The sequence below is a fragment of the Pseudoalteromonas sp. J2K-J031 genome, assembly GCF_058197095.2.
On the sequence record NZ_CM200279.1, the window covers coordinates 2267501 to 2498186 of the forward strand.

The 230686-nt window shown below is 40.0% G+C and carries 197 protein-coding genes, 13 tRNA genes, 1 other RNA gene, 2 pseudogenes, 1 riboswitch and 1 other annotated feature (2 of these 215 cut by a window edge); of the genes and pseudogenes, 93 read left to right on the forward strand and 120 right to left on the reverse strand.

Features of this window, described 5'->3' with window-relative positions; translation table 11 throughout:
- From AC3KZC_RS10220 to metE, 18 genes are all read right to left on the reverse strand, one after another.
- Positions 1–319 carry the 5' portion of a hypothetical protein gene (locus tag AC3KZC_RS10220; protein WP_490580460.1) on the reverse strand. The gene continues 209 nt to the left of window position 1, outside the view, so only the first 319 of its 528 coding nucleotides appear in the window; it begins with the start codon at positions 317–319; its stop codon lies off the left edge, out of view.
- Between the two features lie 97 nt (positions 320–416).
- Positions 417–503 (reverse strand) — tRNA-Leu (locus AC3KZC_RS10225).
- 29 nt (positions 504–532) lie between these two features.
- A tRNA-Cys gene (locus AC3KZC_RS10230) sits at positions 533–606 on the reverse strand.
- Positions 607–618: 12 nt separating this feature from the next.
- Positions 619–694, reverse strand: a tRNA-Gly gene (locus tag AC3KZC_RS10235).
- 39 nt (positions 695–733) lie between these two features.
- A tRNA-Leu gene (locus tag AC3KZC_RS10240) sits at positions 734–820 on the reverse strand.
- 38 nt (positions 821–858) lie between these two features.
- Positions 859–934: transfer RNA gene (locus AC3KZC_RS10245), tRNA-Gly, on the reverse strand.
- Positions 935–996: 62 nt separating this feature from the next.
- Positions 997–1083, reverse strand: a tRNA-Leu gene (locus AC3KZC_RS10250).
- A gap of 38 nt (positions 1084–1121) precedes the next feature.
- A tRNA-Gly gene (locus AC3KZC_RS10255) sits at positions 1122–1197 on the reverse strand.
- 62 nt (positions 1198–1259) lie between these two features.
- Positions 1260–1346 (reverse strand) — tRNA-Leu (locus AC3KZC_RS10260).
- A 38-nt stretch (positions 1347–1384) separates the two neighbouring features.
- Positions 1385–1460: transfer RNA gene (locus AC3KZC_RS10265), tRNA-Gly, on the reverse strand.
- A gap of 62 nt (positions 1461–1522) precedes the next feature.
- Positions 1523–1609 (reverse strand) — tRNA-Leu (locus AC3KZC_RS10270).
- A gap of 34 nt (positions 1610–1643) precedes the next feature.
- Positions 1644–1717, reverse strand: a tRNA-Cys gene (locus AC3KZC_RS10275).
- An 18-nt stretch (positions 1718–1735) separates the two neighbouring features.
- Positions 1736–1811: transfer RNA gene (locus tag AC3KZC_RS10280), tRNA-Gly, on the reverse strand.
- A gap of 175 nt (positions 1812–1986) precedes the next feature.
- Positions 1987–2538: a CDP-diacylglycerol--glycerol-3-phosphate 3-phosphatidyltransferase gene (gene pgsA / locus AC3KZC_RS10285; protein ID WP_490578883.1), complete on the reverse strand. Its 552-nt coding sequence runs from the start codon at positions 2536–2538 to the stop codon at positions 1987–1989.
- A 42-nt stretch (positions 2539–2580) separates the two neighbouring features.
- Complete coding sequence (gene uvrC / locus AC3KZC_RS10290) at positions 2581–4341, reverse strand: excinuclease ABC subunit UvrC (RefSeq protein WP_490578972.1); 1761 nt, start codon at positions 4339–4341, stop codon at positions 2581–2583.
- Between the two features lie 67 nt (positions 4342–4408).
- A complete protein-coding gene (gene uvrY, locus AC3KZC_RS10295; RefSeq protein WP_490578884.1) occupies positions 4409–5065 on the reverse strand; it encodes a UvrY/SirA/GacA family response regulator transcription factor in 657 nt (218 codons plus the stop codon).
- Positions 5066–5186: 121 nt separating this feature from the next.
- Positions 5187–6335 carry a dicarboxylate/amino acid:cation symporter gene (locus AC3KZC_RS10300; protein WP_490578885.1) on the reverse strand — a complete coding sequence of 383 codons (1149 nt, stop codon included), beginning with the start codon at positions 6333–6335 and terminating at the stop codon, positions 5187–5189.
- A 252-nt stretch (positions 6336–6587) separates the two neighbouring features.
- The gene (metE, locus tag AC3KZC_RS10305) at positions 6588–8861 is read right to left on the reverse strand and encodes a 5-methyltetrahydropteroyltriglutamate--homocysteine S-methyltransferase (RefSeq protein WP_490578886.1); all 2274 of its coding nucleotides are present in this window, start codon (positions 8859–8861) and stop codon (positions 6588–6590) included.
- A 396-nt stretch (positions 8862–9257) separates the two neighbouring features.
- Between metE and AC3KZC_RS10310 the strand changes: the two genes are divergently transcribed.
- Together AC3KZC_RS10310 and AC3KZC_RS10315 are read left to right on the forward strand one after the other, a co-directional pair.
- Positions 9258–10142, forward strand: coding sequence for a LysR family transcriptional regulator (locus AC3KZC_RS10310; protein ID WP_490578887.1), 885 nt, complete (start codon positions 9258–9260; stop codon positions 10140–10142).
- A 143-nt stretch (positions 10143–10285) separates the two neighbouring features.
- Positions 10286–11038 (forward strand): YdcF family protein, encoded by a 753-nt coding sequence (locus AC3KZC_RS10315; protein ID WP_490578888.1) that lies wholly within the window; start codon positions 10286–10288, stop codon positions 11036–11038.
- Positions 11039–11088: 50 nt separating this feature from the next.
- On the opposite strand, the gene AC3KZC_RS10320 is transcribed toward AC3KZC_RS10315, so the two are convergent.
- Positions 11089–11844 carry a Nif3-like dinuclear metal center hexameric protein gene (locus AC3KZC_RS10320; RefSeq protein ID WP_490578889.1) on the reverse strand — a complete coding sequence of 252 codons (756 nt, stop codon included), beginning with the start codon at positions 11842–11844 and terminating at the stop codon, positions 11089–11091.
- Between the two features lie 155 nt (positions 11845–11999).
- On the opposite strand from AC3KZC_RS10320, the gene AC3KZC_RS10325 reads away from it, so the two are divergent.
- Positions 12000–12329: a hypothetical protein gene (locus AC3KZC_RS10325; RefSeq protein WP_490578890.1), complete on the forward strand. Its 330-nt coding sequence runs from the start codon at positions 12000–12002 to the stop codon at positions 12327–12329.
- A 79-nt stretch (positions 12330–12408) separates the two neighbouring features.
- Here the strand turns inward: AC3KZC_RS10325 and AC3KZC_RS10330 are convergent, their stop codons facing one another.
- Entirely contained in the window at positions 12409–13290 is an 882-nt protein-coding gene (locus tag AC3KZC_RS10330) for an NAD(P)-dependent oxidoreductase (RefSeq protein ID WP_490578891.1), read from the reverse strand.
- A gap of 90 nt (positions 13291–13380) precedes the next feature.
- On the opposite strand from AC3KZC_RS10330, the gene AC3KZC_RS10335 reads away from it, so the two are divergent.
- On the forward strand, positions 13381–13860 hold the full coding sequence (locus tag AC3KZC_RS10335; protein ID WP_490578892.1) for a glutathione peroxidase: 480 nt from the start codon (positions 13381–13383) through the stop codon (positions 13858–13860).
- A 1-nt stretch (position 13861) separates the two neighbouring features.
- Positions 13862–14836: a 2-hydroxyacid dehydrogenase gene (locus tag AC3KZC_RS10340; protein WP_490578893.1), complete on the forward strand. Its 975-nt coding sequence runs from the start codon at positions 13862–13864 to the stop codon at positions 14834–14836.
- A 77-nt stretch (positions 14837–14913) separates the two neighbouring features.
- Here the strand turns inward: AC3KZC_RS10340 and AC3KZC_RS10345 are convergent, their stop codons facing one another.
- On the reverse strand, positions 14914–16236 hold the full coding sequence (locus tag AC3KZC_RS10345; RefSeq protein ID WP_490578894.1) for a sodium-dependent transporter: 1323 nt from the start codon (positions 16234–16236) through the stop codon (positions 14914–14916).
- A gap of 127 nt (positions 16237–16363) precedes the next feature.
- On the opposite strand from AC3KZC_RS10345, the gene AC3KZC_RS10350 reads away from it, so the two are divergent.
- Positions 16364–17113, forward strand: coding sequence for a 4'-phosphopantetheinyl transferase family protein (locus AC3KZC_RS10350; RefSeq protein WP_490578895.1), 750 nt, complete (start codon positions 16364–16366; stop codon positions 17111–17113).
- Between the two features lie 126 nt (positions 17114–17239).
- Here AC3KZC_RS10350 and lysC read toward each other — a convergent pair whose 3' ends face one another.
- On the reverse strand, positions 17240–18586 hold the full coding sequence (gene lysC / locus AC3KZC_RS10355) for a lysine-sensitive aspartokinase 3 (protein ID WP_490578896.1): 1347 nt from the start codon (positions 18584–18586) through the stop codon (positions 17240–17242).
- 91 nt (positions 18587–18677) lie between these two features.
- A riboswitch (Lysine riboswitch) is annotated at positions 18678–18851 on the reverse strand.
- A gap of 85 nt (positions 18852–18936) precedes the next feature.
- Positions 18937–20193 carry a sodium:proton antiporter NhaD gene (nhaD, locus tag AC3KZC_RS10360; protein WP_490578897.1) on the reverse strand — a complete coding sequence of 419 codons (1257 nt, stop codon included), beginning with the start codon at positions 20191–20193 and terminating at the stop codon, positions 18937–18939.
- 159 nt (positions 20194–20352) lie between these two features.
- On the opposite strand from nhaD, the gene AC3KZC_RS10365 reads away from it, so the two are divergent.
- The 3 genes from AC3KZC_RS10365 to AC3KZC_RS10375 are packed head-to-tail and all read left to right on the forward strand — an operon-like array spanning position 20353 to position 24942.
- Positions 20353–21615 carry an MksB family condensin complex protein gene (locus AC3KZC_RS10365; protein ID WP_490578898.1) on the forward strand — a complete coding sequence of 421 codons (1263 nt, stop codon included), beginning with the start codon at positions 20353–20355 and terminating at the stop codon, positions 21613–21615.
- Between the two features lies 1 nt (position 21616).
- Complete coding sequence (locus tag AC3KZC_RS10370) at positions 21617–22159, forward strand: condensin complex protein MksE (RefSeq protein WP_490578899.1); 543 nt, start codon at positions 21617–21619, stop codon at positions 22157–22159.
- Positions 22159–24942 carry an Mks condensin complex protein MksF gene (locus tag AC3KZC_RS10375; RefSeq protein WP_490578900.1) on the forward strand — a complete coding sequence of 928 codons (2784 nt, stop codon included), beginning with the start codon at positions 22159–22161 and terminating at the stop codon, positions 24940–24942. The genes AC3KZC_RS10370 and AC3KZC_RS10375 overlap by 1 nt, the downstream gene beginning before the upstream one ends.
- A gap of 481 nt (positions 24943–25423) precedes the next feature.
- Here the strand turns inward: AC3KZC_RS10375 and AC3KZC_RS10380 are convergent, their stop codons facing one another.
- Positions 25424–26473 (reverse strand): OmpA family protein, encoded by a 1050-nt coding sequence (locus AC3KZC_RS10380; RefSeq protein ID WP_490578901.1) that lies wholly within the window; start codon positions 26471–26473, stop codon positions 25424–25426.
- A 261-nt stretch (positions 26474–26734) separates the two neighbouring features.
- Here AC3KZC_RS10380 and AC3KZC_RS10385 point away from each other — a divergent pair, with 261 nt between their 5' ends.
- Entirely contained in the window at positions 26735–27781 is a 1047-nt protein-coding gene (locus AC3KZC_RS10385; RefSeq protein WP_490578902.1) for a phospholipase effector Tle1 domain-containing protein, read from the forward strand.
- Between the two features lie 44 nt (positions 27782–27825).
- On the opposite strand, the gene pyrC is transcribed toward AC3KZC_RS10385, so the two are convergent.
- Positions 27826–28854, reverse strand: coding sequence for a dihydroorotase (gene pyrC, locus AC3KZC_RS10390; RefSeq protein WP_490578903.1), 1029 nt, complete (start codon positions 28852–28854; stop codon positions 27826–27828).
- Between the two features lie 233 nt (positions 28855–29087).
- Here pyrC and AC3KZC_RS10395 point away from each other — a divergent pair, with 233 nt between their 5' ends.
- On the forward strand, positions 29088–31472 hold the full coding sequence (locus AC3KZC_RS10395; protein ID WP_490578904.1) for an EAL domain-containing protein: 2385 nt from the start codon (positions 29088–29090) through the stop codon (positions 31470–31472).
- Here AC3KZC_RS10395 and AC3KZC_RS10400 read toward each other — a convergent pair.
- A complete protein-coding gene (locus AC3KZC_RS10400) occupies positions 31453–32508 on the reverse strand; it encodes a serine hydrolase domain-containing protein (RefSeq protein ID WP_490578905.1) in 1056 nt (351 codons plus the stop codon). The genes AC3KZC_RS10395 and AC3KZC_RS10400 overlap by 20 nt on opposite strands.
- A gap of 320 nt (positions 32509–32828) precedes the next feature.
- On the opposite strand from AC3KZC_RS10400, the gene AC3KZC_RS10405 reads away from it, so the two are divergent.
- The 3 genes from AC3KZC_RS10405 to AC3KZC_RS10415 all read left to right on the forward strand — a co-directional run bounded on the left by AC3KZC_RS10405 (position 32829) and on the right by AC3KZC_RS10415 (position 36925).
- Positions 32829–33725 (forward strand): substrate-binding periplasmic protein, encoded by an 897-nt coding sequence (locus AC3KZC_RS10405; RefSeq protein WP_490578906.1) that lies wholly within the window; start codon positions 32829–32831, stop codon positions 33723–33725.
- A gap of 454 nt (positions 33726–34179) precedes the next feature.
- Positions 34180–34623, forward strand: a complete 444-nt coding sequence (locus AC3KZC_RS10410; RefSeq protein WP_490578907.1) for an energy transducer TonB — start codon at positions 34180–34182, stop codon at positions 34621–34623.
- A gap of 142 nt (positions 34624–34765) precedes the next feature.
- Positions 34766–36925 (forward strand): S46 family peptidase, encoded by a 2160-nt coding sequence (locus AC3KZC_RS10415; protein ID WP_490578908.1) that lies wholly within the window; start codon positions 34766–34768, stop codon positions 36923–36925.
- Positions 36926–37044: 119 nt separating this feature from the next.
- Here AC3KZC_RS10415 and AC3KZC_RS10420 read toward each other — a convergent pair whose 3' ends face one another.
- Positions 37045–37338 (reverse strand): hypothetical protein, encoded by a 294-nt coding sequence (locus AC3KZC_RS10420; protein ID WP_490578909.1) that lies wholly within the window; start codon positions 37336–37338, stop codon positions 37045–37047.
- Between the two features lie 792 nt (positions 37339–38130).
- On the opposite strand from AC3KZC_RS10420, the gene AC3KZC_RS10425 reads away from it, so the two are divergent.
- Positions 38131–40578 (forward strand): TonB-dependent receptor plug domain-containing protein, encoded by a 2448-nt coding sequence (locus AC3KZC_RS10425; RefSeq protein ID WP_490578910.1) that lies wholly within the window; start codon positions 38131–38133, stop codon positions 40576–40578.
- A 311-nt stretch (positions 40579–40889) separates the two neighbouring features.
- Positions 40890–41570, forward strand: coding sequence for a pyrimidine 5'-nucleotidase (yjjG, locus tag AC3KZC_RS10430; protein WP_490578911.1), 681 nt, complete (start codon positions 40890–40892; stop codon positions 41568–41570).
- Positions 41571–41941: 371 nt separating this feature from the next.
- Here the strand turns inward: yjjG and yjjX are convergent, their stop codons facing one another.
- From yjjX to AC3KZC_RS10460, 6 genes are all read right to left on the reverse strand, one after another.
- Positions 41942–42481: an inosine/xanthosine triphosphatase gene (gene yjjX, locus AC3KZC_RS10435; RefSeq protein ID WP_490578912.1), complete on the reverse strand. Its 540-nt coding sequence runs from the start codon at positions 42479–42481 to the stop codon at positions 41942–41944.
- 63 nt (positions 42482–42544) lie between these two features.
- Positions 42545–45256: a 7TM diverse intracellular signaling domain-containing protein gene (locus AC3KZC_RS10440; RefSeq protein ID WP_490578913.1), complete on the reverse strand. Its 2712-nt coding sequence runs from the start codon at positions 45254–45256 to the stop codon at positions 42545–42547.
- Between the two features lie 42 nt (positions 45257–45298).
- A complete protein-coding gene (locus AC3KZC_RS10445; RefSeq protein ID WP_490578914.1) occupies positions 45299–47542 on the reverse strand; it encodes a TonB-dependent receptor in 2244 nt (747 codons plus the stop codon).
- A 193-nt stretch (positions 47543–47735) separates the two neighbouring features.
- The gene (locus tag AC3KZC_RS10450; protein ID WP_490578915.1) at positions 47736–49982 is read right to left on the reverse strand and encodes an NAD(P)-binding protein; all 2247 of its coding nucleotides are present in this window, start codon (positions 49980–49982) and stop codon (positions 47736–47738) included.
- Between the two features lie 10 nt (positions 49983–49992).
- Positions 49993–50964, reverse strand: a complete 972-nt coding sequence (locus AC3KZC_RS10455; protein ID WP_490578916.1) for an acetoacetate decarboxylase — start codon at positions 50962–50964, stop codon at positions 49993–49995.
- A gap of 82 nt (positions 50965–51046) precedes the next feature.
- On the reverse strand, positions 51047–51622 hold the full coding sequence (locus AC3KZC_RS10460; protein WP_490578917.1) for a hypothetical protein: 576 nt from the start codon (positions 51620–51622) through the stop codon (positions 51047–51049).
- 188 nt (positions 51623–51810) lie between these two features.
- Between AC3KZC_RS10460 and astB the strand changes: the two genes are divergently transcribed.
- The 3 genes from astB to AC3KZC_RS10475 all read left to right on the forward strand — a co-directional run bounded on the left by astB (position 51811) and on the right by AC3KZC_RS10475 (position 57103).
- Positions 51811–53148, forward strand: coding sequence for an N-succinylarginine dihydrolase (astB, locus tag AC3KZC_RS10465; protein ID WP_490578918.1), 1338 nt, complete (start codon positions 51811–51813; stop codon positions 53146–53148).
- 107 nt (positions 53149–53255) lie between these two features.
- Positions 53256–54446, forward strand: coding sequence for a class I SAM-dependent methyltransferase (locus AC3KZC_RS10470; RefSeq protein ID WP_490578919.1), 1191 nt, complete (start codon positions 53256–53258; stop codon positions 54444–54446).
- A 569-nt stretch (positions 54447–55015) separates the two neighbouring features.
- Positions 55016–57103 (forward strand): S8 family serine peptidase, encoded by a 2088-nt coding sequence (locus AC3KZC_RS10475; RefSeq protein WP_490578920.1) that lies wholly within the window; start codon positions 55016–55018, stop codon positions 57101–57103.
- A 103-nt stretch (positions 57104–57206) separates the two neighbouring features.
- On the opposite strand, the gene AC3KZC_RS10480 is transcribed toward AC3KZC_RS10475, so the two are convergent.
- The 3 genes from AC3KZC_RS10480 to hrpA all read right to left on the reverse strand — a co-directional run bounded on the left by AC3KZC_RS10480 (position 57207) and on the right by hrpA (position 61979).
- Complete coding sequence (locus AC3KZC_RS10480; protein ID WP_040644116.1) at positions 57207–57503, reverse strand: PilZ domain-containing protein; 297 nt, start codon at positions 57501–57503, stop codon at positions 57207–57209.
- A gap of 38 nt (positions 57504–57541) precedes the next feature.
- Entirely contained in the window at positions 57542–57940 is a 399-nt protein-coding gene (locus AC3KZC_RS10485; RefSeq protein WP_490578921.1) for a response regulator, read from the reverse strand.
- A 148-nt stretch (positions 57941–58088) separates the two neighbouring features.
- The gene (gene hrpA, locus AC3KZC_RS10490; protein WP_490578973.1) at positions 58089–61979 is read right to left on the reverse strand and encodes an ATP-dependent RNA helicase HrpA; all 3891 of its coding nucleotides are present in this window, start codon (positions 61977–61979) and stop codon (positions 58089–58091) included.
- Positions 61980–62188: 209 nt separating this feature from the next.
- On the opposite strand from hrpA, the gene AC3KZC_RS10495 reads away from it, so the two are divergent.
- Positions 62189–62737, forward strand: a complete 549-nt coding sequence (locus AC3KZC_RS10495; protein ID WP_490578922.1) for a DUF2937 family protein — start codon at positions 62189–62191, stop codon at positions 62735–62737.
- A 118-nt stretch (positions 62738–62855) separates the two neighbouring features.
- On the opposite strand, the gene AC3KZC_RS10500 is transcribed toward AC3KZC_RS10495, so the two are convergent.
- Entirely contained in the window at positions 62856–63269 is a 414-nt protein-coding gene (locus AC3KZC_RS10500; protein WP_490578974.1) for a methyl-accepting chemotaxis protein, read from the reverse strand.
- Between the two features lie 111 nt (positions 63270–63380).
- Positions 63381–64160: pseudogene (locus tag AC3KZC_RS10505) on the reverse strand (PAS domain-containing protein); the annotation flags it as partial.
- Between the two features lie 694 nt (positions 64161–64854).
- Here AC3KZC_RS10505 and AC3KZC_RS10510 point away from each other — a divergent pair.
- The 6 genes and pseudogenes from AC3KZC_RS10510 to AC3KZC_RS10535 all read left to right on the forward strand — a co-directional run.
- Positions 64855–65339: pseudogene (locus AC3KZC_RS10510) on the forward strand (transposase); the annotation flags it as partial.
- 370 nt (positions 65340–65709) lie between these two features.
- Positions 65710–66690, forward strand: a complete 981-nt coding sequence (locus AC3KZC_RS10515) for a hypothetical protein (protein WP_490578923.1) — start codon at positions 65710–65712, stop codon at positions 66688–66690.
- A gap of 200 nt (positions 66691–66890) precedes the next feature.
- Complete coding sequence (locus AC3KZC_RS10520; protein ID WP_490578924.1) at positions 66891–67226, forward strand: hypothetical protein; 336 nt, start codon at positions 66891–66893, stop codon at positions 67224–67226.
- A gap of 194 nt (positions 67227–67420) precedes the next feature.
- Positions 67421–67726, forward strand: coding sequence for a hypothetical protein (locus tag AC3KZC_RS10525; protein WP_490578925.1), 306 nt, complete (start codon positions 67421–67423; stop codon positions 67724–67726).
- A 104-nt stretch (positions 67727–67830) separates the two neighbouring features.
- On the forward strand, positions 67831–68190 hold the full coding sequence (locus AC3KZC_RS10530) for a MerR family transcriptional regulator (RefSeq protein ID WP_490578926.1): 360 nt from the start codon (positions 67831–67833) through the stop codon (positions 68188–68190).
- Positions 68191–68235: 45 nt separating this feature from the next.
- Entirely contained in the window at positions 68236–68811 is a 576-nt protein-coding gene (locus tag AC3KZC_RS10535; protein ID WP_490578927.1) for an NAD(P)H-dependent oxidoreductase, read from the forward strand.
- Between the two features lie 158 nt (positions 68812–68969).
- Here the strand turns inward: AC3KZC_RS10535 and AC3KZC_RS10540 are convergent, their stop codons facing one another.
- From AC3KZC_RS10540 to AC3KZC_RS10555, 4 genes are all read right to left on the reverse strand, one after another.
- On the reverse strand, positions 68970–69506 hold the full coding sequence (locus AC3KZC_RS10540) for a DUF2780 domain-containing protein (protein ID WP_490578928.1): 537 nt from the start codon (positions 69504–69506) through the stop codon (positions 68970–68972).
- Positions 69507–69664: 158 nt separating this feature from the next.
- Positions 69665–70525, reverse strand: a complete 861-nt coding sequence (locus AC3KZC_RS10545) for a DMT family transporter (RefSeq protein ID WP_490578929.1) — start codon at positions 70523–70525, stop codon at positions 69665–69667.
- A 101-nt stretch (positions 70526–70626) separates the two neighbouring features.
- On the reverse strand, positions 70627–70974 hold the full coding sequence (locus AC3KZC_RS10550; protein WP_490578930.1) for a hypothetical protein: 348 nt from the start codon (positions 70972–70974) through the stop codon (positions 70627–70629).
- A gap of 184 nt (positions 70975–71158) precedes the next feature.
- A complete protein-coding gene (locus AC3KZC_RS10555; RefSeq protein ID WP_490578931.1) occupies positions 71159–73237 on the reverse strand; it encodes a TonB-dependent receptor plug domain-containing protein in 2079 nt (692 codons plus the stop codon).
- Between the two features lie 123 nt (positions 73238–73360).
- Here AC3KZC_RS10555 and AC3KZC_RS10560 point away from each other — a divergent pair, with 123 nt between their 5' ends.
- Positions 73361–73777 (forward strand): hypothetical protein, encoded by a 417-nt coding sequence (locus tag AC3KZC_RS10560; protein ID WP_490578932.1) that lies wholly within the window; start codon positions 73361–73363, stop codon positions 73775–73777.
- A gap of 77 nt (positions 73778–73854) precedes the next feature.
- On the opposite strand, the gene AC3KZC_RS10565 is transcribed toward AC3KZC_RS10560, so the two are convergent.
- Together AC3KZC_RS10565 and AC3KZC_RS10570 are read right to left on the reverse strand one after the other, a co-directional pair.
- Entirely contained in the window at positions 73855–75903 is a 2049-nt protein-coding gene (locus AC3KZC_RS10565) for a prolyl oligopeptidase family serine peptidase (RefSeq protein ID WP_490578975.1), read from the reverse strand.
- A gap of 197 nt (positions 75904–76100) precedes the next feature.
- A complete protein-coding gene (locus AC3KZC_RS10570; RefSeq protein ID WP_490578933.1) occupies positions 76101–77132 on the reverse strand; it encodes an isoaspartyl peptidase/L-asparaginase family protein in 1032 nt (343 codons plus the stop codon).
- 169 nt (positions 77133–77301) lie between these two features.
- Here AC3KZC_RS10570 and AC3KZC_RS10575 point away from each other — a divergent pair, with 169 nt between their 5' ends.
- The 3 genes from AC3KZC_RS10575 (at position 77302) to AC3KZC_RS10585 (ending at position 78930) form a co-directional block, all read left to right on the forward strand.
- A complete protein-coding gene (locus AC3KZC_RS10575) occupies positions 77302–77613 on the forward strand; it encodes a TraR/DksA family transcriptional regulator (protein ID WP_490578934.1) in 312 nt (103 codons plus the stop codon).
- Positions 77614–77626: 13 nt separating this feature from the next.
- Positions 77627–77878 carry an HP1242/YdcH family protein gene (locus AC3KZC_RS10580; protein ID WP_490578935.1) on the forward strand — a complete coding sequence of 84 codons (252 nt, stop codon included), beginning with the start codon at positions 77627–77629 and terminating at the stop codon, positions 77876–77878.
- Positions 77879–78273: 395 nt separating this feature from the next.
- Positions 78274–78930, forward strand: coding sequence for a CPBP family intramembrane glutamic endopeptidase (locus AC3KZC_RS10585; RefSeq protein WP_490578936.1), 657 nt, complete (start codon positions 78274–78276; stop codon positions 78928–78930).
- A 46-nt stretch (positions 78931–78976) separates the two neighbouring features.
- On the opposite strand, the gene AC3KZC_RS10590 is transcribed toward AC3KZC_RS10585, so the two are convergent.
- Complete coding sequence (locus AC3KZC_RS10590) at positions 78977–80401, reverse strand: sodium-dependent transporter (RefSeq protein WP_490578937.1); 1425 nt, start codon at positions 80399–80401, stop codon at positions 78977–78979.
- A 141-nt stretch (positions 80402–80542) separates the two neighbouring features.
- Between AC3KZC_RS10590 and AC3KZC_RS10595 the strand changes: the two genes are divergently transcribed.
- From AC3KZC_RS10595 to AC3KZC_RS10620, 6 genes are all read left to right on the forward strand, one after another.
- Positions 80543–80842, forward strand: coding sequence for a YciI family protein (locus AC3KZC_RS10595; RefSeq protein WP_490578938.1), 300 nt, complete (start codon positions 80543–80545; stop codon positions 80840–80842).
- A 143-nt stretch (positions 80843–80985) separates the two neighbouring features.
- Complete coding sequence (locus AC3KZC_RS10600) at positions 80986–81402, forward strand: hypothetical protein (protein WP_490578939.1); 417 nt, start codon at positions 80986–80988, stop codon at positions 81400–81402.
- 85 nt (positions 81403–81487) lie between these two features.
- The gene (locus tag AC3KZC_RS10605; RefSeq protein ID WP_490578940.1) at positions 81488–81766 is read left to right on the forward strand and encodes a PepSY domain-containing protein; all 279 of its coding nucleotides are present in this window, start codon (positions 81488–81490) and stop codon (positions 81764–81766) included.
- Positions 81766–82440: a response regulator transcription factor gene (locus AC3KZC_RS10610; protein WP_490578941.1), complete on the forward strand. Its 675-nt coding sequence runs from the start codon at positions 81766–81768 to the stop codon at positions 82438–82440. The genes AC3KZC_RS10605 and AC3KZC_RS10610 overlap by 1 nt, the downstream gene beginning before the upstream one ends.
- On the forward strand, positions 82434–83768 hold the full coding sequence (locus AC3KZC_RS10615) for an ATP-binding protein (protein ID WP_490578942.1): 1335 nt from the start codon (positions 82434–82436) through the stop codon (positions 83766–83768). The genes AC3KZC_RS10610 and AC3KZC_RS10615 overlap by 7 nt, the downstream gene beginning before the upstream one ends.
- Positions 83740–84147, forward strand: coding sequence for a lysozyme inhibitor LprI family protein (locus AC3KZC_RS10620; RefSeq protein ID WP_490578943.1), 408 nt, complete (start codon positions 83740–83742; stop codon positions 84145–84147). Before AC3KZC_RS10615 ends, AC3KZC_RS10620 begins: the two co-directional genes overlap by 29 nt.
- A 31-nt stretch (positions 84148–84178) precedes the next feature.
- Here AC3KZC_RS10620 and AC3KZC_RS10625 read toward each other — a convergent pair whose 3' ends face one another.
- Entirely contained in the window at positions 84179–85267 is a 1089-nt protein-coding gene (locus AC3KZC_RS10625) for an AI-2E family transporter (protein ID WP_490578944.1), read from the reverse strand.
- Positions 85268–85535: 268 nt separating this feature from the next.
- On the opposite strand from AC3KZC_RS10625, the gene AC3KZC_RS10630 reads away from it, so the two are divergent.
- Positions 85536–86429: a TIGR01777 family oxidoreductase gene (locus tag AC3KZC_RS10630; RefSeq protein ID WP_490578945.1), complete on the forward strand. Its 894-nt coding sequence runs from the start codon at positions 85536–85538 to the stop codon at positions 86427–86429.
- A gap of 192 nt (positions 86430–86621) precedes the next feature.
- Here AC3KZC_RS10630 and AC3KZC_RS10635 read toward each other — a convergent pair whose 3' ends face one another.
- The 6 genes from AC3KZC_RS10635 to dapB all read right to left on the reverse strand — a co-directional run bounded on the left by AC3KZC_RS10635 (position 86622) and on the right by dapB (position 96294).
- Positions 86622–88871, reverse strand: a complete 2250-nt coding sequence (locus tag AC3KZC_RS10635) for an aminotransferase class V-fold PLP-dependent enzyme (protein WP_490578946.1) — start codon at positions 88869–88871, stop codon at positions 86622–86624.
- A gap of 227 nt (positions 88872–89098) precedes the next feature.
- Positions 89099–90328 (reverse strand): tetratricopeptide repeat protein, encoded by a 1230-nt coding sequence (locus AC3KZC_RS10640; protein WP_490578947.1) that lies wholly within the window; start codon positions 90326–90328, stop codon positions 89099–89101.
- A gap of 58 nt (positions 90329–90386) precedes the next feature.
- Positions 90387–90863, reverse strand: coding sequence for a transcription elongation factor GreA (gene greA / locus AC3KZC_RS10645; protein ID WP_490578948.1), 477 nt, complete (start codon positions 90861–90863; stop codon positions 90387–90389).
- Positions 90864–90913: 50 nt separating this feature from the next.
- Positions 90914–94132 carry a carbamoyl-phosphate synthase large subunit gene (carB, locus tag AC3KZC_RS10650; protein ID WP_490578949.1) on the reverse strand — a complete coding sequence of 1073 codons (3219 nt, stop codon included), beginning with the start codon at positions 94130–94132 and terminating at the stop codon, positions 90914–90916.
- Between the two features lie 19 nt (positions 94133–94151).
- The gene (carA, locus tag AC3KZC_RS10655) at positions 94152–95285 is read right to left on the reverse strand and encodes a glutamine-hydrolyzing carbamoyl-phosphate synthase small subunit (protein ID WP_490578950.1); all 1134 of its coding nucleotides are present in this window, start codon (positions 95283–95285) and stop codon (positions 94152–94154) included.
- A gap of 202 nt (positions 95286–95487) precedes the next feature.
- Positions 95488–96294 carry a 4-hydroxy-tetrahydrodipicolinate reductase gene (gene dapB, locus AC3KZC_RS10660; RefSeq protein WP_490578951.1) on the reverse strand — a complete coding sequence of 269 codons (807 nt, stop codon included), beginning with the start codon at positions 96292–96294 and terminating at the stop codon, positions 95488–95490.
- Between the two features lie 334 nt (positions 96295–96628).
- On the opposite strand from dapB, the gene AC3KZC_RS10665 reads away from it, so the two are divergent.
- Both AC3KZC_RS10665 and AC3KZC_RS10670 read left to right on the forward strand, forming a co-directional pair.
- A complete protein-coding gene (locus AC3KZC_RS10665) occupies positions 96629–97942 on the forward strand; it encodes a Na+/H+ antiporter NhaC family protein (protein ID WP_490578952.1) in 1314 nt (437 codons plus the stop codon).
- 124 nt (positions 97943–98066) lie between these two features.
- Entirely contained in the window at positions 98067–98837 is a 771-nt protein-coding gene (locus AC3KZC_RS10670; protein ID WP_490578953.1) for a nucleoside-binding protein, read from the forward strand.
- Position 98838: 1 nt separating this feature from the next.
- On the opposite strand, the gene AC3KZC_RS10675 is transcribed toward AC3KZC_RS10670, so the two are convergent.
- Positions 98839–99636: a M48 family metallopeptidase gene (locus AC3KZC_RS10675; protein ID WP_490578954.1), complete on the reverse strand. Its 798-nt coding sequence runs from the start codon at positions 99634–99636 to the stop codon at positions 98839–98841.
- A 254-nt stretch (positions 99637–99890) separates the two neighbouring features.
- On the opposite strand from AC3KZC_RS10675, the gene AC3KZC_RS10680 reads away from it, so the two are divergent.
- Entirely contained in the window at positions 99891–101075 is a 1185-nt protein-coding gene (locus AC3KZC_RS10680) for a multidrug effflux MFS transporter (protein WP_490578955.1), read from the forward strand.
- A 55-nt stretch (positions 101076–101130) separates the two neighbouring features.
- Here the strand turns inward: AC3KZC_RS10680 and grpE are convergent, their stop codons facing one another.
- Both grpE and AC3KZC_RS10690 read right to left on the reverse strand, forming a co-directional pair.
- Entirely contained in the window at positions 101131–101715 is a 585-nt protein-coding gene (gene grpE, locus AC3KZC_RS10685; RefSeq protein ID WP_490578956.1) for a nucleotide exchange factor GrpE, read from the reverse strand.
- Between the two features lie 71 nt (positions 101716–101786).
- Positions 101787–102719, reverse strand: coding sequence for an HrcA family transcriptional regulator (locus tag AC3KZC_RS10690; protein ID WP_490578957.1), 933 nt, complete (start codon positions 102717–102719; stop codon positions 101787–101789).
- A gap of 87 nt (positions 102720–102806) precedes the next feature.
- Between AC3KZC_RS10690 and nadK the strand changes: the two genes are divergently transcribed.
- From nadK to recN, 3 genes are all read left to right on the forward strand, one after another.
- Positions 102807–103688, forward strand: coding sequence for an NAD(+) kinase (gene nadK / locus AC3KZC_RS10695; RefSeq protein ID WP_490578958.1), 882 nt, complete (start codon positions 102807–102809; stop codon positions 103686–103688).
- A 225-nt stretch (positions 103689–103913) separates the two neighbouring features.
- Positions 103914–104459, forward strand: coding sequence for a hypothetical protein (locus tag AC3KZC_RS10700; protein WP_490578959.1), 546 nt, complete (start codon positions 103914–103916; stop codon positions 104457–104459).
- A 79-nt stretch (positions 104460–104538) separates the two neighbouring features.
- Positions 104539–106209: a DNA repair protein RecN gene (gene recN, locus AC3KZC_RS10705; RefSeq protein WP_490578960.1), complete on the forward strand. Its 1671-nt coding sequence runs from the start codon at positions 104539–104541 to the stop codon at positions 106207–106209.
- 128 nt (positions 106210–106337) lie between these two features.
- On the opposite strand, the gene AC3KZC_RS10710 is transcribed toward recN, so the two are convergent.
- The 4 genes from AC3KZC_RS10710 to AC3KZC_RS10725 all read right to left on the reverse strand — a co-directional run bounded on the left by AC3KZC_RS10710 (position 106338) and on the right by AC3KZC_RS10725 (position 114639).
- Positions 106338–107756, reverse strand: a complete 1419-nt coding sequence (locus AC3KZC_RS10710; protein ID WP_490578961.1) for a glutamate synthase small subunit GltD family protein — start codon at positions 107754–107756, stop codon at positions 106338–106340.
- A gap of 12 nt (positions 107757–107768) precedes the next feature.
- Entirely contained in the window at positions 107769–112226 is a 4458-nt protein-coding gene (gltB, locus tag AC3KZC_RS10715; protein ID WP_490578962.1) for a glutamate synthase large subunit, read from the reverse strand.
- 515 nt (positions 112227–112741) lie between these two features.
- Positions 112742–114241: a dipeptidase gene (locus AC3KZC_RS10720; RefSeq protein WP_490578963.1), complete on the reverse strand. Its 1500-nt coding sequence runs from the start codon at positions 114239–114241 to the stop codon at positions 112742–112744.
- Positions 114242–114294: 53 nt separating this feature from the next.
- Positions 114295–114639 (reverse strand): Grx4 family monothiol glutaredoxin, encoded by a 345-nt coding sequence (locus AC3KZC_RS10725; protein WP_490578964.1) that lies wholly within the window; start codon positions 114637–114639, stop codon positions 114295–114297.
- A gap of 212 nt (positions 114640–114851) precedes the next feature.
- On the opposite strand from AC3KZC_RS10725, the gene AC3KZC_RS10730 reads away from it, so the two are divergent.
- From AC3KZC_RS10730 to AC3KZC_RS10750, 5 genes are all read left to right on the forward strand, one after another.
- Positions 114852–115433 (forward strand): Fe-Mn family superoxide dismutase, encoded by a 582-nt coding sequence (locus AC3KZC_RS10730; RefSeq protein ID WP_490578965.1) that lies wholly within the window; start codon positions 114852–114854, stop codon positions 115431–115433.
- 299 nt (positions 115434–115732) lie between these two features.
- Positions 115733–117655 (forward strand): PrkA family serine protein kinase, encoded by a 1923-nt coding sequence (locus AC3KZC_RS10735; RefSeq protein WP_490578966.1) that lies wholly within the window; start codon positions 115733–115735, stop codon positions 117653–117655.
- 30 nt (positions 117656–117685) lie between these two features.
- Positions 117686–118972: a YeaH/YhbH family protein gene (locus AC3KZC_RS10740; protein WP_490578967.1), complete on the forward strand. Its 1287-nt coding sequence runs from the start codon at positions 117686–117688 to the stop codon at positions 118970–118972.
- Between the two features lie 24 nt (positions 118973–118996).
- Positions 118997–120520 (forward strand): SpoVR family protein, encoded by a 1524-nt coding sequence (locus AC3KZC_RS10745; RefSeq protein WP_490578976.1) that lies wholly within the window; start codon positions 118997–118999, stop codon positions 120518–120520.
- A gap of 6 nt (positions 120521–120526) precedes the next feature.
- A complete protein-coding gene (locus AC3KZC_RS10750; RefSeq protein ID WP_490578968.1) occupies positions 120527–121411 on the forward strand; it encodes a universal stress protein in 885 nt (294 codons plus the stop codon).
- A gap of 48 nt (positions 121412–121459) precedes the next feature.
- Here the strand turns inward: AC3KZC_RS10750 and AC3KZC_RS10755 are convergent, their stop codons facing one another.
- Positions 121460–122425, reverse strand: coding sequence for a GGDEF domain-containing protein (locus tag AC3KZC_RS10755; protein ID WP_490578969.1), 966 nt, complete (start codon positions 122423–122425; stop codon positions 121460–121462).
- A gap of 4 nt (positions 122426–122429) precedes the next feature.
- Positions 122430–123434 (reverse strand): response regulator, encoded by a 1005-nt coding sequence (locus tag AC3KZC_RS10760; RefSeq protein WP_490578970.1) that lies wholly within the window; start codon positions 123432–123434, stop codon positions 122430–122432.
- A 217-nt stretch (positions 123435–123651) separates the two neighbouring features.
- Between AC3KZC_RS10760 and tpx the strand changes: the two genes are divergently transcribed.
- Positions 123652–124236, forward strand: a complete 585-nt coding sequence (gene tpx, locus AC3KZC_RS10765) for a thiol peroxidase (protein ID WP_490578971.1) — start codon at positions 123652–123654, stop codon at positions 124234–124236.
- A 65-nt stretch (positions 124237–124301) separates the two neighbouring features.
- On the opposite strand, the gene AC3KZC_RS10770 is transcribed toward tpx, so the two are convergent.
- The 11 genes from AC3KZC_RS10770 to AC3KZC_RS10820 form a co-directional block, all read right to left on the reverse strand.
- Positions 124302–125627 (reverse strand): IS4 family transposase, encoded by a 1326-nt coding sequence (locus tag AC3KZC_RS10770; RefSeq protein WP_518525896.1) that lies wholly within the window; start codon positions 125625–125627, stop codon positions 124302–124304.
- A gap of 126 nt (positions 125628–125753) precedes the next feature.
- Entirely contained in the window at positions 125754–126398 is a 645-nt protein-coding gene (adk, locus tag AC3KZC_RS10775) for an adenylate kinase (protein WP_490579477.1), read from the reverse strand.
- A 174-nt stretch (positions 126399–126572) separates the two neighbouring features.
- Entirely contained in the window at positions 126573–128486 is a 1914-nt protein-coding gene (gene htpG / locus AC3KZC_RS10780) for a molecular chaperone HtpG (RefSeq protein ID WP_490579476.1), read from the reverse strand.
- A 155-nt stretch (positions 128487–128641) separates the two neighbouring features.
- A complete protein-coding gene (gene recR / locus AC3KZC_RS10785) occupies positions 128642–129250 on the reverse strand; it encodes a recombination mediator RecR (RefSeq protein ID WP_490579475.1) in 609 nt (202 codons plus the stop codon).
- Positions 129251–129260: 10 nt separating this feature from the next.
- Positions 129261–129587: a YbaB/EbfC family nucleoid-associated protein gene (locus AC3KZC_RS10790; protein WP_490579474.1), complete on the reverse strand. Its 327-nt coding sequence runs from the start codon at positions 129585–129587 to the stop codon at positions 129261–129263.
- 59 nt (positions 129588–129646) lie between these two features.
- Positions 129647–132058 carry a DNA polymerase III subunit gamma/tau gene (gene dnaX, locus AC3KZC_RS10795; protein WP_490579473.1) on the reverse strand — a complete coding sequence of 804 codons (2412 nt, stop codon included), beginning with the start codon at positions 132056–132058 and terminating at the stop codon, positions 129647–129649.
- A 3-nt stretch (positions 132059–132061) separates the two neighbouring features.
- Positions 132062–132607, reverse strand: coding sequence for an adenine phosphoribosyltransferase (gene apt / locus AC3KZC_RS10800; RefSeq protein WP_490579472.1), 546 nt, complete (start codon positions 132605–132607; stop codon positions 132062–132064).
- Between the two features lie 144 nt (positions 132608–132751).
- A complete protein-coding gene (locus AC3KZC_RS10805; RefSeq protein WP_009837180.1) occupies positions 132752–132877 on the reverse strand; it encodes a hypothetical protein in 126 nt (41 codons plus the stop codon).
- A gap of 84 nt (positions 132878–132961) precedes the next feature.
- A complete protein-coding gene (locus AC3KZC_RS10810; protein WP_490579481.1) occupies positions 132962–133708 on the reverse strand; it encodes an HvfC family RiPP maturation protein in 747 nt (248 codons plus the stop codon).
- On the reverse strand, positions 133708–134547 hold the full coding sequence (locus AC3KZC_RS10815) for an HvfB family MNIO-type RiPP peptide maturase (protein ID WP_490579471.1): 840 nt from the start codon (positions 134545–134547) through the stop codon (positions 133708–133710). Before AC3KZC_RS10815 ends, AC3KZC_RS10810 begins: the two co-directional genes overlap by 1 nt.
- A gap of 71 nt (positions 134548–134618) precedes the next feature.
- On the reverse strand, positions 134619–135149 hold the full coding sequence (locus tag AC3KZC_RS10820) for an HvfA family oxazolone/thioamide-modified RiPP metallophore (protein WP_490579470.1): 531 nt from the start codon (positions 135147–135149) through the stop codon (positions 134619–134621).
- 261 nt (positions 135150–135410) lie between these two features.
- Here AC3KZC_RS10820 and AC3KZC_RS10825 point away from each other — a divergent pair, with 261 nt between their 5' ends.
- Both AC3KZC_RS10825 and AC3KZC_RS10830 read left to right on the forward strand, forming a co-directional pair.
- Positions 135411–136364, forward strand: a complete 954-nt coding sequence (locus AC3KZC_RS10825; RefSeq protein ID WP_490579469.1) for a tRNA-dihydrouridine synthase — start codon at positions 135411–135413, stop codon at positions 136362–136364.
- Positions 136365–136440: 76 nt separating this feature from the next.
- Positions 136441–136785, forward strand: coding sequence for a TraR/DksA family transcriptional regulator (locus AC3KZC_RS10830; protein ID WP_490579468.1), 345 nt, complete (start codon positions 136441–136443; stop codon positions 136783–136785).
- Here the strand turns inward: AC3KZC_RS10830 and AC3KZC_RS10835 are convergent.
- The gene (locus tag AC3KZC_RS10835; protein WP_490579467.1) at positions 136775–137890 is read right to left on the reverse strand and encodes a hypothetical protein; all 1116 of its coding nucleotides are present in this window, start codon (positions 137888–137890) and stop codon (positions 136775–136777) included. The two genes, AC3KZC_RS10830 and AC3KZC_RS10835, sit on opposite strands and share 11 nt — an antisense overlap.
- Positions 137891–137937: 47 nt before the next feature.
- On the opposite strand from AC3KZC_RS10835, the gene AC3KZC_RS10840 reads away from it, so the two are divergent.
- Positions 137938–138432 carry a diguanylate cyclase domain-containing protein gene (locus tag AC3KZC_RS10840; protein WP_490579466.1) on the forward strand — a complete coding sequence of 165 codons (495 nt, stop codon included), beginning with the start codon at positions 137938–137940 and terminating at the stop codon, positions 138430–138432.
- 43 nt (positions 138433–138475) lie between these two features.
- Here AC3KZC_RS10840 and AC3KZC_RS10845 read toward each other — a convergent pair whose 3' ends face one another.
- Genes AC3KZC_RS10845 through AC3KZC_RS10870 form a run of 6 tightly spaced genes read right to left on the reverse strand, consistent with a single transcriptional unit; the run spans position 138476 to position 143459 of the window.
- Positions 138476–139747: a tetratricopeptide repeat protein gene (locus AC3KZC_RS10845; RefSeq protein ID WP_490579465.1), complete on the reverse strand. Its 1272-nt coding sequence runs from the start codon at positions 139745–139747 to the stop codon at positions 138476–138478.
- 11 nt (positions 139748–139758) lie between these two features.
- On the reverse strand, positions 139759–140379 hold the full coding sequence (locus AC3KZC_RS10850) for an energy transducer TonB (RefSeq protein WP_490579464.1): 621 nt from the start codon (positions 140377–140379) through the stop codon (positions 139759–139761).
- Positions 140379–140780 carry an ExbD/TolR family protein gene (locus AC3KZC_RS10855; RefSeq protein WP_490579463.1) on the reverse strand — a complete coding sequence of 134 codons (402 nt, stop codon included), beginning with the start codon at positions 140778–140780 and terminating at the stop codon, positions 140379–140381. The genes AC3KZC_RS10850 and AC3KZC_RS10855 overlap by 1 nt, the downstream gene beginning before the upstream one ends.
- A 14-nt stretch (positions 140781–140794) precedes the next feature.
- Positions 140795–141319, reverse strand: coding sequence for a MotA/TolQ/ExbB proton channel family protein (locus tag AC3KZC_RS10860; RefSeq protein ID WP_009837191.1), 525 nt, complete (start codon positions 141317–141319; stop codon positions 140795–140797).
- Entirely contained in the window at positions 141319–142683 is a 1365-nt protein-coding gene (locus tag AC3KZC_RS10865) for a MotA/TolQ/ExbB proton channel family protein (RefSeq protein WP_490579462.1), read from the reverse strand. The genes AC3KZC_RS10860 and AC3KZC_RS10865 overlap by 1 nt, the downstream gene beginning before the upstream one ends.
- A gap of 5 nt (positions 142684–142688) precedes the next feature.
- A complete protein-coding gene (locus AC3KZC_RS10870) occupies positions 142689–143459 on the reverse strand; it encodes a DUF3450 domain-containing protein (protein ID WP_490579461.1) in 771 nt (256 codons plus the stop codon).
- Between the two features lie 425 nt (positions 143460–143884).
- Here AC3KZC_RS10870 and AC3KZC_RS10875 point away from each other — a divergent pair, with 425 nt between their 5' ends.
- Positions 143885–145687 (forward strand): putative 2OG-Fe(II) oxygenase, encoded by a 1803-nt coding sequence (locus AC3KZC_RS10875; RefSeq protein ID WP_490579460.1) that lies wholly within the window; start codon positions 143885–143887, stop codon positions 145685–145687.
- On the opposite strand, the gene AC3KZC_RS10880 is transcribed toward AC3KZC_RS10875, so the two are convergent.
- From AC3KZC_RS10880 to AC3KZC_RS10890, 3 genes are all read right to left on the reverse strand, one after another.
- Entirely contained in the window at positions 145674–147299 is a 1626-nt protein-coding gene (locus AC3KZC_RS10880; protein WP_490579459.1) for a tetratricopeptide repeat-containing sulfotransferase family protein, read from the reverse strand. The genes AC3KZC_RS10875 and AC3KZC_RS10880 overlap by 14 nt on opposite strands.
- Positions 147300–147373: 74 nt before the next feature.
- Positions 147374–150238 (reverse strand): TonB-dependent receptor domain-containing protein, encoded by a 2865-nt coding sequence (locus tag AC3KZC_RS10885; RefSeq protein WP_490579458.1) that lies wholly within the window; start codon positions 150236–150238, stop codon positions 147374–147376.
- A gap of 324 nt (positions 150239–150562) precedes the next feature.
- Positions 150563–152905: a DNA polymerase II gene (locus tag AC3KZC_RS10890; protein ID WP_490579457.1), complete on the reverse strand. Its 2343-nt coding sequence runs from the start codon at positions 152903–152905 to the stop codon at positions 150563–150565.
- Between the two features lie 135 nt (positions 152906–153040).
- On the opposite strand from AC3KZC_RS10890, the gene AC3KZC_RS10895 reads away from it, so the two are divergent.
- The 7 genes from AC3KZC_RS10895 (at position 153041) to AC3KZC_RS10925 (ending at position 159988) form a co-directional block, all read left to right on the forward strand.
- Entirely contained in the window at positions 153041–155011 is a 1971-nt protein-coding gene (locus tag AC3KZC_RS10895) for a tetratricopeptide repeat-containing sulfotransferase family protein (RefSeq protein WP_490579456.1), read from the forward strand.
- A gap of 92 nt (positions 155012–155103) precedes the next feature.
- On the forward strand, positions 155104–157176 hold the full coding sequence (dinG, locus tag AC3KZC_RS10900; protein ID WP_490579455.1) for an ATP-dependent DNA helicase DinG: 2073 nt from the start codon (positions 155104–155106) through the stop codon (positions 157174–157176).
- A complete protein-coding gene (locus AC3KZC_RS10905) occupies positions 157176–157952 on the forward strand; it encodes a TSUP family transporter (RefSeq protein ID WP_490579454.1) in 777 nt (258 codons plus the stop codon). Before dinG ends, AC3KZC_RS10905 begins: the two co-directional genes overlap by 1 nt.
- Positions 157952–158539: a primosomal replication protein gene (locus tag AC3KZC_RS10910; RefSeq protein WP_490579453.1), complete on the forward strand. Its 588-nt coding sequence runs from the start codon at positions 157952–157954 to the stop codon at positions 158537–158539. The genes AC3KZC_RS10905 and AC3KZC_RS10910 overlap by 1 nt, the downstream gene beginning before the upstream one ends.
- 2 nt (positions 158540–158541) lie before the next feature.
- The gene (locus AC3KZC_RS10915; protein ID WP_490579480.1) at positions 158542–159444 is read left to right on the forward strand and encodes a histone deacetylase family protein; all 903 of its coding nucleotides are present in this window, start codon (positions 158542–158544) and stop codon (positions 159442–159444) included.
- Positions 159445–159555: 111 nt separating this feature from the next.
- A complete protein-coding gene (locus tag AC3KZC_RS10920) occupies positions 159556–159825 on the forward strand; it encodes a late competence development ComFB family protein (RefSeq protein WP_490579452.1) in 270 nt (89 codons plus the stop codon).
- 1 nt (position 159826) lies between these two features.
- On the forward strand, positions 159827–159988 hold the full coding sequence (locus tag AC3KZC_RS10925) for a YbaM family protein (protein WP_490579479.1): 162 nt from the start codon (positions 159827–159829) through the stop codon (positions 159986–159988).
- 213 nt (positions 159989–160201) lie between these two features.
- On the opposite strand, the gene AC3KZC_RS10930 is transcribed toward AC3KZC_RS10925, so the two are convergent.
- Complete coding sequence (locus tag AC3KZC_RS10930) at positions 160202–160975, reverse strand: hypothetical protein (protein ID WP_490579451.1); 774 nt, start codon at positions 160973–160975, stop codon at positions 160202–160204.
- A 159-nt stretch (positions 160976–161134) separates the two neighbouring features.
- Between AC3KZC_RS10930 and AC3KZC_RS10935 the strand changes: the two genes are divergently transcribed.
- The 4 genes from AC3KZC_RS10935 (at position 161135) to AC3KZC_RS10950 (ending at position 163771) form a co-directional block, all read left to right on the forward strand.
- Positions 161135–161635, forward strand: coding sequence for a DUF1543 domain-containing protein (locus AC3KZC_RS10935; RefSeq protein WP_490579450.1), 501 nt, complete (start codon positions 161135–161137; stop codon positions 161633–161635).
- 50 nt (positions 161636–161685) lie between these two features.
- Positions 161686–162009 (forward strand): hypothetical protein, encoded by a 324-nt coding sequence (locus tag AC3KZC_RS10940; protein ID WP_490579449.1) that lies wholly within the window; start codon positions 161686–161688, stop codon positions 162007–162009.
- Between the two features lie 149 nt (positions 162010–162158).
- Positions 162159–163352, forward strand: coding sequence for a porin (locus AC3KZC_RS10945; protein WP_490579448.1), 1194 nt, complete (start codon positions 162159–162161; stop codon positions 163350–163352).
- An 11-nt stretch (positions 163353–163363) separates the two neighbouring features.
- A complete protein-coding gene (locus tag AC3KZC_RS10950; protein WP_490579447.1) occupies positions 163364–163771 on the forward strand; it encodes a type 2 periplasmic-binding domain-containing protein in 408 nt (135 codons plus the stop codon).
- Positions 163772–163830: 59 nt separating this feature from the next.
- Here the strand turns inward: AC3KZC_RS10950 and AC3KZC_RS10955 are convergent.
- From AC3KZC_RS10955 to rlmE, 7 genes are all read right to left on the reverse strand, one after another.
- Positions 163831–163916: transfer RNA gene (locus tag AC3KZC_RS10955), tRNA-Leu, on the reverse strand.
- Between the two features lie 7 nt (positions 163917–163923).
- A complete protein-coding gene (gene secG, locus AC3KZC_RS10960) occupies positions 163924–164280 on the reverse strand; it encodes a preprotein translocase subunit SecG (protein WP_490579446.1) in 357 nt (118 codons plus the stop codon).
- A gap of 1 nt (position 164281) precedes the next feature.
- On the reverse strand, positions 164282–165031 hold the full coding sequence (tpiA, locus tag AC3KZC_RS10965) for a triose-phosphate isomerase (protein ID WP_490579445.1): 750 nt from the start codon (positions 165029–165031) through the stop codon (positions 164282–164284).
- A 71-nt stretch (positions 165032–165102) separates the two neighbouring features.
- Positions 165103–166455, reverse strand: coding sequence for a phosphoglucosamine mutase (gene glmM, locus AC3KZC_RS10970; protein ID WP_490579444.1), 1353 nt, complete (start codon positions 166453–166455; stop codon positions 165103–165105).
- Positions 166445–167293, reverse strand: a complete 849-nt coding sequence (gene folP, locus AC3KZC_RS10975; protein ID WP_490579443.1) for a dihydropteroate synthase — start codon at positions 167291–167293, stop codon at positions 166445–166447. Before folP ends, glmM begins: the two co-directional genes overlap by 11 nt.
- Positions 167294–167388: 95 nt before the next feature.
- A complete protein-coding gene (gene ftsH / locus AC3KZC_RS10980; protein WP_490579442.1) occupies positions 167389–169329 on the reverse strand; it encodes an ATP-dependent zinc metalloprotease FtsH in 1941 nt (646 codons plus the stop codon).
- 66 nt (positions 169330–169395) lie between these two features.
- The gene (rlmE, locus tag AC3KZC_RS10985; protein ID WP_490579441.1) at positions 169396–170025 is read right to left on the reverse strand and encodes a 23S rRNA (uridine(2552)-2'-O)-methyltransferase RlmE; all 630 of its coding nucleotides are present in this window, start codon (positions 170023–170025) and stop codon (positions 169396–169398) included.
- Between the two features lie 89 nt (positions 170026–170114).
- On the opposite strand from rlmE, the gene yhbY reads away from it, so the two are divergent.
- Positions 170115–170411, forward strand: coding sequence for a ribosome assembly RNA-binding protein YhbY (yhbY, locus tag AC3KZC_RS10990; RefSeq protein WP_490579440.1), 297 nt, complete (start codon positions 170115–170117; stop codon positions 170409–170411).
- Positions 170412–170475: 64 nt separating this feature from the next.
- Here yhbY and AC3KZC_RS10995 read toward each other — a convergent pair whose 3' ends face one another.
- Together AC3KZC_RS10995 and AC3KZC_RS11000 are read right to left on the reverse strand one after the other, a co-directional pair.
- Positions 170476–170961, reverse strand: coding sequence for a histidine phosphatase family protein (locus AC3KZC_RS10995; RefSeq protein ID WP_490579439.1), 486 nt, complete (start codon positions 170959–170961; stop codon positions 170476–170478).
- Positions 170961–172094 (reverse strand): serine hydrolase domain-containing protein, encoded by a 1134-nt coding sequence (locus AC3KZC_RS11000; RefSeq protein WP_490579438.1) that lies wholly within the window; start codon positions 172092–172094, stop codon positions 170961–170963. The genes AC3KZC_RS10995 and AC3KZC_RS11000 overlap by 1 nt, the downstream gene beginning before the upstream one ends.
- 249 nt (positions 172095–172343) lie before the next feature.
- On the opposite strand from AC3KZC_RS11000, the gene AC3KZC_RS11005 reads away from it, so the two are divergent.
- From AC3KZC_RS11005 to AC3KZC_RS11030, 6 genes are all read left to right on the forward strand, one after another.
- Complete coding sequence (locus AC3KZC_RS11005) at positions 172344–173162, forward strand: hypothetical protein (RefSeq protein ID WP_490579437.1); 819 nt, start codon at positions 172344–172346, stop codon at positions 173160–173162.
- Between the two features lie 79 nt (positions 173163–173241).
- Positions 173242–174087, forward strand: a complete 846-nt coding sequence (locus AC3KZC_RS11010; RefSeq protein ID WP_490579436.1) for a MipA/OmpV family protein — start codon at positions 173242–173244, stop codon at positions 174085–174087.
- Positions 174077–174475, forward strand: coding sequence for a DUF3019 domain-containing protein (locus AC3KZC_RS11015; protein WP_490579435.1), 399 nt, complete (start codon positions 174077–174079; stop codon positions 174473–174475). The genes AC3KZC_RS11010 and AC3KZC_RS11015 overlap by 11 nt, the downstream gene beginning before the upstream one ends.
- A complete protein-coding gene (locus AC3KZC_RS11020) occupies positions 174475–175182 on the forward strand; it encodes a response regulator (RefSeq protein WP_490579434.1) in 708 nt (235 codons plus the stop codon). The genes AC3KZC_RS11015 and AC3KZC_RS11020 overlap by 1 nt, the downstream gene beginning before the upstream one ends.
- A 3-nt stretch (positions 175183–175185) precedes the next feature.
- Entirely contained in the window at positions 175186–176484 is a 1299-nt protein-coding gene (locus tag AC3KZC_RS11025) for an ATP-binding protein (protein WP_490579433.1), read from the forward strand.
- Between the two features lie 206 nt (positions 176485–176690).
- Positions 176691–178040, forward strand: coding sequence for a sodium-dependent transporter (locus AC3KZC_RS11030; RefSeq protein ID WP_490579432.1), 1350 nt, complete (start codon positions 176691–176693; stop codon positions 178038–178040).
- A 34-nt stretch (positions 178041–178074) separates the two neighbouring features.
- On the opposite strand, the gene AC3KZC_RS11035 is transcribed toward AC3KZC_RS11030, so the two are convergent.
- From AC3KZC_RS11035 to AC3KZC_RS11045, 3 genes are read right to left on the reverse strand one after another with little or no spacing between them, the layout of a single operon-like run.
- A complete protein-coding gene (locus AC3KZC_RS11035) occupies positions 178075–178530 on the reverse strand; it encodes a GNAT family N-acetyltransferase (protein WP_490579431.1) in 456 nt (151 codons plus the stop codon).
- A gap of 5 nt (positions 178531–178535) precedes the next feature.
- Positions 178536–179141 (reverse strand): rhomboid family intramembrane serine protease, encoded by a 606-nt coding sequence (locus tag AC3KZC_RS11040; protein WP_490579430.1) that lies wholly within the window; start codon positions 179139–179141, stop codon positions 178536–178538.
- A gap of 47 nt (positions 179142–179188) precedes the next feature.
- Entirely contained in the window at positions 179189–179932 is a 744-nt protein-coding gene (locus tag AC3KZC_RS11045) for a sporulation protein (protein WP_490579429.1), read from the reverse strand.
- 507 nt (positions 179933–180439) lie between these two features.
- Between AC3KZC_RS11045 and AC3KZC_RS11050 the strand changes: the two genes are divergently transcribed.
- From AC3KZC_RS11050 to AC3KZC_RS11065, 4 genes are all read left to right on the forward strand, one after another.
- Positions 180440–182038 carry a cation:proton antiporter domain-containing protein gene (locus AC3KZC_RS11050; RefSeq protein WP_490579428.1) on the forward strand — a complete coding sequence of 533 codons (1599 nt, stop codon included), beginning with the start codon at positions 180440–180442 and terminating at the stop codon, positions 182036–182038.
- 320 nt (positions 182039–182358) lie between these two features.
- A complete protein-coding gene (locus tag AC3KZC_RS11055; RefSeq protein WP_490579427.1) occupies positions 182359–182643 on the forward strand; it encodes a hypothetical protein in 285 nt (94 codons plus the stop codon).
- Positions 182644–182750: 107 nt separating this feature from the next.
- Entirely contained in the window at positions 182751–182987 is a 237-nt protein-coding gene (locus AC3KZC_RS11060) for a DUF3820 family protein (RefSeq protein ID WP_490579426.1), read from the forward strand.
- A gap of 10 nt (positions 182988–182997) precedes the next feature.
- Positions 182998–184455, forward strand: coding sequence for an aminoacyl-histidine dipeptidase (locus tag AC3KZC_RS11065; RefSeq protein WP_490579425.1), 1458 nt, complete (start codon positions 182998–183000; stop codon positions 184453–184455).
- A gap of 37 nt (positions 184456–184492) precedes the next feature.
- Here AC3KZC_RS11065 and AC3KZC_RS11070 read toward each other — a convergent pair whose 3' ends face one another.
- The 9 genes from AC3KZC_RS11070 to ilvY all read right to left on the reverse strand — a co-directional run bounded on the left by AC3KZC_RS11070 (position 184493) and on the right by ilvY (position 195284).
- A complete protein-coding gene (locus AC3KZC_RS11070; protein ID WP_490579424.1) occupies positions 184493–185488 on the reverse strand; it encodes a sterol desaturase family protein in 996 nt (331 codons plus the stop codon).
- 72 nt (positions 185489–185560) lie between these two features.
- Positions 185561–187777 (reverse strand): TonB-dependent receptor family protein, encoded by a 2217-nt coding sequence (locus tag AC3KZC_RS11075; RefSeq protein WP_490579423.1) that lies wholly within the window; start codon positions 187775–187777, stop codon positions 185561–185563.
- 9 nt (positions 187778–187786) lie between these two features.
- Positions 187787–189061: an imelysin family protein gene (locus AC3KZC_RS11080; protein ID WP_490579422.1), complete on the reverse strand. Its 1275-nt coding sequence runs from the start codon at positions 189059–189061 to the stop codon at positions 187787–187789.
- A gap of 93 nt (positions 189062–189154) precedes the next feature.
- Entirely contained in the window at positions 189155–190900 is a 1746-nt protein-coding gene (locus AC3KZC_RS11085) for a DUF4856 domain-containing protein (protein ID WP_490579421.1), read from the reverse strand.
- A 243-nt stretch (positions 190901–191143) separates the two neighbouring features.
- Positions 191144–192388: an ATP-binding protein gene (locus AC3KZC_RS11090; RefSeq protein ID WP_490579420.1), complete on the reverse strand. Its 1245-nt coding sequence runs from the start codon at positions 192386–192388 to the stop codon at positions 191144–191146.
- Positions 192389–192414: 26 nt separating this feature from the next.
- A complete protein-coding gene (locus AC3KZC_RS11095; RefSeq protein ID WP_490579419.1) occupies positions 192415–193101 on the reverse strand; it encodes a response regulator in 687 nt (228 codons plus the stop codon).
- Positions 193102–193118: 17 nt separating this feature from the next.
- Positions 193119–193478 (reverse strand): DUF3019 domain-containing protein, encoded by a 360-nt coding sequence (locus AC3KZC_RS11100; protein WP_490579418.1) that lies wholly within the window; start codon positions 193476–193478, stop codon positions 193119–193121.
- A gap of 13 nt (positions 193479–193491) precedes the next feature.
- Positions 193492–194295 (reverse strand): MipA/OmpV family protein, encoded by an 804-nt coding sequence (locus AC3KZC_RS11105; protein ID WP_490579417.1) that lies wholly within the window; start codon positions 194293–194295, stop codon positions 193492–193494.
- A gap of 86 nt (positions 194296–194381) precedes the next feature.
- Positions 194382–195284: an HTH-type transcriptional activator IlvY gene (gene ilvY / locus AC3KZC_RS11110; RefSeq protein WP_490579478.1), complete on the reverse strand. Its 903-nt coding sequence runs from the start codon at positions 195282–195284 to the stop codon at positions 194382–194384.
- 140 nt (positions 195285–195424) lie between these two features.
- Here ilvY and ilvC point away from each other — a divergent pair, with 140 nt between their 5' ends.
- The 5 genes from ilvC to AC3KZC_RS11135 all read left to right on the forward strand — a co-directional run bounded on the left by ilvC (position 195425) and on the right by AC3KZC_RS11135 (position 202091).
- Positions 195425–196900, forward strand: coding sequence for a ketol-acid reductoisomerase (gene ilvC / locus AC3KZC_RS11115; RefSeq protein ID WP_490579416.1), 1476 nt, complete (start codon positions 195425–195427; stop codon positions 196898–196900).
- Positions 196901–197062: 162 nt separating this feature from the next.
- Positions 197063–198982 (forward strand): methyl-accepting chemotaxis protein, encoded by a 1920-nt coding sequence (locus AC3KZC_RS11120; protein ID WP_490579415.1) that lies wholly within the window; start codon positions 197063–197065, stop codon positions 198980–198982.
- A gap of 8 nt (positions 198983–198990) precedes the next feature.
- Entirely contained in the window at positions 198991–199893 is a 903-nt protein-coding gene (locus tag AC3KZC_RS11125) for a Dyp-type peroxidase (RefSeq protein ID WP_490579414.1), read from the forward strand.
- Positions 199894–200004: 111 nt separating this feature from the next.
- Entirely contained in the window at positions 200005–201180 is a 1176-nt protein-coding gene (locus AC3KZC_RS11130) for a tetratricopeptide repeat protein (RefSeq protein WP_490579413.1), read from the forward strand.
- Positions 201177–202091: a M28 family peptidase gene (locus AC3KZC_RS11135; RefSeq protein WP_490579412.1), complete on the forward strand. Its 915-nt coding sequence runs from the start codon at positions 201177–201179 to the stop codon at positions 202089–202091. The genes AC3KZC_RS11130 and AC3KZC_RS11135 overlap by 4 nt, the downstream gene beginning before the upstream one ends.
- Here AC3KZC_RS11135 and AC3KZC_RS11140 read toward each other — a convergent pair.
- Positions 202042–202353, reverse strand: a complete 312-nt coding sequence (locus AC3KZC_RS11140; protein ID WP_490579411.1) for a GIY-YIG nuclease family protein — start codon at positions 202351–202353, stop codon at positions 202042–202044. The genes AC3KZC_RS11135 and AC3KZC_RS11140 overlap by 50 nt on opposite strands.
- Positions 202354–202487: 134 nt before the next feature.
- On the opposite strand from AC3KZC_RS11140, the gene AC3KZC_RS11145 reads away from it, so the two are divergent.
- Complete coding sequence (locus tag AC3KZC_RS11145) at positions 202488–202835, forward strand: outer membrane protein assembly factor BamE (protein ID WP_490579410.1); 348 nt, start codon at positions 202488–202490, stop codon at positions 202833–202835.
- Positions 202836–203065: 230 nt separating this feature from the next.
- On the opposite strand, the gene AC3KZC_RS11150 is transcribed toward AC3KZC_RS11145, so the two are convergent.
- The gene (locus tag AC3KZC_RS11150; RefSeq protein WP_490579409.1) at positions 203066–203386 is read right to left on the reverse strand and encodes an RnfH family protein; all 321 of its coding nucleotides are present in this window, start codon (positions 203384–203386) and stop codon (positions 203066–203068) included.
- On the reverse strand, positions 203383–203823 hold the full coding sequence (locus AC3KZC_RS11155; RefSeq protein ID WP_490579408.1) for an SRPBCC family protein: 441 nt from the start codon (positions 203821–203823) through the stop codon (positions 203383–203385). The genes AC3KZC_RS11150 and AC3KZC_RS11155 overlap by 4 nt, the downstream gene beginning before the upstream one ends.
- 118 nt (positions 203824–203941) lie before the next feature.
- Here AC3KZC_RS11155 and smpB point away from each other — a divergent pair, with 118 nt between their 5' ends.
- A complete protein-coding gene (smpB, locus tag AC3KZC_RS11160; RefSeq protein ID WP_490579407.1) occupies positions 203942–204421 on the forward strand; it encodes an SsrA-binding protein SmpB in 480 nt (159 codons plus the stop codon).
- A gap of 238 nt (positions 204422–204659) precedes the next feature.
- Positions 204660–207251, forward strand: a complete 2592-nt coding sequence (locus AC3KZC_RS11165; protein ID WP_490579406.1) for a TonB-dependent receptor — start codon at positions 204660–204662, stop codon at positions 207249–207251.
- 110 nt (positions 207252–207361) lie between these two features.
- Here the strand turns inward: AC3KZC_RS11165 and AC3KZC_RS11170 are convergent, their stop codons facing one another.
- Positions 207362–207967: a peroxiredoxin C gene (locus tag AC3KZC_RS11170; protein ID WP_009838742.1), complete on the reverse strand. Its 606-nt coding sequence runs from the start codon at positions 207965–207967 to the stop codon at positions 207362–207364.
- A gap of 386 nt (positions 207968–208353) precedes the next feature.
- Between AC3KZC_RS11170 and AC3KZC_RS11175 the strand changes: the two genes are divergently transcribed.
- A complete protein-coding gene (locus tag AC3KZC_RS11175; protein WP_518525923.1) occupies positions 208354–209739 on the forward strand; it encodes an IS4 family transposase in 1386 nt (461 codons plus the stop codon).
- On the opposite strand, the gene fadR is transcribed toward AC3KZC_RS11175, so the two are convergent.
- On the reverse strand, positions 209729–210442 hold the full coding sequence (gene fadR, locus AC3KZC_RS11180) for a fatty acid metabolism transcriptional regulator FadR (RefSeq protein ID WP_490578040.1): 714 nt from the start codon (positions 210440–210442) through the stop codon (positions 209729–209731). The two genes, AC3KZC_RS11175 and fadR, sit on opposite strands and share 11 nt — an antisense overlap.
- A gap of 274 nt (positions 210443–210716) precedes the next feature.
- On the opposite strand from fadR, the gene nhaB reads away from it, so the two are divergent.
- The 3 genes from nhaB to AC3KZC_RS11195 all read left to right on the forward strand — a co-directional run bounded on the left by nhaB (position 210717) and on the right by AC3KZC_RS11195 (position 213284).
- Entirely contained in the window at positions 210717–212300 is a 1584-nt protein-coding gene (gene nhaB / locus AC3KZC_RS11185; protein ID WP_490578039.1) for a sodium/proton antiporter NhaB, read from the forward strand.
- A 159-nt stretch (positions 212301–212459) separates the two neighbouring features.
- The gene (dsbB, locus tag AC3KZC_RS11190) at positions 212460–212975 is read left to right on the forward strand and encodes a disulfide bond formation protein DsbB (RefSeq protein ID WP_490578038.1); all 516 of its coding nucleotides are present in this window, start codon (positions 212460–212462) and stop codon (positions 212973–212975) included.
- 12 nt (positions 212976–212987) lie between these two features.
- On the forward strand, positions 212988–213284 hold the full coding sequence (locus AC3KZC_RS11195) for a DUF6170 family protein (protein ID WP_490578037.1): 297 nt from the start codon (positions 212988–212990) through the stop codon (positions 213282–213284).
- A gap of 38 nt (positions 213285–213322) precedes the next feature.
- Here the strand turns inward: AC3KZC_RS11195 and AC3KZC_RS11200 are convergent, their stop codons facing one another.
- The gene (locus AC3KZC_RS11200; protein ID WP_490578036.1) at positions 213323–213628 is read right to left on the reverse strand and encodes a ComEA family DNA-binding protein; all 306 of its coding nucleotides are present in this window, start codon (positions 213626–213628) and stop codon (positions 213323–213325) included.
- 209 nt (positions 213629–213837) lie between these two features.
- Here AC3KZC_RS11200 and AC3KZC_RS11205 point away from each other — a divergent pair, with 209 nt between their 5' ends.
- Positions 213838–214158 carry a YebG family protein gene (locus AC3KZC_RS11205; RefSeq protein WP_490578035.1) on the forward strand — a complete coding sequence of 107 codons (321 nt, stop codon included), beginning with the start codon at positions 213838–213840 and terminating at the stop codon, positions 214156–214158.
- Between the two features lie 35 nt (positions 214159–214193).
- Here the strand turns inward: AC3KZC_RS11205 and AC3KZC_RS11210 are convergent, their stop codons facing one another.
- From AC3KZC_RS11210 to AC3KZC_RS11225, 4 genes are all read right to left on the reverse strand, one after another.
- Positions 214194–215384, reverse strand: coding sequence for an amino acid aminotransferase (locus AC3KZC_RS11210; RefSeq protein ID WP_490578034.1), 1191 nt, complete (start codon positions 215382–215384; stop codon positions 214194–214196).
- A 107-nt stretch (positions 215385–215491) separates the two neighbouring features.
- Positions 215492–216163, reverse strand: coding sequence for a GAF domain-containing protein (locus AC3KZC_RS11215; RefSeq protein ID WP_490578033.1), 672 nt, complete (start codon positions 216161–216163; stop codon positions 215492–215494).
- A 75-nt stretch (positions 216164–216238) separates the two neighbouring features.
- Complete coding sequence (locus tag AC3KZC_RS11220; protein WP_490578032.1) at positions 216239–217894, reverse strand: ATP-binding SpoIIE family protein phosphatase; 1656 nt, start codon at positions 217892–217894, stop codon at positions 216239–216241.
- A gap of 2 nt (positions 217895–217896) precedes the next feature.
- Entirely contained in the window at positions 217897–218202 is a 306-nt protein-coding gene (locus AC3KZC_RS11225) for an STAS domain-containing protein (RefSeq protein WP_490578031.1), read from the reverse strand.
- Between the two features lie 250 nt (positions 218203–218452).
- Between AC3KZC_RS11225 and AC3KZC_RS11230 the strand changes: the two genes are divergently transcribed.
- Entirely contained in the window at positions 218453–218782 is a 330-nt protein-coding gene (locus AC3KZC_RS11230; RefSeq protein WP_490578030.1) for an SUI1 family translation initiation factor, read from the forward strand.
- 1 nt (position 218783) lies between these two features.
- Positions 218784–219584: a response regulator gene (locus AC3KZC_RS11235; RefSeq protein ID WP_490578029.1), complete on the forward strand. Its 801-nt coding sequence runs from the start codon at positions 218784–218786 to the stop codon at positions 219582–219584.
- Here AC3KZC_RS11235 and AC3KZC_RS11240 read toward each other — a convergent pair.
- Entirely contained in the window at positions 219581–222583 is a 3003-nt protein-coding gene (locus AC3KZC_RS11240; RefSeq protein WP_490578028.1) for a bifunctional diguanylate cyclase/phosphodiesterase, read from the reverse strand. The genes AC3KZC_RS11235 and AC3KZC_RS11240 overlap by 4 nt on opposite strands.
- A 211-nt stretch (positions 222584–222794) precedes the next feature.
- Positions 222795–222915 (forward strand) — a sequence feature (Phe leader region).
- 26 nt (positions 222916–222941) lie between these two features.
- Between AC3KZC_RS11240 and pheA the strand changes: the two genes are divergently transcribed.
- Complete coding sequence (gene pheA, locus AC3KZC_RS11245; protein WP_490578027.1) at positions 222942–224120, forward strand: prephenate dehydratase; 1179 nt, start codon at positions 222942–222944, stop codon at positions 224118–224120.
- Positions 224121–224514: 394 nt separating this feature from the next.
- On the opposite strand, the gene ffs is transcribed toward pheA, so the two are convergent.
- Both ffs and AC3KZC_RS11255 read right to left on the reverse strand, forming a co-directional pair.
- Positions 224515–224611: signal recognition particle sRNA small type (gene ffs, locus AC3KZC_RS11250), an RNA gene on the reverse strand.
- Between the two features lie 98 nt (positions 224612–224709).
- Positions 224710–225606 carry a DUF3014 domain-containing protein gene (locus tag AC3KZC_RS11255; RefSeq protein WP_490578026.1) on the reverse strand — a complete coding sequence of 299 codons (897 nt, stop codon included), beginning with the start codon at positions 225604–225606 and terminating at the stop codon, positions 224710–224712.
- A gap of 81 nt (positions 225607–225687) precedes the next feature.
- On the opposite strand from AC3KZC_RS11255, the gene AC3KZC_RS11260 reads away from it, so the two are divergent.
- Positions 225688–226833, forward strand: a complete 1146-nt coding sequence (locus AC3KZC_RS11260; RefSeq protein WP_490578025.1) for a patatin-like phospholipase family protein — start codon at positions 225688–225690, stop codon at positions 226831–226833.
- Positions 226834–226857: 24 nt separating this feature from the next.
- Here AC3KZC_RS11260 and AC3KZC_RS11265 read toward each other — a convergent pair whose 3' ends face one another.
- Positions 226858–228828 carry a monovalent cation:proton antiporter family protein gene (locus AC3KZC_RS11265; protein WP_490578024.1) on the reverse strand — a complete coding sequence of 657 codons (1971 nt, stop codon included), beginning with the start codon at positions 228826–228828 and terminating at the stop codon, positions 226858–226860.
- Between the two features lie 247 nt (positions 228829–229075).
- Here AC3KZC_RS11265 and AC3KZC_RS11270 point away from each other — a divergent pair, with 247 nt between their 5' ends.
- Positions 229076–229972, forward strand: a complete 897-nt coding sequence (locus tag AC3KZC_RS11270) for a GGDEF domain-containing protein (protein WP_490578023.1) — start codon at positions 229076–229078, stop codon at positions 229970–229972.
- 67 nt (positions 229973–230039) lie between these two features.
- Here AC3KZC_RS11270 and AC3KZC_RS11275 read toward each other — a convergent pair whose 3' ends face one another.
- Together AC3KZC_RS11275 and tilS are read right to left on the reverse strand one after the other, a co-directional pair.
- Positions 230040–230393: a hypothetical protein gene (locus AC3KZC_RS11275; RefSeq protein WP_490578022.1), complete on the reverse strand. Its 354-nt coding sequence runs from the start codon at positions 230391–230393 to the stop codon at positions 230040–230042.
- Positions 230394–230415: 22 nt separating this feature from the next.
- A protein-coding gene (gene tilS, locus AC3KZC_RS11280; protein WP_490578021.1) for a tRNA lysidine(34) synthetase TilS crosses the window boundary here: on the reverse strand, positions 230416–230686 show its end. The gene runs 1016 nt beyond the window's last position; 271 of the gene's 1287 nt are visible here — the last part of the coding sequence; its start codon lies beyond the right edge, outside the window — the gene reads right to left on this strand; it ends in the stop codon at positions 230416–230418.

Sequence of the window (230686 nt, forward strand, 5' to 3'; positions counted from 1 at the left end):
CTGCCGTACTTATAATAACCCCTTCAGCACCTATTTTTTTTGCTAATTCAAAAATAGCGTTTGTCTGATCTACTTTATAAGCTTCTAATAAATTATTCTCTGCCAATAAAAATGGCAGCATGATAGGTGTTATAACTTCGATTTTATTGGAGGTAGCAAGCTCATGTTCTAATACTTTCTCAAGTGTAAGACCGTAATCACCTAATGTGGGTGCAAGTACAACCTTACTCCAGCCACTACCAGCAAAACGATCGTTAAAATTGAGCTGAGCACAACCCGAAAACAACAGAGATAGAATTAAAGGGATGATAAGTTTCATAATTTTCCATAATTAAAAATAAGAATAACGGAATGTTACTTCTTTTTTAACGCCATGAAAATAAATATAATTTTGGATTTTTATTTTTTAAACAGGATGGTGCCCGGGGCCGGACTTGAACCGGCACGACTTGTTAGTCGAGGGATTTTAAATCCCTTGTGTCTACCGATTTCACCACCCGGGCATCGGGTTGCTTTCGCAGTGTGAAGTGATTGGAGGCGGAACCCGGAGTCGAACCGGGGTAAACGGATTTGCAATCCGGTGCATGGCCACTCTGCCATTCCGCCAAAATCTAAATTTGGAGCGGCACATGAGGCTCGAACTCATGACCTCAACCTTGGCAAGGTTGCGCTCTACCAACTGAGCTAGTGCCGCTTAAATTTCGGTATAGTTATTATTTTACAACTTCGTAGATGGTGCCCGGGGCCGGACTTGAACCGGCACGACTTGTTAGTCGAGGGATTTTAAATCCCTTGTGTCTACCGATTTCACCACCCGGGCATCGGGTTGCTTTCGCAGTGTGAAGCTAAAAACTAATATGGAGCGGTACATGAGGCTCGAACTCATGACCTCAACCTTGGCAAGGTTGCGCTCTACCAACTGAGCTAGTACCGCATCATATTAATTCTTTCGGTATATTTTTTACTTTATTCTCTATCACTTTATAACTTCATAGATGGTGCCCGGGGCCGGACTTGAACCGGCACGACTTGTTAGTCGAGGGATTTTAAATCCCTTGTGTCTACCGATTTCACCACCCGGGCATCGGGTTGCTTTCGCAGTGTGAAGCTAAAAACTAATATGGAGCGGTACATGAGGCTCGAACTCATGACCTCAACCTTGGCAAGGTTGCGCTCTACCAACTGAGCTAGTACCGCATCATATTAATTCTTTCGGTATATTTTTTACTTTATTCTCTATCACTTTATAACTTCATAGATGGTGCCCGGGGCCGGACTTGAACCGGCACGACTTGTTAGTCGAGGGATTTTAAATCCCTTGTGTCTACCGATTTCACCACCCGGGCATCGGGTTGCTTTCGCAGTGTGAAGCTAAAAACTAATATGGAGCGGTACATGAGGCTCGAACTCATGACCTCAACCTTGGCAAGGTTGCGCTCTACCAACTGAGCTAGTACCGCATCATATTAATTCTTTCGGTATATTTTTTACTTTATTCTCTATCACTTTATAACTTCACATATGGTGCCCGGGGCCGGACTTGAACCGGCACGACTTGTTAGTCGAGGGATTTTAAATCCCTTGTGTCTACCGATTTCACCACCCGGGCAGCGGGCCGCTTTCGCGATGTGAAATCTAATAAGTGGAGGCGGAACCCGGAGTCGAACCGGGGTAAACGGATTTGCAATCCGGTGCATGGCCACTCTGCCATTCCGCCTTAATACTTACTAAAATTTGGAGCGGTACATGAGGCTCGAACTCATGACCTCAACCTTGGCAAGGTTGCGCTCTACCAACTGAGCTAGTACCGCTTCAATGTCATATCATTTAGTTTTCACTCGGCAACATGACTCACCGCTTTATTAAATGGCTAGTGCCTTTCAACGAGGACGAATTCTACAGAGATTATCTTTATCGTCAATACAAAAAATGTCACTTTTGAACTGTTTGCTTATTTTTTATCTAAAGCGCTGTTTAATTGAACGTTTACGATGAACTTTTCTGCAATTCAGACCAAGCTGCCATTAAATATTGCACCATTGACCAGAAGGTTAAGATGGTTGCTATATACAGTAATCCAAAACTAAGTTGTGTCATCCAAGTTTCAAATTGCCAAATTAAACCAATAATCGCGAGCATTTGTGCTGCCGTCTTGATTTTACCCAATTGAGAAACGGCCACATTACCTCGTTTGCCCTGCTGCGCCATCCACTCACGTAAAGCAGAAATCACAACTTCTCGACTGATAATGATCATTGCGGGCACTGTGACATAAAGACTTTGATAATGTTCAACTAAAATGACTAAAGCCACACATACCATCACTTTATCCGCCACGGGATCTAAAAAGGCGCCAAAAGGTGTTGATTGTTGAAGCTTACGAGCAAGATAGCCATCGAGAATATCGGTAATTGACGCGAACCAAAAAACAAAGGCTGCACCAAAATAGGCCCATTCACCGGGAATATAAAAAATCACCATGAAAACGGGGATTAGAGCAAGTCTAAAAGCTGTAAGGGTATTAGGAATATTCCACATAACGACTAGGAGGTTTCTTTTTAGTTATATTCGCATGAAGCATTAGCTTTTGTCATGCAAATGATTAAATATCTTTTCAGCCAATTCTTGGCTGATCCCGGGTACTTTTTCTAACTGGTTTATACTGGCGCCTAAAACACCTTGCATACCACCTAAAAACTTTAATATAGCTTGGCGTCTTTTTTGTCCAACATTCGGTATTTCTTCAAGTACAGATTGATTACGCTGTTTTTGGCGTTTATTTCTGTGACCTGCAATCGCAAAACGATGTGATTCATCCCGAATATGTTGAATTAAATGTAGCGCTATTGAATCGGCACTGAGGTTAATGGTTTTTCGGCCCGCGTCAATCAATAATGTTTCTAATCCTGCTTTTCGACTTACTCCTTTAGCCACACCAACAAGTAGCGGTTGTTTTTCAAGCGTCCAAGTCGAAAAAAACTGTTCAGCTTGGGACAACTGCCCTTTACCACCATCAATAAAAATTACATCGGGCACTTTAGTCACGTCACTCATTTTGCTGTAACGTTTTTTCAGGGCGAAGGCCATCGCGGCATAATCGTCCCCTCCGGTTATCCCTTCTACATTATAACGGCGATATTCTTTTTTATTTGGGCCTTGGCTATCAAAGACCACACACGAGGCAACTGTATTCTCACCCATAGTATGGCTTATATCAAAACACTCCATCCGATTAATATCATCTAATTGCAGTGCCTCTTTTAATGCTGCATAACGTTTATTAATCGAGTCTTGTGCACTTTGTTTGGTTAATATGCTATTGAGGGCATTTTTATTGGCCAAGTCCAAGTATTGCGCACGTTCTCCGCGCTGCGCTGTTTTTAACGTAATTTTCTTTTGCGCCACTTCAGAGATAGCTAAGCTTAGTACTTCAATATCCGTTAAAGCAAAAGGTAAGATGATTTCTTTTGCAATACGGCTTGAGCGTCCAGCCGATAAATAATACTGAGCTATAAACGACGATAAAATTTCATCGTCAATTGAGTCTTTTGGAATTTTCGGGAAAAAAGTATTGCTGCCTAGTATTTTATGATCGCGGATCATTAATAAATGCACCGCTGTTAACCCATTTTTTGTCTCATAGCCAATCACATCCATTTCAGAAAAATTGCCGCTGACCGATTGCTGCTCTTGCATTTTACGAAGCACTAAAATTTGGTCACGGATTTTAGCTGCCAGCTCAAAGTTTAGTGCCTGACTCGCTTTTTCCATTTTCGCAACCAGTGCTGCAATAACTTCAGAGGATTTACCACTTAAAAACAGCTTCACAAATTGTACTTCTTGTTGATATTCCTCATCTGAAACTTTATCAACACAAGGCGCAGAGCAACGCTTTAATTGGTACTGTAAACAAGGGCGGCTTCGTGCACGATAATAAGCATCTTCACATTGACGCACCGGAAAGATTTTTTGCATTAAACGTAAGCTTTCAGACACCGCTCCAGAACTTGGAAATGGGCCGAAATAATCCCCTTTTTGCTTACGGCTGCCACGATGAAATGCAATTCTAGGATGGCGGTGGTCTGTAACCAAAATATAAGGGTACGACTTATCATCACGCAGTAAAATATTGTAACGCGGCATATATTGCTTGATAAGATTATTTTCAAGTAATAATGCTTCGGTTTCAGTATTTGTAAGGGTTACTTCTATTTGATCTATATTTTTAACTAAAGCTCGGGTTTTACTTTCGGGAATGTTAGCTCTGAAATAACTACTGACTCGTTTTTTAAGATTTTTAGCCTTACCGACGTAAATAACATGGGCATCTTTATCGAGCATCCGATAAACTCCCGGCTCACTCGATAAAGTTTTTAAAAACTCAGTTGCATCAAACACAAACGATTACTTACGAAAAACTATCAGTATCAATTTCTATCATTTTATGACGAATTGCCAGATGGGTCAGTTCAACATCACCACCAATACCTAATTTCTCAAACATCCGGTAACGGTAGCTGTTCACTGTTTTAGAACTTAAATTAAGTTGATCGGCAATATTTTGTACTTTTTCGCCGCGGGTGATCATTAACATAATTTGTAATTCACGATCGGATAAATTTTTAAATGGATTCTCATCGCTGCGGCCACTAAATTGTGCCAATGCAATTTGCTGTGCTATTTCGGGAGCGATATAACGTTGGCCAGAGTTAACGGCACGAATGGCATTAACCATTTCGTCATGCCCACCTGTTTTAGTTAAGTAACCATGTGCCCCAATCTGCATAACTTTGCTTGGGAATGGATCTTCGCAGTGCACGGTTAAGACAATCACTTTGACATCAGGGCAATAGCGACAGATTTTCTTTGTTGCTTCTAATCCACCCATGCCAGGCATATTCATATCCATCAACACGATATCTGGATGATGTTGACGACAAAAAGTAACTGCTTCTTCACCCGTTTTTGCTTCACCGATCACTTTAAAACCACGTACATCATCTAAAATACGTTTGATTCCGGTTCTTACCAGCTCATGGTCATCAACTAAAAGCACGTTAATCAAAGAAGGCTCCTCATATACATCTATCGCCAAAATTGGTCATTACAGAATAATGACCAATTTACCATATTTCGTTTTAAACGCTATTAATAAAGGGTTTTAATCAACACTCTTTAACAATAACTTATTCTTTTTCTTGTGAAAACTTATCAACCCACAATGCAATAATACCGTCACCTGTCACATTACAAGCTGTACCAAAACTATCTTGTGCTAAATAAAGCGCAATCATTAATGCAACAGCCGCTTCGTTAAACCCAAGCATTGATGTTAATAAACCAAGTGCAGACATTACAGCTCCGCCCGGTGCGCCTGGTGCTGCTATCATGACAACGCCTAACATGAAGATAAATGGCAGCATATACCCTAAGCTTGGTAATGCAAGATCTGGTGATAAAAACATCACAGCCGTTGCACAGGTCACAATCGTGATGGTTGAGCCAGACAAGTGAATCGTCGCACATAAAGGCACACAAAAGTTCGCAATTCCCTCTTTAACTTGGTTGTTTCGTGTTGCTTGTAAAGATACAGGGATAGTCGCAGCACTCGACATCGTACCCAGTGCAGTGAAATATGCTGGTAGCATATTTTTAAGTAATTCAAGTGGGCTGCGTTTTAATGCAATACCTGTTGCTACGTACAGTACCGTTAACCAAAGCCAGTGCATTACTAATGCCATTGTTAAAACTAACGCAAAGGTTTTTAATGTATCAAATACTGTGCCTGCTACAGTCATTTCAGCAAACACACCAGCGATATAAAATGGTAGCGCTGGAATAATTACTTTTGCTAATAAACCATCAATCACGTCGCGACCTTGATCTGAAAGCTGTTTCAAATGCGTTAAATTCATATTACTAATGGCAATACCAAAAACAAACGCTGTAACAAGCGCAGTCATCACGCCAAACAAGGGCGGTATTTCTAAGTAAAAAAATGAATGCATCTCCACGGCCTCGCTACTTGCAAGGTTTATCTGCCCCCCTAACATAGGGATCACTAAACTAGCCACTAGATAGGCTAATGTACCTGCAATTACCGTTGAACCGTAGGCGAAACCAACAGTTTTACCTAATAGTGACCCTGAATTTTGCGGTAGACTGGCAATCCCTGAGGTAATAAAAAAAACAATGATCAAAGGAATAGTAAACCCAATCAACTCACCGATAATTACTTTGGCTGTATATAGAAGTTCGACGATAAAAGTAGGTGCATACAAGCCTATTAAAAAACCACCTAAAATACCCAGTATTAATTTTAAAATTAAATTCATTACAATTTCTCGTTACTAACAGTCTGTAGTGTTAAATCCTATGCTCTCTTTTATCATTATTTAACGACTTATAAACAAAAATTCGCTCAACATCAGTTTAACTGCTCGATAAAACACCAAAACATTCATTTTAGGCATAAGTTTACTCTTATTAGCATTAAAAGCACCCAAATAAAGAAACCTAAACTCACTTTGAGTTTAGGTTTCTTTATTTGACATTAAGCATCGTTTTTCTTTTAAAGCATGAGAAACTTACTTCAATTCTTGGCGTAATTCTTTGGCAGCCTGTACCATGTTTTTTAATGCTTCACGTGTTTCGGGCCAAGCGCGCGTTTTTAAACCGCAATCAGGGTTAACCCACAAACGTTCAACCGGTATTTTTTTGGCCGCTGTGTGAATTAAGTCTTTCATCCATTGCACCTGCGGCACATTAGGCGTGTGAATATCATAGACACCAGGGCCGATATCATTCGGATAAGCAAAATCTTCAAATGCATTGAGCAAATCCATGTTAGAGCGCGACGTTTCAATCGTGATCACATCGGCATCCATATCTGCAATTGAATCAATAATGCCATTGAATTCTGAATAACACATATGAGTGTGGATTTGAGTCTTGTCTTTTACCCCACAGGCCGACACTCTAAACGCATATGCCGCCCATGCTAAGTAATCTTGCCATTGTGAAGCTTTAAGCGGCATGCCTTCTCTAAACGCAGGTTCATCAATTTGAATAATTTGAATCCCAGCGCGCTCTAAATCAATCACCTCATCACGAAGCGCAAGCGCTATTTGGTTGGCAATACTTGGTTTATCTAAATCATCACGAATAAATGACCAAAATAAGAGCGTGACCGGACCTGTTAGCATCCCTTTAAGGTGCTTTTTAGTGTGCGATTGGGCATAGGTCGTCCATGCTACCGTCATCGGTTTACTTCGGCTTATATCGCCGAAAATAATTGGCGGTTTTACACATCGTGAGCCATACGATTGCACCCAGCCGAATTGCGTAAAGGCATACCCTTCAAGCAACTCACCAAAATGTTCAACCATGTCATTACGTTCAGCCTCACCATGCACCAGCACATCTAAATCAACCGCTTCTTGTTCTTCAATTGCATAACGTATTTCGGCTTGCATTTGCGCCTCATAATCAGCAAAGGCTAAATTACCCGCTTTATAATCGCGACGAGCCTGACGAATAGCGTGAGTTTGCGGAAATGAACCTATTGTAGTTGTTGGCAAAACAGGCAGCTGCAATGCCGCTTGTTGGGCTTTAATACGAATATTAAAATCGCTTTGTCGTTGCCCATCAGCCGGTGTTAATGCAGCAACACGTTGCTGTACCTCTTTATTGTTAACGCGTGCAGATATTAAACGCGCTTTAACAGGTGCAGAGTAATGAGTAATGGCCTGAGTATCACCTGTTTGTAAAGCCGTCTTTAATAGTGCTAACTCACTGCCTTTTTGTTTGGCAAACACCATCCACGATTTTAATTCAGGATCAAGGTTTTGCTCTTGTGCTAAATCAACCGGGCAATGCAGCAGCGAACACGATGGCGCTAACCAAATATTACCTGCACGTTCCATCACTAATGCATTAATTTTTCCGTATACCGCACTTAAATCGGCACGCCAAATATTACGACCATTTACCACTCCCAAAGAAAGTACCTTCTGAGCACAAATCGCTTGGCTAATTTCAGTTAAAGATTGTGGCTGCGCCACTAAATCGACATGCACACCATCTACGGAAAATTTGGCTATTTGAGGTAAATATTGCGTAACTGAGCCAAAATAAGTCGCCAACAGTATTTTAACGCCTAAACCCTGCAATGCATTAAAGCTGCTGCTCAGTGCATTTAAATAATCATCTTGAATGTCTAATGCCAAAATGGGTTCATCAATCTGGATCCACTGCACCCCTAAGGTGGCAAGTTTTTCAATAACTTGCTGATAAACCAGCAGTAGTTTTTCAAGCAGTGCTAACTTGTTAAATGACCCCCCCACTTCTTTGGCTAAATATAAATAGGTGACAGGACCAATTAATACCGGCTTCACATCATACCCCAGCGCCTGCGCTTCTAAAACGTGTTCAAATAACTCGGTATAAGTTAAAGCAAACTCTTGCTCTGCATGTAACTCAGGTACAATGTAATGATAATTGGTATTAAACCACTTCGTCATATCACTGGCCGCACAAGCACAACCGGTTGGCGCTCGGCCCCGAGCAATTCTAAAAAGAGTATCAATATCAACTACATCATTACCATGCTGATGACGTTTAGGAATAGCGCCCACCATTAATGACGTTGCTAGCACATGGTCGTACCATGCAAAATCGCCCACAGGCAACACCTCAACACCTGCTGTTGCTTGTAATGCCCAGTTTTGAGCACGAATAGCTTTGCCTGTTGCAAACAGATCCGAGCGTGAAATGTCACCTGCCCAATATGCTTCAACAGCATGTTTTAATTCTCGACGCTTTCCAACTCTTGGAAACCCGAGGTTATGTATTATTGCCATACTTTTATTTCACCTTGATTGAGGACGTTTAGATGGCTAAACAATACATTTAAATCCTTGTGTGTAAAACCGAAACATTTTCGACTTCATGATGAATTTTTTTAACGTTCTAAAAAACTACCTCGGCAATGGGCCTTTCACCATCTAACGTTTAAAATTAAAAAACATTACCTACCCAATAAGTGAAGTAAATTCATCTAAATTATCGTTTTTTATAAAAGTCATTTTACAAGAGTGAAATAAAAGAATGACAACGCTGTCTTGTTGGTTCATTATTAACCTAAAGAGGATAAGCAACCATTAAATATAGCCATCTGGAAGTTGAAACATCTAAAGTTTATGGTTATGATTGATTTCCAGTACGTTCTCTCACATCGAACATGAGAATTATTAAAGATGATAGATATAAAGCACCTAAAAACCATTGCCACCCTTAAAGAGACCGGCTCACTGGTCAATACAGCGCGAGAGCTCTTTTTGACTCAATCTGCTTTATCACATCAAATCAAAGATTTAGAGAACAAACTCGATTGTCAATTATTCGAAAGAAAAACCCACCCTGTGCGTTTTACCCCACAAGGTATGTTATTACTTGAACTGGCATACGACATTTTACCTAAAGTTGAAGCCACCAAATGCCGCTTAAAAGAAAGTCTAAACCAGCCTATTTCTCAATTACGCTTGAGTGTTGAATGCCACGCTTGTTTTCATTGGCTTTTGCCTACAATAAAAGAATTCAATAATTTTTGGCCCGACATTAAAATCGATTACGAGCGCGGCTTTAGCTATGATGCCATTCCTGATTTAGTGAATGATGAATTAGATTTAGTCTTAACGTCGGATATTCGAGAACCAGATATTCTCGAATACGCCCACCTTTTCGATTTTAAGCTCAAATTGATTGTTTCACCTGATCATGAGTTGGCTAAAAAAGCCTACGTCACCGCACTCGATTTAAAAGATGAAACTATTATTTCATATCCTATCCCAAAAGAGCGTCAGGATATTTTTAAGCATTTTATTCAAAATGCCCGTTACGATGGTAATTTAAAAACGGTTGATCAAGGCTTATTGATTTTTCAATTAGTGAGCGCAGGCATGGGCGTAGCAGCTTTACCCGATTGGCTCGTGACTCCTTACGAAAGCCAAGGCTTAATTAAATCAATTCCACTTGGTGCACTGGGTCTCAATCGTCCAATGTATTTAGCAATGAAAAAGAACATGAAAGATAACCCTGTTTATCGCCATTTTTTAAATACTTGCAAGCAAAACCGCCGCTAATGACCTCTGGGCGTGGCGCAGTTTATCTAAGTCCACGCGACCAGACTCGATTGTCATGATAGGCACGCGACTTTTTTGTAGGTTTAGTCATGATAACCCCGTAAGATAGCCATTATTAATTTCAGCTTTAAAAGATTGTTTAGATGGATTTTTTTGAATTAAAAAAACTCATTGGCAGTGTCTTAATGCCATTACCTTTGATGTTAATGCTGGTTTTTGTTGGCCTAATACAATTAATTAGGCAAAAACGCAGTAGTGGCTTGTTACTAATGATTTCCTCTTTAGTGTTACTGACGTTGCTCAGCACGCCTTTTATCAGCAGCCTCATCATTGGTAAAACTGAAAGCAACTTTGGTGCATTTAACTCACAAAAACATCCAACCATTCATTATGTTGTGGTACTTGGTTGTAAAATTATGCCCAACAAAAGCCGTCCAGCCAATTCACAACTAGGCCATTGCTCTTTAGCTAGGCTTTATGAAGGCTTAAGATTGGCAAAACTTTATCCTAACGCCAAACTGGTTGTCTCTGGTGGTGGTTTTAAGGGCGTCAGTAATAGTGAAATTATGCGCCAAGCCACCATTGCCATTGGCTTTGATCCGCAACGAATTTTACTCAATCCCAAAGCCCGTGATACCGCAGAAGAAGCCTTACTCCTAGCACCTAAGTTAGTTGATAACCAAGTTGCTCTCGTTACTTCGATAGCCCATATGCAAAGAGCGGTTGAATTGTTTAATCAACAAGGTGTTGAAGTTATTGCGGCCCCTACCGATTGGCAAGAAATGCCGATGAATCCGATGTGGCGCCAGTTTGTACCAACCCCTGAAGCCTTAATGGCACTCACAGAACATCAACATGAGTGGATTGGCAGTATTTGGCTTGAAATCAGTCAATAAAAAATGGGCTTTATTTACCCATTTTTTATTTTAAGCTGTGTTCAAACACCCTATACCGGATTATCAATATCGATAAATTCAACCGAGAACTCATAATGTGCAGCCAAATAATCCCCAAGCGCTTTAATGCCATAGCGCTCAGTGGCATGGTGGCCTGCGGCAAAAAAATCAATGTTTTGTTCTTGTGAGCTATGAATGGTTTGCTCAGATGCTTCACCCGTTAAATACGCATCAACCCCTTGTTCTGCGGCTAAATCAATATAGCCTTGACCACCTCCCGTACACCAAGCAATGGTTTCAATTGGAGTTTGCCTGACTAAATTGCTAAGCACTGGGCGATTGAGCGTCACACTGATTTTATCGGCAAAATCTTGCCCTAACATTGGTGTACGTAAACGACCACGAACCGCCACACTTGGCGCAGTTCCTAGCTCTAAACCTTGCTCAAATTCTAAATCGAGTAATTTAGCCAGCTGAGCGTTATTACCCAATTCGGGGTGAACATCAAGCGGCAAATGGTAAGCAAATAAGTTAATATCATGAGCCAACAATGCCGCTATTCTGCGCTTTTTCATCCCGACAATTGGGTAAGCTTCATTTTTCCAAAAATAGCCATGGTGCACAATAATGGCATCGGCTTGAGCTTCAATTGCAGCATCAATTAATGCTTGACTGGCCGTCACCCCAGTAACAATTTTTTTAATCTCATTTTTACCTTCAACCTGCAAACCATTTGGGCAAAAATCTCGCACCAAATGAGGTTTTAATAAGGCATCTAAAATGTGAAGTAAGTCTTTGCGTAGCATAATTGACTCTTTTAATTAATAAAAAACTAAGTGCAATTGTCAGTTTAAAAGCAGCGAAAATAAAGAAAAAACGGCAAAAATTTGAAAGTTAGTGCAAAAATCGGTATAACTATTCGCTTCAAACTAATCTTCGTATCGATAAAATAGGATATACGATGACCACTCTTGATAAAACAGCTGTATTAGCAGCATTTGAAGCAGCATACGTTGCAGCCAATGGTACATTACCAGAGATCACCGCTAAAAACGGCTGGTACAGCGTTGATGGTAATAAAAACGTACGTTTGGCAGACCTTAATGCGCAAATTGATGATTTAACGCCATCAACCGGCGCCGCACCTTCTTGTGTAGCAGGTGATATGACACAGAAAACACCTTTCACAGTGATTAAAACCAACGATACCGGTTACACTGCCGAAGAGTTCTGGATAGTCAATTTAGCACAAGCATCACATGAATGCCGCTTACCTCGCGGCCTAGTTTAATCCGCTCGGTTATTTTGCTAAATAAAAGGTGCGTTTTTACGCACCTTTTTAACGCTTCAAAATATACGCATCAACCCATTTACTGTGTTCTGTCTTTTTCTAAACGAGCAAATAAACTCGATGTATCAAAGCGATTGCCGCCCATCGCTTGCACTTGTGCATAATATCCATCAACCAATGCTGTCAGGGCAAGGGTTGAGCCATTTTTACGGGCTTCTTCCAGTGCAATACCTAAATCTTTTCGCATCCAATCCACTGCAAAACCAAAGTTATACTCACCCGCCCACATTGTTTTATATCGGTTTTCCATTTGCCATGACCCTGCGGCACCTTTGGCAATCGTCTCAATCACTTTTTCGCCATCAAGCCCTGCATTGCGCGCAAAATGAAGCCCTTCAGCTAAACCTTGTACCACTCCAGCAATGCAAATCTGATTCACCATTTTACACAATTGCCCCGACCCAACAGGGCCTAGTAGCTGACTAAAGCGTGCGTAACTGGCCATAATCGGCTGTACACGATTAAACACAGCCTCATCACCACCCACCATTATCGTGAGCACGCCATTTTCAGCCCCCGCCTGACCACCTGAAACAGGCGCATCTAAAAATTCAACACCTTGCTTATTTGCCGCCATCGCAACTTCTTTTGCGACATCGGCAGAGGTTGTGGTGTGGTCAACAAGAATAGACCCTGATTTCATGGACGCTAGCACTCCGTCATTGCCAAGCGTTACCGCACGTAAATCATCATCATTACCAACACACACAAAAACCATATCAGCATCAACCGCAGCGAGTGCTGGTGTGAGCGCAAAATGCCCCCCAAATTCATTGGCCCAAACTTCTGCTTTAGCGGTTGTACGATTAAATACGGTAACGTCGTAACCGGCTTTTTTTAAATGCCTTGCCATGGGAAACCCCATCACACCTAAACCAATAAAAGCGACTTTGATTGACATAATTTTGTCCTATTTGCTTGTTAGACTGTGAAAATTAACTCGATTATAGGGAGAACACTCGGCTTCTCCTAGCACTTTAAAGGAGCCATGATGGCATCAATTTTTGATTTTACTGCCCCACTAACCAACGGTGAAGACTATGATTTAGCTCAATTTAAAGGAAAACCACTTTTAATTGTCAACACCGCCAGTAAATGTGAACTTACACCTCAGTATTTTGCTTTAGAGCAGCTTTATCAAAAATATAAAGATCAAGACTTCACGATTTTAGCTTTTCCCTGTAATCAATTTGAAAATAAAGAACCTGCCGAAAACGATGAAATAAAACACTTTTGTGAGCTACAATTTGGCGTCAGCTTCCCTATTTTTGCTAAAGTAGCTGTCAATGGACCCGATGCATTGCCGCTGTTTAACTTTTTGAAAACAAATTCAAGAGGATTATTACAAGCTCGGGCAATAAAATGGAATTTCACTAAATTTTTGATTAATCGCACCGGCCAAGTTGTTGCGCGCTATGCGCCCCGCACCAAACCCGAGGCTATTAGTTCAGTCATAGAGAGTATTTTATAACATGAAAATCGCATTTTTTAGTGCACAAAAATACGAGCAAACTTTTTTTACCAAACATAATCAGGCTGGCCATGAGCTGTTGTTTTTTAGCGAACGTTTAACGCTATTAAGTGCCAAACTAGCACAAGGGTGTGATGTGGTCTGCGCGTTTGTAAACGATGATTTATCGGCTACCGTCTTAGAAAGTTTACATGCATTCAATATTAAGCTTATTACTTTACGTTGTGCAGGCTTTAACAATGTCGACTTGATCAGCGCTAAAAAATTAGGCCTGCACATTACCCGTGTACCAGCTTACAGCCCAGAAGCCGTGGCTGAACATTGCATAGCTTTAATGCTCACGTTAAGTCGAAAAACTCATAAAGCATATAATCGGGTCAAAGAAGGCAATTTCGACCTTAATGGCTTATTAGGATTTAACTTGCATCAAAAAACCGTTGGTGTGATCGGTACCGGAAAAATTGGCTTAGCCTTATGCAATATTCTAACGGGCTTTGGCTGTCGTATTTTAGCCCATGATCCAAGCCAAAGTGCCACTAATTTAAACTACGTCCCGATGGCCACTTTATTGGCGCAATCCGATATTATTTCACTCCACTGCCCTTTATTGCCCGCAACCCATCACCTCATTAACGACGAGGCATACAACCAAATGAAACCGGGGGTGATGCTGATCAATACCAGCCGAGGTGCTCTCATCGATACCAAAGCAACCATTACCGCACTTAAAAACAGAACTTTGGGCTATTTAGGGCTCGATGTGTATGAGCAAGAGTCTGAACTCTTTTTTAGGGATATGAGCAGCGAAATTATTCAAGATGATGAGTTTCAGCGTTTATTAACGTTTCCAAACGTCTTGATCACGGGTCATCAAGGATTTTTCACCCAAGAAGCCCTTGATGAAATTGCTGCAGTGACATTTTTTAATATTGAGCAATTTGGCGAGCAACGCACTTTAAATAATGCCGTTGTTTAAGCGATCATTTTAATACACTAGCCAATAAAAAGCCGAACGGGTAATGTATCGTTCGGCTTTTTAACATCATTTATTTGTTATGAAAATGCTACATTTAAAAACACTGCTGTCATTAAGATTGGACAAATAAACCGGACATATTGTGCAAACCAGTAATGCGGCCCTCTGGTTACTTGTAATAGTTTATTGCCTCGGCGCCACAACCAACCCACTGTAATGAAATAAAATAATCCCATTAATGGTAACTGGTATTGCGTAAACAGCATAATCACTAAACCAAATAACCAATCGAAATTAATAATAATGATACTTGAACAAGCAAACACCACTAAAGTCACTAACCACGTCGCTTTTGTACGGTCAAAGCCATGACTTTCAACTAAAAAGGCAACCGGAATTTCGGTTGATGAAATCGTAGACGTAAGCGAAGCTATCGACATCAAGACAAAAAAGCACAGCGCAACCAATAATCCAATTTGACCCATAGTGGCAAATAACTCAGGGAGTACGGCAAAAATCAGGCGGCCTTCTCCAATCAATTTACCATCTTGAAACACCTCAACGCCATGTTGCTGCGCCACAAAAATAGCAGGAATGATCAGTAAACCGGCTAAAAACGCCACGCTGGTATCAAGTAATGCCACCGAAAAAGCAAGCTTAGGTAAATTTTCTTGCGGCTTTAAATACGAGCCGTAAATCATCATACAACCCACACCGAGCGACAAAGAGAAAAACGCTTGTCCCATCGCAGCAATAATTAAATCAGGGTCCATTATTTTAGAAAAATCAGGCACTAAATAGGCTTTAAAACCCGCTATTGCACCATCAAGTGTTGCGATATAACCAATTAACCCTATAAGTAATAACAACAACATCGGCATTAAACGACGAGACCAAGTTTCAATGCCTGACTTCACCCCTTGTAAAATAATACCCGCGGTTAAAATCAAAATAATTGGCGTGAAAATAAAATTACGTAGCGTGGTATCGCTATTTAAAAAATCGGCCACTGCCGTTGCACCAAAAAAACGAGCAACGGGTTCAAGACTGTATGCAATCATCCATCCTGCGACAATTGAATAGAAGCTCAGCATTACAATTGCGCCACTTAAGCCAATATATCCCGCTGCAGCCCCCATTTTTTTGCTTTGTTCGCTACACGCATTTCGCAGCGCCACCACAGGATTAGCTTGTGCGCTGTGGCCCAAATATAATTCAGTATATAAAGCAGGTAAGGCAAGTAAAAAAATTACGATAAAATATACCAGCAAAAATGCCCCACCACCGTGGTTTGCAGCTTGTGTTGGAAAACCCCAAATATTACCTAAACCAACAGCAGCACCTGCCGCTGCTAATACAAAACCTAAACGACTCTGAAAACCATCACGAATCTGTGCCATTGCGTCTATCTCTTATCATTTTTTTGTATTAAACCATATCAAACGTGCTTCATATAGCTAAAACAGTTACTAGGATCACTTACTTAGGTATAATTCATAACCAATTGAACTTAGTTGCCGAATTTTTATGCCAATTGATTTTTTTTCCAACAACTTAACCATTCATACCGCAACTTTTACTAACCTTGCAGAACCGCAATTAAATGAGGGCGAACTCACTGTTTTTATCGCCAATGCCAGTGAACTCAATTTAGAGCAGATAGTACCTGAACACTTTCTTTGCCAAGCAGAAATCGCCATTTTAACCAAGCGTAAACAGCCCAAAGCCAAGCGTGAATATTTAAAAAGCCGCCAAATTATCAAGCAACTCCTTAGCGCTCATTACAACGATCACTGCACTACGTTTGAAACTCGCTTTAACGATACAAAAAAAGAGCTCGAGCTCTACCACCATAATCAGCTTTTACCGATAAAACTCAGCCTCTCACATAGCCATGAAATGGTGGCTGTGGCACTGTGCATGCAACAACAGCATGTATTTTCGTTTGGTATTGATCTTGAAAAGACGACTAAACTACGCGCGTTTGATAAACTTGCGCGCCATTTTTATCATGTTGGTGAAGTGGCATTGATTGAACAAGCAGGCCGACTTAGCCCAAAACAACAAGCCGAGTATTTTTATCGCATTTGGACACTCAAAGAAGCGCTCGCAAAAACCCTTAAGCGCCCTATTGCACAGTTATTAAGCCCTAATGTATTTGAACTAATTGAATATCACACACTTAAACGCTTTAGCGCCAGCATCAATGACTTTGATTTAACGCTTTTAACGACCGAGCAAACAGACAAACTTACACTGATAACGCTCAACAATTAAGTCAAATAAAAACAAATACGTATTAACAAAAGCAAACTCTTAATGCTATAAAAACCCCCCAATCATTGGATGTCCAACTATTGGGGGTCGCTTCAATAAGTTCGCTATTTTAATTGATGAGCGTGATTAACACCCTTCAAGCAAACGGCGATGAATTGACTGTACCACCGCATCTGATTCGCTTTGCTCAACTAAAAAGCAGAGGTTATGTTTGCTGGCACCGTGGCAGATCATGCGGATATTAAAATCAGCCAAAACTTGCATTAGGTTTATTTCATGTTGACGTAGTTGAATCTCAGAGCCAACCAGTGCCACTAATGTCAGGTTATTTTCAACCGTTACATGGCAAAATTCGCTTAAACGCTCAAGACAAGCCTGATCAAGTTCTGGGCGGCTCGCATTTGGCGCGTTATCAAGGGTTAATGCTACGCTGATCTCTGATGTTGTAACTAAATCAACCGAAATATTGTATTCAGATAAAATAGTAAATACGCGCGCTAAAAAGCCACTGGCCAGCAGCATTTCTGGGCTTTTTAAAGTCAATAAAATTTGGTTTTTACGCTGAGTGACCGCACGAATTCCTGGGTGCTGCGACTTTTCTTTTTCAATCCACGTCCCACCTTGTTCAGGGGCGCGGCTTGAGCCAACAAATACGCTGATCCCTGCACGGCTTGCGGGTAAAATAGTAGCTGGATGCAGCACTTTAGCACCAAACGTAGCCATTTCAGCGGCTTCATCAAAACTCAGTTTTGGAATTGGTTTGGCTTTTTGGCATAAACGTGGGTCAGTACTAAAAATCCCTACTACATCAGTCCAAATATGCACACTGCACGCATCAACCGCTTCAGCAAGAAGCGCAGCGCTGTAATCGGAACCACCACGGCCAAGCGTCGTAGTGCGACCATGTTGATCTGACCCAATAAACCCTTGGGTCACAATCACAGCATCGTTTAATAATGGCACTAAATGCTCAAGGGCCGCTGCACGGGTTGCCGCCACATTCGGTGTTGCTTTACCAAAATGCGCATCTGTTTTAAGGACGTTACGCACATCAAAACGCTCGGCTTTAATACCTACGTCACGTAATACTTGGGTAAATAAACACGATGATAAACGCTCACCAAAGCTCAGTAATTCATCGTTATGTTGCTCGCTGGTACTTGTTAACGCAGCGCATTGCTCAAAATCAGCCAAGGTTTGGCTAAATAAAGTGGCTAAATCGGCATCGAGGTTAAGTTTGGCTAAAATATTATTTTGAATCGCTAACACACCATCGATATTGTTTTGTCGCTCTGAAGCACTGATGTTTTTTTGGCTTAACGCAACTAAATGGTTAGTCACACCCGCACTTGCGCTCACAGCAACAACACGAACATTATTATCATCGTGAATGATCTGCGCACAACGATACATGGCGTCAAAATCGGCTAAACTCGTGCCACCAAACTTGGCAACAATAAAAGATGAACTCATTGGGTCTCCTTATTTATCAACATTATACGTTGATAAAAATACACAAGGAGAACTGCAAGGCAAGGGTACTTTGAAATGAAAACGGTAATCCACTGCCAGAAGCTCTCCACCAAAATAGGTGACAGTTCAGAGGATTCAGCCTCTTAAACCGAGAAAATAACTGGACGGTGGTTATTTTCCCTCGGCGAAGGTCCCCCTCAAAACATCGTCATCGGACACCGCGCCCTCAAATGCTCTACCTGGCCTTCGCACCTCTTCTGTTTATTGCTCAAAACTAAACCCAAGCAATAAAAAACCCCACTGATTAGCGGGGTTTTAAATCTAACGTTTAGACGTCTAGCTGTCAATCATTAATTTACAGTAATTAATAATCCAGCGAAATACGAACCAACATAACCAATGGTGTAAGCCGTAAGTAAATAAAGGCTTAAACGTAAATAACTAACAAACGTTAACTCTTTGACTTTACTCATCGCAATAATACCGGCAGCCGAGCCAATAATAAGCATTGAGCCACCCACACCGGTTGCGTAAGTAAAGGTTAGCCATTGGCGCGCATCCATTGCAATGTCTGCTTTTAATAACGCCGCCGTTAACGGTACGTTATCGACCGTGGCTGATAATAGCCCCATAAAATAGTTTGCGTATTCTGGCGCTAAAATCTCGTATAAATGCGTAAATTGAGTCAGCACCCCGACTTCTTTCATCGCACCAACAAGCAATAACACCCCAACGAAGAACAACAAGGTGTCGTATTCAATTTCACGAATATAATCGATGATTTTTTTGTTTACGTCTTTTTTGCGCATTAAAAATTGCGCCACTAAAAACATAAAGCTCAATCCAAATAAAAACGTCAGTAATGGCGGAACTGAATATAAAACGCTCAGTGCCAAAGTACCAAAAATGGTTGAAAGGAAAATAACCGCAATGGTGATATCTGTTTTTTCAATTCGACGTGAGGTATCTGGTTCAAAATACACTTTGCCATTCATCCCAACCGACAACATCACAGCAAGTGCCAGTACGCTAAACATTGCAGGCGCAACCAACAGCAATAAATGGCCTATCGTGACTTTATCAGCCAAGAAAATCATCAAAGTGGTTACATCACCAGTGATGAGCGATACACCGCCTGAGTTCACAGCAAATATAATCAAGGTCGTGTATTTAATCAGCTTTTTACTATCGAGTTTAAGAGACATGACAACCGCAAGCGATATTAAGGTCGCAGTCACATTATCGGAAATCGATGAAAACAAGAACGCAAAGCCACCAACCAAAAACATCAAGCGACGTTCACTGATTTCTTTTGGCATAATGCGGTGAACTAAGTTTTGAATAAATCCTTTTGAGTTCAAATAGGCAACAAAGGTCATGGCAGCCATCAAAAATAACCACAAAGTCGCTATCTCGAGAATGTTATGATCTAATTGATGTTGAATAGTTTCAGGGCTTTCACCGTGAATAGGGAAGATAAAGGCGATTATCCAACATAAAGTACCAAAAAAAAGCGTGGTTTTGGCCTTGTTTACGTGAATAATATCCTCTATAACGATCAGCACAAACGCAAGTGCGATTAGCGATAGAATAATACCAGTAACCATTTTTCGTTAACAACCTTTGTTAGAAAAGTAAAATATTTGCGTTACAATCAAGCGGCGCGTAGTCTAGCACTTAAAATGTCATAAAACTACCGCACTGTACCTACTATCTTAGTAGTACTTTCTAAGCAGAATAATTATTAAACAACGTAGTGGATAGGTATGATCCCACCTAAGAAAATATTAACTATTTTGTCAGACCATTGGCCTTTGATAGAGACGTTGATCCGGCGTTTTAATATGGCTGACTTTAATATTCATGATGTGCAAACGATTTTAAAAACCAAGTACCCCACTTGGCCGGGTGATAAAATTTTTAAAGAAGCAAACCGTCTCCTTAATCACGATATTTTAATTCCGCTGGCAAAATCATCTCAGCTCGAGCTCAATCGTGCTGTTGCAGAGTTTGCTCAATATTTATTACAAGAAGAGAGCCTTGGCATTGCAGAAGAAGTGCATGTCCTTATCAAAGATTTAGCGCGTCTTGGCCATCGTTTAGCACAAGCGGGTCAAGACAATGATTTTGATGAATTGCGCCGTAATTGCCGCATTATGGATGAACGGGTACGAAAAATCGTAAAACTGTTTTACCACAACGAAAATGCCATTTTAAATATCGTTGAACAAGCCAAAGCCGATCACTCACAGCGCTCGCTCGAAAAACGTTATCAAGCCGTGATTGAAGCCTTTGATTTATACATCGAGCCCATGCTTGAAATGGTAGATATTGGCGGTGAATTTAAAGCGTGTTTTAGCGAGATTGAGCAGCAGATCAGCACGCTACTCGACCAAATTCAAATTACCGGCAAACTTTTTAGCGAAAAACGAATGTTAGAGCAGTTACGTACTCGTATTTTAGACATGCACCTAACCGGGCGAGAAAGCTTGCGTAAAAGCGCGGATATGCTGATGCCACTGCGTGAAGAGTTACGTCGCAACACACTACTCACCCGCCAAGCTGCCAAGGTGCTAGGGTCAATTCGTAAAAATGGTGTCGATGCAGTACTTAGTGCCCATCAACCACACATTGCATCGGATCAGCAAAAATTCTCACTGGGTACCGCGCATCAAATGGTGGCGTACATGGCACACATTGCCGAGTTTGAACAAGAAGAATACCAATTACCCGATCAAAGCCACGTACCTGCATTCATCAATCCTAACATTCCTGACTTTTTTAGCGTTAAAGCCCGTTTTACTGCAGAGCTTGGTAACAAAAATACGGGCATTTTGGGCTGGCTTGATAACCAATATCCAGAACTAGAGGCCGACGAACTCCTATTTTTATATCAAAAAATGGCCAATGATCCTGATTTAACGGTCACACACAGCGCACAACCAAGCGTTATCGCATTAGCTGATTGCCAATTTAAATTACACCCTTATCACGCATCGTTAAAAACGACGTCTTTAAAATCGAATTAATATGACACACATAAATTTAGCTGAACTCACCGAATTACAGCACATTAATAAAAAACTGGTCAGTGGTTATCACATTAGTGAACAAGATGTGCAACTTTGGCAACAACTTGACCATTGCCATGAGCAATATACCGAACTTTTTCAGTCACTTGGTCACAATTTAATTAAAGATGGCCGAGGTTTTTATTACCTCGAAATTGAAGATAGCACCCCCAACATGGGCAAAATTTCCCGTGCCTTCGCGCTCACTACCTATGTCTTGGTCGAATACTTTGCCAACTTAGGTAAAGACCCACTGCGCGCCCTCTTTGAACAAGTCTGTGATTTAGAACTGATGCAAACCTTAGTGCAGCATAATAAACACTTATACGATCAGCTCGAAATTTTTTCAGGCTCAGATTTACGCAAAGATGTATTTATGCGCATGAGCCGCTTTGGTTTAGCCAAAGAAGTTGAGCAAGGTTTTGTAATTCAAAGTCCGATATATCGTTATCTCGATGCATTAATGCAAATCAACGAACTTGATGTGCAGGAGGACAACTAATGCAACATTTATACGGCCTAACAAAACTTGCCTTACTCAATACCGCCGGATATGCCAAATGTGTGATCCCGCTTGATAAAAGCAGCTCAATTTGCGCGCCAAATAATACTGGTAAAAGCTCGGTAATTAATGCGCTGCAGTTTCCACTAATCAATGATTTACGCCTCACCGAATGGGATGGTCACGACTTAGAAGAAACCCGTAAATTTTATTTTAGCTCTGATCAATCGTATATTTTACTCGAAGCCGAGCTCCCTCATGGCCCTGTGGTGATTGGCGTAGCTGGGCTTGGTAAAATTGCAGGATTTGCCCATCAATTTTTTTGCTACAACGGCAAACTCAATATTGAAGATTACACTCAAGGCAAAACCATCGTTAAATATACTAAATTATTTAACCACCTAAAAAGCTTAAACTTCACACCTTTTGAGCTCAAAGCACAAGAGCTTAATGCCCTACTTACTGGTGGCGCCAGTGCCTTTGATTCGCAGATAAGCTTAAAAATGATCCCCTTAAACAATGTGCAAGACTCTGCCATTTACAAAGAAATTTTCAGAAAAATCTTAAACTTGCATAAACTTGGTGCACCGGATGTAAAACGCTTTATGCTACGCGTGTTTGAGCGCCACATGTCAAATTCTAAAGTCGACTTTTATGAAGTCTGGCGCCGCGCATTTGATAAAGTAAATCGCTCGCGCAAAGAGCTCAAAGCACTCGAAGCAATGCAAGAGCCCATCGCTGCGCTTGAAGCCATGCTTGAAAATCAAAGCGTCTTAAAGGGCAAGCTGGCAGCACATGCGCCCAAAATAGACCAAGCATTAATTGATTTTGAACACTATCAAGATGCGCAACTTGAAGAGCTTGAGCAAAGCTTGGCCGATATCGAAGCTGAAAAACACGATTTTGAACAAAAACAAACTCTGTATGTACAGCAACTGCGTGATATTGAGCGCCGAAATAGCCAAATTGAGCAATGGTTTATCCAATTTAATGGCTTACATCACGAGTTTGAACTGGTGGGTTTACCGACGTTGAAAACCAATTTGCAACAGCTTAAGCTCCAATACGAGCAACTGTCGCATTCCATTACCAGTGCTCAAGGGCAAAGTTTGCATACCCTTGATTTTCGGATAAAAGAAACCGAAAAACAGCTAAAAAGCCTAAAACTGCAACTAAAAAACCTCGAATACAATCTTTATACTCGAATGCGTGAAGAGTTGTCTCTCAAAGAAGTAGAAGAAATATCACGAATTTTAAACCCAGATTTATTTAGTTTGGCAACGGGAAGTCAAGGTGATGTTGCAATCACTGACGATCACGCTTTTGGCGAGTTTTTGGTGCAGTTATCCGATGCAGTAAAAGGCGGGATCCTGACCTTACCGGGTGCCAGCATAAAACTAAAAAAACTGCCCGCATTACAAATGCAAACCAGTGATAGCAAAGTACAAATTCAGGCCCAAATCGAAGCTCTTGACATCGCACTGGTTGATTTTGCTCGCCAGCGTGAGGTTGCAGCAAACGTTGCAGGTAAACAAGCCGAAAAAGAAGCGCTCTATCAAGAACTCATGGGGATTGAAAGTGCCCTTGAACGTTTTAACCATTACCAAACCATGCTACAAACACGTGAAGCACAAGGCCTATTAAAAGCGCAACTTGAGGCAGAACAAGAGCAGGTAGCCGATTTACTGCGAGAAGTGCAGCAAGATGCCGGTGGAATTGCCGATCGACGCTCTATTGTTAAAAGTAAAAAAGAGCAATTACAACGCCAAGCCGATCGTTTACGCCAAGTTAAATCGGAGCGCATTGATCACACTTTAGATTTTTACAGTGGCAAATGCACCCCTTATCTAATTGATATTGCAATTGATTTTGATAGTTTAGCCGACCTTGTCCATCGTTTTAATAAAGACAGCCAAGAGCTGCGTAATTTTGACATCAATGTCCGAAATACTTATTTGCATATTTATAATGCCGGGATCACCAAGTTTGATAACGAACCTGATGAACTCGTTAAATATCAAAAACTCATTGCCGCCTTTCATAATATTGATAATGAACGTGAAGCGGTTGAGCGCCAAGCTCGGGTCGCCTTAACCGAAGTCGCTGCCACTATTAAAGGCCTTCGCGAAGATCTCGACCGTTTGCGCCGTGAAATGAATAGTTTTAATAAAGGTATCAGTCAGCATCAAATTTCAAACTTACAAGCGTTTAAAATCAATGTATTACCGCGTAAACAGCTGGTCGACAGTATCGATACCCTTATTGCTACAGCTGATTTATTCGAACAAGGCGATACGCTTGATTTGCTCTCAAGCGAGCCGGTTAATGAAAAAGAAGTGAATGCAGCCAAAGATCATCTGATTCAATTTGCGAGCGATAAAGCAGGTCTCACCTTATCAGACTTATTTGATATTCGCTTTGAAGTGGTAAACCGCGCCGGTGAAACCGACCACTTTGATAAAATTGACTCTGCAGGGTCAAATGGCACACGGATCACTATTAAGTTATTGTGTGGCATGCTGTTTATTCGCTACTTATTGTCGGATCAAGAGCAGAACCGTTACCGTATTCCAATTTATATTGATGAAGCGGCCGATATTGACCCGCAAAATCAAAAAGCGATTATTGAAACAGCTCTCAGTTTTGGTTTTGTGCCCATTTTTGCCTCGGTTAAGCCTCAAATTAGCTGTGATTATATTGTGCCTATTCGCAGTGTCGAAAACGGCGCACAAAACTGGGTTGATGAAAAAGACTGGATTGAAGTACAGCACCCTCATACATAGCGTTACTCACGTCCGATTAAACAACCATGCCAAACCTAGAATTGGCGTGGTTGTTTCAATCAAGGCTCTCGCCTCACTGCTCATTTCATTAAGCTTACTTGTCCAGTTCTGTCAGCGTATTTAACCTAAATACTTGATAATAAAATGAACTCTGGATAATAAATCTATCTCCAGTGGCTATTTTCAACAATAACTACGTTGAGTTTACTTGCAATAGACCCGCTATTGACGCGTAAACTCACCTTGTTATCCCTGTAAATCTCCGACTGGAGAATGTCTGGATTTTTATATAAATTAAATCAATACGTTACTAAATCTCTTAATCAGAGATCAGGTTCATAAGTATTTCTCAGACAGCTATTGCGGAGTTAACTTCACTCAGTTCTCGGGAAGAGGTTTAAGCATCACTCTGTTTCATACAAAAACTCACAGGCATAAAAAAGCCCCGCATTAAGCGAGGCTTTTATCTAAATAATTTCAATTATTTAGTGAATTGAGCAACTTCAATCGTTACACGACGGTTGTTAAAACGTTTTGCTTTAGTTGCATTGCTAGCGAATAAATCTGTTTCACCAACATGTTTTACTGTTAATTGTGTTGCATTGACACCTTTAGCAGCTAAATATTTAGCAACTGCATTAGCACGGCGAAGCGCTAATTGTTCGTTATATTCGTTAGTACCTTGGGTATCGGTATAACCTGTTACTACCGCTTGTGCTTGTGGATTTGCAACTAAATGAGCTGCTAAATCTTGTAATGATTGTGTTTCTTTTACTGCTGATTTATCAAAATCGAATAACGCAAATGCATTCACTGCAGGCACAACAACTGGAACAACAACTGGCTCTACAACTTTAGCTACCGGAGCTGGAGCAACTGGCGCTGGCGCAACTGGAGCTTTTTTAGTTGTTGAACCAAAACGGTACGATAAACCTAATGAAGTTACATGGCCATGATCACCCGCGAACTGAGAATCACCTAAGTCATGTAAAAAGTTATATTCTACGCGGCCTTGTAATGATTGAGTGAAATCATAGCTTACACCTAAACCAAATAACGCAGCCCAACCTTTGTCATCAAACTTAGCAAAAGCGTTTTTCTCTTCGCCGTCGTAGTACATTGCGCCTAATTTCGTGAACAAGCCTGCTTGTTCAGTTAATGGAAGACGGAATACACCAGCAAACTCTAAGCCTGTCATTGATGTAACAGCATGATTACTTAAGCCATTGACTAAACGCGTCGTTGAGTAATCACCTAAATCAGTATAACCACCTTCAAGCGCCCAATGTTTTGAGAACTCATAACCAAAAAATACACTCCAAGCGTCGTCACGGCTATCACACTGGGTAAGTGATTTTTTACAAAGATCATCTTGACGTTTACGGCCAAACTCACCGCCAACATACCAGTTATTGAAATTGAAGTTATCCGCTTGAGTTTCTTCACTGTGCGCTGCAAAAGAGCTAGTAGCGAGTAACACACCACCAACAAGAGAAGTTGTTAACCCTAGTGAAAAAATATGCTTAGACATAGTAAATTTGGTTCCTTGATTGAGATGAAAATTGCACATTTATTGAGTGCTAAATTTTATGGGCGCATTCTACTTTAAAGAAAAGAGCAATAATACTGTTTCAGCACATTTATTTTATATATTTTAATAAGATGTCCCATCTTTTAATGTGCTTTTAGCAATTAACTAACCAATCTCTCACTTATGCTTTTGAAACTGGTTCTTGTCCCTGTTTAATTCTTGCTTTAGGATGCTCATTTTAGACCATGGAAGGATAGTTAAATGAAAAAATTGATATTTTGTTTTGATGGCACCTGCAACGACCCAACTGATTTTAATGATTTTGCAACCGACACCAGTATTACGAATATTTTAAAGTTACATTTGTTACTTGGTGGCACACTCGCAAACGAAGCCACAATAAGCAACCACGCTCAAACTAGTTTTTATTATTCAGGCGTCGGTACCTACGGCTCTTGGCTCAGCCGTGCATTTAATAGTGTTTTTGCTCCTGAGTTTGCTGACGTCAACTCGATTTTACAACAAGCCAAACACGATTTAGCTCGCTATCAAGAGCAAAATGTTGAGGTATTTATTTTTGGCTTTAGTCGAGGGGCTGCGCTGGCACGCCGCTTTGCCGCTTCAATTGACGCTAAAGTCACTTTTTTAGGTGCTTTTGATACGGTTGCCGCCATTGGCTTGCCCGATTTAAATAGCCAATCTCGCCCAGCCAGTGATGTGGTATTTGAAAATGGTACTTTAGCGCACAATGTCAAACGTGCTGTGCACTTAGTCGCCCTTGATGAAAAACGCTTAGCCTTTCAACCAACCTTGTTCAATCAAGACGCCCGAGTACTTGAGGTGTGGTTTTCTGGTGTGCACTCGGATGTTGGAGGCGGTTTTTGGTTTGATGGACTGTCGGATGTCTGCCTGTCATTTATGATGCAACATGCAACTGACGCTGGTTTAGTCTTTTATCAACCAACCGATGTAAATTATGCGCAATTACACGACCAATATGGGTTAGCCATTTGTTTAGATGATATCGAAATCGTGCCATTAATTAATGGTGTTCTTCATCAACAGCAACGTAATCAACAGCTTGCTAACAAAACCCTTGCTACACGCAAAGTGTGTGTTCACCAAAACGATGCACCGGTTACAAACCAAATAGTTATTGTGCATCACAGTGTGATGAACAGGCTCAATCAAGTGACTGAATATCGGCCTGTTTCGCTACGTAATGCGAAATATCGCATTCTTGAGGCAAATGGTACTCTGAGCGAAGAAAAGATAGGTATTGCGGCATTACGAACTGCGCAGCAATAAAAAAGACGTCCTTGGACGCCTTTCATTTTTTGACGAATCAAAACTTATTTAACTTGCCACTCAATTTTTTCACCTGCGCGAATAGGCACAACTTTATCGCCGCCAAGCGGATAAAACTCTGGAACATTCCAGCTGGTTTTTTCAAGTGTAATGGTATCGCTATTGCGTGGTAATTGATAAAAGTCTGGGCCATTATGGCTTGCAAATGCTTCTAGCTTATCAAGCGCCCCTGCAAGTTCAAACGCTTCAGCGTATAACTCGATAGCAGCATGCGCTGTATAAGATCCTGCACATCCACAGGCCGCTTCTTTTTTATCTTTCATATGCGGCGCAGAATCGGTGCCTAAGAAAAACTTTTTCGAACCGCTGGTTGCTGCTTTCACTAACGCATCTTGATGCGTATTGCGCTTTAAAATCGGTAAACAATAAAAATGAGGGCGAATGCCGCCCGCTAACATGTGATTGCGGTTATATAATAAATGATGCGCTGTAATTGTGGCTGCAATGTTATCACCGGCTTGATTCACAAACTCAACCGCATCAGCGGTAGTGATGTGCTCAAGCACCACTTTTAACGTTGGGAAATCTGAAACTAATTTTTTTAATTTCGTTTCAATGAAGATTTTTTCACGGTCAAAAATATCAATACTTGAATCAGTGACTTCACCATGAACAAGTAACAACATGCCCACTTCTTCCATCGCCGCAAATACGGGAGCCATATTCTCAATCGAAGTCACACCTGAATCTGAGTTCGTTGTCGCACCTGCTGGGTACAATTTTGCCGCAACCACTTTACCAGTCGCATACGCTTCCTTAATGTCCACTGCTGTAGTTTTATCGGTTAAATAAAGCACCATTAATGGCTCAAACTGACCTTGTGGCTTAGCAGCCTTAATGCGGTCGTAGTAGCTTAATGCCAATTGTGTATTGGTTACAGGTGGCACCAAATTTGGCATGATAATCGCGCGGCCCATATAACGGCTTACATCACGTACCGTATCAACGAGTTGTTCACCGTCACGTAAATGAATATGCCAATCATCTGGGCGAGTAATCGTAATACTTGTCATTGCTTTATTTTCCTTTGCGAAATTTGAGTGATCATATTGATCCTATTGCCAGCTGTAAAGTGGATCAACAATACTTATCGCAACAGTGATTATCCATCAGCACGGCTGTGCGATTTAGAATAAAAGCACTATTGCGTTTCATTTCATTAAATGATGCTGGAATATTCGTAAAGTGTCTCTATTTATAGTACCTTTTGAATTTCATATATGTGTTTTTTTGGTTAACGATTTACATGCAAAAAAAATCATCGGCAAAGTTGCCTCTTTCTTCTCAAGTATCGCTGTTACAGCAGCAAAGCCAGCAACTAAGCATCATTAATCAATTTTCGCTTTCGTTAATCGAAATTAATGATTTAAATGAGTTATTTCATACCGTAACTACCAAAGTGGTAAGCCAACTGGGTTTTGTCGATTGTGTTATTTACTTATGCGATAAACAAAAGCAGGTGCTTAATCAAGTGGCCGCAATGGGCGACAATTTACTCGATGATCACTATGTTATTAAACAACACGCCATTCCTATTGATGTGGGTATTACCGGATATGTCGCAAAAACTGGGCAATCACTTCTGATTGATGACTTATCGAACGACCCGCGTTACCTCGCCGATGCCCGCCCTGCACTCTCTGAATTGTGTGTACCGCTCATTTATAATCACCAAGTGATTGGTGTGATTGATTGTGAGCACCCTAAAAGCCATTATTTTACCAGCGCACACCTTGAAATTTTAACCACTGTAGCTTCAATGCTCAGCGCTAAAATCAATCAATGCCAAATATTAACGGATTTAAAAGACACCGTTAATCAGCTTAATAATGCGCAAAAGCTTGAAAAAGGCATGTTACAAATTGCTAATTTGACCTACCAATCGTCTAACCTTGATTTGTTTTATCAAGATTTGCACAAAATTGTAAAATCGTTAATCAACGCAGAAAACTTATTCATTGCACTTTTTGATAAAAAAGCCAACATCTTAGATATTCCCTATATTGTTGAAGAGGGTGTACGCAATCAAGCACACAAAAAATTTAATACCAATCAAATTGGCCAAACCGCCTCGGTATTTTTAATAAAAAGCAATACCTCCTTGGTACTCAACAAAGCACAATACTTAAAACACATTGAAAAAGGGCATTTTAAATTAGTGGGTGATTTACCCCATTCATGGCTTGGTGTGCCTTTTGAGATAAACGCAGGATGCAGTGGCATTGTGGTGGTGCAAAGTTATGAAGAGTCGCATATTTATACTCAACACGACTTAGAAATTCTTACCTACATTAGCCGTCAAATAAGTTTAGTGATCAACCGCGAGCTCACGCGTCAATCTCTTGAACATAAAGTCATGCACGATGAATTAACCGGCTTGGCTAATCGCGTATTATTAATCGATAGGCTCAATCAAGCTATCTCGCGCTTAGCGCGTCAAACATATTCCACTATGCACGCCCTTCTATATTTAGATTTTGACCGCTTTAAAATTATAAACGATACCTTGGGTCATCAAGTCGGTGATAAATTTTTAATTCAAATTTGTCAGCTCATTTCAAGCTGCATCCGTCAAAGCGATACTCTTGCACGATTAGGTGGTGACGAATTTGCCATTTTGATGGAAGACATTCAAAGCCAAGAAGAGGTCAAGCTTTTAGTTGAACGCATCCAGTTAGCCTTAAAAGAACCGATTGAAATTGATGGTAATTTATTACAAGGTTCAACCAGTATCGGCATTGCCTTTGCGAGTCATGAAACCGATGCAGCGTATAAAATTTTACAACGCGCCGATGCGGCTATGTATGAAGCCAAATCGCTTGGCCGTGGCCAAGTGCAGTATTTTAGTGAATCAATGCGTGCCAAACTCAAAGGGGCTGCCTTATTTGAGACAGATATTCAACGTGGTATTCAACAGCATGAATTTGAACTGTATTATCAGCCTATTTTTCGTATTCAAGATAAAAAAGTCATTGCATTTGAAGCACTTGTTCGTTGGCATCACCCTGATAAAGGTTTTGTATCCCCCAATGATTTTATTCCCATTGCTGAAGATACCGGCCAAATCATTCAGCTTGACTTGCACCTCTTAGAGCAAGCAGCCAACCAAATACAACGTTGGCAACAACAAACCAATAGCAACTTTCGTGTTACGGTCAATGTCTCATCACGCCATTTTGCCAACTTAGAATTTGTTGGCTTCATTGACCGACTCTACAACACCTATCAGTTAAAGCCCGGAAGCTTGTGTATTGAGATCACGGAATCTGGATTAATTGAAAATCTAGCACTCGCCACCCGCATTATCGAAGGGCTTGCACCTCATCAAGTAAAATTATGCTTAGATGATTTCGGCACTGGTTACTCTGCGCTGGGCTATTTACACCAATTACCTATTCACATTCTTAAAATCGATAAAAGCTTTATCGATCATTTAATACATGGCCAAAATCACCCGTTGGTTGAAGCGATTTTAACCCTTGCTCAGTCCTTAAACCTTGAAGTGGTTGCTGAAGGCATTGAGTTTGATACCCAGCTAAATGTGCTCAGCCAAACCAGCTGTACTTTTGGCCAAGGCTTTTTAATTGCCAAACCCATGCCCGCTGCTGAAGCTATTTGTTACTTAATTTAAGGGCATGCTCTCGTTGTAATATTTTATAAATTCGATTGTTGATGACTTGCGATAGATTCCAATCATAGCCATTCAGATTTGTTGTATTGATCACTTGAACTACCACGGTATCAATGTCTTTGTGATATTTAGCCAGACTTTGGTAACCAGGTAATAACCCCCCATGTTCATAAACATAAATTGAAGCGTAAATAGCTGCTTCATTTTGAGAAAATAGTGACCCTTCATTCAAGGCACGCAGAAAAATGCCGACATCTTCGACAGTCGCGAGCATCGAACCGTAATTATTAGTTTTAATATCTTGTTCAACACCCACATAGTAGCCGCCCATTACATCATCAATATTTACTTCACTTAACGAGCCAAACGTATTTTTCAACCCAAGGGGTGCCAAAATGGCTTGTTGAATATACTCCACAGACGTTAAACCGGTGACCTTTTGAATTAATTCTGACAGTAACAAATAATTGGTATTTGAATATTCATAACCCTCATCAGGTTTAAACCGAGCCGGTAAATTAAGCGCGAGCGCCAGTTTATCGTGATTAGTCTGCGGTGGGTTTTCCCAATAAGCATTAAAGTCGGTGTAATTTGGAATGCCACTACGATGCTGTACCATGTTTTTTATCGTGATCCTGTCGGCATATTCAATTGAACCAATCAATTCAGGAAAATAATCGGCGAGTGTGCGATCAAGAGATAACTGTTGCTGGCTAACCAATTTTGTTATCGCAACGGCATGATAGAGTTTACTGATACTCGCTATTTTAAATAATGCATGAGAGTCTGCAGGTATGTTGCGTTCTCGATCACGCCAGCCCGCTGTATAAAATTTAGCAGGCGAACCTTGCTGTTCTATATAGACCACCATGCCATCAAAATCATGACTAATGGCTTCATCTAATTGCCCTTGCACCGTACTGGGTAGTGGTAATAACCACGCATAAACAATAATCCAAGGTACAAAAAACAGCGAAACCAAGGTTGAAACTGCCAATAAACTTTTAATGATGATTTTTTTATTTTTTATTATCATTTGCCATCCCATCTTAATCTTTTATGCTTTGATAAATTGCATCGAAATCAAGAGTACCAAAATCAATAGCACTGAGCTTATCACGCATATAAGTAAGCCGTACAAGCAATCCGTTTTTGTGATGCTTTTATACAAAATATGCACACCTAAACTTTCTGTTTAAATCTATGAGTTGAGTCAAAAGGTTTAGATTTAACCAAGCTCTTGCCCCTATTTTTGAAATGATTACTTTTCAAGTGAATGATTTTTGATACAATTTATCGCCCAAGGATAAATTCTAATAAACGGCAGTTAAACCGACGTTTACAATAGGTAACAACATGCGACATTGGATGTGTATAGCACTACTATTTTGGCTTTGCCCATCGCTGATGGCAAAGCAAGCGCCTGCATTTAGCCCAACCTCATCGCATACTATGCACATTATTTACCCTCGCCCTTCTCGAGATGAAAACCTTGAAAAATGGTACCCGCTGCAGTTATTAACCGCGGCACTGGATCACAGTGGCCTGCATTATTCGTTACAACAGACCAATAATGTGATGGTACAAAGCCGTGCACTTAAAGAGCTGGCCATAGGTAAAAATCTGACCGTAACATGGACCATGACCAATAAAGAGCGTGAAGAAGATTTATTACCGGTGCGTATCCCTATTTATAAAGGGCTTTATGGCTGGCGTTTATTGCTCATCCACAAAGAAAAACAGAACGAATATTTGCAATACAACAATCTCGAGCGTTTTCGTAAATTAGTCTATTTACAGGGTCACGATTGGCCCGACACCGATATTTTAACTGCAAATGGCTTAACCGTAAGTACAGCGGTCAGCTACGAAGCGCTATTTACGATGCTTTTAAAAGGCCGAGGGGATTTATTTCCGCGCAGTATTATTGAGGTTAATTGGGAGCTTGCACACCGCAGCGATAAAAATGAGTTTGCGGTCTTACCCCATATTGTGTTGCATTACCCTTCTGCCATGTATTTCTTTTTTAATAAAAAAGATACCGCACTGGCTGCTGCAGTAGAACAAGGTCTCATGAAAATGCATCAAAATGGAGAATTTGATCAACTGTTTAATCAATTTTTTGCTCAAGAAATCACCCAGGCAAACCTAGTCAACAAACACATAATACAGCTGCAAAATAATCAATTACCTAAGCGCACCCCGCTTAATAAACACCATTTGTGGTTTTCACCTAGCAAAGCGATGAAATAATAATCCCCTACAATAATCTGTCCGGCACAATACGTAACCAGCCTTAGGCCAATAAACGGTAACCTTTTTAATGTGCTCAAACTTATACCAATCGTAATAAATAACTGATCACCCTAGCTTGTTAAAACACTCGATAACTTCGTTAGATTTTTTGATTGTAGAATAACTACTTATCGAAAAAATCTGCCTTGTTCTCAAGCGTTTTTCCTACGCTACTTTTTGATCTCTTACTTATTGTGATTGGTATTAAACGTGCCAAACGGCACAATAAAATCGACTGCTCATTAATTTTGCTGACTATTGTCTTTTTATTGAATAAAAACAGTTTCCATTTAGGGTAAGCGCTGCTAGGATTCTGTGTTATTTATCAAGTGATTGGACTGACAACCTACTCAGCCATTACACTAAAATACCCCATAACCCAACTTATCGTTCTAAATGAAAAGGATATTCGATGCGCCGTTTATATTTTATTAGCTCTTTGTTTTTTACCCCTGTTATCTGCCAAGCCAATACGTATTTTGGTGATGTGCATGTTTCCCATGTCACACCTTCAGCAGATCAAGCCATTTGGCAAGCAAACAACCAGCCAACACCTAAGTACCCTGTTGCATTAGCAAAACAATTGACCATGGGTTGCGGTATTTTTAATGTTGAAATTTCAGCTGAGGGCAAAACAAACAACGTAAGCTTAATCTCAGAGGTAACAAACAAAAAGTCCTTAGCTAAAGAGACAATTAAAACGTTAAAACGCTTTAAATGGCAACTTCAAGCAGGCCAAGTTGCCCAAGCAAGTGAACAAACTATCCGTTTTGATTATTGTTTAGGTGGCGATAGCATTGAAGGTGCACAAGCCCAATGCCAAGCACAAGCAAAGTTACCTTGTTCAAAAGCATAAATTATTGTCACTTTAGTTTATACCCAAGCCACCTCAAGGTTCGTGTTATTTGCGTTATAACATAACAGTTTATCGCAGAGCCATTGACGTGGGTAACGCAATACACGTACCCTAAAGGCGATATAACAATAAGGAACAAAAAATGCGCTTAAAACCTCTTGTTGCAACGCTTTCGCTTGCACTTTGTGGTACTGCGATTGCCGATGAAGGCATGTGGCAACCACACCAACTTCCTGAGCTTGAATCAATTTTAAAAGCAAAAGGGCTCGAAATTGATGCTAAATCGATTTCAAAACTAACCGAATTTCCAATGAATGCCGTTATCAGCCTAGGTGGTTGTACCGCGTCATTTGTATCACCACAAGGTTTAGTGGTCACAAACCATCACTGTGCGTATGGTTCAATTCAATACAATTCAACACCTGAAAACAATATTTTAGAAAATGGTTTTTTAGCAAAAACACCCGCTGAAGATTTACCTGCAGCACCGGGTTCTCGCGTTTACGTAACTGAAACGGTTACAAACGTGACCGAAGCCGTGATTAAAGGCACGCAAAAGCTCAATGCAAAAGCACGTTATGATGCGCTAGAAAAAAACGAAAAAGCCCTAGTCGCACAGTGTGAAGCCGATAAAAACTACCGTTGTAACGTGTATTCATTCCACGGTGGATTAGAATTTTACTTAATTAAATCACTTGAAATTAAAGACGTACGCTTAGCGTACACGCCAGCAATGGGTGTGGGTAAATACGGCGGCGATATAGATAACTGGATGTGGCCACGCCATACCGGTGATTTTGCCTTTTACCGCGCTTATGTTGGCAAAGATGGCAAACCAGCTGAATTTAGCCAAGATAACGTTCCTTATGTGCCCGCTTCTTACCTGAGTGTGAGTGCAAAAGGCGTACAAGAAGGTGACTTTGTGATGGTAACGGGTTATCCAGGTCGTACAAATCGCTACCGCATCGCGGCTGAAGTCGATTACACCTTTAATACCAGCTATCCAAAATCACGTGAGCATAATTCAAAATATGTGTCACTGATTGAAGAAAACTCTGAAGATGGCAGCAAAGCTCGCATTGCTTATGAAAGCACTATTGCAGGCTACAATAACTACATTAAAAACTACGGTTCAATGATTGAAAGCTTTAACAAAGGCACCATGTTTGAACGTAAAAAACAGTTTGAAATCGAGCTAAGTGCTTGGATCAACAGCGATCCAAAACGCAAAAAACAGTACGGTAAAGTATTGAGCGAATTATCTACCCTTGTCGCTCAGTCACAAGAGCATAATGAACGCGACCGCATGCTTGGGTATGTACATCGTTCACAAATGATCAGTACTGCCCGTGGTTTATATCGTTTAGCGTATGAAAAACAAAAACCAGATGCTGAGCGTGAATCAGGGTATCAAGAACGTGATTTACCGCGCTTTGAAGCCGGTTTAAAGCGCATGACACGCCGATTTGATGCAACTGTCGATCAAGCTATTTTACTTCACTTTTTAGAGCTTTATGCTGCGTTACCAAAAGAAGAGCGTTTTGCGGAAGTTGATAAAGCGTTTAAATTAGGCAATGGCTTTGATAAAGAAAAGCACAGTGCATTACTTAGCAATATGTATGCAAAATCAACGCTTAGCGATGAAGCAGCGCGCCTAGCCATGTACCAGCAATCATTTGAAGAGCTGTTTACAAGCGACGATCCGTTTATTCAATACGCAAAAGCTATTTTTGCTGTAATGAAAGCGCAAGAAGACAAAGACAAGGCACTCGCTGGTAAATTACAAGCTGCTCGCCCGCAGTTAATGTCAGCTATCATCGCGTTTAATACATCGCAAAATAAACCGGTTTATGCTGATGCAAACAGTACCTTACGTGTTACCTATGGCACTGTTGGTGGTTATTCACCACAGGATGGTTTGATGACAACGTCATTTACCTCTTTAGAAGGTTTATTAGCTAAAAACACCGACGTAGACCCATTTAATGCGCCGAAAAAACAGCAAGAGTTAATCAAAGAAAAATTATTTGGTGATTACACCGGTGGCATGAACACCGTGCCAGTTAACTTTTTATCGAACGTTGATACAACCGGTGGTAACTCGGGTTCACCTACTTTAAATGGCAAAGCGGAATTAGTCGGCTTACTGTTTGATGGTGTGTACGAGAGTATTATTGGTGATTGGGACTACAACCCTGATCTTAATCGTTCAATCCACGTTGATTCACGTTACATGCTGTGGGTGATGGATAAAGTTGATAATGCACAAAACTTATTAGACGAGATGAAAATCGTAAAATAAGCATAAAATAACAATCAAGGGCGCATAAGCGCCCTTTTTTTGCAAGTAATCATCGTTATAAACAACATCCTAAATATAAGCACGTTATTTGCGATTACAACTCAGTGATAAAACGAGCGCTATTTTGGCCCCTGTAACTTTAAATTCATTTTAGGATCTTTGAGCAAAATCCCTTTTTTTAACAGTAATTTATGCAGCTGTTTTTGTAATTTAGTTTCGACATGGCTATCTAGTGCAACGCGCAGAGTTTGTGTGTCGGTAAAATGATAATTCACTAATAAACTGCCGGGAAAACAATCAAACTCCACAGTGTGGCTTAAATGGCTAACGCCTTCGATTTGCTTTGCCTCTTCGCTCATGAGCGACAAGACCGCTAATAGTTTTTCGTTTAAACGCTGGCAAATTTTACTCATTTTCATTTTTTGGACTCACAACTTTAATCACTAATTTATCGAGGCGCAGTGTAACCTGTTTATCCTCCTTTTACTGCATTAATCCAACTGATGCACTTTTAAACTCCCAAAACACCTAATAAACCTGAGCTCTGGATAATAAATTTATCTCCAGCGGCTACAGACTTGAAAAAACATTTACCAATTCAATATCAATACGTTAGTAAATCTCTTAACCAAAGCTCAGGTTAATAAAGGATGATCGCAAATTAAATTAACACGAGTAAAACACCTCCTCTTCACTTTAAAATCTTCGCTTTAAAATCTTCACTTTAAAAATGCCTAACAACTAAAAATGAAAAAACGAATTTATCACGTTGTTTTTTATCACATAGATTGCAGTGACTAACCCACAAACCTATTTGCAATCTGAAGGTTTGCAAACAAAGTTTTACTGAATATCACCTAAGGATTAAAAACAGGTAAAGCAATTGTAACCAACCAATCATGCACCCTTTTTTAAGAGCCGATTACATTTGATTACACACTCACCGTTAACTATTACACTTGTAGCAATTGTCATTTATTGTTTATTTAGTATGATGAATTTCAAGTGTTTTTAGTTGTACAAATTGTTTACATTCATTCTTAAATTCCATTTAATTGCATAAAACAAAACAATAAGTACAAGAATCAACCCTTCATTCATTTATCATTCAGTTTCAGAATCCTACTTTGCGTCTCGTCTCCAACAGGCTCCCTCTAAAATCACACTCTGTTGGCTCTAGTTTTATTAACAACAAGTAGGTACAAATGAAAAAAACGCCTCTGAATTTAGCTGTCCTTGCGACACTTCCCCTTTTTTATAGCGTTGGTAGCTTAGCTGAAACAACATCTCTTGATGCCATTGAAACAATTCAAGTGACAGGCTCACGCATTAATCGTACGGATATGGAAACCGCAAGCCCAGTAACGGTTATTTCAGCTGAGCTAATCGCCCAAAGCGGTTATGCGTCTGTTGAAGAGATCCTGTCTAAACAACCTGTTGCTGCAGGTATGAATTTAGGTGCAACCTCAAACAATGGTTCAGGCGGCTCTGCCACTGTGAACCTTCGTGGCATGGGAACAAACCGTACTTTAGTACTGTTAAATGGTCGCCGTATGGTTGCATCGGGTACAGGTGCTGATTCATCTGTTGATTTAAATACCATCCCGGTTGCGATGATCAAATCAATTGAAATTTTAAAAGATGGCGCATCTGCGGTATACGGCTCAGATGCCATTGCCGGTGTAGTGAACATCATTACCAAGCAAGATTTCGAAGGCACAAAACTCAATGCTGACTTGAGTGAAACCGCTAAAGGTGATGGTACTAGTGGAGGCATAAGCATTCTTCATGGTGTTGAATTTGCTGGCGGTAACTTAGTTGTTGGTGCGCAATTCTCTGAACGCGGCAAAATTATTCAAGCTGATCGTGATCATGTTGAACCCGGCTGTTCATCATTTGTACCTCAAGGCTCTTTAGGTGGTAAAACACCTGATGGCCAAGGTGGGTTTAAAAAACGTGACAATTGTTATGATTTTACGCAAGACAGCTACGCACAAACACCGAATGAATTATTCAGCGCCTTTTCAAGCTTTACAGCAGAGTTAGATTCAGATACCCGCATCAATGCCGATTTGATGTACACACATCGTGAGTCAAATCAGCAAATGGCTCCACAGCCTGCGACCATTGATTTACAAACTGCACAGTTAGCCACTCAATACACGCAATTATTTGCAGATACCGATGGCACCGTAGCTGATGAACTCAATTATCGTCGTCGTATGACTGATGCAGGCCCACGTATTTCTGAGCAAGTGACCGATACTTACCGCTTCTCTTTAGGTATTGCAGGTGAATTAGAATCTGATGCAAGCTGGGACGTGTCTGTTACTTACGGTCGCAATGACTCAAAAGATAAAGTACGAAACTCAATTCACGCCGGCAACATGGAAAAAAGCATTTATGCACACCAAGATTTATGGTTTAGCGGCAATGTATTAGATACTGCTTTCCTAACTAGCCAAGGCACCATCTACACTGAAAGCAACAAAGGGGGTAATGAGCAATTCATCATGGCTGCGGGCTTAAGCGGTGTAACGTCGTTTGATTTAGGTTATGCAGTGGGTGTTGAAAACCGTTTTGAAAGTGGTTTTTATACCCCTGATTTAATTACGCAAGCGGGTGAAAGTACTGCAGCGCAACAAGACCCAACGTCAGGCAATTATTCGGTTCAATCTGTGTATGGCGAAGTATCGATGCCAGTGAATGATGAATTATCCCTTGAAGCTGCAACCCGTTTTGATAACTACTCAACCTTTGGTAGTGCAGTTACATGGAAAGTCGGTGCAACATACCGCTTTAGTGATGAGTTTATGATCCGCTCAGTCGCAGCAACAGGCTTTAGAGCACCAAATGTTGCTGAGCTTTATGGCGGTAACTCAGGTTCGTTCGATTACTTAGACGATCCGTGGGGCAATGCACCGGATGCACAAATTTTAGTAAACTATACGGGCGATTTAAACTTACAACCTGAAGAAAGTGACTCATTCACCTTTGGTATGGTGTGGGAAATCACAGATGGTTTATCAAGCACATTAGACTATTGGTCATTTGATATTACCGACGCTATAAGCCGTTTAAATGTTCAAAATCAAATGAATAGCTGTTTTGCTGGTCAGCAACAAGCGTGTACTTCAATTAACATCACCGCAGCGGGTGATTTATCAAATATGACGTCAGTATTAACCAATGTGGGTTCACAGCAAACATCTGGTATTGATTGGAACATTAACTACCGTCAAGACACGTACCGCCTTGCATTAGATACTACTTATCTAATTGAATTTAAAGAAGATGATATCAGTTACGAAGGTACAGTCGATGGCAACATGGGGGGTTATTCTCAATTAAAAGCGAACGTTAACCTTGATTACAATCTCACTGATACAGTCACACTTGCGTACAACGCGCAATATATCCAAGGTATGGATGGTGACAACTACGGCGACAAATACACCACTGATGACGTGATTTATCACAACATCAGTGCAGCGTATGAAGTAAACGATCAATGGCGCATCAATGGTGGTGTTAAAAACTTACTCAATGCCGATCCTGAATATGTGCCTGATGGCAACGATATGAATACAATCCCAAGTTTATATGATGTTGTGGGTCGTACATTCTATGTCAGTACCCATTACCGCTTTTAAGCTAATAGCTTAAACTGCAATCAATTAAAAGACGACTTCGGTCGTCTTTTTTATTAAAAGACGCTCATTAGAGGTAACAGGCTATGTTAAGTTCCTTGCTGACACGCTAATTAACACCCTGAATCTAGAGGTGAGTCAGCATCAAAATCGACAAGTATTCAAGTTTTATATTTCTAAAAATAACACTCCATGCCACCATATCGTGCCTATTTTTGCCGCTACAAAGTTAAAGTCCAGTTACAATTTATTACTGCAAAATAGCATCAGAGCCTTTACACTGGCCACTCCTCGATTGTTAAGAAGGTACTGTTTTGAACTATAAGTGGATTTTATTTGATGCCGATGAAACCTTGTTTCATTTTGATGCATACTCAGGCTTACAAGCTATGTTTAGCGAATTTGAGGTTGTATTTAGCCAAGCCGATTACGCTGAATATCAGGCAACAAACCAACCTTTGTGGCACGCATTTCAACTTGGACAAATCACCGCTGAACAACTCCAACATCGGCGGTTTGCGCTATGGGGAACTAAACTCGGTATTGATCCGGCGACATTAAACAGCCAATTTTTAAAGTCTATGGCTAATATCACTCAACTTATTGAGGGCGTTGCACCTTTATTAAACGCGCTAAAAGGTCAGGTTCAGCTGGGTATTATTACCAATGGTTTTGAAGCTCTGCAAAGTGTACGTTTGGCAAAACTTGGCTTAACCGACACGTTTAAATTCGTAGTTTCATCAGAGCAAGCAGGTGTGGCCAAGCCTGATATTCGCATTTTTAATTACGCCCTTAATTTAATGGGTCATGTAGCCAAATCAGAAGTACTGATGGTAGGCGACAACTTTGTACCTGACATCATTGGCGGCCAAAAAGCAGGTTTTGATACCTGTTGGTATAACCCAAAGCAATTGAGCATACCACAAGCACCAGCGCCAACATTTACAATCAGCAACATGGCGCAACTAATTGATATTCTAAAACTTAAAGCTTAAGTTGTATTAAAGAAGCCAAAATTACTGGCTTTTTTATTATTTAACCTGAGCTTTGATTAAAAGATTTACTAACGTATTGATATTGAATTGGTAAATGTTTTTTCAAGTCTGTAGCCGGAAACTTTTAAGGATAACAAGGCGAATTTACGCGTCAATAGCTGGCCTATTGTAAGTAAATTCAACGCCGTTAGCGTTGAAAGTAGCCGCTGGAGATAAATTTATTATCCAGAGCTCAGGTTATTTAACCTAAGTTCTGGATAAAAGATTATCAAGGCAGGTTGACACGCGAGCGCTGGCCTATTGCACACTCATCCCACACAGTTAGCGCTAAAAATAGCAGCCTAAGTATTATTTATTATCCAGTAATGAGCTTATTTATGTGCAAACAAAGTGGGATGTAAAAATGGTGCAAGGGCAAGTAATAACGCATGGTGGTAATTGCCCTCTCGGTTCGCAAGCCCATTGGTTAATAACCCAATCGCCCCGCCTTTTTGCTTAATATTGTGAGTATTAAACAATTCATCCATCAAAGGGCCCAGCTCTTGACCTTCAAGCAGGGATTGATAAATTGATGCTGGCAGTGGCAAATTCGCTCCTCGTCCTACATGTTGCTCGTGTGCATTCGCAATAACAACAAAAGCAAACGTGGCTGCACCATAACTAAAATTATCGACACCGCCTTCAATGGCAACATAATAATCGGCCGAAAATTGCTGACAAAACACCACTCGATTCATTGCACCTTGCAAAGTCTCTTGCTCTGTCATGGGTTGATCGGCAACCTCTGAAGGGGCATCTGTCGCAATACATTCAATCACATTATTTGGAAAAGCAGCAGAGAATGCAGTTTTAACAGCGTTAACTTTGACTGGGTTGGTCGAACCAACTCTAATTTGAATTACAGTAGACATAAAAAACCTAAAAAAACACGATGACCTATTGTGGCACAATTGTATTGTAGGACGATTAAAAAATTAGAAATCTATAGAAGAATACTCATCAAAACAGTGTCTTATTTCAGATAATAACGTTTCTGTTGCTTTAATAATGTCGCCCTCACCTTTTTCTTTTGCTACACACTCAAGCTCACTGGCAAGATCACTAATTTGGCCAAAACCAAACATCCCTGCAGCTCCGCGAATTGCATGGGCATTTAGTGCTAATTCTTGCCAGCTTTTGGTTCGCATTTGTAATTCAATTGAACTGATACTTTCTTGCAGACTTTTGACAAAATTTGTCTTTAGCTTTGCCATCTCTGCAGGAGAGAGTTCAATATCATCGTCTAATTCAACTTGTAAATAATGAGATATTTTTTTCACAAACATAGTTCTATCAATCGGCTTTGCCAAATGATCACTAAACCCGAGTTTTAAATAACGCTGTACCTCATGATCCATCGCATTTGCAGTGAGCGCAATAATTGGCGTCGTACAACCTGTTGCTAAAATAATACTGATGGCTTGAATACCATCCATAACAGGCATTTGAATATCGAGCAAAATAAGATCAAATTCATCATCTAGGGTGGCCTGTACGGCATCTTGCCCATTTGCAACCGCTGTTACCTGCAGACCCATTCGCTCTAAAATGCGTTTAACTAACGCACGGTTATCAGGATGATCTTCTGCTAGTAATATTGTGCCAGAGAGTTTTTGCGTGGTCTGTTCAGCCTGATAGCCTGTTTCAGGTAGTTTGATCAAGTCGAGCATATCTTTAATCATGCGATTATTCGGTGCTAAGCGACATGCCAACGTGACGATAAATTCAGAACCCTTACCTATTTCACTTTTCACTGAAATATCGCCACCTAATTTATGCGCTAAATTTTTAGAGATATTCAGCCCTAATCCAGTGCCACCATATTTGCGCGTTGTGGAGGTATCTGCTTGCGAAAAGGCCTCAAATAACTTTTGAGTTTGCTCTGCACTCATACCAATACCACTGTCTTTCACTCGAATAACCAGCTTACCTTCTAGGTAAGAGACAATTAAAGTAATTGAGCCATAATCGGTGAATTTCATTGCGTTATTAGTCAGGTTTAACAGAATTTGTCGTAAGCGAGTTGGGTCGATAATTATTTTTTCAGGCAATGGGAAAACATACAACACCTTAAACTCAAGCCCTTTATCTCTAATCTGTTTACCTAAAATAGATTCAACATTTGCAATAGTCGAAAATAAATCGGTTTCAATCCACTCCACTTCAAGTTTGTTTGCTTCGATTTTAGACATATCTAAAATGTCATTGATAATCCCCAGTACATGGTTGCCATTTTGGGCGATGACCTGCACGGCTTTGCCGTGATTTCTCGGTTCAATATCCCCTAAAATAATTCCATCGGCATAACCAATTATTGACGTCATAGGGGTTCGAATTTCATGACTCATATTAGCTAAAAACCGACTCTTCGCTTCATTTGCATCACGCAATTCGTGCGTCATATTTTCTAGCATTTGCGTGCGTAACAATACTTTTTCTTCTAAGTTACGCGTTAATTCATGATTTTCATTATTTAAAATGCGTAATTTATCGGCCACAGCAAATGCCAATAATAATGCATCTAATGTTGTGCCAATCAACCCTAATAAATACAAGTTAATGTCAATGGGCGGTAACACCCCAAGGTTGGTCATGTTGGCAAACATATTGGGTAAAAACATGGCCAAATACGCCATAATGAAATATTTAGCTGGCTTAAAGCCTCTAAACCAAGCACATACCCCCACATAAAAACCAAACATCATGGCAATTCCAGTAACCAATGATGCCCAAATAAAACCAAAGCCCGGTGAATACATCACCAAAGGAATCCCCAGTGCCGCGACCCACCCAATAGTTAATGATATTTTCGCCTGACGTGGAGCTGCTTCGCGTAATTTTAAAAAGTGGTTATAAAATAAAATATTCGTGATGGGTGTTAGGGTAAAACCAACCCAATGAAGGCTTGAGTTATGTATATCAAATAACTCTTTTGGAATATGAAAAAAGAATGACCAAGCAAAAATCCAAGTAACGGTAAATAACGCATAATACAGATTGGTAACATCTCTAGAGCCAATATAAATAAGTAAATTATAAAAGCCTAGCGCCAAACCAAACCCCAAACACAAAACTAAAACAACCGTTTCATTGGTCACTTTTTTCACAAAAGTATGATCGGGTACTAAAACAAGTTTTGCGGGGGTATAAAAATACTCACTTGTAAAGAGTGTCACAATATAATGAGGTTTACCCTTTGCAATAAACACTCGATTACCATAATGAAAATCAAATTCAGTTTCAAATTGAGCACCCGTTTCAATTTTTTGAGTAAAACTTGGGGAATAAATATGAGATTTAATACTGTCTATGACCGTATTATAAGGATAAAAAACCATGTCTTGCTCATCGGTTTTATTTTCTAACTTTACAACAAACCAATATTGCCCACCAAAATAGCTAACATCCTCAAGGGGTTTTTTATCTGCAAACCACGACTCGACCTGATCAAATTCAGCTGGAAACTCGCTGTCCGTTGCAGCAAATAGCTTTCCCTCCACCAGCAAATTGTCATGTAATGTAGCGGTGTTTAATATAAAAGTTTTTAAAGGATCAGCTGTACTTGCTACAGAATAAAAGCTTGTAACAAGACACAGTAATAAAAATACTGCATAGAATCGGAAAGCGTCTTTGAGCAAGTACTTCACTTTTATATTTACCGCCTCATTAGATCTACAAAACCTGTATGTTTAAAAATGATATTGAAATAACACACCGTAGCGACGCCCTTCACCTTTAAAATCTTCAAGCATGCCTAAAAAGCTACTTAAGTCGAATTTCAAATGACTGTATTGTTGACCAAATATATTTTTACCCCATAAAGAGACATCCCAGTCATCACTTTCGTAGCGCACAAACCCATTCCAAAGGGTATAGCCTGACTGCTCAGCATATGGGTTTTCGTTTTGGTCAAAGTAGTAATCCGATTGATAATCAAAGTTTAATTGTAAAATGAGGTGATGACTAAAAAGCGGCATTTCATAATTAGCTAACCCACTAATATTCCATTTAGAGGTAAATGGAAGGCGATGATCTGTCAGCTCTGTACCCGTTGGGTCAATAAATTTGTCAAAGTTGGCCTCTGGTAAATATCCTACACCAAATTGAAAATAAAGCTGAGATGTTGGCGTGTAAAATAGTTCAATTTCAGAACCATAAATAGTCGATGAACCCACATTTTCAAGCAATTGCAACGGCGGTGCATTAGGCACAGTTGAAGCCTGATTCATAAAAACTTGTTGGTCTTGGTAATCATAATAAAACGCAGCCATATTAATGGCCAAGTCTTGGTCAAGCAAAGTCAGTTTTGCACCTACTTCATGCGCATTAAGTGTTTCAGCACCATAATCCGCCAATTGAGCTTGCTCAAGCGATGATAAAAAGCCGCCATTATAGCCACCACTTTTGAACCCATTAGAAAAACTGTAATAGACGGAGTTATGGCTATCAAGCTGATGATTTACAGCCAACTTTCCTGACCATTTATTGTCATCTTGGGAACCCGATACTTGATAAAAAGGAATAGTTAAACCGACATAATCATTAGGGTCAGTGCCGACATTTAAATGAGTAATACTTTCATAATCAGTTGACTCAGACGTATAGCGTAAACCTGCCGTGAAGGTTGTTTGCGTACTAAAGCGATAATCGTACTGAGCAAACAAGGCACTTGATCCTACCTCTATCTGATTATCGTAAATAAACGTCACAGCTTGCGGAGTAACACCTCGAAGGTCACGAAGAATATCATTGTAATTATCTTGAACAATACTTTCATCAAGCAAAAAAGCACCTGCAATCAGGTAATGATCGCCCATTTGATGATGCATCCGTAATTCTTGCGTGATCACATCATTTTTAAGCCCAAGATTTCCCTCACATAAACGACTAGGAGACCCATCACAATTAAACGCATGTTGTCTTTTTAATGTGTCCCAACTTGTGACAGACACTAAAGTCGTATCTGCGTTTAACTGCCCGGTTAAATTAAGGCTAAAACCTTTGGAGTCAGTGTCATGTGGGCTATTATTATTGACTTTCACATCATAAAAATCGTTGCTGCCAGAATTATACCCAAACGCATCAGTACAAGATGTTGACCCTGCTTCACTCACCGTACACGGAGCTTGCGTAGCTGGATTTTTAAACAAACCAATACTGCCAACAGGTTGTACGATCCCGCTCCAATCTTCAAGGTGCGCTTTGATTAACACATTCAGTTTACCAAAATCACTGCTCAGTAAAAAACGATAATTATCTTGTTTCATACCTGCAATGGGCGAACTAGCGAGTAAATTATTCGTTGAATAATCATAATCTTGATGACTAAAAGCAAAACGAGCAGCGGTATCATCAGTAATAGGTACATTAATCGCACCTTCCAGCGTTTGATGATCGTTATTAGCAAGCCCAGCAGTCACATAACCACCAAACTCACTCTCTGGGCGTGCTGAGCGTAATAAAATCGCACCGCCTGTGCTATTTCGACCAAACAAGGTGCCCTGCGGACCGCGTAATACCTCAACTTGTTCCATATCAAACAAGTTTACAATTTGATTATTTGCCGAGCCTGCGACAACATCGTCGATATAAAAACTAACCGGTGACGTATTAGAAGTATTGTAATCAATCAAGCCCACGCCTCGGATATTAATCGCTGGGGGGGTGCCTTCTGCAGCATTTTGACTGATTTTTAAATTTGGCGCGAATGAAGCAAGTTCAGTGGTATCTTTAATCCGTTGCTCACGCAGTGCTGCGCCATTAATGGATGTAACAGCGACACTGACATCTTGAATGCGCTGTAATCGTTTTTGCGCATAGACTTGAATAACTTCAATTTCTTTAATTGTATCATCGGCTTGAGCAACATTTACAACGGTATTAACTGCAAGAGTGAGGGCTGATAAAGCAAAAAAAACCGGATAAGAGGCCATAGAAACATCCATTATTTTAATTAACAAAGCAAAAATTGAATTTCAAGTTGCAGTATAGTAGATATAAAAAATATGCCATTAAATAGGCGCAATAATAACAACGATTTAGCTGTTATTATTGCGTAATTATCATCAGTAAAACAGTTTTTTTCTAAAGTAACTTCATAATCAAGGGCCGATTAACAAACTAACGTTAATCGGGATCAAAGCCATTTTCGCCATCAATATGAGTAGGGTAACCACTTATAGCACGTGATGTTTGCATGCCGGCCATCACCGCCGCTTCAACACACCCCGCATTGACCCCGGTTTTGATCCAATCACCCGTTAAATACAAGTTTTGAAAAAGACTACCATCTGTATCTAATCGATACGCACTGCTTCCTTTTACCGATAAAACATAGCGCTCTGATGGGTCAACGTTAGCGCGCCAATATTGGCTATCAAAGCGGGCTTCACCGCTGCGATTTTGTGGGTCAATTAAATGCTGCCATGCAAACTCCCCTTCGCTTGCCACAGCAGGCCAAAGTTCAAACATCTGATTTTTAAGTTTAAAAATAGCGTTATCTTTTACTTGTTCAGTACACATATCGGCAAAATTGGTTACCGATTGAGGTGGATAATTATCCATTGGCAAGGCACTGCAAAAATAAGCGACATTTTTAGGTTCAAGCTCAGGTGTCCACGTTTCGCGGCAAATCAGTTGATCCATTGAAGCCCAAGTATCAAATGGTTCACTAAAACCACTTAAAATAGGTTCTTCGCCAGAAGCAGGAATATCTGTCCAACCCAATTGGTTTAATGGCACATCAAGCCATAGTTGAAATGCTTGAGTGGCAACGGTTTTGACCTGCTCTGAAGTGTCTTTGAGCGCCGCGTCAATATCCAGCAATTTGGCCGCCACATGGGGTAAACCACCGACTGAAATACCAAAAATCACCTCATCAAAATCAATCCCACGTTGTAAGGTTCTAGTCGGCAGCGGTTGGCCAAATGCTGCTTGGTAAACCTTGGGCCAGGTCGTCCAAAATGCTTCTAAATTAATGTTATGCTCGGTAATTAAAGCAGCTTGGCTTGGCTCAATTTGCGCCAGTAACGGTGAACTTGGCCAGCATGCTAAGCCTTTCACGTCCACCAGCGGTACATATTCTTTTGCGGGGTTGGCTAACGCTACTTGCTGCACTAAATTAATTTGTTCGATGCAGTCTTGTTGCAATAAGTCTTTGCCTGGTACTAACTCAGTCACTTGATTAAAAAATTCAAACTTCACCCCTTGGCGGCTTAACAATTCGTACATTGGACTAAAAATAGTATCGCCCATGCCCGCCTGCATTTTCCACATCACCCCACCGCGATAACACAATGCAATGCGCAGCATCGCTAAACATGCCACCCCAGCTTCAACGTTTGGTTGGTCAAAATTGCCATTTTCGTAAGCAAATACTAAATCATAAAAACCTCGTACTGGCGCAGAATGCACTGAATATTTATCATTCGCGCCACTTTTTAATAACCACTGCCTAAAGTCATATTGATTAAGTACGCCAAAGCCATGTTTATACACTTTGTCATCAAGCAAGCCGGTTAAAATCGCAAGGCCTAAATCAACACAAATATAGATACGGCGAATGTCATCGTGATCGTCTAACAGATCATCAAACTCATTCACTAACCACGTTTTCATTTTGCGAAGTAAGAACGCCAGAGCACTGTGATGTTTATGATTATTCAAGTCTTTATCATCAACCCGTTTTTGTAAAAACTGGCCTACTTGTAAGCTCGATAACCGAATATGATCACTTATTTGTGCAAGTGACTCTTCTACCCCATCTTTAAATTCTGCGAAATCATCAGCAATATCATCAACTTTATCTTTAATTTGGTCATAAAAGTGTGTGAGTAAGCCTTCATCATCATCTTCATAAACCGCCACTTTGCTGCTTTTGTCCAGTAACTTGCCTTTATGCTCTAAATCATCAATAAACTTTTTTAGCCACACATAAACAAATTGAACAATTTCCCAAAAATGAAACTCCAAAGTCCCTTCTGCTGGATTACCTGGAATTTCAGGAAAATCGATAGCCCAAGTATCCCACTGCGCGTCAATCAACTCTTGCAGCACCACAAAACTGTGGGGTTTAAATGCTTCTTGCCACGTTGCAAGTGGTACTCCTGCTGGGCGGGCCAATTGATCATACACAGCTTCAATAGTTTTAAACGAGTTTACATACGCGCCAAACCACACATGCAAACCATGCTCTTCAATGCGCTCGCCTAGCTGGGCGTTACGGCCACTGGCCCCTTTGCCACCTAAACGCCAGCCTTGCTGATAAACAGTGATGTCATATTTTTCTTGCCAATTCGCTTGCTGGGTCAAGTAAAATGCCGATGTCATCGCAGAGACGCCACCGCCTAAAATGGCAATTTTTTGTTGTGTCATGGTGTTTTCCTTAACAAGCTGGGTTAGTTGCGATTTCAAAAGCGGGTTCTTGATCAAAATCCATCAACACGCTAAAAGGCAAAATCGCATCTTGTGTGCCTACTTTTAAACCAAACATCTGCTCAAGTGGAAACGTGTCAATCTGATGAAATGTGACTTGGTATTCATGGGTCAGCAGCGCTGCTTTATGGATTTTTTTAATAATAGAAGGCGAATGCATCACCGCTTGATACACCGCTTTATCACCTTGACCATCGGGAAACTGTTTAAATAAAATTTGATCCATCTGAGGGTGGATAAATCCATCGAGTAACTGTTTTAAGGCATTTAAATCTAAATCAAAAAAGTCTTGTTCAGCCTTTAAAAGCGCAAACGCCTCTTTGACTAAATCGACAAATTCAACAATCGGATTTTCACTGCCTTCGGCCACTTTTTTTACTTCTAATAACGTATGTTGGGCCATTTTTGTTTCTAATGAAAACGGTTCAAATGCATCCACCGACAGCGAAAAATAATTGGCGGGCTCACCGATGTTTGGCATTTGGTATTGGCACAAATATTTGTTGTAGCCCCATGTTTCACGGCCATTGATCAGGGCATAAATATTGTTTACACAAATAAATGCTGGATACCAATAAATATGATCAACCTTCTCTTTGCCGTGTTTTTTAACCATTTTAGCCACCGGCAACCAAATAATCACATCGGTTTCTTGCATCCAGCCTTGTTGCTGGTAAGGGGGCACCTTTGAAGCAATATTTTCAATATCTGTAAAGGTCAAAAGCGTATAGGCCGACAACGCTTTAAAGCGCATCTCGCTGGTTGCTACTGTGTTTAATGTCTGATCTAGGTAAGCTTGAATAAGCGCTAAATCCCCTTTAACAAAAAAACCATACATGTTGGCATTGAGCATGCGACACGGCGGTTTAGCAATCACATTCCCTGGAAAATGAACATAATTTGGTCGAATTGATTCTGACATCCTGATCCCCTTACTTTTATTTTTAGACTCAACAACTGTAATCAAACTTTACTAAATTAGGTACTTAAAACGCATGAATTTTTTATGCTGTGCCGACCAGTGCATCGCGCACTAGGCGTTGATAGAGATCACACGACGCTTGATTAAAATTGTCTGATTGTGGATTTAAACAACCATGTAGATACTGACTACGAGACATTGTCACCATTGGATTTTGCTGTGCTTTAAGCAGCGCCATAACCCTCACAACATCAAAATGTGTTTCGTGATGAGCAAAAATAACTTCTGTTGGCCAGTGTGGCTGAAGTGACGTTTGATTACGAATTTGACTGGGATAAAACAGCATCACGTGCGGCTGCACATGTGTGGCGTGTTGACTACTTAAGGCCCATACAGCAGAAGCCCCAGCACTAAATGCAATAATGTAATGTGCATGGTGCAGTTGATGCGCCTGTTGTTGTAATAATTGAAGATAGTGAGCATGACCGCCCTGCGATAAAAAATACTCATATGCGTGTTGATCATTTAAAAATTGAGGGGGAGCTGTGCGATATGGGGTTACGATGTCACATTGTGCGCCTATTGACTGAAGCTGCGCTGCCCACGTTACTAAATGCGGTGTCAGGCCAAAAATATCACTTACAAATACCACTTTCATAATAGCCCTTTGAATTTGTGTCTAAATTCTAGCCAATCTTAACGTAGCAGTCAGAAAATAGCAGTTTCTTTTTTCTGGCATGATCCTCGCTATCTTAGGCTTATTCCATGACAACAACGCCCGATTTTCCCTTTACTGCACTGTGTTAGTGCAGTTATGGATACGTCGCGCACAAGGACAGAGCACCGATGCATTTTTATGAAGTTAACTATGATGGCCTAGTCGGCCCAAGTCACAACTACGCAGGCTTATCGTTTGGGAATGTTGCTTCTTTGCAAAACTCCCAACACAACGCCAATCCAAAACAAGCCGCATTGCAAGGTTTAGCAAAAATGAAAGCGATGCATGACCAAGGATTAGTGCAAGGCGTATTTGCACCCCATGCCCGCCCCGATCTCAGCACTTTGCGCAAACTCGGCTTTTCAGGTACCGATAGTTACATCATCAATCAGGTTGCACGGCAGCAACCGCACTTATTAAAAACGTGTTATTCGGCCTCTTCGATGTGGAGCGCCAATGCAGCAACCGTCAGTGCCAGTGCCGATTGCGAGGATCAAAAAGTACATTTTACCCCTGCTAATTTAGCGAATAAGTTTCACCGCGCCATCGAAGCGCCCACCACAGGACGTTTACTGCAAGCCATGTTTAAGCATGATGCCCATTTTGTTCACCACGACCCATTACCCAGTGGGCAACATTTTTGCGATGAAGGTGCCGCCAATCATATGCGCTTATGCGACACCCATGGCCATTTGGGGTTAAATTGTTTTGTTTACGGAGCCAGTAGTTTTGACAGCACACACCCTAAACCGCTGCGTTATCCTGCACGCCAATCCCTTGAAGCAAGCCAAGCTATTGCACGCTTACATCAACTTGGCGAACCCACCTTTTTTATTCAACAAAATCCACAGGTGATTGATGCAGGTGTATTTCATAATGATGTGATTGCAGTGGCAAATGAAAATGTCATGTTGTTTCATGAAGAAGCCTTTTTAAATAGCGCAGCACAAATACAGCAAATCCAACAAGCCTATCCGGGCAATCGACCCTTGTATCTCATTGAAGTCAAAACTCAGCATGTGAGTATTAACGATGCAATCAGCAGCTATTTATTTAATTCGCAATTAGTCAGCTTACCTTTTGGTGGCATGGCCTTAATCGCACCAAGCGAATGCCAACACAATGATCGAGTGGCAACGTATCTAGCCCATTTACAGCAAGCCGACAATCCAATTAGCCACATCCATTATTATGATTTAAACCAAAGTATGCGAAATGGCGGCGGTCCTGCGTGTTTACGTTTAAGAGTGCCGCTGTCATCAAAAGAGCTGCAAGCGGTTAATCAACATTGTTTGTTTTCAGTAGATCTTTACCACACGATATGTCACTGGGTTGAAAAACATTATCGCGACCGCCTAAACCTAGCCGATTTAGCTGATATTAGCTTACTCAACGAATGCCAAACAGCGCTTGATGAGTTAAGCAAAATTCTACATTTAGGGTCTGTCTATGATTTTCAGCGTTAAGCGCGCGATTTGTCATCACCACTGATTGCGTAAAATAGACATTTTAGATTGTAACTTCAGGGGCGCTTCACTAAAATTAGCGCCCTTATCTCTTTATTGGAATCTTTATGTCTTCTGCTATCTATCTTGAAGCCGGTCGTGACAAAGCACTTAAACGCAAACACCCTTGGATTTTTTCTAAAGCCATCAAAAAAATGAAAGGGAAGCCAGGCCTTGGAGACACAGTTGATATTTACGATGCCAATGGTCAGTTTTTAGCAGTTGCCTCATACAGCCCGCATTCGCAAATTCGTGCAAGGGTCTGGAGCTTTGAACAAAACGAGAGTATTGATCCTGCTTTTTTTGAAAAACGCATTCGTCGTGCACTTGATGCCCGTCAATCAGTTATCAAAGCAGGTGGCTTAACTGGCTATCGTTTAGTGGCTGCAGAATCAGATTATTTACCTGGGATCACCATTGATAAATTCGACAATTATTTAGTCTGTCAGTTACTCAGTGCAGGCGCCGAGCGCCATAAAGGCGATATTGTGATGGCACTGCGCGCTATTTTCCCTGAGTGCAACATCTATGAGCGCTCTGACGTGGATGTTCGCACCAAAGAAGGCCTTGAGCCCACAGTCGGTGTGCTGCATGGCGTTGCCCCAACTGCACCTGTCATTATTGAAGAAAATGGCCTTAAAATTGAAGTCGATATTATTGGCGGTCATAAAACAGGGTTTTACCTTGATCAACGTGATAGCCGCGCAGCACTTGAGCGTTTCTCAGAAGGCAACGATGTTCTGAACTGTTTTTGTTATACCGGTACGTTTGGTTTATACGCACTACGCGGTAACTGTAAAAGCGTAATCAACGTTGATGTGTCACAACCGGCACTTGATACTGCAAAACGTAATGTTGAAATCAATAATTTAGATTTAAGCAAAGCCGAATTTGTGAAACAGGATGTATTTAAGCTGCTGCGCCAATACCGTGAAGAAGGCCGATTATTTGATACTGTGGTGATGGATCCACCAAAATTTGCCGATAATAAAGCACAGCTCACAGGTGCATGCCGTGGTTATAAAGATATTAATATGATTGCGATGCAAATTTTAAAACCAGGCGGCACATTACTCACGTTTTCGTGCTCTGGTTTAATGGATCAAAACTTATTTCAAAAAGTAGTGGCTGATGCAGCCCTTGATGCAGGCAAAGATTTATTGATTATGGAGCGTTTAAATCAAGCGGCCGACCACCCTATTGCAGGCCCCTATCCAGAAGGGTTTTACCTCAAAGGGTTAGTCTGTAAAGTTTATTAATTCCTTTTCCATATCAATCAGCAAACTCCAAAATGTTGGGGTTTGCTTTATTTACTAAATTGGCCTCACTGATTTAAATACGCTGGTGACTCCCCCTCCTCTTTTTAGCGCTGCTCATATTCAATTCACCTGAGATCGGGTTAATTAACCTCAAACATGACGTTGCTCCGACCATACTTTGGTTTTAGCCTCATGTATTTTGCCACACTCAGGGTCAAACCTTATCGCTTTCATGCAAGTACAAAATGAACATTATTCGGTTTCTAAAGATTAAATAAATATAAATACTAAAAATTACGTTATAAATCCGTCAATAAATCGGTACAAATGCAGTTTATAAAATCCATAATTAGTGTAAATACTCCATAGCGAGTTCAGTACTTCTAACATACAGCAAACACTCTGTATAATATTCGGTACAGTCATCTATCACAGGCATAGCAAGCCTTTTTCGTAAAATAAAAATTGACAGCGTTATCATTTGTTGCTTTTTTAGGTATGTGAATTTTTTGTAACGTCATTCACTAAACCTAATAAACCATCATTCATTAACATTGGAGTTGCAGCACATGAGCAAGAACAACACGGTTAACTTTCGCAAAAATGCTATTTTACTAGCGCTACTCGGCGGGGTCGGTTTTCATACCATCGCAACAGAACAACAATTAGAAACGCCACTAACAGAGCGTTTTATAGTGCAATATAAAATCAACCCTGTGTTTGAAAACAGCCAAAGCACATCTGAACTCCAAATTGCTACTGTTAAACAAAATATGGCTCACGCCATTGCTGCATCTGTACAAACAAATGTATTACAAGATTTACCTTCTATTAATGCTATCGCCTTAGATCTTACTGCAGATCAAAAAGCATCTCTTGAAAATAACCCCAATATCGCCAGCATTGAGGTTGACCCTAAACGCTATTTACTGGCCGAAAGCACGCCTTATGGTATTAATATGGTGCAAGCGCCGCTGCTTTCTGATGCGATGAGTGGCCAACGTAAAGTCTGTATTTTAGACACCGGCTACACCCTAAATCACCCAGACTTACCAAGTACGGGTATCACCGGCGATGATGGTTATGGCAGCAACAATACCGGAAATTGGTATAACGATGGTAACGGGCATGGTACTCATGTGGCAGGTACCATTGCCGCAATTGGTGGTAATAACCAAGGTGTGGTTGGGGTTAATCCTTCTGGTCAGCTTGGTTTACACATAGTTAAAGTATTTAACGACCAAGGTCGCTGGGCATACGGATCCGATTTAATCAAAGCCATTTCACAGTGCCAAGCGGCTGGAGCAAACATTACCAGCATGAGTTTAGGTGGCGGGGGTTCATCGGCCGCAGAGCGCCAAGCTTTTGATAATAGTTATGCGCAAGGGATGTTACATATTGCCGCAGCAGGAAACGATGGTAATAATTCATTAAGCTATCCTGCATCGTATGATTCGGTCGTCTCAGTTGCAGCCGTCGATAGCTCCGAGAACAAAGCATCATTTTCACAATTTAACAATCAAGTTGAAATTGCCGCACCGGGTGTTGGGGTGAATTCGACTTGGAACAATAATGGCTATAAAAGCATTAGCGGAACTTCAATGGCGACACCGCATGTATCGGGTGTTGCAGCCCTCGTATGGAGTAATAACCTTAACTGTACCAACCAACAAGTGCGTGATGCTATTAATAAAACGGCGAAAGATAAAGGCGCGTCAGGTCGCGACACATCTTACGGTTTTGGCTTAATTCAAGCAAAAGCTGCATCAGATTATTTAGCTAACGATTGTGGTACGGGTGGTGGCACTGATGCAGCGCCGACTGCACGCTTTACAGCCAATGTAAGCGGTAAACAAGTCAGCTTTAATAATCAATCAACTGATGATAAAGGCATTACCAGTTATACATGGCAATTTGGTGACACAAATAACTCAACCTCTACAGCACAAAATCCAACTTTTACCTACAACGCTGATGGCCAATATACCGTTCGTTTAACAGTAAAAGATACCGCAGGTCAATCGGCTTCATTGTCCAAAGTCGTCACTATTAGTTCTGATTCAAATACGGGCTGTAATGGTTTAGTCGCATGGAATAGTGCAACCTCATACAAAATTGGCGATAAAGTGGCTTACAATAATAAGCAATTTGAAGCAACTTGGTGGTCAACTGGTGCTAACCCAGAAGTGTACAGCAACGTTTGGAAACGCTTAGGTAACTGTGTGGGTGGAAATACAAATAAAGCACCGGTGGCAAACTTCAGTTTTAATACAAACAAACTTGCAGTCAGCTTTACTGATAGCTCAAACGACGACAAAGCGGTCACAAGCCGCACGTGGTCTTTTGGTGATGGTGCCACATCAACACACACATCCCCAAGCCATACCTATAACCAAGCTGGCAGCTATCAAGTTTCGCTAACTGTAAAAGATGCTGATGGGCTCGAAGCGACAAAAACTCAACAAGTTCAAGTCAGTGATAGCCAACAAGGTTGCTCAGGTGCAGTGGCGTGGTCAACAAGTGCTGTGTATGTTGCGGGCGATCAAGTGGCCTATCAAAATACTAAATACACCGCTAATTGGTGGACCAAAGGCGATAATCCTGCGGACCATTCAGGGCAACATCAAGTTTGGACTGCAAATGGTGGCTGTAACTAGCCCTTGCGCTCTAGCCCCTGCATATTAGCCTCTAACTCTTTGCGCGCTAAAAACAAAAAAGCCCTCATTTAATTGAGGGCTTTTTAAGGTAGTTCCATTAAAACTAGTTCATTTCAATGATTTCTAACCCAAGTAAATATTCATTTGATTCTAACGAAGTACAACGTACTACTTTAGCAAGCGCTTCAAGAGATGGCACACTGTTGTTTGATGACGCTATTTTTACTTTTAGTGTGATATTCATCTCAATTGGCTCATCAATTTCAATCGCCATACCAGTAGCACTTAAGTCCCGGCACACACCATCAATTTGACGACCCGCTTCAGAATCAATTAAGGTTAACTGCACTTCAGCATTGACCATCATTCTGAAAAAATTCCGTTTATCTTCATATAACATAACAACCCCCTATCTCATCCTGTATTATCTCGGTGTGCTTATTTGGCAACATAATGAGATATTTTTTCTATTAATTGTGGCAACGAATATGGTTTGACTATGTAATCGTCACAGCCCGCATCAAAGCCTGCTTTTTTATCCCGTTCAGATTCCAAGCCTGTCAGCAACAACACTGGAATATCTTGGGTCTCTGGCGTATTTTTTATCATTCTGCAGGTATCGTAACCGTCTAAACCAGGCATACACACATCCAATAAAATCAAATCTGGATGCTCTGTAACAATCTGCCCAAGGCACAACTGACCACTGGCTAAATACTCTAATTGAAAACGCTCTGGAATAATTCCTTTGAGCAACTCAAAATTAAAATACTCATCATCGACTAATAAAATTTTTGCTGGTTTTTGGCAAAGATCCATTGCAGCGTCCTTGATCATATTTCCTCCATATCCATAGTCATGTGCAAGATTAGTCTGTTGCGCATGACTATAAAGTAAAGCGGTTGATATTTTTTGCAAGCATTTAGTACAACCATTATCCAAAGCCAAGACTAAGTATTTGTGTTACCACTAAATAACCCAAAAATTATTTTAGTTCATTAATCGCATTTAGCACTCTTTTTGCCGAAACTGGATACGGAGTCCCTAAGGTTTGCGCAAAAAATGAGACTCTTAACTCTTGCTGCATCCAAAAAATAGCCTGTAATGCTTCAGGTAATGCATAACCTTTTGGCACTTTATTCACTTCGCCTTGATAGGCCTCTGCCACTTTATTCAGTTCAAGCACACACAAGCGGTCGCGATTTGGGTCAACGGGTAATTTCTCAAGACGCCGTTCAATCGCTTGTAAATAACGCACTAAATCTTTGAGTTTATTAGCACCAAAATCACAGACAAACCCTTTAAAAATAAGCGTTGAAAGCTGTTGTTTTACATCGCCATGAGCGGTGATCATGGTCAAATCAACTTTGCCCTTTAGCCGTTTATGAATTGCATTAGCAAGGCTCAGTACTTGCTCAACTTCAGTGGCAATTTGCACCACGGTATCCCCAAGCTCACCACGCACTTTTTCTTTGGCGCGGTTAAAGTCCGTTTCATCGCGGATCAGCGCAAAGTCAGGGCATAAGGTATCAACCCCTGCGGCAATACAGTCATCAATTAAATCTTTAACTTGGCCAAACGGATTAAAATAAAGCCCCAGCTTGGCTTTATTTGGCAGCTTTTGCTGTAAGTATTTAATTGGCGATGGAATATTAAGCAAAATTAAGCGGCGCAATCCATGTTTATGGGCTTGCTCAGCTTTGAGTTGAGAATCGAACAGCTCAACCGCCGCCGATGATTTTTTATCGACTAAAGCGGGAAACGCCTTGATTTCGTAACCAGCTTGTTTTTTAACATACGCTTGTGGCAGCGCGCCAAAATCCCATTCGATTAGCTCGGTTTTTTCAATCCCTTTATCCGCCACTTTAGACAAAGTATCGCTGACCTTACCTTGCAGCTGATCTTTGAGCGCTTGTAAATTATGGTTACGCGCAAGCAACGCGCCTTTGTCGTCACGCACTTCAAACATAATACGTAAATGTGATGCAAGGGCGGTGTAATCCCACTCGCTTTCATCAATGCGGATCCCACTCATTTTCAGCAGCTTTTGGCTCACCGCTTCAATAAACTTACCTTGCATTGGTTCAAGGGTCGCCATCACTGCATCCGCAAAATTAGGCGCTGGCACAAAATTGCGGCGTGTTGCTTTAGGCAACGACTTAATTAAACCCGTAATAAGCTCATGGCGAAACGCCGGAATATGCCAATCAAAGCCAATGTCCTCAACCTGATTGAGTAGCGCCAATGGGATTTGCAGTGCAACCCCATCCACCGCTTTACCCGGCTCAAAATGGTACTCAAGCGGTAACATTAAACGGTCTTGCTGCCAGACATCAGGGTAATCTGCCGCTGAAATATGGTTCGCTTGATGCATCATCAAGTTTTCGCGGGTCATGTTTAAAAAACCAGCATCCGCTTTGTGCTGTTTTTTCCACCAATGGGCAAAATCGTTACGGTTATTAACATGCAGAGGGATTTTTTTGTCGTAAAACTCAAACAAGGTTTGGTCATCAACCAAAATATCACGACGACGCGCTTTATTTTCAAGGCTTTGAATGTCTTCAACTAACGCCAAATTATGCTTTAAAAAGCCCTCGTCTTTACCGAGCTCTTGATTCACAAGCGCTTCGCGAATAAAGAGCTCACGGCTCAGTTTTGGGTCAATTTTGCTGTACACAGTGCGGCGCTGATTAACAATAATCAACCCGTATAAGGTTTGTTGCTCAAGGGCAATCACACAGCCGGGCTTTTTCTCCCAGTGTGGTTCAGAATAACTGCGCTTAATTAAATGCTGCGCTAATGGTTCAACCCACTTTAAATCAATTTTGGCGTTAATGCGGGCAAACAAACGGCTGGTTTCAACTAGCTCCGCTGCCATCACCCATTTTGGGCTCTTTTTGAATAAACTTGAGCCCGGAAAAACATGAAAACGCGAATTACGTGCGCCTTTATAGCTGTTATCTTCATCTTTAAAACCAATGTGGCTCAGTAAACCCGCCAATAACGCTTGATGAATAGCATCAAACCCTGCAGGTTCATTGTTTATTGCCACATTCATTTCTTGGCAAATGGTGGTCAGTTGATAGACCAAATCTTGCCATTCACGCACCCTCATATAGGCCAAGAATTCGAGTTGGCACATGCGTCTAAATTGATTGTTCGACAGCGCTTGTTGTTGCTCTTCAAGGTAACGCCATAAATTTAAAAAGGCGATAAAATCAGAATCTGGCTCATTAAAGCGCTGATGTTTTTCTTCGCTTTGCGCTTTTTTCTCTCGTGGGCGCTCGCGCGGATCTTGAATCGACATCGCCGCGACAATCACAATCACTTCAAATACTGAATTAAATTGTTTGGCTGCCAGCACCATTTTAGCCAAACGCGGATCAACGGGTAAGCGGCTGAGTTCTTTACCTGATTGTGTCAGTTTTGGCGTTTTACCCGCTTGAACTTCTTCAACGGCTTCGAGCTCTTCAAGCAAGCGTAAGCCATCGGTAATATTGCGGTTATCTGGCGGCTGAACAAATGGAAATTGGCTAATGTCGCCAAGCCCTAAAGCCAACATTTGCAAAATAACCGAAGCTAAATTGGTGCGCAGTATTTCAGGATCGGTAAATTCTGGGCGACCTAAAAAGTCGTCTTCTGAGTATAAACGAATACAGATACCCGCTTGCACACGACCACAACGGCCTTTTCGCTGATTGGCCGACGCTTGTGAAATCGCCTCAATCGGTAAACGTTGCACTTTGGTGCGGTAACTGTAACGGCTAATACGCGCTGTGCCGGGGTCTATAACGTATTTAATGCCTGGTACGGTTAACGAGGTTTCAGCGACGTTTGTTGATAGCACAATGCGCCTGCCCGAATGACTGGCAAAAATTTTGTTTTGCTCTGCATTTGATAAGCGCGAATAAAGCGGCAGCACTTCGGTATGTTTAAGGTTACGTTTACCGAGCGCCTCGGCGGTATCACGAATTTCGCGCTCACCATTCATAAAAATCAAAATATCGCCTGGGCCTTCTGCCATCAGCTCATCAACCGCATCAAAAATCCCTTGCAGTTGGTCGCCTTCGGCTTCCATTTCGTCTTTATCAACCTCGGTGATGGGGCGATAACGCACATCAACCGGAAACGTACGACCCGATACTTCAATAATGGGCGCATCGTTAAAATGCTTTGAAAAACGCTCAGGATCGATGGTAGCAGAGGTAATAATGACTTTTAAATCGGGGCGACGCGGTAATAGGTTTTTTAAATAACCTAAAATAAAGTCGATGTTTAAACTGCGCTCATGCGCTTCATCGATAATGATAGTATCGTATTGATTTAAAAAGCGATCGTGCTGAATTTCGGCCAATAAAATACCATCGGTCATCAGTTTAACCGCAGTTTTATCCGATACCTGATCGTTAAATCGAATTTTAAAACCGACCTCTTGGCCAAGTGGGCAATTAAGCTCTTCAGCAATTCGGTTGGCAACGGTACGCGCAGCTAAGCGGCGTGGCTGGGTATGGCCAATAAAACCCGCCGCACCTCGGCCAAGCTCTAAACAAATTTTAGGTAACTGCGTGGTTTTACCCGAGCCCGTTTCGCCCGCAACAATCACCACTTGGTTATTGGCGATGGCTTCTTTGATATCGTCTTTTTTCTGACTGACTGGCAAATTTTCGGGATAAGACACTTTTGGCAAATTGGCTAAACGTTGCGCCCGTGTGGCGATGCTTTTTTCAATCGCCAACGTGACTTCAGCTAATATTTTGGCTTGTTTTTCTTCATTTTTTATTTTTGAAATACCGTCTAAACGACGTTTAAAGAAAAACTGATCTTTGTTTAAACACTGTTTTAATGAGCGATATAACTCACGAGTTGCCTGTGCCATACGACTTACAATACCAATTTGCAAAAGGACCGTGAGTTTATCAAACTCTGCAAGGGAGTGAAAACCTTTACGCGCCGCTGTTTGGCAATTAAGTGGCAATAATTAAGTGCCTCTATATTACTTGGTAAATCAAGTTATTATTGCTAGCGTAATTTCCCGCAAAGCTTAAACTAGCGTATAGCAATCGTTTTAATCTGGATACCTCATACATGGCCTCGACTTTTTTACAGCGGTTTGGCAATAAAGTTGCCAGCTACTTACGTTTAACCTTGTTTATGGCTGGCGTATTAATTGGCGTACAAGTGCCGGGGTTTGTTGATCAATACGGCAAAAACCTCGAAGCACGGTTACTCGAATCAAGCCAAGCCCTCAATCAATTTCAAGCCGATGCCGATAAATTTTTTGACGGTGATATCAATAAACTGATTGCCTACTATCAAGCTAAAAACGATGCGGTGATCACCGCTGGCGCAAACAGCATTACCGCCATTGCAACCCGCCAAGCGATGCTAAAAACGGCATGGCAAGCGTTTAACCAATCAACCTTGGCGCAATATCAACATGTCGCCCTCGCCCCAATTAGCGACATTCGCAGTCAAGTATGGCAAAGCTACAATTACCTTATTGTTCTCAACCCCATCGCAATTGGTTTTGGCTTAATTGCTGGTTTATTACTGGCAATGATCTTAGATTTATTCACAGGGCTAATTGCCATGCTTGGCAGCAGGGTTACAAAAGTTAGCAAGGTGATAAGGTGATTTAAAAGGGTTATTAAAACAACAAAGCTGGTCGTTATGCCTACACAATGTTTTTTGCTAAAACCCTTGATGAGTTAGCTGAGCAATTTCGCCAATTAGCGATTGAAAAGTAGATCAACTAGGCTTTTTCAACCGCATCTACGATGGTAGAAAGATTTTTATTCAGCATTGCTAAAGAGTCATTTAACTGATCAATCAATTGCGCACCGTGTTGAACTTGTTCGCTACCGTGCTCAATAAACTGGCAGGCTTCATCACACAAGGTTAAGTTACGTTGTACTACTTGGGCAATTTCGCTGGTTGACTCTGTGGTTCTTGCTGCAAGGCCCCTTACTTCATCAGCAACGACCGCAAAACCACGGCCTTGGTCGCCAGCTCTTGCAGCCTCAATGGCAGCGTTAAGCGCTAATAAATTTGTTTGCTCTGCAATCGCGCTAATGGTTGACACAATATTATTAATTTCGTCTGATTGTTTGTTGAGCTCGCTCATACTTTTTGAAGCGTGCGTCATATCTTTTGACAGTTTACGCATGCTATCAGCAGCTTGGGTAGCAATACTTGAACCTTCTTTGCCGGTTTTATCTGCACACGCCGACGCCTCGCTGACTTGTTGCTGCACATGCGCTATTTTTTCAATACGTTGGGTTATATCAGAAGCAAATTTGATCACTCTTACAACACGCCCTTGCGAGTCCATTATGGGGTTATAACTAGCCTCTAACCATAATGCTTTTGCGTATTTATCAATGCGAGGAAACTGGCCATTAATATATTGCCCTTGTTTCAATTTTTGCCACATCGCAGTGTATTCTTTACTTTTAGCGAACTCGCTAGTACAAAAAATCTGATGCTTTTTACCAACAATCTCCCCGAGCTTATAACCCGTTGCGGCCAAAAAATTATCGTTCGCATTAATAATTGTACCGTCAGTTTCAAACTCAATAACCGCCATCGAATGATTTAATGCGGTAATAATTTGCGACTGTGTTTGTGCAAGGTCTGTTTTATCGGTAATGTCGACGGCCAGCTTAATGATTTTTTGAATCTGACCATTTCGATCAAATATTGGGGTGTACTTAGCCTCAAGCCAGACATGCTCACCGGATTTTTTAAATCGTTCAAACTGCCCATTTAATCCCTTACCTTGATTTAAGCTGTTCCAAAAACCGCTATATTGAGAGGATTGGGCATATTTTGAGTCACAAAAAATTCGGTGGTGTTTTCCCTTTATTTCCTCAAGGCGATACCCCATAACACTCAAAAACGCTGCATTCGCCGTAATAATGTCGCCCTTAGGTGTAAACTCAATCATCGCCGAAGCGTTTTCTATCGCGGTAAGCTTGGCTGTTAACTCATCAAGTAATTGCTGCTGTTTAATCAGTTCATTCTGTGCTGAAAGATCTTTTTTTAAAAATGAAAACATACCGAGGCCTATGTAATGGTGTTATTGGATGAATAGCGCTTGATGGTAATAAACTAGTTATCAGATACCCAAATCGCACTGCTAGCTTACTTTTAGCTTTGTCAATAGTTTATCAAAAAGCAAGAAAAAACCACAAGATAAGCCCAACGGACGTAAACACCCGCAGGTCTAACCAACACATAGTTAAGGCAATAACGCGCAAGTACTTTTTAGTAATGTGTTTGGTTTTACGTAGGTGCAAGCCTGCTTGCGAAGGCGAGCGAAGCTTGCCCGCTTTTGTGGTTGGGTATTAGCCTGATGTGGCTTTAGCCCGGCAACTATTTAACAGCATTACTCGTTTTCACAGCAACAACTGCTTTTAAATGGAAAAACCGCTTTTTAAATTGGTATTGTTGTCGCACTGGCGACGGCAGCCAAGGGGAGGCTATCGCCGGTCTCCCCTTGGAACCCCTCGGCGCCCCTCAATCAAACGACTCTTCAAAAATACATTTGATGTGAACCATAAACGCCATGAAGCGGCATCCATGCCTTAGCATAGCTTGCTCGACTTCCTGTCGTGCATTATTCATCAAATCTATTTTTTCAGGTTTGATTTAAGGGGGAATTGTTTACATCGACGTATGTTTTGATATTTGCGTAGGTGCAAGCCTGCTTGCGAAGGCGAGCGAAGCTCGGCAGGTTTTTCTTTAAGATAAATCAATTTATTAAGCCAAAGACAAAAAGCAAGACACGACCCCATAGCCCCTGTTTGACGTACAGTGACAAGTTAGTCGGTTATCTTGCCCGTTATACTCGAAAGGGGTGATGTCAGAATCACGATTGATATCAGCGAATGAACACACCGTGAGTTTTAAATACCGTGATTATGCAGATAACAACCGTGATAAAGTGATGACACTGAGCTGCGATGAATTTTTACGGCGCTACTTACAGCATGTATTACCCAAAGGATTTATGCGCATTCGCCACTATGGATTTTTAGCGAATGCATGTCGCAAGCGAAAGTTAGCGCTGATAAGGTCACAGGCGCCACAGACAGATAAAGCGCAAAAACGAAAGAGAGCAAAAGAAACACAGCTACCTCATTGGCGGTGCCAAAAATGTAAAACAGGCACACTGCGATTGATTGGCATCGTCACTGTTGATGAAGTGATGAATAAAGGAGAGCGAACGAGCTAGCGGCCACGTTTGCTTCGTCAAATCAGAGAGTTAACCTGTTTAAGTGTTCAGGTAAGGTGACGCTGTGCCCACGAAAAATAAGATTGCCTCAACGCAAAAAATTAGGTGTAATGGGAACGTAAAAATGGCTGAGCCATGCAGGGAAGGCTAAGAAAACACCGTTAATCCGATAAAGTAAGCGTAATGTAGCCTACATCACGAAAAGCAAATTCCCATAGCATAAACAATACCCACTCAAACACCGAGCTGGTAGCGCCTCAGTCCAACAAGCGATTATGCAACACAAACAGCGTGTCGCATAAATACTAAGATGTTAGAGGTTTAAAAGGTTGCTCATAATCACCTCTCATTTTAAACAAGGAATAGTAAAATGAAAAATAAACTGTCGTCGATAATATTGATATTCTGTATTTCAGGCTGCGCATCAAATATTGTAAATAAGGTTAATTTATTAGAGGATAAGCTTAATACTGAAGAGGTAATATTAAACAACGCGACACTTACTCTTAATCAGAAAAGGGAAGAGATAAAGAAACACGAAGAAGAAATAAACCAGATAGAGAATGATAAAGTTAAAGTTTATAAAAGCATCACGTTAAATAAAAAAAGTTTAAATGATTCTAGGCTTTATTTTCAATCTCCTGAAGGAATAAAAATATTTTCAGATGGATCTTGTAATCTGCCCGCTAAAGGTCCTAAACCGAAGCCTTTTTGTGCAAGTGAAGTCGAAGCCAAGGAGTTTGGATTGGCTTATTGTTCTAGTTCTGCTGGTTGTGATGCCACATTATTTGCAGTCAGTGATAAACTAGATACATTTTCCAAAAGGTTTTTAGCAAGCGAGGCTTGCTCTAGACTAGTAGCTGAAAGTTTTAATTCTGGGTACTCTTCAGATAATACAATTGTAAATGCATTTGAAGCCGCATCTGATACTGCCTGCAGTAATGAAAGTGATGGTTTCTTATCAATGATAGTTAAAGCTGGTGGCTGCCTTATGAGTGTATCAACCAAGATAGCAAAAGTAGCAAAGTATATGGATTGCAAAGATAGAGAGTCTAATAAGTGTTATCAATCTTATATAAATTGGGAATCTTCACCTCAAAAAAGAAAAAATGCTTGCGACGGTAATCTAAAAAATATTTCATTAAAAGAAAAGCGACTTGATAGCGAAGAAAAATATCTAGTTAATTTAGACGAATCAATAGCTAATCATAAAAGCAATATATTAGAAGCTGAAGAAGAAATTCAAAAACAAGAGAAAAAAATAACTTATAGCACTCATCAAGTAGAAAAATATAAATCATTAATACGAGAAGCAAAGGATTCCGTTAGTTGGAGAGTTTATGGAGAATAAACATCTAACAAGAGACTATGGCGTCAATAGCTAATTTTAAACTTTTGGCGCTTCCCACATTACCCCGTCTCTGTGTTTGATGGGTTTATTATCCATACAAGGCAAATCAAAAAGGGCGGACAAAAACCAGTTGGCTTTGTTCGTACCTCACAAATTTTAGCCAACTAATTTTTGCCGTTTATTTGCGGCGTTAAGTGGCCATGAGAATCATATTTCGCTCCCTAGCTCTGCTGGTATTTATCGTTGCCATCGTTCAGTTATTTGGAATAGGTGATCGTATTATTTCAGCTCTCTGGCAGTGGTATAAATTTTACGGTTATGGCAATGACGGCCATATTACTATCAGCTACTTTATGGTGGGTATTACAGCTACGGTATCAATCGTTGCTATATGTATCGGCATATTGGTGGCAAAGTATTCTCGTGAGGCCTTCATTGCAAAATCAGCTCTGGTAAGTTCACTTATGCTAATGGCTGGTTTTCTTAGTCTTTCGGCTTTACTTATCAGTCCGCTAGCATCAATTGTATCGCGGTAATGCACTTATCAAGGTTATCAACCCGACCTCCACTGCGTTGCTTCGTTTGCGCTTAAACGCTACGCTAGCGCAAACAAACCAACTCCGTTCCGGCGGGTTATAACGGCGTTGAGGCTGTAGAATTACTCTTTTTTAAGAAAAACAGGCTGTTGGAGTTTTCCTACAGTCTCGTGATGTTGTAAGGAGGGTTCGGAGTGTTAGTAAAATTGCAAAAGCATATTTTTGCACTGTCATTCGTATGTATTATCCTTTTCTTCCTTTTTAATTACCTTGGTTACAACAACGGATCGCTACTAAGTATTTACTTGTTTTTAAGTGTTTGGGGTATGGAAAAATGCTTATCTTGGCAACTTGGTTATAAAATTGGAGTTGCTCCAATGATAACGATACCTGCGAACGCAAATAGCAAAATAAGACTCCTTGGGTTAAGTTGGGGTGTATTTATCTTAGCTTTGGGGGTTTATAATTTAATCAGTGTATTAGCACCACAAGCAAATTAACATGACTAAAAACGCTTGGCTTTCGCTGCGCGATTTTAGCCAATCATTTTTAGCCCGTTATTTGGGCGTTAGTATGGATTAATCAGTCATATCGGAGAGTTGGAGTGTATATCAAGGATGCATCTGAGTTGTCTGGTGCAACTCAAAGAGCCATTAGGTTATATGAGTCGTTAGGCTTGCTGATCGTTTCACGTTCAGGAAAGTATAGGGTGTATTCTGAGACTAATATCAACTTGATCAAGATTATCAAGGAAGCGCAAACCCTTGGGATGAAGCTTTCTGAAATCGTGAGCTTGAAAGATGCAAATGAAGACTTCGATTGGGCAGTTGTAAGAGATTTCTTAGTTGAAAAACAACAAGACGTAGAGTATCAAATCCGCCAGCTCGAAATACAACGAGAGAAAATTCAACAATATCGGCAATCGATTGATATGTGCTTGAAAAGGGTTGACTCTGACCTATAGGTTAGACCTTAAACTAAACTTTTCTTCAATATGGATGATTATCTTATGAAAAAAGTATTGGTTATAAATGCAAACCCAAAGAATCAAAGCTTCTGTAAGTCGCTAGCGGACAACTATGCTCTTGAAGCTGCTTTGACACATGAAGTCAAACAACTTCATGTTAGTGACATGAAGTTCGCCATAAGTTTAGACCAAGGGTATGAGAGCGTAACTACGTTAGAGCCGGACCTATTACACTTCCAAGAGTTAGTTTTGTGGTCTGAGCATATTGTAATAATAACACCAGTTTGGTGGGGGACCCTGCCTGCTAAATTTAAAGGGCTAATTGATAGAGTCTTTCTGCCAAACTTTGCTTTTAAATATGTTGAAGGTAAAGTGTTCCCTGAGAAATTGCTTCTAGGACGCAGTTCAGAGCTCTATATTACGCTAGATACACCACCCTTTTGGTACAAGTATTTCAAAGGAAATGTAATTTACAAACAGTTAAAAACCTCAATCCTGGATTTTTCTGGTATCAAGAATCGCTCTACTACCTATTTGGGGCCGGTGATTGGGTCAAGTTCCGAGACAAGGCAGAAATGGCTTAGCAAAGTTGTCAAACAAGCGGGAAAAATTCCATAATTTGTATCATTGTGGAAAATGCAACTACAAGCGCATCAATAATGGACGTCTTACGCTGGCTGGCGCTCATTCTTCGCTAACTTTAGCCAAGCTAATCCGCCCATTATGCGGGCGTTGAGGTTGTGGCTCTACACTATTTTTGGCAAATAGGGTTCAACTTATAAAAAATTTAAGCCTTGTTTTAATAATGATGACGCTTGGCCATACCCACTTTGCTCTAAATAGCCTGTTAACATATCGGCCATAGGTAAAATAGTTTCTTTAGGAATACCTAGCTTTTTAAAGGCTTTATCTAAATAACCTAAGCTTGCCGCGGTTTGCGCTTCATCGCTTGATTTACCAAGCATGGCACTTAAACCCGACATTTTAATACTTGGCGCTGATTGAATGTATTGCTCGGTATTAGGTAAAACACTGCTGATCATGGCAAAGTTTTCTTTTGAAACATGATCTTGTGCCACTTTTAATAAACTACCAAGTCCTGCTTGCGCAATCTCGGGGCTTAAGCCAAATTGGCTTGCTGCCATATCAATTAAACCCGATATCATTGGCGGTTGTGCAGCGGGTTGCGCTGCGTCTTTAGCCACACTTTTAGCTTGATTTTCGAGTGATTTAGTTAAATCTGTCAAGCCCGCAACGGCTGATTGAGAAGCCAAAACGAGCGCGCTGCTCATTACTAAGGTTAATAATTTCATATCGTTTTCTTATTTCAATTGGGGATGGCGCCATCATAGCGGTAGAGCCATCAAAATGTAAAACACTGTTTTGTGACTGAAAAATGAACCATCTTTAACTGTGTTTATTTAAGCCCTGCTTAAGGTTTCGATTCTTAATCGGCTGACTGGGCGTACATTTAAGAATGCTTTTTAACTAACAAAACCGCTGAAATACCGCCAAGCACTAAGCTACTGGCAATCACTAAGCGTAATGTGATGGGTTCAGCTACAAACATTACGCCACCTAATGCCGCAATAATGGGTACAGACAGTTGCACCACAGCGGCTTGAGTTGTCGATAAATAAGCCTGCGCTGCGAACCAAATGGTGTAACCTACTGCTGAGGCAAGTGCCCCCGACAGTACAGCCAGTAAAATACCTGGCCCACTAGTCTGAAAACTTGGATACATAATCACAGCCAATAGCGCCACCAGCGGTAAAGTATAACTAAAATTAAAGGCGGTTTGAGCGGTTGGGTTCACACTGCCCCGCCCACTTAAACTATAAAAACCCCACGCTATGCCTGATAGGCTCATCAAAATAAATCCTGAAATACTGGGTGTTGAAAGCGTTGGCCACACTAAATAAACCAAACCACTAAACGAGATAGCCACCCCTGCCCATTCGATTAAACGCAGGCGATTACCCATCCGTAAACTGGTCAAAATCATCGTGAGCTGCACGAAGCCAAAAAGCACCAAAGCCCCAGTGCCGGTTTCAACCGATACATAAGCCCACGAAAAGGTAATAGCGTAGATAAACAACCCTATTGCAGGCCACTTAGTTGCGTTTGTTTGTTGTCTCAGGGCTGCATATTTGCCCGCTTTAAAGCCAAATAGTAATGCAAACATGACCACTGCAGAAAACAGACGGATCGCAGTAAAGCTTGAAGGGTCGATGGCCTGATCTTTAAGTGCTAAACGACACAATACCGAATTGGCCGCAAAGGCTATAAGCGCAATAAGGGTATAGCTGATGGTTTTGAGGGAGTTATTCATACTTTGCCGCTTACGTTCAGTTAATTGTCGGGCTTGTTAATGGTTCGTACTTGATCAAGGTAGCAACGAGTACCATGCTGATCCCTCACTCACCCCATAAATTAGCGTTCAATTATAAGTGTACAATCAATGTGTTTAAGCATGTAATTAACAATATTTGGCACTGATAAAATAGTAGGCTCTGTTGATTCATCAGACGATTGTAACTTTTGCCCTGATATTACAATTTGGCATTGTTCAACACTGAGTTGTTGTTTGATAAAAAAACTGATGATGTTGTCAATCTGTGCTTCATAGAGCGGGATCTGGCCACTAAACAACGCAGGTGATTGAGTTGTGCTGTTTTGTTGCAGGTAGCGTGCTGATTGTACTTCTCGTTGTAAAGTTAGCGCTTGTAACTTATTGAGGTTATTAAAACAAAACATCACACTGGCCATTACTTTACTCATACACACTCTCATTCTTGCCTATTTTAATTTCAGTGCCGAGTTTACCCGATTTTTATCAATAAGGCGGCATTAGTTGCCGCTGTATTTTTACAGCCTTCGTCGCTGACAGCACATAAGAAAAACAGGCTCAGTTACAGGCCTGTTTTTTGGAGATATTAAAAGATAAATAAGTAAATTCAGATAATTAAAAACGATATTCAACATCTAAAATGATCTGGCGCCCTTGGCCTTCAATAGGCGATTGACTCCCCCGATACGGTTGAATCATGACATGCTTATTATTTAGCAGTCGCTCTACTCCGACATTAACGAGCCATTGTTGATTGTCAAACTGATAAAATACCCGCATATCGGTTTCGCTTGGCATGGCTTTTTCTTCTCCACAAACCCAATTAATGTCATCAATACAGGCATAACGTGCTGATACCGATTGTGCCACCCAATGCAGAGATGAAAAGCGATCAAACGAATAATGAGCATCTATTTTTAACATCTGATTTGGAATACCGAGCACATCATTTTTGCTGCCATGAACACTAAAAGCGCCAATATTATTTTGTTCGATAGCAAAATAACTGTAGCTGGCATTGAGTCCAAACTGATGGTAATGCCAATTAGCTTGTAATTCTGCTCCGTAAGTGCCAAGGCTACCGAGCGTTGCATTTGATGCAGTTTGCGGATTAAAACCAATGTAGTTATCAATTTGTTGTAAAAATACATTACTTACTACTGCCAATGAATCACTCAATTGATAACCCAGTTCTATTTCCCAGCTTTGGGTTGTTTCTGCTTGATTGATGGGCGTATCTGCATTTTGCGCACTGGCAACCGTATCAAACTGAGGAATTTTAAATGCTTCGTTATACACTAATTTTAAATGCAGCCGTTGCCAAAGTTTTGTAATTGAAATTCGTGGCACAAATTTACTACCTGCATATTCGTGGCTTTCAAAGCGACCACCAAGCGTCAGATTTCCCCAATCAAACACGGTTTCATATTGTAAAAAGGCTGCCACATCATCAATGCTGGACTGTGAATCACCTTGATAACGGGTCGAGGGTTCAAAGATGTAAGACTGCGTGACTTCGGCAGTGTCATGATAAATCGTACTGCCAAACAAAATATTAGATCGCGCTGATAAGGTAGCCATTGCCGTTAAATCTAGCCGAGTTCTTGTAAGTTTTCGGGTCAAATCATGCTGATATTGCCCTTGGCTATTCCAAGGCTTCTGACTGACATAGCTCATTTTACTTTCAAGGCTAAGTGCATCATTAAGCTGCCATGATTTACTAAGGCTTATCGCCTGATGCAAAAAAGATAACTCATTGGGCTGGGTATAACGAAGATTTGGCGGATAAAACAAACCTGAATCGCCAAATAAAAGTTTATCTTGTTGTCTAAATTCACTGTGTTGTAAGTGAAACTGCCAACCTAAATAATCAAGATTTAGGTTCATTTCAATAGGTTTTGAATTACTATTATTGCGTAAATTAACCTGATAACCATCAAGCCCTATCCATTGTTTATCGCTATAATCCCCCTGACCAACAGTCGCTGCAAAACCTAATCTCATCGTTTGATTGTTGACCGTTAATTGATGGGCAGCACGCATACTCATATTTGTTTGATGATTACCACCTTGGCCTAAATGGCTGACATAAGAAACAGCATTCCCTAATTGGCTGGCACTTTTTGTGGTAACGCGGATCACCGCAAGCGCAGCTTGGCCACCATATCGCACTGAACCCGGACCGCGAATTATTTCAACTTTATCAATCAAGTTAGTTGGATAACGATTGCCAAGCACCATAGAACCAAATGCCAACTCATTTTGTTCTATCCCATCGATGATCAATAAAATTTTAGCTTCCATCCCCCATACACCACGAAAACTGCTTGAAAAAGTGCCGATGGTATCGGTACCCAGCCAAAAGCCTGGCACTTGCTTCAGTAAATCCATTAAATACAGTGCACCTGTGTGCTGGATTTGCTCGCTTGTAATTAAAGTAACTGTGCTTGGTTGTTCCCGTAAGGTGGTTTTTTTGTTCGAAGCGATATCAATTTCAACATTGATAAGCTCTTCGAGGCTTAATGCAAAAAAATCATCTATGGGCTCAGAGGAAGTTGCTGCTACAGGGCGTGCAGAAAGACAACAAAAAATACCTGTTGCTAGTAATAAATACGGTGAGGACCAATGAAGTTTCGAATCTTTTATCAGCATTGTTACATTAGCAATAACAGTAGTTAAACTTAACTGTAGCACAAATAAAACCCTTTTATTTTTGATTCAATCATTTAAAAGCTGAATTTTTTCTGATTTTTTAGATTTGACGTCGAGTTAATTCATCGAGCTTGTTAAGGTAATAAAAACGTTTAAGGAGAAAACATGAAACAACTTTTAGCTTTAATATTGTTAACCAGTTTTAGTGTTAACAGTGCGACTTATGATGGTGTTTGGTATTTTATTAGCGGTCAATATACGCTTGCCAATGGTGACATTGTACAAGCCGATAACCGCTCTGTGGTGGCAATTAAAACAGTCAATGACAATAAATTTGCACTGACAAATATGAAAGCAGGCACCTTTAGTGGTTATTTAGCAGGTGACTTTACCACCGATGAACAACATTATTCAGAAGTGATCCGCTCTGGTACCAGCGACGAGCACTTAGGCAAAACATTTACCTTTAAAGGTTGGCTTGAAAGCAAAAATGTAGATGGCATAGAAACCATATTTTGGCACCATCAAGGCATGGTGAATGGCGTACTTGAACAAGAAGTTTGGCGTAAAATAAAGCCTTAATTAGCAAGTTACTTGCTAATTAAAAACGGCCCCAAAAGAGGCCGTTTATCTCTATAAAAATGAGCTAAAACGCAGCTTTACTTTAAGCGATCCATTAAATACGCAAAAGTAAGGCTACTGACCATCGCACGTTGTTCATTATTAGCTGCGCCTGCATGGCCGCCTTCCATATTTTCAAAATACAGCACATCGTGTCCCATTGCTTTCATCTTCGCTACCATTTTACGAGCATGAGCCGGATGTACCCGATCGTCACGTGTTGAAGTGGTAAAGAATACTTTTGGATACACAGTGTCTTTATTTAAATTATGGTACGGTGAATAGGTTTTAATGTAATCCCATTCAGTTGCAATGTCAGGGTTTCCGTATTCACCCATCCAACTTGCGCCCGCTAAGAGTTGATTAAACCGTTTCATATCAAGCAATGGCACTTGGCAAATCACTGCATTATATAAATCAGGACGACGAGTAAATGCAGCCCCCACTAACAAACCACCGTTACTGCCACCTTGAATACCTAAATGTTTTGGTGACGTCACTTTATGGGCAATTAAATCCTCCGCTATGGCTTCAAAGTCTTCATAAGCTTTATGACGGTTTTGTTTGAGTGCCGCTTGATGCCAACTAGGGCCATATTCACCACCACCACGAATATTTGCCAAAACATACACACCGCCTTGCTCTAACCAGTTTTTACCTATACTGGCCGAATAATATGGCTGCATTGACACTTCAAACCCACCATAGCCATAGAGCAAGGTTGGGTTTTTACCATCATGCTTCATGTTTTTTGCATGAACGATAAAGTATGGCACCTTGGTGCCATCTTTTGAGGTGGCAAAACGCTGCTCGGCAACAAATTTACTGCCATCAAAATGCGATTTTGCTGCTTTTAATTGAGTGATCTTTAAATCATCACCCGAGACTAAAAATAAACTGGCTGGGGTTAAAAAATCAGTATAAGTAACAAAAAAATCGTCTTTATCTGTATCAGTATTAAAGACCGAGATAGTGCCAGTTTCAGGAAAGGCAATTTGTTCGATTTGCCACTGACCATCTGGTTTTGCCCGATAGCGATAGACTTTACTTTTCACATCTTCCATCACAGAGACTAAAATAGCTGATTTAGTAAAGCTCAGCCCTTCGATAGATACTTTATCTGTGGCTTTAATAAAACTTTTAAACTTTGGTTTATTGGCAATTAAGTCATTCACATCGGTGTAAATAACTTCGGCTTGGGCAAATCCCTGCCAAGGCGATTTTAACTCAATAAAAATCTGCCCGTTGTTGATCCCTTTGATTGACGAGTCAGCAGGAATAGCTAATTTAATGCGTTTGCCATTTTGCACCAAATACATATCACGAGTGTAAAAACTGGTACCATCAAAAATAAAGTGATATGGCGTTTCACTATCATACGCAGTGTAACCTGCCGCAGAAACGGAGCTTTTATCAGCCGTAAAAAGGGTTTTAGCGTCGGCCAATGCCGTGCCGCGTTGCCATAGTTTCACCACCGCCGGATAACCCGAATCTGTCATTGAACCTGGGCCAAAATCGGTGCCGACAAAGACGGTATTTTCATCAAACCACCCGATTGCATTTTTAGCTTCTGGTAAGCTAAAGCCATCTTTAACAAACGATTTAGACACGATATCAAATTCACGAACAACTGTGGCATCAGCACCACCGCGTGATAACGACAACAAACACCGTTGATATGCTGGGTAATGGCAACTCATGCCTTTATAAACCCAGTTTTCGTTTTCTTGCTTGGCTAATTTATCTAAATCGAGCACGATTTCCCATTTAGGAGACGATTTTTGGTATTCTTCAAATGTCGTACGGCGGTACACACCACGAGTACGAGTTTCATCTCGCCAAAAGTTATAATAATAGCCAGCACGTTCAGAGGCATAAGGAATACGCTCTTTATCGTTTAAAATTGCCAGCGTATTATCATACACTTGCTGATAACTTGAATGACTTTTAAGCTGTGCTAAAGATAAGTCGTTTTGTTGTTTGACCCAGTTTAATGCTTGCTCGCCTTCGACCTCTTCAAGCCAAATGTATGGATCGTCACCACTCGCTTTGGCAGAAAATGATGCCAAGGTAGTGGCAAGAACCACACTTGAGAACAAAATTGATTTTTTCAATGTAATTTCCCTTTAATAAACAGTCCCCAATACTATAAAACCCGTATAGGGGACGCAACACACCCACAGAATTGATTTTTTATTAAATGTAACGAATGATGTCGTAAACCTCACAACAGCCCATCACTTTAGTAATGCGTATTGCTCGATAACGTCATCACAAAATACGGTTATTCATCCGCAAAAATACCCACATAGGTGGGCGATAAATTAGCTTTACTCGCGCGATACATGCCAGAGGTATTAAACGGCATACTAATATTGCCTTTTGGATCGACGATGATCACGCCACCTGTTCCCCCAGCACTAAACATTGGGCCAAAAATAACCTCTTTGCCGGCTTGTTCAATGGTTTTTCCTTGATACTGCACCCGAGCACAAATATCTGCCGCAACATTGTAGCGAATAAAAAACTCGCCATGTCCCGTTGCCGACACTGCGCACGATTGATTATCAGCAAACGTGCCAGCACCAATAATAGGCGCATCGCCAATACGGCCAAACCGTTTAGCTGTCATGCCTCCGGTGGAAGTGCCTGCCGCAATATTGCCATGCTTATCAAGGGCAACAGCACCAACCGTGCCCATTTTGTACTCACTTGGCAGGGCTTGATGCGCGGCTTGATAATCTTTCGTATGGTTACTGGCTTTATCGAGTTTCTCTTTGGCTTTGAGTAAGGCTTCGTAACGATCTTGTGTATCAAAAATGGTATTGTCGACCAGAGGCACCCCTTGAGTTTGAGCAAACTGCTCTGCCCCCTCTCCCGCCAACATCACATGCACCGATTTTTCCATTACCAAACGCGCTAAATTAATGGGGTTTTCGATACGTTTTACACTCGCAACGGCCCCCGCTTGGCGCGTTTTTCCTTCCATGATTGACGCATCGAGTTCGTGCTCTGCGTCATAGGTGTATACAGCCCCTTTCCCCGCATTAAAAAAAGGCGAATTCTCTAACACATTAATGGCGGTGGTAATGGCATCAAGACTCTGGCCACCTTGTGCTAAAACCGCATGACCCGCTTCAACGGCTTGTTGCAATGTGGCACGATAGGCTTTTTCTTGCTCTGGCGTAAAACGAGTTTTAGCGATCGTGCCTGCGCCACCATGAATGGCAATCGCAAAAGGCGCAACATCTTGTGCGTGTAAGGCTTGACTAAACAAAGCGAACGATAACGCACCCACGGATAATATTTGCTTCATAACACACCCAATTTTGTTATTGATTTTTATAGGAAAAAACAATGTGCAACCTTTAATGGTTAAACACAACTAAATTGCGATAAATGGAAAGTGTTGAGTATTTGTTCTAGATCAAGTTCTTAATTTAAAAAAGGCGTAGTTTAAAACTCAAGCAATAAGGAGAAAACACATGGCAAATGACACTCTCTTAGTCACACTAAAACAACAACAAGCTGAGCTCATTACACGGATCAACGCAATTGAAAATGACTTTAAACAAGGCCGTAGCGCTGATTTTGCCGAGTACGTCAGTGAGACTGAGAATGACCAAGTTCTTAATACCATTCGCAATGAAGCAAAAAGCGAATTGCAATTGGTCAATCAAGCAATTGATAACCTGCAACAAGGTCATTATGGATTATGTCAGCAGTGCCTAAAAGCCATTACGCCCGCAAGGCTTATTGCACTCCCTTATACCCAAACTTGTATTGACTGCGCTTAATAGGAAGAAAAATATGACAATTGAAAAACATGACATTCACCATGAGTTTCCAGAGTTTAAAGACGAGATCCGTGATTTAAAAATGAATAACGCCCACTTCTCTCGTCTTTTTAAAGAATACCACGAGCTCGATCATGAAGTGATCCGCATCGAAGAAGGCGTTGAAAACACCTCTGATGATTATTTAGAGCATTTGAAAGTAAAACGTTTACGCTTAAAAGACGAGCTGTATGCCATGCTGAAAAAACACGCAGCCTGCGTATAAATCAACCTCAACTAATTGTTACTTGCACTCGAAGCGCCTTAGGGCGCTTTTTTTATCCGAGAATACAAGTAACCTTAATACTGCATCCGCCACAATTAATCACCAAAAAATCGTCATTAAAGCTTCACATCTACCATTTAAGGCTTTGCTAAACTAGATCCAGTTAAACGCAGTTAATACCAATCACGATAAGTAAGTGATCAAAGATAGCGTAGGAAAAACGCTTGAGAACAAGGAAAATTTTTTCGATAAGTAGTTATTCTACAGTCAAAAAATCTAACGAAGTTATCGAGTGTTTTAACAAGCTAGGGTGATCAGTTATTTATTACGATTGGTATAACCCTAGGCCTACGGTTATTGCGCCACCTTCTGCTTTATATGAGTAAACATCGACTATGGATTTCAGCTACTACCGCTATTACCGCTGGTTTGAATTAATTGCTGTATTTATCATATTACCTTTAGTTGGCTACCTTTTAAAAAGTCAGCTAAAACTCCTACTCATCCCAACCTTGTTACTATTAACTGTGTGGTGTTGTTTTTTACTGCTCAGAGATCCCAAATTTAAGCGCTTTCGCTTAACTAATATCGCTCAACTGAGTGTCGCTAAAAAACGTATTTTCACTTTTTTTAGTGCGGGTGTGATTTTTAGCTGTGGATTTTATGCGCTATTAAATCAAGAGAAATGGTTTCAATTACCCCTCGAATCACCAGTTAATTGGCTGATGCTGCTGATATTTTATCCGTTAGTCTCAGTGATGCCGCAGGAGTTGATTTATCGCACCTATTTTTTTCATCGCTACAAAAAAATTATTCCCGATAAACGCTGGCGCATTGTACTGAGCGCTAGCACCTTTAGCTTGGCACACATTATTTATGATAACTGGATTGCAGTCCTTTTGTCTTTTGCTGGTGGGCTAATGTTTGCCTATACCTATGCTTACAGTCGCTCAACCATTGCATGCGTGGTTGAACATAGTGTCTGGGGGCTATGGCTTTTTAGCTTGGGGCTGGGCCAATATTTAGATTCAGGTGCGATTGTCAGCACATAAAAAAGGGCTTGCACAAACCATGCAAGCCCTTTTTTAGATAAAACGGTTAAAAACCCAGTAAACTCACATTAAAAAACTTTGCAGCCACTGTATTAATAAAAATCGCCAACAAAATCACAGGAATAAACGTAGAAAGCGAAAAGTTAACATAACGCTCCATAAAGCTCCCCTGATAATGCGCTGAGCCTTGGCTAAGCTCTTTTGAAAGCTCACTTTTTTTCCAGCGATACATTACAAATAAACACACTAACAGGCCATTTAGTGGCAATATGGTGTCATAAAACACATCATACACCACGTCGAATAAACTCTTATTACCAGAGCCATAACTAGTGAAGTTAGTTAACGACTCAACCATCCCAAATGACACGGTACACAAAATGGTTAATAAGCCCATCGTCAGCGACAAAATACCCAATGCTTTTTTACGGCTCACGCCTTTTTCTTCTATTAATGTGGCCGTCGGCACTTCAATAATCGACACTAATGACGTAATCGCTGCAAAGAAAACAAGTAAGAAGAAAATAAAGGCCACTGCAGAAGCACCGAAATAACCAATGTCAGCTTGCAATGCGAGTAAGATTTTTGGCAAATACACAAAGATCATTGATACCGATGAATCCGATAACTGCGTAGGATCGGTCTCTGGATTAAAACTAAAAATAGCAGGTAAAATCATTAAACCGGCAATAAACGCCACTAAAGAATCCGTGACAGCGACCATTTTAGCCGCGCCGACAATATCATCTTTTTTAGAGATATAAGAGGCATAGGTCATTAAAATACCCATTCCCAATGAAAGCGAGAAAAATGCCTGAGAGAGTGCCCCATTTACAACGGTTGCATTGAGCTTTGAAAAATCAGGCACGATATAATACTTTACCCCGGCCATGGCATTATCTAAGGTTAAAACATACCCAACCAACACGATTAATAGTACAAACAAGGCAGGCATCAGGATTTTCGATGCTTTTTCAATCCCTTCTTTTACACCACCCACCAAAATAAGGTTAATAATTACGCCAACAAGCGCCATATAAATAAAGACAGACGTTTCGTTAATAAACAGACCAAAATGCTCTGGTTGAGCTAATAAATCTAAATTCCCTAAAGCGGTTTGTACTAAATAGCCAAAAATCCAGACAGTGATCACCATGTAAAAAACAGCAATCATAAAAGGCGTCAACACCGCTAACCAACCCGCTTTACGCCAGCCAGAGTGGTTGTTTGATAACATACGATAAGAACCCAAAGGATCTTTTTGCGCATGGCGGCCCATTGCCATTTCGGCCATCATGACGGGTAAACAAACAAATGCGACAAATAATGCGTACGCCACTAAAAAAGCGCCACCACCATTTTTTGTAGCTGAAACAGGAAAACCCACTAAATTACCAATCCCAACTGCAGAACCCGCTGCAGCGAGGATAAACCCTAAACGTGAGCTAAAATGCTCGCGACTTGCACTCATGGTAAAACCTTTTTTATTATTGGAATCGACCGATGCTAGCAGCCTTACACTGATAGTTTCAAGCTTTTGTAGCGATTCTTTACAGAACAAGGATAAAACAGTGATAATGCGACTTTTCACACTCGATTTTGAAGGTATGTTATGTGGTATATGATTTGCTCAACCGATATTGAAAACAGCTTACCCCTTCGTAAAGAAGCCCGCCCAGCGCATTTAGCTCGTCTTGAAGCATTAAAAAGCGAAGACAGATTGTTTGTTGCAGGCCCATTACCAGCGATTGATTCTGAAGACCCTGCAGAAGCCGGATTTACAGGTTCATTAGTGATTGCTCAATTTGATTCTTTAGAAGATGCCCGTCAATGGGCTGCGCAAGACCCTTATGTTGCAGCGGGTGTTTATGCTGAATCGATTGTAAAACCGTTTAAAAAAGTGCTTCCTTAAATTCTCCCTAAACAAGCTTGGGATAACTCAAGCTTGTTTAGAAAAACTCGGTTATTTAAATTTAAACGAACTCATTCAGGAATAATTCAGTCATTGACCGCTAATTTAGTCTGTAAGTTACGCAATTAAAGTGAGTCTGAATTATGAAAGCACGACTAATTACCTTCTGTTTACTTATTCTAAGTACCAGCGCTTTGGCCAAACACACCCAATGGTATGATGAAGCAAAAGTGGTTAATGTGACGCCTGTTTATCAATATGATTATCAATATGATAAACAACATAATCGCTATGATGATTATTCAGATAAGAAGGTGACTGTCAGACATCACGACAATCATCACCGCACCAAAATAGTGATTGCATCAAACAAGCAACATCATAATCGCCATAATAAACATAACCGTGTGATTGGTTTTAATGTTACTTATAAATACCGCGGCCAAATATTTGATACCTTTACCGAACACCATCCGGGCAAATTCATCAGTGTAAAGCTCAATATTGAGCCTTTATTTGATAGAAATCGGATTGTAGTTAAACAATACCGAGATGATTAAAGCAAATGAGTAATTCTACTTGAGTTTACTGAGCGCTTTTCTTTACACTGATGTGATTGCAAGCAAAGATAAGGTGCGACATACCATGACAAAACTCAGTTTACTCTTATTATCTAGCTTTTTAATGAGTGCACATTTGTTCGCAGCTCCCCCGAGTGAACCAGTTGTTAAAACACCCACCAAAACAACGACGGTTGGTAAACGTCAAGCAATGCAAATTGTTAAAAAAGAATATCCGGGCCAAGTATTAAAAGTAAAAGAAAAAGAGTCCCACTTCAAAGTCAGGGTATTACAACCTAAAGGCCATGTGGTTGATTTAAAAGTTAATAAAGCCGATGGCAAAGTAAAAAAGGATAACGATTAATGCGTATTTTAGTAATCGAAGATGATTTACAGTTAGCAGACAACTTACGCACTGCATTAGAGAAAGAAAAGTACAGCGTTGATCTTGCTCATGATGGCCAAAGCGGCTTATTTCATTTGACCGAATACCCTTTAGATTTAGCCGTTATTGACCTAGGCTTACCAAAAATGAACGGTATTGACGTCATCAAACGTGCTCGCGCTCAGCAAGCAGAACTGCCAATTTTAATTTTAACAGCTCGCGACCGCTGGCAGGATAAAGTTGAAGGACTTGACGCAGGCGCTGATGATTACTTAACCAAACCATTTCATCCTGAAGAGCTTATTGCACGTTGTAACGCGCTTATTCGCCGAAGTGCAGGTCAAGCCAACCCAGAAATGGTTGCGGGCCCTATTCGCATCAATACCCGCTCGCAACAGGTTTGGCTAAATAACAGTGAAGTAACGTTAACTGGCTATGAGTACCGCGTATTAGAATATCTAATGGTCAATCCCAAAAAAGTGATTTCAAAATCTGAACTCACAGAGCATATTTATGACCAAGATTTTGACTTAGACTCCAATGTTATTGAGGTATTTGTTTTGCGGTTACGTAAAAAAATCGACCCTGAGGGTACACTCAATCCGATTGAAACATTACGCGGTCGTGGTTATCGTTTGCGTAGCGAATGGTAATGCCTGTTATTTCGCTCAAAATCAGACAAGGATTTATCCTTGTCTTTTTATTAGTGGTTGCCCTCCCCATCTTATTTATTTCGATCGGTAAGTCTTATTACGCGTCATTAGTCAACGCCACCGAAAACACCTTGCAAGCCCATATTTACACTTTGGTCGCCGAAGTCGACTTTGCTGAAAACGCTGTAGAGATGCCACAAAATCTCTTTGCATCAGAGCTCAACCGGATTAACTCTGACACTTTTGCCTATATTTACCAAGATGAAGAAAAACGCTGGCAATCAGAATCAAGCCTTAACCAAGATTTAGTACCACAAATTGGCCAAGCCCCAATTGGTGAAACCTTGTTTGAAAAAATTCAATTTCAAGGAAAAGAGTATTGGCAAATGCGCTTTTCATTAGTGTATGAAACAAGTCTATCAAGCCATACTTTTAGTTTTTACTTGTTAAAAGATAACGCCTCACTACTTGAAAACATGCAAGAATTTAAACAAACACTCATTGATTGGCTCATTATTATGGGCGTAGTTATTACCGCCTTATTAGTGCTTGGGTTTATCTGGAGCGCAAGACCACTGCAACGCCTTGATCATGAAATTCAAGAAATAGAGCTTGGTCAAGCGACTGAAATTACTGGCCGCTATCCTGTTGAATTAGTTAAAATCCAACAAGATTTAAATTTACTGCTTGCATCACAACTACGCCAAAAAGAGCAATATCGAAAATCACTCAGTGATTTGGCTCATGCGTTAAAAACCCCCCTTGCAGTGCTTAAATCTAGCGAAATGGCCCACAGCCCTGAAAACAATGAACAACTCGACCGCATCAATCATATGATTGAGCATCAACTCAAACGTGCAGCAACGGGCGCCACAGATACCTGGAAAAAGCAAACTCCTATCAAACCAATCTGTAATGCCATCATCAATGCCATGGGCAAAGTTTATCGTGACAAAGCCTTTACGATTGACCTAAGCTGCGATGAAGAGATGTTTTTTCTCGGTGATAAAACCGATTTAATGGAAATTTTAGGCAACCTGATTGATAATGCCTGCAAAGCATGTGTCAACCACATCGCCATCACTGTTCAAAACGAGTTACATACTTTAATTATTCAAGTGGCCGATGATGGACCGGGGATCAGACCCGAAGATCGTGCAAATTTAGGCCAGCGCGGCAAACGCCTTGATAGTTATGAAGCAGGTCATGGCATTGGCATGGCCATCGTCAATGATTTAGTATCCGCCTATCAAGGCCAATTAACCATTAGTGACAGCCCCTTAGGAGGCGCATTATTTAATGTTACCTTTAACCAAAACGCTTATTAATCTTGCTGTGTTTTTAGTATTAGCAAATGTCAGTAGTAGTGTAAAAGCCGATTTTAATGATGGCTGTGATAATGATAAGTCAACCAATCCACGCTACATTCGCTGTTTAGAGAATAAAATCACTGAACAAAAAAATGTTGCGCAAACTTGGCGCAATAAAATTGAATTCGATTTAAAGAAAAAACAAAGTGAAACGGGTAATGTTCAATTATTAAAAGTATTTGAACGAGCAGAACAAGAGTTTATTAAATACGTTGAAGACAGTTGCCGTTGGCGCTATTTAAATTTACTGCCCGATACGATTGCAGCCACCATTACCTACAAACGTTGTGAGCTACAACTCAACCAACAACGAGTTGATGGGTTAAAATTCAAATAAAAAGCACTTTGCAGTGCTTTTTCCTTAAGCTTTACGAACGTTCTTCTATTTGAGTCTCTGGTGTTTTACATAGCTGTTCTATTGCTTGTGATTCAGATTCCCCCGAACCCAGTAATACTGCAAGCCAACGACCCTCATCACTCGATTCCAGTCCAATCTTCACAATCATAGTCAGCGGCACAGATAACAACATGCCCACAGTACCGAGTAACCAGCCCCAAAAAATTAGTGATAAAAACACCACTAAAGTTGAAAGCCCTAAACCACGGCCCATATATTTGGGTTCAACCACATTACCCATTACAGTATTAATTGCGATATAGCCAAAACCCACCATGCCAGCAACCGCTGGACCTTGAAGAATGAGCGCCAGTAATACCGCAGGCACAGCCGCAATAATAGAGCCGATATTTGGAATATAATTAAACATAAATGCAATCACGCCCCAAAGGACAAAGTAATCCACATTTAAAATCCAAAGCAACAAGCCTACCAATACACCCGTAGCCAAACTCACTAACGTTTTTATCGCTAAATAAGCATTAACCGACTCTAAAAACCGATCAATTTGACGCATTTTCATTTGAGGATCATCAAGCGCTAAATGCACCTTTTTGCTTATCACCGGCGCTTCAAACAGCATAAATACTACGGTTAAGATAATTAAAAACAAGTTAGCCATCACACCGCCGACTCCTGCCAGCATGTTTGACGCCATATCAATCACTTTACCTGGATCGAACAACTCTAATATTTGCTCTTTATTGAGCAAGATATTGTATTTAGCAGCAACTTCGACCGCCCAGACAAACTCTTGTTGTAACTTAATTTTATATTCTGGGATATTGCGGGAAAAATCATTTAAAGATTGCCCAACTAACCCAGCCAATGACATACCAAGTAATACAATTAACAAAATAACCAAAATGACTGCTATGCCCTTTGGAATGCGATAACGGGCACAAATATTAATCAATGGGTTGCAGATAATCGCCAAAAATAGTGACAATAAAAATGGCACAATCACTACACTAGCCGCTTTCACTCCGGCTAAAACCACCACGGTTGCGGCTAAAATAAGCATTCTTTTGCTGATCCCTGAAAAATTAGGTTGGACCATAGTTATTCCTTGTAATGAAACCGCAGCGGTAATTAGATTAGCTGCAGGTCACAGAGTAAATGTGAAAAATATCATGATGTAACCCATCATAATGTAAAATAAACAAAAGCTCGACATCCAATCATGCGATCCCCCTATTTTAGTCTGATCGACCTAACACGATGCTACGTAAAACAAATTATAAAGCAGCACAATTGTTAAAGATTAAAAAACAACCAAACATTAACTACACTTAGGGACATATACCGTGGTAATAGAAGCTGAAAAAATGAATATTCTCGTCACAGGTGGAACCGGTTTAATTGGTAAAGAACTGATCAAATTTCTAAACAATCATCACCATGTTACCGTATTTACTCGCTCAATTAATAAGGTATATAAAATTAATGGGCACCAAGTAAATGCCGTTAGTGATCTAGAACAGCTTGATTTTAATACCCTAGATGTAGTGATAAATCTAGCCGGTGAACCTATTGCAGATAAACGGTGGACGCAAAAACAAAAACAAAAAATAGAACACAGTCGCTTCAACATTACACAACAGTTAGTGGAGCAGATAAAACAGGCTCATAACCCACCTCATACCTTTATTTCTGGCAGCGCCATTGGCTTTTACGGCAGACAATCCCACACTGTTGATGAATCATCGCTAGAGTGTTATCCCGAATTTAGTCATCACTTATGTAAACAATGGGAAGACATTGCGCTGCAAGCTCAAAGCGCGCGTACCCGAGTGTGTTTATTACGAACAGGCATTGTTTTAAGCGATAAAGGCGGTGCGCTTAAAAAAATGTTACCCGCCTTTAAACTCTGCTTAGGCGGGCCTATAAGCCATGGTGAACAAATGATGTCTTGGATCCACATCGATGATATGGTCAGCGCAATTTTGTTTATTTTAAATAAATCGAATTTAAAAGGTGCTATTAATTTAACCGCACCTAACCCTATTTCAAATACCTGCTTTAGCCAAACGTTAGCAAAAACGATTCATCGTCCTGCTGTTTTCACTATGCCTGCAAGCGTACTGACCTTGCTATTTGGCGAGATGGCCGATTTACTTTTACATGGGCAAGCAGTTAAACCGAAGGTCTTACTCAATGCTGGTTTTCGCTTTCACCACCAGTATATTGAAGAAGCACTCAGTAATTTACTACACAAGTAATCACGTTTTAATCAAAAAACACAGCTTATGAAAAAGGTGTGTAGAGCACCCTAATACTGATGCTTTTAGATATTTAACCTGAACTCTGGATAATTGAATAAGAGGATGAAATTCCTTGTAGATAGAAAAATAATGCCATTCGCTTTAAGTGAATGGCATTACACTTTTGATGGCTTGTGTTACAACAGCGATTTAAGCCAGTGCCATGCCACCTTTTATATTAAAAACTCGTTCAAAACCCAATTGTTTTAAGTTTAAACAGGCTTGTCTTGAGCGATTTCCACTTCGGCATAATAGTACATACGATTGATTTTTCGATAATTTACCTTGCCATATTGCATCTGAAATACGATTAAGCGGTATATTGATCACTTGCGATGCGCGGATCCCAAACATATCTTGCGGTAACGATGCGGTATGTTCATACGATTCACGAATATCAATCAGTATTGCAATCTCATCGGATACCATTTGAATGGCATCCTCAACAGATTGCTCAATTAAAGGGTCGGTTACCACAGTGATCACTGCACCACAAAAATAATCATCTTTTTGTTCGAGCGGTTCATCCATTTTTACTTTTTGGGCTACGAAGTCGTGCTGTGTAATAACACCATTCACAACTTGCTCTAAAAGAGGGTTTGTTCGCATTTGCGTTTGCCAATCGGTGGCAAAACTTTGAGAATAATCATGAGAAGCACATATTAAGGTGTTTTTCGTAACTTGTTTTGATAACGCTTGTATTGATTGATACATCGCACCCGCATCACTTTGGACTAAATTTGTCCGTCCAAGGCCACCACTTAAGATCAAATCGCCACAGAAACACAATTCTGTTACTGCGTTATTTTTCAGTAAATAGCTGACACTATTTGGAATATGCCCAGGCGTAGCAATTGACGTTAACTCATATTGTCCTAAACGAATAACTCGCTCGCCCGTTGGCCATCCTAAAGCATCAATTTCAGTTGCTGGGTTAAGCTTTGCCATTTGATAAAAAAGTGCGATCGCTGATTCTTGTTCTGGATGTTGATGTGTTAAGAGGATAGAAACCAACTCAAGTTTTTGACCTTGTACCACATTAATCAAGCGTGGAAGTAACTCTAAAACCGGATCTATAATAACTGCTTGCTTTTCATTGGTCACAAACAACCAGCTGCAGGCACCTTGATGCCTAAATTGGCTTAAACCAAGCGAGCATACTTCTTTATCACCCAAGGGTTCACTGTCAGAAACAGTTAAACACGCTGATGCTAAAACAGATTTAAGTTGTGCAATACGTTTACATGCTAGATCTATTTCTTGCTTAGTCGCAGCTGGTCCAAAAGAAAGCCTAATAGCATTTTCAGATTGCCAGCTTGGCACATTCATCGCATCAAGCACATAGCTGCGTGATGCCCCAGAACTGCATGCTGAACCTGCGCTCACGCGAATGCCTGCAGCATCAAATAAGTCCATTATTTCTTTGCTCGATACATTTTTTACTGCAAAGTTAAGAGTGGTCGGCACTGACTTATTAAAATCATGATTAAATACTATGTCAGGAAAAACAAAGGCAAGGATTTGGCTTAGCTGCTCTCTGTAAGCACATAGTTGCGCCATTGATTTGAAGACTGTTTGCTGTTCATCCAGTAATAAACTGAACAAACTATTTAAGCCTGCAATTCCAGGCAAGTTTTCAGTGCCTGAACGCATACCACTTTCTTGACCACCTCCAGCTATAAAAGGGGTGTAAGCACTATTTTCTTTAATATATAAAAAGCCTATGCCTTTTGGCGCATACAACTTATGGCCAGAAAAAGGGGCATAATCAATACTGGTATCACTGAGCTTTAAAGATGTTTTACCAAGTGCTTGAACACAATCGACCATCCATGCAACGCTAGAATTATTAACTCGAATTGCATGCTCTAACGCCTCTAAATCTTGAAACACGCCAGTTTCATTATTTACAGCCATAGTGCAAATCATTAATGCATCTGGAACATGCTTGGCAATAAATGTTAAATCCAACAAACCATCTCCGTTCACCGGAATGGCTAAAATTTCTGCATTAATTTCAAGCACCGCATTCCAATGCTTTAACGTATTTGGCACCGCTTTATGCTCAGTTGCACCATACAATAACACTGGATTTTTAATTTTGTGTTTTTTCTGGCTCAACAAAGCGGAGACTATTGCTGTTTGGATCCCTTCTGTAGCACCAGATGTAAAAAGCACCTGACCTGTTTTAGCCCCAATAACCTGGGTAGCTAACTGTCGAGTTTGCTCCATTAAATGCTTGGCTTTTATACCGGTAATATGCGAACTCGAAGGATTACCAAAACACACTTTCATCGCGTGAGACACGACTTCTGCAATTTGAGGTAATACGGCAGTTGTCGCATTTGCATCTAAATAAATCTGGTTATTGTCTAGCTGCAATGGAATGTTTTTTGGCATGGTCAACTCTATATTACTTAAAGATATATCTTATAACGCATATTACACGCATTATATAAAATCGCTAATAACCAATTTTAGACATATTTCTCGTTCTTATGCTTTGAGATCATCATTGATCTCAAAATTTCATGCAGTAACAGGTAGATTTAATATCCAGAATATACTTTTTTAAATTAGTTGCGCTTTCCCGTTGAATTTTCAGCATCTCTTTAACTTAGCTTTGCCTACAGTAATAATGCATTGAGAGATTTATCGCTTCGAAGCCATGGTTTTTGTGCTGCCAATGGTTCGGATAATTGAGATAGCGCTGCTTTTGCTGCGGCTTTACTATCAAAAGCGTGACTTAATATTAAATAAGCGGCCTCATTTTGAAGTTCAATAACTTGAGATTGGCCCTGTAATTTATATTTTCGTATAAAATGTGCCACGCCTTCTGAGCTGTGAATTTTAGCAAATTGAATGAAATAACCTTTTAATTTCGGTATTTCATTTTCTACTGGCGTACTTAACATCTCTTGTGCGGCGGTTTTAGGCTCAGTTTGAGATAATAGCTCTTGAGGAGCTTGAGAGACAGCCAAAGGCTCAGTCACTAAAGACTGTGATTGAGACGTTTTTGCTATCTCAAGATTTTCTGAAGGGTTACGTAATTGATTTATCGCAACTAAAATTCTTTCACTGGCAGGTTGGCCACTTGCAATACTTTGTTTGGCATAACGCTCGCTTTTATCCAGATCAACCGGTACTTTTTCACCTTTTAAATAAATAGAAGCCAAGTTATGCATTGCGAAGTTGTTACCATTTGCAGCCGCTTTCTCATACCAATACAGTGACTTATCAACATCGCGATTCCACATTAAAGTTGCAAGAGCAAATTGTGCTTCAACTTCGTTTTGTTTTGCCGATTTTTCAATCCAACTTAGCCCAGCTTCAATATCCTTAGGCACTACTTTATCTTGCAGTAAAATTGCACCCAACTTTAATTGTGCATAAGATTCCCCTGCTTCTGCGGCTTTTTTATACCAATGATAAGCTTGTTTCGCATCAACAACAGTGCCCTTGCCTTTTTCATACATTAAGGCCAATTTACGCTGTGCAGGCAAAAAATTAGCTTCAGCAGATTTTTGATACCAACCTAATGCATCCGATGCACTTTTACTCACCCCACGCCCAAGCTCAAACGCCACAGCCAAATTAAACATCGCTTCAGGATGCTTTAGCTCAGCGGCATACGTTAAGTAACTAATGGATTGGTCAACATTGGGCGCAACACTCAGCCCTTTGGCATAAATGGTTGCCATAATGAAACTGGCTTGTGCATCTGCGTTGTCACTGGCTTCTTTACAAGCACTAAACGCATTGACGTAATCAAGATCTAAAAAAGCGGTTTGGCAATCGACCGCATAGGTAGGAAGAGAATAAAGCAGAGACAGCGCTATTATTGTTATTTTTCGCAAACTTACCTCCAAAAAAAAAGCTCGGTTAAATACCGAGCTTTCATTGTAGTCGTTTTCGTTAAATATATTCAACCGCTATAATTTCATACTCAACATTGCCTTTTGGCGTATTGATAGTCACAGCATCATCGACTGATTTACCAACAAGACCGCGAGCAATCGGTGAATTAACTGAAATTAAGTTGTTTTTAATGTTTGCTTCATCATCACCGACTATTCTGTAAGTCACTTCGGCATCGGTCTCTACGTTCACAATTGTTACTGTCGTGCCAAAAATAACTTTACCAGTGTTAGCCATTTTGGTGACGTCAATCACTTGTACGTTTGATAACTTTGCTTCAATTTCTTGAATTCGTCCTTCACAAAAACCTTGCTCTTCACGTGCGGCATGATATTCAGCGTTTTCTTTTAAATCGCCATGTTCACGTGCCACTGCAATATCTGCAATAATTTTTGGGCGTTTGACTGTTTTAAGTTCGTTAAGCTCTGCTCTTAGTAGCTCAACGCCTCTCACTGTCATAGGGATTTGTTGCATAAACTCTCACTTAAAACCTCTGATAACACAGCTACCAGAGGCTCAATTACTTATTTAACGCGACGGTGTAGCTCTTGTAATGAATTTACTTTTGAGCGATCGTCTGCGGCATTTGCTTTACAGTTAGCAAAAGCAGCATTAAGCGTTGTGGTATAGTTTGTTTTATGTTGAAGCGCACCACGACGAAGAACTTTAGAATCTTCAATCGCTTGGCGACCTTCAGTCGTGTTAACGATATAGCTATACTCACCGTTTTTGATACGGTCAAGAATATGAGGGCGACCCTCAAACACTTTATTAACTCGGCGTACTGCAATGCCGGCTGTTTCAAGTGCTGCAGCTGTACCACCAGTAGCATCAAGTTCAAAACCAAGTTCTGTCATGATACGAGCTAGTTCTACAATTCGTTTTTTATCGCCGTTACGCACGGATAATAATGCACGACCGCCGCGAGGTAAAATGTTTCCTGCACCTAACTGAGCTTTTGCAAACGCTTCAGCAAAGTTATCACCGACACCCATTACTTCACCTGTCGAGCGCATTTCTGGGCCGCGAATAGGATCAACACCTTGGAATTTAGCAAAAGGAAGTACCACTTCTTTTACGCTGTAATAAGGTGGGATTGTTTCTTTGGTAATACCTTGGCTTGCAAGTGATTGGCCCGCCATACAGCGTGCAGCAATTTTAGCAATCGGTACACTCGTTGCTTTAGAAACAAACGGAACAGTACGTGCAGCGCGAGGGTTCACTTCAATTAAATACACATCGCCATCTTTAACAGCAAATTGGGTATTCATTAAACCAACGACACCAAGTTCAAGTGCCATACGGGTAACTTGGTCACGCATGCGGTCTTGAATTTCAGCACTTAACGTATAAGGAGGTAATGAACATGCTGAGTCACCAGAGTGAACACCGGCTTGTTCGATATGCTCCATGATACCGCCGATAATGACTTGCTCACCGTCACAAATGGCATCAACGTCAACTTCAATTGCGTCATCTAAGAAATGATCAAGTAATACAGGCGCTTCGTTTGATGCTTGTACTGCTTCAGTCATATAACGACGTAAATCATCTTCGTCATAAACGATTTCCATTGCGCGGCCACCTAATACATATGATGGGCGAACAACTAATGGGAAACCGATTTCTTGCGATTTAGCCATCGCTTCTTCGGTTGACGTTACTGTTGCATTGTGTGGTTGTAATAAACCTAAACGTTCAACTAATTGTTGGAAACGCTCACGGTCTTCAGCACGGTCAATCGCATCTGGTGAAGTACCAATTACTGGCACACCATTCGCTTCAAGGGCACGAGCAAGTTTCAGAGGTGTTTGACCACCGTATTGTACAATCACGCCTTTTGGCTTTTCTACACGAACGATTTCAAGTACATCTTCAAGGGTAATTGGTTCGAAATATAAACGATCTGACGTATCATAGTCGGTAGAAACCGTTTCAGGGTTACAGTTAACCATGATGGTTTCATAACCGTCTTCACGAAGAGCAAGTGCCGCATGAACACAGCAGTAATCGAACTCAATACCTTGACCGATACGGTTAGGACCACCACCGATAACCATGATTTTATCGCGGTTACTTGGGTTCGCTTCACACTCTTCATCGTACGTTGAATACATGTAAGCAGTGTCTGAACTAAATTCAGCCGCACACGTATCTACGCGCTTGTAAACTGGGAAGATATTGAAATTATGGCGTTTTTTACGAATCTCAGCTTCTGATACACCTGAAATTTCAGCAATACGGGCATCAGCAAAACCTTTGCGCTTTAAGCTACGTAAAAAGTTTTTGTTTAAGCCAGCCATGCCAGTTGAAGCGATTTTAGCTTCATCTTTTAAGATGTCTTCAATTTGAACTAAGAACCAACGGTCGATTTTAGTGTATTCAAACACGTCATCCACTGACATACCGTGGCGCATTGCATCTGCAACATACCAAATACGCTCAGCGCCTGGCTCACGTAATTCGTGAATGATTTTTTCTCTTGCACTTGGGTCATCAAGCGCCACAATTGGGTTAAACCCAGTTGCGCCCACTTCTAAACCGCGTAATGCTTTTTGTAATGACTCTTGTTGGTTACGACCAATCGCCATTACTTCGCCCACTGATTTCATTTGCGTGGTTAAACGGTCGTTTGCACCAGCAAATTTTTCAAAGTTGAAGCGAGGAATTTTTGTTACTACGTAATCAATTGATGGCTCAAATGACGCTGGTGTTTTACCGCCAGTAATGTCATTTTGTAACTCATCAAGCGTATAACCTACAGCTAATTTTGCAGCGATTTTAGCAATTGGGAAACCCGTTGCTTTTGACGCAAGTGCAGATGAACGTGATACACGAGGGTTCATCTCGATAATAACCATGCGGCCAGTATCAGGACAAATACCAAACTGTACGTTTGAACCACCTGTTTCAACACCAATTTCACGCAGTACGGCCATCGAGGCATTACGCATGATTTGGTATTCTTTGTCAGTTAATGTTTGTGCTGGGGCCACGGTGATTGAGTCACCTGTATGCACACCCATAGGATCAAAGTTTTCAATTGAACACACGATGATGCAGTTGTCGTTTTTATCACGAACCACTTCCATCTCGTATTCTTTCCAGCCAATTAACGATTCGTCAATTAACAACTCTTTAGTTGGCGAAAGATCAAGACCGCGTTCACAAATCTCTTCAAATTCTTCTTGGTTATACGCAACACCACCGCCTGTTCCACCCATAGTAAAAGAAGGACGGATGATACACGGAAAACCGATACGCGTGACGATGTCGCGTGCACTTTCCATGCTACGTGCAATTTCAGCGCGTGGTGTTTCTAAACCAATCGCTTTCATTGCCACGTCAAAACGTGAACGGTCTTCTGCTTTATCAATTGCATCAGCTGTTGCGCCAATTAGCTCAACACCATGTTTTGCAAGTACACCACGACGGTCTAAATCAAGGGCACAATTTAATGCCGTTTGACCACCCATTGTTGGTAAAACTGCGTCAGGCTTTTCTTTTTCAATGATTTTTTCGACTACTTCCCAATGAATTGGCTCGATGTATGTTGCATCAGCCATTTCAGGGTCGGTCATGATAGTTGCAGGGTTTGAATTCACTAGAATGACACGGTAGCCTTCTTCGCGAAGCGCTTTACAGGCTTGTGCACCCGAGTAGTCAAATTCACAGGCTTGGCCGATTACAATAGGGCCTGCGCCTAGGATAAGAATGCTTTTTATATCAGTACGTTTTGGCATTGTTACTCTCGGTCCTAAATTAGTGTTTACGTTCTTGCATCAAATCGATGAAGTGATCAAATAACGGTGCGGCATCGTGCGGGCCTGGGCTTGCTTCGGGGTGACCTTGGAAGCTAAATGCAGGCTTATCAGTACGATGAATACCTTGTAAAGTACCATCAAATAATGATTTATGCGTTGCACGTAATGTTGCAGGAAGTGTTGATTCTTCAGCAGCAAAACCATGGTTTTGCGCCGTGATCATCACTACGCCACGATCTAAGTCTTTCACTGGGTGGTTACCACCGTGGTGACCAAACTTCATTTTCACTGTTTGTGCGCCTGACGCAAGTGCTAATAATTGATGACCTAAACAGATCCCAAAAATAGGCGTATCAGTTTCTAAAAACGCTTTAATTGCTTCAATCGCATACGTACATGGCGCTGGGTCACCTGGGCCATTTGATAAGAAAATACCATCTGGATTTAAGGCTAATACGTCAGCAGCAGACGTTTGAGCAGGCACAACCGTTAATTTACAACCACGGTCAACAAGCATACGAAGAATGTTGCGTTTAACACCAAAGTCATAGGCAACAACATGGAACTTTGCATCAGCGTCAGCAAGCGTCTTAAATCCTTGACCTAGTTGCCAACTGCCTTCATTCCATTGATATTGCTCAGTAGTTGTTACTACTTTGGCAAGATCCATTCCTTTTAAACCTGGGAATGCTTTTGCAGCCTCTAAAGCTTTCGCTTCATCAATTTCACCAGCGATAATACAACCATTTTGAGCCCCTTTATCACGTAAGATACGTGTTAATTTACGGGTATCAATGTCTGCAATCCCTAGGATATTGCGAGCTTTTAAATATTCATCTAATGATTGCTCATTACGGAAATTACTCGCTAGCAGTGGCAAATCACGAATCACTAGGCCTTTGGCCCAGATTTTATTCGCTTCTTCGTCTTCGCTGTTAGTGCCCGTATTACCGATATGTGGGTAAGTCAGGGTTACGATTTGTTCCGCATATGAGGGATCAGTAATAATCTCCTGATAGCCTGTCATTGATGTATTAAATACTACTTCACCGACTGAAATACCTTCAGCCCCTATCGCAGTACCGCGGAACACTGTGCCGTCTTCTAGGACTAACAAAGCGGATATAGTCAAGTTAACCTCCTAACAGTAAAAAACGGGTGTAAAAACTGACGATTTACGACCCGCTCAAGGCGTTTGGAAACACGCAAAATAAATTTTGGCAAATTGTGCTCATTTTAGATTAAAAACGCTTCGAGGTCTAACGGTAATTATAAAAAAACTAAAAATAGCGCCTTCTTCATAAAAAAACGCTCAAAGCGTCAAAAAAAACGGTTTACTCCTTAAAACCTAACACATCTTGCATATCATAAAGTCCTGCTGGTTTATTTTTCAACCAGCCCGCAGCCCTTACCGCTCCTTGAGCGAAGGTCATTCGAGAACTTGCTTTATGCGTTATTTCGAGTCTTTCGCCGATAGAAGCGAAATAAGCCGTATGTTCACCGACAATATCCCCCGCTCTTAGCACAGAATAACCAATTTCATTTTGTGATTTAGCTACATGGTCTTGATGACGTTCGTAACGAGCAACGTCGTCATGCACCCATCCTTTAGCTTCAGCAATCGCCTCACCAATCGCAAGTGCGGTGCCAGAAGGGGCATCTATTTTATGACGGTGGTGCGCCTCAAAAATTTCGATATCAATGTCATCATTCAATGTTCTGGCGGCTGTTTGTACTAAATTAAGTAATAAATTAATACCAACACTAAAATTGCGCGAAAATACAATGGGAATAGTTTTAGCAGCTTGCTGTAATTTCGCAAATTCATCAGCTGTTAAACCCGTAGTACCAATCACCATAGGAATTTGATTCGCAACCGCATAGGCTAAATGCACCAACATGCCTTGTGGTAAAGTAAAATCAATCAGTACATCCACATTGGCAGTATTGTTTTGCTCTACGGCCGAAAATGACTGTTCAATGCCATTCACACCAATAACTGGGCCAACCTTAATACCAAAAAAGTCAGATGTTTCTCGTACATAAGCTGCAGCGATTTCACTATTAGGACTTTGATAAGTCGCCTGTAAGAGTGCTTGCCCCATGCGGCCATTTGCACCAAACACGCCTATTCGATTCATATTATTCTCTTTATAAATAAAGGGTTAAATTAAGTTAATTTGCTTTTTGTTTAATTAAAAAGCAAAAAGATTCTTTTTAACGCTAACAAATTACTATATGTTAATAGTTTAATGTTTATTCGCATCAGATGCATTAAAGGGTTTTTATGCACTTTTGAAGCGCATTAACTTTTGGCACAGTGTAACAAGAAAAATTTGACAAAACATCTAGCCATCTATACATTCGCACTTCCTTAGATATAAGGCGCCGATTTGGTCTTTGGCTTGCGGGCGCTTGAAAAATGCAGCTAAAAAGGGAACTGTGGGGCTGCAACATTTATTTTAGAGGTTTTTAATGCAGTCTACTTTTAGTAAAACTCAAGCAAAGTTATCTTTGCTTCCCTTGTTAAGTTTCGTCGCTATATTTTTAGGCGCTGGCTTATACCTTCAATCACAAGGTGTTGACTATGCTTTTTATCAACTACCTGCTCCTGTTGCTATTTTACCCGCAATTTTACTCGCTTTTATTTTAAATAAATCAACAATTAATGGTTCTGTTGAAACCTTTATCAAAGGCGCAGGCCATAGCAACATCATTACTATGTGTTTGATTTATTTACTTGCCGGTGCGTTTTCAACCGTCGCTGGTGCAACCGGTGGTGTAGATGCGGTTGTCAATGCCGGTCTTGATTTAGTCCCGCCAAGCTTTTTACTGCCAGGCTTATTTTTAATTTCTGCCATCGTAGCGACAGCAATGGGCACTTCAATGGGCACCATTGGCGCAATTGGACCAATTGCTTATGCGTTATCGCTCAAAACAGGCATGGATCCAGCACTTGTAGCGGGTGCCGTTGTTTCTGGCGCAATGTTTGGTGATAACTTATCAATTATTTCTGATACCACCATTGCTGCAACCCGTACACAAGGTTGTGAAATGAAAGATAAATTTCGTGAGAATATTAAAATTGCAATTCCTGCAGCCCTATTAACTGTTGCACTGTTATTTATTCTTACCCCAGCTCCACAAGCCATTGAAGTGCAAGAGTATGATTTATTGTTAGTGCTACCTTACGCCTTTATTTTGGTACTCGCTGTACTTGGATTTAACGTATTTGTGGTGTTATTTAGTGGTATTGTTTTTGCGGGTGTCATGGGTTTTACTGGTGATTATGAAGGCAGCGCGTTTATAAAAGATATTTATGCTGGCTTTAGCAGCATGCAAGAAATCTTTTTACTTTCAATGCTGATTGGCGGTTTATCTGAGTTTATTCGTATCAATGGCGGCTTAGATTATATTGCTCATAAAATTCAATATTTAACCCAAATTATTGCTAAGTGGAATCGTAAAGTAGCAGACCAACTCGGTATTGCTGCCCTTGTTTTAACATCTAACTTATGCATCGCAAACAATACGGTATCAATTATTGTTGCTGGCCCTATTGCAAAAAAACTTGCAGAAGATGGTGAAATATCCCCTAAACGCTCAGCAAGCTTATTGGATATTTTTGCCTGTGTAATGCAAGGATCTTTACCTTATGGTGCACAAGCATTATTACTGGGCGCAACATTTAAAATTTCACCTTGGCAAGTTGCAAGCTCTTCTTACTACTGCTTTATTTTGGCTTTTGTCGCTATTTCTATTATCTGTTTGAGTCGCCATAAAGCGTAATAAATAAGAGATACCAATCAAATGATTGGTATCTCACCTACCTTTTCCGTATTGATTTAACTTTTTGCTCCTCTTACTTTTTTTCATCTACAATTTGTTCATTACCCACTTATTGAACAGGCCTATGAAAAAACTACTCTTTGCTGTGTTATTTATTGCACCAACTGCATTTTGTGCGAGTTGGAGTCAAACACAACTCCACCTGAATCGCGGCTCTTTTACAAACCCGTTTAGTAAGCACACAGCTACAACCTCGGTTGCAACGTTACAACACAGCTCTACATATCAACTAGGTGACAACTTCTTTTTTATTGATTTTATTAAAGATAATAAAACTGATGGCTACCAAGACAATGATTATTACGGTGAGTTTTATTCTGCAATAAGCTTCGCAAAAGCGAGTGGCCGCTCAATGAAGTTCGGTGCAATTAAAGATATTGGCGCTGTAATAGGTGTGAATGCAGCAGGTGATTCAAACGCGGTTAAATACCTGCCCGGCATTAAATTATATTGGGATGCGCCGGGATTTAGCTTTTTAAATACCTTGATAACGGGCTATATAGATGACAATGAGGGGACTAGCCGTGGTTCAGCACCAAAAGAAACGAACAGCTGGATGCTGGATACTGCGTGGGGTTTGCCTTTTACTGTCGGCAATCAAAAATTTAATTTTACAGGCCATATTGAATATATTGCGTCGCGAGAAAACGAACTAGGTAATGAAGTTAATGACTGGATTTTAGCCCAACCTATTTTACAGTGGGACTTAGGCAATGCCCTACAATTTGAGAAAAATACACTTTTATTGGGTATAAAATGGCAACTTTGGCATAACAAGTTGGGAACCGATACCTTTGAATCAGCTCCCCAACTCCATGTTGCATGGACTTTTTAAATTACAACGTGCAACCAGGCTTTTGGCCTGCTTGCACAGCACTATAATGCAGTTTCATTGCCTCTGGCATCCCTTTGCGTAAGTCGTCAATTCGAGTTTTAGGTGATGGATGAGTTGATAAAAACTCAGGCGCTCCTCCGCTACCAGCAGCGCTCATATTTTGCCAAAGTGTCACTGATTCTTTTGGATCAAATCCAGCCCGAGCCATTAAATCAAGCCCAATTTCATCGGCTTCAGATTCATGTGTGCGGCTAAATGGCAGTATCACCCCATATTGTGTACCAACACCCAGCGCAGTCATAATGGCACCATGGTATTGATTTTGAGTTGTTTTTAGCGTTGTATCTGCGGCTTGCATTCCAATTTGAATCGCTGAGCTTTGTGAGGCACGCTCATTAGAATGCTCAGCAATAACATGGCCCACTTCGTGTCCCATTACAGTAGCCACTTGATGCTGATTGACCGCTACTTTTAATAAACCTGTGTGAACACCAATTTTTCCACCCGGTAATGCAAATGCATTTGCTGAGTCTTCTTCAAATACAACCACTTCCCATTGCTGACTGGCGTATTTCTGCGGTAATACGGCAATGATGTTATCTGCTATACATTGCACATACCGATTGGTTTTAGCATCGGTATTAATAGCCATTGATTGTTTTAATTGATTAAAACTTTGAGCGCCCATGCTATTCATGTCGCTATCAGAATATAGGGCTAATTGAGTACGTCCTGTAGGTGATGTTTTACATCCAAGCAGTAATCCTGTTACTGCGAGCGCTAAGAGTGCATTTTTCATGTTGTTCCTTTAAATTTAGCGTTTGAAAGGAGTGTAATGGAGTCAGGTTAAAATTAATAGTCGACACGCATTTTGCGTTTTTATTTTATTACCCCCATCCATTAAGCTAAAAGTAGCCGTGCCGATATAATTATTTATGAATCAAAAACGCGTGGTGCTCTGCAAAACTGCAAGGCCATTGTGCACAGTTAATGCTTGTTTCAAAGATCAAAAGTCTTACACTACTTGCCCCCTAATTAAAAATTGCTTTTAGTATGCAACCAACTTTAAACAAACGCATTTTATTACCTTTATTAGCTAGTATTGTGGCCATCACCCCGCTTGCAATTGATTTGTATTTGCCAGCCATGCTGCAAATTGCTCAGGATTTAGGCGCGTCTATTAACCAAGTGCAATTATCATTAAGCACTTATTTGGCCGGATATGCGTTAGGAATGCTTTTTTTTGGCCCACTAGCAGATCAATTCGGTCGCCGAAAGCTTGCTATTATTGGCTTATCAGGATTTTTATTTTTTAGTGTCGCGCTCGTTTTCTGCCGTAATATTGAGATGTTTTTGCTCACCCGAGCTTTTCAAGCTTTTTTTGGTGCCGCAGCTACCATTGTAGTTCCTGGGATCATTCGTTATATCTATCAACAAGAAACAGCCAAAGGTATGTCTTACGTATCAATGATCATGATGATGGCCCCGTTGCTTGCTCCTTCAATTGGCAGTGCCCTAATGGTCGTATGGCATTGGCAAAGTATTTTCATCTTTTTAAGTGGTTATACCGTTATTATTTTACTTTTCATCATGCGCTACTTAATTGACATCCCGATAAGCAAAAACCCAAACAAAGGGCTTAATTTATTTATTGATAGCTATAAAACTGTCTTAAGTTATCGCCCGGCTCGCTTTGATATTTTAAGTTCAATGTTTGCATCCTTTGCTTTCTTTTGTTTTTTAACGTCGGTCCCGTTTATTTATCTCGATTATTTTAAAGTTGAAAGCCAAACTTTCGGCGTCTTATTTGCGTTTAACGTGATTGCTCTTATGGCAGGTAATTTCATCAATACACGCCTTGTTGGCCGTTTTGGCTCAAGAACGATGCTTTATAGTGGTTTAGTCTTGGCAATATTGAGTGCTAGTTGCTTAGTGATGGCCTCTATGATGCAACCAACACTGATGTGGGTCGTTATTTTTATTGCCCCACTGATGATGAGTTTAGGGTTAATGGCGAGTAATGCCGATGCATTAATTTTAATCGCTTTTGCAAAACAATCTGGCACTGCGACAGCCGTCATTGGCACATTACGTTTTGGCTGTGGTGCACTTGCAGGTCCACTTTTAGCTCTACTTCATAGCCAAGATACTTTTGCTTTTTCAATTTTAATGTTCAGTGCAGTGATCGCTATTTTATTGTGCCAATATTTGCAACGAAGACACAGTAATACCATTTAATGGACATAAAAAAACCGCATGACTGCGGTTTTTTATATTTACTCACAACTAAAAATTATTCAGCTGCTTTAGATACCATTACCATCGCAGGGCGTAATAAACGACCGTGTAATGTGTAACCTTTTTGCATCACAGCAAGTACAGTATTTGGCTCTACATCAGCACTTGGTTGTAATGCCATTGCTTGATGATATTCAGGGTTAAAGCTTTCACCTTGAGGATTAACTACCTCAACGCCAAACTTTGCAACCGCAGTCACAAAGCTTTTTACTGTCATATCAATACCTTCAAGTAATGGTGTTAATGCTTCATTACTTTTATCAGCAAATTCGATGGCACGCTCTAAGTTATCAATAACAGGTAATAACTCATTTGAGAATTTTTCTAGTGCAAATTTATGCGCTTTTTCAATATCTTGAGCTGTACGACGACGTACATTATCCACTTCAGCGGCAGCACGGATCACACTGTCTTTTTGATCTGCAATAGTTTGATTTGCAGCTTCTAATTCAGCAGATAATAATGCAATTTCAGCCTCAGGGCTTAACTCTTGTTCAACGTGTTCACCATCAACCGGTTGGTTAACTGTTTGCTCGTTCAGTTCAGCTTCTTGTGAAGCATGATTTGTTTGTTCAGACATTATTTCTGATCTCCAATTCTTTACAACTGCGGGTAATTATGGGGATGGAATTTTAAGATTCAAGAGCCTTTTTAGCCCAAAGCGGCAAATTCATTAATTAAAGCTTCTATGGGTGCGGTTTTTTTACAAATAATACAAAAACGCCCTTGATAAACCCCTTGAGTAAAATAAGGAGCACTGAGTATAACTAACTGCTCAAAGCCATGAAATGGCATGTCATCACCCAAAATAACCGACAAACCACGTTTAAAGGCCAATTTATCTTCAACAAAACTAAGTAAAGGCCTACCAATACAAGGTTGTTCAGAGCCTTTTAACGATTCAAATAAATAATTCTCACCAACAACAATGCTGTTTTCAGATCCAAGTTTGTCGGCCAACAATCGTGTCCACTGCGCCAGTGAGCCATGACAAAACATAGGCGCGGTTGCAGACATAGCGCGCATTCGTTGTAACCCTTCGGCCAATGTTTGCTGTGCAAATACCGTATTAAGCCAGCCGTTAAATGCCAAACGAATTTTTTCGTTTGCCTCTAACGGTTTTGTAATTACAACATTGTGGCTTTGCCCTTGACGATCGAACAATAAAATAACCCAACTTTGCTGATCAAAATCGAGTACTTCAACTCTAAAAATAGCTTGGGTAGTAACTTGTGGTAGCCCAACACAAGCGCACACTTTGTACTTTTGGCTTAAAAAATGAGTAAATTGAATTAGCCTTTCATTACTAGGCTGCCAAAAATCGACAACATGAGGTAAATCAAAATATGTTTCAAACCAATATTTAAAGCCTTCAACTGTCGGAATACGCCCAGCTGAAGTGTGAGGTGAACAAATTAAACCTAATTTCTCCATCCGTACCATCGAATTACGAATTGTTGCAGAGCAAACCGCCATCCCATTTTGTTTCGCAATACGTGACGACGGCACAGCCATACCTTGGCCATCGCAATAAAAGCGCATAATGGCGGAGAAAATTTGTTGATCGCGAGTATTTAAATTCATAATCACTTAATGTGGGCTAGGTTATTTATTTTCAAGTAGCTAAGCTTTTAGATATACTGAATTTACTTTCAATTTCAGTCAATCTCCATGAACAAAACATTCAATACCATTGGCCTTATCGGAAAACCTAACCACGCGGGTGCAAACGCCACCTTGAAAAAACTCGACAGCTTTCTTGATGCGCTCGGTTATGAGGTCTTTATCGAACAACGTGTTGGTCTTGATATGGGTGTGCCAGAACATCGTTTAGTTGAACTGGTTGACTTAGGTCGCCAGTGCGATTTAGCGATTGTGGTTGGTGGTGATGGCAATATGTTGGGTGCGGCCCGCGTATTATCTCGATTTGACGTTGCTGTTATCGGTGTAAACCGTGGCAACTTAGGTTTTTTAACCGACTTAGATCCACATAACTTTGAAGCTGCACTTGAACAAGTATTAAGCGGTCAATATCGTCAAGAGACGCGGTTCCTACTGGAAGTTGAAGTGTACCGCCACGAAAAACTAAAAAGCTCCAACTCTGCAGTAAATGAAGCGGTGCTTCATGCTGACAAAGTAGCCCACATGATTGAATTTGAAGCTTTTATTAATGATGAATTTGTTTTTTCACAAAAATCAGATGGTTTAATTGTCTGCACCCCAACGGGGTCAACCGCTTACTCCCTATCAGGTGGCGGGCCGATTTTAACACCTGAGCTTAATGCGATGGCCTTAGTGCCTATGTTTCCCCACACATTATCAAGTCGGCCCTTAGTCGTCGATGCCGATAATGAGATTCGTTTAAAACTAAGCCTTGAAAATGACGATAACTTACAAATTAGTTGTGATAGCCATATTGTGTTAGCTGTCATGCCTGGCGATGAAGTTGTGATTAAAAAAGGCACTAAACCGCTACGTCTCATACATCCAAAAGAGTATTCGTATTACAATGTTTTGCGCCAAAAGCTCAATTGGGGCAGTCGTTTATATTAGGCTAAGTCAAAACCTGTAAATCATTAAAATGTATTTTTATAGGTTTTACCTTGTTTAACATTAAAAGTATTTATTTTAATAGTTTGTGCTTGCTAAGTAATTCACTCTATTAAAGTTCACTGAGTGACTTTTAATATTTCAAATTATCGCATTGACTATTTTATTTTGATAAAAGTTTAAGTATGCTGCCGTTTAAAGCTGTTTATCTTGGATTTTTTAAACATTATGACTTATGTAGTATTGCTATGCGTTATTCTTCTTATCGCTGTTTTTGCCACTTACACTGTGGTAGAAAATAACCGAAAAAAAGCTGAAGCCTTTAAAAAACAACAATTCAATGACAGGGTCAAATACATCACCGAGTCATATAAAAAACAACTATCTCTTTACGCCGAAGCGAAGCTCATACGACCAAAACATATCCCTATGATGCAAGCTATCGTTAATAACTTCTTTGTTGTCCAGTCTCACACAGAATCTAATCTTATCCTGATGGAAGCGTGCATTGAAAATTTAACCAATGTACTTGCCAGTGAAATGGCGAAATGCCATGTAACCGGTAATAAAGATCAACTCGCTGAACGCATGCTCAATTTTGTTAGCGAATTACCCACTGGCCGTGATTTCAATAAGATTTTTTATGAGCAACTGTTACCAGCGCTTGTGATCGGATTAAAATCACCAAATGTGTTAAATGAAGAAACTGTTGACGCCCTTCATGCAGAAGAAAGCGGCTCACAAACTGAAGAGAAAACCAGCACCACAATTTAACTAAAATAGTTAAAAAATATTTGCGAAACGCACAAATACTGTATAAATTAACAGTTAATGAACTGGATGGATAAACAGTATGTTAATTGCGTTAGAAGTAAATAATTTTGCTATTGTTTCCGAGCTTAAAACAGAATGGCACTCGGGTATGACCACAATTACCGGCGAAACAGGCGCCGGTAAATCAATCGCTATTGATGCGTTATCATTATGTTTAGGCGAGCGAGCTGAAGCAAGTATGGTGCGTCCAGGCGCCGATAAAGCAGAAATCACTGCTGAATTTGATATTAGAAAACTTCCTAGCGCACAAAAATTTCTACTCGATAATGATTTAGTCAGTGATGATGAATGTATTTTGCGCCGAGTTATCAGCAATACAGGCCGCAGTAAGGCTTACATTAATGGTACCTCAGTTACAGCAAGCCAATTAAAAACATTAAGCCAATCGCTCATTGCGATTCATGGACAGCATGCACATCAATTATTAAGTAAGAATGACCATCAACTCCTTCTGCTTGATGAATATGCTGGACATACGCCACTTCTCGCCAATACAAAAAACCTCTACAAACGCTACCAGAGCATCAAAAAAGAACATGCTCAACTTCTTGTATTACAAACACAACAAGATGCACAACAACAACTTATTGAGTATCAAGTAGCTGAACTCAATGAGTTTGGGCTTGAAGATGGTGAATATGACAATGTTGAAGCTGAGCATAGCTTGCTTAGTAATATGCACACTTTACTTGAGTCGAGCCAACGAGAGCTGCAACATTTATATGAAGAAGATGGTGCAAACGCACATTCCATTGTGCAACATAGTGCAAATCGGTTTGCCGAACTTGCGAGTATTGACCCACAGCTAGCACCGATTGCTGACTTACTCTTTGAAGCTGCGGTACAAATTGAAGAGGCAGCCAGCAATATCCGTCGTTATCAAGAAAGTAGTGAATGTGATCCACATCGCTTAATTGAAGTAGAAGAGCGAATGGCAAAAACTTTAGAGTTGGCGCGTAAACATCATATTCGTCCTCAAGAATTATACGCTTATCATCAGCAGCTAATTTGCCAACTTGATAAAATTAGCAATGACAGTGCTCGATTAGACAGCCTTGAGTTAGAAATAACAGCTACGTTAAAGCAATATCAACAAAGCGCCCAAATATTAAGCCAAAGTCGGCATATTGCAGCTAAAGCGCTTAACACTCTAATAAGCCAAAGTATGCATCAACTATCGATGGAAAATGGTCAATTTGAAATTGAGTTAGAGTTTGAAACAACCGCAGCTCCAAGCCCTATCGGCTTAGACAAAATTGATTTTTTGGTTTGCACTAACCCAGGCCAGCCGATGCAACCACTGGCAAAAGTGGCCTCGGGTGGTGAGCTTTCTCGTATTAGCTTAGCCATACAAGTGATTATTGCCGCTAAAGTAACCACTCCAACCCTTATTTTTGATGAGGTGGATGTAGGTATTTCAGGCCCAACGGCATCTGCAGTAGGCAACCTTTTACGCCAGCTCGGAGAGTCAACTCAAGTTATTTGTGTTACCCATTTACCGCAAGTGGCTTGCAGTGGCCATCAGCAGTTTTTTGTTGCTAAATTCAGTGACGGTAAACAAACACATACAAAAATGAGGTTGCTTGATCAACAAGGTAGAATTAATGAAATTGGGCGATTATTAGGTGGTAATAATATTAGCCAAATAACCTTAAATAACGCCCAAGAGTTACTCGAGGCTTGTTCGTAATCGATAACTCGCGAGAGCTTGTCGGGAACGAAAAAAGTCACTGTTATTACAAGTAGCATGAAATGAAATAAAAAAGGTAAGCATATGCTTACCTTTTTTATTATTTTATAAAAGCTATAATGTTTAGCTTACACCGCTAAATAATCTAAGATCCCTTCTGCTGCATTGCGCCCCTCAAAAATAGCAGTCACAACTAAATCTGAACCACGCACTATATCACCACCAGCAAAAATTTTAGGATTCGTGGTTTGATGAGTATGACCACTGCCTTGTTCAGGCGCTTTGATCCGTCCCCATTGGTCACATTCAACACCAAATGGCTCTAGCCAAGGCATTGGATGAGCTTGAAAACCAAACGCCATAATCACAGCATCTGCAGGTAAAATATGCTCAGAACCTGGTACTTCTTCGGCTCGACGACGGCCTTTAGCATCGGGCTCACCGAGTGCAGTTTTAACCATATTCACGCCAATAACTTTACCTTCGACATCAAGCTGAATTCCTTTGGGCTGGACATTAAACTTGAATTTTACGCCTTCTTCTTTGGCATTTTTCACTTCACGTTTTGAACCTGGCATATTTTGCTCATCACGACGATATGCACAAATTACTTCTTTGGCACCTTGGCGAATTGACGTGCGCACACAGTCCATCGCGGTATCACCGCCACCCAATACGACTACACGTTTATTCGCCATATCCTGATACGGATAAGCCTCGTTATCAAAACCCATTACTTTATTCGTATTTGCGATTAAGAATGGCAAAGCATCAAACACACCTTGTGCATCTTCATTTTCAAGACCACCACGCATATTTTGATAGGTACCAACACCGACAAAAACCGCATCGTATTCAGCAATTAAATCTGCCAATTGCACGTCTTTACCCACTTCAGTATTTAAACGAAACTCTACGCCCATTTCAGTGAAAATTTCACGGCGCTTTTCCATCACAGACTTTTCAAGTTTAAATGACGGAATACCAAATGTAAGTAGGCCACCAATTTCAGGATGACGGTCAAATACCACAGGTTTAACGCCGTTACGGGCCAAAATATCGGCACAACCAAGCCCTGCAGGACCCGCTCCAATAATGGCAACTTTTTTGTCCGTCCATATTACATAGGAAGTATCGGGTTTCCACCCCATAGCAAAGGCAGTATCGGTAATGTATTTTTCAATATTACCAATCGTTACCGCCCCAAACTCATCATTGAGCGTACATGAGCCTTCACATAGCCTGTCTTGTGGGCACACTCGGCCACACACTTCTGGCAAACTATTGGTACGATGGGAAAGCTCCGCGGCTTCAAAAATTTTGCCATCTTTAATTAGCTTCAACCACTGCGGAATATAATTGTGAACTGGACATTTCCATTCACAATACGGGTTACCGCAATCTAAACAGCGATCCGCTTGTGAATCGACCTGTTTTGCTGAAAAGGGTTCGTATATTTCAACAAACTGTTTTTTGCGGGTTGAGATTGGCTTTTTACGCGGATCAACTCGCTGTACATCGATAAACTGATAAACATTCTGCGCCATTGTTTTTTCTCCTTACTGAGCTTGAACTCTAAGCTCAGCACTACTGCGAGCACGATGACCTAATAAACTTTTTACATCGCTTGATTTAGGTTTAATTAACCTAAACTTGGCTAAATAATTTTCAAAATCGGCTAAAATTGTTTCAGCCCAGCATGACTTGGTCGCTTCTAAATGCTCAATGATTAGGCCGCGTAAATGCTCATGGTGAATAACTAATTCATCCATTGCGATAAGCTCAACAAGCTCCGAATTAATTCGTTTCTCGAAGTCTTGAGCTTCATCAAGTACATATGCAAAACCACCCGTCATGCCTGCACCAAAATTGATGCCCGTTTTACCTAAAATACAAACCACACCGCCAGTCATGTATTCACACGCATTATCACCAGCACCTTCAATAACCGCTATCGCACCTGAATTTCGCACGGCAAAACGCTCACCTGCTCGCCCTGCTGCAAACAATTTACCGCCAGTTGCACCGTACAAACAGGTATTACCAATAATGCTTGCTTGATGACACGCAAACGATGATCCTGGTGGAGGACTGATACTCAACTTACCACCTGCCATACCTTTACCAACATAATCGTTAGCATCGCCCACCAGTGACATTTCTAGACCACCGGCATTCCAAACACCAAAGGATTGGCCAGCCGTCCCAGTTAAATCAATTTGGATTGGATCAGCAGCCATGCCTTGATTACCGTGTAATTGCGCAATGTATCCTGATAACAAGGCGCCAACGGAACGGTCGGTATTGTTAATTTTAGCGCGGATCACTTTTCCTAACTTTTCCTCAATCGCGGTTTGTGATTTTGCTAATAAAGTTTCATTTAGTCGGCCTTGATAATGCGACGTATTAGGCGTTGAACAAAATAATGTTTGCCCAGATTTATTGTTAGGACGATACAACAACCCCGATAGATCAAGCTTGCTTTGTTTAGCTGTTTTGCCTTCAATAGCCGCTAATAAATCTGTGCGCCCAATCAAATCGACTAATTGGCGAATACCCAAACTAGCCATAATTTCACGCGCTTCTTGAGCGATAAACTTAAAGTAGTTCATCGCCATTTCTGGCAGGCCGTGATAATGGTTTTGACGCAGCTTTTCATCTTGGGTTGCAACACCAGTTGCACAGTTATTTAGATGGCAAATACGCAGATATTTACAGCCTAACGCCACCATAGGGCCAGTGCCAAAACCAAAGCTTTCAGCGCCTAAAATGGCCGCTTTGATGATATCTAAGCCTGTTTTTAAACCGCCGTCCGTTTGTAAACGAATACGATGACGCAGGCCATTTTCAACCAAAGCTTGTTGCGTTTCAGCCAAGCCAAGTTCCCACGGTGAACCTGCATATTTTACCGATGTTAATGGGCTTGCCCCAGTACCGCCATCGTAACCTGCAATGGTAATTAAATCGGCGTACGCTTTAGCCACACCGGTTGCAATCGTACCAACACCTGGCTCAGACACTAATTTCACTGAAATCATTGCCTTTGGATTCACTTGTTTTAAATCAAAAATAAGCTGGGCTAAATCTTCTATTGAATAAATATCATGATGCGGTGGCGGTGATATTAATGTCACTCCAGGCACTGAATAGCGTAATTTTGCAATATACGGCGTTACTTTTTCGCCCGGAAGCTGACCGCCTTCACCTGGTTTTGCCCCCTGTGCCACTTTAATTTGAATCACATCTGCATTAACCAAATAATGCGGTGTCACTCCAAATCGGCCCGAAGCCACCTGTTTTATACGAGAGTTTTTCTCGGTGCCATAACGCAGCACATCTTCACCACCCTCGCCTGAATTTGAACACCCACCCAAGCGATTCATTGCAATTGCCAAGGCTTCATGGGCTTCAGGTGATAAGGCTCCGATACTCATGGCGGCAGAATCAAAGCGTTTATACAGTGCTTCGGCAGGTTCTACTTCATCAATTGAAATTGCGCCATCACCCGCTTGCAATTGCAATAAGTCACGTAGCGTTGTGACTGGGCGATTATTGACTAAGTTTGCGTACTGTAAATAATCGTGGTATTCCCCAGAACGCACTGCAACTTGCAGCGTTTGAATAACGTCAGGGTTGTAAGCATGGTATTCACCGCCATGGACATATTTTAATAAGCCGCCATGATCAAGTGGTTTACGTTTCACCCAAGCTTTACGCGATAAGTTTAATAAATCTTGATGGAAATCAGTAAAGTCAGCGCCTTTAATGCGGTTTACAACGCCTTCAAAACAAGTCGCTACAATTTCATCAGCTAAGCCTACCGCTTCAAACAACATTGAACAGCGGTAGCTGGCAACGGTGCTTATACCCATCTTCGACATGATTTTATACAAGCCTTTATTTATCGCACTGCGATACGATGAGGTAACTTGGCAATAACTTTGCTTAATGGTGCCTTTATCTGACATTTGTGTCAGGGTTTCATAAGCAAGGTAAGGATAAATGGCTGTTGCACCAAACCCGAGTAGCACCGCAAATTGGTGAGGATCACGACAACTTGCTGTTTCAACAATAATATTAGCATCACAACGTAGATTATTTTTAACTAACCGTTGATGCACCGCGCCCACAGCCATCGCAGCTGGAATTGGCAAATGCGACGGTGTTAAGCCTTTATCAGATAATACAATCAGTACCACGCCTGATTCGGCATGCGATTGCGCTTCATCACACACTCGGTGCAGCGCAGCTTCTAATCCTTCTTCAATCAGGTAGTTAAGATTAATCGTCGCTGAGTTGTAATGTGTTTGATCAGCAAGCAGTAACTGGGTCATATCTGAATACATCAACACCGGCGATGAAAATTGTAATCGTTTTGCATGACCCGTGGTTTCGTTAAACACATTTTGCTCACGGCCAATACAAGTGGCCAACGACATCACGTGATTTTCACGCAAAGGATCTATCGGAGGGTTGGTTACTTGGGCAAATTTTTGACGAAAATAGTCATAAATTGGGCGCTCTTTTGACGATAAAACCGCAAATGGCGTATCGTCCCCCATTGAACCTGTCGCTTCTTGACCTATGGCACCCATCACACGAATGACTTGGTCAAGCTCTTCAAAACTATAGGCATATTGTTTGTGATATACCGCTAGTAAATCATCATCTAGTTCACGTTGACCCGTTAGTTCATGAGCAAGATCTTCAAAAGGCGTTAAACGTTGCACATTTTGCTCAAGCCATGATTTGTATGGATGACGACTTTTAAGGTCGTTATCAATTTCATTAGAATGCCAAATTTTACCGTGTAAGGTATCAATAACCAGTAATTCGCCAGGTCCTACACGACCTTTTTCTTGCACTTCATCTGGGGTGTAATCCCAAATACCCACCTCAGATGCAAGCGTCATTAAGCCATCTTTGGTCACTACATAGCGTGCAGGACGTAAACCATTGCGGTCTAAATTACAGGCGGCAAAACGCCCATCAGACATTACAATACCGGCTGGGCCATCCCAAGGTTCCATGTGCATAGAGTTAAAATCGTAGAAGGCTCTTAAATCTTCATCCATGGCTTTGTTTTTTTGCCAAGCTGGCGGTACTAACATCCGCATCGCACGGAAAATATCCATGCCACCCGCTAAAAACAATTCCAACATATTATCAAGGCTAGAACTATCTGAGCCGGTTTCGTTTACGAACGGTGCTGCTGTTTGTAAGTCAGGTAACAACGGAGATGAAAATTTATACGCACGTGCGCGCGCCCATTGCCGATTGCCTTCAATGGTATTTATTTCACCATTATGTGCTAAATAACGAAATGGCTGCGCTAACGGCCAGCGAGGTTGAGTATTAGTTGAAAAGCGCTGATGGAAAACACAAATTGCCGACTCCATACGAATATCAGCCAAATCTAAATAAAAATTAGGCAAATCCGCAGGCATCACTAAACCTTTATAGACAGTGACTAAGCCTGATAAGCTACAAATATAAAAATAATCATCATTTACAATGCGTTGCTCAATACGGCGGCGTGCAATGTACAAACGACGTTCTAAATCTTTTGGTCGCCAGCCTTCAGGTGCTGAGACAAAAATTTGTTGAAATTGCGGTAATTGTTCAATTGCAATCGGACCAAGAGAGGCAGGATCAGTCGGCACATCACGCCAACCTACAATTGTTAATGTTTCTTTTTCGAGTTCTTGATTAACAATATGGCGCGTTTTTTGGGCTAGCTCAGGATCTGGATTTAAGAAAATCATTCCTACAGCATAATTTTTACCTAGATGCCAATTTTGCTCTTGAGCAATACTGCGAAAGAAGTTATCAGGCTTTTGCAATAACAAGCCACAACCATCACCTGTTTTACCATCGGCCGCAATACCTCCACGGTGTTGCATCCGATCTAAACCAGTAATGGCTGTACGAACCAATTTATGACTGGCAGTTCCGGCGATATGGGCAATCAAACCAAAACCACAATTATCTTTTTCTAATTTTGAGTCATATAACATGAATGAACTCCTCTCCATTGCTACAGCTAGAGTAGAAAGTTGCAGATTAACCGATAGTGGAAATAAGAACTCTAGCAGAAGATAGAAGCTATCGAGAAAAAAGCATGCCGTCAATCAAATTTTGAATATATATTCATGAATGTGAATATATTTCACGATTGAAATAAAACACTAAAATTTAACATTATAGCCAATAAATTGGCATATTTAGAAAATTAACACCCAATGACACCGGTGACATTTTATCATTATGTAAATTAAGCAACGCCAAAGAGTAAGCTTACGTAAACGTAAGGTATAGCTAATTATGAATATTTATTCACAACATTCATTAACTAAATGAACTTAAAGTTCATTCTTTAAGATGATTAAATCATATAAACCCATCCCTTATCACTGGTAAATAAAGGTATTCTTATGGCTATGCACCCTAGCCGCTTTCAGTTATTAACTATAAAAAAACGCCTTATTCGGCAAGCTGAATAAGGCGTTCATATTTATGCGACTTTTAAACCTTATAAGTTAGCGACTTCAATCATCATTGCTGTATACATAGCCAAGTTCAATTTGATTTGTTCTTGAGTAATAAACTCATGCTCAGAGTGACCGGTATAGGGTCTTCCAGGCATTGATGGACCAAACGATACCGCACGATCAAATAGCTTCGCGTTCGTACCACCACCGATTGAAACCGGTTTGACATCTTTTTGACCACTAAAATGGCTGAAAATAGCCAACAAAGTTTTTGCATGTGGCGCATCATCAAGCAACATAGGTTCAGACAGGACGATGTCCGTTTGCGGTAACGTGAGTTGATGTAACGTTTGCCATTGTTCAACGGCATCCACAATTTCTTGCCGAAGCACTTTTTTATCCTTGCCCACTGGTCTGCGTAAATTAACCGTTAAAGTTAAATTATCGCTCCGCTTTGCACTTAGTAAAGTTGGCGCAACAGTCATTGGGCCCATAAAATCATGGCTATATGCAATTTTACCAAATTTATCACCATACAAACTTAGTCCAATTAACTCATTGATGTAGCTAATCGCTTGCCCACTGGCATTCATTTCTAAGTTCAGCTCTGTTAATAACTGCGCTAAATGTGCGATAGCATTGACACCCGCCTCAGGTTCTGAGGAGTGAGCAGATTGACCTTTTGCATGAATTATGACGGTTTGCTGATGCTCAGTGAAATCAAATTGAACCGCATTGAGTTGGTCAGCTTTCTCTTTTAAAGAAGCGAGCTGCGGCTTTGATAAATTGTGCAGCGTGACATAAGCATCTTCTGGAATTTGACTTGCAAATGCACCACCGGAGAAATGCTCAGCAAATGGCTTTGTTTTGTCAAAGGCGCGCTCTGGGAATTGATTTTTAACACTGCACCAGCCTTTTTCAGCTACAACCACAGGATAAGATGCATCAATCGTTACTGCAAAATCAGGTTGTTGGTAGTCCTGCATAAACAACTCAAGCGGTGCCCAATCAGACTCTTCTGCAAGATAAATCATCAACTCGAGTCGGCGCTTGAGCACTACATTATTATCTTTAATCGCTTTCATCGCATACAATGCAGTTGCAATGGGGCCTTTATCGTCTTCACTACCACGCGCAATTAATTTGCCAGGCTCAGAATGACTATCAAGCTCAAACGGACTGCTTTGCCATTTACTTGTATCAGCAGGTTGTACATCACCATGAGTAACAACCGTTATTTTATCGTCTTGCTCACCATAGCTAATTAATACGGTGTAGCCATGATCTTCATACTTGAAACCCAGCTGTTTTGCTTTTAATGCAAGGTAGCGTTTAAAAGCGATAAAATTAGGATCATTTGGCACCGTTAAGTCAGGGTTGTTAACAGTTGGAAATGCAACTAAGTTACTCAAGGTATGGATTTGGGCTTGTTGGTAATGCTCCACGGCATAATGTGCAACATTTTGAGCATGTGATGAGACATCGCCCCATGCAAATGTGCTCAACAATGGCAAAATTAGGGGTAATTTTTTAGCCAACATTCTTATTTCTCTCAATTTTAAACATAAAAAAAGCGAGCTAAGCTCGCTTTAAATTATTCTGCAGCTTCTTCAGCTGGCTTGTTTCTGGCCGCAGCCTCTGCGATGAGTGGCTGTAATTCGCCTCGCTGAAACATTTCAATGATAATGTCACAACCACCAATTAGTTCACCTTCAATCCAAAGCTGTGGGAAGGTTGGCCAATTAGCATAATGTGGTAATTCAGCACGAATATCTGGGTTAAGCAGGATATCAACGTAGGCAAATGGTTCACCACACGACATCAATGCTTGTGAGGCTTGAGATGAAAAACCACAGTTTGGTAACTTAGGTGAGCCTTTCATATAAAGTAAAATTGGGTTCTCTGAAATTTGCTGTTTAATCTTGTCAATAGTTTCCATGGTCAACCTCAAAATGCACCACATTTGGTAAAATCAAATAATACTTCTAAATGAGTTTATAACCAAATCTTTGTATTAATAATTGAATAAAATAGTATGCTTTCAATAATCTGATAAGCTATGGCATTGCTGTTTAGCAAAACTTGAGTAAAATACTCGGGATTATAGTAACACCATAAACCCATTTAACAAAAGTCGATGGAGATATAAAAATGGCATTTGAACTACCGTCTTTACCATATGCAATTGATGCACTTGTACCACATATTTCAAAAGAAACATTAGAGTTTCATCACGGTAAACACCACAACACTTACGTTGTTAAATTAAACGGTTTAATCGCTGGTACTGATTTTGAAAACAAAACTTTAGAAGAAATCGTACGTACTTCTGAAGGCGGTGTTTTCAATAATGCAGCTCAAATCTGGAACCACACTTTTTACTGGCACAGTTTATCACCAAATGGTGGTGGTGAACCTACAGGTGCTGTTGCTACTGCAATCAATGCAAAATGGGGCTCATTTGCTGCATTTAAAGAAGCTTTTAATGACAAAGCTGTAAATAACTTTGGTTCAAGCTGGACTTGGTTAGTGCAATTAGCAGATGGTTCTTTAGATATCGTTAATACATCTAATGCAGCAACTCCTCTTACGCAACCAGGTGTAACACCTTTAATGACTGTAGATTTATGGGAACATGCATATTACATCGATTACCGTAACGTGCGTCCAGAATACTTAAATGGCTTCTGGGCATTAGTAAACTGGGACTTTGCAAACGCAAACCTAGCTTAATAACTTAAGTTACCCTCTCTATTAAAGGCGCATTTGCGCCTTTTTATTTTATCAACACTCTTTTCACCACAACGAAGACACCGATGCTTTCGTTTAGAACTAAACAAAACCTCCTTTCTTAACAACCTGAAAATAATGACATGGTTATTATTGACATTTACGCAATAGACGTGTTTTTTTCTTTAAAAATCGTCACTTTAAACAAGCAGATTATTTTTTTGTAGCTAAGCTTAGTGCTATAGCAAATATAAAAACGATGTTTTTTTGCTATGCATTTATCCGTTCCATTGGAGGTCATTATGACAATATTCGATCACTACCAAGCACGATACGAAGCAGCAAAAGAAGAAGAATATACCATTGCAGAATTCTTGGAAATTTGTCGCAATGATAGAACTGCATATTCAAGCTCTGCTGAGCGCTTACTTGCAGCAATTGGCGAACCAGAAATGGTCAATACCGCGCAAAACCCTCGGTTGAGTCGTATTTTCTCTAATCGCGTTGTTGCTCGTTACCCCGCATTTAATGAGTTTTATGGCATGGAAGAAGCTATTGAACAAATAGTCGCTTATTTAAAACATGCAGCACAAGGCCTTGAAGAGAAAAAACAAGTACTTTATTTGTTAGGTCCTGTTGGCGGCGGTAAATCATCGTTAGCTGAAAAACTTAAATTTTTAATGCAAAAAATGCCTATCTATTGCATTAAAGGATCGCCGGTGAATGATCATCCATTGGCTTTATTTGATCCAGTTGAGGATGGCGAATTACTACAAAAAGAATACGGTATTGAAACAAGATACATTAAAACCATTATGTCTCCTTGGGCTTCAAAGCGTCTTCATGAGTTTAATGGTGATATCACCAAATTTACCGTTGTAAAACGTTATCCGTCTATTTTGGATCAAATTGCAATTGCCAAAACCGAACCGGGTGATGAGAACAATCAAGATATTAGCGCATTAGTGGGTAAAGTTGATATTCGAAAACTCGAACATTTTGCTCAAAATGACCCAGATGCGTATGCCTATTCGGGCGCTTTGTGTAACGCAAATCAAGGTTTAATGGAATTTGTCGAAATGTTTAAAGCGCCAATTAAAGTATTGCACCCGCTTTTAACCGCGACCCAAGAAGGCAACTATAACGGTACAGAAGGTTTATCTGCATTGCCTTTTGATGGCATTATTTTAGCGCACTCGAATGAATCTGAATGGCAAACATTTAGAAACAACAAAAATAACGAAGCATTTTTAGACCGTGTTTATATTGTCAAAGTACCTTACTGTTTACGTGTTTCTGAAGAGATGAAAATTTATGGTAAATTACTAGAGCATTCACAGCTAAATAACTCCCCTTGCGCACCAGGCACTTTAGAAACCCTAGCACAATTTTCAGTGTTATCTCGAATGAAAGATCCTGAAAACTCCAGTATCTATTCCAAAATGCGCGTTTATGATGGCGAAAGCCTTAAAGACACCGATCCTAAAGCAAAATCCTATCAAGAATATAGAGACTATGCTGGTGTTGATGAAGGTATGAACGGGCTTTCAACCCGATTTGCTTTTAAGATTCTGTCTAGAGTATTTAACTTTGATCATGTCGAAGTAGCTGCAAATCCAGTGCACTTGTTTTACGTGTTAGAACAACAAATTGAGCGTGAGCAATTTAGCCAAGAAGTACAAGACCGTTACTTAGAACACTTAAAAGGCTACCTCATTCCAAAATATGTTGAGTTTATAGGTAAAGAAATTCAAACCGCTTATTTAGAGTCGTACTCTGAATACGGGCAAAATATCTTCGACCGCTATGTCACTTATGCTGATTTTTGGATTCAAGATCAAGAGTATCGCGACCCAGATACAGGTCAGTTATTTGATCGTGCTGCATTAAATGCAGAGCTTGAAAAAATTGAAAAGCCAGCTGGGATTTCTAACCCTAAAGATTTTAGAAATGAAATTGTTAATTTTGTTTTACGGGCCAAAGCGCATAACAATGGTAACAACCCCGCTTGGACTAGTTATGAGAAACTTCGAACTGTTATTGAAAAGAAAATGTTCTCTAACACCGAAGATTTATTACCTGTTATTTCATTCAATACCAAAACCTCAACCGATGATCAGCAAAAACATGAGGACTTTGTAAATAGAATGGTAGAGAAAGGTTATACCCAAAAACAAGTTCGTCTCTTGTCTGAATGGTATTTACGCGTTCGTAAATCGCAGTAAACAGCAATCACTCACAGCGGAGGTAGCTTTATGGCACATTTTATTGACCGCCGCTTAAATGGCAAAAAGAAAAGTACGGTGAATAGACAAAAGTTTATTCGCCGTTACAAACAGCAAATTAAAGAAGCTGTTTCTGATGCCATTAGTAAGCGCAGCGTTACAGACATCGATTCAGGTGAAAGTGTTTCTATTCCTCACAAAGACATCGGTGAACCGATGTTTCATCAAGGCAAAGGGGGGATCAGAAATACCGTACACCCTGGAAATGACCAATTTAGTACTGGTGATAAAATCAAACGCCCGCAATCAGGCCAAGGAGGAGGAGCTGGTGAAGGTGACGCGAGTGATCAGGGCGAAGGATCTGACGAGTTTGTTTTCTCAATTTCAAAGGATGAATATCTCGATTTACTATTTGAAGACTTAGAACTACCAAATATGCAGCAAACTCAACTCGATCGGTTAGTACAAATGAAAACCCATCGAGCGGGCTTTTGCCAAGATGGCGTTGCATCTAACATTGATATTGTGCGCTCCTTACAAGGTTCCTTGGCGAGGCGCGTTGCAATGACTGCGGGTAAAAAACGTCGCCTAGCTGAAGCTGAAATAGAACTGGCTGAGCTGTTATCTGCGCCACAAAGAGATGAGTCACTTGTTTCACAGCTTACTTGTGAAATTGAAACATTAAAGCAAAAAATTGCAGCAACCCCTTTTATAGATACATTTGATTTACGCTTTAGAAATTATGAAAAGCGCCCCGAACCCACCAGCAAAGCTGTGATGTTTTGTTTAATGGATGTATCAGGCTCAATGGATCAAGCAACCAAAGAAATGGCAAAACGCTTTTATATTTTACTTTATATGTTTTTAACGCGTAGTTATAAAAATATCGAAGTTGTTTATATCCGCCATCATACTCAAGCTAAAGAAGTCGATGAGCAAGAGTTCTTTTATTCACAAGAAACAGGCGGAACCATCGTCTCAAGTGCATTAAAACTAATGGATGAAATCATCACAAAACGTTACAACAGTGCAGAGTGGAATATCTATGCTGCTCAAGCATCAGATGGCGATAACTGGGCTGATGACTCACCAAACTGTACTGAAATTTTGAAGAAAAACTTATTACCTGCGGTTAGATATTACGCTTATATTGAGATCACTAACAGAGCACATCAAAGTCTCTGGCGTGAATATGAAAAAATAGCCAAAGCACATTCTAACTTTACGTTACAGCACATCCGTTCTGTTGAGGATATTTACCCTATTTTCAGAGAGTTATTTCAAAAAAATAAACAAATCTCAAAAACAGTCGCATAACACCATCAATTGCGAGGTATGAATATGACAACAACAAGATTGCCTGATGGTCCAGATTGGACATTTGAATTATTAGAACAATATCACCAAGAAATTGCACGGGTAGCAAAGCATTACCGTTTAGATACCTACCCAAATCAAATTGAAATTATTGCCGCAGAACAAATGATGGATGCCTATTCAAGTGTCGGTATGCCGATTGGCTATAACCATTGGTCATTCGGTAAAAAATTCATTCAAACAGAACAAAATTATAAGCGAGGTCAAATGGGCCTTGCATATGAAATAGTGATAAACTCTGACCCTTGCATTGCCTATCTTATGGAAGAAAACACCATGCCAATGCAAGCACTGGTTATGGCCCATGCTTGTTACGGTCACAATTCATTTTTTAAAAACAATTACCTTTTTAAAACTTGGACTGATGCAAGCTCCATCATCGACTATTTAGTTTTTGCCAAAAATTACGTAGCAAAATGCGAGCAAAAATATGGTTTTGAACAAGTAGAAAGTTTACTCGATTCTTGCCATGCCCTAATGAACTATGGGGTTGACCGCTATAAACGCCCTCACGAAATTTCTTTATTTGAAGAACAACGCAGACAAGAAGAACGAGCTGACTATCTTCAATCTCAGGTCAATGAACTTTGGCGTACTATTCCACATCATCAACAAGAAGCAAAAGCAAAAAAAGTCCGTTTTCCTGAGGAGCCACAAGAAAATATTTTATATTTCATAGAAAAAAGAGCACCACTATTAGAGCCTTGGCAACGAGAAATTATTCGAATTGTGCGTAAAATTTCTCAATATTTTTATCCTCAAAAACAAACTCAGGTTATGAATGAAGGCTGGGCAACTTTTTGGCATTATACTATTTTGAACCATCTGTATGATGAGGGAAAAGTCACTGACGCCTTTATGCTCGAAATCCTGCAAAGCCACACAGGAGTGGTCTATCAACCTCCATATAATAGTAAATACTACTCTGGGATCAATCCTTATGCATTAGGCTTTAATATGATGGTTGATATAAAAAGAATTTGTGAAAACCCAACGGATGAAGATAAATATTGGTTTCCTGATATTGCTGGAAAAAATTGGCTTGATACTCTGCATTTTGCAATGCAGAATTTTAAAGATGAAAGTTTCATCAGCCAGTTTTTATCACCTAAATTAATGCGTGATTTTAAATTATTCTCAATCTTAGACGATGAATCTCAAAATCATCTTGAAGTTGGTGCCATTCATAATGAGCAAGGTTATCTTGCAGTTCGCCAAGCATTATCTGAGCAATATAATTTAAGTAATCTTGAACCGAACATTCAAATTTATGATGTCGATGTCCGAGGAGATCGGTCGCTTACCTTACGCTTTGTTCCGAACAAAAAAGTTCCTCTTGCAGACTCAAAAGATGAGGTAATGAAACACCTTTACAGATTATGGGGCTTTAAGGTAAAACTAGAGCAAGTATCCGAATCTGGCTTAGTAACTGAGATTGCGATATGTCCGCAGCCAGAACATCAAAAATCATCTGAACTAGAAGCTTAAACACTTATGGATAAAAGAATTTTAGTTATTATTGACCAAATAGAGTACGCATCACCTGCCCTCAAACAGGCAATTTCGTTGGCTAAGTATTTTAACCAACCTATCGAGGTAATTTGTTTTACCTATGAATATACAGCTCAATTAAAAATTGAGCTGTCATCTTCGCAACTAGAGCAAATAAAACACGCAAAACTCGGCCAGATAACTACTCAGCTAGTAAGCGACATCTCACAATTGAATGATGATGTGCCCATAACACACTCTGTACTTTGGCATAAATACCCTAGCCAATGGCTAGATACTGATTGTGACATGTCACAATACAGTGTGATTATAAAAACACGCCATATTGATGACCAACAACAGTTTTCGCAATTAGACTGGCAATTAATTCGAAATTCCTCAGTCCCTGTGTACTTAGCAGCAGATCAAACTTGGCGTAATAATAAAAATATCTTTGGTTCTTTAGATCTCGCAAGCAAAATACCAAGTAAAGTTGCATTAAACCAATCCATTATCGATAGCTGTATTTTGTTTTCCCAAATAAACCAAGTTTCGGCCAAGTTTGGCTATGCAGTCAGTATTTCACCTCTGCTACGTGATTTAGGTTTTGTTTTTGTTGATGAAACACAAATGAATGCCCTAGATAATTTACCTGCTGATCAGCAAGCGTTATTAAGCGACTATAAAATAACTGATAGCCTTGCAGTTAAAGCGGGCCCAGCAGAGAAGGTGATCCCTAGTTTAGCTGCCGATGCAAATGCTGGATTAGTCGTGATGGGATCTGTAGGACGGAAAGGTTTGAAAGGTAAATTATTAGGTAATACGGCTGAAAAAATTCTAAACTTACTTAAAACTGATTTATTAATCTTAACACCTGAAAAAGAATAGTGCGCTTTGGCACTATTCTTTCATTTATAAATCGATTTTTTGGTAAACCTAAGTAGTCTGACCAAATACAGTAACTCGATTTCGGCCATTTTCTTTTGAGTAATACAACGCTTTATCTGCATCTGCAATCCATTGTTCATGTTGCACATAAGATTTGTTATAAGGAGCAAGACCCAAACTAATTGTCATTTTTATTTGATTATTATCGAAAATAATTGTTGATTCTGACATTATTTTACGTAGTCGCTCAGCAAAGATTTTACCACCTTCAACATCAGTATCTACTAAAGTAACAGAAAATTCTTCACCACCAAAACGCCCAATTAAATCAGACTCTCGCAAGGTTTTTTTCAGTACATCAGCGATATGGCGCAGCGCTGCATCACCACCACTGTGACCATAGGCATCATTGATACGCTTAAAATGGTCTACATCAAGCATAAGTAAACAGCTCTGACCTTCATTACGTTGTAATCGTTTTGTTTCTTTTTTTAAGCTTTCTTCCCAAAACCCTCGATTGTATAAACCAGTTAAACGGTCTATTCGACTTAAGCTTTCTAATTTTCGGTTTGCCTCTTCAAGCTCTTTTTTATTTATAGCTTCATCAGTTACATCATAAATAATGATGCAAATATGTGACACCTCTCCCCTAACATTCGTTAATGGAATGAAAGTAGAGTTTTGATACATATGATCCGCTTTTCCTGTAATCGGCCGATAGTTTTTAAATTTAAAAATATATGGCTGCTGCTCCCAAATCGTAAAAGAGCGATTCTTTAATACAAAAACAGACTCAGCTTTACTGCGAAACCACTTTTCATCAATACTTGGATAAATATCACAGACATTTTTATCTTTCACAGCACTAGGTAATAGGCCAGAATGATTTTCCATAAACCCGTTCCAAACACAGACACGGTAATCGCGATCTAATACCACTAATCCAACATCAATAGTATTAAACATATCCATCATCCAATGGATTTCATTCATTTCAAAATCAGCTGCAGGCATAGGATTAATCTTCTAATAGATACTGAACTTTATACTTCAGCGTTTTTAATGAGTCTTCGGTAAATAGCAACATTAAATCACAATTAATATTATGATTTTCAATGCCATAACTGATTTCTATGGCAAGTGTCCGCTGCCAACGCGATTTATTTGCTTGCACTAGTTCACTGACATCACAATGTTGGCCCATTACAACCGGATGACCTTGGCTAAATGGCATATCAAGTTGCTTAGAAAGGCCTGTGAGCACCGAACCAATTAAGATATTACTAATATCCATTAATAATTCGAGTTCAGTTTTACTATTTAGCTCACCATCAAAATTCATCAAAGAGGCGATTTCTTTAAAGCTAGAGTCATTAAGTAGCAAAAGAGCTTCACCTGAGACGCCACCACCAATAAAGCCTTGGCAAACACCCGATGTACTTGCATTACTATCAATAGACTGCAGTGCCATATCAAGTTCACTGACTTCTAACACATTGACGTTTGGGATAGGTAATTTTACGAATACATTGAGTAAACGAGCCAGCAAATCACCAGCCTGCCCCATAGCAACATTGGTCAGTTCTTGATAAATATCACGAATATCCGGATCTAGCTGCTCACCTAACGCATTAGCTAAGCGCTCTCGCATTGCACGGTCTTTAATGCCATGTTTTTCGATGATTTCGGCAAGCTTAGTGGCATCACACGGTTTTTTTATAAAATCGATTGCACCTAAATCAAGCACTCGTTGATGCGCTGTAGGCTGTATATCTCCTGATACAACCACAGTTAATACATTCAGGTTTTGTTCTTGGATTGCTTGAAGTACTTCATAGCCATCCATTTGCGGCATATTTAAATCTAAAAAAAGAATTTCTGGGGAGATTGCTCGGATCTGTTCCAAGCATTGCAAGCCGTTTTCGGCAAATTCAATTTTGATGTCCCAATCTTCGGGTAATGAACGAGCAAGTTGACGCCGTGCTAGTCGAGAATCATCACAAATTAAAACAGGAGTCGCCATAAACATTCTCTTTATTTATTATTATTACCAGTTTAGAGCAGAATTTAGCTAAATTCACACATTCTTTACTTTGGTTTTAAAACATAACAAAATTTGTCTCATAATTGCACAATATTTCAATTAATATCTGTTTTATTTAACATTATTATGGCTACAACAGCATTAAATAAATACACTAAGCTCAATTGTGATTTAAAAATATTATACGGAGCACTCTATGCTTAAAATAGCGTTACTTTCTTTAGCGTGTTGTTTTAGCGTTTCTGCTTATGCAAAAGACTATGCAGTGAATAAACTTGATCAAGGCAAGGTTGTCGCAGGTAACAAATCGGTAGTTTTATTAGGTAAAGGCGTTAAAACTGGTCAAAAAGCGCCTAACTTTAAGGTCGTTGACGAAAACTTTACGCCTGTAGAATTGGCAAAATATAAAGATAAAGTAGTGCTAATTAGTGTTGTTCCAAGTTTAGACACTGGCACTTGCAGCTTACAAACCAAGCACTTTAATGAGCAAGTAGCCGCTCAATTTCCTGATGTTGAAATGCTCACGATCAGCGCTGATCTACCTTTTGCTCAAAAGCGTTTTTGTAAAGCAGAGAATATCGATAGATTAACTACTTTATCTGATTCAGTCTGGCGCGACTTTGGCCGTAAATACGGTTTAATAATTCAAGATATGGGCTTACTCAGCCGTGCGGTATTTATTCTTGATAAAAACCATACCATTGTTTATAAACAATTAGTGCCGGTTTTATCAAAAGCGCCTGAATATCAACCTGTAATAGATATGCTAAAAACTCTTTAATACATTGATAAAGTATTTAGCACCAAAACTGAGATATAAAAAAACCCTCAACTGAGTAATGCCGTTCACTTAAGGTGAGCGGCTTTTTTATTTTTAGCTACAGGGTAGCGGTTTTTCGATACTTTTAGTGTTCTTGGGTAACTTCGTTCTCGTTTTCCCTCTAGCTTAAATTGACTGGCATTTCTTTCTATTTCTAATATCAGTCCGGGGACATTACCGGGCGCATAAATTGGCATCATAGTCAGCTTATGGATGATGTGTGATGAGGCATCTCTAAAGCTTAGTTGGTTTGGGAAAACACTCTTGAGCGACTTCGCCATCAGGACCATCTTATAGCGGATTAAGTTGTACGCCAACAGCACCCCCCATAACTCCTGTCTAATGAGCTCTGGTAAGTTGCTTCTTAACGTAAACCTACTTGCCAGCAAGTGTTGCTTCATTTCTCGGTAGCCCATCTCTATTTCCCAGCGATGACTATAAAGGTCGACTATTTCTGCCGATGGATATGCCATAGGGTCGACCATGGACGTGAGTATTTTGACTTCTTTTCCTTTGATTAGTTTGGTGATAAGTCGCACGTCCATTGTTAAGGGCAACTCTGGTCGCTTTTTTCTCGCTTGAGGTGTGGTGGTTAGGCGGATGAGTTTATCTTGCCTGCCAAGACGTTTGATTTCCTCATACTGTACGTTCTTCTTTAGCGGTAATAACCAATGTGTGTTGATGCCTTTATGCTGCCAATCATGTAACAAGCCTAGTGAGTAAAAGCCTTTATCAAACAATGTTAGGCTGTTATCTGGTACACGTGCTATGAGCTGTGCTGCCAGTGTCATCTCATTTTCACTCACGCTACTCAATGCACTATCAAGAATTAAGTGGCTACTAAGCTCCATCAGACATACCATTCGTACCTGAGGATAGCCTGCTTCACTGGCTTTATTCGCTGTACGGGCAAAGGCTGCGCTGTTTTCTTTACTATCGGGCGTGCGCCATACAACGCCATCAACACCAAATAAGTTCAGACCACACCAATGGGGATGCTCAGCTCGCTCATGCCACTTCTGTGCTGAAAGATGAAATACATCTCGAACCACATCACTGCCTAGCTTCTTTCTCGCTTGTGTCACGGCACTGCGTGCGACGTAATCCACATCCTGCGGTAATACAATATCGAGCTTGTTGATGAGCAGGCGGACTGATTCAGTGCGAAAAAGTGACATACCTATCACGGCCCAAATCATTGCATCCATAGGCAGCTTGCGTTTACGCAATGTGGCCACACCATTAGAGGCTAAACACGATTGAATAATTTCGGGGTCTAGGACATCCGCTAATGACGAAAATTCGGTAAGGCGGTTAATTGAGGTGCGTGCTAAGGCTTCTGACAGTTCCATAAAAAATCCGATGACATGTGGGCTCATCGGATTGTTACATCTACAGAAGATCGGTCAACCGATCAGTAAAATATTTCTTAACTGATCGGCATTACCTCAACTGAGGGTTTTTTTATCAAGTGGGGCTTATGCTAATAGCTCAGCTAATTGAACACTTACCGCATCAACAGCTTGAGTACCATCTAGTTTATGATACTGAGTATTACCTGCATCCGCTTCTGCCTGATAGTAGCTTACAAGTGGCTTTGTTTGGTCATGGTAAATACCTAAACGTTTACGCACTGTTTCTTCTACATCATCATCACGAATAATAAGGTCTTCACCTGTTACATCATCTTTACCTTCCACTTTTGAAGGATTGTAAACAACATGATATACACGGCCAGAACCCGGATGTACACGACGTCCACCCATGCGCTCAACAATCACTTCATCTGCAACGTCAAATTCAATGACGTGATCTACAACAACGCCATTTTCTTTCATTGCATCTGCTTGTGGGATCGTGCGTGGGAAACCGTCTAATAAAAAACCTTTTTCGCAATCCGCTTTAGCGATACGCTCTTTTACAAGACCAATGATGATATCATCAGAAATCAATTGACCTGCATCCATCACTTTTTTGGCTTCTAAACCAAGTGGTGTGCCTTCTTTAATCGCAGCACGTAACATGTCGCCCGTAGAAATCTGTGGAATCGAAAACTTTTCCATTAGAAATTGAGCTTGAGTACCTTTACCTGCACCTGGAGCGCCTAAAAGAATAATGCGCATTTCACTGTCCTCATGTGTCATCAATAGTTAAGAGACCGAATTCTTCCACAAGCGCTATGGATACTCAAGAGTATATAGCCAAAAGTTTTAGACAATTGCGCACTTAATTAATCCAAAATACAAAAAAGGAGAGTTTTCACTCTCCTTTTCGGTTTTAAACTTAAATGCTGTTGATTACTTACTTAAATCAAGCATTAATTTATTTAAGCGACTTACAAAACCGGCAGGATCTTTTAAGCTACCGCGCTCTGCTAGTAAAGCTTGGTCTAGTAATACCTCAGACCATTGTGCGAACTTGTCTTCATCTTGCATATTATTTAAATGCTGTACTAATTGATGATCTGGATTTAATTCAAAAATAGGCAATGCTTCTGGTACCGCTTGACCAACCGAAGCCATTAACTTAGCCATTTGTGAACTCATGTCATTTTCATCAGTGACCACACACGCTGGTGAGTCAGTTAAACGATGGGTGAAACGCACTTCTTTCACTTTGCCTGCAAGCGATGTATTTACACGCTCAACTAAGCCTTCAACTGCTTTTTCAGCTTTTGCTTGCTCTTGTTTAGTTTCTTCATCATCTAAGCTACCTAAATCAAGATCACCACGCGTTACCGAGCGTAATTGTTTACCATCGAACTCAGTTAGATGGCTCATCATCCACTCATCAACACGGTCTGATAGTAACAATACTTCAATGCCTTTTTTGCGGAAAATTTCTAAATGCGGTGAGTTTTTCGCGGCACCAAAACTATCGGCAACAACATAATAAATTTTATCTTGCCCATCTTTCATACGCTCAATGTAATCAGTTAGTGACACATTTTGAGTACTTTCATCGCTGTGCGTTGAAGCAAAGCGAAGTAATTTAGCAATATCCTCTTTATGAGCAAAATCTTCTGCAGGGCCTTCTTTCATTACTTGACCAAACTCATTCCAAAATACTTGGTATTCTTCAGGACGATTTTTACCCATACGATCAAGCATTTTTAAAACGCGTGAAGTACATCCTTTACGGATAGCTTGCGTTACTTTGTTATCTTGTAAAATTTCACGTGATACATTCAGTGGTAAATCATTGGAATCCAATAGGCCTTTTACAAAACGTAAATAGCTTGGCATAAATTGCTCTGCATCATCCATGATAAATACACGTTGAACATAGAGTTTTAAACCACTTTGACGATCACGGTTCCACATATCAAACGGTGCTTTTTTCGGAATATACAATAAGCTGGTGTATTCTGTTTTACCTTCGACTTTATTGTGTGCCCATGTTAACGGCTCTTCCCAATCATGGCTTACATGTTTATAAAACTCTTTGTATTCATCGTCTGATAATTCTGATTTATCACGTGTCCAAAGGGCTGTTGCACGGTTAATAGCTTGCCATTGACCTTCCGTTGCAGCCACTTTTTCACCGTCTTCACTTTCTGATTCAGGCGTACCTTCTTCCCACATTTCAACCGGGATGGCGATGTGATCAGAGTATTTTGTTACTATGCTCTTTAAACGGTAGTCACTCGCAAATTCTTTTTCTTCTTCACGAAGGTGTAAAATAATCTCTGTACCACGGCTTTCTTTTTCAATCTCAGCTAAGGTGTATTCACCTTCACCTTGAGAATGCCATTCAATCGCTTTTGTTTCTCCAGCTTTACGTGTACGAACCGTTACTGAATCTGCAACGATAAAAGCAGAATAAAAACCGACACCAAATTGACCAATTAGCTGCGAGTCTTTTGCTTGATCGCCCGTTAAATTTTTAAAGAAATCAGCGGTGCCTGATTTTGCAATCGTACCTAAAGAGCTGATCACTTCCTCACGGGTCATACCAATGCCGTTATCAGAAATTGTAACCGTACCTTTTTCGCTGTCGGCACTAATGCGGACACGAAGGTTTGCATCACCTTGGTATAAATTACCATCTGAAAGCGCTAAAAAACGTAACTTATCCGCGGCATCTGAAGCGTTAGACACTAATTCACGTAAGAATATCTCTTTATTTGAATACAGTGAGTGGATCATTAGGTTTAATAGTTGTTTTACTTCGGTTTGAAAGCCTAATGTTTCTTTTTGAGCTGCTGTCATTGCGTTCTCCATTTAAAATGCGATAACCAAATTCTTCTGCTCATTGATATGGGGCTAGGCGTCGAAACTTCAAGGCGGGTGGATAGAATTTTTTAAATAACAAAAACAAAAACCAACCTCTAGGGTTGGTTTTTGTTTTTTCAGCAATGGTTAACTTAATCTATCGCAACTGTTTTTCGACCATTAAACGCATGGGCCAAGGTTTTACCATCAACTAAATCAAGCTCCCCACCCACTGGCACTCCATGTGCAATGCGAGAGGCTGCTATGTGATATTTTTGACACAACTCGGCAATATAGTGCGCCGTTGTTTCGCCCTCAACGGTTGGGTTGGTAGCTAAAATCACTTCGCTTATATGCCCTTGCGAAAATTGAGCTTCGAGTTCATCAAGACCAATCTCTTTTGGACCAATGCCATCAAGCGGCGATAAATGCCCCATCAAGACAAAGTAGCGCCCACTGTATTGCCCTGTTTGTTCAATCGCTAATACATCAGAGGGAGATTCGACCACACATAACAAACCAGAATCAATACGTTTAACGTTTTGGCATAACTCGCAAACAGGCTCTTCACAAAAAGTACGGCACGTTTGACAGTGACCCACTTTAGCCATTGCATGAGTCAGTGCTTGACCGAGTTGGCGGCCACCATCACGATCGCGTTCCAATAAATGAAATGCAATGCGTTGCGCTGATTTTGGTCCAATACCAGGTAAACAGCGTAAGCTACTGATCAACTGAGTTAAACTTGCTGAAAGTTTCATAATTTACTCATTAAAATGGCATTTTGAAACCAGGTGGCATTTGCATTCCACCAGTTACTTTGGCCATACGGTCTTTGCTTTGCTCTTCAACACGACGCACTGCATCATTTACAGCAGCTGCCAGTAAATCTTCAATCATGTCTTTATCATCTTCCATCAAGCTATCATCTAGCTCAACACGGCGAACATTATGGTTACCTAGCATGGTCACTTTTACAAGGCCTGCACCTGATTCGCCAACAACTTCCATTGTCGCGATTTCTTCTTGGGCTTTTTGCATACGCTCTTGCATCATTTGCGCTTGCTTCATTAAGTTACCCATTCCACCTTTCATCATAATGCTGTTCTCTCTTTATATGTTTAATCACGGCAAAAGATAATGACTTATTAAGTCAATTACAATGCCCGGATACTATTTTCATCTATTACTGCAGCAAAACGCTGAATAAATTGCTGTGTTACTGCATCATTTGTGATCACTTCTTTAGCGTGATACCAGCGGTTTTCATCTAACTGCTGCTGGATCTGATAAGGAGTGCCACTGATAGAATCAACAAATTCAATCTCCAGCTGAATGTTCCCACCCAAAGCTAAACTTAGTGATTCAGTTATTTTTTCACGCATCGCTTGGCTATCTAAATGCTGTTGCTGGACATCAACCTGTAGCGTAACGGTTTGATTGTGTTGCTTAAACAACCCATGCAAAGCAAATTGACGAATTCGACCACCTAATTGCATTTGCTCGATTAATTGAGCCCACCCATCTTGTTGATGTGCGTAACGAATATCGCTCAAGGGACTAATAAACCCTTCTGGTATTTCAATAATTTGCTCTACGGGAGCTTCTTGAACTTTTGGTTGTTCACTAATTTGAACCAAGAGCTCTGGCGCTAAATTCGCTGGATCCATCACATGGCGTGAGCGAGGCGACTGCGGCTTTTGATCAACAACTGACGTTAAAGTGGGCGCTTCAGATGACTTTTGTCCGTAATGAGTATGCTCATAAGTCTGTTCATACGACTGCGGTATTACACTGCCTCTTTGCTGAGGCTCAGTCTTTTTTTGCGTATCAACCTGTGCTGTAGTGATTGCTGGTGATGCATTTGCCGCAGGTTTTACTAATCCGCTACTGGATATTTTTCGGTTACGTAAAATAGCAGCAATAGCCGACTGTGCACCTGATAGCTGTTGTTCTAGTAATTCACTCGAAGACGGCTCAATCTCGGGCGTTAGTTGCTCAGTCTCAATAGTCTCGGCATTTTGCTGAAAATTAGGCAATGGTGTTATCGCAACATCAGGTAAAGTAGCCTCATTCGCTTTATGGGCTAAATCTGAATAGTCTCGATACTCTTGCGCTTGAGTTAAAATTTCATCGTACTGATGTTGCCACTCATCTTGGGATTCTTCTCCCAGTGATTGACTATTGGGATCAGTAACCTGCACTGGCGCTGTTGCGAGAACCGTTCCGGCTATCGAAGGCTCGTTATTGATGACCTGCCCAGCGGCTAACTCAGGTTGTTGCTCGGTGGTTATAACTGGCGCAATTGTTTTGATATGCTCAGTCGCAGCACCTATTTCTGGGCCATTATTTCGGGCTGGTTCAGCGATTGGCTGAGATTGATTACCCGAAGTTTGATTCGACAGAAGTTGGCGAATATTACTCATCGCTTTATTTGATGATGACGGAGCACTCGGCATCGCGGTATTTGCGACAACTGAGCTTACACTCGGTTCAAAAGCCAATAATCTTAACAACACCATTTCTAAGCCAAGCTTTTCATCAGGTGCCCACTGTAAGTCTTTTTTACCGCCCAATAATAATTGGTAATAAATTTGCACTTGCTCAGGCGATAAGGTTTGGCTCATTGCCTCAATAAACTCTGCATCGTCTTCATTAAGTGCTGTGGCACTTGGGACGAGCTGAGTAAGTAGTAATAAGTGCGTTAAACTTAGTAAATCATCCAGTACCGATTTTGCATTGGCATTTTGTCTCACTAAATCTACAACTAACTGCAATAATTCAGAGCCATTTTTATCAACAATGCTCACTAATAAACGCTTTGCCCATGAAGAATCCATTAAACCAAGCATGCTTTTTACTTGGAATTCATTCACTTGACCGTTTGTTTGGGCAATCGCTTGATCAGTTAAGCTCAATGCATCACGCATACTGCCATCTGCAGCTTTAGCTAAAAGTGCTAAGCTTGGCGCTTCAAAGCTAATCTGCTCTTGTGTTAAAACAAAGTTGAGCTGCTGTGCGATTTGCTCACGGCTTAAGGCGCTTAAATTAAACTGCAAACAACGCGATAAAATAGTGATTGGTAACTTTTGTGGGTCAGTTGTCGCCAGTAAAAACTTAACATGCTCTGGCGGCTCTTCGAGTGTTTTTAATAACGCATTAAAACTGTGCTTAGACAGCATATGTACTTCATCGATTAAATACACTTTATAGCGACCACGGGTTGGCGCATATTGTACATTATCGAGAATTTCTCGAGTATCTTCGACTTTAGTACGTGAAGCGGCATCTACTTCGAGTAAATCAATGTAGCGTCCGGCTTCTATATCCAAACATGCGCTGCATTGACCACAGGGTGTTGCGGTTATGCCAAGTTCACAATTTAAGCTTTTAGCAAAGATCCTTGCGATAGTGGTTTTACCCACACCACGTGTGCCAGTAAATAAATAAGCATGATGTAAGCGTTGCTGTGTTAGTGCGTTCACTAATGCTTGTTTAACATGCTCTTGACCCACTAATTGATGAAAATTTTGTGGCCGCCATTTTCGTGCAAGGACCTGATAGCTCATGGCTTATTCGCCTTCAAACTCGACTAATTTTAAAATATTGATGCCTAATTTCTCTAGGCGCTGCTCACCACCTAACTCAGGTAATGACACAACGAACGCTGCATCAGATGCATGACCACCTAAGCGTTCAACCAATTTAATTGTGGCTTCTATCGTACCACCCGTCGCTAATAAGTCATCAACTAATAGTACTTTATCGCCTTGTGAAATCGCATCTGTATGGATTTCAAGCACATCTTCGCCATATTCTAGCTGATAGGCCTGGCTAATCACTGCTCGTGGCAATTTACCGGGTTTGCGTACAGGAATAAATGGAATACCCAAAGCGACAGCAAGGGGCGCTCCAAAGATAAAACCGCGAGATTCTGTGCCAATGATTTTATCAAAACCTTGCGCCTGATAAGCTGTAACAAACGCGTCAATAACAGCTTTGAATGCAACAGGATCTGCAATTAGGCTCGTTACATCGCGAAACATAATGCCGGCTTTAGGGTAATTAGGCACGGTTGCAATACTGGCCTTAATATAGTCAAGGGTTGACTGTGTCATAGTTTCTCTCACTCTTTCATAAAGGGCAATTATACAAGTTTTCACTCAAAAACGAACGCCTAGCTTTCTTATCGCCATAAAAAAAGGCTGCTGAGCAGCCTATTTTAAAGTATTTATGCATCATTTAATTAAAATGAATATTAATTATACTGATAATACTTTAAACCAACCTAAAATTGCATTTAAACAACCAACTCCCGCAAATACCACTAAAAATGCTAAAAAGTATTTGATGTTAAACGGATCTTTAAATTCACCTTTGTGGGCCATTTTTCTACCTCTAAATTAAACACGACAACGACGGCGCAATGATAGTGCAAGCTTAAAGGTTTATAAAGTCACAATAGTAATTATCTAGCGAGTAACAACAATGTTACAGTCTAGCAATTGCGCGAGTATCTGCTCTGCACCACTTTTAATAAGCTCTTTTGACAATTGTGTAGCGTGTAGTGCAATTTGATCACATAAGTCGAAAAAACCAATACCTGGTTGTTGCTGTAATTGTTGCAAGAGTAATGCTGTCATTACGTTAATGGATAAAAATTGGATTTCATCATCACCATCTCGATACACTACAATATAGTTGCCTTGCGCTACGGGCTCAGGAACATTGTTTTGCGCGCTAATAAATTGCACTGGATACTGATAACTTAAATTCCACGCTAAATGGCTTAAATATAAAGGTTTTTCACTTATTTGTTCTTGAAGCAATGGCTGTTCGCGCTCATCAGCCTCTTCTATCGATAACGCTAGCTCAACCCATTCATAATGGGCTAATTCTATTAAAAAAACCGGATCAGAAGATTGAATTTGGTATTCTTGGCTTAAAAAATCTAAAAATTCTTGTGCAATATGCAAAAAATAAGGCGACTCACAGCGGTGAGTAGAGAAAAAGGCTCGAACCAATCGTTGCCATTGCGGTGCGCTATAAAGTGATTTTAATACAGGAAAGCCCGACGCTAAAAATCCTTCAACGTTATTAAAAAACAATTCGCGATAAATATTAAGTCGCCTATCTTCTATTCCCTCTGGCGCAGGTTGCTGATCAGGATCTCGAATATGCGCCATAAATTGCTGCTGGATGAGTTTAAAATCCGTCATCATGCACGTCCTTGTTGCAAATATTTTGCTTGGATAAGCCGTATACGTGCGACCTCTTGCAGTAATTCTTCACAAGGAGGTAAATTAAAATCGCGCTCTAATAACGTAGGAAATACGCCATGAAATTGATAAGCTTTTTCTAATAACTGCCACACAGGTTCAATCACATCATCACCATGCGTATCAATAATCAAATCTGCAGCTTCATTGTAATGGCCTGCGATATGCCCGTAAGCGATCCGATTTGTTGGTAACGCTTTTAAAAATTCTTCAGCGTTATAACCATGATTAACCGAGTTGACATAAATGTTATTCACATCGAGCAATAACAAGCAATCCGCTTTTTCTAACACGCGATTAGTGAATTCAATTTCGCTCAGAGCTTGTCCAGGTGCTGCATAATAAGATACATTTTCGATCGCTATTTTTTGCTCTAATATATCTTGTACTTGACGAATGCGACCAGCAACATAATCGGCTGATTGCAAAGTAAAAGGGATAGGCATTAAATCGTACATGTGGCCATTACCAGAGCAATAACTCAAATGTTCGCTATACAACTTAATAGAATGCGCTTTAAAAAAATCTTTTAACTGGTAAATAAAGTCAACATCGATGGGATCAGGCGACCCTAATGAAAGTGATAAACCATGGCAAACAAAATTATATTCTTGGGTGATTGCTTTAAATTGCTTACCAAATTTACCTCCAAGTACCAGCCAATTTTCGGGGGCAACTTCTAAAAAATCAGGGCGATTCTCACGAAGATCCAACATATCCTGCAGCATTTCTCGCCTAAGCCCGAGGCCTGCCTGTCCAAAGTTATCATCTTTTAACACTGTTCACCTTCTAAACCTCATAAAAACAATTGGCCAGCTAAGCTGACCAATTTCTTAACCAATGCAAGCGCTTAGTTCATTCCGCCGCACTTTCCTTCGCCACATTTACCTTCTTTATGCGCCTTTTTAGCATCGGCCGATTTACCTTCTCCGCATTTACCTTCTTTTGCAGCTTTTTTGTCACCACCGCACTTGCCTTCGCCACACTTACCTTCTTTAGCCGCTTTTTTATCTTCGCCGCATTTGCCCTCACCACACTTACCTTCTTTATGGGCCTTTTTAGCTTCGGCTGATTTACCTTCGCCTTCTTTGGCTAATTTTTTCTCTTCGCCACACTTACCTTCACCACATTTACCTTCTTTGTGAGCTTTTTTCTCTTCGCCGCACTTGCCCTCACCACATTTGCCTTCTTTTTCGGCTTTTTTATTCTCGCCACATTTTCCTTCACCGCATTTACCTTCAGCGGCATCAAGTTGGTAACCACTTACCATTGCATTCATTTCAAATGGGTTAGCATTAACACTGAGTGTGCTCAATGCTGAGGCACCGATTGCTACAGCTCCAATAGTTAAAGCCACTGAGTTCTTTTTTAAATTTTTCATAGGGTTCTCTCTTATAAATGAATACGTAGTAAATCAAACTTAATAATAAGACCTGAATCTCAATATTAAAATTTCACTTAAAATGAAAATTTAATATTTTTTATAACTAACACTATGTTAGTAAATATTAATTTTTTCAATTTAATTCTAAAAATCACTGAATTATTTAATGACCAATAACACCCTGACATTGCCTTCAGTAGTGCCATCCGTTAATGGCTTGAGTATAATGCGCCAAATTTATTCGACTAAACCTAACTAATGAAACTAATACTTGCTCCGATGGAAGGGGTTGTTGATTTTCAAATGCGCCAATTATTAACTGACTTGGGTGGCTTTGACTTATGTGTCACCGAGTTTATCCGTGTTGTCGATCAACTTTTGCCTCCTCGTGTTTTTACTCGCTATTGCCCTGAGCTCAAGCAAGCTGGCTTAACCCGTTCAGGCACACCGGTTCGGATTCAATTGTTGGGGCAAGAGCCAGATTGGCTAAGTGAAAATGCGGTAAGAGCCGTCGAACTTGGCTCTCATGGTGTTGATTTAAATTTTGGCTGCCCAGCCAAAGCCGTTATGAAAAATAAAGGCGGTGCAGTTCTTCTCAAAGAGCCTGAGGTCATTTATCGCATTGTTAAAGCTGTTCGTGATGCAGTTCCTGCTCAACATGAAGTTACCGCTAAAGTACGCTTAGGCTTTGATGACGATAGTTTAAGCCAAGAGATTTTTGATGCTGTGGCCAGTGCAAACGCTTCAAGCATTGCAATCCATGCACGGACAAAAAAAGATGGCTATCGACCACCCGCCTACTGGGAAAAAATAAAACCCCTAAAAGAAAACTCACAACTAAAAGTGGTAGCCAATGGTGAGGTTTGGTCTGTTGATGATTACCAATTATGCAAAATCCGAAGCGGTTGCGACGATATCATGTTAGGCAGAGGAGCTTTAGCGCAACCAGATTTAGCAAAACAAATTAAAGCTCATAACTTAGGGCTCGATTATCAACCTTTACAATGGAATACATTGCTCCAACATATATTAGCATCCGGCATGCATAGTTGCGGTGATCAGAACACACACTATTTTGCTTCGAGAACAAAACAATGGTTGGCCTATCTCAAGCTAAAATACCAAGATGCACACAAACTATTCGAGGAAATAAAGCCTATTCATGACAATCAGCAAGCATTAGATATTGTGATTAAACACGCTAACTTATGATCTGTTGATTCAAATCATATCGGTTCAGCCAAAGTGCAACCTATAATCTTCAGATAAAATACAGGAGATGTTGCCAGTGGCTGACAGATTTAACGCATTTAAAAACCGATTGGACCAAGAACTCACTGAACTACAAGGTTTGTTAGTTCACCAACTTAGTAATTCAACAGATACTTTTGAACAACAGCTAGCACAACAGCTCATCCATAACCCCAACTCGAATTGGGTTGAGTTATTGGAACACCAAGTATCACCTCAATTTAATCAGCTGATCGCTAAATTAAACCGTGTAGAAGCGGCTCTTTGCCAATTTGATATTGGACAATATGGGTATTGCGCTGATTGTGAAGAATTAATTGAAATGGCTCGGTTAGAAAATGACCCAACCGAGCAGCGTTGCTCAACCTGTGCTAAGGGTTAAATTTATTTAGTTGAGCAAAAGGGCTCAATAATACAGCGGGATAAAGCACGCTATAGTCTATTATTCTATCCGCTTGTGAGTCTGACAAATTAAGATGCGTCTTGAGCACATTACGCGCATGTTGTTGTGTCCACGCTTGATAGTGAATACCTAAGTCGATTTGCGCTAATAAAGCAGCGATAAAACGCATATCATTGGTAACTTGCTGGCCGTTGATTGAAGCGAGTGAAGATACCACATCAATATAAGAATGACGCCAATCTAACCCATCTAAAATAGTCGTTACCGGATAGAGCCCTAAAAACCAATTATTAGATAGTTGTCTATCATTCAATAAAGAGATATCTAAATCTTCTTTATTCAATTCGCTAATTCCTAGTTTTGTTATTACATCATTAGTTTCATTGAGCCATTGTGCGGGAGAGTTTACAGCTGTTCCGTAATAATTTAGTTTTGCTTGATACCAACTTGCGCCATTTGGTTGTTGAGATAACGCCAATGAATTTCGAGCACGATAGTCGCCTAGATATTCATTTAAACGTTCGAGTGATGCAATCAATGCCGCTTCATTCACAGATGGCTTTATAAATGCCTGATTAAGAGCTGTGATAGATTGTGACACTTGCGAAGTTAAATAATGTAAATTAATTTTATCCAAGACTAATTGTTCAGAATAACGCCCCTTTAGCGTTGTAAAGACAGTGTTGATCCAACTATCTAACCCCTTAATATCTAGGTGCTCTTTATTATTTTTTTTCTCGTTTAAATTCAACCAATTTAAAACAATCGAGGCTGTAGGAGGCCACATAAAAAATCGCTCAGCAAATCGCTCTTCGATAATCAAATAATCCAACATTTCTGTAGGATAATTATTCGTATCGCTATTTTTAAGTAATTGATAGGTATCGTGTCTTGTTTTTAAATAGGGTTGCGAAAATGGATAATTAAACGTAACCCCTTCAATTTCATTATCTAACAGCAAAGCATTATTATGCTTAAGCTGTGCTATTAATTGCTTTTCTGACATTTCTGGAGCTGAACCATCGCTACAGCCACCCAAACTTAAAAGTAATAAAATAAATAATACATAAGTAAATTTCTGCAAGTTAATCTAACCTTATAGATGAGTCGTATTTTTAGGGGTCACAAATTATGATTTTTTCTTTTCAAAATGCATCTTTTAGAGATCCAGAAACAGGATTATACAATCAAGCTTACTTTATGGAAGTATTTGTCCGTGAATGGCACCGCTTAATTAGAGATCAAGATTCTTTGACCATCATGTTTTTGAATCCGCATATAAATCTTCAAGATGAACAACAACACAAACTGTTTATAAAACTCGCCGATATTGTTCGTAAACAAACCCTACGTAGCACAGATATAGTTTGCCGATTCGATAACTCTTTTTTTGCTCTTGGCTTATTTGGTTTAGATAATGCAGGCACAGACATCATTATTAATCGAATAAAATCTGCACTTAAAACAAACTTTACAGGCCTTAACATGAACTATGGGGCTGTTAATTTAGCTCCAGATAACTCGTTTAATGTAGAGACTATTTTTGAACAAACTGCAATAACATTAAAAGCAGCAGAAAGTGAAGGGATTAATTGTTATAAGATTAAAACAATCAGTCATCATTAAGCAGATACAAAAAAGCCCCTTTCGGGGCTTTTTAAAACAACATCTAAATTTTAACGCCTTTGCGAGCGGCTTTATCTTTAATAAAACCAGCCCAGCCTTTAGCGAACTTAGCTGTTGCAGGATCTTCCATCGCTTTTAAGATAGCAGTGTGAGCTTGCTTATATTTTTCCTGATAGAAATATGCTTCCGCTAAATCAGTATAAATATTGCCTTCTTTTGTTGACCCTAATTCAAGTGCTTTATTTAACGCTACAATAGCCTGAGGAAACTTCTCAGCCTGAAGTAACAAAGCACCTGCTTTACGGTACAACTCTGCATCATTATCAATAGCCGCAGCTTCTTGATAATACTTAACCGCTTTAGCGATTTCTTTAGACTGATGGAAATAGCTACCTAGAGCCTGAAGATTCGTTTTATTTGCTTTAACTTTCTCTTCTTTTAATGCCTTCTCAAGCGTTATTGCCGCTTTATAAGGAATATCATTTAAAGAATATAAGTTAGACAAAACACGATAATCTGTATCAGTTTCTAAGTAACCATTTTTATAGGCGATATCCATCACAGAAAGACCTTTAGCAAAGTCCTCAACCTGCATATAGAATCGACCTAAATTAGTCCAAGATTTCGGATGATCAGGCCACGTTTTTAGCACTTCTTCAGATACTTTCACCGCGCTTTTAAAATCTTTCAACTCGATGTAAGCACCGATTTTCAGATCAAAAGCACCTTTATTAGGTGTTTTATCTTTCAGTAGTTCAATTGCGCGATCTGCGGGAGCGATAACTTGTTTAAACTCTTTGAGCTCATATGAAGACTGAGCAATACGAAGGTAAACATTAGCATCTTCTTCGCCGGTAAAGTCCATCCAAGCAAGGTATATTGCCTTAGCTTCTTTGTACTTTTTATTACCGGCATATAAATCACCTAATAATCGCATTGCAAGCGCATGATCTTTAAAGTTTAGTGCGTCAGCATCTACCGCTTTTTTGATGTGCTTAATGGCTAAATCATGTTTATCAATTTGCACGTTCATCTGTGCTAAATAATAATCAACCATCGCACCATCAAAACTGTCTGAGGTTTTTATTTCATTAAGAATTGCTAGAGCACCAGGAATATCCTGTGGCTCAGCTTGAAATAACTCAAACGCTTGAGATACTTTCTTACCAACTCGCTCACCCATGATTTGAGTTTTAGCTTTTTTACGCTTTTCAATTTCAGCATAATCAGGCTTAGCTACCACTGCTGGAGCAGTGAAACCAGCACCAAGTGACATAAGAAGTGCAAGAGCTGTTACTTTAGATAAGTGTTTCATTCCATTCCTCCTTAATTACCTTCTTGGTTCAGTTTAAAATCAAGTTGAACTTGAAGACCAGTTTGCTTAATCGGCTTACCATCAACAATTTTTGACTTGTATTTCCATTTCGAAAGTGCACGTTTTGCTTCACGATCGAAAAGGCGTTTTGGTTCTGCATCGATAACTTCGATATCAACAACCCCACCAAGTTCATCAATTGAGAATGAAAGCTGCACCCAACCTTCTTTACCATCTCGAGCAGCTTGCGGCGGGTACTTAGGTTCGATACGTACGATAGGTGTTGCATCACCGTCACGACCAAAAGCACCAGGGCCTGTTAAACCACCACTCATACCACCAGTATTAATGGTAGGCATATTAAATGTTAAACCACCCGCTGAAGGGTTGCTATTTTCCGGCTGAGGCGGCTGCGGTTTAGGCGGCTGCTTCGGCGGTGGAGGCGGCGGAGGCGGAACACGCTTACGCTCCTGCACCTTGGATTCAGGTGGATTCGTCATAATTTCGACTATGATTTGCTCTTGATCATTTTGGGCACGATCGGCTCCTCCGGAGATAAGATATGCCATAAAAAAGAACAAGCCGAAAGTAACTGCCCCACCTGCTAAAAGTGAAAACAGAAAACGAATCATCACTGGTCTCCAGCTATTGATATTCTTAAGTCACCCGTTGCTTTGATTGCATCCATAACTTTTACAACAACACCATGTTTCGCTTCTTTATCCGCTTGGATAATTACAACGTCAGTAGGTTGTTCTGCAAGTAAACTTTCAATCTTAGCAGCAACACGTTCAACGTCGACTTGCTGCTTATCAATCCAAACTTCACCATTGTCACGAACTGCAATAAAGATGTTTGCATTTTTTTGCTTGCTAGCCTGAGCTGCTTTAGGTTTGTTGACTTCAATACCCGCTTCTTTAACGAATGAAGTCGTAACGATGAAGAAAATCAGCATGATAAATACGATGTCAAGCATCGGTGTCATATCTACTGCTGCGTCTTCGTCTTCACGGAAACGTTGTTTACGTGCCATATTAAACTCTCTCTTTAGTGATGAGGCAGACTATCTACTAATTTTGCTTTAGCCACTTTTGCCTTAGCTTCAAGGCGTGTACTAAAGAAAACACCAGACAGTGCCGCAACCATTCCAGCCATTGTTGGGATAGTAGCCATTGAAATACCAGCTGCCATTAAACGTGCATTACCTGTACCTTGATTTGCCATTGTTTCGAAAACAGCGATCATACCAGTTACAGTTCCTAGCAAGCCAATTAATGGGCAGATAGCAACTAAGGTTTTTATCAACAACATACGCTGATTTAATTTTTCAGCCGCGTCAGAAATCCATGCATCACGGATTCTGTGTGCATACCAGGATGTTGTATCCTGGCGGGCGTCCCAACTAGCAACAATACTGTTTCTCATACGAGGAAACTCTGCAGTTAAGAACCAATAACGCTCAATCATTAATACCCACATAAGAAAGAGTGCTATTGCGACCACATAAAGAACTTGGCCGCCTGTTGCCACAAAATCCCTGACAGATTCCCAAAGCTCTATCAGGAATAGCATTAGGCTTTCTCCTTCTCCGCGTGAGCGGCGATAATACCAGCACTTTGTTCTTCAAGTACGTGAACAATTGACTTGCTACGACCATGAACAACAGCATGTAATAAAATTAATGGTAATGCAGCGATCAAACCTAGAGCTGTTGTTACAAGCGCCATAGAGATTGAACCAGCCATGATCTTCGGATCACCTGTACCAAATAATGTGATTTGTTGGAACGTATCGATCATACCAACAACTGTACCTAATAGACCTAATAACGGAGCGATTGCTGCGAAGATCTTGATGATATTGATGCCCGCTTCAATACGTGGTGTTTCACGTAAAATCGCTTCGTCTAGTTTAAGCTCTAGATTTTCAACATCTTGGTTTTTGTTGTCATGGTAAACTTTAAGAATACGACCTAATGGGTTATTTGTATTCGCAGCACCAGGATTTTTAAGCTGAGCTTTCATTTTGCCTGAAACTAGTGAAAGGTCGATTAAACGCACTAAAGCGATAATAAAACCAATTACAAGTAATACAGCAATGATGTAACCTACTTCACCACCTTGGTGGAAACGATCTTCTGGTGTCGCTTTTTGCGTATTTAGACGCAAGATTGAACCGCGAGTTGGATCTAGGTAGAAACCTACATAGCTTCCTGGTGCAGCTTTACGTAAAGTATTTGCACTGTCTGTAATGAAAGCATCTGGTTGACGACCTAAAGGCTGTACTTGCTTAGTTTCTGGGTGATAGATTAAATAACCGTCTTCACTTACCAAGTTAAAAGTACCGATACGTGTTACTGACTTAACGCTTGTAGCGCCGTCTAACTGAGCAACTTCAACATCAAAAGTAGCTACTTTTGCTGATTCAGTCATTTCAGTTTGTAAACCAATCCATAACTCTTCAAGTTCACGAGTAGTAGGAAGTTCTTTAGCAGCAGCTAATGAACGTAATACTTCTTCACGATTTGGGAATTGAGCACTTACTACAGACGCTTCGATTGAACCAATAGTCTCTGCTGCAGCGCGGCGAACAACACCGAACATCTCACCTAAAGTGCCTTTAGCTGTTTCAAGTTCTTGCTCTTTAGAAGCTAATGTTAATTCATTTTGAGCATATTGCTTTTTAAGCTGATCACCACGTGCTTTTTCAGCAGCAAGATCACGTTTAGCATTATTTAATAAAGCTTGTTTATCAGAACGAGCAGATAAAAACTCTTGCTCACGTTGCTGATTAATTTTGCCTTCAGAAATACGGTCTTTCTTAACTTGCTCTAGGATTTGGTCTAAAGCAACAGTGTTCGCATGAGCGTTTAACGCAACACCTGCAGAAACAGATAGCACTGCCGCAACAGCAAAACCTTTAAAAAGTTTCTTCATTAGGATTACTCCGCGCCAAAGATTGGAAGTTTAACAAGATCGAATGACGCTTGTTTGCGTGACATACGGATTAATTCTTTCACAGGCTTAAGGTATTCTTCACCTAATGCATCCCATGATTTAGTCGTATTATTCCATACCCAAGCATGTTTCATATCTAAAGACTGAGCAACATAAGCAACGCGACCTACACGACCGAAATCTACTGTAATTTCACGACCATCTAACTTTAAAGAACCTTGGCCTGAAGCAACGATTGAGCTGTAATCTTTCTCAATTAAGTATGCTTCGAGTACTTGACGGTACTTTTCAGAAGTCGTTACTGACGAATTAATCATTGTTTCACGTAAACGTGCTACACGAGCAAGACGCTTTTCAGTTTCAAAAGGAACGTCCGCTTTGATGAATTGCTCAAGCGTATCGATCATGCGATACATCAAAGGCACAACGTTTTGTTTTGTTTTATCGATCGTCGCGATTTGACGATTAAACGACTCAATACCTGCATTTTGGTCAGCAACCAAATTTGCAACGTGATCGTTATAGACTTTAAGAATTTCTCTTTCATCAACAACTGAACGGAATTCAGAAATTAATTCTTGAGTTTGATCAAAAGTGTTATCCACTTTTGCTTGCGACTTTACAGCAGCCTTATGAATTACATCTTCCGCTTTGTGAAGTTCATTCAATGGATCTGCCATCACACCATTGCTTGCAAATGCAAATGCGCCAACCAACGCTGTTGCTACAAGACTCTTTCTGATTTTAACAGACATAGTTCCCAACCAATTAAGTAATGTTACTTTTTAGAATTTAAAACTGATTAAAACTCAACCAGAACCAACGCTTCTTTTACAGAGGCGTCAACTTACCAATAATGCTAAATGCTATTAGCTGTGTCAACTCGATGTTTCTTCAATTCAACACTTTTTATTTAGCACGGACTATTGAAATAAAATTTAAATACATAATATTTACAATTGTTACATTTCAAATAACTATAAAACCGCTTTAAATATGACTTAGTCATAATAAAGTGTTAATAGAAAATTTTTATTACCTCCTCCATTTTAACCATAAAAAAATATTTTTTTTTATGTAATCCGAACCCACTTAAGGTAACATATTTGTAAATATGGTAAACACATTGTTTTTCAGGTGTTTTTTTTAATGGGTTTTCTTATTTTTGGAATTTCTTCACATGAATTTTTCTAGTTCATTTCAGGCAGCGTTAAACGCTTTTAATAATAAAGACCTCGACTACGCTCAACAAATGTGTGAATTGCTTTTAAAACAGCGCGAAAACGCTGACGTTTTTCATTTGTTAGCCCTGATAAATAAGGCAAAAAATCAGCCAGACAAAAGTGTTTTTTGTTTTGAGTCTGCACTTAAAATATCTGCCAACAATCCAAAAATTCACGGTAATTATGCCAATCTGCTTGCCAGCTTAAATGAGCAAAAATCCGCTAAATCTCATTACACTCAAGCCTTGAAACTTGACAAGAACTTTGTAGATGCAAAAGTGAATCTTGCTTTACTATTAAGTAAAGAACGAAATTTAGCAGAAGCTTCTGCGTTGATCGATAACATTGTAATACCTGAGTCAAACTCGTTATGGTTACTAAAAATAAAAGCAAAAATATTTCAAAATTGTTTGGATTTTAAGGGTGCATTAGAATTATTCGAAACCTGTCTAAAACAAGATCCTACTGATTATTTTTGTCTAATTAATTACGTGTGTGTTTTAAGAGAATTAGAAATGCGCGAACAAGCACTTTCTGTTTTGAAGGAAATGGCCATAAATCAACCAAGAAATAGTGAAGTTTCATGTTTAATTGGATGTATTTATTTCGATCTTTTCGATTATAAAAAATCAGAATTATTTCTTAAACAAGCATTAGAGTATTCACCTGAAAATATCCCCGCTCATGAGGCATTGAATAAACTATATTGGGAGCAAGGTCAACAAACACTCTTTTTACAAAGTTATAATTTATTAAATAACACTCCGCTTTCCCCTAAAATATGTTATTCAAAAATCGCCCAACAAATTCAAGCATGCCAATATGAAAATGCGCAAGATGAACTGAATACCTTACCAAAATCAATTGCTAATGAAGCAGGGTTTATTCATCTACAGGCAATTATTGCAGACCGTTTTGGTGATGACAGTAAAGCAAATGATTTCTACTCTAAAGCAGCACACGCAGAACCTAATAATTTAAGATTTCAGATTGATTTCGCAAATGTTTTAATAAAAAAAACAGAATATTTACAAGCCCTTTCTATTCTTGACTCTCTCGAAAAACAGTATTTTTTTAATCAAGAACTATGGGCTTACAGAGGGATTTGCTGGCGTTTACTCGATAATCCTAAACACGATTGGTTAAATAATTATGACCAATTTATTCAGCCAATTGATTTAGGTTATCCTGAAGGATATGACTCTCAGGCCCATTTTTTAAAAGAGCTTTCAGAAACCCTAAACAACCTGCATACCAGCATTCATCAACCATTAGACCAAAGTGTACGTAATGGCACTCAAACACTGGGGAATTTATTAAACAAAAATATAGACATTATCCAACAATACAAAAGGCTACTAACGAATGCGACTCAAAAGTATTTGGCGCTTTTACCACAAGATCCGACCCACCCTTTACTTTCAAGAAATAGAGGTAAATTTACCTTTGAAGGGAGTTGGTCAGTAAAGCTAGGCAGCGGTGGTTTCCATAGTAATCACGTTCACCCTTTAGGCTGGATTTCAGGCCCTAGTTATATAACAGTGCCTAAAGAGATACATTCCCACGATCCAACAAAAGCTGGCTGGGTTAAATTTGGCGAAACCGCATTAACACTTGGAGAAAAAGAGCATATAGGCCGAATTATTTGCCCAGAAGCAGGTAAAGTTGTGTTGTTTCCTAGTTATATGTGGCATGGTACACAACCTTTTATGTCATCTGACATACGCTTAACTGCTCCGGTTGATATTAGCCCTCGATAACAGCTGACAAATAAGGTAAATAATGCGCATGTCGACCCGATGAGCTTTTATACAAAGGCTGCCTAACCTGCCAAACACTCGCGGTCTTAACCGTATTTTTTTGCTCAAAAAAGCGTAAGCATTTATCGTCCCACTCTAAATTCAAAAACTTAAAAACCTTGGTAATTTCTTGCTGAGGGTTTTTGATTAAGCCATCATAATCGACCGTTATTATGTCGTCTTTATATTGCGTTTGCCAAAACTGCTTTAGTCTTAATTGTTCTGAATAATAAAAATTAATATCATTCAAGTCTGTTGCATAATTCATTGCAATGCCAAGGCGAAGAAAATAAACCGATAAACAATTATCTAATTTATTTCGTTGTGTCCATATTATTTTAGCTTGTGGGAACACACGTTTAATTAATCCTAGTAATAAAAAGTTATCTGGTCGTTTATCTGATATATACATTACATTTTTGCATAACTCTTTAACCGCATCCTTAAATTGCTCTGCTAACGACACCAGTTCACTTTCAGTAAGAGCAGTCACACCTTGAGGGTATTTTTTTAATTTTTGTACGATATATCTCGGAAAGAAATCGAGTTCACCACTAGTATTTATTTCATCATGTGACGCGAGTATTTGTTCTAACAACGTTGAACCTGAACGAAACATCCCGCAAATAAATACAGGTTTAAAATCTGTTTCAATAGCACACTCTCGTACAGGAAGTGTAGAAAAAACGTGGATTATATCGTCGATATACTGCCGATGTAATGTTTTATTAAAAGCCGGTACTAACTGTTTGTTTAGGGTATTTGCAAGTTGATAATAATGAAATGCTTTATCGTATTGTTGACAATCATTAAACGCTTTTCCAACGGAATACGATAAATCACATTTAACAGAAAGTTCTAGACTTTGATTCTCGATAATGTTTTGAGCTTTTACAATCTCTGGTGCTAGTGCATTGTCATGCTCCATGGCATCAATTATTCTTGCTAACGCTTCATAATGATCCGGTTTAATAGTCAGTACTTGATTAAACGTAGCAACACATAATTCTTTTTTACCCTGTTGTTCATATAAATTGGCTAAATTCATTAAAGCACTAACATAATGAGGGTTAACTTTTAAAGCATCCTGCAAATAAGTAATTGCATTGTTATCATTAAATAAATGGTCTGACTCAATAACCGCCATATTTAAATACACTTCTTCTGAGCGTTCAACTCCAACATTTATGGCCTGTTGATAATAAGCCAAAGCCTCTTTAAATAAACCATACTGTTTATGATAATAACCTGCATTGAAAATAGCATTACTATCCTTTGGACTTACTTTTACGTATTCACTGTAAACAATACACAATTCATGTAACTTATTTTCTTTTAAATACAGCTCGATTAATGCATTTACGTAATTAAACTGGCTAGGTTCTATTTCAATCAACTGCTGCAAACAATGCTCTGCTTTTGCTACATTGTGCTGTGAAAATGCTATTTTAGCTAAAAATTGAAGTGCAATTTCCTGATCTTTTTTTGATAAATCAACAAGCCCTTGCTCAAGTAAAAGTTCAGCTTGCTGATACTGCCTATTTTTAATTAATTCGATCGCTTGTTTTAACACTTAGCACTCTCTCTTAACTATTTATAAAAACAAAAAAGCGAGCCTAAGCTCGCTTTTTAAGTATTCCGTTTAGATTAGAAACGGAATGTTACGCTCGCATGTACATAACGGCCTAGTGAATCATAGAAGCCAGATACAGCATTAGCATTAGTAGATAATGTACCACCAACTAATGGCGGCTCTTTATCAAAGATGTTGTTCACACCCACTAACACACCAACATGATCATTAACTTCGAATGAACCTTTAAGGTCAAAGTAGCTTTGTGAATCAATGCCACCATCCGCTTCAAGAAGCTTATCAGTAGTACCATCATAACCTACGGCACCAAAATAACGCCATTTAAGCTGTGCAGTCCAGAAAGAACCTGTGTCATAGCTAAATGTTGCTGTGTGACGCCACTCTGGCGTTGCGAAACAATCAGTGCTGATGTTATCAACACAGTCATAGTTAGCAGTTGGAGTTCCAGGTAATGGCTCATACTCTTTGCTTAACATGTATGTACCGATTAACTTAGCATTGAAATTACCGCCCATGATTTCTGTGTTGTAGTTTGCACTAACATCCACACCTTCCCAATGACGGCTAGCTAAGTTAACAGAGGTTGCTTTAACAATACCATCACCAATCCATAAGCTTCCGTTACCGCTACGAGAGATGTTATCACAAAATGCTGCATTACCTGTTAAACCACATTGAGTTACAGTTAACTCAGGGCCAACACTACCGATAACTTCTTCAAGTTCGATATCCCAGTAGTCGATTGAGAAGTTTAAGTTATCAATCGGTTGTGCAACAAGACCAAATGACATTGTATCTGCAATCTCTGGTTGTAAGTCTGGGTTACCACCGAATAAGCCTTGGTATTGGTTTGCAGGGCTCTTAGATACATTACCGTATTGTGCAGCAGAAACACCCGTTCTAGCACATTCAGCTTGAGAAAGCTGTGGTGTTGCGCCAGCACATGGATCATTACCACCCCATAAACCTTGAGATTGCTCAGAGAATAACTCAGCTACGTTTGGTGCACGTACAGCACGGTTATAACTTGCACGTACTTTATAGTCATCAATTGGTGTCCAATCAAATGCTACTTTATACGTATCAACACCACCTACTGAGCTGTAATCTGAATAACGGTAACCAAGTTCCATGGTTAATTGCTCAACCATTGGCGCACCTGATACTAATGGAATGCTTGCTTCACCGTAGAATTCAGTTAAGTCATAACCACCCGTTAAGCTCTTAGTAGCACCACCTTGGCCTAACAATAAACCTTGTGCATATACTTCATCAGTAATACGTTCGTAGTTTTCTTCACGGTATTCAGAACCTAATACTACCGCAATTGGTGCATCTGCACTTGGAACAGTTAAATCTAGTTCGCCCGTTACATAACCACCGATAACGATTTGCTCTGTTACACCATTTTTAACAGCTACACCAGTAAGTGCTTTTGCTGCTGTTGGTGTGATACCTTGATAAGTAAATACTTCGTAAGGGATACAGCCTGCAGTTGCAGCACAGCTTTCATCATTTGCAGAAAGTGCTGTTTTGATGCGTGGGCCAAAGAAATCATTTAAATACGCTTCAGATGATGACGTTGAACCGTATTGCATTGAGAATTCATACGTCCAATTATCGTTGATCTCACCTTCAGTACCTAAAACTAAACGGAATGCGTTATGCTCGATGCTGCTCGCACGCGGGCCACCTTCAGTGTTACGTTTACCGATATAAGTAGAGAACGTATCATCCATACCAAGACCAAAACGGTCCATTAATTGTTGACGTTGTGTATTGCTTAATAACGGAGAGCTTACCGCAATATCATATTGCTCATTAAAGAACGTACCAGATTCTGCGATTTGAGCCGTTGTACGGTCACGCATGAACATCATTTCCATGTATGGACGGAAATTATCATTAATCTCGTAGTTTAAGAATGTACCAAATGTGAAACGCTCATCTGGGCGCATAAAGTGATTGATTGGTGCATAGTTATAAATATTACCTACAGATGGTTTGAATGCATCACTGCCTGAATCAAGTGTCCAGTACTCGTAATCAGCCCAGTTAAAGCCACCATTTGCATCTAAGCCACCAATGTAGAAGTTTGGTACAACCGCATTACCAGAACCACCACACGCATTACCTGCACCATTTAAAGCACATGATGAATAGTCACGTGATTCTTGGCGTAATTCATTTTGTTTTTTATAGGTGATATAACCAACAGCGTGACCTTTACCGCCATCAAATTCGCCACCTAGTGTGATGTCTAAATCTAATGATGCACCGTCAAAACCTGAGTTACCTTTTGGATAATCGAAATCTCTCTTATCCATTAGACCTTGCATATATTTATTATCGTTGTTGTGTTGGTAAGCTGAACCACCCACACTCACTTCAAAACCTTCGAAATCATCATTCATTACGAAGTTAACAACACCCGCAACTGCGTCAGCGCCGTAAGTTGAAGAACCACCACCAGTTAACACTTCTACGCGCTTAACTAATGAGGCTGGAATTTGGTTAATGTCTGGCGCTTGGCTGTTTACACCACCCGCTTGCATACGACGACCATTGATTAGCACTAACGTACGGTTAGAACCTAGACCACGTAAATCTAGTGTTGCAGTACCTGATGCGCCATTTGCTTGGAATGCAGTCTCAGAAGCTTCGATTTGAGGTAAGCTGTTCATCATATCTTCGATACGAGTAAAACCAGAAAGCGCGATTTCTTCTTGAGATGTAATTTGTACTGGGCTTGCAGATTCCATATCAGTACGTTTGATACGTGAACCAGTAACTTCGATACGCTCTACCGCTTCTGCGCCTTCTTCTGCTGCAAAAGTATTAGTAGCAAACACTGCTGTTGATGCAGCACCATAAGCAATCGCTAAGCGAACAGCTTTGGTTAGTTTATTATTTAACATTTAGATTTCTCCCTGGACCACACTCTTTTGGTGCGATTAAATTTTTTTGTTAATTAAGTGGAACTTAATAACGATTTTCGAGTCGAGCTCATTATCCGAGGAAGATATTAAACATAAGGTGAAAGTCCGGTCAACATACGTTTATAAATAATTAACACTTTCGTAGCACCTATTTCGAAACAGACACACCTAGAAACAAATAATATACAAAACAAATCAGACCAAGCACAACCTTAACCTAATGAATTATATTAATTAATTTTAAATTAACATCAAATCTCTTCCGTAATTTACTTGTACGCGAGAGATTACAAAAAAAAACTCTTAATTTTCGAACAAATTAGCTTGACCGCTCAAAAACTGGCCAAAACTCATGTTAAGCACAGGTAAGATTGAATCTGCGATAGGTGCTAATTGCTTTTCAAGGTAGTGCTGTAAATTGTATTTAAGCGGCTTTTGAGTTGCCATAACAGGCCCATCTAGCGTGATAACATATTCAATCCACTGACCTCGTTTAGGTGTTTTATCTGGGTATTTCATGCTCATTTTTTGGGCTGCTTGCGCATGAGGAGGGATATTTTTTACATATTCTGACAAATGTTGCCTTAATCGCTTTTTATACAACAATAGATGATTTAACTTGCCAGACATCAAATCGCTAATCACCTGTTTTATATAGCTTTCAACTGATTCACCAGCAAAAATCATTGTGAATAGATTGTACTGAAACTCTCGCGCTAATTCAGTCCAATCACTACGGACTGTTTCCATGCCTTTGAACACCAATTGAGCGCCGTTGATGTCATTCACTTGGCCAACATAACGTTTTTTAGATCCCTCTAAACTGCCGCGAATGGTCGGCATAAAAAATGGGCTATATAAAGTTTCGAACTCAATTTCTAAAAAACTAGGGATTTGATATGTTTTTTCGCAATACTTTTGCCAAAACTCATTAATGCTCGTTTGTAACAAAAAACCTATTTTTTTACATTCTTGCGCTGTTAACTCATCAGTCAAGAGCACAAAAGTTGAATCCGTATCGCCATAGATTACTTGATAACCCAAACGTTCAATTTCAGCCCGAGTTGCAAGCATAATCTCATGTCCTCGTAAGGTAATGGAGCTAGATAATCGAGGATCATAAAAACGACACCCTGTTGAACCAAGCACACCATAAAAGCTATTCATGATAATTTTGATTGCTTGTGACAGCATTTTATTTTTTTGCAGCTTGGCCACGTCCCTTGCTTGCCAAAGTGTTGCGATTAAATTGGGTAAGTGATGCGAGGTTCTTGAAAAATAAGCATCATGAAATCCGGCAATACTGTCTTTGGGAGCTAACAACCCCTCTACCATTCCAATTGGATCAATTAAAAATGTACGGATAATCGAAGGATAAAGGCTTTTAAAATCAAGCACGATTACATTTTTATATAACCCAGGCTCCGAGCTCATCACATAACCGCCGGGGCTGTGAAAATGATGAAGGTGATCCCCTAAGTTTGGTGCAACATAACCACTGCGATGCATTAAGGGCAAATATAAATTAACGAAGGCTGCAACCGAGCCTCCTTGGCGCTCTAATTCCAACCCCGTTAGTTGCGTGCGAAGAATAGCAAAATCAACTAACTTTTCTTGCTTAAAAATATCCCAAACTAATTGGCAATCTTTGAGGTTATATTGAGCCAATGCGAGTTTATCGTACTTAAACTGATGCTCAATTTCAGCTAATCGATCATCACTTTCAATCAGTTTTTTTTCATCGAGTAATTGCTGCGCTACATTTGCCAAACTAAAACTAGTGAAGTGATATGTCGCATTTTTAAGGGTATCAATGCCATCAAGTACCACTCTTCCGGGTAATAACAATTTCCCAACCGCCCGCTCGCTTAGCTGCATGACTTGCTGCGCGCGTCCTAAATGTAACGCGACGCCTAATTGCTCAGCTCGGCGGTATAAAAGCGCCATATCAAAATCAATTACGTTCCAACCAATGATCACATCTGGGTCTTGCTCTGTAAAATAACACTGTAACTGCTGTAATAGTTGCACTTCATCATTAACCCAAACAATGTTTTGCTCAGAATGTTGTGGCGCACCGACCATAATCACAACCTGGCACTGCTCGCTATAGAGCCCAATGGAAAACAAAATTCCTTTACCGCTGCATTCAATATCGAGTGAGACCACCGAAAAGCTAGGCTGATAAGTTGATGGCTTCATTTTTGCATTTTGCAAAGTTAAGTAGCCTTGCTTTTGCGTAACGTGGCCTTGCACTAAGACGGAACCGCGAATAAAGCGTTCCATTAAAAAACGGTCGCAATGGCGCACATCGCCTTCAAAAAGCCTGTAACTGGCCTGCTGGATTAACTTTTTAGCCTGGTAAAAACCATGGAGTGTTGAAAAGTAACAACCCGATATGGCTTGTTGATCAAAGCTTTTTAGCTCAAGCGGCTGAGTACGGAAAACGATATTATCACTGTTAAGCAAAGCAATAATTGAATTTAAATCGGAGCTTAACACAAAAAAAACCGCTTCTTGTTGCTCAACCATGACTTGAATAGGCCCTAAATCCGATGTCAGCCAGTAACACAATGCAAAGCCATCTTTAGTTTTAAGTTGCTGTTTGGTGAGTACAAACCCTTCAACGGTGATAAGCTCTGACAAGTAAAATCCTTATTTGATAATTGATGGTTGTACGTATAACCGCTTGTATTAACAATTCGCTATCATGGCTAAGTTCTGATTAAATAACAGCGTAACGCGATGAGTGTGGCATTAATTTTATCTTTAAGGGACGGTATGAGCGAGATTTTTTCTGTAATAAAGCAAGTAAATCAACTGCAACAATTGGGCACTGACAACGCACCGGCAACGCTTGAACAACTCATCCCTATCATCACAACTCATCCAGCATTTAATAACGCACAAGCGTTGTACTTTAATTTATTCCAGCACAGTGCATCACCGCAGCAAAAAATTAATGTTTTAGTACATTGGCTTAAAGCGCAATCGAATCAACCCAAACCATTGTTTGATTTAGCAAAACAACAATATCAAGAACAGTTATTTGATGAGGCAATTGAGTCACTTGATCATTTATGCCACTTTCATCCTGAACATCACGATGCGTGGCTGCTCTTATCGCAATGCTACCAAGCAACAAATAATCTTGAACAAGCACAATCAAGTCATCATCAGTTTGAGTTAATAGCAGCATTTAATCAGCAACTAGCACAGGCTGAAAAGGCATTAAACCGCGGTGACTTTAGCACCGCCGACAAATTATGCCGCCAATTATTGCAACACGTAAAAAATGAACCTCGTGTTTTAAGCATCCATGCTCAGATAGCACAACATTTTGGTTATGATGATGTTGCAGTACAGCTAAGAAGCCAAGTTTGCCAAATCAAACCACATATCAACCAATATAAAATAAACTTTGCGCTTACCCTTTTTGCTGTCAAACAATATAAAGCAGCGTTTGATGTCATAAACCAAGCTCTCACCCATGACAGTTATCATCTTGAGGCTTATGGCATTAAAGCTATGTGTTTAGTTAAATTGGCACGTTATCAAGAAGCGGTCGATTTGTACCAAGATTTAAGCCTTTGCCACTCCAACCCTTCGCAAGTGCAACTGCGCTTAGGTAATGTCTATAAAATCATGGGGCAGCCCGATAAAGCCATCGCAGCTTTTTTAGAGGCTATCACACTGAATCCGCTGCAAGGGGAAGCATACTGGGACTTGGCAAATCTAAAAACCTATCGCTTTAGTCCATTACAAATGAGCGAAATACGCGAATTACTGACCAAAGAAGCGCTTACAGATGAATCTCGCATTTTAATGCATTTTGCGCTCGGTAAAGCATATGAAGATCAACGCCAATTCGCGCTTAGCTTTGAACATTACAACACTGCAAACCAGCTTAAATTTAAAACCTTAACGCATTACAAACCGCCTTCAGGTTTATCACACATTACTTTTTTTACTGCAGAATATTTTAAGCAAACCGCTGCGCTTGGGCATTCAAGCCAAGCACCTATTTTTATTGTCGGTATGCCACGCAGTGGCTCGACGTTAGTCGAGCACATTTTATCTAATCATTCTCAGATTGATGCAACGATGGAATTGACAGAAATCATTTCAATTGCACGAAAGCTGGCAATGCAGGCGCAACGCGCTAACAGCAGTTATCCTGCAATTTTAAGTCACTTAAATAGCTCGCAGATCAGCACATTAGCTGAGCAATACCTAAATTTTGTGCAGCCATTACGCCAAGGCGCAGCCTTTTTTATTGATAAACTACCCAATAATTTTCATCATTTAGGTTTAATTAAAACCCTTTTTCCAAATGCCAAAATCCTTGATGTAAGACGCCATCCACTGGCCAGCGGCTGGAGTTTATTTAAACATTACTTTGCTGAAGGTCATGATTTTTCATACGATCTGACCCAAATTGGTTTGTACCATAATCACTATGTAAGCCTGATGGATCATTGGCACAGTGTATTACCAAACCAAATATTAACGATTTATTATGAAGACCTCGTAAACGATTTACCCAATACCCTAACCACTGTATTTAGCTACCTTGGATTAGAATTAGAACCAGCGTGTATTGCCTTTCACACTAATAACCGCGCGGTTGCAACGGCCAGTTCCGAGCAAGTTCGCCAACCTTTATATCAAAATGCGTTACATCACTGGCAAAGCTTCGACCCTTATTTAACACCATTAAAACAGGTTGTTACGCCCGATTTAGTGGGTTAGAAGTAAATGAAGGTGATCTGCGCTTGTGTGATCCCCTTCATACTCTTAAAATAAGTCGCTGTACTCTTTTACCACTCACTTAGGCCTGCTTGATGCTTTCCGATGCACTAAAAAAATCCATTCGTAAAATTCATCAACATGTTGCTGATAACTTAAGTGATTACAAACCCCGTAAAGGGCAAAATTACCTTGTAGCCGAAATAGCAAAAACCTTAAGTGGCCAATATCACCGCACTCAACGCATTTGCGTCATGGAAGCAGGCACTGGTACAGGTAAATCTCTTGCGTATTGCTTAGGCGCATTACCTTATGCATTGAGCAAAAATCAAAAACTCGTTATTTCAACTGCAACGGTTGCACTGCAAGAGCAGTTGATTGAAAAAGAGCTGCCTTTTTTTGCCAAACATTCAGGCTTAGAGTTTAAATTTGATTTAGTGAAAGGCCGCAATCGTTACGTCTGCGCACAAAAGCTCGCCATGGCACTGGAGGATGCGCCTGAGCAACTTGAATTTATTCCTCTGAGTAGCACCCCATTATCGGAGATGGAAAAAAAGTGCCTACAACAACTGCAACAAGCCTATGAAAAAAAACAATGGGCCGGCGATCGTGATAGTTGGGCAGATACTATTCCAGATGCTGTCTGGCAAGTCATAGTCAGTGATAAACATGCCTGTCAGCGCCAGTTAAATGGCCATCAGCACTGCCCATTTCATCAAGCACGTAATCGCTTGAGTCAAATGGATGTCTTAGTTGTAAACCACAGTTTATTGTTAGCAGACCTTGATTTAGGCGGCGGCACTATTTTACCAGAGCCTGACAATTGCATTTATGTGATTGATGAAGCGCACCACTTACCTCAAATCACTCGTGATTTTTCAGCCGCTTCAGGAACAGTAAAAGGCACAATGGAGTTACTTGAAAAACTCAGTAAGTTTAATCAAAAACTCGCCAACGCCATTTCATCACAGCGAGCCATTGGTATTAATTTTAAGCTTGCCGATGCCCTCAACGACTCACAAGCGCTATTAAAAAAAGTTCGCGATTTTTTAAACGAACAAAGCTTTGAATACAACGACGATAATGTCTACCGCTTTAGTGATGGTGAATTACCGCAAACACTCCAGTTGCTCAGCACAGATTTAAACGAAACCTCATCATTAGTGATGAAACACTTGCGTAAAATGCACGAAGCTCTCACCCAAGACCTCGGCGATGGTGATGTACAAAACCATGTGGCAGAACCCATTTTGGCCGAAAGTGGCGTGTATTTACAACGGATCGAAAACTTTAACAAACTGTGGCACAACTTAACGCATTCAAGCCAAAGTACGCCGCACGCACGGTGGCTCAAACAACTTGAATATAAAAATAGTAACGACCACTTACTTGCCGATTGCCCTATTGAAGTTGGCTTTTATTTAAAAGATAAACTGTGGAATGAATGTGCAGGCGCAGTCCTTTGCTCCGCAACACTCACCGCGCTTGGTACTTTTGAACATTTTGCATTTGAAGCCGGATTAGTGGGCGAAGAAGGAGTCACTTACCTCAAAGTTCCCTCGCCCTTTGACTACCCAGCACAAGCAACCTTGCATATCCCAAAAGTAAGTTGCGAGCCAACCGATAAAGCGTTTACCCAAATGCTAATCGACCGCTTGCCTGACTTTATTGAACCTACGCAAGGTAACTTGATTTTGTTTTCATCTTATTGGCAGATGGGTGAAGTGGCCAAAGGACTTCGCGCCAAAGGGCTAAGCTTATTAATTCAAGGTGAAGCCTCTCGTGAGGCTTTATTGAACCTGCACAAAAGTAAAATAGATGGCGGAAATGGCTCTATTTTAATGGGCACTCAAGGCCTTTCTGAAGGGCTTGATTTACCGGGGAATTATTTAACGAACCTGATTATTACAAAGCTACCTTTTGCGGTTCCAACCTCGCCAGTGGAAGAGGCTCAGGCAGAATATGTACAAAAACGCGGTGGTAATGCTTTTTTGTCGATTACTGTGCCAGATGCGTCTAAGAAATTAGTGCAAAGCTGTGGTAGACTCCTTCGCAAAGAACAAGACTCAGGCCGGATTATCATTTTAGACCGGCGCCTTATCAGTAAACGCTACGGTAAAGCCATCCTTGACTCCTTACCGCCGTTCAAAAGACAAATAGACTATTAATGTTAGAACTTGCTTTGGATCCAATGACTTGGACAATTCTTTGCGTCGTCGCATTTGCAGCTGGCTTTATTGATGCCATCGCTGGCGGTGGCGGATTACTGACCGTTCCTGCGCTTTTAACCGCAGGACTGCCTCCTCATTTAGTTTTAGGCACAAATAAACTGGCCGCTAGCTTTGGCTCACTGACAGCAAGTCTGACTTACTATAAAAAAAAGCTATTTAATCCCTCGTTTTGGAAAAAATCAATTGCTGCCACCGCCCTTGGTGCGTTAATCGGAACTTTAATTGTCGATCATCTCAGTACTGATTTTTTAAATAAATTACTGCCTGTTATTATTATTTCCGTGGCTATTTACAGCTTATTTGGCACCTTAAATCATGGTGAATCAGTAGAGATGCCAAAAGATATTCCAAACCTTGCACCTAAACAAATTAGCCAAGGGTTAGCGTTGGGCTTTTTTGATGGTGTAGCAGGCCCAGGAGCTGGCGCTTTTTGGACTGCAAGTAATGCGTATTTATACAAAATGAATTTGCTGCTTAACTGCGGTGTCGCCCGCTCCATGAATTTTGTAAGTAACGTGGTTTCACTTAGTGCGTTTGTCGTTTTGGGTCATGTTAACTTTTTATTAGGCATTACCATGGGCGCTTTTTTAATGTTTGGTGCATGGTTAGGCGCACATTCGGCCATTCGATTTGGCAGTAAACTCATTCGTCCATTATTTAATACTATGGTCATTTTACTGGCGTTAAAATTGGCCTATGAGGCGTATTTATAATGTCACTCACGGTTATCGAACGATTAGAAACACAAATTACTCGACTTAAGCATGATGCCAAAGCATTTGATAATGCCAAGTTGCTCGAAAAAAACCGTTTTATTCAAAATAAACATCGTTTGTTTGATCCTCATTTATTCAGTAGTAAAAGTATGCTGCTACTCGATTACGTAGACGAAATTAGTGACGCTTTAAAAAGCATGCCTGATATTGCGCAGCGTAATAGCTATACGTTTGCGGTCGAAAAAATATCCTTACAACTTGAAGCCATAGTAAGAGTATTAAAAGCAACACCGGTTTGGGTAAAAGAAAACCAGCCAGCGCGAAAAAAATATTACAAAAAAGCGGTGCAACAAATTATGCAATCATCACATGAATTGTATAAGGAGCTTTCTGATCATCATGAGTTTGAGCGCCGCCTCAATGAAATGGTTTCTATTCGTCGCTTACAACTTGATAAAGCCAATAGCGAGCAAGCAAGCAAGATCAATCTTGAAATATTGGCTCTGCATGGCCGATTAGGCCGCTGCCGTAAAGCAATTAGTGCAATTGAAGATAAAATTCAACGAGCTGAAAAATTAAAATGAGTGTGGTTTGCTATTATCACCCTTGTTACAGCGCGCTTGATTTACCGCCCTCTCATCGCTTTCCCATTGCAAAATATCGCTTATTATTTGAAGCCATCAACGCACTTGATGACTCACATGGTTTCCAATTTCAATTACCCACTCCTGCAACCGAAGAGCAACTGCTGCTGTGTCATTCGCCAAAATATGTGACGCAATTTTTAACTGGCGAGCTTGAGCCTAAAGCAGTTCGTAAAATGGGCTTTCCTTGGTCAAAGGAGCTCGTAGAGCGCACTTGCCTTTCGATTGGGGCGAGTATTGACGCGGCTCAAACCGCATTAAAACAGGGCTTTTCGGTGCAGCTTAGTGGTGGCTATCACCATGCCTTTAGTAATTTTGGCAGTGGTTTTTGTATTTTTAATGATTTAGCGATTGCCGCTGCGCAGTGCATTGAACTTGGTTTAGTAGAACGTGTACTTATTTTTGACTGTGATGTGCATCAAGGTGATGGCACCGCACAGATCAGCCAACAACACAGCAATATCATTAGTTGCTCTATCCATTGCGAACAAAATTTTCCTGCTAAAAAACAGCAATCTGACCTTGATTTTGCGCTTAATAAAGGTTGCACCGATGACGAATACCTAAGCACAGTCAACCAAGCCCTTACGCTCGCCACGCGTTTAAACCAACCGGATTTAATTTTATATAATGCGGGTGCCGATATTTTTACAGAAGATGAATTAGGGTATTTAAATATTAGCCTTGAGGGTGTCTACCAACGTGACCTTGCAGTAATTGGTTTTTGCCAAGCACAAAGTATTCCTTTGGCGTGCGCGATTGGCGGAGGTTACATGCGAAATATCAGCCGGCTGGTCGATGTGCACCTGCAATTATTTAAAGCGGCTCTGCAATACCATAAATAATTCATCTAAATGCGTAAAATATCAGGCGATACATTCTCATTAATGCCGTTTAAGTGTTACATTTAAATGCGATAAATAAGAATAACACCCAACGTTGAAAATGGAGCCGGTATGAAATTACATGATGATATTCACAATTATTATGAAAAACTCATGTTAGATGAGATCGTTAAACAAGGGATAGATAAAAAGTTCGACGATGATACTTTAGCTGATTTTTGCTGTACTGTGCTCAATCACCTACCAACTCGTTATATTCGATTCGAAGTAGACATGGCTTTTTATTCACCGCAAAAAGAGCGTATTGAAATGGAAAGTAAAGTTAAAACAGCCATCGAATCCGCACTTGAACTCATTGCCAGACGAAATACCAATGAGTGATATTACGACACAACTGGCTAACGCACCAAAACATGTGCAATTAGCCATTGATTTAATCATGCTGCTTGAGCAGCATGATGTTCAACCGCAAGATGTGATTGCCGCTTTGGAGATTGTTAAAGCTGATTATCAAAACAAGCTGAACGAGATCAATAAACCCTAACTATTATTTAATTCCCTATAGAGCTTAAACAGCCTAATACCAATCACGATAAGTAAGTGATCAAAAATAGCGTAGGAAAAACGCTTGAAAACAAGGCTGATTTTTTCGATAAGTAATTATTCTACAATCAAAAAATCTAACGAAGTTATCGGGTGTTTTAACAAGCTAGGGTGATCAGTTATTTATTACGATTGGTATAAAACCATCCTATTGTCATTCGATGCGCTCTTGTAACTTTACAAGTGCCATTTCAATAGTAAGTTCTTCGTCTTGCTTTAAAAAATGCTCAACAGTGCGGATCACAAACTTTAAATTCTGTTTATGTAATTTAGAAAATTCTGTACAGCGTTTTTTTAGTGTTTTATCGTGCTCTTTTTCTAATTGCATTTGGCCAAAACGATAAATAGCTTGATTATAATCATCTTGATAAATTTCAAGTAAATCAATTAAGGTTGCCTTTGGGATCCGATATGTTTTATTGGTATATTCCAAGGCAGCCTTCGTACTTGAAAAGGTAAACTCATCAATATTAATTTGAATTTTAGCTGCGGGTAAAACATGATGTACATCACCGCCAACTTCATAACTAAAACCTGCAAATTCAAGCCGCTCTAGCGACTCTTGGCCAAGCTTTAAACCAGCAGCAATACTGTGCGCTAACCTATCATCCAATAAAGCTAACTCATCCTCTTGCCATACATTATAAACATGCAACGCTTGCTGGTACTTTTTAGCTAATAGTACTTTAAGTTTATCTCGCCTAAGCGTCACGTAAGCGGCCTGACAACCCACTAACAATGTGACACACTCTAAACAGCTAGGTACGGCGTAAAAATCACCATCATCTTCTGATAATTGGTATTCATAAGCAAATCTCTTAGGGGGCGCGTAATCTAACTCCGTAGCAATACAACCACAATAAAAACATTGATGAAAATGCACGTTAGAACAAGCATTCATTTTTTGATAAGTAATCTTTGTTGACACAGCATAGTCTCTTTAAATATCTCGCTCAGATGATAACAATAAAATAACTTAAACTCAGCGTAATATTCGTATATTAAGCATTACAACCAAACTGGTAATTAAAGAAAATAACAAATAAACTGAATTACTTAAGTATTAAATATCAGAATAAACACAGCAATGAACCTATATTTAGCGTATCTCGGTGGTCGAATTTTTGGCGGCAACATTGAAATTCATGATGTGCAATTTGTAATTGGAATGTCCATTGAACAAACGTATTCGACTTTAAAACAACGTTGGATTGGTGACAAAAACTCGGTTCACCTCGATTCTTTTATTCAACTTACCCATATCGATGGCTATAAAATATCAATAAAAGAAACAGAGCAAAAATCTGAGTTAAAATTATACTTTGTAAACCTTGGCGGCTATAGAGTAGACCATCTTGCGGAGCAACATGAGTTTGGTTTATTTGTAGCAAAATCAAGTTATGAAGCTAAAGATAAAGCCATGAAAACACTGTTAACAAATACACTATTACAACACAAAGATGATTTATATGATGTCGATGATTGCTTTAAAGTCACCTTGCTAGATTTAAACTATCATATTCATTTAGAACCAAGCGGTCAGAGCCAGCCATTACAGCCTGATTGGTTTGGTTATCACGTGTTATAATTTTATTTTTTGAACTAATATTAAACCAATTTACGCCTAAGGTTAATGCCATGCAGTCTCTACCAAAAGAAAAGAAACTATCCGTATTATTTCGGTTAGAACCAGGTTGTCTCGGACCACAAGGTATTGATTTTATAGAAGCGTTCTGTGACTTTGTTAATCAGCAATTACAACAGCCTTACTTTTCTGAACTCGTTGTAGTCCCTAGGTTTGATAAAACTTTGCCTGAATGGGAATACCATATAAACAACCGAAGCCTTGATGAAGCAAAAGTAGGTATGTACCTCTCTTTGTTCAAAACAGATAAAAATATTTTTGAACAACAATTTGAAGAACAATTAACTGAAAATATTGAATTATTTTTTTCTCGTTAAATGTACAAAAACCTCTCTTTAATATTTTAGACGCTACCATAAGAAAATAATTTAATCCTAAAATCAAACAAAGTTTGCAAATAATCAGTTAGTTACTAGACTTCCCTGAGAATAGTATTTACAAAAAATAACTCTCAGGGTGACATAGTATGAAATTAAAATTATTGGCAGGTACTATTGCAATAATCTGCATGAGTATTCCCGCACACGCTGAAGTCAGGATCAATGGCTTTGCTTCAGTGATTGGTGGTATGGCTTTAGATAAAAATAGTGATTTATTTGGTTACACCGATGAACTCTCCTTTGAAAACGAAAGCTTGTTCGCACTACAGATTTCAGCTGATCTGCAAGACAACCTATCGGCAACAGCGCAAATTGTCGCAAAAGGGGACAATGATTATAACGCAGAGTTTGAATGGGCCTATCTCACATATCAAATTAATGACCATACACAAGTTAGCGCAGGAAGAATGCGCGTGCCTTTTTATCGCTATTCAGACTTTCTTGATGTTGGATATGCCTACCGCTGGATCCGTCCACCTAAATCGGTTTACAACCTAGCATTCTCTACCTATGAAGGGATTAGCTTTGTTTATAATTCTCAACTTGGCAATTGGGATTCAACATTACAGCTGATTGGTGGTGCTTATAGTGGTGATGTAACAACGTTTACTAATGACGACCCTGCTAAGTTAAATGGGATCGCAGGTATTAACTGGACGCTTGCCTATGATTGGTTGAGTTTACGTGCTGCTTATTTAGTAGCAGAAACAAGCATTAGCGCCCAAAACTCGCCTGGGTTCACCGGATTAATAGCTGGATTGAATAGCTACGGCTTGAAAGCGCAAACTGATGAGCTACTAATTGAAAAAGATGATGGTAGTTTCTTAGGGATCGGATTCTCTATTGATTATGAAAACTTTTTACTCGATGGCGAATACACTGAGCTTGAAGTAAAAAATAGCTTTGTTGCCCCACAAAAACAGTTTTATATTGCTGCAGGTTATCGTATTGATAATTGGTTAGTTCATATAACCTATGAAAATCGTGACGTTGAACACGATAGAAGTAAATTTAATACTGTTCCAACAACATTTGTTCACCCCACTTATGGAACACTTCCTCTTTCAACTGATCCGACTAATCCAAATGCACCTTTATTGCGTGATTTAACAAATGCAGCAATAAACGGAACGACCATAGATAGCAGTTCCTATTCATTTGGTGTGCGTTATGATTTCCACCCTTCAGCGGCATTTAAAGTTGATTACACGATGGTAGATAATGCTATTACGAACGATGATAGTGATGTCATTGCTTTTGGCGTAGATTTGGTATTTTAAGGAGGCTATTTATGAATAAATTAATACCGATTTTTTTATTATCATCAAGTCTAAATGTAATGGCTGAAGTCGCGGTTGTCGTCCATTCATCATCGAGCATTTCGCTGGATCAAGAAGAAATTGCGAAAATTTACTTAGGTAAAACAAAGTCTTTTGCAAATGGGAATAAAATTGATATTGCGAGCTTAGACGATGGTGACCCTATTACTGCTGAATTTAATGAAAAAGTACTTAAAAAATCCAGCAGTCAAGTTAATGCTTACTGGTCAAAATTAGTATTTACAGGTAAAGGTACGCCACCAAAAAAAGTGGATAATACCGCTGCAATGATAAATTTTGTTGCAAGCTCTGAAAATGCTATTGGCTTTGTCGATGCAAGTAAAGTGACTGGTGATGTAAAAGTAATCGCTAAGTTTTAACAAATACAATTTTCAATTCAAAAACAAAAAAGCCAGTCTAATGACTGGCTTTTTATATTTGGTGCCGTGAGCGGGACTTGAACCCGCACGAGCATAGCTCACCACCCCCTCAAGATGGCGTGTCTACCAATTCCACCACCACGGCAAATTCTTTAGTTTGGTACATCTGACTTTTTGTTTTCAGATACTGGCACATCTTCAACTGCCGGTACTATTTTCTCTACTACTTCTGCAGCGGGTGCTGTAGATAAGTCAGTCCACTCATCAGTTTTCTTAATTTGGCCAGCTGTTAGGTTACCTAACACTATGCTCAAAACAAAGAATACTGCAGCAAGTGTTGTTGTAGTTTTGGTCATGAAATTACCAGCACCACTTGAACCGAATACGGTTGCCGAAGCACCTGCACCAAATGAAGAGCCCATGTCTGCGCCCTTACCTTGCTGAATCAACACCATTCCAATCAGTGCTAGTGCAACAACTAAATAAACTATCAACAATATTTCGTACATCTTATACGTTTCCTTGTGCACTTTTACAAATATTGACAAAGCTATCTGGATTCAGACTCGCTCCGCCTACTAGGCCACCATCAATATCAGGTTGTGCGAACAATAATTCACTATTTTTTTCATTAACACTACCACCATAAAGTAGTATTAAGGATTGAGATATTACTTCGTCTAGAGAGGCAATTTTATCTCGAATAAACTTGTGCACTTGCTGTGCTTGTTCTGGCGTTGCAGTTTTACCTGTGCCTATCGCCCAAACGGGTTCGTATGCTATCACAGATTTAACTAAAGATACCACACCTAATTTGTTGATTACTGCATCTATTTGACGAGAAACAACAGATTCGGTTAAATTCTGTTCACGCTCTTGTTCAGTTTCGCCTACACACAATATCGGTATTAAACCTATTGATTGTGCACGTTGGAATTTGTTAGCAATTACATCGTCAGATTCGTTATAAATACTTCGTCTTTCTGAATGCCCTACTAATGTGTATTCGCAACCTAACTCAGCCAATAACTGAGCATCAACTTCACCAGTATATGCACCTGCTTTAAATTCAGAAACAGTTTGTGCACCTACAACAAGTTCGTTTTGCAAAGCATTTGTTAATAAAGGAAAAGGAGGGAAAACCACCACATCAACTCTATTTAGCTCTGCAGCTGAAACTGCGTTGGCAATTTGGTTTACCAGCTCAACTGAACCATTCATTTTCCAGTTGCCTGCAACCATTTGTTTACGTAATTTCATTAATTACTCCAACTCATTTAGCGGGCGAGATACTAACTCGACTCACCCTAAGATTCAAGAAAATTGTTTGATTAAACAGTCTGATTGCTCACACTTTCAACAACAAGTGCTATTTTCTTCGCACTATCTAGCACTTGCTTCTCTTGCTCAGCTTCAACCATGACTCGAACAACAGGTTCCGTACCCGATTTTCGTAATAACACCCGACCTTTACCCGCTAGTAATACTTCGACTTCTTTGACTGCTTGAACCACTCGCTCATCGCTTACAGGATCCGTTCCTTGTGGATAACGCACGTTAATCATTTTCATCGGATACTTGACAAAGCCTTTACCTAGATCTTCAAGTGTTTTATTTTGAGCTATCATTGCTGCAAGTACTTGAAGACTTGAAATAATACCATCACCTGTACTAGTTAAATCAAGATTTAGAATGTGTCCCGAACTCTCACCACCGATCTTCCATCCTTTTTCTTTTAACAATTCCATTACATAGCGATCACCCACTTTACTGCGAGCAAAAGGGATCCCACGTTGGATCAACGCATTTTCAAGACCCATGTTAGACATCACTGTGCCTGCTACACCACTTTCACCTAAACTGCCGTCTTGTTGAGCTTGACAAGCTAGGATATAAACAATGTCATCACCATCAAATACTCTGCCTTTGCGGTCAACCATCATGACGCGATCACCATCCCCATCATAAGCAATACCAACATCGGCTTTTTCTTCAAGCACTTTGCGCACCAACCCATCAACATGAGTAGCACCACATTCCAAATTAATATTGAGTCCGTTTGGTTGGCAAGCAAAACTAACCACCTCAGCACCTAGCTCCGCTAATACCGAAGGAGCGATATGGTATGTTGCGCCATTTGCACAATCGACAACAATTTTTAACCCAGCTAATGACATACGATTTGGAAATTGGCTTTTGCAAAATTCAATATAACGGCCATCCGCGTTTTCCAATCGACGAGCTTTACCTAGACGTTCAGAAGAGACACAAGTCATCTCTTCATCTAGCATGGCTTCAATTTCTAATTCAACTTCATCAGCTAGCTTCAGTCCTTGGCTTGAAAAAAATTTAATACCATTATCATGAAAAGGGTTATGTGATGCACTAATGACAATACCGGCTTCTGCACGAAAAGTTTGTGTTAAATACGCTACCGCAGGCGTTGGCATCGGGCCTAAAAGCACCACGTTAATCCCAGCTGAAATAAGCCCTGCCTCTAAAGATGTTTCTAATAAATAACCTGAAATACGGGTATCTTTCCCTATAAGCACTTTTTTCGTACCCGCTTTAGAAAGTACTTTCCCTACAGCCCAACCTAATTTAAGGGCAAAGCCTGGAGTAATTGGATACTCACCGACTAAACCACGGACACCATCTGTACCGAAATATTTTTTATTGCTCACGTTTAATTCCTTGTTCTGTCGCTTGCCAAACTTTTAATACATCGACCGTTTGTGCAACGTCATGTACTCGTATTATTTTTGCGCCTTTTTGCATGGCGATTAGCGCACCCGCTAAGGATCCCGCCAGTCGTTCATCTGTCGGTTTATTTAATAAATTTCCGATCATCGACTTTCGTGAAAGACCAGCCAATATCTGGCAACCCATTAAGTTAAATTCATCTAATCGTTTTAAAAGTTCATAGTTGTGACTTAACGTTTTACCAAAACCAAAGCCAGGATCTAGGATAATATGTTTAAGCTTAATACCCGCTTGCTGACAAGCATCTATTCGTTGCATAAAAAAACGTTGAATATCTTCAATGAGATTGTCGTAATAAGGGTTTTCTTGCATCGTACGTGGCTGCCCCTGCATATGCATTATGCAAACAGGTACATTCATCGAAGCAGCAATATCTAAAGCACCAGGCTCTTGTAATGCACGAACATCATTTATGATATCAGCCCCTGCTGCGATGGCTTGCGCCATAACTTGCGCCTTACTGGTATCAATTGAAATAATGCAATTTGATTGAGCTCTCAATGCCTTTATCACTGGGATAGTACGTTGCAACTCTTCTTCTAAAGCCACATCAGGCGCATTCGGTCGGGTAGACTCACCACCGATATCAATAATAGTAGCGCCATCTGATAACATTTTATTCGCTTTAATGACAGCGCTGTCGAGAGTGTTGTGGTGGCCGCCATCAGAAAATGAGTCTGGGGTTGTGTTTAGAATGCCCATTATATTGGGCTGGCTCAAATCAAGCGTTCGGCCATTTTTTAACTGTAGTAAAGGCATACATTACCTATCAATACATTGCTGTATTGTGTGCAACGAAGTGTGAATAATAAAAAACCCCGAAAGGTCGGGGTTTTGTAATCGGATTTTACCGCTTATTTATCTTGATCATCAAGCTTAGATGTTGTTTTTTGCTCAACAACTTCAGATGTTTCAGTTTCTTCAACAGGTTTGTCTTCAGATTTTACCTCATCTTTTTGCTTGTAATGATTATCGTGAGCATCTGTAGGTGGACGTACATCACGGCGAGCCATCAAATCATCGATTTGTTTTGCATCAATAGTTTCGTACTTCATCAGTGCATCTTTCATGCTATGTAAAATATCAATATTATCTTTTAATATTTGTTCAGCACGTTGATAGTTACGATCTGATAAATCTCGAACCTCAGCATCAATTACTTTAGCTGTTTCATTCGACATACTCTTTGCACGAGCCGAACTACGGCCCATAAAAATTTCACCTTCTTCTTCAGCATAAAGAAGTGGGCCTAACTTTTCACTTAAACCCCATTGCGTAACCATTTTACGCGAGATTTCAGTTGCACGCTCAATGTCATTACTGGCACCTGTAGTCACTTTTTCAAAACCATAAATCAATTGCTCTGCTATACGACCACCGTACAGGCTCGAAATCATTGATTCAAGATGCTGTTTAGAGTGACTTACTCGGTCTTGCTCAGGTAAATACATTGTTACACCTAATGCACGACCACGAGGAATGATAGACACTTTATAAACTGGGTCATGCTCTGGGACTAAACGCCCCACAATCGCATGACCTGCTTCATGGTAAGCTGTCATTTCTTTCTCTTGTTCACTCATAACCATTGATTTACGCTCAGCGCCCATCATGATTTTATCTTTTGCTGCATCGAATTCAGCCATGCTCACAACACGCTTATTACCACGTGCAGCATAAAGTGCAGCTTCATTAACTAAGTTAGCTAAATCGGCACCTGAGAAACCCGGTGTACCACGAGCAATTACAGATGCTTTAACATCGTCAGATAAAGGTACTTTACGCATGTGTACTTTAAGGATTTGCTCACGGCCACGAATATCAGGTAAACCGACTACCACTTGGCGGTCAAAGCGACCAGGACGAAGTAGTGCAGGATCTAGTACATCTGGTCTGTTAGTTGCAGCAATAACGATAATACCTTCATTACCTTCAAAACCATCCATTTCAACTAACATTTGGTTAAGCGTTTGCTCACGCTCATCGTGACCACCACCCATACCTGCACCACGTTGACGACCTACCGCATCGATTTCATCGATAAAGATAATACATGGGGCCGCTTTTTTAGCTTGTTCGAACATATCACGCACACGTGATGCACCGACACCTACGAACATTTCAACAAAGTCAGAGCCTGAAATAGTAAAGAAAGGTACTTTAGCTTCGCCTGCTACCGCTTTGGCAAGTAAAGTTTTACCTGTACCAGGAGGACCAACCATTAGTACGCCTTTAGGAATACTACCGCCTAACTTTTGGAACTTTGAAGGGTCGCGTAAAAAGTCAACTAACTCCGTGACATCTTCTTTTGCTTCATCACAACCAGCAACATCAGCAAACGTAGTTTTGACTTGGTCTTCACCCATTAGACGCGCTTTGCTTTTACCAAATGACATTGCGCCTTTGCCACCACCGCCTTGCATTTGACGCATGAAGAAAATCCATACACCAATAAGCAATAACATTGGGAACCAAGATATAAAAATACTTGCTAAGAATGATTGTTCTTCTGGAGGCTGACCAACAACGTTAACACCATTTTTTAATAAATCATTCATTAAGTCACTATCATACATTGGCATGATAGTAGTGAAACGCTCACCGCTATTTTTAATACCATTCACAGTACCTGAACCTTGGTCCATTTTGACTTCACGAACAGCACCACTGCGCACGTCGTTAATAAACTGAGAATAACTTGTATTACGATCTGCATGATCGCTTGGATTAAAGCTCTGGAATACCGACATCAAAACGACGGCGATAACTAACCAGAGTATGAGATTTTTAGCCATATCACTCAAGGGGTTAACCTCTTGTTTTCAATTAATTAAAATTCCAGGATTACCTGACCTAATGTACTACAGTTTGTATCCTGTCGCTACTATATAAACTTCTCGTGAACGCGCTCTTGAAGAATCTGGTTTACGAATTTTGACAGTGGTAAAACACGACCTTACATCATGAACAAATTGCTCAAACCCTTCTCCTTGGAATACTTTTACAGCAAAACTGCCATTTTTCTTTAACACTTGATGGCACATGTCTAATGCTAATTCAACAAGATACATACTGCCAGCTTGATCTACAGATAAATGACCGCTCATGTTAGGTGCCATGTCCGACAACACTACATCAACAGTTTTACCACCTATACGTTCCAACAAAGCATTTAGCACAGCTTCTTCACGAAAATCACCTTGCAAAAATTCCACATCGGCCAGGGGGTCCATAGGAAGAATATCACAGGCAATCACTTTACCTTTAAAACCGATTAACTCAGCAACATATTGCGACCAACTACCCGGTGCTGCGCCCAAATCAACGACAGTCATACCATCTTTGATTAATTTATCTTTTGTTTGCAACTCCTCTAATTTAAACATTGCACGTGAGCGCAATCCCCGTTTTTGGGCTTCTAAGACATAATGATCATCAAAATGCTCCATCAACCAGCGTTTAGAACTGGCCGAGTGCTTTTTTTTTGTCATGAAATTACACTCAACAAAATTAGTATTATTCTCTAGATGGCGTTAGAATACCGATAATTCAAGCTTTATCCAACGAAATTTGTAACAACATGATATTATCAAACAAGCAAAAACAGTTTTTAAAAGGCCTAGCACATGGTCTTAAGCCTGTGGTTTTACTAGGAAACAACGGTTTAACCGAAGGTGTAATCGTAGAGATATCTAATGCATTAGACATCCACGAATTAATTAAAGTAAAAGTACCAACAGATGACCGCGAAACCAAAGCGCTTATTTTTGATGCAATTACTCGTGAGACCGGTGCAGTTAAGCTACAGACAATAGGCCACATTATGGTGATTTATCGTCAAAGCAAAGACAAGAAAATACTGTTACCTAAAAATTAGGTTAAATTTTTAGTGTTCTAATTAAAAAGTCAGCTCAGGCTGACTTTTTTGTTTTTATCTCAGCTTACTCTATTGCTAAGTGTTTTAGCTCAATCACATACCTATCATCAAGCAGAGTTAAAACATAATACGTATTGTAATTAGTTTCAGCCCACTGTACTTGATGTGTATCACTGAGCAAGCCAGCTAATATAGGTGTCGTATTACTATGCCCGACAACCAACACTGCACTATTTAATGTTAAAAGCTGATTTTTAAATTCCAATAAATGTGCAGGGTTATAAAAAAGCACTTCTTTTTTTAGCTCCTTGGCTAAAGGCGTTATTGTTTCTATTGTGCGATTATAATTGGTGCTAAAGAGCTGCTCAACAGAATAAGGCGCTAAGACTGAGACCCAAGCACTTGCTCTTTTTTGACCTTTGGCACTGAGTGAAGGGTTTGAGCCTACTTGTTTTTCAGCATGACGAATAAGCACTATTGTTTCTGGCTTCGCCATGACGTTTGTACAAAGCAGTAGAATAAAGGTCGAAATAACTAAATTCGCTTTCACTAAATACTCCTTTTACTAGCTTTAGAAGCTAAAAGCGCGTCTATAAAATCGGTGGTTAGCTCATTAATAATACCGGCTTCTGCATTGATCATTAAACTAAAGCCTACCTCTAACCGTGGAACAACTACGATATCTGCTCGATATCCTTGAACCCAGCCACTATGGTAGTAAAGTGTTTCACCCCCATAATTATAAATACGCCACCCCAGCCCATAATCAGCCTCTTTTAATTTATTACGCCAAACACGACGGCTCATTTCTTTTTTAGTTTTTGTGTAAGGCTTAACTTGTTTGCTCAGCGCACTTTCATTTAAAACAGCAGGGTATTGCCCCAATTGTGCTTTTAACCACTGCACCATATCAGCGGCGCTCGCATTGACACCCGCAGCTGGCGCAACTTTGTAATAATCGCTTTTTAATTTTGCTGTATGCCAGCGTTTTCTTGCCATAACATGAGGAAGAGCATAATCATCATCTGCGATCATTGCGTCATAACCCACACTGGCATTTTTCATATTGAGTGGTTTAAAAAACATTTCTTTGAGCCATGTCTCATAACTCAAGCCAGTACTTTTTTGAGTAATGTCGCCAATTAGACTGAACATAACATTTTGATAACCGTAGCAACTTCCCGGTGAGCACATAGGCTTTACTTCTGATAGCTTCTCCTGAATATCTGGATATTTCATTCTTGATTCAATTAAATTGTCGTAGGCGTTAGGGACTAACCCCCCTGAATGACTGAGCAAATGATAAATCCGTAATTTTTTATCATAATTTTCAAAATGAAACGCGGGGAGGTATTTAGCGACAGGATCATTGAGTGCAAATGCACCTTCACTTGCAAGCTTGGCCGCCAAAGAACCAGCAAATGTTTTAGAGACCGATGCCAAACGAAATCGCGTACTTGCCGTAACAGCCTTACCTTTACTCACTTGGGTAGTTCCAATCCCAATAGCTACTGAGCTATGGTTAGCTTTCACAATCGAAAGAGCAGCACCAGGAATTTTTTTCGCTTTTAGCTTTTGTTCTAGTTCTTTGACATAGGAGTCGACTAGGTGCTCCCATTCTTTTGGGCTAGCACTGACTGAAAAACTCAGTAACAACGCCACTAGCCAAATTTTTTGAGGCATCTTCACTCCACACTTATTAGATAAATCATTATTTTTGACGTTAGTGCAAAGCGCTAAAATATCGAAACAATGCTCTTACTCATTATTTAAACACAGCGCAATTAACGGTATTGGCAGCACTTTATCATGAAATATCTGCAATTATAAAACCTTTCATCGCCTCGCAGTAGGCTAGTTTATTTTTTCAAACCAACTTGTGGTAGAATTTATGATTATTAATTAAAAGCCCCACACTTTGAGAACGATCCGATGTTAAATGTTTATCAGCTAATGATGTTTATCTCTTTGCTCATGCTGTCTGGTTGTCAGTTATTAACTGAGCCGGCTCCACTATTAGCCATACCAACCCCTCCTAAACTACAGAATAATAGCTATGATGTTATTTATCGGGCTAATCCAACTGAGCTCCAAATTCAATCAGTTCAATTACCTGCGCGCCCTTTATTAAAGGGTCAAATAATCACACTGATTAATCCAACATTAGCTGAAGACTCAGAGTTGTTTAGCACACTTAAAAAGCAATTTTCTGCTGCAGGTTTGGTATTACAACTTGATAAAAGTATCGATTCAGATTATCGCTTAACCATCACAAAATTAGAGTTTGTCGAAGGTGATAAAATAGACTATCTCCTAGAAAAAGACGCATCGCTTCCTTTCGTTGTTCAACAAAAATTTACACAGTTAAATCCACAATCGTGTTCGTCAATTAAAGGTACCGTAGGCATTCGATTAACGAATACCAAAACCGGCAACGTAGTGTGGTTTGCCACCGCAGCTGCAGATAACACTACACTTGGCCACACTGAACTCACTTATAAAGTTGATTGGGCGCAAATAATTACTAATAAAAAAGAAGTTAAAAAATTTGTCGATGAACAAAATAGCGAACAAGCCCGTTTAGTTCGCGCAACAGTACCTGTAGTTCCTCCGAAGTATATCGTTGCTGAAACAGCCTCAACACCCAGATTTATCTCTGGCTATTGCGCTGTAAACAATGAAAAAAATATTTCACAGCAACTTCAAACCTTTTTACTCACTGAACTTATTAACAAACTTAATGTGATTTAGTACTACAATTTTTTACAACTTCACGTGTGATTTTTCCAATACAATGACGCGTATTACACACTTGACTTAAAGGGACGCAATGTCAGCATCATCAAAGTTCAACTACCTGCTTTTATTAGCTTTATTATGGGTCGGTAACGTACAAGCTAGTAATCGTTATTATGCTGACAACGCTCTTGAGCCAACTGAAGGTTTTGTTTGGGATTGGAGTTTTGGATTAGGGTATTTTGTTGCCAACAGTTATTTAACTGGTGTAGATCCTCTTTTGGATGGTCCAGAAATAAATATAAATCTATCTGCTTCATATAATAAATTTTATTTTGATGCAGATAACAGCCAACTCAGTGGCAACTTTACCTTAGGTTACAGCCTCATCGATAAATACGATTGGGGGCTCGATATCATAGGCACCAATCTGCAAGATGGCTTTAATGAGTACGGCACTTATTATAATAGCAATACTATTGTTGAAGAATTAGCCGGAATTAACACCCGCGATTCCGACTTTGACGTTGGTTTTCGCCTAACACGTCGCATTAGTGACTCGCAATTATCATTTGAGCTCTTACAAGATGTATCTGGCAGCCACCACGGTTGGGCATTTAATAGCTTTATCAGTCACATCAAAACTTGGCGTAATTGGGAGTTTCGGGCTGGCACAGGGTTAAATTTATACTCATCTGAATTTGTTGATTACTATTTTGGCATATCAACAGACGAAGCCACGGCTCTGCGCCCACTTTACCAACCCGGTATTGGCATAAACGCTGTTGCTGAATTTCATGCTGAGTATCCAATTAACGAAAACTGGGTTTTTTTAGCAGGATGGCTATCAACGTGGTTTTCACCCTCTATCAGTGACAGCCCTATTGTTTCAAAGCAGTATCAGCATAAAGCCAAGGTAGGCGTGCGATATGTATTTTAAAATGATAATTATTTTTTATTTTTCAGTTGCTGCGCAGATTGCCCATGCAGATGAATCCATTGCACCTCAGTCTGAATACAAGCTAGATGCGACGCCAAATAAATGTGTTGCACTGCGAGAAGGTAGCAGCTGCTATGCCATTGTCACTTTACAGTGGCAGCAACCTCTGATTGGCGATTATTGCTTGCGCAATATCGATAATAAAAAAGTCATGCAATGCTGGTTATCACAAAAAGAAGGCAGTCATACTTATGAATTCAACTCAACACACACTCAACATTTTGAGCTTGTAAGTACCCAAACGGGTCATGTTTTTAGCGCAACTGAAGTGTTAGTCAATTGGGTTTATACCAGCAAACAAAAAAAGCGACGTTGGAGATTATTTTAATGGAAAATTACGGCAAAATTTTATTAGTTGAAGATGACTTATCATTGGCGCAATGGGTTAGTGAATACCTCACAGAGCAAGGTTTCCATGTTATTTTATGTCATCGCGGTGATTATGTTGTGCGCTTAGTTAAACAACACGATCCCATTCTCGTTTTACTCGATATTATGTTGCCAGCAATGGATGGTATTAGTGTGTGCCGTGAATTACGCAGCTTTTATCAGCAGCCCATTATTCTACTGACCGCAAAAGGTGAAGAGGTTGACGAAGTCATTGGTCTTGAAGTTGGTGCATCTGATTATATTATCAAGCCTGTACGGCCTCGCGCCTTGCTTGCTCGAATCAAATCCGCCCTTAGAGCGGCTCAGTCAAATACGCACTCTCAAGATGAACCGGTCGAGCGTATAGAAGTGGGACAATTGAGCATTGATTTACGTTCACGTAATGTAAAAGTCGCTAATACTGAGGTTGTATTATCAAATGCCGAGTATTCATTGTTAAGCTTTTTAGCTTCTAACGCTGACAAAGTGCTCGACCGAGACGCTGTGTTTATGGCTACTAAAGGACGCGAATACGATGGACTAGATCGCTCAGTCGATGTATTAATTTCAGCGCTACGGAAAAAATTTGCCGATGATCCACAAAACCCTCAAAAAATTAAAACCATCTGGGGTCAAGGCTATTTGCTGGTTTCGGCCGCTTGGTAAGCTATGAAAAAACTTTATATTTCGCTTTTACTAAGCGCGTTTTTATCTTTATTTGCCCTTGGGTGGTTAATTGATACCTTTAGCCAAATTGAGCATAACCCAGTTGATGACTTTGCAATTGAAAAACAGCTCATCGATGGTTTTTCAGAACAAATTGCAGCAGCCCCAAACAAACAATTAGCAACAAAAAACCTAGCACAGCATTTTAAACAATCGCTCACATTTAATGCCAATGATGAACTTGCGTTACCCCAAAGTTTAATTGATAACCTCACCATACCTGGGGGGTTAATGCTTGAAGATGAATTAGGGTTTTATATTATTAAATCCCATCCGCTTTTTAACACACATCATTTAGAAATGCGCTTGGTGAAACCAGACCAAACAGTCCATCGGTTCGATTTAATTTTAACCCTTAGTTTTTATTTAGGGGTATGCCTACTTATGTGGGTGTGGCTATCGCCATTAACAAAACGCTTAAGCTTGCTGTATAAAGCATCGCAGCAATTTGCCAGTGGTGACCTTTCTGCACGCATTAAACTCAGTAAATTTACCTATATTTCCGATGTTGAGTCGGCTTTTAACCGCATGGCAGCGCAAATCCAAAAACTTATCGAAGAAAATAAGTTACTGGCGTCAAGCTTATCCCACGATATTCGAACACCGGTAGCATGCTTACGTTTTGGTTTAGATGCGGCACTTGATACGACCGACATGGCGAAAAAAGATATGTACCTTTCGCGGATGGAAAACGATCTTGACCATATGGAGTGCATGCTAAAAACGTATTTAGAATTTGCCACATTAGAAAAAAACTCTTATCAAATCAGTTTTAGCCCGATTGAGCTCAACACATATTTAGCGAATCTCGCTCAACAAGTTCAGCCTAAAGTTCACCATAAAAATTTAAGCCTCGAAATTGATTGCCCTAATTTACTAATAAAAGCGGATCTGCACTGGTTAGGTCGTGCAATTATTAATTTATTAGGCAATGGTTGTGATTTTGCAGACAAAACAATTCGCTTAAGTGCAAAACAAGACGAACACTGTACCCATATTTATATCGAAGACGATGGCCCAGGCATTGCTAAAGAGAACTGGCTCAATGTATTTGAACCCTTTTTTAAAGAACAAAACCACCGTAATCGCAGTGATAAAAGTTATGGTTTAGGGCTTGCCATTGCAGCTAAAGTTGTCGATTGGCATTTTGGCCTCATTCAAGTCGATCAGTCTCCAACACTCAAAGGGGCGCGATTTACCTTAAGCCTTCCCTTACAGTGCCCACGTGCCAATGTAAGCTAAACGATACATTTACATTGATAACAATGATTTAACCATCATTGTTATCAATACGTTAGATTGTTGTTTTAAAATCGATACACTATTGAGCCGACATACTTGGTTTATCGCGCTTACGAATTGAGTTACATCAAGCAATTAGCACTTTTTATTTAATCTTAATTCAAGTAGATTGTGTCCGCCGTCTAAAAAATGAGAATTACGATAAAATGAGCAGTGTTAGAGGGGAGTTTAGCTCCCGTTTTGGTTTTATTATGGCCGCCGCAGGTTCCGCTGTTGGACTTGGCAATATCTGGGGATTTCCAACCCAAACAGCAAGCAATGGTGGAGCTGCTTTTGTATTTGCCTATTTAGTATTAGCGTTTTGTTTAGCCTACCCAGCCTTAATGGCAGAGTTAACCATTGGCCGCCATGGTCAGTCTAATGCTGTTACAGCCCTTAGAAAAATATCTAAACCTGGATTGGGCCACAAAACAGCTTTTATAGTTGGTTTTGGTGGGATTGTTTGCGCGTCTCTTATTTTGAGCTTTTATGCCATTGTTGCAGGCTGGATGATGGCAGCAACCATCGAGCCCATAGCGATAATTGCAGGCCAACCTGAAGCTGCTTCATGGTTAACTGAGCAATCATTAATCCGCGACCTCTTGTTTACAGCTTTTTTTACCGTGCTGACTGTCGCTATCATCAGTCGCGGTGTTGAAAATGGGATCGAAAAATGGTCAAAGCGCTTAATGCCTGCTTTATTGATAATCCTGTTTTCTCTTATCGCTTATGTATTAACACAAGATGGCGCGATGAAAGGGCTGCAAGCTTATTTAGTACCTGATTTCAGTAGAATTTTCGAACCTCAATTACTGGTAAGTGCTCTTGGGCAAGCGTTCTTTTCACTCTCATTAGGCACAAGTGTAATGATAATTTATGGCTCTTATATCAGCCGCAAAGAAAACTTAGTTACCTTAGGTGCATACGTTACTTTAATCGATGTCTTTATTGCATTTGTTGCTGGCTTACTTATTATTCCTGCTATGTATGTTGCTCAAGCGCAAGGAGTTCAAATTTTTTCAGAGTCAGGCGCCTTACTCTCTGAAGATACATTAGTCTTTCAGGTACTCCCTGCGTTATTTGATAGCATGGGCAATGTAGGACTCGTTGTTAGTTTCGCTTTTTTCGCGTTAATGTCGATAGCAGCCCTCACCTCATCGATTTCAATGCTTGAAGCACCGGTGTCCTATGCTGTAGAAAAATTCGGCATGCACCGTGTGCAAGCCACGTGGCTGATTGGAGGTATTATTGCCTTAATCAGCTTTACCATTGTGTTTAACTTTGCAGCTTTGTTTGGTTTAGTGATTAAAGTCACCACTCAATTTGGACAACCTTTACTTGGGCTAATGTGCTGTATTTTTGCAGGATGGCTCTGGCATCGCGGTGATTTATTACAAGAAATTAAGCAAGGCATGCCTGAAGCTGAACATACCCTATTTTGGAAGGTTTGGCCGTGGTACATAAAGTACGTTTGCCCTATCTGTATCGGTTTAGTATTTCTAAATTCAGTATTGTAAAAAGTAAATTTACTCATAAAAAAGCGCTATTTTTTTAGCGCTTTTTTAATTTCATATCTTGATGGGGAATACCATCTTCTAAATACGGCTCAGAACACACTTCAAATCCTAACCCACTGTAAAATTTTAATAAGTAACTTTGAGCTGAGATAAAAATATCTGAATATGGCCACACTAAGTCTGTATGCTTTATGGCAGTATTCATTAGTAAATGCGCGATCCCTTGCCTTCTTGCGCTGCTAGCCACAACAACACGACCAATTGCTGCACCTTTAAATGTTGCAGATGGCTTTAAACACCGCGCATACCCTACTAAACTCTGATTTTGATAGAGCATCACATGTTGAGTGTTGTTATCAGTATCATGACTATCGAGCTCATGATAAGGGCATTGCTGCTCTACAACAAACACATCTATACGCAATTTACCTATCTGATAAAATTCTATTGTAGAGAGTTCATTAAAGGTCTTAATTTTAATCTCTAGCATAACCATCACCTTTTTAATTCTTGCTCTGTGCGATAGCGTAAACTTTTGCTCAATTCATGTTTTTTATCGCGCTTTGCATACCAATAACCGATTAACCCACCTGCCAACGCTCCAAATAAATGGGTTTCAAAACTCATACCGGGCACAACGGGTAATAAACCCCAAATTAATGAAGCATATAAAAACATTACCACTACGGCGATAACTAACGATTTGATACTACGCTGAAATATTGCAAAGACCAGAATATATGCCCAAAGCGCATACACCACACCACTTAAACCAATATGAATAGATTCACGCCCAACAAGCCATACAGCACAACCTGCAAATACCGTTGACCCAACTAATACCCACATTACTCGCTGAGGTTTTAAAGGCCAAGCCAACGCAACAAGCACCGAAAATGATACTAAATTTTGTGCAAGATGCTGCCAGTTTGCATGTAAAAATGGATGCAAAATGATGCCATACAACCCAGAACCATGCCTTGGTAAAATACCAAAATGATTGAGCTTCATCATAAAAAGAATATTAACTAAATGGATACTCACCAATAAAATAAGGCTAGTAAGTAAAAAAGGAAGTAATTTTACGGTCGATTTGGCCATATTAAGCCACCACCAAAGACAAAGGGCAGCCATGCTGCCCAACTAGATTAATTAAGTAAACGCTCTAATTGATCGCAAATTTTAGATAAATTGACCTGATCATGTTCAATTGTTAAATCAACATAACCATCTTGTCTAAAAGCACGGTCAAGTTCAATTAACACATGCGTTTTATGAAGCTCAGGTACAAATGATAATTCAACTTCACGAATACCAAAAACACTTTGACTCTTAGGGCGATACTCAAGTTCTTGATAACAACCTGATGTTGAATGAAAACTTGGCGCAGTTAAGTATCCCTTTTCAACATCTGATTTTACTAAGGCAAACCCAATTCGCTCCATTGCCTGCATAAACGTACGCACTGCATCATTAGGACTGACATAAATAGGGTCTTTATCAGTAGGATCAAGTGCCATATCAATGTTTAAACCCGTAGCCAACCAAACACTTGATTGATTTAAACCCGTATGAATTTCAGTGATTGGCGTTTCGGAGTGAAGACGCGCTTCAAAAGGAATACGCTTTTCTTCACCGGGTGCGACAGTACATTTATCGACAATTTTCCATTTATCAATTACATGATTAACGAAATAACTCCCCTCTTCTGATTCAACTTTCACTTTGGTCATTAAAGAGAGCTCTAGACCAGAAATCTCTTGCTCTACATCACCGCCGGTAATAATTATTTCAGCGCTAAAACGTTGACCTGGATGCAAATGTTCAGTTTGTAAAACAGTATCCACTTTGGCAGCACCTACACCAATAGATGCGAGGATTTTTTTAAACATAGTGTACTCCTGTTATGTTTATCCTTTGATTTGCATATTAACCACATTTGTTTCAGCTTGTCAGCGAAAAAAATGAAAATAGAAATAATTTATTCATTTAAGCTGCTATTACAGTGTGATTTGGTAATAACTTCTATGAAAATGGATAGGTTTATCAATAAAAAGGTAAATTTAGTCGCAATCTCCTAAATACACACACTTGAATTTCTTATTCAACGCTATCTATTTAACCTGAGCTCTGGATAATAAATTTATCTCCAGCGGCTACTTTCAACGCTAACGGCGTTGAATTTACTTACAATAGGCCAGCTATTGACGCGTAAATTCGCCTTGTTATCCTTAAACGTTTCCGGCTACAGACTTGAAAAAACATTTACCAATTCAATATCAATACGTTAGTAAATCTCTTAACCAAAGCTCAGCTTATTTAGTTTTTTGGCCTACTTTACTAACAAAGTGATATATTGTTAGGTAAACTAACAAAAAAATTTATGATGAATCAGGGATATGGAACTAATATTTTTTGCTACCGCCTTCGTCTGTGGCTTTATTGTCCTTCAATTAAAATTACCTCCGCTGATTGGGTTTCTAGCAGCTGGATTTTTACTCAATTTAGCGGGCTATCAAAGTACCGATTTACTCGAAAACATTGCAGCGCTCGGTGTCACCTTATTATTGTTTAGCATTGGGCTTAAACTAAAAATAGATCACTTAACCAAACTACAAGTTTGGGCACCGGCAAGCCTTCATATTATCCTCAGCAGCGCCTTGTTTTGCGGCTTTTTGTTATTACTTGGTTTTTTCGGGTTGCCTCTTTTTACTGACTTATCAGCAGAGTCAGCATTATTACTTGGTTTTGCGTTAAGTTTTTCAAGTACCGTTTTTGCCGTAAAAGTACTAGAAGAACGCGGTGAAATGGGCAGTTTGCACGGTAAAATAGCGATCGGTATTTTAGTCATGCAAGATGTTTTTGCGGTGTTATTTTTAGCTGTGAGTACCGGTAAAGTGCCAAATTACTGGGCAATTGCCTTAGTTGTCGGTTTATTTTTCATTCGTCCTGTTTTTTCTTGGGTATTAAATCGTTCAAAACACGGTGAAGTATTACCATTATTTGGCTTCTTTTTTGCCTTAGTGATTGGTTATCACGCATTTGAATTTGCTGGATTAAAAGGCGATTTAGGCGCATTGATTATTGGGATGTTACTAGCATCTCATCGAAAAGCTGGGGAACTTGCAAAGTCACTGATGAGCTTTAAAGATTTACTTTTAGTGGGGTTTTTCTTGAGCATCGGTCTTAATGCTCAGTTAACGGCACAAGCCTTTGTTGTATCATTACTTATCATCTCAGTGCTACCTATCAAAGTGGCATTATATTATGTGCTTACAAACATGTTTCATCTGCGAGCCCGCACGTCATTATTAGGGGCTTTCACACTGTCTAATTACAGTGAGTTTGGCTTAATCGTCTGTGCACTTGCGGCAAGTAGCGGTTGGCTGACACCTGAATGGCTTGCTGTTGTAGCTATTTCTGTTTCGATTACGTTTATTATTGCTTCACCACTTAATAACCGTGCGAATGATATTTACGTCAAACTTGAAAATTGGCTCTTTAAATTTGAATCCAATGTGCGACTTGCCGAAGAAATGCCGGTAAACCTAAACCATACAAAAATTTTAATTTTTGGCATGGGCCGCATTGGTACAGGTGCTTATGAAGCGATTGCCCATAGTTATCCTGACATGGTTGGCGGTGTTGATATTAACCCAGAATGTATCGAGCGCCATTTAAGTCGAGGTCGATTTGCTATCTTAGCCGACGCTACCGATCCTGATTTTTGGCAGCGTATTAATCATTCAGAGGTGGAGATGGTTATGCTTGCTATGCCCAAGCATGTGCAAAACCTCATTGCACTTGAGCAAATTAAGCTCTCAGGCTATAGCGGGCAAGTCACCGCTATTGCTAACTATCCTGATCAACAAAGAGAATTACAACAGCTTGGTGTTAATTCGACTTACAACTTCTATCTTGAAGCGGGAACCGGTTTTGCGGAGCATGTTAAAGAGCATTTATTTAAAGATACAACAACAAATTCACCCTCAGCTTAAAAAGTAAAGCTGAAATCAACCTAAACCTAACGCCTCTTCCTTTTTGTAAAAATAATTATCAGCCCCTATTATTGGGACTGATAATTATTTTCATTTGAGCTTCAGTAAGTTACCTTTTTCGCCGTTAACATAACAGAAACAAACACGCACATCTATTTACAAACATTTACATCGGAATTAGCTTTCCATTGCATGTTCATCGTACACTTACAGCATCAAAAATAAGCCTAAGTATCTATTTTTAACACAAAAATTCACTTGGCAAGATTTTAAACACACCTTCTTTAATTATTTTGTAAAACCGTTATAAGGAGTCAGAAATGGCAAAATTTGATAGCAGATTGCAACACCAAGCGATTGCAGCAGATTCACATGCTGATTTACTTGTGAGGGTACAAACTGAACTTGAGCACATACAAAGCAAGGGGATAAGCCCTGATCAATTGCGTGAAGCGTTATTTCAAAAAATGCTAGATATGTACCAAGTACCAATGCAACACCCACTGCGCGCTGAACCAGTACCAAGCGAAGTTGATGCCCCTAACTTTAAAGTTAAGCTCAATCAGCAAGGTTTCTATCGCGGTGAAAAACCTGTTTGGCACTAAATCCCGAGGCCCTACTGCCTCATTGATAGACCAACAATGCCCCGTTGGTCTATTTTCTCCTTCAAAAGCCCATTATAATGGGCTTTTATTTTTTCTAGGTTTATCACATGGATCCTGCAGCGCTAAGTGCCGCTATTAATACCATAATGCCTTTTGGTAAATACGCTGGCCAACCCCTTTTGCTGTTACCTGAGCCCTATTTAGTGTGGTTTAAACAACAAGGGTTTCCGGATTCGAAACTTGGTCAACAGCTCGCGCTCATCTATGAAGTAAAACTCAACGGACTTGAAAGTATGCTGATGCCGCTGCTCCATGCTAAACCCTCTTTTTCTCGACATAATTAAGGTACTTTTTGTGACAACACTAAACCAACTCTCACCACAACCTTTATGGTCTATTTTTGAAAAAATCTGTTCAATCCCGCATCCAAGTAAACATGAGGCACAAATCTCGGCTTGGATCCAATCATTTGCTCAAGAGCTTAACCTTGAAGTAAAAGAGGATAAAGTGGGCAACCTTATTATAAAAAAACCAGCAACCGCGGGGATGGAAGACCGTAAAGGTGTTGTTTTACAAGCCCATATGGACATGGTGCCGCAAAAAAACGCCGACAAAGTACATGATTTTACCACCGACCCAATTGAAGCCTATGTTGATGGCGAATGGGTGACTGCCAATGGCACCACCTTAGGTGCAGATAACGGCATTGGTTTAAGCGCATGTTTAGCGGTACTTGCTAGTAAGGATGTTGTTCACGGTCCACTTGAGGTGCTAGTAACCACAGATGAAGAAGCTGGCATGACTGGCGCATTTGGCTTAGAAGCCGGTTGGTTAGACGGCGAGATTTTACTCAATACTGATTCAGAAGACGAAGGTGAAGTGTACATGGGCTGCGCCGGTGGGATTGATGTAAACGTATCACTACCGGTTGAATTTAACTCAGTAAACCCAGCACATGCGGCATTTATTTTAAGCATCAAAGGCCTAAAAGGCGGCCACTCAGGGGTTGATATCCATACCGGACGCGCCAATGCCAATAAATTACTCGCTCGCTTTTTTAAACAATTTAGCCAACTTGAGTTAAGCATTAGCACATTTGCTGGCGGCTCACTGCGTAATGCAATCCCGCGCGAGAGTAACGCTATCATTTTATGTGCGCCATCAGATATCAGCGCACTTGAAACGGCTATTGCGCATTACAATGACGTTTTAAAGGCTGAATTAAGCACGATTGAAACCAACCTTGCTGTTACGCTCACAGCCACAGAGCAACCTGCGACGCAATTGAGCCCAAGTAGTCAACGTACGCTTATTAACGCAGTGAATGCCTGTGTTAATGGAGTTATACGCATGAGTGATGAAATCCCTGGTGTGGTTGAAACATCAACCAACTTAGGGGTCATTAAAATGGCTGATGATCATATTAAAATTCAGTGTTTAGTGCGCTCATTGATCGACAGCGCCCGCACCAATACGCAAAATATGATTTGCTCGAACTTTGAATTAGCGGGTGCATCAGTTCTCTGTTCAGGTGCGTACCCAGGTTGGCAGCCAAAAGCCGAATCCCCAATCAAGGATTTATTACGCGAGACCTATCAAAGCATGTTTGGTACGTTACCAAAGATCATGGTGATCCACGCAGGCTTAGAGTGTGGCTTATTTAAAGATGCATATCCGCATTGGGATATGGTGTCGTTTGGCCCAACGATTCGTTTTCCTCATTCGCCTGACGAAAAAGTTAAAATTGATACTGTTGCGCCATTTTATGATTTACTAGTCAATGTTCTGAAAAACATTCCGGTTAAAGCCTAACACTATCAACCATAAAAAACGCCGTTAAGGCGTTTTTTTATGACTCAATTTTAGTATTATTTTTAACCGAACCCGATCGTTTAGGTTTTAAACTCATAACGGCATTAATGACTGGACGCCAATAAATTTCGGCAATTGAGTCATGTTTAACATCGTATTTACCAATGCCTATTTCAATATTTTGCACTTCTGAAGCTTTTATTAAAGTGCCCGTTAGCTTATCCCAAATAGCCAACGCAGAGCCTAAGTTCGTATCAAAATGAATTGGGTTATTACTGTGATGAATTTGATGTTGTGCAGGGCTAATAAACACCCCCTCAATCTTGTCACCAAAACTAAACCAGATGTGTGAGTGACGCAAATTTGAACCACACAAATTAAAAAGAAAGACAAACACATTCGCACCCAGCACATCAAACATACTCAGTGAGCCACCAAAAAAATAATAGCCACAGCCAACCACACTACCTTGAACAATCGCCATGCGACAGGCGTATAAATAGCTTTCAACAGGATGAGTACGATAAATAGTAAACGGCGTTAAAACTTTAGCCGAGTGATGCACCGCATGAAAATGCCATAAAAAATCAATTTTATGTAATGCAAAGTGCAGTAAAAACCGAGTTAAATCATCAACAATAAATAAAGCAAAAGTGAAAATTGCAATCACGGTCGGTTTTGACCATAAAAGCGGTGAAAAGGCACCAAATAACCACTCTAATCCATCGGCAAAAAAAAGTGCGACCGGCACCATAGTTAACACAATAGGCCCAAATAATAGCGCTTTTAATACTTTATTGAGCACCCACAAAACGTAATCTTGTTTTGCGCTGTGATGCAGCCAAACTCGTTTTGGAAAAACAAAGGCAAGAAAGCGTAAGATTGTTCGTTCAGCTGTATTGGAAGTAGCAGCCAAAAAGACAGGGATGGCCATAACCAATGCGGATGCTAAATACAGGGAAAATATACGCTTATTGGCATCCGTAAAGTAACTAGGCAAAGCGAAAATACTGTCATTTAACACATCTAACACTGTGTATCCTTATTGCTTAAATCATTTATGGCCTAAAAGGGTTTAATCCCTGTTAGGCCATATTATCAACCATTAAAATTGATATTTATAACCAATCGAGAACTGCCTTGGTTTATTTGGTCTTGCGCCATAAGGACGGCGACTGATCACATTTACATTATCAGTAATATTATCTACTTTGGCGTAAATAAGACCAAACTGACCAATATCATAACTCGCTGACACATCAATCACAGTAGCTGAATCGGTTTTAATGCCAGCTAGTGGTAAATCAACTTGCTGACCCGCTTCTGATTGCCAACTGCGACCTGCCGTTTCTTTCATGCTGCTAACGTATTTAAACGCCATGTTAATGCGCCAATTTTCGCTGCTAAGCCCTAAATTAAACGTCGCTTGATGAGTCGGTAAATAAGGTAATTCATCACCTTTTTTAACATGCCCCCACTGCACAAAATCAGAGAAGATTTCTTCTTGAAATTCACTTTTGGTATAGGTGTAAACCACACTATAAGGCACTTCAATCTGCATATTTAACGGGTAACGCTGTGCAAATTGAGTTTCTAAACCATATACATGCACTGCTCCACCATTAAACTCGGTATCAAGTAAGGTGTCATCGCCACAGTTAGACTGCGAGCAGCTTTCTTTTAGATTACTGTAATCATTAAAGAAACTCACCATTTCAAACTGAGTAATGCCATCGTTAAAACGCCCACCAAACTCATAGTTCACACTTTTCTCAAGCTCTATATCATTGCCTTGTTGTGGACTTGACGGCACAAATCCTTGGTGCACACCAAACAGCATACCGGCAGAATCAGAGAACTGATAAAAGCCACTTAAACCAGGCAACCAAATACGGGCATTTTTATCTTGCCAATCGTTGATATTGGCCTTATTGCGATAATGCATATCCATAAATTCACCTCTTACACCTGCTGTAAGAGTTAATTTATCCAGAGTAATGGCGTCTTCGAGGTAAACGGCAAGGGCGTCCGTACTTTCAATGTTTTGAGAGGTATCATATCGACTACCCGCAACTTTCATCGCAACACCATCTTCCATCAAAAAGACTTCTTCAAAATGGCTGCGGTCGATTTCATCTTGGTGATAACGGGCACCAAAGGACAATTTATGCTCAAAATTGAACAGGTTAAATTGCCATGTCCCGTCTAATTGCAATCCTTGTGAATAGTATTCACGAGCATTCGTACCCATCACTAAGTTGTGACTCGTTTCGCCACTTAAAACAGAATTACGCTCACCGGTGATTACGTCATATTCAGCTTGATAGATTTGCGGGTCGGCTAAAATGGCCGATAAACTTGCTTTAGTATTACCAAGTGCGTTTAATTTTAACCAATCGCGCTCGTAATCATTGCGATACAAACGAGTCGTTAAGCTAAAGGCATTGTTATGCATATTATGGCTAAACATAATTTGTTGATGCGCTGTTTCCATCAATGCCGGTTGCGTCGCAGCATAACGTCGATACGGAGTGTCAGCAAAATCACTGTCTGTTAGGCCTAAATAGGTTTCATGCGATGTTTCGTCGGCATAAGACAACTTAAGCTGGACGTTTTGCTCAAATCCTATCGCGTTAAATTGATAACGTACTTTGGCGAGTAAATCGTTTTTATTAAAGCCCGTGCTACCGCCGCCATCAAGATCTTTAAATCCGTCAGCCGTTAAATGAACACCTTCAACTAAAAAGCTGACATCATCCACGGCATTACCGTAATGACCATGTAATTTTTTATAACCATTTTGGCCTGTGGCAATATCAATTGCACCTTCTTGTAAATCAGGCACTTGGCGCGTCACCATATTCAATGTGCCGGCCACAGTTTGTGGGCCAAATTTAATAGCAGCAGGCCCTTTAAACACTTCAACAGCCGTCATACGCGTAGTCACTGGGAAATAATACGCAGCAGATGCAGAATAAGGCGCAGGGCCAATCAATACGCCATCTTCTAAAATCGTGATTTTTTTACTGCGCTCTGGTGTTACACCACGAAAACCGATGTTAGGTCGTAACCCATAACCATCTTCTTCACGAATATTAACCCCTGGCACTGAGGATAAAATACGATGAATATCATCATATTCAAACTTTTCGAGCTCCACCTCAGTTAATAACGTCGCAGAACCTGACTCAGTGCGTAGTCTATCGTGGTGACTGATTATTTGAATGTGCTCTAAATTAGTCGGTTGTTTTTTACTTTGCTCGTTGGCGTGAAGTGGCGTAACCACTGTCGCAATCGCAACGGCTAATAATGTTTTATTCATCATGTTCCCTTAGTCGTTATCGCCAGCTGAAGATTTAGGCAACTCAAGTGCCAATTTATTAATAAAATCATGCTTTAACTGATCGGTTACTGCTTTGACTTTGGTGTGCGTTTCGGTCACTTTATCAGTCTCTTGTTGCAAGGCTGTTTGTAAGTTTCCGTCAATAGCATCAGCGGCTGCGTTAGCCTCTGCTAAACCTGCTAACATTAACTGTTTAATATCGCTGCCATTTTCTTCATCTAAAAAATCATCAAACCCAAGACCATTTTCGTTACCTTGGCCTAAAAACAGCTTTTCAAATGCGGCTAAATTGGCTTTGATGTTCTCAAGTGAATGATTAGCAATACTTGACTCCACATCTTGTGGGCAAATATCTAAACCACATGAATTAGTAAAAAGGCCAAGCGGTGTCGCCAGTTTTTGATCTTTTACTTCTTCGGTTAAATAAAACAACGCATCAGAAATGGTGTTTACAGCCGCATGAGCCGAAGTGAAAATACTGCCCTCTTCACCCGCTGTTTTTAATGCATTGGCATAACCGTTATCAGCTGTCCAAAGGGTGACAAGCTCTTTAGCGTTTTCATCTAGGTCTTTAGCCACTTCAACAGCAAATTGGCATCGCGCTACTTTACGCTCTTGCTCTGGGCGCACATTCCAATCGGCAATTGCACCATTAGCTAATGAACAACTGTGCGCCAGATTTTGGCTAAACAGTAAGTGCTCAAGGCTCACTAAACCACGACGATTAGCAGTACGATCTTTAATGCTATAAGGTTTATTAGTATCTAAATTAATGACACCATCTTCAAAGTACGCCACATCTTGGTCGATGCCACAGATACTTTTTGAAGGCCATGCATAAATCACATTACGCAATTGCCCTTCGTTTTCAACCAATGGACCTAGCTTCATCAGCTCTGCGTGTTGCCACACTACCGCCATGCTTTTCCATGCATTAGTAGCATCAGCATAGGCGGCATCACGTGCTGTTTGGCTCGCTTGAAATGTAATGGCTTGCTCTTCTAATGCGCAGTAGGCGCCTATTTTCTCAACGGCATTACTCGTTTGCACCGTAAACTCAACAAATGTTGGCGTAATAACATTGTCGACTAAGTTTTTTAATAGCGCTTTTTCATCAAACGAAGTAGAGCCTTGATCAGGACTTGGTAAATTAGGACCAAAATCAGGGCCTTGGGTACTTGAATTTTGCTCACCACACCCGGTTAAAGCCAAGCCCAATGCACAAGCAAGTGCGAGAGGTTTTAATTTAACTGCAAACAACATTGTTTATCCTAAATATTGGTTCGTTATATACGACAAAAGGTTAGTCTGCTTAATAGACTAACCTTTTCAAATAAATCAACAAGCAGAATGATTCTACCAGTTATTTACAACAAGCTCATCAAAGTCATAGGCTTGTTGAAGCAACGTGCGAGCAGTTGCAAGGTCAGTTTTAAATGATTCAATTTTAGCGGCATCTAATACAGGCGCATCTTGGAAAAGCGCATGTAATTGTGCAAATTTAGCGACACCCACAGTATCTTTTTTCGGGTTTAACGCGCTGTCACTAAATGGTGAATACGGGCTAAATTGGAAGTTAAGTGCAAATCCTTTCATTTCTGCCCAATGCTTTGCATAGTCAGAATGATTCATCGAGTCAGTACCAAACTTAGCAATATCAGCGGTTACATCGTTAATGTAATGAATAACTGTCGCTGCGATTGCTTTTTCCCATGCTAATGAAGCGGCTGCCGCATGCACTTTTAATTGGGCCATTTGCTCAGTCGTCAGTGCTGTACCTGCAGTTTCAGCCAGTAATTTACGACCTGCGATAAAATGCACCATAGCTTCTGATGTTAAATCAGTTTTACCGCTTGCACCTAAATCACGTTTTGCAGCGTTAGATGAGTTACCCCATACATACTCAGCATTTAAATCAATTTTGCCATCAAAGTTAATGTCTGTGCTGGCATTGCCTTTTGCGATTTGAGTATCAGTCATTTCTAGGTAGTTTCTAGATGCGCCAAAATAACCAAAGCCTTCATCAAATTGATGCTCTAATTTTGAATACGCTTGGCTGCCATCTTGCGTATGTGCAGCTGTTAAGCCTTCTTCTAAGTAGTCATCCGTGCCTTGTGAAAACATCACCGCACCTAAAGTATGCTTTTGTACTAACTGAACTAAATCTAAACCATTTGGTGTAACATGCAGTGGTAATAACGTATCGCTGTTAACCAATTTGTTAGATTCGCCACTGTTTACTTTGGCCACTTGCGCCACAAATAAATCAAAATAATGCTTAATTAACCCTTCAGGTGTTTTAGCTTGCGTGCCAAAATCAGTCCAACCAACAAAGTTTCCGTCAGCTAACCAATCTTTATACATTTTTGCGCTGTCATTACCAGCAATTTTACCGCTTAGGTCTTTACCTGAACTTGAAATATCAGCAAGAGTCGTTTGCAATGAAGGGAAATCAGCACCTAAAAAAGTTAAATTACTGTCAGCTACAGCGGCATAATCGTGCCACATAGCATTTAATTTATCGGCTACATCACTTGCTTGAATGTTATTAAGTTCAGCATTTTTTGATACATCACTCATATACGCTTTAATTTCAGCTGATAGTGCATGGCGAGCAATTTGACCTGTATAAGAAACTGACGACTTACCCGCAGTGAAGGTTGAATCAAATTCATACACATTCACGCCTGCTTGGTTATCAACATCAGTGATTGCAATATCAAGGTCTTGTGTAAAGCTCAAGCCACCAGCATCGGTCACTTTTACTGCGACTTTAACTGTGGTCGCTTCTTCATAATTTAATGCAATACCCGCTTTTAGTTTTAATTGACCTTCAACAATCTCAAAACGCGTATCTTCAACTGTGAATGTGTGGCCGGTTGCAACATCATCAGTTGCAGATAACGAACCCACGACTGCGCCAAGCGTATCTTCAACAATGGCACTAGTACTAAGTTTAATTGCGGTAGGGGCTGTGTTAACAGGAGTTGGTGTTGGTACTGGCGTCTCTTTTTTATCATTTCCAGAACCACCACATGCCGTTAAGCTTAGTGTTGCAGTAATAATTGCTGTAGCTAATAAAGTTTTTCGCATTTTTAACATCACAAACCCTTAAAAAATAAATAGTTGAAACTGTTTAGTTGACTCGATTATATAGCATGAACAATGATAATCAATCTCATTAAGTTTACTTTTTAATGGTGTGACGGCTTTTTTCTGCGCTTAGCCACTTAAATAGCTGATATGTATTATTTTTATTTTTTCAATACTGAAATAAAAAATTTCAAGCTCTAATCTATTGATAATATTACAATCAATTTTAGGTAAAAAATAAGTAAAATTAGGCTAAGTTTTATTCTTAGGTATAGCAATAACAAACGACGCGCCTGTGAGGTGGTTTTGTTGCAAGTTAATTGTTCCTCGATGCCAAAGTACTATTTTTTCAACAATGGCGAGCCCTAAACCAAAGCCGCCTTTCTCTTTATCTCGACTTTTATCAAGACGAACAAAAGGCTTAAAAACATGCTCCCAATCTTGCTGCACAATCCCATCGCCATCATCACTGATGGAGATATGTATTTCGGTTTGGGTTTCACTGAAACTAATTTCAATTCTCTGCTTGGCATATTTAAGGGCATTGCCAAGCAGGTTTTGCAGTGCTCGCTCCATAAAATGTGCATCACACTCACAAACTAATTGCGACTCACCTATAAAGTGGCACTGTGGCATATCATCACCTTGTTGGAGTTTTTTGACCAAGTGCTGGGTTAATTGAACTAAATCCACCCGACTGTAATTCAGTTTTGGGGTTTCTCTGTCCATTTGAGCAAACTTCAGCATTTCTGTCACCAAGGCTTCTAGCTCAGTAATGTCACGTTTCATACCGTTTAAATAGGGAGAGTGCCCTTCATGAAGATCACTTTCTTCAATCATTGCAATCGCAAACTTAAGCCGTGCTAATGGGGTGCGAAACTCATGAGAGACCGCAGAGGTCAGATCTTTTTGTGAATTTAATAATTGTTTAATTCGCTGCTGTAATGTCTGGATCAAGTCGGTAATGGGTAACAATACGGAGCTATAACCGGTGTCAAAATTAGCTTGCTCTGGCGCATTCATTGCTTTGCATGCTTGTTTGAGTTGATTGAAGTCACGTAATAACAACACACTCCAAAGCCCAATTGGCACACTAATTAAAATCAGCATTAGAATGTATGGCCAGCTGGTATCAAAGGTTGGCGCTATCACATCAATGGGCCCTACACGTACAATTTTATCATCTAACAAAAATGACCAATAGGCTTGTTGCTGCTGATTAAACGATATTACGCCTTGTTGATTGGCTAATTGCTCGTGCTGCTCTTGTAAAAATAACACATCAACAGAATCAAATATTTCTGTCGGATAATGCGCTGTTACCTTGGCTAACCCATCAGGTGTATTTAATAATAAGGCAATGCTTTGGCTAAACTCCGCTTGCAATAAAATAGCTTGCTCGCCTTCCTTGTGCGGCCATAACTTTTCGACCGTACCAGTTAAAATCAACAAAGATAAAATAATATAAATATACAAACTGCCAAATAGTTTACCCATTTAATCCCATCCAAACGTGCGTCTGTTTAATTCCATGCATCAGCAACAAATAAGTATCCCTGTCCCCATACTGTTTTGATCCGGTATGGCTTACTTGTATTGTCGAAGAGTTTTTTTCGTAAACGAGAAATGCGTACATCAACGGTGCGATCAAGCCCATCGTATTGTCTGCCTATCATTTGCTGGTGTACATAATCACGATTAAGCACTTCGCCCGCATTCGAGGCTAATAACCACAGTAATTCAAACTCATGGGAGGTCAATATAATTTCGCGCTGTTCTAACAAGACTAAACGACTGGTTTTATCAATTTTGAGCTGGCCAAATATGCGCTCATCAACTGGACGCGGTGGTTTTTGACGACGTAAAATCGCGTTTATCCTTGCCACCAGCACACGAGGCTCGACAGGTTTAATCACATAATCATCGGCGCCAAATTCTAACCCCACCACTTGATCAAAATCTTCACCTTTGGCGGTCAGCATTAATATCGGCAAACTGTGCTTAGTACGCACTTGACGACAAACACTAAACCCATCTTTACCCGGCAACATCACATCTAAAATCATTAAATCAGGTTGTAACGCCTCAACACTGCCTAGCACCTCAGCACCATTACTCAGTACTGATACGGTAAATCCATTATGAATTAAATAAGCTTTGGTTAATTGCTGTAATACTAAATCATCTTCAACTAACAGAATATGCGCCATATTGTTCCTTTACTGAATTAAAAAAAGCTCCAAGGTGATCGTAACCGTCGTCGAGTCGGTTTTATCTCACTGGTCTGAACTTGTACTTTCGATTGCAGCAGCGTGTCGCCCTTATCGCCATGAGCGAGCCAATATAACGTATCCACCTGAATACGCGCTTTATAACTAAATTCAATTTCCCTTTGCTGCCAACATTGGATTTTTTTATCATTTTCAAATAGGCATAGAGGTTCGATGCTTGGTGAAAGCCAGAGAAAATCCAAATTGATTTCGCAATTTGGCTGCTCGCGCTCAACCACACATACTTTAGGAGTTACGTTTAATGTGACGGATGTTGGTTTCGCATGACTAAAAATAGGTAAGATCACACTTAACATCACGCCAAAGTACTTAAAAAATATACTTCATTCCTATAAAAAAACTCAGCGCAGCATCCTCCTTAAAAAGTGGGCTATCACTGAGTGATGAATAATCGGTATACGTTGTATTCAAAAAAAACGCGTTATCATGGGTTAGCGGCCACGTAAGCTGGAGTTTAACATAAGGTAAAGCACTCGAATTACTCTGATACCCTTTATGAAATAGGCTTATTTGATCCACGCCATAATAATATTGATTTAAACCTTGGCTTTGATAATGCAGCCCTATTGCGGGGCTAACAATGAGAGAGCCCAACTGTGATTGCCCTTCAAACTCAATACCCGCGCGGTCATCATGATACACACCTGAAATATCAACCAGCCAATTGAGCTTAAGAGCAAAATTATCACCAAAGTATTGATATTCAAGCCCTGCATCAAGCGCCCAGCGGCGTTTTTTTACTTGATTAACGTTTACAGGCTCTGCAAGTTTAGCGTCAGCGCCAAGCGCCATTGGTAAAAAAAAAGTATTCGGATGCCAAAATACAAAAAAGCGGTTTTCAGGGTTTAATTCGCTAATAATGCTCAATGTATATTGGCTGCCTTGTAAAACAGAGTAACCCACTTGCCCATTATCAAAATAAAAACGCTCGCCGTAATAGGCGACATCGGGTAACACCACTAAAGGAATGTCATCGCCACCATAAAGAGGATTGGTCGCTTTACCAAGCCCAACCCCAACTGCGAGGTGCCATGTATTAACGTCTAATTGGTTGTCCTTTGCGTGCGCCGCCACAGCAAACAATGCCCAAATAATCAGCAAACGTTTCAACATGCCACACTCCAAAGTAATAATTTGGCGCTACTTTAACAAGTTATGATCTTGGCTGCATCTACCCGTTACAAACAATAACAAAATGGTTAAAGCGATAAACTTTGTGCCGTTTGATACATGGCTTTGATCAGTGGATCTTGCAAGCGATTACGTAATACACATAAACCAATTTCAAATGCCTCTGGTTGAAATGGCGCTGACAAAATTTGCACTTTATCAAGCAAAGGGCTGTTATCAAGTACAATTTGTGGCACCAAGGCAACGCCAAAACCTAGGCTCACCATCGACACAATGGCTTCATTACCGGCTACTTGCGCATAAATCGGTGGCTTGATTTGCATTTTCTTCCACCAGCTTTCTAAGCGTTTTCGATTTAACCCCAGCTCAGGCACAATAAAAGGTAAGGTATGCCATTGGATTTCTTTATTATTGTGCGCACATTCAGCTAAATAGGTTGCTATCTCTCCATGCCCAATCGGTGCAATAAACTGCAAGCTTGAATACCCGATAGAACAAAATGCCAAATTAGCCGCTAACTGATCCGGGCGCGCTGCAATGGCCATATCTTCGTGTTGCTCAATAATGCGCTCTAATGCCAGCGCAGGATCACCCGTATGCAGCTTTATTTCAACTTGTTGATATTGCAACCTAAACTGCTCAAGCAACTTATATAAAAAGCTATACGAAGCTGTCACCGAACAAAACAAACTAATTTCACCTACCAATTGCTCTGATGACTGTTCGAAAGAAAGTTTTAATTTTTGCCATTGTTGTAATGAAGCATGGGCATACTCAATAAAAGCGAGACCATGTTGGGTTAGTCGCACAGTGCGATTATCACGCAAAAATAAGCTCACGCCTAAGGTCTCTTCAAGTTGTTTGATGTTTCGGCTTAAAGTCGGAGCACTGACATGGCAGCGCTCACTCGCTCTGCCAAAGTGTAGCGTATCGGCTAACGCCAAAAACACATGTAAGGATCGTTGATCTATCATAGTAAAAACACTGAGTATTTCACAATATGAAATACTTTATTGCAAATATATCATTTTACGCAAGATAATTAATTCTTTACATTCAATTCATAGCGCAACTCATATCGAGTGTTGCCAAGATTTTCAAGGATTAAAACATGACGACTAATTATTTTAATACACTAAGTTTACGTGAGCAGTTAGCGCAATTAGCGCAATGCGAATTTATGAACCCATCTGAATTTACCGATGGTGTTAACGTACTACTTGGTAAAAAGCTCGTTATTGTAGGGTGCGGTGCACAAGGCTTAAACCAAGGCTTAAACTTACGTGATTCAGGATTAGATGTAAGCTACGCATTACGTGAATCTGCTATTGCTGAAAAACGCCAATCTTTTTTAAACGCATCTGAAAACGGTTTTGTTGTCGGAACCTATGAACAATTAATTCCAACGGCTGATTTGGTACTTAACCTAACGCCAGATAAGCAACATACCTCAGTGGTTACCGCGATTATGCCGTTAATGAAACAAGGCTCTACCCTTGCCTATTCTCATGGTTTCAATATTGTTGAAGAAGGCATGCAAGTTCGTAAAGACATTACCGTAATTATGGTTGCACCTAAGTGCCCAGGCACTGAAGTGCGTGAAGAATATAAACGCGGTTTTGGTGTACCAACCCTAATAGCGGTTCATCCAGAAAACGATCCTGAAGGTAAAGGCCTTGCACAAGCAAAAGCGTATGCTGCAGGTACTGGCGGCCACCGTGCTGGGGTTTTATTGTCATCATTCATTGCTGAAGTAAAATCAGATCTAATGGGCGAGCAAACCATTTTATGCGGCATGTTACAAACGGGTTCAATTTTATGCTTTAACAAAATGGTTGAAAAAGGCATCGATGCAGCTTACGCCTCTAAATTTATTCAGTACGGCTGGGAAGTGATCACCGAAGCGTTAAAATACGGCGGTGTCACCAATATGCTTGACCGTTTAACTAATCCTGCAAAAGTAAAAGCGTTTGAGCTAAGCGAAGAGCTAAAACAAATTATGCGTCCACTTTATAACAAGCACATGGATGACATTATCAGCGGTGAGTTTTCATCAAGCATGATGGCTGATTGGGCAGAAGATGACGCTAAATTATTAGGTTGGCGCGCTGAAACAGCCAAAACAGCTTTTGAAAAACAAACCAATACCGATGCACCTATTAGCGAGCAAGAATTCTTTGATAAAGGTATTTTAATGGTGGCAATGGTCAAAGCTGGGGTTGAACTTGCTTATGAAACCATGACAGCTGCAGGCATTAAAGCAGAGTCTGCGTATTATGAATCGCTTCATGAAACGCCGCTTATTGCCAATACCATCGCACGTAAAAAATTGTTTGAAATGAATCGTACTATTTCAGACACTGCCGAGTACGGTTGTTACTTATATAATCATGCATGTTTACCGCTATTAGCTGATTTTATGAAATCGGTTGAAACTGATGTGATTGGTCAAGGTTTACCTACCACGTCGAATGCGGTTGAGAATGCAACATTGATTAAAATTAACAAGGCACTGCGTGAGCACCCAGTTGAAGTGATTGGTGCAACGTTACGCAGCTACATGTCAGATATGAAACCAATTATCTAATTTTGTATAGAAACTTTTAGTTTGTTAAGTCCTAAGCCTAATAGCTCCCTGATATTAGGCTTTTTTTATTTAAAAGCGCAAACTCCCGCAAAAATTGCAGTAAACACAACAAAACAAGCATGCTAAAGTAACAGTCTATCCATTTTTTTAGGTAACTTTGCTGTGCTGTTTAACTTATCAATCAAACAAAAAGTGGCCTCTGTCGCCTCTGTTGTCGCAATTGTGGTTGCGCTACTCATTGGTGCAAGCGCTATATTTTCATCAAAAAATATTATTGAACAGCGCATGGTTGACTCTGAGCTACCAAGTAAAGTGCAAGAGATTAATAACTACTTAAGTAAAGAAATTAACCTCTTGCTGATGGCCAGTGAGCAACTGGCAAGCAATGCGTTTATTCTTGACTGGGCTAAAACAGGAAACAATACAAACGATACGCTGCTAGTGAACGAATTAAACCGCGTTGTCGCACAATACGATTTAGTAACCGCATCGTGGGCGAATCGCGACACGTCAGAATATTGGAATCAAAGCGGCTTTTTACGCGTACTCACCCCAGAGCAAGACGGCTGGTTTTTTGGCTTTACGCAAGCTTCAGAAAAATCACTGATCAGCATTTACCAAGAAAGTCCTGGCGATGTAAAAATGTTTGTTAACTATCAGCAACTCAATGGCATAGGCTTAGCAGGATTAGCCAAAAGTGTTGATGACATGCAATCGATTTTAGAAAAATTCACCATCGAAAAAAGCGGTTTTGTATTTTTAGCTAATGCCGAAGGTTTAGTACAGCTTCATAAAGATGACCAACTTGTTGCGAAAAAAAACCTCGACCAACTCTATGAACCAGGAATTAGCCGAACCCTTCTGACAGCTAAAAACTTTAACTTAACGCAAGTCACAATCGAAGGTAAAACCCACCTACTCGCTGCAAGCCCAATTAAAAATACTCATTTGTATGTTATTGCCCAAGTACCCAAAGCAGAAGTATTTGCAGCCCTTGATAGCCTGACATGGAAAATTGTATCGATTTCAGTGGTCGTCGCTATTTTTGCGAGTATTTTTGGTTTAATTTTAGCGGCAACTATTAGCGCACCATTGAAAAAAATAACCCAACTTTTCACTGAATTAGGCGCTGGTGATGCAAGGCTCAATTATCGTTTGCCACAAATAAATCAGCCCGAGCTCAATACACTCAGTAGTGGGTTTAATTTATTTTTGAATAAGATTGAAAATGCAATGGTGCAAGTCTCTAACGAAAGCCATGACATTCGACGCGCCTCGGGCGAGGTATTAACGCAATCTGAAACCAATGCACAACAAATTGGGCAGCAAAAAGATCAAACTATGTCGGTAGCCGCTGCCATTAACGAAATGGGTGCAACAGTCCACGAAATAGCAGCCAGCGCAGCCAGCACCGCCAAATTAACCGAACAAAGTAACAAACAAGTCGTTGCTACAGCCAAGCGTGTTGATTGCAGCCAACATGACTTAAAAAACCTTGCGTCTAACATTGAATTAGCCAGCGATAAAATACATGCCCTTGCTGAAAAAACAGCACAAATAGGCTCAGTAGTTGACGTTATTCGCAGCATTTCGGATCAAACTAACTTACTTGCATTAAATGCGGCAATTGAGTCTGCCAGAGCGGGAGAACATGGCCGAGGGTTTGCAGTGGTGGCCGATGAAGTACGTGAACTCGCCAAGCGCACCTCTCATTCAACAGATGAAATCCAAAAAACAATTATTGAGCTTAACAACACCTCTAAAGAAGTGGTGAGTGATATTGCGCGCTCAAAAGAAACAGCAAGTATTAGCGTACAATCAATGACTGATTCGGTGGCTGAGCTCAACGCAATTGTGGCCACCGTTAATAAAATCAATGAAATGGCCACTGTTATTGCAACCGCAACCGAAGAGCAAAATAAAGTGGTGGCCGAAGTGGGTGAAAATGTTGAGCGAATAAGCTCACTTAATGAAGAAGCACTTGCAAATCAATTAGGAGTAACCGGTGCGATTGCCTCACTGAACGATTCCGCGCACTCACTCGATATTCTCGTTGACTCTTTTAAACTTGAGAAAAGGTAACAATATTTATGACAAGCCCACAAAGCGCTATTTTTGGACAAAAAAGTACTCAATTTAGAGTGTTAGAATACACCCTACAAGCCAATCAGCCGATAAACTCGTTACTCCAAACTTTAGCAAGCATCAAAGAAACATTAACCTCTGTTGAACTAGTTATAGGCTTTGGTCCAGCGCTTTGGCAACAAATTGACCCTATTGAGCCTGCATTACACTTTAGTCAATTTAACCCAATAACTAGCCCTAAAGGTCATCAGGCGCAAGCAAGTCAAAGCGATGTGTTTTTATGGCTTCATAGCCATAATCACGATGCCATTATTGACGCTTTGCTGTGGGTGCAACACCAATTTATAGGGGTTGCCACACTCGCATTAGCCTGTGATGGTTTTAAGTACCGTGATAATCGAGATTTAACCGGTTTTGTAGATGGCTCTGCCAACCCACAAGAGCTCGCGGGGCAGCAACACGTTGCCTTGCTGCCAACTGAACACACACACCAAAACGGCAGTTTCATTTTAGGCCAGCAATGGGTGCATAAACTCACTGAATTCAATGCCTTATCCACCCACCAGCAAGAGCAAACGATAGGCCGCACTAAAGCCGATTCAATAGAGCTTGAAGGCGATGCAATGCCTGCAAATTCACACGTTAGCCGCACCGATGTCAAAATAGATAAGGTTGCTCAAAAAATGTATCGCCGCAGCATGCCTTATGCAAATGCCAGCCAACAAGGACTTTATTTTTTAGCGTTTTGCTGTGATTTAACACGCTATCAAACCTTGTTAAATCGGATGTATGGACTATCAGAAGATGGCCTTTGCGACCGTTTAATTGATTTTTCTGATGCAGTTTCAGGATCATTTTGGTTTGCGCCTAGTGAAGACATGCTGCAAACCGTTTTATGTCATAAGTGACATGTAGTGTAACATTTAAAAGCGGAAAAATTGACCATTTACTTTTATAGTTAAGATTGACTTGAGCAATCTTAACTATTGCTCGCGGGTAGTTAAGCAAGCGAGGTCACTATGAAATATCTTTTAATCATCGGCTTAATCAATATTTTGTTACTCTCTGGTTGCCAGACAACATCAACACCCAAGCCTTCAGAACATCCATTTGAGTTAATTGAACAGCCCACATTTAAAACACTGGCTGTCGAAAGTCAGCAAGATATTTTTAAACTCGATGCACACATAATAACTCAGCTCCAACAACGAGTTACTTATTCAGATGATGCCAAAGTAATCACAAAAGAGTTACTTAAATTCATTTTTGATTCTGCCGAAAACGAAATTAATTATCGATCAGGGTCGACACTGACGGCCAACCAAACGTTTTCACAACAAAATGCCAATTGCTTATCGTTATCAATTTTATCGTACGCACTTGCCTCTGAATTGCAACTACGCACCGCATTTCAACGTGTTCATATTCCTGAGTATTGGTCGCTGGAGCAAGGCGTTAATATGTTGACCGGACATGTTAATCTTAAGATTAATTATGAATCATTCGATAGATTAAATGGCGTTAATCGTTTTTATAATTATGCCAACTCTGTCACTGTCGATTTCGACCCAAATACAAGGCAACAACCCTTTAAAACCGAGTTCATTTCAAAAGAAGTAATAACTGCAATGTTTTATAACAACAAAGGAGCAATGGCGATGGTCAATCGCCAATATGATTTAGCGTTCAGTTATTTTAAAGCAGCGATTGAATTAGCACCGAGTTATTCTGGTAGCTGGGGAAATTTAGGGATCTTATTAAAAATAAATCAACTGAGTAAAGATGCCGAGCAAGCCTACTTACATGCCATCGTACTTGATGACAATAACAATACCGCAAAAGGAAACTTAGCCATTTTATATCACCAAACTGGCCGAGAGGTGTTAGCAAATCGCATTGAGCAGCAACTACTTGAAAAACGCAAAACGAATCCTTTTTACCACCTAGCTATTGGCAACGAGGCTTTTTTACATCATGACTACCACAAAGCGATTAATCATTACCGCGATGCACTTTCTTTAGATAAAAATAGTCATGAATCTTATTTTGGCTTAGCCAAAAGCTATTTTGAGCTTGGCGATACCCCACTTGCAACTCGCTATTTAAAAAAGGCTCATAAACACGCACAATTTAGCGCGGATTTAGAACTCTATCAAAGCAAGCTCTCACACTTAAATGCATTGGTGCAATATTGAAACTCTTTTTATTACTCCTTTTATTAACAAGCACACTAAGCATAGCAAATGAGCTACTTACTGACATTGCTTATTTAGCCAGTGATGAACTCGCTGGGCGAAAAACAGGTTCTGAGGGTAACTTAAAGGCAGCGCTTTATATTAAAACGCGCTTTGAGCATTTAGGCTTAGTGCCATTTGCTGCAGGCTATGAACAACCATTTAGTTACAGCAGTGGCTTTGGCGATAAAAAAAATGGCAAAAATATACTAGGAGTAATTAAAGCAAGCCATGCGGATGCGCCCTACTTGGTTATTACTGCACACTACGATCATTTAGGTAGTCAAGGCAGACGTATTTTTAACGGTGCGGATGATAATGCGTCAGGTGTCGCAGCATTATTTTCTTTAGCAAAAAAGGCAATGCAATACCCGCTTAATTATAACTGGTTGTTTGTTGCAACTGATGCAGAAGAAAATGGATTACATGGCGCCAAAGCGCTCGTTGCATTGTTACAAAATAACCACATTCCCATCACCCTAAATATTAATTTAGATATGCTGAGCGTAAAAGGAAGAAACAATCGTGTGTTTGCATTTACCGATAAGCGCTTATCGACAATAAAACCTATTGTTGAGCAATTTAATAACACGCAAAACCTAAGCAAAATCCAATACATCACCAGCAATTACCAAGCAAATCGTCGTCAAAAAGAAAAAATTGATTGGCGACGAGCCAGTGATCATGATGCATTTCGCCGAATAAATGTACCCTATATTTATTTTGGTGTAGGCATACACCCAAACTATCACACACCAAACGATACGTTTGCTCAAATAGATTCAGATTTTTACCAGTCGACCGTTGAGCAAATCAGTTTAATTACGTTGGCATTAGATCAGCAAAAGATACCGCAATTACAGACTCAGTAACTAATTGGGTATTTACAGCTCTAAACTGCGCCACCCATTGCCTTTTGTCTACTTTTGAGAGGGATTTTATTTTTGCTTCGAGTTTACTGGCCTCACTTCGGGTTCCAACAGGAGTAGAGAAAACCAGTTTTAGCGGTGTTTTTCCACGTAAGTTTTTAGCGCCCTTTCCCGATTGATGCTGCTTAAAACGGCGTTCAACATCCGTCGTTATGCCGGTGTACCAATGCCCAATAGGTGTTTCTACTACGTAAATAAACCACATATTGGCTTTCGCTGTGCTACAACTCTCAACTATTTGGGAACTTTTATTATTCGATTCTGTCAAATTTAGACTTTTCCGCAATGCCCGCAACAGGTATCATGCTACCAGCAAGCCAATAAGGATTAAAATAAAGAATGCAGTGGTTAAAATATTTATTCGTTTCGTTGATACTTCTATCAGCATCAGGTTGCTCTAATTGGGTTTATCGTATGAACATTCCCCAAGGCAACTTTTTAGAGCAAAAAGATATTGATAAATTAAGAGTCGAAATGACTCGTGAACAAGTTATTTATGTCCTTGGTAAACCGGTTGCTGAAGATGCATTCCATAATGCTACCTGGCATTACATTTACATGCTTAATCACGGTCGTGACAGCGAGCTTAGAAAAGCGCTACAACTCCACTTCGTTGATGATAAATTAACAAGCATCAGTGGTGACTACGAGCAACCAAAAGACTTTAGCATACCGCTTGAAGGTTAAGTCTGTTAGGCGTAAATAAAAAAAGCAGCTAGAGCTGCTTTTTTTATTGAATCTCTTTTTTGGATAAGAGATGAAACAACGCATTGAATTAATAGTAAATCTTGAAGTTCTCTATCGGACTATTAAGTAAGGCCAATTGACACGCCAATAGCTGGCTTATAGCACATTAATCCAACACCATTAGCGCTTAAAATAGCTGTCTGAGATTGATTTAGTCTCCAGAATTTGGGTTATTTAAGTGGTTTTCCACCTGTTATTTTGTTCGCTCGCCCTTCTTCTTTCGCTTTTTCAGCTCGCTTGCGCCTTGCATCTTTTGGATCTGCAATCAGTGGTCGGTATATCTCAATACGATCGCCATTTTGTAATGGTTGATGTAATTTGCAGGTTCGGTTCCATATTCCAACAGAAAGATTATCAGCATCTATTTGAGGGCATTTCTCTAAAATGCCAGAACCGATAATGGCTTCTTGCACTGTTGCATGCTCTGGCACTTGTAATTTTAAACACGTTGCCGAGTCGGGTAATGCAAATACAATTTCGATGTTAATCATGTTCTTGTTCCATAAACTTGCTTTGCACGCAAGGTAAACGCCGTGATCATACTGTTTGCCACTTCATTAAATACTTTGCCAAATGCAAGTTCGACTAGCCGATTGGTAAATTCAAACTCTAGTTCAAGGGAGACTTTGCAGGCATGCTCATCGAGCGCTTTAAATTGCCAGCCACCTGTTAATTGCTTAAACGGACCATCTAACAATTGCATTTGCACTGCTTGACCCTCAATTAATGTATTTTTGGTGGTGAACCACTTTTTTAGTCCTACTTTTGAAATTTCAAGCGCGGCCGTCATTTCATTGTGCGAAGAAGAGACTATTTTTGAATTTGAGCAATGTGGCAAAAACTCTGGATAGGCCGCTACATCATTCACTAAATCATACATTTCTTTTGCACTGTACATCACCAGCGCATGTCTACTAATTTGAGGCATAACATCTCCATTTCGAGAGTGGCGATTCTAACAAGATTTCCCTGTAAACTAAATACGTTCCCTATCCTCTTAAAAAATGGATGTAAATAAAAAATCTTCACGTATAATATCTCGCACTATGGCAAATAAAAAATCAAAACCGGGTAGCAATACCATAGCGCTTAATAAAAAAGCGCGACACGAGTACTCTTTGGGTGACAAATTTGAAGCTGGCCTTGAACTACAAGGCTGGGAAGTCAAAAGTATCCGAGCAGGAAAAGTGAACATTTCTGATACCTATATTCACTTAAAAAATGGTGAAGCCTTTTTATTGGGTAGTCAAATACAACCTCTCAATAGCGCTTCAACTCATGTTATTTGTGATCCTTATCGCTATCGTAAGTTATTACTGAAGAAACGTGAAATAGATCGTTTAGTTGGTTCAACTGAACGTGATGGTTTTACACTTGTTGCAACCGCAATGTATTGGAAGCAATGCTGGGTAAAACTGGAGTTTCATCTTGCTAAAGGTAAAAAACTTCACGATAAACGCGAAGATGGTAAAGAAAAAGATTGGGCGCGAGAAAAAGAACGCACCATGAAACATGCAGCGAGATAATTCTCGCTGTTTTTATTTTAATTAATTTTACTTCTTAATTTAACCCCCTGCATTTTAAAGCGCTCGCCTTTACCCATTGATTTTTTCTTACAATTTCTCCTACAACTTTGTGATATAACCTTGCAATAACAATTGTTTATAACTTGTTAAAGTGATATTGATATATATGAACATCATGTTTTACATGTGTTTACTTTAATCATGAATAGATAAAAACAAAGACAACAAGGATTATTAAATGAAAATATCAACACCGCGTAAGCTTAGTGCTATCTTTTGCGCCCTCGCAACCACGGGCCTTACACTTTCAACTTCAACATTCGCCCAAGATGGTGCTGATGTTGAGCGTATTGAAGTCACTGGTTCTCGTATTAAGCGCACCGATATGGAAGGTCCTTCTCCAGTTCAATCAATTAGCAAAGATGATATTGCTAATATGGGTTATGACAATCTTCAGCAATTATTAGAACGTATGCCTGTCGCTGGTAGTGGCACATTTTCAACGCGCGGTAACAGCCAAGACTCAACTGCAAATGGTGCAGCAGCAGTGAGTTTACGAGGCCTAGGTGCTGATGCGACATTAGTGCTGATTAACGGTCGCCGTGTTGCAATTAGCGCATTTGCTGAAAGCATTACCAACTCATTTGTTGATATCAATAGCATTCCAGTTTCAGCAATTGAACGTATCGATATTTTAAAAGATGGCGCTTCTGCAATTTATGGTTCGGATGCTGTCGCAGGTGTAGTCAATATCATCATGAAAAAAGATATTGAAGGCATTGAAGTAAACTTAGGTTATGGTGGCACGCAAGGGCCAAACTACGAAGAAACATCAGGCAGTTTGGTATGGGGTACAGTTGGTGCCAAAAGCAGTGCATCTATTATTCTTGATTACTACAAAAATACCCGCCTCGGTTCTGATGAAATGGGCCGCTTAGGCACTGCGAATCAAACACCTTATGGTGGTGAAGATTTCCGCTCATCACGTGGCTTCCCGGGCTATTTTAGAGTAGATGGTGTTAAAACAATTGATCCAAATTGCCCTGCAGCAAATGCGACAAGCAGTGGTAGTTGTTTATTTGATTATGGCCCATTTGGATTTGTTGCCCCAGCTTCGGAACGTATTGGCGCTATTTCACAATTTGAATACCGCTTTGATAACGATATAACAGGCTTTATGGAAATTGCAGTTCAGCATAATACCTCTGAAGCCGGTGGTGCTCCAACGCCACTTGATGAAGATGCAGGCCTCACAGTTCCAGCCAATCACCCTGATAACATCTGGAATAAAGACATTGAAATTGGCCGTTTCCGTACTGTTGATGCAGGCCCACGTCGTTGGGATATCGCCTCTGACTCATTACGCTTTGTTGCTGGTTTAAAAGGTGAATTAAATGACTGGGCTTGGGAAACAGCAGTTCAAAAAGGCCGTAGTCAATCACTACAAACGGGTGATCGCAACCAAGGCTGGGTAAGAACTGACTTCCTACAACAAGAAATCGATGCAGGTAATTACAGTCCATTCGGGGGTGTTTATAACGACCCAGCTGTAATCGATCGTATTACAACTAGCTTAGTTCGCCGTGGTGAGTCGCACATGACATCGTTTGACGCCAATATTTCAGGCGAAGCGTTTAAATTTGGCACTGAGTCAGTCATGGTGGCTGCGGGTGTTGAATATCGTGAAGAAGATGTAAGCGACATTCCCGATGATCAATTCCAACGCGGTTTGATTTTTGGTACTGAGTCTGTATCTGCGCAAGCTGCACGTGACCAATTTGCCGCTTATGTCGAGTTTTCAATTCCTCTGGCAGAAAATTTAGAGTTACAACTTGCAGGTCGTTATGATGATTACAGTGATTTTGGCACCACTACCAATCCAAAAGTAGCATTTCGCTGGGCACCTGATGACACTGTCACCGTCCGTGCATCTTGGGCACAAGGCTTTAGAGCCCCATCATTAGCACAAATTGGCTTAGGCCCATCAGAAAAAAGTCAATTTTTCACTGATACGTATCGCTGCGCTGCAACGGGTCAAGATTGCGGTGTGCTAGATTACAATATCCGCTTTGCTGGCAATCAAAATTTAAAACCTGAAGAATCTGAATCTTGGAACGTTGGTTTTATCTGGGCACCCATCGCTGAGTTTGGTTTTGGTATTGATGTGTGGAGTATCACTCAAGATAACAAAATTGCCGAGCAAGCTTTTGGCCCTGTTTATGATGCAGAATGTAACAGCCAAAGTAGTACCGTATGTGTTCGCTTACCTGCACCACCAGGTCAAAGCTTAGGTGTAATCCAAAAAATTAATAGCACCTTTGAGAACATTTCTTCACAAGAAGTAGCAGGGATTGATGTTTCTGCAAACTATAACTATTCACTTGAAGAATATGGTCTATTGAAATTCAATCTTGAATGGGCTTATCAAAGCAAATTTGAGAAAGATGGCCGTGATTATTTAGGGGAATATAACTTCCCTGAACATCGCTGGATTTTTTCAACCAACTGGGAAATGGGTAGCTTCAATACCAACTTAAATGTAAGTTTTGTAGGTGAATTTGAAGATACACCAGACATCGACTTTGATGGCACGTTAGATTTTGATTCAAATACATCGCGCAATGTAAAATCACAAGCACTTGTTGATTTACAAACTGCTTATAACGTATCTGATTCAACTAAAGTATCTTTTGGTATCAATAACCTACTAGATGAAGAGCCACCATTTGCAATCGGTGATGGTGATAATGACTTATATGGTTACGCATCACAAGTGCACAATCCTCGCGGTCGTTATTTCTACACCAAAGTAACATTTCGCTTTAATTAATAGCCAGTCGCTCACTGCTTGTTTAAAATAGTGAGCGATAGAAAACGCTAACAATAATCACAAAAAAACCGCCTGTTGGCGGTTTTTTTTTACAAAGCTAACCTAATAAATTATAGGTCGCCTTCGTTTTGAGATAAGTAAGCTGCAACACCTTCAGGGCTTGCATCCATACCTTTTTTGCCTTCAGTCCAACCAGCTGGACATACTTCACCATGCTCACTGTGGAATGCAAGTGCGTCAACCATACGAAGCATCTCGTCGATGTTACGACCTAAAGGTAAATCATTTACTACTTGGTGACGTACGTTACCCGCTTCGTCGATAAGGAATGAACCACGGAAAGCAACACCAGCTTCTGGATGCTCAACATCGTATGCTTGGCAGATTTCATGTTTAACGTCAGCAACTAATGCATACTTAACCGGACCAATACCACCTTGGTTAACCGGTGTGTTACGCCAAGCATTGTGCGAGAATTGCGAGTCAATTGAAACGCCAATTACTTCAACACCACGTTTTTGGAATTCTTCAAAACGCTTATCAAAAGCGATTAACTCTGATGGACACACAAATGTAAAATCTAACGGGTAAAAGAAAATAACTGCTTTTTTACCTTTAATTGTCTCGTGAAGATTGTAGCTATCAACAATTTCACCGTTACCAAGTACTGCTGCAGCTGTAAAATCAGGAGCCTGACGACCAACTAATACACCCATTGTATTCTCCAATAAATTGAAATGATTATATCCAAATTGGGGATTTCCCCCGCTGAGTTTAATATAGTGACTAAAAATAAAAACCCAAGCCTTTATCGATTTTAAATGCCCTTTATGGCATAAAAATAACCCATAAAACGTTAAACTTTAGAGTGAGCTTGTTTTTTTATGATTAATTGTTGATAAAAAGACTCGCGCAAGATGCTACAGAGGTCAAAGCTAAAAAGATAATCAGTTTTTACGATGGGATTGATTGAAAAAATAGAACCAATAAAAAGACCCCTCATCGAGGTAATGCCGATCAGTTAAGAAATATTTTACTGATCGGTTGACCGATCTTCTGTAGATGTAACAATCCGATGAGCCCACATGTCATCGGATTTTTTATGGAACTGTCAGAAGCCTTAGCACGCACCTCAATTAACCGCCTTACCGAATTTTCGTCATTAGCGGATGTCCTAGACCCCGAAATTATTCAATCGTGTTTAGCCTCTAATGGTGTGGCCACATTGCGTAAACGCAAGCTGCCTATGGATGCAATGATTTGGGCCGTGATAGGTATGTCACTTTTTCGCACTGAATCAGTCCGCCTGCTCATCAACAAGCTCGATATTGTATTACCGCAGGATGTGGATTACGTCGCACGCAGTGCCGTGACACAAGCGAGAAAGAAGCTAGGCAGTGATGTGGTTCGAGATGTATTTCATCTTTCAGCACAGAAGTGGCATGAGCGAGCTGAGCATCCCCATTGGTGTGGTCTGAACTTATTTGGTGTAGATGGCGTTGTATGGCGCACGCCCGATAGTAAAGAAAACAGCGCAGCCTTTGCCCGTACAGCGAATAAAGCCAGTGAAGCAGGCTATCCTCAGGTACGAATGGTATGTCTGATGGAGCTTAGTAGCCACTTAATTCTTGATAGTGCATTGAGTAGCGTGAGTGAAAATGAGATGACACTGGCAGCACAGCTCATAGCACGTGTACCAGATAACAGCCTAACATTGTTTGATAAAGGCTTTTACTCACTAGGCTTGTTACATGATTGGCAGCATAAAGGCATCAACACACATTGGTTATTACCGCTAAAGAAGAACGTACAGTATGAGGAAATCAAACGTCTTGGCAGGCAAGATAAACTCATCCGCCTAACCACCACACCTCAAGCGAGAAAAAAGCGACCAGAGTTGCCCTTAACAATGGACGTGCGACTTATCACCAAACTAATCAAAGGAAAAGAAGTCAAAATACTCACGTCCATGGTCGACCCTATGGCATATCCATCGGCAGAAATAGTCGACCTTTATAGCCATCGCTGGGAAATAGAGATGGGCTACCGAGAAATGAAGCAACACTTGTTGGCAAGTAGGTTTACGTTAAGAAGCAACTTACCAGAGCTCATTAGACAGGAGTTATGGGGGGTGCTGTTGGCGTACAACTTAATCCGCTATAAGATGGTCCTGATGGCGAAGTCGCTCAAGAGTGTTTTCCCAAACCAACTAAGCTTTAGAGATGCCTCATCACACATCATCCATAAGCTGACTATGATGCCAATTTATGCGCCCGGTAATGTCCCCGGACAGATATTGGAAATAGAAAGAAATGCCAGTCAATTTAAGCTAGAGGGAAAACGAGAACGAAGTTACCCAAGAACACTAAAAGTATCGAAAAACCGCTACCCTGTGGCTAAAAATAAAAAAGCCGCTCACCTTAAGTGCGGCATTACCTCATCGAGGGGTCTTTTTATAAGCATGAAATCGAACTCTATTAATCCATAATATTTTCAGGGATAGAGTTACGTAATTCATGCCAAATTTGACCTGAATTTAAACCATATTTACGCATCAAAAAGATTGCTTCATCAAACTTATTCGTTTGTGCCAATACCAGTAAATCGCGATAAAATTGACGCGCCAATTCACGTGTACGAGGATCTGAGAAATAATGCTGTGCTATTTTAGAGTACAATCCTCTAAAACCATTCAGCGTTAATACATAAATTGGGTTACCACATGCAGAAGCAAGCTCATGGTGCATACGGTAATCATACTCTGCCAATGCCTGCGGTGTGTCTTCGATTGTTTCGCTGCGCTCTAAAATCTCAATTACTTTTCGCGGATTATTTTTAATCGCTGCTCGAGTATAAATAGCGCTGATATTTGTTCTTGCTGAAAGTAGCTGATCAATTAAATCAGGCATTTTATCTTCATCTAGGCGCGCAAGAGTTTCTAAAATATTTAAACCAGATGTTTCCCAAAAATCATTAACTCGTGTTGGTTTACCATGTTGAATAGTAAGCCAGCCATCGCGCGCAAGGCGCTGTAATACTTCTCTTAAAGTGGTACGAGTAACACCAATGAGCTCTGAAAGCTCGCGCTCTGCAGGCAGAATTGACCCTGGTGGAAACTCACCATTCCAAATCGATTCCACTATATATTCTTCTGCAAAACCAGCGGGGCTCTTCGCTTTGAAAATTCTCATTAAAATTCCACTTTAATAGTTATATGTTACTTCATCAATCACTGATTGTACCAGATGATACGCAACTAACAAGAAAATGTAGCAAAGATAAGAAGGATAAAAACATTGAATATAAGGAGGAATACGTCCCCATTTTAAACTATAAATTAATAAGTTAGAACGGAAATTCAAACCTACTTATATATTTAAGATAAATTTAGTTTACACATGCTATTGGCTAGATTAAGTTAAATAATACTCCAAAAAATAACTAGTTACACATAAAGGAACGCATATGCAACAAACTGTTTTTTCAGCACTGGCCAAAAACTTCCTCGGTAACGCGCCAAACTGGTACAAGACTACCATTATTGCATTTCTTGCTATCAATCCTGTTATTTATATGATTAGCCCCTACTTAGCTGGCTGGGCTTTAGTGTTAGAGTTTATTTTTACACTCGCTATGGCTTTAAAGTGCTATCCATTACAACCAGGTGGTTTACTTGCGATCGAGGCTGTAATAATTGGTATGACTAGCGCCAGCAAAGTAGAACATGAAATAGCGCAAAATCTTGATGTCATTCTGCTGCTAATTTTCATGATTGCAGGTATCTACTTCATGAAGGATCTCTTGCTGTATATTTTTACCAAGCTTGTTATTAAGCTCAAAAGCAAAGTCCAACTTTCAATTGCTTTTGCATTGGCCGCTGCATTTTTATCTGCGTTTTTAGATGCGCTGACGGTTATGGCCGTCATCATATCGGTCGCGATGGGATTCTATAGCATTTATCATAAAGTGGCTTCAGGTAAAGATTATGCATCCCTGCATGATGTCAATGATGATGAACAAGTTGCGATATTAAAACGTGAAGAACTAGAAGAATTCCGTGCATTTTTACGTAACCTTCTAATGCACGCATCAATTGGTACTGCTCTTGGCGGTGTATGTACTATGGTTGGAGAACCTCAAAATCTTATTATTGCAGAGCGAGCAGGATGGGATTTTACTGAGTTTTTATTTCGTATGGCGCCAATCACCGTACCCGTAGTACTTGCGGGTCTATTAACAACTTTCTTTTTAGAAAAAACAAAATCTTTTGGTTATGGTGCGCAGCTACCCCAGACTGTGCGTCAAATCTTGGTTGATTTCGATACACACCAAGATAGTAAACGCTCAAAAAGGGAAACTGTAAATTTAGCTATTCAGGGTTTAATTGCTGTTTGGCTTGTAATCGCACTCGCTGGTCATTTTGCAGCTGTCGGCTTGATTGGCCTTACTGTGATTATCTTCACAACTGCTTCCGCAGGGATTATTGATGAACATCAAATAGGTAAAGCATTCGAAGAAGCTCTTCCATTTACCGCATTATTATGTGTGTTTTTCTCAGTCGTTGCTGTGATCATTGACCAACACTTATTCACCCCTGTTATTTCTTGGGTACTCACTTTTGAAGGAAATATGCAATTAGTCATGTTTTTTCTGGCCAATGGTTTATTATCGATGGTCAGTGATAATGTATTTGTTGGCACTGTTTACATTAACGAAGTTGCTGCAGCGTGGCAAGCTGGTCAAATTACGCGTGATCAGTTTGATTTATTAGCTGTCGCGATTAATACAGGTACAAACTTGCCAAGCGTTGCCACACCAAATGGACAAGCTGCGTTTTTATTCTTACTCACATCCACCTTAGCGCCTGTTCTTAGACTATCATATGGCCGCATGGTGTATATGGCTTTGCCTTATACAATCGTACTCACTTTTGTTGGCTTATTTTTTACATATCAAAGCCTTGCTGATTGGACTGACATTTTGTACCACTGGCACCTTATTGAACACCACGTCGCTACGTCGGTGACGAGTACTGCTACAGGGCATTAACACCCCCTTATAAAATAAAAACCGTGCTTTTTAGCACGGTTTTTTTATACTCTCAAAATAAAACTAGTTATATACTTTGCCTAAAGTATTAATCAAACTATCTCAATGCCTTAATTGATATTAAATATCGCTGGATTAGCGCTTTTTCATAGGAATAAAATGAATTTTATTGCAAACCTTCCATTATCTCGACTTGCGTGGTTATCACTTGGCCTGAGTGCCGTTTTATTTGAAATCTGCGCCTTATTTTTCCAATATTATCTCAACCTAGCACCTTGCATCATGTGTATTTACCAACGATGCGCTGTACTTGGTTTAACGTTAACTCTTTTTACAGCGATCAATCCAAAAAATATAGCATTACGTTTATTCGGGTATGGCTGTTGGGCAGTATCGGCATTTTGGGGATGGATAATTGCAAATGAGCATATTGCAATGCAAACAAACACTGATCCTTTTGCATTTAGCTGTGAAATTGTGCCAAACTTCCCTAGTTTTATGCCACTACATGAGTGGTTTCCTGCATTTTTTGCTGCAACAGGCGATTGTGGTGAAATAAGTTGGTCATTTTTAAGCTTAAGTATGCCAGCCTGGATGCAAATTATCTTTGCTTTTTATAGCTGTACACTACTGGGCGTAGTCGTAGTTAAATTAATCAAAACAAAGTCACTTTAGAGAGCGTTAAACATGATTTACTTTACTTCTCGAAAGATCCCAGCTTTGCAAGGACTTAAATTTACTCAAAGAGCAGACATAATTAAGATTGCTTTAAGTTATATGTCTACGCCACAAAAAACTATTTTAAATATTCTTAAGTTATTGATCATTACACCGTTATTTTTGATTCTGGCGTCAGTAGATGGTTGGCATGTTTTACTTTATTTGGTGGCAGTTGGATTAACTTATCCCTTAATAACTAATCCATTAAGTTACTATTTTATTCGTAATAACCTAGAAAGAGCGAAGGACGATTATTTTAAGTAAAAATCATCCTTCTAATAGTAAGGGCCATCAGGCCCTTTTTAAAAACGTACTTTACCATCAAGTTTTGCGATCACTTTATCACCTATTCCTTTGACTTTCTTTAGATCGGATAAAGATGCAAACTCACCAAACTGCTCTCTGTAAGAAATAATTGCAGCTGCTTTTGTCTTACCAAGACCTGGCAGTGACTGCAACGCTTTAACATCTGCAGTATTGAGATTAATTAACTCAGATTCAACTTGAACAGGTAAATTTTCAGGTTGTGTGCCTTCATTTGCAAATACCGTAGTAGGCATTGATACAAGTAAAGCCATTACAAAACTAATTACTGTTATAAACTTCATTGTTTTTCCTCCATGATGTCCTTCTTGGACTAACGGTTTATTAGCACAATTGCTAATACTTAAAATAAAGAATAAATAATTAAAAATGTCAAAATTTATTAAAATAAATAGGAACACAATAAAAAATATGATTTATTAAGTGTTCTAACTTGAAACTCAAATAAAAAGAGATTACTGTATATAAAAACAGTAGCTCTTATGGGGTATTTATGGCCGTTATAATAAAATATGTTGTAGAAAGAAATGGAGTCGAGCGAATGACTTTTACTAGTAAAAAAGATGCCGATGCGTATGACAAAATGTTGGATATTGCAGAGTCACTTGAAGCTATTTTATCAACTATCAATGTGCCGTTAAGTGAACAACAAGTTGAATCATTAGCTTTAGAAATGGCCAAAGATAAAGAGAATATAATTAATGCACTTAAAGGTGCTTTAAAAACCAATGACGTTAAACCACAGAAGAATGAAGAAAAAAAGATACCAAGTGATGAATCTGGTAATGTGGCTAAAATCAAAAAAGTAAGTTAAATAAGCGGGTTTACCCCGCTTTTATTTTAAATAATTTATTTTAATACTGCGGCAACTGCTTTGGCGAAATAGTCGACATTAGCGTGGCTTACACCTGCCACATTGACTCTGCTAGATCCAACCATATAAATACCATATTCTTTTTGTAAACGGTCAATTTGATGTTTATTAATACCTAAAAACGAAAACATACCAAACTGGTGTTTAATAAATGAAAAGTCTTGATCAATACCTTCTGCATTTAAAGAATCAACAATCAAAGTACGTAATCCATTGATACGATCACGCATTTCAGCTAATTCTTGATGCCAAAGTGCGGTTAATTCTGTGCTACCAAGAATAGTATCAACTATCGCAGCACCATGTGCTGGAGGCATAGAATAAATACTACGTACAACACTCAACAAAACTGAATTAGCTACATCTGCCACTTTAGAATCTGATGAAATAATAGAACACGCACCGATTCGCTCACGATATAAACCAAAGTTTTTAGAGCACGATGAACAAATAATTAACTCATCTACATAGTCGGCTAATAAGCGAAGTCCTGCTGCATCATCATCAAGTCCTGTACCAAAACCTTGATAAGCGATATCAACTAATGGCGTAAAACCTACCTCAACAGCAAGCTCTGCAACTATTTTCCATTGTTCAATATTTAAATCCATACCGCTTGGGTTATGACAACATGCATGTAACAGTACCACATCGCCTTTTGGAACTTGCTTTAATGATGCAATCATTTCATCAAATAACAGCCCTTTATTTTCATAATCATAATACGGGTATTCTTTAACTTGTAATCCTGCTGCTTCAAATAAGCTAATATGGTTTGCCCATGTTGGTGTGGTCACCCAAACTGTCGCTTTCGGATTGCAACGGACAATAAATTCAGCCGCAACACGTAACGCACCGGTACCACCTGGAGCTTGTGCTGTACGGACTCTGTTTGCAAGTAGCGTTTTATGCTCACCTAGCAATTGCGTTTCCATTTTGTTACAGAAACCTAAATCACCCGCTAAACCAATATAGGATTTTGATGTTTCATTTTCTAAACGAAATGCTTCAGCCTTTTTAACAGCCTTAAGTACTGGTGTATGACCAGTTTCATCTTTAAATACACCGACACCTAAATCAATTTTATTTGGATTGGTATCTTGGCGATAAGCGGCCATTAGGCCTAATATTGGGTCTGTTGGTAACGGTTTCAAAATAGAAAACATTGAACGTATCTCTTTTATTCGGGGTTAATAAAACACTAACTTAAGCTGTATATTCAACAAATAAGTTAGCCTTGCATCGTAAATATCTATTAAATAGGGTATATAACTTAATCTATTGGTAAGCACTCAGTAATGACTAAACAAGCTGCAATTAACAATGCTAATGTGCTTTCATCAAAAAAATCTAATCTAAATGCTTCCGCATCAATAATCCCAAGTAAAGCACCTGACGAATCTAAAACAGGTAAGCAAGCTTCTGCAAGCACCTTTGGATCACACGTATAATACTCACCACCTTGTGATAAATACTGTGGAATATCATTGATTATGCGTGCCCGCTTGGTTAAGCCGACCTGAACATTATTGCTAATAGCAGCAAATTCAGTGGTCAATGGAAATGTCGCACGACTTGGCGCTCCAAAATATGCAAGCTTCACCAATTCGTAACCCTGGTTTATCGAACGTTTTTGATAAATTCCAAACCAATCTATGCTTGTTGCTTCAACAACGTAATTTACAATTGATTGTAATTTAGCAAGCGCTAAAGTGTTTTTAGGGTTGTGTTCATCAATTAGGCTATTTAACTTAAAAGGTTCTTTTTGTAACTGGCCAAATAAACTACAACTACCACCTTCACCTAGTTCAGGTACGTGATATTGCCATGTAATTTCAGTATTGTTACTGTGGATATCAAGGTAAGAAAGCAGTTTATGCTTTTGCTCTGCAACCGCGGTAGGATTACAATTTATTTGTGCTATATCAATATACGAAGCCGTCATTTAGCCATCAATGCATCTAAAAAATATTGTTTGATACTATCATGACCAAATTACGAAATGTAGTAACTCAGAAGGTTAATTATTGTCTAAACAATAAATAATTGTTATTTCATTTCCCGATTCATTATAGTGTACTGAGCTTGCTATTTCAGCGATTAAGTTCACACCTCGACCATGTTGCTCATCGCAATCATTATTCACGGTAGTCTGGTGCAATAAAAAACCATCGCCAGAATCCTTAACTGTAAATGCAATATTGTGAGTAATTGGATCATAATTAACCGTTATTACAATTTCACCATGTAATAAATCAGAAAGCAAAGTTTGCCGCTGTTCATAAAAAAGAAAAAATCCATCTTCTTTATTTTTCAATTTAGAATCAAGCTTAAGTACGCCATGATCTAATGCATTATTAAATGCTTCAGATAACAGTAAAAATAAGTTTGAACGATGCTCTGATGCACCTTCAATGCCTGATACTAAATTAATTAACTGCAAAACGGGGTCTGTTTTTTGCAGCAATGACGCATCAAGATGTAAAGAAAAGTGCATCGGTATATCACAATAAATTCGTTCAGACTGTTTTATTAAGGGGCTTGGTCGGCAATGAAGTAGTAATAAACTCAAATCATCTTGTTGAGCAATATCACCGCTAAATTGCTTCACTGCGGATACTAAATCTTTAATACCAGCATTTGGGCGATTCCCTATAATTCTTAGTAATCGCTCTTCGCCAAAATATTCATCATTTTTATCCGCTGCTTCAATAATTCCATCGGTAAAAACTAAAATCCTATCCGAATTGTCGACCTCAAAATGAACAATATCACGATCAAATTCATGATCATCTAAAATCCCCAATGCCATGTGCTGCGATTCAAGAGTCCTTTTAATCGACCCATCAGGTGCAAGTACATAGCTGTCGGGTAATCCACCTAACCAAGCAGAAAAACTTCGACCACTACTACTGAGTTCGATGATAGTGGCAGCACAAAACATATGCTCAGGTAATAATTGAACCAGCACAGTATTTAACTCTGCGGCAATATCCCCTACAGATAACCCCTTATGAGCCATTGAATAAAAAACTTTTGAAGTAGGTAATGCACCTATTGCAGCTGCTAAGCCGTGACCGGTGAAATCACCCAATAGCACATAAATTCCACCGACAGGACTTGGTGCAACTAAAAACATATCACCATTAAACATCGATGCAGGTGACATGTGATAGTCAATCAGATCGGGCACAACCAATCGTTCTTGCAATGCATTAGCAAAAATATGCTCAACAATCTCATGCTCTCTTTCTGTCTCATTTTGATGGTATTCTAAAAGCTGATTTTGCTGGTATGCTTTTTTGCTCAGTTCTCGGGTCCGGCTATGTGCTTTTATTTTCGCTGAAAGTATTACCTTATCGAACGGTTTATTTAAAAAATCATCTCCACCCACTTCAAGGCATCGCTGTAAACTATTCTGATCATCAAGGGCTGTAATGAAGATAATTGGCAAATACACATCTTGGGAGATTTTCTTAATTCTGGGTGCTGTTTCATAACCATCCATTACAGGCATCAATACATCGAGCAATACGATATCTGGCTGATATAGCTCAATCATATCAAGCGCAAGTTGGCCATTCTCAGCCGTTTTAACTTCATAACCTTCAGCTTCAAGCATAAAGGTTAATAAAGTTCTATTGAGCTGTTGATCATCTACAACAAGAATTCTCATATTTAATCTATGTCAAACTTTTTATCAAAGCGCGAAATTTGAAGAATTTTTTTAATTTGCGGTCTGCAGTTTGCAATTTGAATAGAGGCTACGGATTCCCCTAAAGATTTTTTCATATTTAGTAACATACCGAGCGCGGAACTATCCATATAATCGGTTTCACGCAAATCGACCACTACTTTTGGAGTTTCATTACCAATTTCAGAGTAAGCAGAGCGAAAAGCTTGAACCAGATTAAAATCAAATTTTCCTTTAATCTGGATTGTAAATAACTTGCCATCAGGCGATAAACTTTTGTTTAAGCTCATCCATATCTCCTTAATTTTTATGCGAACTATTGAACAACTCTCGAACAAATTTTCTCACTTAACTAAAGCTCTATATATGAAATTTATCAATAAAAAGTGATCAATTAATCTTAATAAACTTAATTTATTTTGATTCCCTATACCTCGAGTAATAAGAAGATTAGGGCATTGCACCAATCGCTCTAAGAGATTAATATCAAAATAATATTTTTGAACCCCGATAAATCATTGGGAGATTAAGGTAGTAACGATGAGTGACACCCGCTTAGTGTATTCAACCGAAATGGGACGAATCACGCCAACAGAAGAAAAAAAAGCAAGCCCAGTTAAATTATTTAGCGATGGTTTTGTTCGAATCGAACGCCAAACAAAAGGGCGTAAAGGTAAAGGGGTCATGCTAGTAGTTGGGATTAATCCAGATGAACATGATTTAAAAGCAATCTCAAAAACATTAAAAAGTAAAATGGGTCAAGGTGGCGCTTTAAAAGATAATATTATTGAAATCCAAGGTGATGACCGCGATAAACTTAAAGGGTTATTAGAACAAATTGGTTTTAAAGTTAAATTAGCGGGAGGCTAACATGGTTCAATTATCACCGGCTGATTTAAATATCCTATTGGTAGAGCCATCAATAACACAGCGAAAAGTAATAGCCCGAGAATTAGCTCAAGAAGGCATCGATAACGTTGATTTTGCAGACACTATTTTAAACGCGTTAGAACAAATAAAAAACAGTGCACCAGACTTAGTAATTAGTGCCCTTCATCTCGCTGATGGTAGTGCTTTAGAGTTGCTTGAAAACATTAAAAATCACAGTACCCTTGCAAGCTTACCATTTATGCTAGTGTCGAGTGAAACTCGTAAACCCCAACTTGAAGAGTTTAAACAATCGGGGGTCATTGCCATTTTACCTAAACCATTTACTCGAGAGCATTTAGGTCGCGCCATCAATGCTACGATTGATGTCTTAAGCCCACAAGAATTAGAGTTAGACTATTATGATGTGCATGATATACGCGTTTTAGTGGTTGATGACTCTCGCTTAGCGCGCAATCATATTATGCGAGTACTAAATAACTTAGGCGTTAAACAATGTGTTGAAGCTGAAGATGGACAAGCAGCTATTGATATACTAACTACTCAAATGTTTGATTTAATTGTAACTGACTACAACATGCCGCAAATTAACGGTAAAGAGTTAACTGAATACATTCGTAATAGTAGCGAACATTCACATTTACCTGTACTGATGGTTACGTCAGAGGCCAACGATACTCATTTATCAAATATTGCACAATCAGGTGTTAATGCAATGTGTGATAAACCTTTTGAGCCCCACACTGTTCGAAAGTTATTATATCAATTACTGGATCAAAACTAACTAATCGGTTTGAGCGCAAGCTGTTTATAAAGCTCTGGCACTTGCGCTTCAGCTAAAGGAGGGCTGAAAAAATAACCTTGGACGATGTAACAATTGTTGTTTTTCAAAAACGAGATTTGCTCTTTAGTTTCAACACCTTCAGCAACTACATTTAGGTTCAATTTTTGAGCCATTGCAATAATTGCAGCCGTAATTTCCATGTCATTCGTATCAGCAGGTATATCTTTAACAAAAGATCGATCCACTTTCAAAATATCTACCGGAAAGCGCTTTAGATAACTTAATGATGAATAACCAGTTCCAAAGTCATCAATAGACAAAGAAACACCTAGCATTTTCAGCTCAAGCAGCTGATTTATTGCAACTTCTACATCACCCATCAACATGCTTTCGGTCAACTCTAAATGTAAGCTCTTTGCCGATATTGATGTTTTAATTAAAATTCTCGACAGCAATGCTTTCAAATTACTATCTTTGAATTGACGAGCTGATAAATTAATCGAAATGTTGTTACCATGACCCAGCTCTTCAAGTCGCTTGGCAAAGCGACACGCCTCCCAAAGAACCCATTCACCTATTTCAACAATTAGACCTGTTGATTCTGCTATCGGAATAAACTTAACTGGTGAAATCATCCCCTGCGTTGGATGAAACCATCGGATCAATGCCTCAAAACCAACCACTTCATTAGTACGTGAATCAACTTGAGGTTGATAATATAATTCAAATTGCTGCTCTTTAATCGCAATGCGAAGCTCATTTTCAATCATTAAACGCTCTTTAGCTGCAGCATTGAGTTCTTGATTATAAAAGTGATAAGTATTGCGCCCTTTCGCTTTTGCTTCATACATCGCTAAATCTGCATGCTTTAATAATTGATCTTCTTCTGGACTATCATCCGGAGCCATCGTAATACCGATACTGGCGCTAATGATAACTTCATTACTACCAAGCTTAATCGGCTGTGAAATTGTTTCTTGGATGATCATTGCTACTTCAGCTGCTTTACTTTTATCATCAATGCCACTGAGTAACACAGCAAACTCATCTCCACCAAGGCGCGCAATCGTATCTTCGGCTCGTAAACGCTGTTTTAAGCGATTAGCGACCTGAAGCAATAACTGATCACCAGCATCATGACCCAAAGTATCATTGATGCGTTTAAACTCATCTAAATCAAAATAAAATAAAGCAAATGCATAATGACCTCGTTCGGCAAGCGCCATGGATTTTCGCAATTGCATTCTAAAAAACGCACGATTAGCTAAACCAGTTAACGTATCAAAATAAGCTAACTGCTCCATTTTTCGTTGGCTTTCTTTTACAAACGAAATATCTTGCGCAGAAGCAACGTAACTTGAAATTGAATTATCCTGTTCACGAATTGGCGATACACTTAATGACACCCAAATAGGTTGATTATCTTGGTTTTTTAGCACGGTATCACCACGCCAATGATGACGAGAACGAATGTCGAGATCTATATCATCAAGCAATATTTGCATATCGCTAGATATGATACTCAGTAAAGGCGCCCCCAAGAAATGATCTTTATCAAAGCCACTCATTTCAATTAATTTAGGATTTACATATTCAATTTCAAAGTTGGCATTCGCAATCGCGACACCGCTGCCTGAAAACTCAACCGCTTTAGATAACCGATTTGCCGATTTCTCAGCTAATTCTTTTTCAATAATACGTTGATTCAAGCCATCTACTAACTTGTTAACCTCAAGTGCCATTTCTTGAAATGCGCTATTTAAAGAACCAATTTCATCTTTATTTACCTCAGGAAACTTGGTATCTAACTGCCCTTTACCAAAATGAGACACAGCTTGAACTAATGTATAAATTCGCTTAAGAACTAATTGAAACAACGCTTGATGAAGCAATAAGGCAACCAATACGGCATATAAAATAAATAAACCAAAAAACTTTATTTCAAGTTCATCAAGTGCCGACAAAGCAGCCGAACGTTTTTTATATACACCCACATACCAATTGAGCGAATTTATCTTTCGAATATTCACTAAGTGAATTTCACCATCTTCCAAGAACTCATCAGCCAGTTCATTTAGTCCAGTATTATTGACCGTTTTAACAAGCGCATCTAACTCTGAGGATATTTTTCCTGAAGTGACTAAAAGTTGATTCATTTTACCTTCTTGCTGCAAAATATCCTCATTCAATTTAGGATGCGAAAGTATTTGTCCCCGCCCATCAAAAACAAAAAACTGTTGCTCAATATCTGCTAGCGGGAAGTTTTTAATCAGGTTGCTCAGCTCCAAATCACTACCAGTAACCCCCAAAAAGTCACCTTCATGATAGACAGGTACAATGAGACTCGTCACCCATTTATGCCAAATATCATCATAATAAACTGGTGTCCAGACAGCATCACGTGCTGGGTTATTATCTTCAGCCGCTAGCGTAAAAAAAATATCATTGGCAAATTTATGTTCTGCTTCAACTTGAAGTGCCCAATTAGGAGGTGAAATTCGAATAAAATCATCAATTGTAATGAGATAAAAATTAAAGAATTCTTCAGTCAGTGTCGGTGATATTTGCTGCCACAGCACTTCACTATTGTGAAAAAGGGTTTTATAAGAGGAATTAAATGAAGCTTGAGGTAAAAAAGCCGCAGACAAACCATCTGGCGCTGCACTACGGATACTGCCATCAGAGGCAAAAGAAAGCTCTGTTTTTTGGCGTTCTATATTGAGTATTTCATATTCAAACAGCTGCTTTTTTACAACCTGATTAGCTTTTTGCGCAATGGCTTCTTTATTATGAATAACACGATTAAACTGTGTAATAAAGCTATTGCTGGCATGTTTTAAAGCATCATGCTCTTCAAATATCAATTGTTTCCGTTCAGATTTTAGCATTAATACAGCTGCACAAATCCCCGCAATTAAACAAATTGCTGAAATAAGTATAGACAACTTTATACTTAGCGAATTTATGCCAAAACGCGATGGCAACCGACTGTATCCCAAAATAAAACCTTTACTAATTAAAAAACCGAAGCCGCAGGAATGTTTTATTTAACAGTGTGAATATAAAAGAATATCACTCTAAACAACACCTTTTTTTAATCTTTATCTCACAAAACAAAATAAACATTATTGAAACATCATTGCTTTAATTAATTAATATAAAAGAGTTGTTGACATCTAGGCTCACTATTTTTACATTCAAGGTATGAAACAAAATCACCGTATATACTTTTTTAGCTTTTTTATGGACCACCTAAATTTGGGAGGCGATTCCGTCACGGCATAAAAAAGTCAAAACGAATTCAAGCCTCCCACCGGGAGGCTTTTTTTTTGCAACATTGGGAATGAGGAAAACACCATGACAAACGATGTATTAGATACATTACGTAAAGACATCAACGAAATCGATGCTGAGCTATTAGTTTTATTGGCCAAGCGTCGCAGGATTAGTCACTCAGTTGTTGAATTTAAAATATCCAATAATAAACCTATTAGAGATGAGCAACGTGAACTACTCGTTCTAGAAAAACTAATTGCCTATGGAAAATCTCTTGGCCTTGATAGTTATTATGTTAACAATGTTTTTCAAACTATCATCGAAGACTCCGTACTTCACCAACAAGCTATGCTTCAACAAAGCCTCAACCCTGATGCACTCAACGAGACAAATCGTGTCGCCTATTTAGGTGGACAAGGGTCTTACAGCCAACTTGCCTGCCATAAATATTTTAGCCGTCGCGCTGGTAAACTAATTGAGCTCGGTTGCGACAGCTTTGCCAAAATAACCCACATGGTTGAAACTGGACAGGCCGATTATGGCTTATTACCAATAGAGAACACGTGCTCTGGCAGTATCAATGAAGTGTATGACTTATTGCAACATGCCCAAGTTTCTATTGTTGGAGAACTTACTCAATCAGTTGAGCATTGCTTAATTGCACAGCCTGGTGTCGAACTAAATGAAATAACTAAAGTCTTTGGTCATCCACAACCCTTTGCGCAGTGCAGCCAATTCATTCAAACCTTAGGCGAAATGCAGCTCGCGTACTGTGACTCAACCTCAAGTGCAATTCAAGAAGCCCTAAAAACTAAAAACAGTGCTGCAATTGCATCTGCTCAAGCGGGTAAAAATGCTGGTTTAGAAGTCATAAAATCAGCAGTTGCGAATCAACCCGACAACCATAGCCGCTTTATTGTTGTCGCACGTAAAGCAATGCAAGTCTCTAAACAAATTCCAACCAAAACCACCTTAATCATGGCGACAGCACAAATTGCAGGAGCACTCGCTGATGCTTTAATGATCTTTAAGCAACAGCAAATAAATCTAGTTAAGCTTGAATCTCGCCCTGTGCCAGGGAACCCTTGGGAAGAAGTATTTTATGTGGATTTAGAGGCTAATCTTGCTCAAAATAATGTTAAGCGTGCACTTGAAGAGCTGAAGGAAGTAACTGAATACGTTAGAATTTTAGGTTGCTACCCGAGTGAGTCAATGAAAGCTGTACAAGCAATCAAAAACGATACGTTACAAGATGACTAATCGTTAAACATGGTGCTAGCAAGCGATTGATTGCAATTCTTGCTAGCACTAATATTACCCCAGTCCCATTTCGGTTTAACTCACAGAGCTATAACTTAAACCACTACAAGAAATCTCTTTTATCACATCGCATATACTCAGGCCAAGTACAGCGCTATTTTAAATAATCTCAGCTCAAGATAAGAAGTTCACTAACACTTTGAGTTAAAAATAGCTGACTGATATAGATTTATTATCCAATATAAAGTTAGTGAGTAACTTTTTTATTGGAATAACCTGAAACATTATTAAAGGTTTTAATTTGGCATAAAAATTTTAGTGTTGCTAGATAGGTATAAAAGGAGAACTGGGATAAGTCAACTTTAGATTGTAACTAATAAAGTTTAGGTGGCGGTCTCACCAGCCACATCCCGGCACACACGTCACAAACTGTGGCTGCTCCCTTCCGGGCCTGACCAGGTTCGCCTGCTAGTGTTGCGAGAGGACCAATAAGACCACCATAGTGGGCCTTGTTAGACGCGGGGTAGATTATGGCTATTTTATCTACCCAGCACAAGGAAAAATTAACTAAACAGTGCTAACCGCACAGTTATTGTTCATTTTTAACAGGTTGTGGCAAGTATGGCTTGATTTGCTTTAAGGCTGCTTTGAGCTTTTTAAGGTTTTTAGGTCCCATGCGTAATAACTGTTTTTGCGCTGCAGGTAATTGTTCCCACTCGGAATAAGCAAACTTGTAAGTCACCGACTGCGCAATTAATGGCACATTTCCAGTTACCACCGGTGTAGTCATAATGATGTCTATCGCATCAAATACTCGTTGATTGAACGTGGTGTTAGGTTTTCCTACTTCTTGATAAGCTTCATCAAATAATACTTGATACTGTTTAAATAACGCTGCTGCTTGCTCTGGCGGAATTTGAGTAAATAACTCAACGTACACATCATAACGTTGATAGCTTTCAGGTGAGATGGTTAATACATCACTGTTTTGAACTGAAAAAGGCTCTAATGGTTTTACAAATGGATTATGTTTTTTAGCTAATTTTCCTTCGGCAATATTATCAACAAACACCACTACACGACGAATAATGTCATCATTAACAATAAGATTTAGCACTGGCTTAGTATAAAATTGGCTAAGCTGCTCTTTAACAAACACATCACTTTTACTTAAAGGAGGTATGGTCAATTTAGGAGTTATGACTTCAGCCATTGGTTTTTCTTTAGGCTTTGGTGCAGGCTCTTGTGGTGTCGCAATGACCTTATCAATCTTGACTTCGTTTAATTGAGTCTCAACTGGAATCAAAATAGGTCCTTTGACATCTTGCAGTACAACTGGAGCTGGTTCACTGATAGACGGTGTATTTTTTTTGCTAACAGACTGATAAAGATTAAAAACAGCAAAAACTAACACGCCTAAAACACAAACTAGCGCTAAACTGTACAATGTGCGTTTTGTGGTTGTTACATTGTTTATTTCTGACATCATATACTCACAAGAAAAGTAATTAATTTTTATTTGAAGATCTTTTAAATTAAAAAAACTAAGCGGTATTCAACTATAAATATGTATAAAAATCAAACTAACCCAGCCAATGTAAATACTGCGCTACTGCTCACAGGCGGTGGGGCTCGGGCAGCTTATCAAGTTGGCGTTTTAAAAGCTATAGCCAGTACTTTACCTCGCAATACGCCACTCCCTTTTAAAATCATCAACGGTACATCCGCGGGGGCAATTAATGCTACAGCGTTATCCTGTTATGCCTCTTGCTTTCACCTTGGTGTCAAAAAGCTTGAGTGGGTATGGCGCCACTTTCATACCAGCCAAGTTTATCATACTGATTTCATGACTGTATTTGGCCATATCATTGGAAATATGCTGTCGAGCTTTCAGTCAAATTACATCAATCATCCACCCGCAAGCTTATTTGATAACGAACCTTTACGAGGCTTGTTAAAACAGATGCTCGACTTACAACGTATCGACCGAAACATCACGCTAGGCCACTTAAAAGCACTATCTATCACAGCATCTAGCTATTCAAGTGGTGATTCCGTGGCTTTTTATCAGGCTGATGGTATTGAGCCATGGCAGAGGGCAAAACGTCGTGGTGAAAATACTACGATTAATATTGAACATTTAATGGCATCGAGTGCCATACCTATGGTGTTTCCAAGTATTAAAATCCGTAAAGGTTATTTTGGTGACGGCTCCATTCACCAACATGCACCGCTCAGCCCTCCAATTCATTTAGGCGCAAATAAAATATTTATCATTGGGGTCGATCAGCCTAAAGATAATAAATACTTTGGCTTCCAACCTCATTACCCTGGCATATCAACCATTGCTGGCCATTTGTTAGATACTATATTTTCAGACACCTTACGGGCCGATATTGAACGCCTTGAACGTGTTAATCGGACTGTATCTTTACTACCTTCTCGGGATAAGCACCAAGAATTAAAACGGGTTGAGACCTATGTGATTAATCCATCTGAAAACTTTAATGCCATCGCCAACCAGCATTATGCTGATATGCCATTTGCAATCAAAACGCTACTGCGCATGATTGGTGTGAAAAAGAATTCAGAATCGAGCTTAGTTAGTTATTTACTTTTTGAAAAAGCGTATACCAAGCACTTAATTGATATTGGCTTTAAAGATGGCCTAAACAAACAAAATGAAATTAAAGCGTTTTTAGAACTTCCTTAAAACACTAAAAACGATGTATAAATATCAATCCCCCTCAAGTAAATAACGCTCAGTTCGCTCTACTTGACGGGGTTTACCACGAATAATTAAAATATCTTGTACTTGAATTAACGTTTCTGCGGTCGGATTATCCATTTCGTTATCGTCACGGCGCAGCCCCATAACCTCAACACGACGTTTAGCAAAGTTTAGCTCTCCTAGTGTTTTATTAACTGCAAACGCATCATCAGTGATGGCAATAGCGTGCATGTATTCTAAACGACCAATACTTTGAGCACTTAAATCAGTATTCTCACCCGGAAAATAGCCATGTAAAATACCATACCTATTGGTACGTTCTTGTTGTACACGTCGTAAAATACGCTTAACAGGCACGCCCGACATAAATAAAACATGCGAAACTAACATTAAACTTGCTTCGAGTGATTCAGGTACAACTTCAGTAACCCCCGCGTTTTTTAGCTCAATCAAATACTTATCATCTCGCATTCGCACCAGAATTTTAACTGAGTCAGACAATTGACGCACTACACTGACGACACTCATCGCTTTGGCATAATCGGCAAATGAAATAATAACCAAACGGCTTTTATCAACTCTGGCTGCTTTGAGAATATCTTTTTGCCTTACATGACCAAACTGCACGTTTTCACCAGCGGCTTGCGATTCACGCACTCGAATAGGATCAATATCCAGTGCGATATAGGGAATAGCTTCCGCTTTTAAAAAGCGAGCAACGGTTTGTCCTACACGACCAAAACCACAGATCACAACGTGGTTCGTTAAATTAGTCGAAAAATTTGGCGCTGCAGTCTTTCCTTGCTCTGCTCTCTCACCTCGTGCAAACTTTTTAGCTAAGCGCTGATTTTTATCAATCAAATAAGGGGTCACTGCCATTGACACTACACCAATAGATATAAGTAATGAAGCATAAGAAGATTCAATCAATTGATGTTGCAGTGCAAGAGCAATTAAAACAAAACCAAACTCCCCCATTTGACATAGCATCAGTCCAGCAGACCAGGCATCTTTAGCAGTCTCCCCCATAAAATGGGCTAACTGCTTAATTAACAGGGTTTTGATTAAAATCAGTCCGCCAACCGCAAGTAAAATCCAATGCGCATTAAACCAGACAAAACTCATATCGAGCTGCATTCCCACAGTGACAAAAAACAACCCCATTAAGATGTCACGAAATGGCCGAATATCTGCTTCTAGTTGATGACGATACTGGCTTTCTCCTAGCATAATCCCTGCTAAAAATGCCCCTAAAGCCATCGACAAGCCAAAAAAGTGTGTCAAGCCTGCGGCAAATAGAGTCACCAGCAAGGTTGTTAAGACAAACAGCTCATCAGTTCTCAGTTGTGCAACCTCATTAAATAACCAAGGTAAAATCCATTTTCCAACAGCCCATAAAAGCAGGCAAACAAACGTCCCTTTAGAAAGCGCAATACTTAAAGCAAGTACTAAGTGACTTTCGCCCTCGGCGCTGAGTAAAGGTAAAATAATTAACAGTGGCACAACTGCGATATCTTGAAACAACAAAATACCAATCGCTAATTGACCCCGGCGGGTATGAAGTTCACCAGACTCACTTAACTGTTTAACGACAATAGCGGTAGATGAAAGAGCTAATAAAGTACCAACACTAAACGCGGTTGCAAAATGTGGGGTGTACAACATAACAATAGCAATAATCAGGCATGTGGTTGCAACCATTTGTGCCGAACCTAGACCAAATACAATATGGCGCATCGCCATTAGTTTAGGGATTGAAAATTCAAGACCTAAGCTGAAAAGTAAAAAAACAATACCAAACTCAGCAACTAAATGAATCTCTTGATATTCAGATATCCAGCCTAAGGCATGTGGCCCGACCAAGACACCCACAGCAAGATAAGCCAAAATAGGCGGTAGGTTTAGCCGTTTAAAAAGCCAAACAAGTACAACAGCAATCGCAAGTAAGCTAAACATTTCAGTAAAAATACCCTGCAAAACCATCCCCTTATTTGAGTGTTTTGGCCAAAATTCGTCCCTAGTCTCTGTGTTAGTAGACCTAAAAACGACCAGTTCTTTAAATTGAATGAACTGCAGAGCATTGAAAAAGCGGCAACAATTAATTGACGACGGCCTTTTGGCTCATCAATTAAATATAGCAAGCATCTGTTTTAATTCTAGTTTAATTTTTTGGTATTAATTTTGCTTTATCTACGATAGAAATAAGTGAGATAAGGACTTAATTGTGGAAAATGTACATGTATTAGCGCAAAGAGTGGCTGGACGTGGCGAGTTTTTGCCCCTTTCGGCAGAGTTTTACCGCTCGAACCCAATTGAGCAAGCGCACGCCTTAGTTGCTCAATTACAAAAGACCCTTGAATTGAACAAAATCATTAATATTTTTTCAATTGAGGCCGCCAAAATTTTGCCGTTTTTAAGCTTACAATTTCACAGCACCGAAGGTGTGGTAGAAATGTCAGGCTCAAAACACATTGGTCAAACCGTATCATTTGATTTAGAAGTAGAAGATGAGCGTTTAGGGCAATTAATTTACTTCACAAAACAGCCCGTTACAATAACGATTAAAGAGCAGCTGCAAAAATTACACTCCATTTTAGTGTACCCGCTTCGTAATGCACTGCTATTTCACCGTGTTAAAAAACTCGCCACAAAAGATGCACTAACGGGGTTAGGCAACCGCAGTCATTTCGATGACAGCTTGAACCGAAAATTAGAGCGCTCTCGCCGCCATCATCGTAGCTTTGGTTTAATGCTACTTGATTTAGATAATTTTAAAGCGGTCAATGATACCCACGGCCATCAAGTGGGCGATACTGTTTTGCGTCGCTTTGCTGACTTGTTAAGCTTTAGTGTCAGGGGCACCGATACCATTTTTCGCTTTGGTGGTGATGAATTTGCAATTTTAGTCGATGATGATCATCATTCGGTTTCAAAAATCCTCGCTAAACGCATTCAAGATGCCGTACACCGAGACTTGCTGTTAAAACAACATCTGGTCACTACTAGCATTGGTTTTACGCTTGCAATTAGTAAAGACGACCAGGTGCAGATTTTCGAACGTGCTGATAAGGCTTTATATCAAGCCAAAAATAATGGCCGAGACTGTAGCTTCGCCATTTAGTAAATACCACAATTATTTCTACTAAAAGCACTGCTTAGTCTTTATCGCGCAAGCGGAACTATGAACACTAATGTGGTGCTTTTTTATGTTGTACCAACCAATAAAAAGCACTGAGTAAAACAGACAATCCCAAAAAGTAACCGCTGATCAGCTGCAATAAAGCATAAAAGTTCGCAAGATGTGCCATTACAATTAAAACTAAAGGGCAGACTAGTGCCAAAATAAAAAAAAGCCCGCCCTTACCTCGCCAATAACCTAACAGCAGCAAGCCACATATCAATCCTGCTATCGTGCTTTGAATTAAGATTTCGGGTAACAATGGGGTGATAAAATAACTAATCACGATAAAAAGACCCGCTATAATAACTCCGAAATGCGCTTTACCGATAATTGACTGACCAACTTGAGCTGAATCTTTCATAGCTAAAAACTGCACTCCTTCATTAAACAATTTGCCAATACACGCCATTACTTTGGCTATGTAAGGCACTTAAATAAAAACCAACCACTTGTACCAACTCATCGTTATAAAAAACTAAAGGCACAGCATCGCGCTGCCAAGCCGGTATTTTGGCTTCTTTTAACCAATGCTTTACCGTATTACGGCCTGGTTTATGTAATGGTTTAATTAAACTTTTCATTTTTCCAAATTGCACCGTCACTTTTTCATCAGCAAACGGACTGCGGATCCCGACCCCTTGATGTTGCAAAAGT

Coding starts and splice junctions, on each gene's coding strand:
- AC3KZC_RS10805 (WP_009837180.1), bottom strand. CDS start 132,877: ATGGCCCACAAAGGTGAATTTAAAGATCCGTTTAACATCAAATACTTT.
- AC3KZC_RS10445 (WP_490578914.1), bottom strand. CDS start 47,542: ATGGCCTCTTATCCGGTTTTTTTTGCTTTATCAGCCCTCACTCTTGCA.
- AC3KZC_RS10755 (WP_490578969.1), bottom strand. CDS start 122,425: ATGCCTGCAGCTGATTTTGAAATGAATGAAATCCATTGGATGATGGAT.
- greA (WP_490578948.1), bottom strand. CDS start 90,863: ATGCAACAAATCCCTATGACAGTGAGAGGCGTTGAGCTACTAAGAGCA.
- AC3KZC_RS10770 (WP_518525896.1), bottom strand. CDS start 125,627: ATGGAACTGTCAGAAGCCTTAGCACGCACCTCAATTAACCGCCTTACC.
- adk (WP_490579477.1), bottom strand. CDS start 126,398: ATGCGCATTATTCTTTTAGGCGCTCCAGGTGCAGGTAAAGGTACTCAA.
- AC3KZC_RS10410 (WP_490578907.1), top strand. CDS start 34,180: ATGCGCCGTTTATATTTTATTAGCTCTTTGTTTTTTACCCCTGTTATC.
- AC3KZC_RS10690 (WP_490578957.1), bottom strand. CDS start 102,719: ATGAATTTAAATACTCGCGATCAACAAATTTTCTCCGCCATTATGCGC.
- pheA (WP_490578027.1), top strand. CDS start 222,942: ATGACAAACGATGTATTAGATACATTACGTAAAGACATCAACGAAATC.
- recR (WP_490579475.1), bottom strand. CDS start 129,250: ATGAAACTTTCAGCAAGTTTAACTCAGTTGATCAGTAGCTTACGCTGT.
- AC3KZC_RS11215 (WP_490578033.1), bottom strand. CDS start 216,163: ATGACGGCTTCGTATATTGATATAGCACAAATAAATTGTAATCCTACC.
- AC3KZC_RS11000 (WP_490579438.1), bottom strand. CDS start 172,094: ATGCCTCAAAAAATTTGGCTAGTGGCGTTGTTACTGAGTTTTTCAGTC.
- AC3KZC_RS10405 (WP_490578906.1), top strand. CDS start 32,829: ATGCGACATTGGATGTGTATAGCACTACTATTTTGGCTTTGCCCATCG.
- AC3KZC_RS11045 (WP_490579429.1), bottom strand. CDS start 179,932: ATGTTTAAAAAAATCCTCGCATCTATTGGTGTAGGTGCTGCCAAAGTG.
- AC3KZC_RS10425 (WP_490578910.1), top strand. CDS start 38,131: ATGAAAAAAACGCCTCTGAATTTAGCTGTCCTTGCGACACTTCCCCTT.
- AC3KZC_RS11235 (WP_490578029.1), top strand. CDS start 218,784: ATGGTTCAATTATCACCGGCTGATTTAAATATCCTATTGGTAGAGCCA.
- AC3KZC_RS10615 (WP_490578942.1), top strand. CDS start 82,434: ATGGTAATGCCTGTTATTTCGCTCAAAATCAGACAAGGATTTATCCTT.
- apt (WP_490579472.1), bottom strand. CDS start 132,607: ATGACACAGTCAACCCTTGACTATATTAAGGCCAGTATTGCAACCGTG.
- dnaX (WP_490579473.1), bottom strand. CDS start 132,058: ATGAGCTATCAGGTCCTTGCACGAAAATGGCGGCCACAAAATTTTCAT.
- AC3KZC_RS10310 (WP_490578887.1), top strand. CDS start 9,258: ATGATAGATATAAAGCACCTAAAAACCATTGCCACCCTTAAAGAGACC.
- AC3KZC_RS11030 (WP_490579432.1), top strand. CDS start 176,691: ATGAGCAGTGTTAGAGGGGAGTTTAGCTCCCGTTTTGGTTTTATTATG.
- AC3KZC_RS10480 (WP_040644116.1), bottom strand. CDS start 57,503: ATGTTATATGAAGATAAACGGAATTTTTTCAGAATGATGGTCAATGCT.
- AC3KZC_RS10730 (WP_490578965.1), top strand. CDS start 114,852: ATGGCATTTGAACTACCGTCTTTACCATATGCAATTGATGCACTTGTA.
- AC3KZC_RS10370 (WP_490578899.1), top strand. CDS start 21,617: ATGACACACATAAATTTAGCTGAACTCACCGAATTACAGCACATTAAT.
- AC3KZC_RS11060 (WP_490579426.1), top strand. CDS start 182,751: ATGGATCCTGCAGCGCTAAGTGCCGCTATTAATACCATAATGCCTTTT.
- AC3KZC_RS10600 (WP_490578939.1), top strand. CDS start 80,986: ATGAAAGCACGACTAATTACCTTCTGTTTACTTATTCTAAGTACCAGC.
- AC3KZC_RS11255 (WP_490578026.1), bottom strand. CDS start 225,606: ATGTCAGAAATAAACAATGTAACAACCACAAAACGCACATTGTACAGT.
- AC3KZC_RS10395 (WP_490578904.1), top strand. CDS start 29,088: ATGCAAAAAAAATCATCGGCAAAGTTGCCTCTTTCTTCTCAAGTATCG.
- AC3KZC_RS10400 (WP_490578905.1), bottom strand. CDS start 32,508: ATGATAATAAAAAATAAAAAAATCATCATTAAAAGTTTATTGGCAGTT.
- AC3KZC_RS10745 (WP_490578976.1), top strand. CDS start 118,997: ATGACAACAACAAGATTGCCTGATGGTCCAGATTGGACATTTGAATTA.
- AC3KZC_RS10540 (WP_490578928.1), bottom strand. CDS start 69,506: ATGAAATTATTAACCTTAGTAATGAGCAGCGCGCTCGTTTTGGCTTCT.
- dinG (WP_490579455.1), top strand. CDS start 155,104: ATGCTTTCCGATGCACTAAAAAAATCCATTCGTAAAATTCATCAACAT.
- AC3KZC_RS11130 (WP_490579413.1), top strand. CDS start 200,005: ATGAAATATCTTTTAATCATCGGCTTAATCAATATTTTGTTACTCTCT.
- dsbB (WP_490578038.1), top strand. CDS start 212,460: ATGAATTTTATTGCAAACCTTCCATTATCTCGACTTGCGTGGTTATCA.
- AC3KZC_RS11100 (WP_490579418.1), bottom strand. CDS start 193,478: ATGTTAAGTGTGATCTTACCTATTTTTAGTCATGCGAAACCAACATCC.
- AC3KZC_RS11230 (WP_490578030.1), top strand. CDS start 218,453: ATGAGTGACACCCGCTTAGTGTATTCAACCGAAATGGGACGAATCACG.
- ilvC (WP_490579416.1), top strand. CDS start 195,425: ATGACGACTAATTATTTTAATACACTAAGTTTACGTGAGCAGTTAGCG.
- AC3KZC_RS10585 (WP_490578936.1), top strand. CDS start 78,274: ATGGATTTCAGCTACTACCGCTATTACCGCTGGTTTGAATTAATTGCT.
- AC3KZC_RS10320 (WP_490578889.1), bottom strand. CDS start 11,844: ATGCTACGCAAAGACTTACTTCACATTTTAGATGCCTTATTAAAACCT.
- AC3KZC_RS10870 (WP_490579461.1), bottom strand. CDS start 143,459: ATGTCTGTTAAAATCAGAAAGAGTCTTGTAGCAACAGCGTTGGTTGGC.
- yhbY (WP_490579440.1), top strand. CDS start 170,115: ATGATATTATCAAACAAGCAAAAACAGTTTTTAAAAGGCCTAGCACAT.
- astB (WP_490578918.1), top strand. CDS start 51,811: ATGCATTTTTATGAAGTTAACTATGATGGCCTAGTCGGCCCAAGTCAC.
- AC3KZC_RS10380 (WP_490578901.1), bottom strand. CDS start 26,473: ATGTCTAAGCATATTTTTTCACTAGGGTTAACAACTTCTCTTGTTGGT.
- AC3KZC_RS11095 (WP_490579419.1), bottom strand. CDS start 193,101: ATGGCGCATATTCTGTTAGTTGAAGATGATTTAGTATTACAGCAATTA.
- nhaD (WP_490578897.1), bottom strand. CDS start 20,193: ATGGTTACTGGTATTATTCTATCGCTAATCGCACTTGCGTTTGTGCTG.
- AC3KZC_RS10920 (WP_490579452.1), top strand. CDS start 159,556: ATGAAATTACATGATGATATTCACAATTATTATGAAAAACTCATGTTA.
- AC3KZC_RS10300 (WP_490578885.1), bottom strand. CDS start 6,335: ATGAATTTAATTTTAAAATTAATACTGGGTATTTTAGGTGGTTTTTTA.
- AC3KZC_RS11275 (WP_490578022.1), bottom strand. CDS start 230,393: ATGAAAGATTCAGCTCAAGTTGGTCAGTCAATTATCGGTAAAGCGCAT.
- AC3KZC_RS10420 (WP_490578909.1), bottom strand. CDS start 37,338: ATGAGTAAAATTTGCCAGCGTTTAAACGAAAAACTATTAGCGGTCTTG.
- yjjX (WP_490578912.1), bottom strand. CDS start 42,481: ATGTCTACTGTAATTCAAATTAGAGTTGGTTCGACCAACCCAGTCAAA.
- AC3KZC_RS10840 (WP_490579466.1), top strand. CDS start 137,938: ATGATTTTTTCTTTTCAAAATGCATCTTTTAGAGATCCAGAAACAGGA.
- AC3KZC_RS10635 (WP_490578946.1), bottom strand. CDS start 88,871: ATGCCAAAAAACATTCCATTGCAGCTAGACAATAACCAGATTTATTTA.
- AC3KZC_RS11020 (WP_490579434.1), top strand. CDS start 174,475: ATGGAAAATTACGGCAAAATTTTATTAGTTGAAGATGACTTATCATTG.
- AC3KZC_RS11175 (WP_518525923.1), top strand. CDS start 208,354: ATGGAACTGTCAGAAGCCTTAGCACGCACCTCAATTAACCGCCTTACC.
- AC3KZC_RS10750 (WP_490578968.1), top strand. CDS start 120,527: ATGGATAAAAGAATTTTAGTTATTATTGACCAAATAGAGTACGCATCA.
- AC3KZC_RS10740 (WP_490578967.1), top strand. CDS start 117,686: ATGGCACATTTTATTGACCGCCGCTTAAATGGCAAAAAGAAAAGTACG.
- AC3KZC_RS11090 (WP_490579420.1), bottom strand. CDS start 192,388: ATGGGTAAACTATTTGGCAGTTTGTATATTTATATTATTTTATCTTTG.
- AC3KZC_RS10760 (WP_490578970.1), bottom strand. CDS start 123,434: ATGGCGACTCCTGTTTTAATTTGTGATGATTCTCGACTAGCACGGCGT.
- AC3KZC_RS10455 (WP_490578916.1), bottom strand. CDS start 50,964: ATGTCAGAATCAATTCGACCAAATTATGTTCATTTTCCAGGGAATGTG.
- AC3KZC_RS10945 (WP_490579448.1), top strand. CDS start 162,159: ATGAAATTAAAATTATTGGCAGGTACTATTGCAATAATCTGCATGAGT.
- AC3KZC_RS10720 (WP_490578963.1), bottom strand. CDS start 114,241: ATGTTGGCTAAAAAATTACCCCTAATTTTGCCATTGTTGAGCACATTT.
- AC3KZC_RS11210 (WP_490578034.1), bottom strand. CDS start 215,384: ATGTTTTCTATTTTGAAACCGTTACCAACAGACCCAATATTAGGCCTA.
- uvrC (WP_490578972.1), bottom strand. CDS start 4,341: ATGCTCGATAAAGATGCCCATGTTATTTACGTCGGTAAGGCTAAAAAT.
- AC3KZC_RS11005 (WP_490579437.1), top strand. CDS start 172,344: ATGTTAAATGTTTATCAGCTAATGATGTTTATCTCTTTGCTCATGCTG.
- rlmE (WP_490579441.1), bottom strand. CDS start 170,025: ATGACAAAAAAAAAGCACTCGGCCAGTTCTAAACGCTGGTTGATGGAG.
- AC3KZC_RS11155 (WP_490579408.1), bottom strand. CDS start 203,823: ATGCCTCAAATTAGTAGACATGCGCTGGTGATGTACAGTGCAAAAGAA.
- AC3KZC_RS10605 (WP_490578940.1), top strand. CDS start 81,488: ATGACAAAACTCAGTTTACTCTTATTATCTAGCTTTTTAATGAGTGCA.
- AC3KZC_RS10515 (WP_490578923.1), top strand. CDS start 65,710: ATGAAAAATAAACTGTCGTCGATAATATTGATATTCTGTATTTCAGGC.
- AC3KZC_RS10520 (WP_490578924.1), top strand. CDS start 66,891: ATGAGAATCATATTTCGCTCCCTAGCTCTGCTGGTATTTATCGTTGCC.
- dapB (WP_490578951.1), bottom strand. CDS start 96,294: ATGAATCGAATAGGCGTGTTTGGTGCAAATGGCCGCATGGGGCAAGCA.
- AC3KZC_RS10875 (WP_490579460.1), top strand. CDS start 143,885: ATGAATTTTTCTAGTTCATTTCAGGCAGCGTTAAACGCTTTTAATAAT.
- hrpA (WP_490578973.1), bottom strand. CDS start 61,979: ATGGCACAGGCAACTCGTGAGTTATATCGCTCATTAAAACAGTGTTTA.
- AC3KZC_RS11010 (WP_490579436.1), top strand. CDS start 173,242: ATGTCAGCATCATCAAAGTTCAACTACCTGCTTTTATTAGCTTTATTA.
- AC3KZC_RS11025 (WP_490579433.1), top strand. CDS start 175,186: ATGAAAAAACTTTATATTTCGCTTTTACTAAGCGCGTTTTTATCTTTA.
- AC3KZC_RS10910 (WP_490579453.1), top strand. CDS start 157,952: ATGTCACTCACGGTTATCGAACGATTAGAAACACAAATTACTCGACTT.
- AC3KZC_RS10495 (WP_490578922.1), top strand. CDS start 62,189: ATGGCCTCGACTTTTTTACAGCGGTTTGGCAATAAAGTTGCCAGCTAC.
- AC3KZC_RS10335 (WP_490578892.1), top strand. CDS start 13,381: ATGGCATCAATTTTTGATTTTACTGCCCCACTAACCAACGGTGAAGAC.
- tpx (WP_490578971.1), top strand. CDS start 123,652: ATGCTTAAAATAGCGTTACTTTCTTTAGCGTGTTGTTTTAGCGTTTCT.
- AC3KZC_RS10345 (WP_490578894.1), bottom strand. CDS start 16,236: ATGGCACAGATTCGTGATGGTTTTCAGAGTCGTTTAGGTTTTGTATTA.
- AC3KZC_RS11165 (WP_490579406.1), top strand. CDS start 204,660: ATGAAAATATCAACACCGCGTAAGCTTAGTGCTATCTTTTGCGCCCTC.
- AC3KZC_RS10680 (WP_490578955.1), top strand. CDS start 99,891: ATGCAACCAACTTTAAACAAACGCATTTTATTACCTTTATTAGCTAGT.
- AC3KZC_RS10935 (WP_490579450.1), top strand. CDS start 161,135: ATGAACCTATATTTAGCGTATCTCGGTGGTCGAATTTTTGGCGGCAAC.
- AC3KZC_RS11195 (WP_490578037.1), top strand. CDS start 212,988: ATGATTTACTTTACTTCTCGAAAGATCCCAGCTTTGCAAGGACTTAAA.
- AC3KZC_RS11260 (WP_490578025.1), top strand. CDS start 225,688: ATGTATAAAAATCAAACTAACCCAGCCAATGTAAATACTGCGCTACTG.
- AC3KZC_RS10735 (WP_490578966.1), top strand. CDS start 115,733: ATGACAATATTCGATCACTACCAAGCACGATACGAAGCAGCAAAAGAA.
- AC3KZC_RS10365 (WP_490578898.1), top strand. CDS start 20,353: ATGATCCCACCTAAGAAAATATTAACTATTTTGTCAGACCATTGGCCT.
- AC3KZC_RS10460 (WP_490578917.1), bottom strand. CDS start 51,622: ATGAAAGTGGTATTTGTAAGTGATATTTTTGGCCTGACACCGCATTTA.
- fadR (WP_490578040.1), bottom strand. CDS start 210,442: ATGAGAATTTTCAAAGCGAAGAGCCCCGCTGGTTTTGCAGAAGAATAT.
- lysC (WP_490578896.1), bottom strand. CDS start 18,586: ATGAGTTCATCTTTTATTGTTGCCAAGTTTGGTGGCACGAGTTTAGCC.
- ftsH (WP_490579442.1), bottom strand. CDS start 169,329: ATGGCTAAAAATCTCATACTCTGGTTAGTTATCGCCGTCGTTTTGATG.
- AC3KZC_RS11125 (WP_490579414.1), top strand. CDS start 198,991: ATGACAAGCCCACAAAGCGCTATTTTTGGACAAAAAAGTACTCAATTT.
- AC3KZC_RS10595 (WP_490578938.1), top strand. CDS start 80,543: ATGTGGTATATGATTTGCTCAACCGATATTGAAAACAGCTTACCCCTT.
- folP (WP_490579443.1), bottom strand. CDS start 167,293: ATGCCTTTACTACAGTTAAAAAATGGCCGAACGCTTGATTTGAGCCAG.
- AC3KZC_RS10850 (WP_490579464.1), bottom strand. CDS start 140,379: ATGATTCGTTTTCTGTTTTCACTTTTAGCAGGTGGGGCAGTTACTTTC.
- AC3KZC_RS11105 (WP_490579417.1), bottom strand. CDS start 194,295: ATGTTGAAACGTTTGCTGATTATTTGGGCATTGTTTGCTGTGGCGGCG.
- AC3KZC_RS10625 (WP_490578944.1), bottom strand. CDS start 85,267: ATGGTCCAACCTAATTTTTCAGGGATCAGCAAAAGAATGCTTATTTTA.
- AC3KZC_RS11050 (WP_490579428.1), top strand. CDS start 180,440: ATGGAACTAATATTTTTTGCTACCGCCTTCGTCTGTGGCTTTATTGTC.
- AC3KZC_RS10375 (WP_490578900.1), top strand. CDS start 22,159: ATGCAACATTTATACGGCCTAACAAAACTTGCCTTACTCAATACCGCC.
- AC3KZC_RS11145 (WP_490579410.1), top strand. CDS start 202,488: ATGCAGTGGTTAAAATATTTATTCGTTTCGTTGATACTTCTATCAGCA.
- grpE (WP_490578956.1), bottom strand. CDS start 101,715: ATGTCTGAACAAACAAATCATGCTTCACAAGAAGCTGAACTGAACGAG.
- AC3KZC_RS10590 (WP_490578937.1), bottom strand. CDS start 80,401: ATGAGTGCAAGTCGCGAGCATTTTAGCTCACGTTTAGGGTTTATCCTC.
- AC3KZC_RS10545 (WP_490578929.1), bottom strand. CDS start 70,525: ATGAATAACTCCCTCAAAACCATCAGCTATACCCTTATTGCGCTTATA.
- AC3KZC_RS10950 (WP_490579447.1), top strand. CDS start 163,364: ATGAATAAATTAATACCGATTTTTTTATTATCATCAAGTCTAAATGTA.
- AC3KZC_RS10575 (WP_490578934.1), top strand. CDS start 77,302: ATGGCAAATGACACTCTCTTAGTCACACTAAAACAACAACAAGCTGAG.
- AC3KZC_RS10895 (WP_490579456.1), top strand. CDS start 153,041: ATGAGCGAGATTTTTTCTGTAATAAAGCAAGTAAATCAACTGCAACAA.
- AC3KZC_RS10485 (WP_490578921.1), bottom strand. CDS start 57,940: ATGATCAAGGACGCTGCAATGGATCTTTGCCAAAAACCAGCAAAAATT.
- AC3KZC_RS10725 (WP_490578964.1), bottom strand. CDS start 114,639: ATGGAAACTATTGACAAGATTAAACAGCAAATTTCAGAGAACCCAATT.
- AC3KZC_RS10475 (WP_490578920.1), top strand. CDS start 55,016: ATGAGCAAGAACAACACGGTTAACTTTCGCAAAAATGCTATTTTACTA.
- metE (WP_490578886.1), bottom strand. CDS start 8,861: ATGGCAATAATACATAACCTCGGGTTTCCAAGAGTTGGAAAGCGTCGA.
- AC3KZC_RS10620 (WP_490578943.1), top strand. CDS start 83,740: ATGTTACCTTTAACCAAAACGCTTATTAATCTTGCTGTGTTTTTAGTA.
- AC3KZC_RS11055 (WP_490579427.1), top strand. CDS start 182,359: ATGGCAAAATTTGATAGCAGATTGCAACACCAAGCGATTGCAGCAGAT.
- AC3KZC_RS10825 (WP_490579469.1), top strand. CDS start 135,411: ATGAAACTAATACTTGCTCCGATGGAAGGGGTTGTTGATTTTCAAATG.
- smpB (WP_490579407.1), top strand. CDS start 203,942: ATGGCAAATAAAAAATCAAAACCGGGTAGCAATACCATAGCGCTTAAT.
- AC3KZC_RS10810 (WP_490579481.1), bottom strand. CDS start 133,708: ATGACGGATTTTAAACTCATCCAGCAGCAATTTATGGCGCATATTCGA.
- AC3KZC_RS10630 (WP_490578945.1), top strand. CDS start 85,536: ATGAATATTCTCGTCACAGGTGGAACCGGTTTAATTGGTAAAGAACTG.
- AC3KZC_RS11225 (WP_490578031.1), bottom strand. CDS start 218,202: ATGAGCTTAAACAAAAGTTTATCGCCTGATGGCAAGTTATTTACAATC.
- AC3KZC_RS10905 (WP_490579454.1), top strand. CDS start 157,176: ATGTTAGAACTTGCTTTGGATCCAATGACTTGGACAATTCTTTGCGTC.
- AC3KZC_RS10325 (WP_490578890.1), top strand. CDS start 12,000: ATGACCACTCTTGATAAAACAGCTGTATTAGCAGCATTTGAAGCAGCA.
- tpiA (WP_490579445.1), bottom strand. CDS start 165,031: ATGAAATTACGTAAACAAATGGTTGCAGGCAACTGGAAAATGAATGGT.
- AC3KZC_RS10790 (WP_490579474.1), bottom strand. CDS start 129,587: ATGATGAAAGGTGGAATGGGTAACTTAATGAAGCAAGCGCAAATGATG.
- pgsA (WP_490578883.1), bottom strand. CDS start 2,538: ATGTGGAATATTCCTAATACCCTTACAGCTTTTAGACTTGCTCTAATC.
- AC3KZC_RS10450 (WP_490578915.1), bottom strand. CDS start 49,982: ATGACACAACAAAAAATTGCCATTTTAGGCGGTGGCGTCTCTGCGATG.
- AC3KZC_RS10670 (WP_490578953.1), top strand. CDS start 98,067: ATGAAAAAACTACTCTTTGCTGTGTTATTTATTGCACCAACTGCATTT.
- AC3KZC_RS10845 (WP_490579465.1), bottom strand. CDS start 139,747: ATGAAACACTTATCTAAAGTAACAGCTCTTGCACTTCTTATGTCACTT.
- AC3KZC_RS10700 (WP_490578959.1), top strand. CDS start 103,914: ATGACTTATGTAGTATTGCTATGCGTTATTCTTCTTATCGCTGTTTTT.
- AC3KZC_RS10550 (WP_490578930.1), bottom strand. CDS start 70,974: ATGAGTAAAGTAATGGCCAGTGTGATGTTTTGTTTTAATAACCTCAAT.
- AC3KZC_RS11150 (WP_490579409.1), bottom strand. CDS start 203,386: ATGATTAACATCGAAATTGTATTTGCATTACCCGACTCGGCAACGTGT.
- AC3KZC_RS11170 (WP_009838742.1), bottom strand. CDS start 207,967: ATGGGTGTATTAGTTGGTCGTCAGGCTCCTGATTTTACAGCTGCAGCA.
- AC3KZC_RS11205 (WP_490578035.1), top strand. CDS start 213,838: ATGGCCGTTATAATAAAATATGTTGTAGAAAGAAATGGAGTCGAGCGA.
- AC3KZC_RS10820 (WP_490579470.1), bottom strand. CDS start 135,149: ATGAAAAATTTAAAAAAGAACTCAGTGGCTTTAACTATTGGAGCTGTA.
- secG (WP_490579446.1), bottom strand. CDS start 164,280: ATGTACGAAATATTGTTGATAGTTTATTTAGTTGTTGCACTAGCACTG.
- AC3KZC_RS10470 (WP_490578919.1), top strand. CDS start 53,256: ATGTCTTCTGCTATCTATCTTGAAGCCGGTCGTGACAAAGCACTTAAA.
- AC3KZC_RS10580 (WP_490578935.1), top strand. CDS start 77,627: ATGACAATTGAAAAACATGACATTCACCATGAGTTTCCAGAGTTTAAA.
- AC3KZC_RS11080 (WP_490579422.1), bottom strand. CDS start 189,061: ATGTTGTTTGCAGTTAAATTAAAACCTCTCGCACTTGCTTGTGCATTG.
- AC3KZC_RS10385 (WP_490578902.1), top strand. CDS start 26,735: ATGAAAAAATTGATATTTTGTTTTGATGGCACCTGCAACGACCCAACT.
- AC3KZC_RS11140 (WP_490579411.1), bottom strand. CDS start 202,353: ATGTGGTTTATTTACGTAGTAGAAACACCTATTGGGCATTGGTACACC.
- AC3KZC_RS10570 (WP_490578933.1), bottom strand. CDS start 77,132: ATGAAGCAAATATTATCCGTGGGTGCGTTATCGTTCGCTTTGTTTAGT.
- AC3KZC_RS11015 (WP_490579435.1), top strand. CDS start 174,077: ATGTATTTTAAAATGATAATTATTTTTTATTTTTCAGTTGCTGCGCAG.
- pyrC (WP_490578903.1), bottom strand. CDS start 28,854: ATGACAAGTATTACGATTACTCGCCCAGATGATTGGCATATTCATTTA.
- AC3KZC_RS10350 (WP_490578895.1), top strand. CDS start 16,364: ATGCCAATTGATTTTTTTTCCAACAACTTAACCATTCATACCGCAACT.
- nhaB (WP_490578039.1), top strand. CDS start 210,717: ATGCAACAAACTGTTTTTTCAGCACTGGCCAAAAACTTCCTCGGTAAC.
- gltB (WP_490578962.1), bottom strand. CDS start 112,226: ATGTTATATGACTCAAAATTAGAAAAAGATAATTGTGGTTTTGGTTTG.
- AC3KZC_RS10340 (WP_490578893.1), top strand. CDS start 13,862: ATGAAAATCGCATTTTTTAGTGCACAAAAATACGAGCAAACTTTTTTT.
- AC3KZC_RS10500 (WP_490578974.1), bottom strand. CDS start 63,269: ATGCGTAAACTGTCAAAAGATATGACGCACGCTTCAAAAAGTATGAGC.
- AC3KZC_RS10885 (WP_490579458.1), bottom strand. CDS start 150,238: ATGTTAAATAATAAACTAACCAAAGCTGTTCGCTTAGCGATTGCTTAT.
- AC3KZC_RS11220 (WP_490578032.1), bottom strand. CDS start 217,894: ATGAGAATTCTTGTTGTAGATGATCAACAGCTCAATAGAACTTTATTA.
- AC3KZC_RS10315 (WP_490578888.1), top strand. CDS start 10,286: ATGGATTTTTTTGAATTAAAAAAACTCATTGGCAGTGTCTTAATGCCA.
- recN (WP_490578960.1), top strand. CDS start 104,539: ATGTTAATTGCGTTAGAAGTAAATAATTTTGCTATTGTTTCCGAGCTT.
- AC3KZC_RS11085 (WP_490579421.1), bottom strand. CDS start 190,900: ATGTTAAAAATGCGAAAAACTTTATTAGCTACAGCAATTATTACTGCA.
- AC3KZC_RS10710 (WP_490578961.1), bottom strand. CDS start 107,756: ATGGCGCAGAATGTTTATCAGTTTATCGATGTACAGCGAGTTGATCCG.
- AC3KZC_RS11035 (WP_490579431.1), bottom strand. CDS start 178,530: ATGCTAGAGATTAAAATTAAGACCTTTAATGAACTCTCTACAATAGAA.
- AC3KZC_RS10415 (WP_490578908.1), top strand. CDS start 34,766: ATGCGCTTAAAACCTCTTGTTGCAACGCTTTCGCTTGCACTTTGTGGT.
- AC3KZC_RS10865 (WP_490579462.1), bottom strand. CDS start 142,683: ATGAAGAAACTTTTTAAAGGTTTTGCTGTTGCGGCAGTGCTATCTGTT.
- AC3KZC_RS11200 (WP_490578036.1), bottom strand. CDS start 213,628: ATGAAGTTTATAACAGTAATTAGTTTTGTAATGGCTTTACTTGTATCA.
- htpG (WP_490579476.1), bottom strand. CDS start 128,486: ATGACAGCAGCTCAAAAAGAAACATTAGGCTTTCAAACCGAAGTAAAA.
- AC3KZC_RS10675 (WP_490578954.1), bottom strand. CDS start 99,636: ATGAAAAATGCACTCTTAGCGCTCGCAGTAACAGGATTACTGCTTGGA.
- AC3KZC_RS10330 (WP_490578891.1), bottom strand. CDS start 13,290: ATGTCAATCAAAGTCGCTTTTATTGGTTTAGGTGTGATGGGGTTTCCC.
- AC3KZC_RS11040 (WP_490579430.1), bottom strand. CDS start 179,141: ATGGCCAAATCGACCGTAAAATTACTTCCTTTTTTACTTACTAGCCTT.
- nadK (WP_490578958.1), top strand. CDS start 102,807: ATGAACAAAACATTCAATACCATTGGCCTTATCGGAAAACCTAACCAC.
- AC3KZC_RS10665 (WP_490578952.1), top strand. CDS start 96,629: ATGCAGTCTACTTTTAGTAAAACTCAAGCAAAGTTATCTTTGCTTCCC.
- AC3KZC_RS10610 (WP_490578941.1), top strand. CDS start 81,766: ATGCGTATTTTAGTAATCGAAGATGATTTACAGTTAGCAGACAACTTA.
- AC3KZC_RS10855 (WP_490579463.1), bottom strand. CDS start 140,780: ATGGCACGTAAACAACGTTTCCGTGAAGACGAAGACGCAGCAGTAGAT.
- AC3KZC_RS10560 (WP_490578932.1), top strand. CDS start 73,361: ATGAAACAACTTTTAGCTTTAATATTGTTAACCAGTTTTAGTGTTAAC.
- AC3KZC_RS10535 (WP_490578927.1), top strand. CDS start 68,236: ATGAAAAAAGTATTGGTTATAAATGCAAACCCAAAGAATCAAAGCTTC.
- AC3KZC_RS11075 (WP_490579423.1), bottom strand. CDS start 187,777: ATGAATAAAACATTATTAGCCGTTGCGATTGCGACAGTGGTTACGCCA.
- carB (WP_490578949.1), bottom strand. CDS start 94,132: ATGCCAAAACGTACTGATATAAAAAGCATTCTTATCCTAGGCGCAGGC.
- AC3KZC_RS10860 (WP_009837191.1), bottom strand. CDS start 141,319: ATGCTATTCCTGATAGAGCTTTGGGAATCTGTCAGGGATTTTGTGGCA.
- AC3KZC_RS10940 (WP_490579449.1), top strand. CDS start 161,686: ATGCAGTCTCTACCAAAAGAAAAGAAACTATCCGTATTATTTCGGTTA.